Raw genomic sequence first — 230,686 nt, forward strand, 5'->3', positions numbered from 1 at the left:
GGCTCAATCTTTTTATAAGTTTGCTTAAATATTAACTGCTCCATGGAAATCACAATATAGCAAATAGCGCCAGCCGTAATAAAAGAGCCGACGATCAATGTGCTATCGTAATCAACATGACCCATATTGGACTTCCATGATTATTCAATACTTTTTTTTATTTTGTTCAACTCATTGCACAAAATACAATTAAACACGTTAAAGAAAAATTAGTAAATTCGACTTTTTTAGTCAGTTATAAACAATAACATTATCTAACATTTGGTCAAGTATTTTTTACTTTAGAAATCAATAAAGTAAACAAAAATTAAGCATCCAATTATATGAAAAATATAGGATTTCTTAAGTCTAGGTCAATTGACCTTAATGATGTTTTTTTAAACTTGTTTTAGGGACTAATAAAATAAAAAACCCTGCATTTAGCAGGGTCCTTTTAAAAACAATAGAAAAGAGAATTAGTTTTTCTCTTTGTCTACGATCTTGTTCGCTTGAATCCAAGGCATCATTGCACGTAATTTAGCACCAGTTTGTTCAATACCGTGTGCAGCATTTTGACGACGACGAGCTGTCATAGATGGGTAGTTCAACGCACCTTCTTGGATGAACATCTTCGCGTATTCACCAGATTGAATACGTTTTAATGCATTACGCATTGCTTCACGAGACTGTTCATTGATTACTTCAGGACCAGTTACGTATTCACCGTACTCAGCGTTGTTAGAAACTGAGTAGTTCATGTCAGCGATACCGCCTTCGAACATCAAGTCAACGATTAACTTAAGTTCGTGTAAGCATTCGAAGTAAGCCATTTCTGGTGCATAACCAGCTTCAACCAAAGTTTCGAAGCCCATTTTCACAAGTTCAACTGCACCACCACAAAGAACTGCTTGCTCACCGAATAAGTCAGTTTCAGTTTCTTCACGGAATGAAGTTTCGATAATACCTGTACGGCCACCACCTACGCCAGAAGCGTAAGAAAGCGCAACGTTACGTGCATTACCAGAAGCGTCTTGGTGAATTGCGATTAGGTCAGGAACACCTGAACCACGTTGGAATTCTGAACGTACAGTGTGACCAGGAGCTTTAGGCGCAACCATGATTACGTCTAAGTCTTTACGTGGAACAACTTGGTTATATAGAACAGAGAAACCATGAGCAAATGCTAAAGTCGCGCCTTCTTTGATGTTTGGCTCAATCACGTCACGGTAAAGTTGTGATTGGAATTCATCTGGAGTCAAAATCATTACGAGGTCAGCTTGCTTAACTGCTGCTGGGACTTCAGCAACTTTAAGACCAGCGTTTTCAGCTTTCTTCCAAGAAGCTGAACCAGCACGTAAACCTACAGTTACGTCTACACCTGAGTCTTTAAGGTTAAGTGCATGAGCATGACCTTGAGAACCGTAACCAATAATCGCAACTTTCTTGCTTTGGATGATTGATAAGTCACAGTCTTTATCGTAAAAAATTTGCATTTGTGTTCTCCGCTAAAATACTTTTTAAAAAATTAAATGGCTAAAACTTTTTCGCCACGGGCGATACCTGATACACCTGAACGAACGACTTCAAGAATGGTGTTTTCTGCAAGCGCATCGATAAAACCATCTAATTTTTCAGTTGTCCCTGCTATTTGAATGGTATAGGTCGTTGGTGTCACGTCTACAATTTGCGCACGGAAAATATCCGCAGTACGCTTAATTTCAGCACGTGAAGCACCCAATGCTTTTACTTTGATTAGCATGAGTTCACGCTCAATATGTGAACCTTCTGATAAATCAACTACTTTTACCACCTCAACAAGCTTGTTGAGCTGTTTCGTAATTTGTTCGATCTTATGGTCATCGCCATAAGTCGTTAACGTTAAACGCGATAATGTCGGATCTTCGGTTGGTGCAACATTAAGTGTTTCAATGTTGTAGTTACGTTGACTGAATAAGCCCACCAAACGAGAAAGCGCACCAGCTTCGTTTTCAACGAGTACAGAAATAATGTGTCTCATTAAATGCGCTCCCCTTTAGAAATCCACATATCACGCATAGATTGACCTGCAACCTGCATTGGATAAACGTGTTCGCTACGGTCAACCATAACGTTGATAAATACGCATTTATCATTGATTGCCATTGCTTCTGCAAGCTTCGATTCAAGTTCATCGGCATGATTAATTTGAATGCCTACATGACCATAAGCTTCCATTAACTTGGCAAAGTCAGGTAATGACTCAACATAAGAACTTGAATGACGACCTTCATAGTTCATATCTTGCCATTGTTTCACCATACCTAATGCACGGTTGTTCAAGCACAAAATTTTTACGTTCAAGCCATATTGTTTACAGGTTGAAAGTTCCTGAATACACATCTGAATTGAAGCTTCACCCGTAATACAAACAACTTGTTGGTCTGGGAAAGCAAGCTTCGCAGCCATTGCATAAGGTAAACCAACACCCATGGTGCCAAGGCCACCTGAGTTGATCCATTGGCGAGGACGTTTGTACTTATAATAAAGTGCACCAAACATCTGATGTTGACCTACATCAGAAGTAATAATGGCATCGCCATTGGTCACTTTATATAAAGTTTCAACAACCTGCTGTGGCTTCATAGTGCCATCAGATGGATTTTCATATTTCAAACCATGAACTTTGCGCCATTCATTGATTTGAGACCACCAAGCTGCAATTGCTTCAGGATTTGGTTTAGACACATTTAATTGTTTTAACTGTGCCAACATTTCTTGAAGAACTGGCTCTACTGCACCAACGATCGGAATATGCGCCATAATCGTTTTTGAAATGGTTGCAGGGTCGATATCGACATGAATCACTTTTGAGTTCGGGCAGAATTTGGCTGGGTTATTTGTTACGCGGTCATCAAAACGCGCACCAATCGCCAAAATTACGTCTGCATGGTGCATTGCCATATTGGCTTCATATGTACCGTGCATACCCAACATGCCAATAAACTGTGGGTCATCGCCCGGGAATCCGCCTAACCCCATAAGTGTGTTAGTTACCGGATAACCAAGTAAATGCGCAAGTTCGGTTAATAACGCAGAAGCATTCCCTTGTACGACACCACCGCCTGTATAAATAACAGGACGTTTTGCAGTTAGTAATTCATCAATTGCTTTACGAATTTGACCAGAGTGGCCGCGTGAAGGTGGTTGATATGAACGCATCTTCACTTTTTCAGGATATTCGTATGCAAACTTTTCTGCAGGGTTAGTCGCATCTTTAGGAATATCGACTACAACTGGACCAGGGCGCCCACTTGATGCGATATAGAATGCTTTTTTAATAATTGCAGGGATTTCACTTGCGTGGCGGACCTGAAAGCTGTGTTTCACGATAGGACGTGAAATACCAACCATGTCAGTTTCCTGGAAAGCGTCTTCACCAATCAGATGTGATGCAACCTGGCCAGACAAAACCACCATTGGGATTGAGTCCATATAAGCTGTTGCAATTGGAGTTACTGTATTGGTTGCGCCTGGACCAGAAGTGACCAGTACTACGCCAGTCTTACCTGTAGCACGCGAGTAGGCATCTGCCATATGACCAGCAGCTTGCTCATGGCGCACGAGGTAATGATTGATTTTGTCTTGTTGAAATAGCGCATCATAAATATGTAATACTGCGCCGCCTGGATAACCAAAAACATGTTCAACGCCTTCGTCCGCAAGAGCGCGAACGAGCATTTCACCACCAGATAAAAGTTCCAACGTGATTCACCCTAAAATCTTATATCACTATTTTATGGAAGGCATAAATAGTGTTTCATTCATTGAATTGTCTGCACTGTTATAGCACACATATTGTCTAGTTTTCGTTGCAATAGAAAAATTTCTGTTTTTCAGCCGTATAAGCTGTTTTAACATTAATAAAGCATGTCTGGATATACATACTTTAGTAAAATCAATCTCTCGGCTAGAGAGAATGTCTATTACAAAACATGACAGTTATTCGAAGGGTGATCGAGTAAATGCATATAAAACTAGAGAAAGCATTTTTGTTGTTTCTATATACAAAGTCAAGAATAAAGAAAAGGTTTTTCCATAAAAAAATTTAGCTGCTGCTTTTTTAATCTAATATTAGATCGTGAATTTACTCTTCTTAGCGTATTATTTATTAAAAATTCATTATTTTTATATAAAACGATCCATTCTAAATTGCTTATTTATAAAGTTTATTTAAATATAATCAGTTTACATTGGGGAAGAACTGATATGAATTTATCTTATTTAAAAACAAGCCTGTATATAGCCGTTACAACAGCAATTTTACTTTGCTCGAGTCAAAGTCAGGCACAGCAATATTATAAATGGATGGATCAAAGTGGCTCGACACATTACACCACGACACCACCTCCTAAAGGAGCAAAACATTTGAACAAAGTTTCGACTTACGGCAGTCAACCATTGTTGAAAAATCCATCATCAAACTCAGAACAACCATCTCAGGATAAAGATAAAGTCGTGCAAGAAGTAACTAACGTAGCAGTGGAAAAAGGTGCACCTGCTGTCCCGGTCCCACCTGCCCCGTCTGTATCGGCACCAAGATAATTAAAATGAGAGTGGTGAATATTTTTACCACTCTTCGATTATTTAAAATAAACAAGAATAGATTGGGAAATTTTATAGCGCAGATTAAAAGATAAAATCCTGCTCTAAAAACTGACATTTTCCTCTATTTTGCGCTATGCTGTGCAGCAATCTTTCATTTCAATTTTCGTTGTATAGCTTACGTCTATGACTATTTCTCACATTGACCCAGAATATCAAGCAAACACGATTGAACCATCAGTCCAACAAGATTGGGAAAATCGTAAAGTCTTTAAAGTTGCCGACACTGTCGAAGGTAAACATCGCTACATCCTGTCAATGTTCCCTTACCCAAGTGGCAAACTGCACATGGGTCATGTGCGTAACTATACCATTGGCGATGTAATTAGCCGTTTTTACCGTTTAAAAGGCGAAACCGTATTACAACCTATGGGTTGGGATGCATTTGGTTTACCAGCAGAAAACGCTGCAATTGCCCATAAAGTTGCTCCGGAAAAATGGACATTTGAAAACATCGCTTACATGCGTGACCAATTAAAAAAATTAGGTTTATCTGTAGATTGGGACCGTGAATTTGCAACGTGTACACCAGAGTACTATCACTGGGAACAATGGTTGTTCGTTCAGCTTTATAAAAAAGGTTTAATCTACCGTAAACTTTCAACAGTAAACTGGGACCCGGTTGACCAAACAGTTTTGGCAAACGAACAAGTTGAAAATGGTCGTGGCTGGCGTTCAGGTGCATTGGTTGAAAAACGCGATATTCCAATGTACTACTTCCGTATTACGGACTATGCACAAGAATTATTAGACGACCTAGACACTCTACAAGACGGCTGGCCTCAACAAGTGTTGACCATGCAGCGTAACTGGATTGGTCGTTCTACTGGTATGGAAATTACCTTCCCATCTGCCAATACTGAAATTTATGCTGACGGCTTAACTGTTTATACAACACGTGCCGACACACTTATGGGTGTGACGTACGTTGCCGTTGCGGCAGAACACCCTCTTGCGCTTAAAGCTGCTGAAAATAACCCTGAATTGGCTGCATTTATTGAAGAATGCCGCATGGGTTCAGTTGCAGAAGCTGACTTGGCTACAGCCGAGAAGAAAGGTATGGCAACAGGTTTGTTTGTAAAACACCCTGTAACTGGCGAAGAGCTTCCTGTCTGGATTGCGAACTACGTATTAATGTCTTACGGTTCTGGCGCAGTGATGGCTGTACCAGCACATGACGAACGTGACTTTGAATTTGCTAACAAGTTCAACTTGCCAATTAAGCAAGTCATTGATGCCAAAGGTGCTGACGATGCAGACTACTCTGCAACTGAATGGCAAGAATGGTACGGTTCTAAAGAAGGCAAACTTGTTAACTCTGGCGAATTTGATGGTCTAGAATTCCAAGCTGCCTTCGATGCATTCCTTGCAAAATTAGAACCACAAGGTTTAGCAAATTCTAAAGTTCAATTCCGTTTACGTGACTGGGGTGTTTCTCGTCAACGTTACTGGGGTTGTCCAATTCCAATGATTAACTGTGATACTTGTGGTCAAGTCACAGTTCCAGAAGACCAGCTTCCGGTTGTATTACCAACTGACGTTGTTCCAGATGGTTCAGGTAACCCATTAAATAAAATGCCTGAATTCTATGAAACGAAATGTCCTTGCTGTGGTGGCGATGCACGTCGTGAAACAGATACATTGGACACATTTGTAGAATCATCTTGGTACTACGCACGCTATGCATCTCCAGACTTTACTGGCGGTATGGTAAAACCTGAAGCAGCTAAAAACTGGCTTCCTGTAAACCAATATATTGGTGGTGTTGAACACGCGATTCTTCACTTACTTTATGCACGCTTCTTCCACAAATTAATGCGTGATGAAGGTGTTGTACAAGGTAATGAGCCATTTACCAACTTGTTAACTCAAGGCATGGTGCTTGCAGATACTTTCTATCGTGAAGCAGAAAATGGTAAGAAAACTTGGTTTAACCCTGCTGACATCGAATTAGAACGTGATGAGAAAGGCCGCATCATTTCTGCAAAATATTCAGGTGATGGTCAAGAAGTGATTATCGGCGGACAAGAAAAAATGTCTAAGTCGAAAAATAACGGTATTGACCCACAAGCCATTATTGATCAATACGGCGCAGATACAGCTCGTGTATTTATGATGTTTGCTGCACCACCAGATCAATCTTTAGAATGGTCTGATGCAGGTGTTGAAGGTGCAAACCGTTTCTTGAAACGTGTATGGCGTCTGGCAGCAAGCTTCCTTGAAAAAGGAAACTCTGCAACAGCAATCGATAAAGCAAGCTTGTCTAAAGATGCTCAAGATTTACGTCGTAAGACACACGAAACCATTCAAAAAGTAAGTGATGATATTGAGCGTCGTCATGCGTTCAATACTGCAATTGCTGCATTGATGGAATTGTTAAACGCAAGCAATAAGTTTGAAGCAAAAGATGACAATGACGTTGCTGTAGAACGTGAAGCAATCACCACATTGTTAACTTTACTTGCTCCATTTGCACCACATTTAAGCCAAACTTTATTGGCTCAGTTTGGTACGGACTTAACAGAAGCAACTTTCCCTGAAGTTGATGCTTCTGCATTAACCCGCAATACTCAAACGATTGTTGTACAAGTAAATGGTAAACTTCGCGGTAAACTTGAAGTTTCTGTTGATATTTCTAAAGATGAGTTATTAGCTCAAGCGAAAGCATTACCAGAAGTTCAGCAGTTCTTAACAGGACCAACCAAAAAAGAGATTGTGGTTCCAAACAAATTGGTTAACCTCGTGGTTTAATTACAGGTATTAATGAGAGGATCAAGCATGCACTTAGCCCAACGTTTAGCCGCTGTTGTTTTAACCTTAGGCCTTAGTGCAGGCTTAGTCGGGTGTGGTTTCCATTTAAAAGGAACTAACCCGACTGCGACTCCACTTGTTTATAAAAAATTAAGCCTTGAGTTACCGGCAAAAACCGATGACCTTGAAACACAATTAAAAGTGTATTTAACGGCAAATGGTGTTCAACTCAGCAATGACAACGACGCCTATGTTCTTCGTGTTTTAGAATACACGCCTCGTCGTCAGCTTCTAAATGGTAAACTTACAGAAGTGTTATTACGCTTGACTGTAACTTTCCAAATCGAAGACCGTCAAGGTAATAAAATTACAGAGCCGCGTACTTTAACCGCAGCTCGTAGTTATCAATATGATTTGGCAACGGTCAACACTGAGAACCAGCAAGAGAGTTACTTGCAACGTATTGTAATTGATGACCTTGCACAGCAAATTACTCGTCAAATTTCAGCCAATCGCTTACCAAAAGCTCAACCATAGACGTATCTTTTCTTAAGTAATGAAACTTGACTATTTACAAGCCCTCAAACGCATTCCGGAAGCTCGGGGTGCGTGGATCCTGCATGGACAGGAACCTTTATTAGAACAAAATTTACTCGATACTTTCCGCAAAAGCTGGCAGCAACAAGACATTGAAAGACAGCGCTACGATATTAGTAGTGTAAGTGACTGGAAAAATGTCTTTAATGCACTGAACAGCTTATCTTTATTTTCTCAGCAACTTGCGATTGAAGTTCACGGCAATATCAAGCCCGATGCCAATGGTTTAAAACAGCTAAAAAGTTATATCCAGCATAATGAAACTAACCTGCTGTTAATTGTTTTACCCAAACAAGACAGTAGCAGCTTAAAATCTGCTTTTTTCCAAGTTGTTGAAGCGAACGGTGTGGTGGTTGCCCTTACTGCTAACTATCCGCAAGATCGTCAACGAATATTAGCCGCTGAGGCTGAGAAGTTAGAAATTCAACTCGACAATGATGCTTGGCAGTGGCTCATGCAGCATCATGAGCATAACCTGCTCGCTGCTAAAAACAGCTTGATGCGGGTAAGAGATACTTTTCCAGACCAGAAACTGATTCAAATTGAACAGTTATATGCGTGTCTACAAGATCAGTCTCGTTACACCACTTACGATTTAAGCGATGCGTTATTAGAAGGTAATCTTGCTCAGTCCATTAAGATCTTTCAATATTTAATCGGTTCCGGTGAACCGGAAAGCTTAATCTTATGGACATTAAGTAAAGAAATGCGTTTATTAATGCAGTTGTTTGAACAACCACATAATGCATTACAACTGGGTATATGGAAAACAAAAGTTAGCTTATACCAACAAGCATTAAGAAGACTCAATCCACAGCAATTTTTGGGATGGTCTGCCCTGCTTTTACAAATTGATGCCGCAATCAAAGGCATGTCAAATGAGAATGCCCAACATTTAATGCAACAAGCCATTGCCGAGCTGTGTGGAAAAACATTATTTATACATTAGGGCAGCCAAATCATTTGCCTGCTTTATTGAAATATCATAAAAATTCACGTTTTATCCTCATTTGACTCTTATACTAAGTTAAATTTTAGACTTTTCGACCTCTCGCCATGCCAAAAATAAAGCCAATTAAACTCGTAATTATTGTCGTCTGTTTCGCCATTATTGCTGTCTTAGCTTGGAAATTCTTAAAGCCTAAACAACAGCAGCCTCAATATATTACAGCAGAGGTAACTCGCGGGGATATTGAGAATAATGTACTTGCAACCGGTACACTTGATGCAACCAAGCTCATTAGTGTGGGTGCTCAGGTATCTGGTCAGGTTAAAAAGATGTATGTACAGCTTGGTGATCAAGTAAAACAAGGTCAACTTATTGCACAAATTGACTCGACCACCCAAGAAAACAGTTTAAAAACATCTGATGCCAATATTAAAAATTTAGAGGCACAGCGTCTTCAGCAAATCGCTTCTTTAAACGAGAAACAACTCGAATATCGTCGTCAACAACAAATGTATGCTCAAGATGCAACACCTCGTGCAGATTTAGAGTCGGCTGAAGCTGCTTATAAAACAGCTCAGGCACAAGTTAAAGCATTAGATGCCCAAATTGAATCTGCAAAAATAACGCGTTCAACAGCACAAACTAATATTGGCTATACACGTATTGTTGCACCAACTGATGGTACGGTTGTTGCGATTGTGACTGAAGAAGGTCAAACGGTAAACGCAAACCAAAGTGCTCCTACTATCGTCAAAATTGCAAAACTTCAAAATATGACGATTAAAGCACAGGTGAGTGAAGCCGATATTATGAAAGTGGAAAAAGGTCAGCAGGTCTATTTCACGACCTTAGGTGATGAAACCAAGCGCTATGCAACCTTACGTCAAATCGAACCTGCTCCAGATTCGATCTCTAGTGAATCAAACAGCACCACAAGTTCAACAACCAGCTCAGCTGTTTACTACAACGCTTTATTTGATGTTCCAAATACGGACGGCAAATTGCGTATTGATATGACTGCACAAGTTTATATCGTATTAAATTCAGCAAAAAATGCCTTATTGGTTCCATCTTCTGCGTTAAGTAGCAAACAATTTTCTGGCCAAAGAAAACAGGGGCAATCGGCAGATAAAGCAAGTTCTACTCCAAGTGCAGAACGCAAACATCAAGGTAACGGTGCCCGTTTAGAACGCTTAAATTTGACTCCTGAACAAAAACAACTTATTGAACAAGGCAAAGCAACACTGAGTGTAGTTCGCGTTTTACAAGCAGATGGTACGACTAAACCAACACAAATTTTGGTAGGTATTAATAACCGTGTAAATGCACAAGTACTTGCCGGATTAAAACAAGGTGACCAAGTTGTGATTGCTGATAGTTCAGAAAACTCTGCAGCTTCTGCAAACAGTGGTAATAACCGTCGCCGTAGCGGTCCAATGGGAATGTAAGCATGACAAAACAAGCTTTGCTTGAAGTCAGCAATCTGGTCCGGGAATTCCCTGCTGGCGAAAGCACGATTCAAATTTTAAAAGGCATTGACCTGACCATTTATGAGGGTGAGCTGGTTGCTATTGTTGGCCAGTCCGGCTCTGGTAAATCAACGCTCATGAATATTTTGGGCTGTCTGGACCGCCCAACAAGTGGTAGTTATAAGGTTAATGGTCAAGAAACCGGTAAGCTAGAGCCCGACCAGTTAGCGCAGTTACGCCGTGAATATTTTGGTTTTATTTTCCAGCGCTATCATTTACTGGGTGACTTATCAGCTGAAGGTAACGTTGAGGTTCCGGCTGTTTATGCTGGTGTTACTCCAGCAGACCGTAAACAGCGAGCTACTGCCCTGCTCACGGAGTTAGGTTTAGGTACTAAAACGCAAAACCGACCAAGCCAGCTTTCAGGTGGTCAACAGCAACGTGTGTCGATTGCACGTGCCTTAATGAATGGCGGCGATGTGATCTTGGCCGACGAACCAACAGGGGCTCTCGATTCACATAGCGGCGTTGAAGTGATGCGAATTTTGCGTGAACTCAACGCGGCTGGCCATACGATTATTTTGGTAACGCACGATATGCAAGTTGCAAAGAATGCAACGCGCATTATCGAAATTAGTGATGGGGAAATTATTAGTGACCGTCCTAATGTTCCAGACCAGTCTTTAGAAGAAGTTAAATCTGATCCAGATGCAGCACCTGCTTTACAAAATAAGCAGAAAAAAGGCAAAAGTATTTCGGCTTGGCGTTCAACCCTAGATCGCTTATCCGAAGCCTTTCAAATGGCTTTACTGTCCATGAATGCCCACCGCATGCGTACTTTTTTAACCATGTTGGGGATCATTATTGGTATTGCTTCGGTCGTAACGGTAGTTGCGCTAGGTAATGGCTCTCAACAACAGATTTTGAGCAACATTAGCAGTTTAGGCACCAACACAATTACGGTATTCCAAGGTCGTGGTTTTGGTGATAACTCCAAGACAGCCAATTTTAAAACGCTGGTTCCTGCCGATGCCGATGCATTAATGACACAGCCTTATGTCAGTGCAGTCAGCCCGATGGTCAGTACATCCAAGACCATGCGTTATCAACAAAATGAAGCAAACGCGACTATTAACGGCGTAAGTAACGATTATTTTGATGTAAAAGGTCTAGTCTTTAAAGACGGCCAAACCTTTGATCAACGAAGTGTCCGCGACCGATCACAAGATGTAGTCATTGATACCAATACGCAAAAACAATTCTTTAGCGATGGTACTAACCCAATCGGGCAAGTCGTGTTACTGGGTAGCGTGCCAGCTCGTATTATCGGCATTGTAGAACCTCAGACCAGCGGAATGGGTTCGGATGACACGCTGAATGTATATATGCCTTATACCACGGTCATGAGCCGTATGTTAGGGCAAGCGCATGTCCGTAATATTGTCGTACGTATTAATGATAAATACTCGACCAGTGCTGCTGAAAACGCCATCGTTAACTTATTAACCCAACGCCACGGTGCCCAAGATATTTTCACCATGAACAGTGACAGTATCCGACAAACCATTGAGAAAACCACAAGTACTATGACTCTCTTAGTATCAGCAATTGCTGTAATTTCTCTGGTAGTTGGTGGTATCGGGGTAATGAATATTATGCTGGTTTCGGTGACTGAACGTACGCAAGAAATTGGTGTGCGTATGGCTGTGGGTGCTCGACAAAGTGATATTTTGCAGCAGTTCCTGATTGAAGCAATTTTAGTATGTTTGATTGGTGGTGTACTTGGCGTACTGCTATCACTTGGCTTAGGACAACTGATTAATAAGTTTGCCGGTGGCAACTTTGCTGTCGCCTATTCAACCACATCAATTGTTGCCGCGTTTGTATGTTCAACACTAATTGGTGTCGTATTCGGCTTCTTACCTGCCAAGAATGCAGCAAAACTTGACCCTGTTGCAGCACTATCACGAGAATAAGGAAAATTGCATGTCTTTTTCTATGACTAAACTTAGCGCAGCACTTCTCCTCACTAGTTCTCTTGTGGGATGTGCCGCTGTAGTAAAAACACCTTACCAAGCACCAGCTGTACAAGTTCCAGGCAGTTTTCAGTACGATAAGGCTAAAGCTAAAACAGCATCGGTTGAGCAATATTCTGACCATTGGTGGACATTGTTTGGAGATGCACAGCTCAACCAACTCGTAACTAATGTATTAGAGCGCAATAGTGATTTGGCTGTTGCGGGAATCACACTCAAGCAAGCACGCTTGCAAGCTGATTTAACCGCGAATAAACAAGGCTTACGGACCAGCTCTAGTGTTTCTACAGGACATTCTTTCGACTTAAATTCGGGAGATGACAGCGCGAAAGGTTTATCAATGAGTGCTGGGGTGAGCTATGAACTTGATTTGTTTGGCAAGCTTGCTCGTCAAACTGAAGCAAGTAAATGGGAAGCCTTAGCAACCGAACAAGATCTTCAAGCTACTGGTCAAAGTCTGATTGCCACTACTGCGAAACTCTACTGGCAACTCGGCTATTTAAATGAACGTTATGCAACTGCGCAGCAAAGCTTAGCCACTTCACAAAAGCTTTATCAATTGGTTCAAACTCAGTATAAAGCAGGTGCAGTTTCAGGATTAGACCTTACGCAAGCCGAGCAGTCTGTTCAAAGCCAAAAAGCAAGTTTAAGCCAGATTGAGCAACAGCTTGTTGAAACGCGTACAGCCATTGCTGTGTTATTGCATGAGCCAGTACAGCAACTCAATATTCAAGAGCCACAGCGTTTACCACGTACAGCGCTGCCTGCTATTGGTGCGGGTTTACCAGCGGATATTTTGTCACGTCGCCCAGACTTGCAAGCAGCTGAGCTTCGCTTGAGAAAAGCACTAGCAACTAAAGATGCAACTAAAGCAAGCTACTACCCGTCAATTAGCTTAACCAGTAGTTTAGGTTCAAGCAGTACATCTTTAACGGAGTTATTACGTAACCCTGCCCTTACGCTTGGAGCGAGTTTAAGCTTACCGTTTTTGCAATATAACGATATGAAAAAAGATATCGCGATTAGCAACCTAGATTATGAAAAAGCGATTATTCAATATCGCCAAACGCTTTATCAGGCTTTTGCTGATGTAGAAAACGCGTTGTCGAGTCGTACAGAACTCGACAAACAAGTAGCTTTACAAGAGCGTAATGTCGAACTTGCAGAAAAAACTGAACGTTTAACTGAAGTCCGCTACCGTTATGGCGCTGTTGCGTTAAAAACACTTCTTGATGCACAGCAAACTACACGTACTGCGCGCTTGAGTCTTGTTGAAACCAAACAAAGCCAATACAACGCTTATGTCACCCTTATGCAGGCATTAGGTGGTTCGCCTGTAAAAGAACTGCCGCAATAACTTGCGCCCAGTAAAAAAGCCGTAGTCCTTCAACTACGGCTTTTTTTATGTCTGAATAAATCTTAAGACTTATTCATCATCCATCATAGATTGGCTCATACCTACAGTATTGAAACCAGCATCTACATATAGAATTTCACCAGTAATACCTGAAGCCCAAGGTGAGCAAAGGAATAACGCTGCATTACCCACTTCTTCAATGGTTACGTTACGCTTTAACGGTGCAACTTTTTCGTTAGCATCTAGCATTTTACGGAAAGATTTAATACCAGAAGCAGCTAAAGTACGGATTGGACCCGCAGAAATTGCGTTTACACGGATACCGTCAACACCCAAACTTGATGCCAAGTAACGAACACCAGCTTCTAAAGAAGCTTTTGCCATACCCATTACGTTGTAGTTAGGCATAACGCGCTCAGAACCTTGATAAGTCAAAGTTAATAAACAACCTTGGCGAGCTTGTAATAAAGGTTTTGCAGCACGTGCCATTGCAACAAAGCTGTATGCACTAATGTCATGAGCAATTTTAAAACCGTCACGGTCAGTCACGTCAGTGAAGTCACCGTCAAGCGTGTGTGCAGGTGCAAAGCCGATTGAGTGCACAACACCGTCTACGCCGTCCCAATGTTTTGCAAGTTCCGCAAATGCATTATCAATTTCAGCATCAACGGCAACATCACATGGAAACACAAGCTTAGAACCGAATTGCTCAGCAAACTCATCTACACGTTTTTTTAATTTTTCGTTTGGATAAGTAAATGCAAGCTCAGCACCTTCACGGTGTAATGCTTGTGCAATACCATAAGCAATTGATAATTTACTAGCAACGCCTGCAATCAAAAAGCGTTTACCTGCTAAAAGTCCTTGTGTCATGCCGATCTCACTCAAAACAATTTTCAGCATAATGCCAATATTCAACGTTTTTCGAAATTGCATAATGCATCTTTTTTCAAAAATCGCACGAAAAAAAATCGCTCCGATTTAGGAGCGACTTTTTACCAACTCATTTTTAGTCGTCAGACAATAAGCCAAGCAAACGTAAGAACGAGATATACATCCATACTAAAGTTGCAAGTAAGGCAATACCACACAACCATTCCATGAACTTTGGTGCACGATATGCTGCATTGGTTTCGATCAAATCAAAATCTAAAATTAGGTTCAGTGAAGCAATCACTGCAACAAAAGCAGCGAAACCAATACCTAGCCAGTTGCTTTCAAAAATATAAGGGATGCTTGAGCCAAACGCTAAACGCATCACCATCTGCACGATAAATACAATAAAGATCGCCAAAGATGCAGAGATCACAACTGATTTGAACTTTTCAGTTGCGCGTATGATTTGAAACTTATATAGACCAAACATCACCAAAGTCGTGACGAAAGTTGCCAATAAAGCTTGAAGAGGAACGCCCGGATATTTCAGCTGGAAAGTAAAAGAAATACCACCTAAGAAAGCCCCTTCAAATAAAGCATAAGGAATTGCTAAAGTTGGTGCAGTCGTTGGTTTAAAAGTCGTAATTAAAGCTAAAACCAAGCCGCCAATTGCACCCACAATTGAGGCCGCATAAGCAATACCAACATTTGCAGTAAAGGCTGCATAGAAAAATAAAGCGACACCCACTGCAGCAGCAATGATGGTCAACATCACAGATTTTTGAATCGCACCTTGCACGGTCATCGGTTGACTATAGTCACTGACCGTTTCAACGCGTGTCAGTATCGGGTTATTACTTTGCATAAATGCTCTCTTTTTTATAATAAATAAACTTAAAACATCATTTTAAGCAAAATGAATATGAAAGCCAAATTCCCACTTGGCATTATTGTAACAATGTCCTTTAAACAATAAAAAAGGGAGCTTTCGCTCCCTTTCGTCTTACTTGAATAACTTAATCAATCTTTACCGTCAGTATTCATAATGAAGAAGTATTCACGGTAATACTTAAGCTCAGAAATGGAATCACGAATGTCATCCATCGCCAAATGTGATGCATTTTTTTTCAGACCACTCATAATTTCAGGACGCCAGCGTTTTGAGAGTTCTTTTACTGTAGATACGTCAAGATTACGGTAGTGGAAATACTGCTCTAGTTCAGGCATAAGACGATGTAAGAAACGGCGATCCTGACAAATCGAGTTACCACACATTGGTGAAACTTTTGGATTTACCCATTTTTTTAGAAATTCTAAAGTCTGTAACTCAGCATCACGAGCGGTCAATTTACTACGACGAACTCGTTCAATTAAACCTGACTGGCCGTGCTGACGCGTATTCCACTCATCCATTGCATTTAAAATACGATCAGGTTGATGAATAGCCAAAACCGGACCTTCGGCAAGTACATTTAAATGATCATCTGTAATAATTGTTGCAATTTCAATAATCTGGTCGTTGTCGGTATCTAAACCTGTCATTTCCAGATCAATCCAAATTAATCGTGTATTTAAAGTACTGCTCATGAATGTACGTTCTAAAGTGCCGTAAAAACATCAATAGTAGCAAATTTCTTGCTTCTGCGCTGTAATTCCATACCAGCTTCGTGCTATTTTTGCGGTCTTCAAACAATGGTTTTTTTGGGATATGAATGGCTCTAATTCGTAAGCGTCGTTTAACTGAGCAACAGCAACGTCGTATTGAAAAACAGCATAAAACTCGCCAAGAAGAAGTCGATACTTCACAAGATCTAGATGGGCTGGTTGTACAGCACTATGGACGTCAACTTGAAGTACAGGCACTTTCTGTACCTGATCATCACCCAGAAAAACCGCAAGTCGCCGAAGGCGAACCAGAACCGTTTTGGAAACCCATTGAATTAAATAGCGTTTGGCGCTGTCACACCCGTACAAACCTTGAATTACTGGTCACTGGTGACCGAGTGAAGTGGCAAGCTGACCCTAATACAGGTTTAGGGATTATTACCGCAATTCATCCACGTACATCTTTACTTACACGCCCGGATCGCTATCACAAAGTAAAACCTGTAGCTGCGAATATCAGCTTAATCGTTATTGTTTTTGCCCCACTGCCAGAACCGGCACCTACTTTGATTGACCGCTACTTAGTGGCATGTGCAGATGCGAATATTCCGGCTCTTTTAGTGCTTAATAAATCAGATTTACTCACTGAAAATGACCCGATTCTCGACATGCTCAAAGAGTATGAAAATTTAGGCTATGAAGTCATGATTTGTCATTCTAAAGGTGACATCTCAGCATTGTCCCAGCGTCTTGATGGCGAGACAGTAGCTTTTGTAGGTCAGTCAGGGGTTGGGAAAAGCTCACTTATTAATGTGCTCATTCCAGATGCTGAACAAAAAACCAATATCATTTCTGAAAACTCAGCACTTGGACAGCACACCACGACTTCTACTCGTTTAATCAACTTTGGTAAAAATGGCGCCTTGATTGATTCACCGGGAATTCGCGAGTTTGGGCTTTGGCATCTCGATTTAGATAAAATTCGTATGGGCTTCCCTGAAATCGAAGCACATTTAGGTTCGTGTCAATTCCGTAATTGCACTCATACTCATGAAAAGAACTGTGGCTTAAAACAGGCTGTTGAAGCAGGTGAAATTTTACCACGCCGCCTAGACAGCTTTTTACGTTTAATCGATGAGATTCAAGAAGCGCAGCAAAAAAACTAATTTTCTACCCCATTTGCCCTTGAAGTGGTGATTTTGATCACCATCTATATACGCTATACTCTAGGTCAATTTTGTTTTTAATTTTTTTAGGTGACTTGTGGAACGCTGGTTAGAGTTTATGGGGAATCACCCCATTTTGTTTGGTACACTCGGAGTCTTGATCGTATTGTTCTTCATTTTTGAAGGTCAACGTAACGGTCGTAAAATTTCTCCACAGTCGCTTGGTATTTTAGTGAAAGCGAAAAATGCCCTTTTGATTGACTTACGCGATAGCAAAGACTTCCGCGAAGGTCACATTAGTGGTAGCCGCAATATTCCTTATAGTCAAATTGCAAGTCATGCTGATGAATTAAAAGCAAGTGACCGTCCATTGGTATTTATTTGCAACCTAGGGCAAGTTGCTGGTAGCGCTTTACAGAAAGTCGCTCACCATGACAGCTATCGCCTTGATGGTGGTATCAGTAACTGGAAAGCTCAAGGCTTACCTCTCGTTAAAAGCAAACCAAAAGCTTAAGGAGAATTGTTATGGCAGCAAATGTCATTGTTTACTCAACTTCTGTATGCCCGTACTGCGTTCGCGCGAAACAATTACTTGAGCGTAAAGGTGTTGCTTACAAAGAAGTAAATCTTTCTGTTGAAGCGCCAGAAGTACGTGCTGAATTAATGCAACGTACAAATCATCGTACTGTTCCACAAATTTTTATTAATGATCAGTTTATCGGTGGTTTTGACCAACTTTATGCTTTAGAGCGTGAAGGTAAACTCGACGAATTATTGGCTTAACATCGCATCCATATTAAGGAAAAAACAATGAGCGAAGAACAACAAGTTCAACCACAATTAGCTTTAGAGCGTATTTATACAAAAGATATTTCTTTTGAGGTTCCAGGGGCACAAGTTTTCACTAAACAATGGCAACCTGAACTTAACATCAATCTTTCTTCAGCTGCTGAAAAGATTGACCCAACTCACTTTGAAGTATCTTTAAAAGTTGTGGTTCAAGCCAATAACGATAATGAAACAGCGTTCATCGTAGATGTAACTCAATCTGGTATTTTCTTAATCGATAATATCGAAGAAGATCGTTTACCTTACATTTTGGGTGCATACTGCCCGAACATTTTGTTCCCGTTCTTACGTGAAGCGGTAAACGACCTAGTAACAAAAGGTAGCTTCCCACAGTTACTTCTTACTCCAATCAACTTTGATGCAGAGTTCGAAGCAAACATGCAACGTGCTCAAGCTGCTGCTGTTGAAGGTCAAGCTTAATTTTATAGCTTACCCTAAACTCAAAAAACCGCGTAATCCGCGGTTTTTTTATGGGAGTAATTTAGATTTAACGCTCAAGTGAATGAATCTGAATAGAAGGAAACTGGAATCCACGGCATGATTGTTCTGAACGCCATGCGACTGTTAAGATCATATTACCTAACACAAAGTTTTGGTAGGCAAATGTCCCAATAAGCTCATGCGAACATAATCCGCCCTGATTTGTAGGATGTGCTTGGGTGTGTAAGGTATTTAAATCTAAACGTATACCAAGACCCGATGCTTTTAAAACAGCTTCTTTAGTCGTCCAGACTTTAAACCAATATTCTCTATCTTGTTCTAGACTTTGCCACGTTGCATATTCATCAGGATGAAAAGCGTGTTGTGCCAGACTATCCAGACGTACTTTACGATCAAGCTCTTCAACATCTATACCAATATCTTTAACTCGCTCACTCAGCGCTAAAGCATAATATTGTTGGCTATGTGAATGATTAAAATGCAGGGCATGGTCCAGTAAGTAAGGTTTGCCATACTCATGTTTTGCAAATACTAAATCTGTTGGTGCTATCTCTAGCTTTTGAGCAATCAGTTTATTTTTAATATGTTGTATTTGCTGTTTTTTATACTCATTAAATGTACGAAAGTCGGGAAAGTCGTGTTGTTTTCGATTTAAAAAATCATTGAGTTTTCCTATATAAATGTCCACATGTTTACTATTCATTTTATTAATCCGAACCATCCATAATTCACTGCTAGCATTAAAACCTTACTGATACCTGATTAGACAATACAATAAAAAGCCCAAAGAAGACTTTGGGCTTTTTCAATTAAAAACAGATTAACGTTTAAATTTCTTTTCTGCTTTTTTGAATTTCTGAATATAACGACGACGACGTGCAGCTGTACGCTCATCAACCTGACTCTTACGACCTTCAAACGGGTTTTCAGAAGTCTTAAATTCAATTTTAACTGGTGTACCTTCAAGCTTGTAAACCTTACGGAACACATTCTCTAAATAACGGCGATAATCAGCTGGAGTCTTATCCACCTTGTTACCGTGAATCACAATAGTTGGTGGATTTTGCCCACCCATGTGCGCATAACGCATTTTAATACGACGGCCTTGAACTGTCGGCGGCTGATGCTGATCAGTTGCATCATTCAAAATTTGCGTCAATTTCGCAGGAGATACCTTTAAGTTTGCAGACTCATAAGCACGGTGAATTGATGGATATAACTCACCCACCCCAGTACCATGTAGAGCAGAAATAAGGTGAATTCGAGCCCAAGGAATAAAGTCAAAACGGCGCTCAACATCAAGCTTACATTGCTTGCGGTCGTATTCACTCATGTTGTCCCATTTATTGATCGCAATGACCATGGCACGCCCAGCTTCCAGCGCATAGCCAATTAAATGTAAGTCTTGCTCAACAATACCTTCACGGGCATCAACTACAACCACCACCACATGTGCGTCTTTCATCGCTTGTAAAGTCTTCACAATTGAGAACTTCTCAATCATTTCATCAACTTTACCTTTACGGCGTACACCTGCTGTATCAATTAAAGTGTATTTACGGCCTTCACGCTCGAACGGAATATAAATAGAGTCACGAGTTGTACCCGGTTGGTCAAACGCTACCACACGGTCTTCACCAAGTAAGCGATTTACTAACGTTGATTTACCTACGTTCGGACGACCAATAATTGCTAGACGCAATCCGGTATCTTTGTCATGCTCTTCAGGATTTTCATCTTCCGGAATATCTTGAAGTACATCCTCAAGCATTTGTTGTACGCCACGGCCATGGCTCGCTGCAACTTGTAATGGTTCACCCATACCAAGCTTGTAGAACTCAACCAAAGCAGCTTCAGCATGAACACCATCAACCTTATTGGCAACAAGATAAATTTTCTTGCCTAAAGTACGTAATTCACGGGCAATTTGCTCATCGGAAGCTAACAATCCGGCACGCGCATCAACTACAAAAATAATAATATCTGCTTCATTGATGGCTGTTTTCGACTGCTCGGCCATGTAGTTATCGATACCGCCTTCACTTTCACCAATACCGCCAGTATCAACAACAATGAAAGACTTATTTTGATAAGTCGCATCACCATATTTACGGTCACGAGTCAAACCCGCGAAGTCGGCTACAAGTGCATCACGACTCTTGGTAATCTGGTTAAATAACGTTGATTTTCCGACATTCGGACGACCAATGAGCGCAATAACGGGTTTCATACAATAACCTTAATTCAAGACCAGCCATATCTCATGGCATGAGCATTAGAAACAGTACAGGAGATATATTTTAAGGTCAGATATGACCATAATAAAAGACGGGGCTTTGAACTGATTTAATTCAAACACCCCGATATTTTTAACAGCGTAATTTGTTAAGCGGCTATTTTAGCACAAGCGAACAAAATTAACGATTCTGCCAAATACTTAAATCGCCTTTTCGGGTCGAAACATAGAGCTGATTCTCAATCACACGTAATGTATTGACCTCACCACTTGTTTTAGAACGACCAATCAACTTACCTGTTGTCGGGTCGATTAGGTGTAAGACACCATCCAAATCACCAACAATAAGGTCCGATCCCAACACGACAGGATTACTTAAATGACGGTTTAAGAGACTATCATTTTGCCAAAGCTGTTCGCCTGTTGTTAAGTCATAAGCTGTAAGCTTGCCGTCAGTAGACGAAACAAACACTTTATTATCATAAACTTCTGGACGCTTGGTGCTACTTGAATCTTCACTCCAAACCACACGTTGAGAAGCGAGATCAGTAACAGTTACTTGGCCTTGGAAACTAGTTGTTACCATGAGTTGACCCGCAACAACCGGGTCACCATCAATGTCAATTAAACGCTGAATATCAGAACGCCCTTCACTTACTGCAACACGACGTTGGAAGCGCGGAATACCACTAATCGTATCAATTGCATAAACATATGCATTTGCAGAAGCAATTAAAACAGTACGAGGGTCAAGACTCACTGGCGATGGCTGACCACGTAAACTGAACTGAACATTTGGCAATTTATATGCCCAAACTTGTTGTCCTGATGATACATCATGTGCAAATACAGTACCGTCATTTGCAATTGTAATCACGCGACCAGACTGAACTAAAGAAGGACTTAATAAAGCACCAGATAATTGTGCAGTCCATTTTTGTTCACCGGTTGCCTGATCTAAAGCAAATAACTGACCTTTACTGTTACCAACAACAACAATACCTTCAGCTGCTTCAACACCAGAGCTTAAGCCCAATTTACTAACTTTTTTCTCCCAAAGACGTTGTTTACCACGGTATGCAGCAACTTCACCTTTAGGATCAAGAGTAAAAACAACACCTTCGCTAGCGTCAAGTTGTAAACGTAATGGATCTGCCTTATTCGTAGAAGAAACACTGCGTGAAAACACGGGCACCAAACTCTTATTTGACTCAGTCAATTTCGGTAGTGGATTTGGTTTTGCTTCTTTTACTTTGTTGCTAGAACATCCGACCAATACAGCCGATGCGATTGCAATTGCCAAAGGCAGTTTGAATTTCTGATTCATTAAGACTCTTCCACCTGTGTTTCCAAAATTGGGCGCTCAATCTGTGGATCTTCAACTAAAACGCCAACACTTTCGAGTTTAATTTGTAAAATTTGTCGCTCTTGTTTACGTTCCAGTAACGAATCCCATGCAGCTTGATATGCTTTTTTAGCAGAATCAATATCTTTCTTAGCAACAAAGATATCACCGCGTAACTCTTCTACTGTTGCTTTAAATGCCGGATCGACATCACCAGACAAGGTTTTTAGAGCTTCATCATATTTGTTTTGCGCCAATTGTGCATCTGCTAAACGCAATTTTACAACCTGAATCAGTCCTTCATCTTTTACTTTTGAATTCTCAACTTTTTTCAAAGCTTTTTCAGCAGCAGCATAATCTTGTTTTTCATATGCAAGTTTTGCCAATACAAATTGAGTTTGTATCGCCTGAACTGAATCAATATCGTCTTTTACAATCTTATCTGCCGAAGCTGTTATTGAAGCTAAAGCATTTGGATTATCGGCTGTTGCATTCGCTTCATCCATTAACTGCTGTACTTTTGCAGTTTCTGTCTGACTCGTTGCAAGGTTTCTTTTTTGCCAATATTCCCACCCGAAAAAGGCAATCAATGCAATGAGAATCCCGCTAATCATGGCAGAACCATATTTTTTGGCGAACGACTTTAAGCTGTCGAATTGTTCTTCATCACTTAAGCTCATGTGATTGTCCTTTTCCAGATGTTTCAGTTTATTTTGTAAATTTTTCAATTAAGAATGGTACGAGTTCAGCCAATGCAACTTGTGATTGCTCAGCCGTTGCCAACTCTTTTACAGCAAGCTGCTGTGCTTCCCACTCACGTTCACCCAAAATTATGGCGTAAACAGCCCCAGCCTGATCAGCTTTTTTCATCTGACTCTTCATGCTGCCTTGTGAACCAGTTTTAATGCGAATGTTACTATTCGCAGCTTCTAACTGGTCACGCAATTGTTCTGCTAGAACTAAAGCTTTAGATTGATAAGCAGGCTCCGCAACCAAGAACGCTTCACAGTCACGTACAATTTCAGCCTGTTCGACTTGCTCAAGTAGAAGCAATAAACGCTCCATCCCCATTGCAAAACCGACCGCTGGAACAGACTGATCAGCCTTACCTTTTAACTGGCCAACCAAACCATCATAGCGTCCACCTGCACATACTGTACCTTGCGAACCTAATGCTGTTGTTGTCCATTCAAAAACAGTTTTATTGTAATAATCTAGACCACGTACCAATTTTTGGTTAATTACAAATTTAATGCCTGCGGCTGTCAAATAATCTTGTAATTGTTGGAAGTGGCTTAAACTGTCTTCTTTTAAGAAGTCATGTAATTTCGGCGCATTTTCCAGAATTTTCTGAGTCGACTCAATTTTAGAATCTAAAATACGTAATGGGTTTGTTGTTAAACGGCGCTGTGAATCTTCATCCAAAGCATCTTTATGTTCATTTAAGAACGCAACCAAAGCATTACGATATTCCGTACGCTCATCTGTTTCACCCAAAGTATTCAACTCAAGTTGAACCATGTGATCAACACCCATACGTTTCCACAAACGGGCAGTCAACATAATCAACTCAGCGTCGATATCAGGAGTCGCTACACCAAAAGTTTCCACACCAAACTGGTGGAACTGGCGGTAACGGCCTTTTTGTGGTTTTTCATAACGGAACATAGGTCCCATATACCACACACGTGGCGTAGCACCACGCAACAAGTTATGTTCAACCAACGCACGAACACAACCCGCTGTTCCTTCCGGACGTAAAGTCAGTGACTCAGGTGGGTTTCCTTTATCGAAGAATGTGTACATTTCTTTTTCTACGATATCGGTCGCATCACCAATAGCACGTTTAAACAGTCCCGTTTGTTCAACGATCGGCAAACGAATTTGTTGGTAACCATATGCATCCATTAAAGATGCTAAATGCTGCTCGAGACGTCTCCACGCTGCTGTTTGCGTTGGTAAAACGTCATTAAAACCTTTGATTGCGACAATTGAACTCATGATGAACTACGAATAATTTCTTTAGATTTAGCTTCTTCAAGCTCTTGAACACGTTGACGAACCATAGTTTCGATTTCATCAACCAATTGATTGGTATCAATTAAATGGCTTTTCTCACCATTACGATAAACCAATGAACGAGGCGCAGCCCCAACGACCCCGATATCTGCTTCTTTTGCTTCACCTGGGCCATTTACCTTACAGCCAATAACCGAAACGTCCATTGGTGTACGGATATCTTCTAAACGCTCTTCTAAAGCCTGCATCACCTGAATCACGTTAAATTCTTGGCGAGAACAACTTGGACAAGCAATAAAGTTAATACCGTTAGAACGTAGGCCAAGCGATTTTAAGATATCAAAACCGATCTTGATTTCATCTTCAGGTTCAGCAGCAAGCGAAATACGCATCGTATCGCCAATGCCTTCCATTAATAACCCACCAAGAGCAATCGCTGATTTCACAGTACCTGTACGGTAAATACCAGCTTCAGTCACTCCAAGGTGTAATGGATTATCAATTTGTTGAGAGAGTAAACGATAAGCATCCATGGTTAAAAACACATTCGATGCTTTTACGCTGACTTTAAACTCATGGAAGTCAAGACGGTCTAAAATATCAATATGACGTAAAGCTGACTCAAGAAGTGCCTGCCCTGTAGGCTCGCCATATTTTTTCTGTAAATCTTTTTCTAGAGAACCCGCATTCACGCCAATACGCATAGAAATACCGTGATGACGTGCCGCAGCCACAACTTCACGAACTTTCTGGTCTGAACCGATATTGCCCGGGTTAATACGCAAGCAGTCCGCACCATAATCCGCAACTGCCAAAGCAATTCTATGGTCAAAATGGATATCAGCAACTAATGGAACTGAAACACGCTTACGGATTGCACCAAAGGCTTCAGCAGCTTCCATAGAAGGCACTGAAACACGCATAATATCTGCACCTGCATCAACACAACGCTCAATCTGAGCCACAGTTGCGTCAACATCGCAAGTTTCGGTATTTGTCATACTTTGCACACTAATAGGTGCATCGCCACCGACATAGACCGAACCAACACGGATTTTACGTGTTGGTCGACGTTTAATTGGGTTCTCTATCATTGTATCGCTCAACTCATGGTATTAGCGGGATAAACGGAATTCAGCTTTACCGTTTACCGTATATGGAGACAATGAAATCTGTTCTTGGTTTAGACTTAATGACACAGCCGTTGCATCATCAAGACGAATCTGGAATGGAGACTCACCATTTAAGGTTAAAGTCGATGCCTGACGACCCGTCGCTAAAACCTTCCCTGTTGCATCTACAATATGAACAGAAGTTGGACGGTTAAAGTTTAACACCAATTGGTCACCCACTGTTGCAGAGGTGTTCCCTTTCATAGGTAAAACTTCAACATTAGACTGATTTGCTTTTGGCAGCTCAGCATCTTCTTTGTTTGAGGTCCATTTTTGGACACCCATCACAATTAATGACACGACAGCAATAATCAAAATTGCAAGCAGTGCGCGCTTTAACCATTTTTTGTTACGATCACTATTAGAACCCGGTAATTTACCCATGATTTTAATTGGTGAGTTGTTTAAAGCATGATTTGGCAAAAGCCCAGTATCGTTTGCATAAATCTCATCAAAACGCTGGATAATTGCAGTTGCATCAGTATTTAAATACTTCGCATAAGAACGATAATAGCCTTTGATAAAAGTCGCTTCTGGCAAAGATTTATAGTCGTCTTGCTCTAACGCATTAAGCGTTTTCAGCGGCATATTTAAATCTGAAGATACTTGCTCTAATTCTTTTTTCTGAGAAACACGAATTTGACGTAAATACTCACCAGGACGTTGAATATTTCCTAAAGCAGAAGTCGGTAAGCTTGAGCCAGTTGGCTGCTGTGAATTAGGATTTATTTCCATACGGCCTCAGTACTATACTGTAATTGCAAATAACGTTGATATTCTGGACTTTCCGGGAATAAAGCACGTAACTGGTTTACTAAAACTTGCATTCCCATTTTATCCGCATTGGCTCGAGCCACTCTTAAACCAATCCAAAGTGCGCGTGCACCCTGATTTTTCTGCCCCACTGTACGAACATATTGTTCATACATTTGTGTAGCAGCCGGAATCTGCTGCTGCAAATAAAAAATTTCTGCTAACTCTAACATTGAAATGTAAGAGTCGCGGTTAGCAAGAAGTGCTTGTTTGAATGTTTTTTCAGCACTCGCAATATCGCCTAGTTTTAAATAAATTCGCCCCAGATTTTCTAAAGCCTGGTAACGTTGATCATAGCCTAATGTTGCACCAGCAATACGAAATTGCTCAATAGCATCATTATAACGCTCCATTTGGTACAAATACGTACCATAATTATTACGTGCCTGAGCATTGTCTGGTTCAGACGAAATTGCACGCTTAAAGTAATGTTCCGCTTTTTCTAAATTGGGTTTACTGCCTTCTTGTTGCAATAAAATACCCATCATCATATTTGCCGTTGCATCACGACTATCGACACTTAACGCTTGGTCAAGAGAACGCTTTGCAGAATCCAAGTCACCAGAACGAATGTATTCGGCAGCAAGCTGCGTACGCACTTTTACTGCTTTTTCCGGGTCCTTTTTAACCGTTTGCGAAGTCTGACAACCACTTGCCAAAAGTGCAACAGCAACCCCCATACATAACATGATCTTCAACTTCGGAGTACTCAAAGTCTGCCCTCAATATTATCCTTGTGTACGTAAAATCTCTTGTCGTTGAGCCACTTTCTTTTGCCACTGCTCAGCACGACGCGTACGGTCAGCAACTTGGCCGACCAATTGTCCACATGCGGCATCAATATCATCGCCACGTGTTTGACGAATCGTACACACAAATCCTGCATCAGACAAAGTTTTTTGGAAAGAGATGATACGATTTCGACTTGAGCGTCCATATGGCGCATGAGGGAACGGATTAAATGGAATCAAGTTAATTTTACTTGGTAAGTTTTTAAGTAATTTAAGCAACTGCTGTGCATGTTCAGGTTGGTCATTCACACCTTCTAACATGACATATTCAATGGTCACATGTTTACGTGCGCTTTCATTACCATCTTTGGCAATATAACGCTGACATGCCGCAATCAACTGAGCCAATGGATATTTTTTATTAATAGGCACAAGTTCATTACGCAATTCATCATTTGGCGCATGTAGGGAAATTGCTAAAGCAACATCAATATCTTTCGCAAGTTGGTCAATTTTTGGCACAACACCTGACGTTGACAAAGTCACACGACGTTTTGACATACCATAAGCAAAGTCATCGAGCATAATGTGCATTGAGCTTAATACAGCATCGTAGTTGAGCAATGGCTCACCCATACCCATCATCACAACATTAGTCACTGAACGCTCGCGCTCAGCAACAGGCACTTCTTCCATATAGGAATAGTTTGCCATCCAAAGTTGCCCAATAATTTCATCTGGGGTTAAATCACGCTGAAAACCTTGCTTACCTGTTGAACAAAATGAGCAGTCCAATGCACAACCTACTTGTGAAGAAATACACAAAGTTTTGCGTGAACCTGTTTTATCTTCGGCAGGAATTAATACAGTTTCTACTAAAGAGCCAGAACCTTCACCTACGCGAAACACCCATTTACGTGTTCCGTCTTTTGAATAATGACGGTGAACCACTTCAGGTGCTTTAATTTCACAAATTTGTTCAAGCTTTGCACGTAATTTACCTGAAATATTGGTCATTTCAGCAAAATCAGTAACAAAGTATTGATGAATCCATTTCATAACCTGACCGGCACGAAATTTTTTCTCACCAATATCTTCAAAGAATTTTTCTAATTCAGCACGTGACATGCCGAGTAAATTCACTTTTTCGGCAGCAGGCGATGCTGGCGTGGACGAAGATTGCTGCTGTCCATCAAGATTTTCAGATGAAACGACCACTGCAGAACTCATGTGTATTTACCTAAACCATGTCAAAAAAAGAATATATTGTTCAAGAATCAAACAATATGCTCTTGAGAGAATAAAAAAACCAGATAAGTAGTATACCACTTATCTGGTTTGAATGCTTTCGATTAACGAGTGCGTGGGCAGATCTCGTTGTCAGCAAAGAAGTAAGCAATTTCACGCTCTGCTGAAGCAACTGAGTCAGAACCGTGAGCAGCATTTTCATCGATGCTTACAGCGAAATCAGCACGGATAGTACCAGGAGCCGCTTCTTTAGGATTTGTAGCACCTAAGATTTCACGGTGAGCAAGAACTGCGTTTTCACCTTCAAGAACAGATACAACAACTGGACCAGAAGTCATGAATGCAACTAAGTCACCAAAGAAACCGCGTTCTTTGTGCTCTGCATAGAAACCTTCAGCATCAGCTTGAGAAAGGTGTTTCATTTTAGTCGCAACAATTTTTAAACCCGCTTTTTCGAAACGAGCAAAAATTTCACCGATGTGGTTTTTAGACACAGCATCTGGCTTTACGATAGACAAAGTACGTTCAATTGCCATGAGTGGCTCCTTTATTTTAAGATTTAAACTTTAAAAAATTTGCCGCATTATACCGATGTCATAGGCAATAATCAGCTTTGAATGTGTAAAAGTTGCGATTTTTTCTACTGTTTTTAGCGAACTTCATCCAACCAAGCCATCTGGATGGCTTCTAGCAATCCTTCGGTTGATTTATTTGGGTCATCACTGAAGTCTGGTAACGCACAAACCCATGCATGTAAATCGGTAAAACGAATCCATTGCGGATCAACTTCTGGATGTGCTTCTGACAATTCAATGGCAATATCAATCGTATCTGTCCAACGTAAGCCCATAGCGGCTCCTATCTGTTTAATCTGCTAAATCAAGAACTGTGTACTTTAGCAAATCCACAAACCTAATCGATAGCTTAAGCTGATAAAAATTACTGTTCGTTATAAAGCAATGCCCAATAATGGCGCGACAAAAATAATCAGACTTGCTACTGCTGCACCAATAAGTGCGCCTACAATCACATCACTCGGATAGTGAAGTCCAAGTACCATACGAGACAATGCCACAAGCACCATGAACGGCAACATCGCTGCAAGCAACACAGGTTGGATATACCCCAACACAATTGTCACCATGACAGCATGTAACGTATGACCTGATGGAAAACTAAAGTGATCGAGTGGTCTTTCACCGAGAACAATCACCTGATGTACTTGGTAAGGACGTGGACGCGTGGTTTTATGTTTTAAGAATTTATAAATTGCTGTTCCAACCGAACCACCAAGTAGCAAATAGATAATTTGCAAGCTATAGGTAATGCCCTGCATTCCCCATACAATCGCCAACATGAGGTACCAAAAAGGTCCGTCACCAGCACGGCTAATAATTTTGAAGAATAATGCCACACGCTGTGAATGAGAGAAATTATTGAGATATAAGCAGCCTCGTAAATCGAGATCGAGTATTTTTATTTTTGCATTCTTAAATTTCATGGTTGTTCTCCTATTTTAGGATACTTAGGTGAAGTCCGCCGAGGGTTCCTTCACTACCTGATAAAATGCCTGTTCTAATTGCTGTACCGGAAGTTGCCAACCGCTTTGCTGTACTTTATGACAGGCTTGTATGCCCATTTCTCTAAGTTGTTGTATTGAAGGAAGCTGATAAATTTGTTGTATAAAATGGTTCTTATGCCCAAGTGGGCTTAACCAACCGTTTACGCCATGTATTAAATACTGGTGTGCACATGCATAATCATACGCGATAACTGGCAAACCGCTCGCCATTGCTTCCAAAACTACGTTACCAAACGTTTCAACTTGGCTTGCAAATACAAAGACATCGGCACTTGCATATGCGACTGCCAAATCGTGCCCGCGCAAACTACCCGTAAAAATAACATTTTTCGCTTCAGGTAGTGCTTTTAATCGAGCAAGATCCGGGCCATCTCCCACCACAACCAGTTTAGTTTTCTGTTGCTGAATGTTTTGCATAACTGCATAACTCTCAACGATCAGCTGGACTTCTTTTTCCGGTGATAAACGACCTACATACAACATGACACGTGTATCGGAATCAACGCCCCATTGCTGGCGTAAGTTTTCTGAGCGATGTTTTGGTGAAAAACGAGTAGTATCCACTCCTCGCCCAACAACGACTAGAGGACATGTAATACCAAAACCGCGTAAAGCCTCTTCCGTGTCCTTGCTCGGAACACAGGTCACCTGAGTATTGTTATGGAACCAGCAAAGATATTTTTGAATCGGCTTCACCAAAAAGGCCAAATCGAAGAACCTGCTAAAATCTTGAAACGGCGAATGAAAACCACTAGAGACCGGAATATCTTTAGCTTTTGCAGCTTGCATCGCTGTTAAACCTAACGGCCCTTCAGTCACAATATGTACGACATCTGGTACAAATTTTTCAAAAGCTTTTGAAACTTTTAAATATTGGGGCCAGCCAAATTGCAAAGTTGGATATTTTGGAATCGCTTGTGACATGACCAGACATTCTTGTTCTGGCAAAAAATCATGACATTTGGCTTTTTGCTCAGGTCGAACAAGTAGAATTTTATGCCCTTGTTTCTGTAAACCTTGGCATAACTGCAACAAAGAGAGTGCTACACCATTAATTTCAGGCGGCCATGTTTCTGTCACAATCGCAATTTTTAAACGAGGACGAACCAACTCGTGAAGTTGGTGCAATTCCTGAGTATTAGACAAATGCTGTTTTTGTTTAAAATAGAATTGGAAGCTTTCAGGAAGTTGCTGTTGTTTTAATAGTGCTGTCGCGTATGAGCCTTGCATAGCGCCATCCATCAGTATATTTATTTTCATGCTTAAAGATTAAGCAGCTTTCTTGACACTTTGATGATAAATGCATGACAGTTTACTGACATAAAAATTAAAAAAGCACGCTGAGAACAGCGTGCTTTTTCATAAAGCAGACAAGAGAACTTAACGGTTCTGCAATTTCGCATAATCCATCAATACATTCGCAGCTTCATTTACGAACGTTTCTTCTTCTGGCAACGCAGGACGTTGATTAGCTTTCATTTTGGCACGAGATTCAGCTAGAGCATCTAGAGAAGCCTGATAGCTTTCCCAGTTAGGGAAAGGTTTTTGACCTGTTGCTATACGACGTTCATTTTCAGCATCTAAAGTTTGCTTTTCTAAACTCAAAAGCTCTACACGGCGCTTATCAATATCAAGCACAACTTGTTTCTGGTCACTCGTAACCTTCGCAATTGCTGTACGTTTATTTAAATACTTAAACTGTGGATCAACAGCAACACGTTGTTCCGAAAGTTGAGACAGCTTCGCTACATATGGCTGCACTGAACCTTCACGCTTAAATGGTGCAGTCGGAATCGTATCCCACTTCAACGCATTTTTCGATTTACGCTCACCAAACTCTTCGTTATAGATATCAACAAGCTTAATATCTGGCACTACACCTTTGTTTTGCGTACTACCACCAGTTACACGGTAGAATTTACGCTGAGTTAAGGTTGCTTGACCATATGCCAAAGTATCGAGTTGGACCTGAGCTGTACCTTTACCTGTGGTTGTACTACCAATGATAATGCCACGCTCATAATCTTGAATTGCAGCAGAGTAAATTTCACTTGCAGATGCTGAGGCTAAGTTCACCAATACAGCGAGTGGACCTGTATAGATTTGCTGACCACCATCGTTGTCTTCAAATACACTTACGTTGCCATTACCATCACGAATTTGCACAACTGGACCTGACTTAATCACTTGTCCAAGCATACGTGCAACTTCTTCTAATGAACCACCTGGGTCATTACGCAAGTCAATAATAATACCTTCAACTTTCTTGGCTTTTAATGCCTCAAAAGCATTTGCCGTATCTTCAGAAACTGAGCGATATTGTTGACCGGCACGACGTGAACGATAGTCAAAATAGAACGATGGAATTTCAATCACACCTAATAGATGCTTTTTACCATCACGTGTCACTTCAACTGTACGTGAACGAACACCGGCATCTTCTTCTTGAATAACATCACGTACCAAAGTCACATTGCGTGCTTGACTCATTGATGCACCAGCACCAAGAAGCTTCAACGTTACTTTTGTGCCGCGCTTACCACGAATCAACCCAACAATTTCCGAACTCGACCAGCCGACCACATCGATCATTTTGCCGCCCTCTTGAGCGACACCAACGATTCGGTCTCCTGATTTCACTTGACCAGACTTACTTGCAGGGCCACCTTCTACAATAGTTTCAATCTTGGTGTAATCTTCATTACCACGTTCTGGGCGAATCGATACCCCAATACCTTCAAGCTGTAAGGTTGTTTGGCGATTGAGTTCTATCGCATCAATTGGCGGATAATAGTTACTGTGTGGATCATAAGTTGCCAACATTGCATTTAATGTTTTATCCAACACATCGTCGCTTTTCACACGACTAATTCTTTCAAGCTGACGCGTATAACGCTTAGTCAAAGTCTGAGCTGGCGTTAAATCTTCTGGGCCTGTTAAATCTTGACCATCAGCAAGTGAAGGGTTTTCTTTTAACGCCTTTTGTTTCGCCTGCTCTTCTTCACGGCTAATTGTTAAATTGATTAACTGAGAAACCAGCATTTTACGCCAGTGATTTTGCTGCTCAGCTGACGTTTTAAAATACGGTGCTTTTTCGCGATCTACTTCAATAAAAGTATTTGGCTGTTTTAAGTTTTGTGGTTTCTTCAACTCAGCAAGCATGAACTCATAAAACTGTTTTAAGCGCTCACGATATTGCTGGTGAATAGCAAATGGCCCAGTTAAATTCCCCGCTTTTAATGAAGCACCAAAATTTGAACCATAGAGCTTTTTATAGTTTTGAACTTCAGCGTCTAAAAATAATGAGTGGTCCGGATCAAGACTGTCTAAGTACATATCAAGAATACGGTTAGATGTGTTCGCATCCAGACGCATATTTAAATAATGTTGGCGGTCTACTAAAGTTGCCAGTTGACGAGCCACCAAGGCTTGCTCTTGCGTTGGCTGGATCGATTGAGAAACAGCAGCAGTATTGGTTGCTGCTCTTGCTTCGTTCATCGTATGAGAGAAGAATAAACCGCCAGTCGCGATTGCTACTGCACAAGCTATAGTTTGAAGTTTCATAAATTCTTAATACTTCCTTGGGTGTTCGTATCTTACACGCTCTGTTTTCGATATGAACTAAGCAGATTCAACATCTTAACCAACTAAATTGTTTATACCGTGTAGTTTTATCATATTCTGTACTGACAAAATGTAGCAAATCATTGCAAAATTCGCTTATTGTTTTTCAATCAAAATTCAAATGGAACCAATATGATTGGCGCGTTGATGCTGGACATAGCCGGCACAGAACTTACTCAAGAAGATATTGAACTATTACAAGCTCCGCAAGTCGGTGGCATGATTTTATTTGCACGAAATATTGAATCACCACAACAAGTCCGTGCTTTAACCGACCATATGCGCCAAGTTCGCCCAGATATTTTGATTGCTGTCGACCAAGAAGGTGGTCGCGTTCAACGTCTAAAATCTGGCTTTACATTATTGCCAGCCATGGGCCGTTTTGGCGAGCTCTATATAACTCAACCTCAAAAAGCACTTGAATTAGCTGAACAGTGCGGCTGGTTAATGGCAACTGAAGTTTTGGCTGTGGGGATCGATTTTAGTTTTGCGCCAGTTTTAGATCTGAATGCAATTAGCGATGTAATTGGTGACCGTGGCTTCTCTAAAAATATCGAAGATATCGCTCCACTTGCTGGTGCATTTATGCGCGGTATGAAAAAAGCCGGCATGGCAAATACCGGTAAGCACTTCCCTGGTCACGGTTCGGTAAAAGCTGACTCACATGTCGCAGCTGCAATCGATAGCCGTAGCTATGACGAAATTTATAACCATGACATGCAAAGCTTTATCAAGCTTATGCCTGAGCTAGATGCGCTCATGCCGGCACATGTAATTTACGATCAGGTTGACCCAAATCCGGCAGGTTTCTCACCTTTCTGGATTCAAGAAGTCCTTCGTAATCGCTTGAAGTTTAATGGCGTACTTTTCTCCGATGACTTAAGCATGCAAGCTGCTTGTGTCGCTGGTGGTGCAGATGCGCGTATTCAAGCGGCTCTGGCAGCAGGCTGTGATATGGGGTTAGTGTGTAATGACCGTAGTGCAGCATGTACAGCACTCGATGGTATTACAAACTTAGAGCTACCAAATCAAGAGCGTTTAGAACGTATGCGTGGTCGAATTCCACAAATCCAAGTTGGTGAAACTTTATCGCTTGGAAATGACTGGCAAGCTGTCAAAACAGCCATTGAAGAGTTTAAGAATTCAATCTAAATTCTAGTGCAAGACCATATTTGACTGATAATTAAAAAATTGTCAGTCAAACCACACAAAAACAATAAATCGAGTTCAGGACGAATGACACAACACCTTTCAAAACACCGCCACATTTCTTTTACAGCCCACTATACAGGCTATATCTGGTATCAAATGGGGATCTCACATGAAGCACTTGCCACCAGCAAAGGAAAATCGTTGGCATATTTAGTTCACCCATTAGAGTCTTGGGCAGAGAAATATGTCGGTGGCAGTATGCGCACGACGCTTAAACAGCGCCATTCCATGCTTGATCATGATCTAGAGAAGTTAATTCAAGAAAATCCTGATTTACAAATTCTTGAAATCGCTTGTGGTTTATCACCTCGAGGCTGGTGGTTTAGGCAGCATTATCCTTCCATTAGCTATCGAGAGCTTGATTTGCCCGATATGGCTCAAACAAAACAAAATGCACTACAACAAATTGAAAAAAATGCACCTGAGGTTTTATCAGTCGATTTATTTACCGAAGCCTTTGCTCAAGCATTTGAAGTATTTGACTCTAACCGCCCACTGGTTGTAATTAGTGAAGGTTTAATTAACTATTTTGATAAAGACTTATTAAAGCAACTGATCCAATCCATTGCCCACTATGGTGCTTCCTTTAAAAAGCTTCATTATTTAACCGACCTATATCCTGAACCCGTTAAAAACAAACTTGCAAGTATTATCTGGAACAGTAGTAAATTACTTAAACTTATGTCTCGAAGCTCATTTAGTTTTCATTTTAAGACTCCCCTAGAAGTGAAAGACTTTTTTAAAGATGCAGGCTTTAGTCAAGTTAACGTTGAACAACCGCAAATATTCTTTGGACAAGTCTCTAAAGAGAACGATGAAGAGCATTTAGGTGACTTAGTCTGGACTATCCATGCTCAATTAAAATAAAAAATGGAAGCCTCGTGAGTTTTGAGGCTTCCAAATCATAAAAGAATAAAGGTTAAGCTGCTTGTTTCTGGCGAGCAATGAAGCGGCTTAAACGGTCAGCAAGCTCAAAGCTACCATGTTTAAATAAGGCACGGACTCCTTGTTCAGTAGCTTCAAAAATTAAACACTCAATCGAAAAAGCACCCTCTTCATCTTCTAAATGTAAACCCAAATCACGTGGGTGTTCATTTACAAACTCAAGCTGTGCTACATCATCTAACTTCAAATACATCCCAAAGAAAGTCACGTCAACAATCGTCACTGGCACCTCTGTTTCACATTCACGGTGGCTCAGTTTCGTTTTAGGCTGGAGAACTGGTATACGCTCTTCACCTCGGCGTTCCATGTTTTGTATTTGCTCACGCGTCATTGGAATAATGCCATCCAGATTTTGGATAGATTCACCCTTCAAAAATGAAGTGAACAAACTCATAGTTTCTTTACGGCGCTGGAGCTGCGGCACATGGTCAGCGTTAGCAATCAGAGCAAATTCCATATCCGGACATTGCAAAGCAAAATTGGCATTTTCATGAGGCAAAGTAAAACTATCGTACTGCCCTGCTGCGACCAGTGTCTTACATTCTGGAATAGGTACATCTGTTAAACGCAAAAGGCGATTACAGTTAATTTCATAACGTTCTCTTTCAGTACCCGTAAATTCTGCCATTTGCCTAAAAAATAATTTTTTAGCTGTAGGCGACATACGTGTTTTATCTAATTTGGCATGATTCACCAAATATAAAATTACCGCTTGCCCAAACTCTTCCATACGATTTTCTTGCATGAGTTTGAGCGACTCTTCCAGAATCATCCGCCAGCTTTTACGGGTCTTTTGCATAACACCCATTAAAATCATACGGTCCATCAAATCTGGACGATGATAAGCAAAACAAGAAGCAACAACTGAACCCAACGACATTCCCATTACAGAAACTTTTTGAATTCCGACGATATCTAGCCAACGTCCTAACATTTCCGACAAATCGGGAAGCTCTAATATTCCAGCAGAAATTCCGGTATCTCGATTGGTAATTTGTTGATTTGCGCCCATAGATGGCAAGTCAATTAGAATGACCGGGCCACTTTCAAATAGTTGTTCAACACAATATTTATACGAGTTAAAATTTTGAAAAGCACCGCCAACAATCACAATCGGTGTTTTGTGAATCGTTTGTGGGTCTGCAATCGCCATGTATTCAATTTTCCAACCGTCAATCCATGTGGTACGAGCTGGCTGTTTAAAACTATCTCTATGGTAGATATCGAAAAACCCAAAACCGGCATAAGCTTGGTTTATCTCCGAATCCATTTGAATAATGGAATTCATATCCTTGCTTCCTCCTTGCTGTAATTTTTTTATGCTGCAAGAGTTCCTTCTTGAACATGTAATCTTTTATGCACAAATCTTTAAAATTTGTATTAGTTTGTATTGCACAAGTCCATTCTAAACAATTGTCTGAAATATACGCAATCGCTGAATTGACCGCTCATCCTGTTTAAGCCGCGAATAGTTTGCAAAATATTTAAATGTTTTTTTATAGCGGTCACATTTTTCCAAAAAAGCCATTCATTGTTCCGCATTTGACTGCTACTATCGTAGTCATTGGTAAATGATTAAAAAATGCTATGCAAGATTCAATTGAACAATATATGCAAAAAGTTGGGCAACAAGCACGTGATGCTTCACGCGTCTTAACAAGTGCTTCTACCTCACTTAAAAATCATGCACTCTCTGCTATTTATACTGCTTTGGAAAACAACCAAGCAGCTATCTTGGCGGCGAATCAGATCGACATGGAAAAAGGCCGTAGCAATCAGCTCGACAGCGCCTTACTTGATCGTCTTGAGCTTACGCCCGCACGTTTTAAAGGGATGTTGCAAGGTTTAAAAGATGTGATCGCGCTTGTCGATCCAATTGGGGAAATTACGGATCTTGCATATCGCCCCACAGGCATTCAAATTGGGAAAATGCGTGTACCTCTAGGTGTCGTTGGTATGATTTACGAATCACGTCCAAATGTCACACTTGAAGCTGCATCCTTAGCAATTAAATCGGGCAATGCCATTATTTTACGTGGTGGCTCAGAAGCACTTGAGTCAAATAAAGCAATCGCAGAAGCAGTGAAGCATGGCTTAAAAGTTGCTGGTTTACCTGAGCACTCAGTACAAGTGATTGAAACTTCTGACCGCGCAGCGGTTGGTCATCTCATTACTATGGCTGAGTATGTAGATGTTATTGTTCCACGTGGTGGTAAAAGCTTAATTGAGCGTGTAACCAACGAAGCTCGCATTCCTGTGATTAAGCATCTTGATGGTAACTGTCATGTGTTTGTAGAAGCACAAGCTGACTTACAAAAAGCGTTACCAATTACCTTGAATGCTAAAACACATCGTTACGGCGTTTGTAATGCAATGGAAACTCTGCTCGTTGATGAAAAAATTGCAGAAGTTTTCTTACCACACATTGCTGAGCTTTATGCTGAAAAACAAGTTGAGTTACGTGGTTGCCCAGAAACACGTCGTATTTTGGGTACTACTGTAAAACCTGCGACAGAAGAAGATTGGTATACCGAATATTTAGGGCCAATTCTTGCAGTTAAAGTGGTTAGCGGTATTGATGAAGCAATTGACCATATCAACAAATATGGTTCGCATCATACCGATGCAATTGTGACAGAGAACTATACTTTGGCACGTCAGTTCTTGGCTCGTGTAGATTCAAGCTCTGTCGTAGTTAATGCATCAACTCGTTTTGCCGATGGCTTTGAATATGGTTTAGGTGCTGAAATTGGTATCTCAACAGATAAAATTCATGCACGCGGCCCTGTTGGCTTAGAAGGTTTAACTTCTCAAAAATGGATTGTGTTAGGTGACGGTCAAATTCGTCAATAAGCCTCCTACTTACTCCTACTTAAATAAAAACGCCTGATCCATATCAGGCGTTTTTATTTTGTTATTTCCCACAGAAAAACCAGCCCGAAGGCTGGTTTTTTTTAACCATAGATCAATTAGAAAATAAAGTCGGTATTCACAAATTTCGAATAGTGCTCAGACACCATAGAAGCCAGCATACCTTTACTATCATCCGTCTGTTTAGCCGCAATCATAGAGCGAATCGAGAATGCACGAAGCGCATCATGCACAGAAAGTGTACCTTCTGCAGAATCTTTACGACCACCAAATGGGAATACATCAGGACCACGTTGACACTGACAGTTGATGTTTACACGACAAACTTGATGTACAAGTGTATCGACCAAATGACCAATTTGCGCTGGGTCACTACCAAAAATACTCACCTGCTGACCATGATCAGAGGTAGTGACATAATCCAATACAGTTTCAATATCATCATAAACAGCAACTGGTACCACTGGTCCAAACTGTTCTTCGCGATACAGTCTCATCCCCTCAGTCACTGGATAAACTACGGCTGGATAGAACATGGTTTTGCAGAATTCACCACCTTCCGGATTAACCACTTTTGCTCCTTTTGCCACCGCATCTTCAATCACTTCAGTCATGTAGGCTGTACGGTGCATGCCTGGTAGCGGCGTAATAGAAACACCTTTTTCCCACGGCATACCTACTTTCAATTTAGCCAGCTCAGTCGTTAAACGGTTAACAAACTCATCGGCTATCGAACGGTGCACCATCAGCATTTTTAAAGCTGTACAACGCTGACCATTGAATGACAATGCACCCAACAGACACTCTTTCACTGTCAGGTCCAAATCAGCATCTGGCAAAATGATAGCTGCATTCTTTGCATCCAACCCCAGAATCGCACGCAGACGGTGAGATTTTGGATGTTGTTTTTTCAAGTGGTCAGCCACTTTACTAGAACCAATCAGTGCCAGTACATTAATTTGCCCAGATGCCAGCAAATGCGGCACCACTAGAGAACCTGGTGCATAAATGGTATTGATCACCCCTTTTGGAAATGAATCACGAAATGCCTCTAACAATGGTTCAAATAGTAAAGTTCCAAATTGAGGTGGTTTAAAAATAATAGTATTACCCATCAGCATAGCCGGTATCAGGGTTGCGAAGGTTTCATTCAGTGGGTAGTTGTATGGTCCCATACACAACACAACACCTAATGGAGTACGACGAATTTGACCAATGGTGCCTTCAGCAATTACAAAGCGGGAGTTGGCATTATCCAGATCTTTCAGGGCATCAATGGTTTGACGCATGTAAGTGATAGTACGATCAAACTCTTTCTCTGAATCAGCCAAGCTCTTGCCAATTTCCCACATGATCAGCTTAATAATCAGATCTCGTTGCTCTACCATGCGCTGAATGAAATTTTGCATACATGAAATACGCTCACTAACCTTCATCATTGGCCATTCGCCACGACCATTGTTGTAAGCTCGTACCGCTGCTTCTAATGCTTCATCGCTTTCTTTTTCGCCCATGACTGGATAACTACCAAGTTCAACTTGCTGTAAGCTACCGTCAGGCTGCTGAATCCAGATCGGAGATAATGTTTTCTTGGTTGCACCAGCCCATAACTTCAACTCACCATCCACGAGTGAGACACGCTGATGAATTTGAGATGGCAAACGTACACTTTCAGGAATACCGTCCACTACTGGAAATTTATGCTGTAAATTATTTAACTGATTCATTCTTCTTAATACCTTATTATTTGTATGTCTTTATATATATCCCCGAACCGTACACTGAAATCAGTTCTTCTTCGGATCAATACCACTATTATTATCAGTACTCACCTTGCTTGAACCGTAGACCACAAGGTGAATTCTTAAAGCATGGATAGTTTCGATATTTTCTAGATGAATTTACCCCCGACACACACTATCAGTTACCCCTAACTTTTGGATAACTTGTTCAATGATCTGTTCTGGTGTGAGAGCAATATCAATAGCAATTGCTTCATTCACATCAGGTTCCTCTAATGTATCTAGTTGGGTCTGTAACAATGCCGGATCAAAAAAATGACCTGATCTTTCTGCAAGTCTTTGCTGTAATAGTTCATAAGAACCTTTTAGATATACAAACTTAACATTCTGGTCCTGCCCTCTTAAAATATCGCGATACATCCGCTTTAAAGATGAGCATGTAAACACAGCCGTTTCACCATCTCTTTGTTTTGCTTCAATTGCCTGACGAATAGCTTGCAACCACGGCAAGCGGTCTTCATCGGTTAAAGGGATACCTTGGCTCATCTTACTTTTATTTGCAGCTGAATGAAGCGTATCGCCATCAAGAAACTCACAAGCCAAACGCTCTGATAACAACTCACCAATAAGGGTTTTCCCTGTGCCACAAACACCCATTGCTATCACTATCATGGATTACTTACCTCTAATTACAAAACAGCACTAAGCAACAATGTGAAAGACAAACCAAGTACCGAAATAATTGTTTCCAGTACAGACCAAGTCTTCAGTGTCTGCCCAACTGTCATTCCAAAATATTCTTTGATTAGCCAGAAACCAGCATCGTTTACATGCGAGAAAATTAATGATCCAGAACCTGTCGCTAATACTAAAAGTTCAGGTCTAACGACTACACCTGCTGCTGCCGCAATAGGTGCAACAATGCTACAAGCCGTGGCCATCGCAACAGTAGCCGAACCTGTTGCCAGACGTATGAGAGCAGCAACAAGCCATCCTAATAACAATGGTGAAAGGTTTGCTTTTAAAGCAGTAGAGACGATTTCATTAGAAATTCCACTGTCTCTTAAAATACCGCCGAAACCGCCACCAGCACCAACAATCAACAAAATACCCGCAATTGAAGCTAGACATCCACCACAGAATTTTTCAATTTGTTCACGGTTAAAACCCTGCATGGTGCCAAAAGTAATAAAGCTGACCAAAACAGCAATAAGCAATGCAATATCAGAAGTACCAATAAAGCGTAATAACTCATTTGGGAACGTTTTTGGTGCAAAGAAAACATCTGCCCAACTACCAACTAGCATCAATGCAACCGGTAGCATGATCGTAAATAAGGTAATCCCAAAGCTCGGCAATTCACGTGTGTTGTTAGCATCTGCTTCAACAAACTGCTTTGCTAAAGGATTATTTTCAGGCAATTTGACATATTTGTTGATCCATAATGCATACAATGGACCTGCAACAACCGCCGTCGGGACGCCAACCAATAAACTGTACATAATGGTTTTACCGATGTCGGCATGGTAAGCCTGTACCGCAAGCAAAGCGGCTGGATGCGGTGGAATCAACCCATGTACGACCGATAAACCCGCTACCATAGGTAAACCAACAATTAATAATGATTTACCTGTACGTTTGGCAATATTGAATGCAATTGGAATAAGAAGTACAAAACCAACTTCAAAAAATACCGGAAGCCCTACAATTAACGCAATGAACATCATAGCCCAGTGAATATGTTTTTCACCAAACCATTTAATTAAAGTAATTGCTATTCGTTCTGCACCGCCTGACTCGGCCATCATCTTGCCAAGCATGGTTCCTAAGGCAATCACAATCGCAAGGTGACCTAGTGTTTTACCGGTACCTGCTTCATATGATTTAACAATCCCGTCCATTGGCATGCCAACTGCAAGAGCTAAACCAAGAGAAACAATAATAAGAACTAAAAAGGGGTAAATTCTAAACTTCGCGATCATGACAATCAAAGCAACGATCGCAATTAAAGTATAGACAAGCAACATGCCACCCTGAACCGTCTCCATGTGACACTTTCTCCTTGGAATAATGTTATCTAGGCACTGCCTAAATAAAGGTCTTCAACCAGAGATATACTCATTGTTGAAGCACTCATTTTTTATATTTAGTATGACTGGCAACCGCCAGTCACAGCATCACAAAAAATCTAAAGCACCTAAAAGACACTTTAGATTTTTAAACCACAATTACTTTCGTAAAACTCACAACTGGCTTGCAATTTGGGCTAAACGGGTAATTTCAGCCCAATCTTGTGCAGCGACAACAGGTTTAGGCGTTAACCATGACCCACCTACACACACCACATTAGGTTGCTTTAAGAAATCTGGAGCTGTCTCTGCTGTAATTCCACCTGTTGGGCAGAAACGTAAGTTTGGAAATGGACCATAAAATGCTTTTAGCATCTCAACCCCACCTGCCTGTTGAGCAGGGAAAAACTTCACAATGTCGTAGCCCAACTCAATCGCTTGAATAAGATCACTCGGTGTCATTACGCCTGGTAAAAGAGGTAAACCTGCATCTTGTGCAGCCAAATGTAAGTCTTTGGTCAAACCAGGTGATACCCCAAATTTAGCACCAGCTTTTTTAGCTTGCGCACAATGCTCAGGCTTAGTAATTGTTCCTACACCTACCACAATGTCATCTGCTAACTGAGATGCACGTTCAATGGCAGCAAGCCCAGCTGCTGTACGTAAAGTAATTTCCAGTACCTTTACACCACCAGCATGCAACGCACGTGATACATGTTCACCTTGTTCGGCAGAGTCAAAAGCCAACACCGGAATTACTGGACCTAATTTGACAACATCTTCAATCTTGCTCATTACTTTGTAATTCCTTTGTCTTAAATCTGCCCTTGTGGCTCTTCGCCAACAAGTGCACCAAACACAGATGCGCCATGTTCAGCAGGCTCTGCTGCCGCACGGAACACACCAAATAATTCACGGCCAAAACCAACTTCGTTTTCTGCCTGATGTTCTGGTTGAGCAACAGGACGTGACTGCCAAGTCTGCTCATCTAACTCAATATCGAGTACACCAGCTTCAGCATCAATGATTAACATATCTCCGGTTTGAACTTTGCCAATCGGACCGTTCAATAACGCTTCTGGAGACAAATGAATGACTGCTGGCACTTTGCCTGAAGCACCAGACATACGGCCATCGGTTACTAATGCAACATGGAAGCCTTGATCCTGTAAAACACCCAACACAGGAGTCAAGCGGTGCAACTCAGGCATACCATTAGCACGCGCACCTTGGAAACGAACAACCGCAATAAAGTCTCGGTGTAATTCACCACGATCAAACGCTGCCTGTACCGCTTCTTGCGAGTCAAAAACAATTGCCGGTGCTTTCACTTTACGGTGCTCTGGCGCAACCGCAGAAATCTTGATAACACCACGGCCAAGGCGACCTTGCATTAAGCGCAAGCCGCCATCTGGCTGAAACGGCGCATCAATGCTACGGAGTACCTTGTCATCAAGGCTTTGAACTACCCCGTCAACCCAAGTAAGCTTACCGTCAATCAATTTCGGTTCTTTGGTGTAATGCTGTAAACCTTTACCAGCAACGGTCGTCACATCGTTATGTAACAAACCAGCCTCAAGTAAGTTACGAATAAGGAATGCTACCCCACCCGCAGCTTGGAAATGGTTTACATCGGCCTTACCATTTGGATAGATTTTTGCGAGCAATGGAACAACAGCAGACAACTCATCAAAGTCATCCCAGTCAATTAAGATGCCAGCCGCACGCGCAATCGCAATAAGATGCAACGTATGGTTGGTTGAACCGCCTGTAGCCAATAAAGCCACAATGCCATTGATAATGGCTTTTTCATCAATAACATGGCCAATCGGCGTGTAGTTGCCTCGCTCGGCAGTTAAGTCAAGTACACGTTTAGCAGCTTCGGCAGTGAGCGCATCACGTAATGGCGTATGAGGATGAACAAATGCCGCACTTGGCAAATGCAAGCCCATCACTTCCATCAACATTTGGTTACTGTTCGCAGTACCGTAGAATGTACACGTACCTTGACCATGATAAGCAGCTGATTCAGCCTCAAGTAAGGCATCGCGGCCCACTTGACCTGTCGCGAATTGCTGGCGGATTTTAGCTTTATCATCATTCGACAAACCGCTACTCATTGGCCCCGCAGGGACAAAAATGGTTGGTAGATAACCAAACTGCAAAGCACCAATCAGCAAGCCCGGAACAATCTTATCGCATACCCCGAGACACAATGCGGCATCGAACATGTTATGGGAAAGTGCAATCGCAGTCCCCATCGCAATGGTTTCACGTGAAAATAGTGATAATTCCATACCGGCATTACCTTGAGTAATACCATCACACATTGCCGGTACACCGCCCGCAAACTGTGCAACACCACCATTTTCACGTGCAGCTGTTTTTATAATATCAGGGAATGTTTTATATGGGGCATGTGCTGAAAGCATTTCATTATATGAAGACACAATGCCAATATTTGGTTCACGGCCAACTTTAATAATTAATTTTTCATTATCTTCCATGCCAGCAAAACCATGAGCCAGGTTGGCACATGAGAGTGCACCACGAGCTGGGAATTTGCCTTGGGCATGTTCAATACGTTGTAAATATGCAGAACGAGTTTTTTGGCTACGCGCAATTACACGTTCAGTAACTTTTGCCAATACTGGATTCGGCAAGTCCATGCTGGACGCTCCTGTACAACCGGATAAGCCGGAACATAAAAATAGACCAAATGATATATTTCATCATCATTTGATAAGGGGGAGGAACAATATTATTAAGGCAAAAAGCGACATGCAAGCCCTAGTCAACTTTACGGTAATACTCGAGCATCGGTATTAAATACAAATTATGTTTAAGTTTTAAACGAGAAGCTGGTTTTATTTTTGACTATATTTATTGGTATATCTGCCTCTATTAACTATGAGAAAATTCTCATAATATCAAAGCAATAAAATATTCTTATAAATGTATTAATACCGACTTTTTTATACTAAGTTTTATATTAAAAATGTTTATGATTTATTCATTTTAGCCTATATATAAACGATTAAAATTTAATTTCATTTACGTATATTATTTGTAATACCCCCCTCTAGTTTGATTAAAATAACAGCACTTCTTTTTTCTTAAAAAATTTATACCAAATATTTGAAAAATACATTAAATAGAAATCTACCTTTCATAAATATATACAAAAAACTGTTTAATTCTTCTACAAAAAAACAATAAATACAGTGGTTAAGCTTTATACTGAGCGAATATTAGTTATAAAAAATTTAATGGTCGATAGTGCTTAAGTCTAATGGGCTAAAGTCTATCTTGGACAGAAAAACAACACATGTTAAAACATCACAACCTGCTCTTAATGCATCACACAATTAATGCCTTTTGATCAGGAAGTTAGGAAAACTATTTTTATATCAGGACTTGGGTATTTCAACGTGGCTACATCAGTATTAGTTATTAATTGCGGTTCTTCATCTATTAAATACGCACTGGTTTCAGAGCGTCGTGAAGATCGTATTTACGGTTTAGCAGAAAACTTAGGGGCAGCTGATGCTCGTATTAAAGGGATTACCGTCGGTGGAGAACCGCTAGAGCTTTCAATTCCTTATGCTGACCACGCCAAAGCTTTAGAAACTTTACTTGCACGTCTTGCAAACTATAAACCTCAAGCAATCGGTCACCGTGTCGTACATGGTGGAAGCCTTACCAAAGCTGAATTACTCACCCCTGAAATTGTAGAACGTATTCGTGCAGCCACTCCGCTTGCACCGCTTCATAATCCTGCTCACTTAATCGGGATTGAAGCAACGATGCGCCTCTTCCCTGAATTACCTCAAGTTGCCGTATTTGACACCGCATTTCATCAAACTATGCCTGCACATGCATACCGTTATGCAATCCCTAAGTTTTTATATACAGAACATAATGTTCGTCGCTATGGTTTCCACGGTACAAGCCATGCTTATGTGTCTGACCGCGGCAGTGAACTGGCAGGAAAATTCCAAAAAGGCGGTTGGTTAACAGCACACTTGGGCAATGGTAGCTCGACTTGTGCAGTGTGGAATGGACAAAGTGTTGATACTTCTATGGGCCTTACTCCACTTGAAGGTGTTGTAATGGGAACACGTAGTGGTGATGTCGATCCAAGCTTACACAGCTTCCTTGCTAAAAATCTTGGCTGGGACTTAGCAAAAATCGATAAAGTTTTAAATAACGAAAGTGGATTACTTGGCTTATCACAACTCTCTAACGATATGCGTACAGTGATTGAAGCTGCTGAAAATGGCAATGAAGATGCTTGCCTTGCGATTGAAGTATTTAGCTATCGCCTTGCAAAATCACTTGCTGCCCTAAGTTGTGGTTTACCAAGTATTGATGGCTTGATCTTTACAGGCGGTATTGGTGAGAACTCAGCTTATATACGTGAAAAAACTCTAGCTTATTTACCTCATTTCGGTTTACAGCTCGATAAAGACCAGAACAACAATTTAAAACGTGGTACAGAAGGCCGTATTGATAGCGGCACAGGTCCACAAATCTGGGTGATTCCAACCGATGAAGAAGGCCGTATTGCCAAAGAAACTCGTCAGGTTGTAGAGGTTCCACAAAATATATCTCCTGAAGTTAGCCTTGCTTAATTACAGAAGTCAAAAAACGCTATTCATTTATTTATAGGTTTATATGAATACAATTTTATTAATTCCTACAGGTGAAGGGGTTGGTTTAACCTCTGCCTGCTTAGGTATGATTTATGCACTTGATTGTAATGGGATTAAAGCAGGCTTTTTAAAACCGTTCTCTCAGGTAGATCAAGAAAATTTAGACCGAACTACATCTTTATTTGGTCATTTATTTCAAAGCAAAACTGTTCAATCCATTTCTCATGAAAAACTAACCCAACGCATTGCGGCTGGTGAAGTCGATGAGTTACTTGAAGAAGCAGTAAGTCTTCATCGTAGTATCGCAGCAGACAATAATGTGATTATTGTTGAAGGCTTATTACCAAATGGGCAAGACCATTTTGCCAGTGAACTTAATGCAAGCCTTGCACAAGCACTTGATGCTGAAGTGGTTTTAGTCAGTACAGCAGATATTCAAAACCCACGTAAAACAGCAGAGAAAGTTGAAGCTCACTTACGGCAGTTTGGTGGTGCAACCTCTAACCGAACAGCGGGCGTACTCTTTATGCGTACACGCGGGTTGTCTGAAGAAACAGCTCAAATACCGGTTGCATTTGACCCGTCGTTACGTCCAACCGAAGACATCGCAAAATTTACGACAGAATTGCAAAAATATAACCGCTACTTTGGATCAAGCGATTTACCAATTATTGGTCTAGTTCCATTTAGTAATACCTTAAGTGTACCTAGAACATTAGACATCGCCAGCGTGATTGATGGCCAATGGGTAAATCAAGGCGAAGCAAAAACACGTCGTATTTTGCACTCAAGTTTAATTGCCTCAAGCATTGAATATGAACTGAATAAATTCATTGCTGGCGAACTGATTATTAGCGCCTCTGAACGTACCGATGTATTACTGGCAAGTAGCCTCGCTACCAGTAATGGTATTCCACTGGCAGGCTTGGTGTTGACTGAACGTGAAGCCCCTGCTCCCAAGCTTTTAGAGTTTTGCCAAAGTGCTATCAAACAAGGGTTGCCAATTTTACATACCCATTTAAATACACTAGAAACTGCGCAGCGCCTATCCGATTTTGGTAATGAAATTCCAACCGATGACACTGAACGTGCCGAACAAGTGACCCGATTTGTTTCCAGTCACATAGATGTCGAATGGCTTAAACAGCATAGTAATAACGGTGCTACACCACGCCTTTCCCCTTCTGCATTCCGTCATGAACTGGTGCAAAAATCAATTGCAGCTAAAAAACGGATTGTCCTTCCAGAAGGTGATGAGCCACGCACTATTGAAGCTGCTGCTATATGTCAGGCTCGTGGTATTGCGCATTGTATTTTGTTAGCAAAACCAGAAGCTGTACATGACGTAGCAAAAGCACGTGGTATCGAGTTACCGGCCGGGTTAGAAATTATTGATCCAGATCAGATCCGTGACCAATATATTGCACCAATGGTTGAACTCCGCAAAGGCAAACTCAACGACCTACAAGCTAAAGAGCAATTACAAGATACTGTAGTTCTCGGCACCATGATGCTAGCTCTAGATCATGTGGATGGATTAGTTTCAGGGGCAGTTCATACAACCGCCAATACAGTGCGTCCAGCTTTCCAACTGATTAAAACCGCTCCAGCATACTCACTGGTTTCATCCATTTTCTTTATGCTTTTACCGGATGAAGTCTATGTCTACGGTGACTGTGCAATTAACCCGGATCCTACAGCCGAACAGCTTGCCGAAATTGCGATTCAGTCTGCTGACTCTGCAAAAGCGTTTGGAATTGACCCACGTATTGCCATGATCAGCTACTCAACTGGTACATCTGGAACGGGTGCTGATGTTGAGAAAGTACAGCAAGCGACTCAAATTGCACAGCAACGTCGCCCTGATTTACTGATTGACGGTCCACTACAATACGATGCGGCTTCAGTTGAAAGTGTAGGACGCCAAAAGGCGCCAGACTCACGCGTTGCTGGCCGTGCCAATGTGTTTATTTTCCCTGACTTAAATACAGGCAACACAACCTATAAAGCAGTACAACGTGCAGCAAATGTAGTTAGCGTTGGCCCAATGCTGCAAGGCCTAAATAAGCCAGTCAATGACTTGTCTCGTGGTGCTTTAGTAGATGACATCGTCTTTACTATTGCATTAACAGCCATTCAGGCCGAGCAGCAAGCTGCTGCCAAATAATTAATATCATTTAATCTTTTCTACCTCTCGCCATTTGATATCCGCTCAAATGGCTTTTTTTATTTAAAAAAATAAGCCTGATTCTAGGTTGTTCTTAATTTTAAATAACTTAGCCTTTGTATTATTCGACTTTCGGTCAAAAGATCAACCAATCCCCCACAAGATTGTCTTTTTGTCATATAATTTAGCCCGCTAGCTAACAGCCCGCTCAAGAGATTTTTTGGTATGACAACGATTATCAAACAAGATGACTTGATTACATCAATCAAGGACGCCCTACAGTTTATTTCGTACTATCACCCGCAAGACTTTATCCAAGCGATGAGCCGTGCTTATGATCGCGAAGAAAACAAAGCTGCAAAGGATGCAATTGCACAGATTTTAATTAACTCTCGCATGTGTGCGGAAGGTCATCGTCCAATTTGCCAAGATACTGGTATTGTTAACGTTTTCCTTGAAGTGGGCTTAGATGTTAAATTTGATTTAACAATGAGCTTAGACGATGCAGTAAATGAAGGTGTTCGCCAAGGTTACCTTGAAAACAGCAACGTTCTTCGTGCATCTGTTCTTGCTGACCCTGCATTTGGTCGTAAAAATACAAAAGACAATACCCCTGCCGTTATTCACTACAAACTCGTACCAGGTAACAAAGTAGATATTACTGTTGCTGCTAAAGGTGGCGGTTCAGAAAACAAATCTAAACTTGCGATGCTTAACCCATCTGACTCAATTGTTGACTGGGTTCTTAAAACCGTCCCAACTATGGGTGCAGGCTGGTGTCCTCCTGGTATGCTCGGTATCGGTATTGGTGGTACTGCTGAAAAAGCCATGATGCTTGCGAAAGAAGCACTCATGGAAGAAATCAACATGGACGAATTACTTCGCCGTGGACCAGAGAACAAAATCGAAGAACTTCGTATCGAAATCTTTGAAAAAGTAAATGCTCTTGGTATTGGTGCACAAGGTCTTGGCGGTTTAACGACTGTTCTTGACATTAAAATCAAAGACTACCCATGTCACGCTGCTGGCAAACCAGTAGGTATGATTCCTAACTGTGCTGCGACTCGTCACGCTCACTTCCAGCTTGACGGTTCAGGTGTAGCTCATATTCAAGCACCAAAACTTGAAGACTACCCATCTGTAACTTGGGATGCTTCACAATCTAAACGTGTAAACCTTGATACCATTACTCAAGAAGAAATGGACTCTTGGAAACCGGGTGACACATTACTTCTTAGCGGAACAATGTACACAGGTCGTGATGCTGCACACAAACGTATGGTTGAAATGATCGACAATGGTGAAGAATTACCGGTTGATCTTAAAGGTAAGTTTATTTACTACGTTGGTCCTGTTGATCCGGTACGTGATGAAGTGGTTGGTCCTGCCGGTCCTACAACGGCTACACGTATGGACAAATTCACACGTAAAGTACTCGAGCATACTGGTCTATTCGGTATGATCGGTAAAGCTGATCGTGGTCCTACAGCAATTGAAGCAATCAAGGACAACAAAGCAACTTACCTTATGGCAGTGGGCGGTGCAGCTTACCTCGTATCTAAAGCTGTTCGCGAAGCTGAAGTGGTTGCATTTGCAGATTTGGGTATGGAAGCAATCTACAAATTTGTAGTGGAAGATATGCCTGTATCTGTTGCAGTTGATGTAAACGGTACATCAATTCACGCAGTAGCTCCAAAAATCTGGCAAGCGAAAATTGGTAAAATTCCAGTAGTCGATGCCGCAGCTGGCTAATCAAGAAAAGCACCGGATTCGGTGCTTTTTTTTATGTCTTTTAATATTTTTTTGAAATTGAAAAGAATTGTAACAATTGGTTCACCAATCTGTGCTATTAATGAATATACCCACCCGCCCTACACTGCATATAGGTCATTTCATGACTATTCGCCCTATTCTTAAAAATCTTTCAATCAGTCTCTGTCTAAGCTGTATTACCACAAGTTTATTTGCTTCTCCTGCCAAGTTAAGTTCAGTAAAAGAACTCATGCAAATGAGCCAAATTGATTATCTATTGAAAGAATCAATCAATGAGTTAACGCCTTACTATGATCAACAAGCTGAACAGATCATTAGCAATATTACGGGCATCAAAACTTTAGGTCCGAAAGAAAAAGAGGCAGCGAAAAAGTTAGGCTTACTTTTAAAAGATTCGAGTAACCAGCTGATTAGTAGCCCTAAAACGACTCAAGCCTTACAAGATATTTATTTAAAAACTTATACCGAAGAAGAAATCCAAGCAAATTTAAAGTTTTTGAAAACCCCAGAAGGCCAATCAATTACCCGTAAAAATGTACAGATTATGGGGCAAATTTCAGAATATATGATGGAATTGGGACAGCAAACTTTTAATGACCCTAAAGCACGAGATCATATGCAAGAAGAAATGCTAAAAATTATTGCACCATTAATGAAAGATAAAGAAAAGTCTTAACTTTTCTTTATCGACCTCAAATTGTTACCAAGTTAAAGGATTCCACAATTTAAATGGTTTTATCAGATGTACATCTGACTTTTCATTATATTTAGCAGGTTTTAATTCTTGGGGTTTATGACGTATTTTTCCTGAAGCATCTTCAGCAACAAAATTATAGCTAGAAGATTTAAGCTCGGTAAATGCAATTTCTCTACGACCAATATTATCTTGCATTAACATAAATGGACCCGTGTGCTCACTACGGTCCATTTTATTTTCTTCATCATACTTCAAATAATAAGATGCGCCTGCATCTACCGTAATATCGATATATTTGGGTTCTTGAAAATGAATCCCCAACAAAGGGCGGCTCGCTGAAATACGGTAAGTTCCTGCTGGCAGTTCAATCCAGTAATAATGGTTATGCAATAAACTTGGAATTCGTTTTCCATTTACAAATAAATTGATGGCTGCAATTTCTTGACGATTCCATTTTGTGTCTGGACGGTAAAGATAGACAACTGCTGCCTGCTCATTTTGGGGTTTAACTGGCGCAAATGTCTGACCTAACTTTTGATTTACCCATCCCCCTACAGTGAAGCCCCCTAAACGATATTGATCCAATAAACCGGGTTCTTTATCAACATCAACTTTAGGTAAAGTGGCAGTCAGTTCACCTGAATTCTTTTCTAAGTGTGATGAACTTTGGCAACCTGCAAGTAATGTGGCACAACTTAAAGCAATAATTAAATAACGCATGACATCCCTCAAAGCGTTTTCTTTTGATTTTTCTATATCGCAAAACTATGCGTATTTTGTTTTTTTAGATTACCACCACCTACATGAATTGAAAACAAAAAAGCATGAATCACCGAGGCAATTCATGCTTTTTAGATGAACGAAATCTAAGCAGACTTCGAATCAATTACTTTTAAATCTGCCTTAGCAACACTTTCATGTGTTACAGCTTCTTTAGGCTGACGTTCTGACTTGTAGACAGGTTCAGCTTCACCATTAATAACTGCTTCATTAATGAAAACTGTTCCTACATCTGTACGGCTTGGCAAGTCATACATCGTTTCAAGTAGAACATTTTCCAAAATCGAACGTAGGCCACGAGCTCCGGTATTACGCTCAAGCGCACGCTTAGCCACTGCACGTAAAGCTGAATCTTCAAATACGAGGTCAACATTTTCCATATTGAACAGGTATTGATACTGACGAGTTAATGCATTTTTCGGTTCAGTCAAAATTTGCATTAACGCTTCTTCATCAAGCTCTTCAAGCGTTGCAATCACTGGTAAACGGCCAATGAATTCTGGAATTAAACCAAATTTAACTAAATCAGTTGGCTCAACTTGACGGAATAATTCAGCAAGTTTTTTGGTTTCATCTTTGTTTTTAACATCAGCCGTAAAGCCAATTCCACCTTTCTCTTGACGCTGTTGTACAATTTTTTCCAGTCCAGCAAATGCACCACCACAAATAAATAGAATATTTGAGGTATCAATTTGAATGAACTCTTGCTGCGGATGCTTACGTCCACCTTGTGGTGGAATTGAAGCTACAGTACCTTCAATCATCTTAAGCAAAGCTTGTTGTACACCTTCACCAGACACGTCACGAGTAATCGACGGATTTTCAGATTTACGTGTAATCTTGTCGATTTCATCGATATAAATAATGCCCTTTTGAGCTTTTTCTACATCGTAATCTGCTTTTTGCAAAAGTTTTTGTACGATATTTTCAACGTCTTCGCCAACATAACCCGCTTCAGTCAAAGTAGTCGCATCTGCCATTGCAAACGGCACATCTAACAAACGAGCCAATGTTTGAGCAAGTAATGTTTTACCTGAACCGGTAGGCCCAATCAGTAGAATGTTACTTTTAGCAATTTCCACATCTTTAGACACATGACCAGATTGCCCGACTTTCAAACGCTTATAATGGTTATAAACGGCAACAGATAATGTCTTTTTGGCAAGATCCTGACCAATTACATATTGATCAAGCGCAGCACGTATTTCATGTGGTTTTGGCAATGCCTTGCTCGCCCAGTCACCTGCTTCAACCTGTTGGCTGGTTTGTACAAGGTCTAAGCAGACATCTACACACTCATTACAAATATATGCGTCCTCGCCCGCAATCAGTTTCCCGACTTCAGACTGCGTTTTACCGCAAAATGAACAATGTTTTTGTCCTTGAGGATGTTCGGACATATTCTCTCCACAAATAGAATCTTAAATATGAGGGCAAGCGATAGGGTTAAATGACTATATGGAGGCGTTTTCCAACAACTCAAGCCACTTAATATTTTCCCTTATGGACGCTTACTTAATACCTGATCGACCAAGCCATATTCTTTTGCTGCTTGTGCAGTCATAAAGTTATCACGATCGGTATCACGAGCAATCGTGTCATAGTCTTGACCACTGTGTTCTGCCATCAAACGGTTCAAGCGCTCTTTAATAAATAAAATTTCACGAGCATGAATTTCAATATCTGATGCTTGACCACGGAATCCACCTAATGGTTGGTGAATCATTACACGTGCATTTTCAAGGCAATAGCGTTTACCTTTAGCACCAGCATTTAATAAGAATGCGCCCATAGATGCAGCCTGCCCCATACAGTATGTCACTACATCAGGTTTAATAAATTGCATCGTGTCATAAATCGCCATACCAGCAGTGACCGAACCACCTGGCGAGTTAATATAAAGATGGATATCTTTATCTGGGTTTTCAGCTTCCAAGAACAACATTTGGGCAACAATCAAATTTGCCATGTTGTCTTCAACTTCACCAGTTAGAAAAATGACGCGCTCACGTAAAAGTCGTGAATAAATATCAAAAGAACGTTCGCCGCGAGAAGATTGTTCAACCACAACAGGAACTAAAGCATTTTCAATTGTTGGAACATACATACGTTATTTATTCCTAAATTTTTTGTGACTTAACCTATGGCAACAATATGCGGGATAATTTCTCAAATTGCAAAAGGTTCGCACTGAAATATTATATTATTTATACCTAAGTACTTAAGACGTACTCAAATTAACCATATACCTAAAAATGAAAAAGGCGCCTAAAGCGCCTTTTCCTGACTTCTCAAAAGATTAGCCCATACGGCGAGCTTGTTGTTCTTTCAATAAATCTTCGTAAGATACTGCTTTGTCAGTCACTTTAGCAGAAGCTAAGATGTGATCAACAACTTGATCTTCTAATACAACAGCTTCAATTTGAGCGCGTTGTTGAGCATCATTTTTGAAGTATTCAATCACTTCAGTTGGATCTTCATAAGAAGAAGCCATGTCGTCGATGTAAGCATCAACACGTGCTTGGTCAACTTCAAGTTTAGCATCAGCTAATACTTTGCTTACCAATACGCCAAGCTTAACAGAACGTTCTGCTTGTTCTTTGAACAATTCGTCAGGAAGCATGCTCTTGTCAAAAGATTGCGCGCCTGCACCACCAAATTGTTGAGTGAACTGTTGAACCATTTGTTGACGTTGACGGTCAATTTCTTGAGCAACCATTGCAGCTGGAACTTCAATTTCGTTAGCAGCAACAAGAGCATCAAATGCAGCTTGTTTAACTTGGTTACGTAAACCATTGCGAACTTCACGTTCCATGTTTTTACGAACGTCAGCTTTTAATTTTTCAATGCCTTCTTCTTCAGAAACACCGAAGATTTTTAAGAATTCAGCATCAATCTCTGGAAGTTTAGGCTTTTCAACTTGCTTCACAGTGATTTTGAACTGAGCTGCTTTACCCGCTAAGTTTTCAGCTTGGTAATCTTCAGGGAAAGTTACATCAATAACTTTCTCTTCACCAGCTTTCATACCAATGATGCCGTCTTCGAAGCCAGGAATCATACGGCCTGAACCTAACACAAGTTTAAAGTCTTCAGCAGAACCGCCTTCGAACTTCTCACCGTCGATAGAACCTTCGAAGTCAAAAGTCACTTGCATGTCTTTTTTCGCCATACCCTTGGTTACAGCCCAAGTTTGACGTTGCTTTTGCAAGTTTTCGATCATAGTGTCAACGTCAGCGTCTTTAATTTCAGCTGTTTTACGTTCAACTTCCAAACCGTCAAATGCTTTTACTTCAACTTCAGGATAAACTTCTACAGTTGCTTCAAAAACTAAAGCATCTTCTTTATGTTCAACTTTCTCAATGTTCGGCATACCTACCGCATTGATTTTTTCTTGTTGAATTGCTTCAAATACGCTGTCACGAATGATGTCATTCACAACTTCTTGATAAATACTTGCACCGTATTCGCGGCGAACAACGTTTGCAGGTACTTTGCCCGGACGGAAGCCGTTGATCTTCACAGTTTTGGCAGTGCGCTTCAAACGAGCTTCAAATTGCTCGTTAATACGGCTCGTCGGTACAGAAACATTTAAACGACGGGCAACGCCCGAAACCGCTTCAGTCGTTACTTGCATGGCTTCCTCGATAAAAATTAGTTAGTAGGAACAGTTTTTAAAAAAGTGCTGTATTATATGACAACTTTTAAGATATACAAAATTAACCGATCAGATCATAAAATTGAAGGACGTATTTTTAGGAAATTTCACAGTAATTTTATGATTTTTTAATTTTTTTTAATGCAACGTTAAGCAAAAGTAATTTTTTAACTATTCTTTACAAATCTAAAATTACAATTAATTTTAATAAAGTTATCGTTTTTGCAAACAGTTAAGTTTAATCAATCAATTAGAGCTATTTTGCAACTAAAAGTGATTAAAACTTTCACATTTCCTTCACAATTCTATCGGCAAATCCAATTAACACAAACTGTACATATAAATAAGAATTATTATTATTCGCATAACCTTTTAGTTTTAGAGTCCTGAAGTTATGTCTTTGATTAGAACACGTAAAAAAATTGTTTCTTCTGCAATAGCTTCATCGCTATCAATGATTGCAACAACAGCCATGGCGCAAGAAGCAGTTTCACAATTACCAACAATTCATACTAAAGCGACTCAAGAAGAATCTTTAAAAGTAGATCAGTCTGCAAACTCTAAATTCGTAGCTCCTCTCAAAGACACACCAAAATCAGTCTCTATTCTTTCTCAAAAATTAATTAAAGATACAAACTCTAATACCCTACTCGAAGCGTTACGCTATGAACCTGGTATTACATTAGGTGCTGGTGAAGGTGGTACCCCGTTTACAGATATGCCTTACATTCGTGGTTATAGCGGTCAATCTTCTATTTATGTAGATGGTGTTCGTAATACAACTTCTCAGAATCGAGATATGTTTGCTATTGAGCAAGTTGAAGTGATTAAAGGATCTTCTTCTGCTCTTGGTGGTGGTGGTAGCGTTGGGGGCAGTATTAACCTCATCCCTAAAGTTGCTCATGAAGGTGATGTATATCAAGGTAGTGTTCAAAGCGGTACCGACAACTATCGTCATATTCAGTTAGATGCGAACAAAGATTTTGGTAATGGTATTGCTGGCCGTGTAGTAATTATGGGCCACGAAAATGAGAAAGCCGGCCAAAGTAATGGTGCTGAATATAAACGTGTGGGTATTGCTCCAAGTATTACTTTTGGCTTAGATACAGCAACACGCGGAACACTAAGCTACTATTATTTACGTAGCAATGATGAACCTGATGCAGGCATTCCTTTTAACAATGCAAACCCAGCAAAGCCTCCTGTTGGGGTTACAGTAACACCTGGTGATGGTAAGCCTGTTGATGTAAAAGCTGGAACTTATTATGGTTGGAAAGCACGTGATTTTGACAAACGTGAAAACCATATCGGTACCTTTAAATTAGAACATGACTTTAATGAAAACCTGACGTTATCGAATATAGCGACTTACAACAAATCTAAATCAGATTATGTTTATACTAACGCAGATGACTCAAAAGGTAACATTTATAGAGGTACGGTTGCTCGTCGTGCTTTAAGTCGTATTCTCGATACCGATGCATATAGTGATCAACTTTCCCTAAGAGGCAAATTTAATACTGGTTCATTAAAGCATTCTTTTAATGTCGGTACTGAATGGAGCTTCCAAGAAACAGATCAAGGTGTACATACTTTTACTAATGCTGCTGGTGAAACCACCTCAACCATTTTAGACAGCAATATTCAAAACTGTACTTCAGCTGCTGCTGTGGCAAATGGCTGGTGTACGAGTTTAAATAATCCAGGCAATGGTGCCTTCACAGATAAGCGTGGATCTATCACAGCACAATCGACCACTCGTAGTCACAATGTAGGAATTTATGCTTTAGACAGTATTGAATTTAATCCACAATGGTTACTTAACTTAGGTGTGCGTTGGGATAAATTTGAAACTGAGAAAAAATATAATAAGGATGTTTATGCAACTAACAAAGGTGCTTATGACTATTCAAAAGTTGCTACTCCAGAAGGTACAAAGTATGAAAGTGATTCCGACTATTTTTCATATCAAGCTGGTCTAGTCTATAAACCAACGGAAAATGGCAGTATTTATGCAAGCTTTGCAACTTCTGCTAACCCTGTTGGTGTACTTGCTGAAGGTGATAATAGCGATAATGCTCTCGGTACTACTGATGTTATTAATGCACTTAAACCAGAAAAAGCTCGTACTTTTGAAGTAGGAACGAAATGGGACCTGTTTAATAACCGTGCGAACTTAACAGCAGCAGTTTTCCGTACTGAAAAGCAAAATACACGTATCCAAATTGACCCTACTACGACTGCCAATGCAGGTAAAAGTAAAGTTGATGGATTTGAAATTAGTCTGAACGGAAAAATTACCGATAAGTGGGATGTTTCTACAGGCTATAGCTATTTAGATAGTGAAATTACCGAAGCTGCCTATAATGCAGTTGCTCAAGAAGGTAAACCTCTCCCATTTGTAGCGAAAAACAGTGCTACCCTATGGTCTACTTACCGAGTAATGCCTCAATTGACTCTAGGTGCTGGTGTTGAATATCGCGATCAAGTTTTTGTGAACACAACTGCTCCGAAATATCTGCCAACCTATACCATTTACAATGCTATGGCTAAATATGATGTTAATAAGAATGTGAATTTGCAGCTTAATATCAACAATATCTCTGATAAGCGCTATTTCACTAGTGCGCATGCAGCTCACTACGCATTTGAAGGTAATGGCCGTAATGCTGTCTTAGCGATTAACTTTAAATACTAAGGATAAATTCCATAATTTATTTATGGAATTAATTAAAGTTCATATAAAATAGCCTCGTCATGAGGCTATTTTTACAAATGAAGTATCTATTAAAAAGGTGTTTGCCGTGATTCATCATATCCCCAATGTTTTAAGCAAAGAGCAAGTTGCCGAGTTTCGTAAGCTCATGGAAGAAGCCAATTGGGTAGGTGGAAAAGTGACTGCTGGCACCTTGTCTGCTTCGGTGAAAAGAAATCAGCAACTCTCAGAACAAGATCCCCTTACCCATCATTTAAGTGATATCGTCATCAAAGCAATTTGGCAAAATCCTTTGTTTCAGGCCTCGGCCCTACCTCACAAAATTATTCCACCGCTTTTTAATCGTTATGATGAACATGAAAGTTTTGGTTTTCATGTAGACAACTCAATTCGCCTTATTCGTGGTACAGCGGAACAAATTCGTACGGATCTATCATGTACATTATTTTTAAGTGAACCCGATGAATATGAAGGTGGTGATCTGGTTATTGAAGATACCTATGGTTATCACGAAGTTAAATTACCTGCTGGTGACGTAGTTCTCTACCCATCTACCAGTCTACATGAAGTGAGTAGTATTACAGCAGGTACTCGTTTTGCTTCCTTTTTCTGGGTTCAAAGTCTAGTACGTGACGATAGTAAACGGCATCTTTTATTTAGTTTAGATGAAAGTATTCGTGAACTCCGTAAATCACATGGTGATAGCTATTCTGAAGTCATGAAATTAACTAATATTTATCACAACCTAATCCGTATGTGGTCAGAGCTGTAACACTATTTATTTTTGCCTTATTTGAGCTAATTAATTATTTTTATCTCAATAAGGCAAAATAATGAAAATTATTTTCGATAAAATATAAAACAATGCAAAATTAGAAAATTATTTTCTAAACACTGAAATTAAAATCTTTATAAGACTTTTGCACAACGTGTAATCATCGTTTAGATGTGGTATATCTAAACAATAAGCATATTTGCAAACCACCAAACTTACTATTTCATGGTCTATAGATGAAAACGAATCACTTGTTTGCCCAGCCTACTCAAGCAAGACATCATCTTGAACTCCTGATGCTGCGCCTCGCGCGCGTATAAATTTTTGTCTGCACTTTAGAGCAGACCTTTTAAATTCCCTTTAATTTTTCTGTATTAGATACCATATATAACTGTAGAACGTTGCCTTTTACACGATACCTAGAGCAACCGTGCTACGAGATAAGGAGTTTTCTCATGATGTTGGCTGACCCTAGCAAAAAATACCGCCGTATGTACCAGCGAGTCGATTTACCAGATCGCCAATGGCCAAATAACGAAATTACAAAAGCGCCAATCTGGATGAGCACGGATTTACGTGATGGTAACCAAGCAATTTTTGAACCGATGAATATGGAACAAAAGTTCAAAATGTTCAAAATGCTTGTAAAAATCGGTTTTAAACATATTGAAATCGGCTTCCCTTCTGCGTCTCAAATTGACTTCGATTTTACTCGTATGTTGATCGAAGAAAATCATATTCCTGATGATGTATACATTGAAGTATTGGTTCAGGCACGTGACCATTTAATTGAGCGTACTTTCGAAGCTTTAGCAGGTGCTAAACGCGCAATTGTGCATATTTATAACTCTAATTCTCCAACTTTCCGTCAAAAAGTGTTGAATGTAGATGTCAATGGTGCAAAACAATTGGCGGTGAATGCAGCTCAAAAAGTGAAAGAATATGCTGCGCAATATCCTGAAACTGACTGGATTTTCCAGTATAGTCCAGAATGTTTCTCTGCAACTGAATTAGAAGTAGCAAAAGAAGTCTGTGATGCGGTTACAGAAATTTGGGATGCACGCCCAGATCATAAAGTTATTTTGAACTTACCTGCGACTGTCGAAGTTTCAACACCAAATGTTTATGCAGACCAAATCGAATGGATGCATCGTAATTTGGCACGTCGTGATGGCGTCATTATTTCCGTTCACTGTCACAATGACCGTGGCTGTGGTATTGCTGCATCAGAACTTGCCATTATGGCAGGTGCCGACCGTGTGGAAGGCTGCGTATTTGGTAACGGCGAACGTACCGGTAACGTTGACGTTGCAGCAATTGCATTGAACATGTACACCCAAGGTGTAGCGCCAGAATTAGATTTCTCTAATATTAATGAAGTCATTGCAACGGTTGAAGAATGTACTGGTTTACCTGTACATCCTCGTCATCCATATGCAGGTGACTTGGTATTTACTGCATTCTCTGGTTCGCATCAGGACGCAATCAAAAAAGGCTTTGAATACCAGAAAAACGAAGAAATCTGGGATATGCCTTACTTGCCAATCGATCCGAAAGATTTGGGCCGCGACTATGATGCTGTCATTCGTGTGAATAGTCAGTCTGGTAAAGGCGGTATCGCTTACTTATTAGAATCAAACTATAACGTTGTATTGCCTCGTCGTTTACAAATCGAATTTAGTCAGGTTGTTCAACAATATACTGATGAGAATGGTACAGAGATTAGTGCTAAACAAATCTGGACTTTATTTAAAGACACGTATGTTGAAGTGAAAAACCACCATTACACGGTCAAAAACTATAAGTTATCTGACATTAATGGTACCCAAATTATTGAACTTGAGATTGATGTTGAAGGTGAAACTCAACAATTACGTGGCGAAGGTAATGGTCCTATCTCTGCATTCTTAAATGCACTTCAATTACCAATTGATGTATTGAACTACGAAGAACGCAGTATTAGTTCAGGTGCAAATGCCAAAGCATTAACCTTAATTGAACTTCAAGTGAAAGGTACAGGCAGAGGCTCATTTGGTGCAGGTGTTCACGACAACACAGTCACTTCATCTATTGAAGCTATTATTGCATGTACCAACCGTTTGATTGATCAAGGTGTTTTAAGTACAGATCAGGTTGTTGCCGCCGCTGTTTAATTAAAAAAAAGACTTTGGAAAGGATACCTAGCTTGGTATCCTTTCTTTTTATTCCTGAAAGATTTAAAAGGCGAAATGTTCCCGTGTCTTTTCCAGCTGACTCAGTGGGGTTAGTCACTCCGCAAAAGTTCCAATTTGAAGAACCCTTACATCTTGAATGTGGCCGTGTTTTACCGCGCTTTGAGTTAATGGTTGAAACTTACGGCACTTTAAATGCAGATAAATCAAATGCGATTTTAATCTGCCATGCCCTTTCCGGACATCATCATGCAGCGGGTTATCACCATGAAGATGATAAAAAAGCTGGATGGTGGGATAGCTGTATTGGCCCGGGCAAGGCAATCGACACAAATAAATTTTTTGTAGTTGCGCTTAATAATATTGGCGGATGTAGTGGATCAACCGGTCCAACTTCACCAAATCCTGAAAATGACAATCGTCCCTATGGTCCAGATTTCCCGTTAGTAACGGTCCGTGACTGGGTCAAAACTCAAGCCATGCTTTCTGACCGCTTAGGAATAAGTGTCTGGTATGCGGTGGTCGGTGGTTCTTTGGGTGGCATGCAGGCATTACAATGGTCGGTAGACTACCCTGACCGTTTACAAAAATGTGTCGTTATTGCCAGTGCGCCAAAGCTTTCAGCACAAAATATTGCGTTTAACGAAGTGGCACGTCAATCAATCCTGTCCGACCCGGACTTCCATCATGGCCGTTATTTGGAAAATGATAGCTATCCGAAGCGTGGTCTAATTTTGGCTCGTATGGTCGGCCATATTACCTATCTTTCTGAAGAAGCCATGAAACAAAAATTTGGTCGTGATTTAAAATCCGGCAAGTTTATGTACGGTTTTGATGTCGAGTTTCAGGTCGAAAGTTATCTCCGTTATCAAGGTGAACAGTTCAGTCGTAACTTTGATGCCAATACTTATCTCATTATGACCAAAGCTTTGGATTATTTTGATCCATCGCGTGAGTATGGCCACTCGCTTACAGAAGCGATGAGTAAAACCAAATGCCAGTTCCTGATTGTCTCGTTCACCACTGACTGGCGTTTTGCACCAAGCCGCTCACAAGAAATTGTAGATGCACTCATTACCAATCATAAACCGGTAAGTTATCTTGATATTGATGCTGAACAAGGTCATGACTCGTTCTTATTCCCGATTCCACTGTATGTCAAAACACTGCGCGCTTTCTTAGGCGGTGAAGAACATTTAAAATCGACATCACTGGAGGCAAGCTAATGCGTATTGATCAACAACTGGCAGAAAAGTGGATTAAACCCGGCTCTAGCGTACTCGATTTAGGGTGTGGTGACGGTGAATTACTCGCTCATATGAGCCAAAAGCATCAAATTCGTGCTTATGGTTTAGAAATTGATCAAGAAAAGATTGCAATTGCCGTCAGTCGCGGGTTAAATATTATTCAACAAGATTTGAATCTCGGTTTAAGCCGTTTTGCCGACCAGTCTTTTGACTATGTGGTTATGGCACAGGCTTTGCAAGCCGTAGATGCACCCGATGTTTTATTAAGAGACATGGTGCGTGTGGGTAAACAGGCCATTATCACTTTTCCAAACTTTGCACACTGGAAGACTCGCTCTTTTCTAGCATTAAAAGGGATGATGCCTGTATCGGATGCTCTACCATATATGTGGTATAACACCCCCAACATTCATTTATGTACGTTTAAAGATTTCGAAGCACTATGTGCGGAAAATCAAATACAAATTATTAATCGACTCGCCGTCAATGGAAACCAGCAGGGAAGCCTGTTAAGCAAACATGTTCCGAATTTGTTTGGTGAAGTCGCTATTTATCGAGTGAGTGCACTATGAAAAAGACATTATTTAGCACACTAATTGCAGGACTGCTAAGTATGCAGGCTCATGCAGATTATATCGCCCAGCCACAATCGGTTGCGAGCCAAGCTGCGCGCTTCTCCACAATGGGGATTCATGACCTTCAAAAAGCGGCTCAAGCTGGTCAAGCTGGAGCACAATTTTATCTTGGAACACGTTATCAATACGGTAAAGATGTAGCAAAAGACGATAAACAAGCATTTGCATGGTTTAAAGCTGCTGCTGATCAAGGTCTTTCACCTGCGCAATTAAATGTTGGCCGTATGTATGCTGATGGTATTGGCGTTAAGAAAGACGAAGCTATGGCTCGTAAATATTTCGAAAAAGCGGCAAGTAACGGCGATAACCGTGCAAGCTATAACCTTGCGATGATGGAAGAGCAAAAGAAAAACTACGTAGGTGCTTACCAGTGGTATGAACTTTCAACTCGTGATGGCATGCTCGACAATAAAGTGATTAGCTTATCTGAAGGTAAAAAAACAGCTCTTGCTGCAAACTTAACTCAAGAGCAAATCCGTATGGCACGTGACCGCGCGGATAAATGGATTCAAGCACAATAATAATCCAGCTTATACTTACTCGACTAAAACCACCTTATATCACCTATAAGGTGGTTTTAGTTTTTTAAGCTTCTAATTTTATATTCCATTTGTTTTGCTCTATATCCCCTTTCAAAAAACACGTAACATAGCTCACGTTCAATATTGGTTATAAAGTTTGGTTATCTTATGTCTACCCCACATTGGTTTGATCAGGGCTCTTTAGTCCTTGCAAGTAACAACAAAGGTAAAGTCGCAGAGTTTGAAAAACTTTTTGAACAGCTCAAGTTGCCTGTAGAAATTATTCCTCAGGGTCACCTAAATATTCCCGACGCCATTGAAGACGGCTTAAGCTTTATTGAAAATGCCATTATTAAAGCGCGTCATGCCTCTAAAATTTCAGGTAAACCTGCTATGGCTGACGACTCTGGTATTTGTGTTCCGGTTTTAGGGGGCGCACCTGGTATTTATTCAGCACGTTATGCTGGAGAACACGGTGACGATGCAGCGAATAATGCCAAATTATTAAATGACCTTTTGCCATTTCGTAAAAATGGTGAAGCGATTGAAGGTATGTTTGTGTGCGTACTTGCTTTAGTGACTCATGCGGAAGATCCATTGCCACAAATTTTCCAAGGTATCTGGCATGGTGAAATTTTAGAAGCGCCACGTGGTGAAAATGGTTTTGGTTATGACCCACTGTTCTGGTTGCCTGAGCTACAAGTTTCTAGCGCTGAGTTGTCTAAAGAAGAAAAAAATAAGATTAGTCATCGTGGACAAGCGATGCAGTTATTTAGAGAAAGTTTAGTATAATTTTTTTCCATATAGCCTTTGAATACCACGTTAGAAAGTATTCGGCTTTGTATAGGCAATACTTTACTTTTGTTTTGGCAAAAGTAACAAAACCATTTATGTCACTGACGGTACATCCTTGCTACCGCAGTGACATGGCGGCATCCATGCCGTCTTCGCACAAGTAAATGTGGGGAAGAAAATTTAAAATTAATTATAATGCTACATGTAAAAACATCGCATAAATCGCAATACACACACAACTCACAATCGTCCCTGATGCGATATAAGCAGCAGATCTCCCTGTCCCTTGATAATGTGTCTCTAACGCAACAATATTGGCTGCTGGCGGCAAGCAAAACATTAAAAACATTACACCGATTTGCTGATTTATATTTGGAATCGGTAAAAATCTATAACTTAATCCACAAAGTACAAATCCACAGGCCACTTTAAATGCTTGAGCTTTTGTACTGTAAATTAAATCTTTTGTATAAACTCTGGTACGACGCAGCCACATTCCAAGCACACACATACCTGCAAAAGTCATTGCAAATTTAGCAACCTCATAAACCCAATGTATAGCAGGGCTTTCGATATGTTGGGCCCCTAAAAGTCTGAGCACAACAGCACAGAATATCGATATACAAGGCGGAGAAGTTAAAACCTTTTTTAATATATTGAGCTTACTTTGCGGTGCCGTAGTAACGGCAGTCACAGCCCAAGCATTGCCAAAAAGCGACATTCCAATATATAAAGCAACAATTGGAGCAGTTGCTTCAGGACCGAATAAAGCCATAGCGAAAGGAAAACCAAGCCATCCCATGTTGGTATAACTTACGCAAAGTGCCAATAAGCGGTCTTTAAATAAAGCCAAATAAGCAAAGAAAATAATGAACGCCGAACCAAAACTAAAGAGCATTAAGCTCAAGCTTCCCGATTGATAAAAGACCATGTTGTAAATAATCACAATCGGAATCAGGAGTCGTGCAAGCCAAGCTGAGAGAATAGGTTTTACGGTTTCTGAAATGGAGGTCTGAGCAAGTAGAAGTCCTGTGATAAATGCCAATACAGGCAGTAATAATGCCACGCTCTCTCCTCTCGCTCGTCAAAATCAGCCTGTTATGCTACACCTTTTGATTTTGAAATGTATGATCTATTTCAAGTAAATTCGTCTAAGAACGAAGCTCAATAAAATTTAAAAATCCTCCAAAAAAATATCTTTAAAAATCTAGTCGTAAGTGTCTACTTATAAATATTGTCTTAAAAATGAAATATAAGTGTCACATTCCTGTCATGGCAACCTGTTGATATAAAGCGAACTAAAAAGAGGTATAAAATCATGGCTGGTTTATCTATTTGGCATGTCGTTATTTTCGCAATTGTCGTTATTTTATTGTTCGGTACATCTAAGCTAAAAAATATCGGTAAAGATGTAGGCGGTGCAGTAAGAGATTTTAAAAAGTCAGTTCGTGAAGAAGACGAAGCTGCATCTTTAAATAGCCCTCGTACAATTGATGCACAAGTTAAAACATCTGAAAGCACATCAGTGAAAAGCTAAAGGTTTGACCCATGCTTGATGTAGGAATGACAGAGTTACTCTGTTTTGCAATTATTGCAATTTTAGTTTTAGGTCCAGAGAAGCTTCCGGAAGCTGCACGCTTTGCAGGTCGCTGGTATGTTCGACTAAAACGCTATATTACGAATCTGCAAAACGAGATTGATCAGGAGCTACGTCTGTCTGAGTTCCGCAAAGAAATGCAAGAGGAACTTAACCGCATTGAAGCATTGGAACGTAAAGTACAACAACAGCTTGAAGAAATACAAAAACAGCAGGTTTCAGAATCTTTAGAAGCAACTGAAACAGCTAAAACAACACAAAAGCCTATTTGGAAATGTACTCCTATATCGGGCCATTACAAAGTGCCGTATCTGACTAAAGTTAAGCCTTTGGCTCCTCAAACTGATATTTCAGAAACATCTCCTGTTGAATTGAAGATTGCCGTATGAACCAACTGCCTTCAACCGCTGTAAATAGTCAAGAAAACCTAGACCAAATGCCAATCATGAATCATTTGGTGGTTTTAAGACGTCATTTATTTAGGATTGTAGGGGTAACATTATTCTTATTTTTTTGTTTACTGCCCTTTCGAAATCATACTTATCAATTATTATCTGAGCCTCTAAGGTTACAACTTCCTGCCTCATCTTCCATGATTGCAACGGATGTTACAGCAACCTTTATGGCGCCATTTAAACTTAATTTATTTGTTGCTCTCATGCTGGCAATGCCATTTATTCTTTATGAAATATGGTCTTTTGTTCGCCCGGCGCTTTATCAAAAAGAGCGTCATTTAGCGCTGCCGTTACTGATTGGTAGTATTATTTTATTTTATGCAGGTGTCGCTTTTGCTTATTACATTACCCTGCCTGCCATATTACATTTCTTTATTAGCGTTTCACCTGAAACAGTAGCACCAATGACCGACATTAATAGTTATTTAAGCTTCTGCTTAAAGCTATTTTTAGTGTTTGGTGTCACTTTTGAAATTCCTATCGCGACCTTGCTACTCATTTTGATTGGTGTGGTAAATACGCAAAGCCTTGCTGAAAAAAGACGTTTTATTATTGTAGGATGCTTCTTTGTAGCGATGTTTATTACCCCACCCGATGCGATTTCGATGGTGATGCTAGCAATTCCAATGTGGCTACTTTTCGAAATAGGCTTACTCTTCGGCAAAATTCTTGAGAAAAGAAAAACTCATTCTGCTGAATAAAAATAATATATAAAAGCCTGAACTAAGAAGTTCAGGATTTTTTTATGTAGAACGCTTTTAATCTACAAAGCAATAAACTGTCTTCAAAGTGACTTAAAAATGTAAGAAAAGTGTCATTTTCAATCCATAGAATCGACTCAACAAATATACACACAAAAGTTACGGATTTATTATGACTACTGCTTCTAACCACCCAACACGTCGCGATATTTTAAAATGGTTTACGGGGATCCCTTTTCTTCCATTAGGTGCGATGGCTACGGCAGCAACGTTAGCAGGTTGTAACGATAGCGATAACGACTCATCTATTGTCACTCCGTCAAAGCCAATTAACTTTAAGAATGCAACGTTCACTTCAATGCCAGCTCCTTCAACGGTAGCCGATATTGCCACAACAGCATGTGCATCAAAACTTGCTATTTCATGGGAAGACGGCAGCAAAACAGAATATCAACTCGCTTACAAACCATTCTTCTTAACAGGTACAGAAGTGCCTGATGGTAAAGGAGGAAAAGTCATCGCGGGTGGTTATTACGATATTAATAATAAGCCAATTATTGATAAATCAGTTGCAGGTAAAGAACGTCAATTCTTCTCTGACTGCCCAGATGGTAGTTCTCTCATTAGTTTCAAACAAGCAACAGGCAAAGATTTCACAGATGCTGACAAAAAAGCATTAGGTGTAACCGGTAACCCAGTGTTCCATGTGGTCCAATTTGAATATCTATCAAAAGACCAAAATGGTGGTGATACTTACGGTAAATTATCATCTCCGATTGCTGTCTTGACTTTAGATCAAGATCCAAAGACAGGTCACTTAACTTTAATTAAATACCATAACGTTGATACTTCAAGTGCACATGGGCTATGGATTACTTGTGGTGCAAGTTTATCTCCATGGGGAACTCATCTTTCTAGTGAAGAATACGAACCAGATGCTTTTGACCAAAAATTAGGTCAATCACTTTCAACACTTAAAGCCTTCAGTAAAAATATATATGGCGATGAAAACATTGCCAATCCATATAACTATGGCCACTTGCCAGAAATTACCGTAAATGCAGATGGTACTGGTCGCGTTACAAAGCACTATTGTTTAGGCCGTATTTCACACGAACTTGTACAGGTTTTCCCGGATAACCGCACTGTGTTAATGGGTGATGACTATACCAACGGCGGACTATTTATGTTCGTTGCAGATAAGGAGAAAGATTTATCTGCAGGTACACTCTACGTTGCAAAATATACAACAGTACTTAGTGATACAACGACTGGTCAGATTTCTTGGATCAGACTTGGTCATGCAACAAGTGCCGAGATTGAAAACCTCATCAAGAGCGGCATTAAAGGAACTGATATTTTTGAGTCAGTTCTACAAATTGCTAAATATCCAAGCGATGCAACAACAGCAGAGAAAGAGGCTATTGATGCAGGCGACAAAGGTACTCCTGAACAACAAGCTTTAGCCAAAGCTGCAAAAGAGCGTTTAAAACTACAACAAGCTGCCCAAAAAGCAGAATTAGAAGCTCAAGGTTTTAAATTTACTTATTTAAGTAAAACTGGTGTATATCTCAAGCTTAAAGATAATAGCGACAGAACAAAACTTGCAGCGGCTTTCCTTGAAACACACCGTTATGCTGCTTACATGGGTGCTTCAATGGCATTGACCAAAAACGAAGGCACAACAGTAAATATTGCAGATAAAAAAGCTTATTCGGCTTTAGCTAATATTGTCGATTCAATGGTTGAAGGTGGTAGCGGTTATCTTGCTGAGCACAACGTTAAATTCCCGAAAATCACTGCTGGTGGTATTTTGGAGCACACATTAACTGGTGGCCAGAAAGACAGCTCAAATGTTGCAATCAATAGTGAGTGGGTACCTAGCCAATCTAACCTTCTCATTAAAGGTAAAGATATTAGCTTTGACAGCTTAGGGAACACCGCTGACCCAGAGCAAATTGCTAGCCCTGATAACTTGAAGTTCTCAGAAAAACTTCGCACTTTATTTATCGGCGAAGACTCTGGTAACCACTTAAATAACTTCTTATGGGCTTATAACGTTGATACCAAACAGCTCATCCGTATTTTATCTACACCGGCAGGTGCTGAATCGACGGGTCTACATGCAGTCGACGAGGTAAATGGTTGGACTTACATCATGAGTAACTTCCAGCATCCTGGAGACGAATGGAACCGTTTCTATAAAGAAAAAGATGGTGTTCGTACTGGTATTAGCGCAGATTTACTTGCTCAAATTGATACTGCAATTAATACAAATTACAGTAATAAATTTGCAGCAGCAGTTGGCTATATCACCGCCGACCCAATTGCACCATCTGTTGTGAAGAAATAATTTCTTTCACCACTATAAAAGAGGCCTGCTTTATGCAGGTTTCTTTTATTTTTTAACGTCTCATTAGAAAATAAAATTCCTTCAACCTTTCACTAAACGGTCAAATATTTCATTAACTTATCATCAAAACGTCAAAGCCTCGTCACATTCACAAACTAAGCTCATGAAGACTTTTAGAACAATCTCTTTATTTACTTAGGAATTTCCCATGACAGAGCTGACGCCATATCATGAAGACCAAGAATTGGATAATAATACTTCTGACAATATCCACTTTCGTGACATTTTAGAACAACACATCAGTCGTCGTAGTTTAATCACCAAAGCAGCAAGCGGTGCAGTAGCACTGACTTTAGCTTCTACTTTAACAGGCTGTAATGATAACGATGATGACTCTGGCTCTAATAATGGTGGAACCACACCTGTAAACCCAAATAAAAAACCGGAAAAACTCACATTTACGCCTGTAGCTAAAAATTTAAATGATATTGTGACTGTACCGGAAGGTTATGAAGCTAATGTCATCTACGCTTTAGGTGACTCAATCAATCCAAGAGTTGGAGATTGGGACGACAATAATATTCCATCTGGCCCAAGCTTCCAGTTTCGCTCTGGCGACTGCCATGACGGCATGCATTATTTTGGCTTAAACACATCAACAAACCGCTTTGACGAGACTGTGTCAGCACAAGGTTTGTTGGTGATGAATCACGAATATATTAATCAGACCTTCCTTCATCCCAAAGGTCCTACAAAAGTGGATGGACGCCGCCCTGAAGATGAAGTCATTCGTGAAACCAATGCACATGGGGTTTCTGTAATTCATATTAAAAAAGATCCAACCACTCAAAAAGTAGAAATTGTTAAAAACTCTATTTTTAACCGTCGTATTACAGCTTCTACAGTTATGGAGTTTGCAGGTGCTGCAGCGGGTTCAAGCCTGCTTGCAACTCGCTTCTCACCTGCTGGACGTCAAACACGTGGCACTCATAATAACTGCGGTAACGGTTATACACCTTGGGGCACTTATTTAACCACTGAAGAAAACTTTATTGGTTATTTCCAACGTTCGGGTAGCGATGAATATGCACGTACAGATGCAGAAAAAATTGCATTAAAACGTTATGGTTTAGGCGTTAAAAAAGATGAACCTTATCTGTATGAGAAAGATGAAAAAGGTGCACCTAAAAAAGATAAAGATGGCAAGATCATTTACTTAAAAGATAAAAATGGTGAGTTAATCCCTAACGTTGATGAACAAGGGCGACAAATTTATTTAGGCACAAGTTCGCGTTACGGCTGGGAAACAGCAATTGGTCAAGTAGAGTCACAAGACTTGTATGATCGCTGGAATGCCGATGTAAAAGCAGCTCAAGCTACCCAAGATTACCGAAATGGACCAAATACATTTGGCTGGATGGTTGAGATTGATCCATTTGATGGGCGCCAAAATCCGGTTAAACGTACTTCATTAGGCCGTTTCGCACATGAAGACAGTGCTTGCCGTGCCGTAGTAGGTCAACCATTAGCATTTTATATGGGTGATGACTCTCGTGGTGAATACATCTATAAATTCGTTTCAACCGCTGTGTGGGACACCAAAGATATAAACGGTGGTTATACAGCTGGCGACAAATACATGAATGCAGGCAAATTGTATGTTGCTAAGTTTAATAACGATGGTTCAGGTCAATGGATTGAACTTGCTTATGGCAAAAATGGCTTAAATGAAAGCAACACTACCTACCCGTTTAAGTCACAGGCAGATGTTGTTACATTTGCACGCTTAGCAGCGGATTCTGTAGGTGCAACAAAAATGGACCGCCCAGAATGGTGTACGGTCAACCCAGTAAACGGTGAAATCTATGTCACACTCACCAATAACTCAAATCGTGGTAAAGACTATGCAACTGATGCAGCCAATCCACGTAACTACACAGACCTATATGCAGGCACAAAAGAACAAAAAGGAAACGTAAACGGTCATATCATCCGTTTTAAAGAAACTGATGACAAAACAACTGCTGAAACCTTCAAATGGGATATCTACCTATTTGGCGCAGAAGCATCAATGGCTTCAAACATCAACTTATCCGGCTTAACAGATAACAATGATTTTTCATCTCCGGATGGTATGTGGTTTGACCCACGTGGCGTTCTCTGGATTGAAACCGATGACGGCGCTTACACTGATGTTACTAACTGTATGATGCTTGCAGCTCTGCCGGGTCAAATCGGTGATGGTGGTACAGCAACAACTTCAAATGGTCAGCAGACCATAACAGGTGCCAAAGTTACAGACGCAACATTACGTCGTTTCTTAGTCGGACCAAAGCAATGTGAAATTACTGGTATTGCCATGACTCCTGACTACAAAGCAATTTTCATTAATGTTCAGCACCCTGGTGAAGATTCACCAAGTTACGCGAAACCAGAAAGTAACTGGCCTGCCACACAAAAAGACCCAAGCAATAAAACTGCGCGCCCACGCTCAGCAACTGTTGTGATTACTCGTAAAGATGGCGGCGTTATTGCCGGTTAATTGATTTACCCAGAAAAATGCCGATCACTTGATCGGCATTTTTTATTTCTATCGATTTAAGAGAACCTGTTGCTGCACAATTTGACCACTATGTTCACCTTGCTGGGTCTTTTCCAACCATATCCATTCATTATTGGTCATTCTTAAAAAATTCGAACACCGTGTTCCATATACGGGGCTTTGAATAAAAGTCGATGACAATAATTCTTCCATTTCCGACTGAATGCCCGTGTTTGGCAACAATGCTGTGGTGACCTTACGCTCATCTTCTAAAATATCCCACGCTGCATGCTGCAAACTTAACTCTTCTGTTTTGTGCTGATGCATAGGCAAGAACTCTTGCGTAAAACGTGTACGTAAATGTCTGGTTTTTTCCCAGTGATCGGACATTAAACCATTCGAAACCACATATACGCCGTTGGCTAATACTTGAGGAGCCTCACCGCGGTTACTCATATAGACCGCCTGATCAGCAGTTCCCATAAACAGGTTAAAACCAGCAAAGTTCTGTTGCTGTTGTTCTAATTGCTGAGCAAAGCGAATCGGTAACAAATCAGACTCTAAAAAAGCCTGAACCAAATGACCACGAGAAGTCTCATATTGTTTTTTATCACGTCCATCACGGAAATTAGTTAACACAGCCCATCGGCCCTGCGGCGTAACACCCATCCAAGTACCACCCGACTGTAAGTCTTGCCCTGCAATGATTGGCGTATGTTCCCATTGATGCAACAATGCGGTTGGTCGATGATAAAATTCATCACGATTTGAAATCAGACACAAGGGCATATCATCCAGAACATGCCATGCTAAAGCCACAATACACATTGATTCTTGTTCCCTATGTTTACACATTGAATGTACAACATTTTTCACATCATTCCGCTACAATCTGTCAAAACGTAAGATCAAGGAGCAGCAATGCTGACCTATCCTAATATCGATCCGGTCGCAATACATCTAGGACCTCTTCAAGTCCATTGGTATGGACTCATGTATTTATTGGCATTTTTATGTGCTTGGGGGCTTGCTTCCTACCGTGCCAAACAGCGTGATGGCTGGACATCGGACATGGTTTCCGATCTGGTGTTTTACGGCGCCTTAGGTGTTGTACTCGGCGGACGTATCGGCTATGTGCTTTTCTATGAGTTTGATAAATTCCTTGAAAACCCAATCTGGTTATTCCAAGTCTGGACAGGTGGTATGAGCTTCCACGGCGGCTTCTTAGGCGTCATGATCGCAATGCTATTCTGGTGTAAAAAATATCAAAAAACATGGTTCCAGACACTCGACTTTGTTGCCCCATGTGTACCGACAGGCTTAATGTTCGGACGTATTGGTAACTTTATTGGCGGAGAGTTATATGGCCGTGCGGTCACAGATCCGAATTATCCATTCGGAATGATTTTCCCAACCGATCCATTACATCTGGTTCGTCACCCTTCTCAAATCTACCAAGCACTTTGCGAAGGGCTATTACTCTTTATTATTTTGTGGTGGTTTAGCTCAAAACCACGCCCACGTATGGCTGTATCTGCTCTATTTTTAATGGGTTATGGTGTTGCACGCTTTGTGATGGAGTTCTTCCGTCAGCCGGATGCCGACCAAGGTTTCATCTTGTTTGGCTGGATGACGAAAGGACAAATCCTCACCGTTCCAATGCTACTGATAGGCCTTTGGATGATGTGGTATGCCTACCAAAAGAAAATTTATGACTGGGGCCCTCAAAAGAACAGTTAACATCTAAATCAGAGGAGTTTCGGCTCCTCTTTTTTATGCTACAGTTTTTATCTCCCAAGAAAGAAGATTCGCCATGCTGGAATTCTGGTTTAATACGCAAGTCCCGACTTTTAAAAAATTAATCATTTTAATTATTACCCTCTTAATCTGTATTGGGTTATATCAATATCAACCATTGCCTTTAGATACCATTTTGATGTTTACAGGAACTGGGGTTATTTTTTTAATCTGCCGTTACTTTAAATTGCATTTTGCTCAAAGTAACCCGACTGGTTTACTTTACCGCCTATTTACGTGGGTTCCTATCGCTCTTTTATTTGCACTTATCTTTGTAAAAACCATGCCTAACTTGCTGATCTGGGGCGTTCAAGGAATCGCTTTTATGGCGCTTGCTGCTTTTATTTTTTCACCTCAATCGTTATTTAACAAATAGGCTCATTTTTATGTTGGCTTATTGGTATAACGCACCGCGTCACATCAAACTCATCTTCATTATTGTCGTTTGTGCTGCAATTTATGCAGCCAATCAAGTCCAGCCTTTATCGCCGACTTACACTGTTCTTAGTCTCGTGTTAGGGTTCGGGCTTCATTTCGGGCAATATTTACAAACAAAAATTCCAGAGCACAGTTCATATAAACTTAAGCTCCATTTTCTGCTTAGAATTTACCCTCTCATTATTGTTGCTATTATAATGTGGTTACTGCCCCCTCAACACAATTGGATCGCAACACTACAAGCTTTAGGCTTTGTACTGGTTGGATTTTTTCTTGTTTCGATTTATCAAAATCGGGCCAAACGTTTTTAAACAGTAAATGTAGCTCTCTTTCCTACCTATCGTTAAAGCATGCTATTATCTTCCACGGTTTATTAATCCATGAACCGTCTCCCCATTTTATTTTATGGAAATTAATCCGAACTCGAGAGTGTTATGCGTGCATATTTAGACCTTCTACAACATATCCTTGATAATGGCGGTGACAAAGGCGACCGTACAGGCACAGGAACCCGTTCTGTATTTGGTCATCAAATGCGTTTTGATCTCTCTAAGGGTTTTCCTTTACTCACCACAAAAAAAGTTCACTTTCGTTCTATCGTGATTGAGTTACTTTGGTTCTTAAAAGGCGATACTAACGTTAAGTACTTACAAGACAATAAAGTCACCATTTGGGATGAATGGGCAACAGCAGAACAAACTGCCCGTTTCGGCCGCCCAGAACATGAGCTTGGCCCAGTTTATGGCCATCAATGGCGTAATTTCGGCGCAACTAAAAATGCCGATGGTACTTATAACCAAGATGGTTTTGACCAAATTAAATGGTTAATTAATGAAATTAAAACCAACCCAAATTCACGCCGTTTAATTGTCTCTGGCTGGAACCCAAATGAGGCTGGACAAGTTGCTTTACCGCCTTGCCATACGCTCTTCCAATTCTTCGTACAAGACAACAAGTTGTCATGCCAGCTTTATCAACGTAGTGCTGACGTATTCTTAGGCGTGCCATTTAATATTGCCAGCTATGCCCTACTCACCCATATGATTGCTCAAGTGTGTGGCTTAGGTGTTGGTGATTTTGTTTGGACAGGTGGCGATACGCATCTTTATGCCAACCATTTTGAGCAGGCAAAACTACAATTGACGCGTGAGCCATTACCACTTTGCCAATTAAAACTTAATCCAGATGTTAAAGATATTTTCGACTTCAAATTTGAAGACATCGAGATTGTAGGTTACGAGTCACATCCGGCAATTAAAGCACCAGTTGCAGTATAACGACGGCTTAAATTTCATTAGATTACGGTTTAGAGAATAAGATTATGGCATGGCAAAATGTAGAAGTTGTCCACGTTGTCGCAATGGACAAAAATCACTGTATTGGTAAAGGCAATGCGTTGCCATGGCATATCTCTGCCGACTTAAAACACTTTAAAGAAATCACACAAGGTGGTGTGGTGATCATGGGCCGCAAAACGCTTGAGTCTATGGGCCGTGCTCTACCGAACCGTGTGAACTGGGTAATTACCCGTGACATTAACTGGCATTTTGACGGCGTAAAAATTGCGTATTCAATTGAAGATGCTTTAAATGCTGCTTTAGAAGATGCCAAAAACACCGAAAAGCAAGCTTTATTCATTATTGGTGGTGGTGAAATCTTTAAGCAAACCTTGTCAATTGCAGACCGTCTTGAGCTCACTCATGTTGACTTAGATGTACAAGGTGATGCACATTATCCAACAATACCGAGTGAATTTCACAAAACTGCAAGCGAACAGCAAGTAGATGAAAAATCAGGAACTTCATTCGAATTTGCCACTTATAAAAAATAATTTTCTGGTCGCCTATGCACAATATCGGAACACGTGAATTTATTATCGCCCTCCTCTTCGGCGCTTTACATAGTTTATTCACGTTGTTTATTGTGCTTTCCAGCATTTGGGTATGCTTAGCCCTATGGGTCCAACAACCTTTTGGCTGGTTAGGCAGCCGTATTATTATTGGCATATGGATTGCCTTTGCTTTAAGTATGGCGGGCTTATATTTTAATGGGCATATTATTAGCCGTCGTACAGACGTTTTAATCTACCTATTAGCTTTTGCCTGCTCTTTGGTTTGGTACTTTTCGATTACTGCACGTCAAGACCGTGACTGGAACCCTGAAGTTGCCAATATGCTAAGTTACGAAAAACACGGCGATGTTATTACTTTGCATAATGTCCGTAACTTCAACTGGCATCCTGATGGAACCTATGATGTCCGCTGGGAAACCCGTACTTTTGACCTGAACCAGTTAAATGGCATAAATATTATTACTTCTTACTGGATGGGGCCACAAATTGCCCATACGCTAGTAAGTTTCGAATTTAAAAATCAACAACCTTTAGTTTTTTCGATCGAAATTCGAAAAGAAAAGACTGAAGAGTTTTCAGCAATTGGCGGCTTCTTTAGAAAATATGAACTGAGCTTAATTGCATCTGATGAAAAAGATATTGTCTACACGCGTAGCAATATCCGTAAAGAGCAAGTTTATAATTTCCCGGTCAATATGCCTCGCTCTGAGCAAAAAGCGCTCTTTTTAGAATATCTTAAAAAAGCAGATGAACTACATGCAGAACCAAAGTGGTACAATACGCTCACAAGTAATTGTACAACGTTAATTTTTGATATGGTTCAAGCCATTAACCCATATCAGCTTCCTAAAGATTATCGGTTAATTGCCTCTGGTTACTTACCTAATTATTTATATGATCTTAAAGCACTCGATCAAAATATTAGCTTGAAACAGTGGTACCAAATTGCACACATTAACCCACGTACTGAACATTTCGAACAATTTGCAGACCAAAGCAGTGAGCATTTCTCTCAAATTGTTCGACAGGGTTTACCTAAAGTAAAATGAAATAAGTAATGCAATTTTCTTTACTTTTTTATACACGCTTTACTTTGTAATCTAACTAGATAAACCCTATTGTAATAGGCAGGAAATAGAGGAAAAAACAATGCAACAGGCATTATTTGGCGGCGGCTGTTTTTGGTGCGTCGAAGCCGTATTTTTACAAATACGTGGTGTAGAAAAAGTAACAAGTGGTTATGCTGGTGGGCATACAACTCACCCAACTTATGAGCAAGTATGTCAAGGTGACACTCAGCATGCTGAAGTGGTTCTTATCGACTTTGATGAACAACAAGTTACATATTCTCAGTTACTTGATGTGTTCTTTGCAACGCATGATCCAACGACTTTAAACCGCCAAGGTAATGATATTGGTACTCAATATCGCTCTGTTATTTACTATTTTAATGAAGAGCAAAAGCAGGCAGCAGAACACACCATTCAGACATTAAAAGATGACGATCTTGATATTGTGACTGAATTATCTCCTGCTCCTACGTTCTATCCAGCAGAAGACTATCATCAAAATTACTATGAAAAGAACCCTTCACAAGGTTACTGCAACTTTGCAATCCCACCTAAACTGTTAAAGTTACATAGTAAATTCCAACATCTCATGAAAAATTAATAAATGAGAAAATAAAAAAGCAACCGAATTGGTTGCTTTTTTATTACGTGAAACTAGATTTTAGTTTTCACTTACAAAGGCAATATCGCTCAGTCCGGCTTCACTGGCGCGAGACATTACCTGAGCAACAGTATCGTACTTCGACTCTTTATCAGCGCGAAGTTGAACTGTCGGTTTAACCGCACCTTGACCTGCTTCTTGGAAACGTTTTTGAAGCTCATCAAGGCTAATTACTTGAGTATCCCAAGCCACTTCACCATTTGCATTGATACTAATCGTAATTGCTTTTGGTGGTGGATCAATAATTTCAGCAGTTGTTTTAGGAAGCGTTAATGGAATCGATGGGTTGGCAACTGTTGCTGTGACCAAAAAGATGATCATTAACACCAACATAATGTCGATTAGCGGAATGAGATTCATCTCATTCATGCCACTATCGTGGTCTTCACCCAATTGAAAAGCCATTAAGCTTGACCTCCAACATAACTTTGCTGTGCAGTTTTAACATCAGACTTTACAGTTGAGTCTTGCTGCAACATGGTGTCGATTAACAAACTGTGTGCTTGATCTTGTAAATCATGAGCAAGGCCACGATTCGCACGTACACAAATGTTATAAGCCAATACCGCTGGAATCGCAACTGCAAGACCAAGACCAGTCATAATAAGTGCTTCACCTACTGGTGTAGCCACTTGAGCTAAACCTGCCTGTCCGCTCTTACCAACAGCAACTAACGCGTGGAAAATACCCCATACTGTACCAAACAAACCAACGAATGGTGCAATTGAAGCAATTGTTCCTAAAACTGAAATACCTTTATCAGCATTGGCTTTCTCAGCAGAAATCTGACGCAATAATGCTTGCTCTGCAACTGCTTTACGTTGTTCAAAACTCAAAGGTTGTAACTTTGCTTTGAGCGAAGTAATAGCCTGAGAGAGTTGAGCATAAGCTTGTTGTTTTAGTTGGCGAGTCCCCATCAAACGTAAGATGAAAACTGTCCAGGTAGCAATCGACATTGCCAATAAGATGAAATACAGGGTTTTACTCACTGCATCTGCATGTTGCCAATAGATTGAAAAGTTCATATTCGAACTCCTGATTAAGGTTAGCCGTTGGGACTCAAATTCGTTTAAGGGGTTAAGTCAAACGGTTGCTCTGCTTTAATTGGATAAGCAACACCGTTTTCCATATAAGGTTTAAATTTTGCACTACGTACAGCGCGGACTACCTTGTCATCTAGACTTGGAATACCGCTGCTACGGGTTACGCGCACGTTAGTAATCTTGCCTTTCTCATCGGCTTCAATAAGTACAACAACCGAGCGTGCTTCGCCCTGTAAATCTTTTGGTGAAACAGTCAAACGTGGTGAGCGGCTCCACTGTACACCCGAACCGCCAATTGAAACGCGTTTTGGCGATGGATCTGGAGCAGGTTGAGCTTTAGGTGCTTCTTGAACCACTGGCTTTGGCTTTTCAACGACTTTTTCAGTCACAGTAGTCGTTGGCGTTACTATTTTTGGTTCAACTTTAGGTTCTGTTTTTACTGTTTCTTTAGGTGTTTCAGCCTTTTTGACCTGCTGAATTTTTTCCACTTTTTTAGGTGGAGTTACAGGTTTCTCAACAACTTTAACCTCTTTCACTTCTTTTTTAGGTTCCGGCTTTTTAGGCGGTTCTTTTGGTTTTGGTGGTAAAGGTTTTGGTTGCTCTTGAATTTTTACAAAACGGACTTGTAAAGGTTTCTTTTCAATTGGCTTTAGTTCAGCAGGCTTAATGTGGCTGACTGCCCATAAGACCCCGATATGACCAATTGCAACCGCAATTAGTGCCGTGATGACTTTCTTTTTCATCGGATTGGGAGAGTTTAAGGCTGCGGAAGATTGACTCATAAGAATCTAATTACCTAATGGATGATGATTTCGGTTTTCAATTTATAGAAACGATTTCAAACATCGGATAGAACAATAAAGTGCCACAATAATAAATGAGAAGTGTTTTCATTTGCAACTACTTTTTTATGAAAACATTCCTCATTATCGCGAGGTCTAACTTGATAAAGTGATATCACCTTAGTTTTCTCATGCTTAGACAACGCACTAAAATTTGTAAGCTCCCTATTTTCACTTATCAGATCGCGCTCAGCTTAAAAAATAATTAAGTAGCTAGATATTAAAAGTAATCTATAGAGCAACAGACTCTAGTTATGTTATAACATTTTAAATTTATTTTAGCCATAAAAAAAGCACGCTCAAAAGCATGCTTTTAAAGGAATATAAGTTGTTAGAAAACAACAGTCTTATTGCCATCTACAATAATTCGGTCTTCTAAATGCCATTTAACAGCACGAGCTAATACATTACGTTCAACATCTTCGCCAAGCTCACGTAACTGCTCAACATTATAATCATGGCTCACACGTTCAACGTCTTGCTCAATAATTGGGCCTTGGTCTAGGTCAGCAGTCACATAGTGAGCTGTTGCACCAATCAACTTTACACCTTTTTCATATGCTTGCTTGTATGGGTTTGCGCCCACAAAAGCAGGTAAGAATGAGTGGTGAATATTGATAATTTTCATTTCCCATTTAGAAACAAAATCTTCGCTTAAAATCTGCATGTAACGTGCTAGAACTAACAAGTCATTGCCTTGCATCATTTCATGAATTTGAGCATAAGCTTCCGCTTTATTGTCTTTAGTTACTTTAATGACTGTAAATGGAATACCAAAGTTTTCAACCGCTTCACGTAAATCTTCGTGGTTAGAAATTACGTGGGTAATTTCACACGGTAAAGAACCACGTGCATGACGCCACAATAGCTCAAGCAAAGCATGGTCAACTTTAGAAACTAAAATACCAACCTTTTTAATATCATTAACAAAAGCAAGACGCCATTGCATGCCATAACGTTCCGCTACATTTGCTGCGAAAGTCTGAATTAAAGCATCTTTACGAGACTGTAAATGATCAAGTTCAAATTCAACACGCATGAAATAACGTCCGCCTTGAGCTTCCGTCGCATACTGATCAAGCGCGGTAATGTTTGCACCCTGATGGTACAAAAAGCTCGATACAGCCTGTACGATCCCAGGCTTGTCTTCACAAGTAATCAGTAAACGGGCTGTATTGGCAGTGGTCATATTCATTTGGTTAATATCACTTAATTGAGACAAAATTTTGATAAGCCGAGTATTCTAGCGCTCTAAATAAACAAGCACAACTATTCATCTTTTAGGGACGATAAGCTGGCAAAAAGATCCGAAGGTCCAAGCGACTCCAATAATTGCTCATAAGTCGCGCGGCTTTCCCCCATTAAATAAGGGCCTTCTAAAAAAACCATTTGCCGTAAAGCTTGCCAAACCCATTTTTCTTCAAGGTGGTTATTGTCACTAATGTGTCCGGACATATATAGAAAGTTGGTCCAGTTGGTTAAGACAATCCAGAGGTTAATAATGAGCGCTTCAATTTCCGATGGCGTCATTTTCATAAGCCCAGCATCAACAAAGGCCTGATAAATTCTTTGCCCTTGCTGCATGACCTGCCCTGCAAACCGAGGATAGATCTTTTTAAAGTCTTCGTTACTTTCAACTAAATGATAAACATCACGGTGAATAAAACGATAGTTCCATAGCTGACCACTGAGCACCTGAAAATAATTAATTTTATCATTGGTCGTTAATGGTCTGTCCTCAGGTAAAGAGAGCATTTCTAAAGTCTCGACCTGATATTGGTGCATTAATTCCTTAATGATTTCATGCTTGTTTCGAAAGTGATAATACAAGTTTCCAGGACTAATCCCCAACTCTGCAGCAATATGATTGGTAGTGACAGACCGTTCGCCACGCTCATTAAAAAGCTGCAAACTGATTTGTAAAATCCGGTCTTTTGTCTTCAGAGCTTTAGGTAGAGACATTTTAATAACCTTCGTTAATTCATATGGTTAAGACTTGCACACAGAAACCAACTTGACTCTTTAGAGTATTTACTCTAAAAAATAAGTATATCAGTATATTTGGTAAGTACCGATGAACAGTCAAACAAAAACAAATCCAGAGACTCAGGTTCCTTATGATGTTAAGCATTTACATGATTTGCTTGAGCAGCAAAAGATTGCCTACTTACGTCATCCGGTACCCACTGCTAAAGAGCGTATTGATCGTTTAGCCCGTCTTAAAAGAGTCTTGGTAAAATATCAAGATCAGATTGCCGAAGCAATTAACCTTGATTATGGCAATCGTGCCATTATGGAAACCAAAATTGGTGAGTTACTTACCTGTCTTGAACAAATCAAGTATTACAGTAAGAACCTGACCGGATGGATGAAACCATCAAAACGCCATATCAGTGTATTACATCAGCCAGCAAAAGGTTGGGTACAATATCAACCAATGGGTGTTATTGGCATTATTACACCTTGGAACTATCCATTACTACTTTCCGTTGGCCCACTCATCTGTGCTTTGGCGGCTGGTAACCATGCCATGATCAAAATTTCGAGTGCTTCTCCAAACTTTGGACAAGTTCTTGAAAATGCACTTTCTGAAGCTTTTCCACAAGAATTGGTTGCTGTGGTTAATGGCGGTGGTGTGATCTCTGATGCGTTTAGTCACCTGCCTTTTGACAAAATGATTTTCACAGGCTCGACTTCTGTCGGTAAAACAGTCATGGCGGCTGCAGCTCAAAACCTTGTGCCAGTCATTCTTGAGTTGGGTGGTAAATCTCCTGCGCTTGTACATGCTTCCGTAGACATGAAAGATGTCGCACAGCGTATTGCTGTGGGTAAATTATGGAATGCAGGCCAAACTTGCGTTGCGCCAGACCATATTTTCTTGCCGCGTGGTAAAACTGCCGAGTTCATTGAAAACTTTAAATTGATTGTGGCTGGAATGTATCCTCATTTCCGTAACAATCAAGACTACACATCTATTATTAATGATAAGCAGTACAACCGTATTCAAGGCTATCTAGAAAATGCCCGTGATCAGGGTGCTCGTATTATTGAAATTAATCCTCAAAATGAAATTTTAGATGATGTCCGCAAAATTGCACCGACTCTGGTTACTGGTGTAACAACTGCAATGGATATTATGCAAAATGAAATTTTTGGTCCTGTTCTACCAATTTTAGAATATGACCAAATAGAAGAAGTCATCGAATTTATTAATAGTCGACCACGTCCTTTAGCAATGTATTATTTTGATTATGATCAGGCACGCGCTGATTATATCTCTCAACATACTCATTCAGGGCATTTCGGAATTAACATGGTGATTACCCATGTAGCACAAGATGATTTACCTTTTGGCGGTATTGGTGCGTCAGGTATGGGTAAATATCACGGACCGGAGGGCTTTTTTGGGCTTTCGCATGAACGTTCGGTCATGTCAAATCCAAAACTTTATAGCTTGAAATATATTCTTCCACCGTTCAATAAACCGATTCATCGCTTCATTTCGAAAACCTTGTTGCGTTAACTGATCAAGGCATGATCTGTTATACTAGATCATGCCTCGTTTTTACCAATTTCGCTTGTCTTTTAATCGTATTTTTGGTATAAAACGCCCCTTGAATGAATTCATCCGTTTACATTTAGTATGACTGGCCACAGATTTGCTGTTGGCTAAATCAATGGAGTTACACCATGTCTAAGGTTTGCCAAGTTACCGGCAAGCGTCCAGTCGTTGGTAACAACGTCTCACACGCCAACAACAAAACCAAGCGCCGGTTCGAGCCGAACCTGCACCACCACCGTTTCTGGTTAGAAAGCGAAAAACGTTTTGTACGTCTTCGTTTAACCACTAAAGGTATGCGTATTATTGACAAATTGGGTATCGAAAAGGTTGTTGCAGACCTTCGTGCTCAAGGTCAAAAGATCTAAGGAGTCTGAGCAATGCGTGATAAGATTCGCCTCGTTTCTTCAGCTGGTACAGGTTACTTCTATACCACGACTAAAAACAAACGTACTATGCCGGAAAAAATGGAAATCAAAAAATTTGATCCAAAAATCCGTCAACACGTGATTTTCAAAGAAGCTAAAATCAAATAATTTTAGCCTCGAAAAAAAACGACTTCTTTATGAAGTCGTTTTTTTTTGCATTTTTTTTATACCTGCCTTTTTGTTAAACTTTCCACATATTCCGCCTTGGCATTTTTTATGCTTGTCTTTAGCCTAACTCACGTAAAAGGAGTTTTTAGTGCCGCATGACGTAGATTTAATTATTTTACTTGCTGTTGGTTTCGGCGTTGCCCTGTTTTTTGGCTATATTGCCGCCCGACTACGACTTCCCCCTCTTATTGGCTATCTCATTGCCGGAATTATTATTAGTCCTAATACTCCTGGTGTTGAAGCAGATATTCATCTTGCAAACCAACTTGCTGAACTCGGTGTAATGTTCCTCATGTTTGGCGTTGGTATGCATTTTTCCTTAAATGATCTTTTACTTGTTCGCCGCATTGCCTTACCAGGTGCAATCTTACAGATTGCTGTTGCAACTTTACTGGGTATTGGCGTTTCAATGTTATGGGGCTGGAGCTTTGGCTCCGCACTCGTTTTTGGCTTAAGCCTGTCATGTGCGAGTACAGTTGTATTATTAAAAGCTTTGGGAGACCGTGGTCTTCTAGATTCTGTAAACGGCAAAATTGCTGTGGGCTGGCTATTAGTTGAAGATTTAGTCATGGTACTTGTTTTGGTACTTCTTCCAGCTACAGCTGTTTTACTTGGCGGAAAAGCCCCAGCAGGCGTAGAAGGTAACATCTGGCTAACACTTGGAATCACCCTATTAAAGGTTATTGGCTTTATCGCCTTTATGCTGATTGTCGGTAAGCGCGTTGTGCCTATTATTATGCAGTTTGTTGCTCGCTTAGGTTCAAGAGAGCTATTTACGCTTACTGTAGTCGCTGCTGCTGTATCGATTGCCTATGGTTCTTATGCCATCTTTGGAGTTTCAATGGCATTAGGGGCATTCTTTGCCGGAATGGTCGTTAAAGAATCAGATTTTAGCCATCGCGCAGAAGAAGAAACGCTACCACTACGTGAAATTTTCTCGATTTTATTTTTCGTTTCAGTAGGGATGTTGTTTGATCCACATATTCTTATTGAACGTCCACTACATATCTTGGCTGTTATCGCAATTATTATGGTGGGTAAAACACTTGCTGCAATGGCCTTGGTTTTATTCTTCCGCTATCCAATCAATACTGCTTTAACAGTCGGGGCCAGCCTTGCTCAAATTGGTGAGTTTTCATTTATTTTGGCTACCCTTGGTGTCTCTTTAGGTCTATTAACTTTAGAAGCTCAAAACCTGATTTTAGCAGGCGCATTATTCTCAATTACACTGAACTCTTTCATCTTCTCGGCAATTGAGCCGGTACAACGTTGGATTCGTGAACGCTCTCATTTAGCACGACTTCTTGAACGTAGTGGCGACCCATTAGCCATGCTGCCCGATGAAGTCGATCAATCTTATCTACGCGATCAAGTGGTGATTATAGGGTATGGTGGCGTTGGACGACGTATTACTGAAAATTTAATTAATCAAAATATTAAAGTCGTAATTGCAGAAGAGAATCGTGAAATCGTAGAAAAACTACGTCAGGCAAATATTGCAGCTGTAAGTGGTGTAGCAACCGAACCTGGCGTTTTAATTCAAGCACATATCATGCACGCACGACTCTTGGTAATTTCACCTATGGATATTTTAGATATTCATCGGATTGTAGATATTGCGAAGCAATTGAACCCTCAAATTCAGGTTTTAATTTGTGCAGAAAGTAAAGAAGAAGCCGCAGTGATTAGAGACGAACACATTGGTGAAGTATTCTATGCGAAAGAAGAAATGGCTAAGAATATGAGCCATCATATTTTAAATCAAATCGAACTTGCGCATCAGTCCACACATCATTAATGCATACAAAAAAAGCGTACTCAAGAGTACGCTTTTTTTAACTTAAGAATTTAGGCTGCTCATCCACAACTTCAGCCTGCCATTCATTGACCTGCTTTTCTAACAGCCCAAACAAAGCAGCTTGAATCATATGTTGTGCAACTATAGGCGTCTGTTCACCTAATATTGCCTTTAGTTCATCACTAAACTGAATTTTAACCAAGGGCTCTTTTTCAGAACCAGCATTACGCAAGGCGAGCTCACCACCTTCTAGTTGGACTAATTCCAACACTGCTTCTTGATTTCCAAATAACTCTTTCAATTGCTGTATAGACATATACTTCCTCCATGTTTCAACATGGTGGCAAAGCACCCTTGCACTTTGCATCTCTCGTCTTATTTATATAGGCGCACTGGGATTAAATTTCAAGCGCTCAGATAGTTTAATTTTAGAACTCGACCATTTCGTTACGAAAACCATCAATTAAATGACTTAACTCTCTATGCCATTCACGCAAAATTTTCACATCAGGTAACCATGATTGTGGTCCCTGAGTCACTTTAATGATCAAATTAGAAGAAGTTTCTTCTTCCGGTGTCGGTTCAGTTGGTTCCGGTGCATATTGGCACATACGGTAAGCACGTTTTAATTCTGCAACGAAGCCATCTTTTGCCAATTGCTGCAAAACAGAAACTTCCGGAGAAACTTGTCCTTTTGCCGCCATATGCTCTTCAATAGATTTTAATGTCGGTTGCAAGTCATTTAAACGGTAATAACGTACCAATTCTTGCAAAAATGCCAACATCGCACCATGTAAATGAAATACAGCTGCTTCACGATACGCTTGTACCTGCTGTACATGATCAGTTTGCTCTGCTTGTTGACACGCTAAGCGTGCAAAATAGAGTTTTTGATTGGTACGATCGGCATGATAACGAGCAACACGTGACATAACTAAACTTTCCTGTTCTAAAATTGCCATCTATATGGCTATTCTTAGCTTAACGACTCCATTGATAAAATCAACGTTATTTATGGTAAATCCAGAGAGACTTGATAAATTTTACGTTTAGCCGGGACTTTCAACTGTCGCTTCATAGGACGCACATTACTTAGAACCCAAGCAAAATATCCTTCACTCCAACCAGAGGCACAGGCAGGTTCAATCTCATCGTTTCGCCAAACATGAATAGAATCAACATCAACCAAAGCGACGGCGACTCCCTCTTCTTCATCACCATCATTTATTAAAAAATTTTGGTTCTCAACAATGAATAGATCTTTAAGAGGCAGCTGTGCAGGGACCCATGAACGAACTTCAAGTGTTTTTATTCCCTGAGCTATACGTGTTCCATTTGGAGCAACCACAGAAAGAGCTAAAAATTGTTGCATAAAAGCCTTACTCTTCAGCTGCCTTAACCCGAATACCGTAACCTTTTACTTTAAGTGTATTTAGTCCTTTGATTGCTTTAATGGCTTCACGCGGATTTGGCATTTCGACAAAGCCAAAGCCCTTTGATTTACCCGTATCTTTATCGGTTACAACGACACAAGACTCAACTTTACCATAAGCTTTAAACAGCTCTAAAACTTCAGCTTCAGTCACTGAACGATCTAAATTACGAACTAATATTTTCATTTTCCAACCTTCATTGACCATCAAAAGAAAGGCCAATATACATTTGAGTATTCACAGTGTCTTATACAGTAATTTAGTCAAGATCGATACCAAAACCTAAGTTTACTGTTCGTGAAGTATTCCATTGTTTTTTGGCGAATGGCTGTGGCACCTGACGATGAATTTTTGCCTGAACCAAATGGGCAGGTAAATCATTTAGAAAATAGCTTTCGATTTTGCGGCCTTGTTCGTCATACGTGTCTTGTGACCATGTATTGAGATTTTGCTTCGTCAAAATCAATTCATTTTCCGCACGTGTTAATGCAACATACAATACTCTGCGCTCTTCTTCGACTTCATCAAAATCGCCCTGTGCACGCGCATAGGGATATTGGTTTGGTGAGACATGTGGCACATAACACACTTTCTGTTCTGCACCTTTAGCGGAGTGAATTGTAATTAAGGTCACTAAATCATCATCACCCGCTTTTTCAATTTCAGAAATTGAAATTGGTTCAAGCACATATTCTTCAAGAAACTCACCAAGAGATGCATGCTTACGCGCAAGTTGTTTAACTAGGTCGAAATCCCTAGCACGACGTGACCAGTCTTTAGTTTTATAGTTTTGCTCTAACTGTTCACTTAATGCATCTAGTGCTAGACCAATGCTTGCCTCAACATGCTGCTGTAGCACATCAAGCTGTTTCAAAATCAAAATGGCCTGTAAAGGAACTTTTCCATGACGCTCCAAACGCTGACAACGCTCTTCGACCTCACTAATGCTCATTAACTCTTGTGCTAACTTACTAGCACCCACATCTCCAATACCATCCCATAAGGTTAAAAAGCGCATCCAAGCCAAGTCATCCTGCGGGTTACTCACAATACGCAATAAACTGAGCACATCCTTTACATGTGCTGATTCAAGTAACTTTACGCCACCAATAAAACGATACGGAATTTCAGCGGCAATAAATGCTCCTTCCAAATAGCGTGCGCTATAGCCTGAGCGGACTAACACCATATGGTCGTACCAATTTGCGCCCTGTTGGTGTCGCTCTATTAAGTCTTGTGCAATCCAGTTGGCTTCTTCAAATTCATTACCAAACAAATGGAGTTGTGGCTTTTGTCCTTTGCCACGATGAGCCTGTAACTGTTTTTGATAATCGATTGGACTGTGGGAGAGTAACCAATTTGATAAATCTAATATTTCTTGAGTCGAGCGATAATTCAGATCCAAGGTATGAATCACTGCATCTGGAATACGTTCTTTAAAAGAATGAATGTTTTCAAAATCGGCCCCACGGAAACCGTAAATCGACTGGGCGTCATCTCCCACACAAAATAATTTCACCTTACCAATCAGTGGCTGCAAAAGTGCCCACTGTAAAGGGTTGGTATCTTGCATCTCATCAACTAACAAAGCTTGGCAGAAACCAGCAACCCAGTTCGTCAGTGCTTCCGAGTTTTGTAAATGAACAGCGACGATCGACAAAATGTCATCATAGTCTAAAAAATTACGCTCTCTTTTACGTTGTTCATAAGTTTTCATTAACTCAGCAATTTGTGATTTATATTCATATGCTTCAGGTAATTGCTTGAGTAACGCTTCAGAAAGCTTCGATTGCGTATTTCGGGCATAAGAATATAAATCACACAGCTCTGCCGCTTTAGGCAAAACATTATCTTTGTCTTTGCCTCTTAATAAGCGAAACATGAGTAACTGATCATCACGATCAATAATACTAAATTGGGTTAAACCAAACGCTTGCGGATTACGACGCAATAAATACATGCAAAAGGTATGGAAAGTGGATGCACGAAGACCTTTGGCTTGTGCTCCAACATGCTGTTCGACCCTTGCAACAATTTCACTCGCAGCTCGGCGGGTAAACGTTAAAATCTGAATTTGATTTGCAGGCAAACCTTGATCAATTAAATAAGCTGCGCGAGCAACAATAGTTTTCGTCTTGCCACAACCCGCTCCAGCCAAAACCAAACAGTTTTGAGCCATAGTCGTCGCTGCTTTTTTTTGCTGAGCATTTAATTCATTAATTAACTTTGCAAGACTCATAACACATATCGCTAAAACACCAAGGCTTAGTTTAACAGACCCATGCCATGAGATGGACCTTCGCTCACTAAAAACAAAAAAGAGCACCCTAAGTGCTCTTTTGTTCGTTATTTATTTTAAGAAACTGTTTTTGAGCTAGAAGGTAAATGCTTAATCGCAGAAGCGAGTCCTAAAAAGTTAATGCCCTGAAATAAAATATCTACTGCCAAAAACATTCCTAACACCCAAAACGGAGAATCTTTAGACACTAAAATTAAAATACCTGTAGCAAGGGTTAATAATCCTGAAAATAAGGTCCAGCCCCACCCTGCAATTGGTCTTAATAAAAATGCATTTATAGTGCGGATTACACCCGCAATAATCAGAGCAATTGATAATAAGCTTGTTAAAACCACAGCCGTAGTAACAGGCGTAGAAAATGCATAATAGCCTGCCATTAAATACAGCACTCCAAAAAGTGCCCACAGCCATCGGCTACCGCCTTTAAATACACTTAAGGCAGCAATTAAATGCAATACACCGCCCACCATCATTAAAATACCAAACAGAAACACAACCGAAAATGTAGCAAATGGCAGTGAGCTAAATAACACCAAACCGAAAATAATGAGCACAAAGCCTAATATTAGATACCATTTACGATCAGCATGTAGCTGATTACGAACCAAATCATTACCTACAGTTTTCATGACGGCGACTCTTATTATCAGGTATTAGGAAGTTTATATAATGTCATTATAGTGATGCACTTCACATTTATTGTCTGTATAAGATGTGCATCGTTTATTAACAATTGATGTGGATAAAATAGTATTTATCCACAATTTTATTTCAGCCACCCCACTTCTTGAGCTGTTGGTAAACCTATGACGGTTTCTTGTAAATCACTTGGCATTTTGCTGGTCTGCTCGGATAATGGCGTTCGACCACCCATGATTTCTGCTCGCTTTTGTGGATAAAGAGGTACTTTTTCAGGTTGTGCATATCCTAATGGATATATGGGCTGACCTGTTTTTAAATCATATTTATCTTTTGCCCCAAAGCCATGCAATAGCTCATGAACGATTACAACCTGATTTTGTAGTGCTTGTCCACGTGTAGCAAACAAATTAACACTACCAATACGGCCCTTTTCTAAAGCAGTCGAATGCACCAAAACTTTTTGATAATTGGGATCGTAATAATTTAAATAAAGTTTGAGCGATGCTCCATTATCTTCAGGCTGTTGTTGTCGCCATGCATAAAAACGAAACTTTAAACTCCACCAAACCACATGAAAAATACCGGCATTTTGTGGCACCTCAGGTGGACGCTGCTGTAACTGTTGCCCTAAGCGTATTTCAAAGTTTGCTGCTTGCCCCCGATAATGTTGCGACCATTCACTTAAATAGCTTTTAAGCGCCTGAAAATCAGTGTTTTGTAACTGATGAATATAAGCTTGTGTGGTTTGTAAGCCATCTGCATTTATTGGGTGTAAAACTACCGCAATAGGCTGATTCCAATCTTGATTCTGGTCACGCCATGCTTGAACTGCAACGATTAATAAAACAATTAATAGACATAAAATCCGAATGTTTTTCCACATTCTTTTTCCCCATAAAAATTAAAATTTTCTTTTATTGTTGTAGATGTAAAAAATGCTAGCTGAGCTAGCATTTTTTATCTGTCTTATTTAGCCTTCAATCCATTTACCGTCTTGATAAATTAGGCTCCATTTGGTTTGTTTACCTTCTGGTGTTTCAGAACCCACATATTGTGATTGGTTCTTACGACTAAACTTCACAATGGTTGGGTTACCTTCAGGGTCTACATCTGGAGCTTGTAAAATAAACTGGTATTTTGGATCAAGTTGATCAGCTACGCTACGAAGCTCAGCAACTTTTGGTGCACGTGTTTCACGAATTTTCGGGAACTTACTTGCAGCCAAGAACAGACCAGCCGCGCCATCACGTAACACAAAATAATCATCATGCTTGGTTGAACGCAAATGTTCCATCTTGATTGGTTCTACACGTGGTGGTGCAGGTTGACCATTTTTCAAGACTTTACGAGTATTGTCACAGCTTGTACAAGCGAAATACGGACCAAAACGGCCAGTTTTAAGCTGCATTTCACCATCACATTTATCACAAGGAATGGTTGGGCCATCATAACCTTTGATCTTGAACTCGCCTTCTTCAAGCTCATAGCCATCGCAATCCGGGTTGTTACCACAAACATGTAACTTACGACCACCATCAATGACGTAGCTGTCCATTGCTGTACCACATTTTGGACAACGATGTTTTGACATCAAGTCTGCTGTTTCAGCACTGTCATCATCAGATAATGCTGCTAGAGACTCAACTGGCGTTAAGTTCAAGGTTCCTTTACAACGTTCTTTAGGCGGCAAGTTATAACCAGAACACCCTAAGAATACACCTGTTGTTCCCGTACGAATCTGCATTGGACGTGAACATTCAGGGCAATGTACTGCTGGTACTTCAACTGGCTGGTTACGACGCATTCCCTGCTCACCTTGAGCATTGGTCAAACGCTTTTTAAAATCACCATAGAATGTGTCTAGCAATTCCTTCCAGTTACGCTCACCCGTTGCTACACGGTCCAACTGACCTTCTAAATCTGCAGTAAATGCATAATTCATTAGGTTATTAAAACTTTCATCAAGACGATCCGTTACGATCTCACCCATTTTCTCGGCAAAGAGACGGCGATTTTCTAACTTAACGTAACCACGTTCTTGAATCGTAGAAATAATGGCAGCATAAGTCGACGGACGACCAATACCACGTTTTTCAAGTTCTTTTACTAAAGATGCTTCAGTAAAACGAGCTGGTGGTTTGGTAAAATGCTGACTTGGATCTAGCTTTTCTAGCTTTAAAATTTCGCCCACTTTAATTGCAGGTAAAATGATATCGTCATCAGATTTGTTGGCACCACGAACTTTAGTAAAGCCATCAAATACAAGCGTACGGCCTTTTGCCTTTAACTCCACATTGCCAGCTTCAACTGTTAAAGTTGAAGATAAATATTCTGCCGGAGTCATTTGGCAAGCTACGAACTGACGCCAAATTAAATCATACAAACGCTGAGCATCGCGCTCTACACCAGCAAGTTGATCACCAGTCAGCGCAACATTTGATGGACGAATAGCTTCGTGGGCTTCTTGAGCACCTGCTTTATTACCATAGCGATTTGGCTTAGCTGGTAAATATTTTTCACCATATTGGCTTTCAATATGTGCACGTACCATACTTACAGCATCATCACTCAAAAACGTTGAGTCAGTACGCATATAAGTAATGAAACCAGCTTCATACAAGCGCTGCGCCAACATCATGGTTTTCTTTACAGAGAAACCTAAACGTGTACTTGCAGCTTGTTGCAAAGTCGACGTGATGTATGGGGCGCTTGGATTCACCTTAGTTGGTTTATCTTCACGCTGGGCAACTTTATATTCAGCACCTTTTAATACATCTAACAGGGCATCTGTTTCAGCTTTATTTTTTAATTTAAGCGTTTTACCCGCCTGTTTAACAGCCTCAAGACGAATGTCATCTTTTTTAGCTTTAGTGTCTGCAAAGACTTGCCAATATTCTTCTGGAATAAAAGCACGAATTTCACGTTCACGTTCAACAACAAGCTTTACCGCTACAGACTGTACACGACCTGCCGATAAACCACGGGCAATCTTTTCCCATAATAATGGCGAAACCATGAAGCCTACTACACGGTCCAAGAAACGACGTGCTTGTTGTGCATTAACACGGTTTAAGTCGAGACGTGTTGGCTGTTTAAATGCTTCTTGAATGGCATTTTTGGTAATTTCGTTAAATACCACACGATGATAACGGCTATCGTCACCACCAATCACTTCGCGTAAGTGCCAAGCGATTGCTTCCCCTTCTCTATCCAAGTCCGTTGCGAGATAGATTGCATCTGCATCTTTAGCAAGTTTCTTGAGTTCAGCAACAACATTTTCTTTGCCAGGCAGAACTTCGTAATGCGCTTGCCATCCATGTTCTGGATCGACGCCCATACGATTGATTAAAGCCTGATTCGCTTTTTGTTCTTTTTCAGCCTCAGTGAGTTTGGTCCGGGCAGCCGGCTTTTTCTCTGTTGCTTTACTGCCGCCTGTTGGCAAGTCACGTACGTGACCTACAGAAGACTTAACAATGTACTGCGAACCTAAATATTTGTTGATGGTTTTCGCTTTGGCAGGCGACTCCACAATCACTAAGGCACGTTTATGTGCAGCAGAGGCAGAAGATGCTGTGCTTTGAGATGCAGAGCGCGAGGTATTCGCCATATAAAATGTTATTCCTATACCAATAAATTTAAAAATCAGGCTTCAGCCAAGGCCAACAGATAAGCCTTCATCTCATCTAATTGCGTAGCTTTCAGGTCCGATTCCTCATCCCAATAAAGGCCTACACAGTTTGCCTGCATATCAATAGCATAAATCCCTTTTAATGCAATGGGAGAATCATTAAATTTCTCATCGCCTTGCACAACTTTTAATTTTCCGTCTATAACGCGAGCACGCATGAGCGGTAAACGAGCATCGGGGATCAATACACTATAGTAAGCAACCATGCTGGCACGCTTTTCAGTTGCCATCGGGACATGTGTCCATTCAGGTGCAGCAATTACACGTGGATGTAGCCCCATTTTGCGGGCTTTGTCTCGCATAATTCCCAGCGCCTTTTCACGTGGACTCACTCTTAAACCAAAAATGGAGCCTAGCACGAAAAGAACAATGATAACGGTAACCCAAATTCCGATATTGTCCATAGCAAAACCTATTAATCTCTTTTATTAGAGTTGCATAAGCTGACCAGAAAACGCAAGTTACATCATAAAAATAATGTCCAATTAACCGACAAGGCTAAAAACTACAACATTTCCTCATAGATATTTTTAACAATCTAGGCAGAATATTTAGGCGCTCTTTTCAGTTTCAAGAGTAGTTAACTTGCCAAACTGATCCAGATGCGCATCTCCCCAAGTTTTTAAAGCAAGAAGTATCTGCTCAAGCCCGCGCCCTAAATCAGTTAGACAATATTCCACTTTAGGAGGCACTTGAGGATAAACCTCACGATGAATAATGCCATCTTGTTCTAACTCCCGAAGCTGATTGGTCAGCATTCTTTGTGTAATGCTTGGAACTCGTTTACCAATTTCATTAAATCGTAAAGTTCCTTCATTTAATAAATGCCAAAGAATGACACATTTCCATTTGCCATCAATCAAACTGATTGCGGCCTCAACTGAACAACCTGGTGAGCAGTCAAAACTTGAATGTCGAGCTTTTGCCATTTTACAGTATCCTTTTTGACACTATGAGCGTTATTTGTCTGTAGTCACTATTTTTAAGCTTACGTTATGATCAAACTCTCAACAAGAGGAATGATGATTATGAAAGCTGTGGCATATCAAAAAGCGGAGCCTATTACATCGCCAGAGGCACTCGTAGATATTGAACTCGATACTCCAGTAGCTAAAGGACATGATTTACTTGTTCGTGTTCAAGCTGTATCAGTAAATCCAGTCGATACCAAAATACGTAAAAATGTAAGTGCTGAACAATCTGGTTGGAAAGTTCTTGGATGGGATGCTGTAAGCACGGTAGAAGCGATTGGCGATAAAGTTACTCAATTTAAAATTGGTGATGTGGTTTGGTATGCAGGTGCTTTAAATCGCCAAGGCAGTAATAGTGAATTGCAATTAGTTGATGAACGTATTGTCGGTCATAAACCAAAAACTTTAGAAGCGACTGAAGCTGCGGCCCTCCCTTTAACAGCAATCACAGCTTGGGAAATGTTATTTGATCGTCTACAAGTTCCAAAGACTGCGCCTGCTAATACGACTATTTTAGTGATTGGTGGAGCTGGTGGGGTAGGTTCAATTACCATTCAGCTTCTTAAACAATTAACTAACCTCACGATTATTGCTACAGCTTCACGCCCCGAAACAAAAGAATGGGTAGAACAACTAGGTGCTGATTATGTATTAGACCACCGTCAGCCTTTAGCTGCACAAATTAAACAATTAGGATTAAGTGCACCTTTATATGTATTCTCAACCACTGAAACAGATCAACATTTATCAGATATTGTAGAGTTAATTGCTCCACAAGGTCATTTTGGACTTATTGATGACCCTGATCAGTTAGATATTAAACCGTTTAAATCTAAGTCTGTCTCAGTTCACTGGGAATTTATGTTTACGCGCTCAATGTTCCAAACGGAAGATATGGAAAAACAAAGTGCGCTACTAAATGAAGTCAGTAAACTGGTGGATGAAGGTAAAATCAAAACAACTGTGACTCAGGTTTTAAGCCCAATTAATGCTGAAAACTTAACACGGGTTCATGAGCAAATTGAAAGTGGTTCAACCAAAGGGAAAATCGTTTTACACGGATTTTAAGTTGCACTTTTGAAAATAAATGGCAAGCGTAACGCTTGCCATTTTAATTAGTAATGCGGTGGTTTATTCGTTAATGGATCAAAAGGTGCAACACCTTCTGATAAATCTGCAGATTCCACACGTTGATAAAGTAATTGCATTTGTTTTTTTAAATCAGCTATTTCTAAAGTTTGAATCGCGAGTTGCTGATTTAATTCCTCAACTAAATCATCTAAAAATGCAATTCGCACTTGCAAATCTTCAATGGGTGCGGAAAATGACGCTTGATCATCATGATATGGTGGTTTAGTCATTTAAGTCCTCATTTGAGATTTTGGAAAACATTATGGCCTATATTACTTTAAGGGATGTCCAACTTGCTTTTGGCGGACCTGCCCTGCTCGATGGCGCGAACTTCAACCTAGAACGTGGCGAACGAGTCTGTTTAATTGGTCGTAATGGTGAGGGTAAGTCTACTTTACTTAAACTCATTGAGGGAAGCCTACTACCAGATTCTGGTGAAGTTTCTGTCCAAAATGGTTTAACTGTTTCTATGTTAGCCCAAGATGTTCCAATGTCATCGGGCAAAGTTGCCGATATTGTAGCAGAAGGTGCAGGAGAAGCTGCTGCCGTACTTAAAGCCTATCATGAAGCAAGTGATGCCTGTGTACTTGGTGACATGGAAGCTTGCGATCGTATGGGATCTTTACAGCATAAACTTGACCAACTTGATGGATGGGCATTAGAAAATAAGGTCAACACGATTTTAGGTAAAATGGAGTTAGATCCGAATGCAGATCTAGCCGACCTATCAGGTGGTCGTAAACGTCGTGTTTTACTTGCCCGCGCCCTACTTACCCAACCAGATGTGTTATTACTCGATGAGCCAACTAACCACTTAGATGTTGAAAGTATTGAGTGGCTTGAGAAATTCCTGCTTGATCAAAATAATTTAACCTTACTCTTTATTTCGCATGACCGTTCTTTTGTAGACCGCCTTGCAACTCGTATTGTGGAATTGGATCGCGGCATATTACGCAGCTATGAAGGAAACTATTCTCGTTACCTTGACCTAAAAGCTCAGCAACTTGAAGCTGAAGAAAAACAAAATGCCTTGTTTGAAAAGAAACTTGCCGAAGAAGAAGCATGGATTCGTCAAGGTATTAAAGCACGTCGTACACGTAATGAAGGTCGTGTCCGTGCCCTTAAAGCATTACGAGAAGAGTCAAAAGCTCGCCGTTTCCAACAAGGCAAAGTCAATATGGGCGTTCAAGAAGCACAGCGCTCAGGCAAACTTGTATTTGATATTGAACATTTAAGCGTAAGCTACGATGGACAAACCCTCATTAGAGATTTCTCTGCCATTGTTATGCGCGGTGACCGCATTGGTTTGGTCGGTGATAACGGCGTAGGAAAGACTACTTTAATTAAAGCGATCTTAGGCGAAGTTCAGCACGAAGGTGTTGTCAAAACAGGAACTCAGCTTGAAATTGCTTACTTCGACCAATTACGTAATCAGCTTGATCTTGAAAAGTCGGTTTCTGAAAATGTTTCTGAAGGTTCAGATTTCGTTGATGTAAATGGTCAACGTCGCCATATTCTCAGTTACTTACAAGACTTCCTATTCTCTCCGGAACGAGCTCGTACACCGGTGAAAGCACTTTCTGGTGGTGAGCGTAATCGTGTCCTGTTAGCAAAACTGTTGCTCAAGCCATCGAACCTGATTGTAATGGATGAGCCAACGAATGACTTAGATATGGTCACACTTGAGCTACTTGAGGAGATGTTGTCTGAATATAAAGGTACTTTGCTCCTAATTAGCCATGACCGTGCTTTTATGGACAACGTTGTGACATCAACTTGGGTATTTGATGGCAAAGGCGGTATTGCAGAATATATCGGTGGTTATCAGGACTATTTAATTCAGCGTCCAAATGAGAGAGTCGTTGACCAAAAAGGCGATGTAAAAAAAGCTCAGGCTAAAGCAGAAGCTGAAAAAAATGCAGCTCAAACGAACGTAAAAAAGGTCAAATTAAGCTACAAAGATCAACGTGAACTTGAGCAATTACCGGCAGAAATTGAAAAGTTAGAAAATGAGCAAGCTGCACTTTCTGACAAACTTGCTGACGGGTCATGGTTCGTAACGGATGCCGATGCGGCAACCAAAGCAAGCCAGCGTCTAGCAGAAATTGAAGAATTACTCCTTGAAAAGTTAGAGCGCTGGGATGAACTTGAGCAAATGAGTAAAGGGAACTAATTAAATAATTTTTTACCTGCTGATTAATTTAAAAAGCCTCCTAGATTAGGGGGCTTTTTAAATATAATTTAAGATATTTTTTCAAATAAGATTTATAAAAATAATTATGTTATACCTATCAGTATAATAATATTTAAGGATATTTCCATGCTAGATCTCTCTCAAATTTTGGCATTTGGATTCATTTGTCTGGCGATGGTACTCACCCCAGGCCCAAACATGATTTATCTTATCTCTCGTTCCATTAGTCAGGGCAAACTCGCAGGTTTTATTTCTCTCGGTGGCGTTGCCGTTGGTTTTGTATTTTATATGCTCTGCGCTTCTTTCGGGATTACGGCACTTGTGGTCGCAGTTCCATATGCCTATGACACTATTCGTATTGCCGGTGCGATGTACTTACTTTGGTTAGCATGGAAAGCTTTACGCCCCAATGCCGCACCTATTTTTAATGTTAAAGATTTAGCGGTTGACTCACCATTAAAGTTATTTTTAATGGGCTTTTTGACTAATTTACTTAATCCTAAAATTGCGATTATGTATTTATCTTTATTACCTCAGTTTATTCACCCACAACAAGGCAGTATTTTAGCGCAGTCTATCCAACTCGGGACTATACAAATTTTTGTAAGCGTTTCAGTAAATGCGCTGATTGTATTTTCTGCTGGTAACATTGCTCTTTTTCTACAAAAAAAACCACTTTGGGCAAGCATTCAACGCTGGGTCATGGGTACAGTATTAGCCGGCCTTGCGGTTCGTATTCTTCTAGAACACCGCCGATAACCCGCTTTATTTTTCTTTATCGCGTCTAAACCTTCAATTTACTCCTGTGTATTACGACGATAAATTCAGTTCGTGGTACACTTTTGGCAGTTTTAACTTTTTAAATTCTTTATATCGTTATGAGCCAAAAGCAGCCTTATACGCCCGGTGAGTTTCAATGGTCCTTTTTGTTGCCTAAATATTGGGGTGTGTGGATTGCGATTACTTTCCTGATGCTTTTGGCTATTTTACCGTGGGCAATTCAATGGCGCTTAGCTCATGGATTGGCAAACCTTGCTTGGAAATATTTAAAGTCTCGTCGTAAAACCACAATTCGTAATTTAGAAGTTTGCTTTCCAGAATGGTCACCTGAAAAAGTACAGCAACAAGCAAAACAAGTTTTTGTAGATATGATGCTTGGTATTTTTGAGACCTTAAACGCATGGTATAAACCTTACTGGTTTAAAAACCGCGTCACTATTGAAGGCTTAGAACACATTACCAATGCACAAGCTCAAGGCAAAGGTGTTTTATTGCTTGGTACACATAGTACTTTACTCGATGCAGGTGGTTATGTATGCGCCCAATATTTCGAGCCGGATGTTGTGTATCGCCCTCAAAACAACCCCCTCCTCGATATGCTAATTTATCGTTGCCGCGGCACAATTTATAAAGCACAAATTGATCATGATGACATGCGTGGTTTGATTCGTCATCTTAAAGAGGGTGATGCAATTTGGTATAGTCCCGATCAAGACTTTGGGCTTAAACAAGGTGTTATGGCACCATTTTTTGGAGTGCCAGCTGCCACTGTAACCGCTCACCGTCGTTTATTAAAAATCTCGAAAGCGGTTGCTGTTCCTTTATATTTTTATCGTCATGGCAATGTACAGAACCCTAAATATCATATCCTGATTGAGCCAGCGGTTGACAATATGCCAAGTGAAGATGAAGTCGATGATGCAACGCGTGTGAATAAGATTATTGAGAACCAGCTTCGTATCGCACCAACTCAATATATGTGGTTTCACCGTCGCTTTAAAACACGTCCAGAGGGATATGAAGAGATTTATTAAGATAAGGTTGTAATAATTTTAGATTAGTAATAGGCACAGCCTCGATTTAAAGTGATATTCAAATACTTTCGGATAGGCAGACCTTACTTTTTAGGGATAAAAAGTAAGCAAAAATCCTTTGTTCCGCTGATGTTACATCCTTGTAACACAACGCAACAGCGACATCCATGTCGCTATCACGATAGTAAACTCTGGATAATGATTTAGTTTGAGATGATGTATCTATGGATGACCCATCTTTTATGAACGTATAAGGCAAAAAACAATGAAAGTGATGCAACTTCTCCCAGAACTCAATAGCGGTGGCGTAGAACGCGGCACACTGGAAATTGCACGTGCACTGGTTGCACAAGGCCATCAATCTTTGGTTGTTTCAAATGGCGGGCGTTTGGTCTCACAACTTGAAGCTGAAGGTTCCACACACTTAACGTTACCTATCCATAAAAAGTCTTTATCAAGCCTATGGCAAATTCGACCATTACGTCAGCTTATTGAAGAGCACCAACCAGACATTGTACATGTGCGCTCTCGCGTACCTGCATGGCTAACCCACTTCGCTTTAAGAAAAATACCAGCGAATAAACGCCCTCACCTCATTAGCACGGTACATGGTTTCTATTCAGTTAATCGTTATAGTGCGATTATGACTCAAGCTGAAAAAGTCATTGCTGTTTCTGACAGTGTGGTTAAGTACATCACTGACCATTATAAAAACTGTCCACCACAAGATATTGTCCGTATTTATCGAGGCATTGACCCTGCTGCTTTTCCGCATAACTATCAACCTTCAGCACAGTGGTTTAACCAAGTCTTTAACGACTTTCCCGAACTCGAGAATAAATTTTTACTTTGCCTACCTGGCCGTATTACTCGTTTAAAAGGACATGAAAGTTTAATTGAACTAATGCAGCAACTTCATTCGCAATATCCTCAACTGCATGCTGTTGTTGTGGGTGGGGCTGATGTAAAAAAACAAGCCTATTTAAGTGAGTTGCAAAACATCATTCAAAGCAAAGGACTTGCAGATAAAATTACCTTTGTAGGACATCGCTCAGATATACGCGAATGGCTCGCTTTTAGCGATATAGTGCTCTCTCTATCCAATCAAGCAGAAACATTCGGTAGAACAGCATTAGAAGCCCTTTCGGTAGGCACGCCGGTCATTGGCTGGAACCGTGGCGGTGTTGCCGAGATTTTATCTCATGTATACCCACAAGGTCTTGTTGAAGCAGAAAATGAAAAAGCTTTAGTAGAAACAGTAAAGAATCATATTGAACAACCGCAAACAGTCGCTCCTGTGACAATGTTTAGTTTAAAAGATATGTGTGACCAAACCCTTGAGCTATATCAAAGTGTATTGAAATAACCCAATAAAAAAACCCGCGATGTTCGCGGGTTTTTTTCGACTAAAAAACTTCTCTATTACTTAAGAGATGCTTCATAAGCAGCAGCTTTTTCATAGTCGTATTGTTTTTCCCATTTACTGATTACAAGTACAGCAAGCGCGTTACCTACAACGTTCAACGCAGTACGAGCCATATCCATGATACGGTCAACACCAGCAATAAATGCTAAGCCTTCTACAGGAATACCAACACTGCCTAATGTCGCCAATAACACAACAAATGATACTCCAGGAACACCTGCAATACCTTTAGAAGTAATCATTAACGTTACAACTAAAATCACTTGTTGGCTGATTGACATTTCAATGCCGTAAAGCTGTGCAATAAAGATTGCTGCGATACTTTGGTAAAGCGTAGAACCGTCAAGGTTAAATGAATAACCAGTTGGAATTACAAAACTAGAAATCGCTTTTGGCGCACCATAAGCTTCCATTTTTTGCATAATACGCGGTAAAACTGTTTCCGAACTTGCAGTCGAATACGCCAAAATTAATTCATCTTTCAGTATCTTAAACAATGTAAAGATATTGATGCTGAACATTTTTGCAGTAATACCTAAAACCACTAAAGCAAAGAATAAGATTGCACCATAAACCAATACAACCAATTTACCCAATGGAATAAGCGAAGCAAAACCGAAGTTTGCAACAGTTACAGCGATTAAGCCAAATACACCCACTGGCGCATATTTCATGATGATGTGTGTTACACGGAACATTGTTTCCGATACAGCATGAAATACATTTAATAATGGGTCTTTTGTTGTTGCTGGTAATGAAGATAAACCAATACCAAATAGCACAGCAAAGAAAATCACTGGCAACATTTCGCCATGCGCCATTGAACTAATAATGTTCGTTGGGATAAGCGATAATATCGTCTGGATAATACCATGAGACTGTGACTGTACTTCTTCAGTTGTATGCTTATATTGAGAAATATCAGTTTGTACCAGTTGAGACATATCAATGCCTGAACCTGGATGGAAGATATTCGCTGCAAACAAGCCAACCAAAATAGCAATAGTAGTAATAATTTCGAAATAGAGAATGGTTTTAAAACCAAGACGCCCTAGACTTTTTGTACTGCCAACACCAGCAATACCTAAAATCAATGTAGAGAAAACGATTGGGATTACAATCATTTTAATCAGGCTAATAAAGATCTTACCTAATGGAGTAAGAACGTTATTTACAATACTATCTTTGATTTCAGGCTGGTTATGTAAAACAGCCCCGACAACTATCCCTAGGATTAAAGCAATTAAAATTTGCCATGCAAGGCTAAATTTAAAATTCTTCATAAGACAATCCTTATGCACCGCAAAGTATCAAATATGAGAGGGAGAAGACCACTACTTTAGAGTGAAACCTCAATATGTACACGAATTTCCAAACAGAAATTTAAATGCACAAGCAAATCACAACCCGCCGATCCGGCGAAGTAAACAACAATGCCTGTTGACGATCCAACATGTCAACGATCGGCACATTCTATTGAGATTTGCCAATTAAACAAGTCCAATTTATATCTAAATAGGTCAAAGCCTAGATTTATCCGTCAATAATCTATAAAAACAAAAACTTAACAAAAAAGTTTTTTGTATCCATTTTCATTAAAAATTGCTCAGATATATAAAAAAATTTATGGACGATGACTTATAATTAAGTAGATTTTAAAATTAAGAATACCTTAAAAATATTGGTTTTATTTACAACGAATTAAATGATATATCTATAAAATATCAACCCGAGTTCTGCGTCCTGCAAAACTCGGGTAAATGAGGTTGTGCTTTCAGGGTATATAATTCTTTTTATCGCTTCCGTTCTAACATCTTATCCGTGATGTCATTCCATATCAGCTTAGTGCATCCTTACTTGGGATTATCCATTCCCGCTTCCGTGTGCCGATGAATGTAGAATACGGGTTTTAACTCTGCCTGCCTATTGGACCTAGACTCAAATCTTTGTACGTTATTGCTTACAACTCACTTTATATATTTTTCTCTTTATAAGGCTGTGCAATTTCATCAGTCACGATTTTTTCTTCTTTTTCAGCTTTAGCAATACCTTCTTGTATCGCGGCTTGAGCTTCTTCTTCATCGGCTTGAGTTTGTTCTAGTTCCTCGTGAATTTCTTCAAATATTCGACCTGTTTGTAAAACGACATAGACAGGAAAATGGTCTGATCCAATATGAGATAAACGCTGCATTTTTACTAAACCGAAGTCTGTACTATGAAAGATATGGTCAAGTGACCAGCGCAATAAAGGATAGTCCGCATGAAAAGTATTAATAAAATGCCGCCCCACTCGTGGATCGAGTAGCCCACTAATACGTTGAAATAAACGGGTTGTTCGTGACCACGCTACATCGTTTAAATCCCCCATCACAATACAACTTTCATCAAGATCTTTAATTTGGTCTCCGACAATTAAAAGCTCAGCGTCACGCAGTGTTGAATCTTTTGCTTCAGTTGGGCTAGGTGGCTTAGGATGTAAACAGTAGAGCTGAACAGGCATACCAGATCGCAAAATTACCGTGGTATGAATAGAAGGTATTTCATTACTTAAAATGAATTTAACCTCAGTATTTTTAAGCGGTAACCGGCTATATAAATGCATCCCGTATAAATTATCTAAAGGTACGGGCACACGGTATGGATAATCTTTCTCGATCTCTTTTAAAGCATTTTCCCAAGTTGTATCGCTCTCTAAAGTAAGCAATAAATCAGGTTTCAACGTCCGTACATGCTCAAGTAATAAATGATATTTATCATTCGGGGTGAGCACATTAGAAACTATCAGTGAAATCTGTTTTGTAGGATCTAGCTGATGCTGTTTGACCTTTTTAACCTGTTTTTTCCAAAACAGCGTATACGGTAAAACCATTTTAAGTTGGTAGGCAATCGCTGCGATGAGTACCGCAAGCAAAAGCTCACGCCATACATCCCATTCGGTCGGCCAAAACAACATACCAATTAAAGCAATTAAGCCAATAAACAGAATTTGTAATCTTGGAAAATCTGCACCTCGAAACCACCACTCATCACGAGGAATAAGTGACCAGAAGCTTAACCAAATCACCACTACTGCCAGTACTTCGATATAAATCATTGAAATTACTCTTTTAAGATGATTTGTTTTTTAATGTTTTTGTCATCTTTATCAATTTTGTATGTAACATAAACAAGATATTCTACTCAATAAAATTGCTGTTTTGATTCTGTAACGCTTGCAGTTGTGAGCACTTTTGATACACTCAACTCCCCCTTTAACAATTTTAACGCACCGAGGCAAAATGACATGAAAGTAGGTCTGGTCGGTTGGCGCGGGATGGTCGGTTCCGTCCTTATGCAACGTATGGTTGAAGAGAATGATTTTGCTCATATTGAGCCATTCTACTTCTCTACCAGTAATGCAGGTGGTGAAGCTCCTTCATTTGGTGGTAAGACTGCCCCAGCACTTATGGAAGCTACAGACATTACTAGTCTGAAGCAAATGGATGTCATTATTACCTGTCAAGGTGGTGACTACACGTCTGAAGTTTTCCCAAAGTTAAAAGCAACTGGTTGGGATGGCTACTGGATTGATGCGGCATCTACTTTACGTATGACTGATGATGCAATCATCGTTCTTGATCCGGTTAACCTTAATGTAATTAAAGACGGCTTAGCGAAAGGTACTAAAACTTTCGTTGGTGGTAACTGTACAGTATCACTCATGTTGATGGGTGTTGGCGCACTTTTCCAAAATAATTTGGTTGAGTGGATGACTGCAATGACTTATCAAGCGGCATCAGGCGCTGGCGCACAAAACATGCGTGAGTTGTTAACAGGTATGGGTTATTTATATAACAATACCAAGACTTTGTTAGATGATCCTAAATCTGCAATTCTTGATATTGACCGTCAAGTTGCCGAGTTACAACGCGGTGAGGGTTTCCCTTCTGCGAACTTTGGTGTGCCACTTGCTGGTTCATTAATTCCTTACATTGATAAACAGCTTGAAAGCGGTCAATCAAAAGAAGAGTGGAAAGGACAAGTTGAGACCAACAAGATCTTAGGTAACTCTCAAATCGTTCCTATCGATGGTCACTGTGTTCGTATCGGTGCAATGCGTTGCCACTCTCAAGCATTAACCATCAAATTGAAAAAAGATGTTCCGCTTGATGAGATCGAAGATATGATTCGTAACTCAAACCAGTGGGCTAAAGTTGTACCCAATACACGTGAAGCATCAATGACTGATCTTACACCTGTTGCTGTAACTGGTACCCTAACTGTACCTGTAGGTCGTTTACGTAAACTCAATATGGGTAAAGAGTACCTCGGCGCATTCACAGTAGGCGATCAGTTACTTTGGGGTGCTGCTGAGCCTCTACGTCGTATGTTACGTATTTTAGTAGAATACAAAAGCTCATAATTTGATCTGAATTATTCAGTCAAAATAAAAAGCCGATCACATTTGATCGGCTTTTTCGTAACTGGTTTGTAAAAAATTAACAATTTATTTACATTCCATTATTGTATAATTTTGAACGACTTTACGACTGATCAGGTCATGGATTGAGATGACTGCATATAACAAATTAAAAATTGCCATTTTCACCATTATGTCTTCGCCTTCTCTTTATGCGATTACATTAGATCCTATTCAAATTCAATCTGCACCTGGGGAATTACTTTATGCAGAAATGAATTTTCAGCAAGCAGATCCTAATACCCCATTGCAAGTCAGTTTGGCCACTCAAGATGATCTCAATGGTTTGGGAGTAACTCATCAACCTCCGGGTAACCTAAACTTTTATACACGCCAAAATGGTCAGGGTTCTGGCGTTATTGTGATTACCTCATCGCGTCCTATTATCGATCCTGAACTGAATATTGTCGTAAAAGTCAGTGAAGGTAACGCAACCCGTCTTCAACATATTAAAACCGTTTTAAAGCCATCGCCTATAAAAAAAGCCGCCATGAACGAAAGTCTACTTTCACCGCAATTTATCGTAAATGAAAAAGATATCGCATTAAATTTGCCTGAAAGTACTCAGTACACACCTACTGAAAATACATCAACGGTGGCAGAAACCACAAGTAATGAACATAATCTAAATATTAGCACTGGAACTGCTCCAGCTTTGAATAGTTCTAGCCCTGCTCCTGTGGCTCCTTTTACCGAAAAACCTTCGACTCAAACACTTCAGCCAACTATAGCTACAATGAATACCGAATCATCGGCTGTAGAGAAACAGCCTTCGACTTCACTCAAATCAAGTGATGGCAATCAAACAACTACCGTCAAAAAAGCAGCGCAATCTAAAACTGCCCATCAAAAAAATGTATTAAGTAAAAATACACCGAAAAAGCAAAAAATTAGCGCTTATAAAGGCCCGGCACCTACTGGTAAATATGTCGTACAACGTAACGAGTCTTTATGGAGTATTGCCAATCGTATTGCAGCACAGACCAAACAACCTGTGGCTAAAGTCATGCGAGATATCCAAGCACAAAACCGACATGCTTTTATTCAAGGTGATGTAAACCGTTTACGTCAGGGAAGTTCGCTAAACTTAACAACAAATACAACTAAAGCTTCCCATTTAAAACCTAAATCGAGTGAAGCTCACTTGGCAAAACCCTCTTCTGGCAGAGCTAAATATCGTTTACAACAAGCTGAAATGAGCATTGTGGCAGAGAACAGCCCAAATTCTGCTCATGGAAGTGCAAAAAAGAGCACACAACAAAGTCAAAACAATACTGAGTTAGCAGTAAAAGTTATGACAACTCGCAAAAAAACCGTTACATTACAAAGGAATGTAACCAAACTAAATCAAACTTTAAGTTTAAAAGACCAACGTATTCAACTCTTGAATGCGCGTTTGGCAGAGTTACAACAGCAATTACAGGCACAGCAACAAACTCACAAGCAAAAACATTAAGTTAAAACCAGAGTTAGCACGCTTTATATTGCAAATATTTATTTTTTAAGGGGAAAGTAATGTTATATGTGATTCCGTTTATCATATTACTCGTGGTCGCCGTTATTTTAAAAAAACGCGAGAATAGTCAAAAACAAGAGGCCACTTCCCCAAAAAATATAAATAGAAAATCCGGCAAAAAAGCGAGTGCTAAATCAAGCAAAAGTTCGCGTGAAAAAACCAAAGCCAAGGTCATTGAGGAAAATACTCCTGCTATCCCTCAAAGTAATCCTGTACCGGAAGCTTTACGACACAATATTCAACAGCTCATTCAAGAAAAACAGTTTTCAGCAGCTGAAGCTCAAGTCAATCAGGCGCTAAAAAAAGATAATACTCAACATGAACTGTATTTATTACTTCTTGAAATTCATATTGCTCAGAAAGATGAATTTGCAATTCAACAGTTGATTAGCCATATTCGTAGCTTAGGTTTAAATGAAATAGCAGCTCAAGCAGAAACTCGACAAAAAGAATATGAATCATCCAGACAACCTGATGCTATTGATTTCCCTCAAGCTCAAACATATGAAGAACCGAAAAACACAGATACAACGGCTCAGTTCGATGAATTAACAACAAGTTCTTCCGAGGCTTCTTTTGATGACCTACAGAAAGACTATACGCCTGTAAAACAAGAACCTGCTGTTGAAATTGAACTTTTAGAGTTTAACTTTTCATTCGAACAGACTTCGACTACGGAAAATACCAACCAACCGGCACAACAACCTGAATTATCATCCACTCAAGAAACAAATGAGCTGGCCGATTTAGAGTTTTCTTTTGACTTGGCACCTCTGCATGAAACTGAGGAAAAATCTCAAGCAGTAGAGGTAAAAGCAGACCAAGAAAATAGCATCAATGCATTAGATTTTAACCTTGACTTAAATCCTTCAAGTTCAGAGACGAAATCTGTTGAACACGCTCCATCATTAGATGAAATTAAGCTCATAGAACAAACTCCATTAGAAGCGACTTCTATCGCACCTCTTGAGTTTTCGTTAGATGAGCCTGCCTTAGTTCCAGCACCAGAGCTTAAAACTCAAAACCATATAGATGTAGTAAATGAAGCAGCCACTCAAACCCAAATAGAGGATCCGCTTTTAGAAGCTTTTCCAGAATTAAAACAAATAAATGAAAATGAACTCGATTTAAAATTGGCTGAACAATACATTAAGTTTGGAGCGAACCAAGCAGCGCGTAATTTACTACAGGGTGATGAGCAAAAATTCAACACAGAACAACAACAACATGCGAAAAACCTACTTAATCGCATAGCTTCTTAGAACTGTTCGATTTACCATAAGCAGTCAGAGATGACTGCTTTTTTATGCCTGCAAAAAGATGAAAAAAATAGCTTTATTTTATATGGGTGGTACTTTTGGTTGCATTGGTGAACCTTTAGCTCCTATGCCTTATGACCAATTCCTACCTCAACTTGAGAAAGTGATTCCCCCACACTTAACAGTTGATTGCTTTGCTGCGCCCAATATTGTCGATAGCAGTGCATGTACAGCACCTGACTGGTTACGCCTAATTCAACGCATACAACAGCTACAACTAGAAGACTATCAGCATTTTGTTGTGATTCATGGTACAGATACGCTCAGTTATGCAGCTGCGACTTTAGCCCGCTTTTTAGGGCAAAGCTGTCATATTGTGATTACTGGTAGCCAATACCCGTTACTCAATATTCAAGGTGATAACACCCGTGAATTTACTGATGCAATCGAAAACTTATATCTTGCATTAGAGCAGGTTATCGCACTTCCGGTTGGTGCTTATCTCGCATTCCACCATCAAGTATTTCACGCACAAACTGCATTAAAAACGCATACCACTGAACTCGATGCATTTTCAGGGTTAAGTAGTAACGTTGAGTTTACGCCTCAGCAAAATGAATTGATCGTACAAGATGCTCAAATTGAAAAAGCTGCTTCCTTTCAGATTTTAAACTGGATGATGCAACCGATTGCAACACAGCATTTAGTACAACAATTACGTCACTTACTTCCTGCCCCACCACACTTTTTAGTGTTGCAAGGTTTCGGTACAGGTAATATCGCCGTAAACGATGAGTTTTTGGCAACATTAGATGAACTCTATACTCGTGGATGTGTACCAATTTTGGCGACACAAGTCACTTTTGGAAGTATTGACCAACGTTATGCAATTAGTGCTTGGGCCAAAACTGCAAAAATTGTCATTAATGATACCCATAGCCATGCAGATCTCTATGCAAAAGCACTTCAAATCTATTTAAAATACCCAACCCCAGAACAATGGTTGAACCATTGGAATGAAAATCTGCATTAAATAGAGGTGAAGCCATGCAACGTTATGCGGTCGGTATTGAATTTAGTGGTATTCAATATCGAGGTTGGCAAACACAACAGCCAGGCGTTGCCAGCGTTCAGGAAACCATAGAGCGTGTACTCAGCAAAATCGCGGATGAACCGATCACACTTCACGGTGCTGGTCGAACAGATGCAGGAGTACACGCAACAAATATGGTGGCTCATTTTGACACTAATGCGATTCGTCCAGAGCGTGGATGGATCATGGGAGCAAATAGCCAACTTCCTAAGGATATTTCAATTCAGTGGATTAAACAGATGGATGAAGAGTTCCATGCACGTTTTAAAGCCACTGCTCGTCGCTACCGCTATGTTGTATATAACGCTCCACATCGCCCTGCACTTTTACATAAACAAGTCACGCATATTTATCAAAAATTAGACGTGCAAAAAATGATTAAAGCTGCCAGCAAATTTGAAGGTACGCATAACTTTGAAACCTTCCGTGCAGCAGCCTGCCAGTCAAATCAACCTGTACGACATGTAAAGCATTGCCGTTTGTTTGAACATGGACGTTATTTGGTTTTAGATATTCAAGCTGATGGCTTTTTACATCATATGGTTCGAAACATTATGGGTTGCTTACTTGAAATTGGGCAAGGCATGTATGAAATCGACCATATTGATACAATGTTCGCAGCCGAAGATCGTAAGGCAGCAGGAATTACCGCCCCACCCGATGGTCTCTATTTTATTCAATGTTATTATCCCGAGCAGTTTGACTTACCACAACCACCGCTCGGGCCACATTGGTTAAACCTACCTGAGTAGGCTTAACCAATTTTTAGTTCTAACGGTGTTGCTTACGCTTACGGTACTCAACTGGTGTTTCATTGGTCCAGCGCTTAAACGCGCGGTAGAATGTACTCGGTTCAGAAAAACCAGTTAAATACACAATACGCTCAACACTCTCATTAGTGTTAGCTAAAAGTTTTTTAGCTAAACGACAACGGTAGTCAGAAAGTATTTGCTGGAAGCTGGTATTTGCTTCACTTAACTGCGTCCGTAAACGACGCGGCGTAATATTTAATTGTGCCGCTACGGTTTCTAGCGTCGTTTCTCCACTTTCAAGTGTCGAACCAATCGCACGACGGACCTCACCCACTAAATCATAACGGGCAAGTTCTTGTAACTTTTCAATTGCCAATTGTTCATGCAATTGAAGTAATTCAGGCTCTGCCTGCCAAAGCTGAAAATCTAAAATGGCAGGGTCAAAATATAGCCGTGTTTCTTTCTGCCCTAAGCTTACCGGACAGCCATAGACGCGGAAGTATTCATCTTCAGAAGCACCTTCACTGAAATTAAAATCAATGAAGATCGGATGAAACTGGCCTTCGGTAATAAATTTGAAGAATCTGAGCACACCTGAAATCGCACATTCTGAAAAATGACGATTAACAAGGTTGTCTGCCCCTACCTGCTCACCATTGGTCAAATAGCAGCGTCCATCTTCAACCACCAGTTTTGCATCAAATGCATCACTAATGAGACGCTGGTAAGCCAAAGCTCGCTTAAGCCCTTCACCAAAAGTTTCACTACTAATAAATAAATGTTCAATCACCTGACCACGGTACAAAGGTAAATGCTCACCTAAATGCAAACCGATGTCTGGATCTTTACTGACTTCTTGAGCAGCAGTCCAAAAGGCATACTGCGCACTTAACGGAGTACGTGCGTTTGTATCGACCTGATTTAAAGCGACTCCCGCTTTAGTTAATATTTCTTCTGTTGGCAATCCTGCACGACGAATTGCTTGATAGCCAAAACGTAATACAACTGATGCATCTGTTAGCTGACCCACGCAGTGCCCTTCCATGTAGATACTTCATTGATACTTAGGAGCTGTTGACTCTTTATGCATGAACAGTCCCTAATAACTATGATTTTAGATTAGCGTTGATTGACCAAACTGACAACAGAATTAGAGTTCTTTTGTGAAAAAAATTACATCTTTTTTTATTAGTCATACTTTAACCAGATGCTTTCACAAGAAGATGTCTATCTTGTTTTTTTTAAATAAATTGACTATAATTTGCGCCTTTCCAATTTGATCATCAGGTAGGCTATGGCCAATAAAGAGGAACTCATTGAGTTCGAAGGCGTTGTCACCGAAACGCTTCCTAATACGATGTTCCGTGTACGTCTTGAAAACGGTCACGAAGTTATTGCACACATTTCTGGTAAAATGCGTAAACACTATATTCGTATTCTTACTGGCGACAGTGTGAAAGTCGAAATGACTCCTTATGACTTAACCAAAGGTCGTATTACGTACCGTGCTCGCTAATTAGTGAATGCAAAAAAGCCACTTCATCATGTGGCTTTTTTATTGCGTTTTTTATTCACTTAATCGACTGGTTTTACATCCCACCGTTTGGCATTCACGCAATCTTTCTTGCAGCCAATGGTTTCTTTCTTGCGTTGTCTGTAAACGACACTGCACGTCTACGCTATTTCTATTAGAATCTGTACATTCAGCATCACGTTGGCGTATCCAAGCAAGCTGCGACTTCTTAAGCGTATTTCTTTGTGCTGTATTTAATTTCGCTCTTAATGCCTGATAATTCTTATTCAGGTCTGCATCAGCGCTCGCATAGATTTTATTGGTACAGTAAATATCATCGTAAGTATTACGAGCATTATCACAGTTATCAGCATAGGCCGTGGTTATTCCGAAACACAAAAAGGCAAAAACTATTTTTTTCATACTCTTCTTCCTTAAGTTTTGGGCAATTATTATTAGTCTGTAAATATAAGAATAAGTCTAAAGGCAAACTCACCTTCTATTTATCATAATCCTGCTTTTTTACTTTACAAGTTAGCAAATCCAACCTATTGTTCTTTAATGATAAATATAATTCTATATAGAGAAAAAAATGAATATATCTACCTTATGTCAAATGAGTTTGCTTTCATTCATGCTGTTAAATATTAATGGCTGTGCTAGTCATCCGCGCCAATCTGTAGATTTGCAAGAATATTTAAAAAATTTTATAGGCAAATCATCTACAACGATTCAGCAAGACCTCAACTTACGGAGTCTTGGCTTTCAAGTCGCCCGCACACCACAAAAAACTTCTGATCAACTTATTTATACAATTTTACGGCCCTTAAACATCCCAATTCCGATAGTGAGTAATGTTGATATGAGAGGTGGTTCTGTTCCCATACAATCAGGTAATTTGAGCGGCAACTCTTATGATATTAACTTTAATTGCAAGGTTATTTTTAAGCTCAAAAATGACATTGCCGAATCTATTCAATACGAAGGTAAAGCTTGCTAAACACAACCATAAAAAAACGCAGCTTTAAGCTGCGTTTTTTAGCAAAGTAGCGATTAAGCAAGAGCAGCAACAACTGCTTCACCCATCTCGGCTGTACCAACTTTAGTCATGCCTTCAGACATAATATCAGCTGTACGTAAACCTTGATCAAGTACTTGCCCTACTGCATCTTCAATTGCTTTAGCAGCAGCTTCTTCACGGAAGGTATAACGAAGCATCATCGCAACTGAAAGAATGGTTGCCAACGGGTTTGCAACGTTTTGCCCTGCAATATCAGGCGCTGAACCATGACAAGGTTCATACATGCCTTTGCCATTTTCATCTAAAGAAGCCGATGGCAACATACCAATTGAGCCGGTAAGCATTGCTGCTTCATCAGACAAAATATCGCCAAACAAGTTACCTGTCACGATTACATCAAACTGTTTAGGCGCACGTACAAGCTGCATGGCAGCATTGTCCACATACATATGTGAAAGCTGAATATTTGGATAATTGGCTTGCTGTAAATCTGTGACCGTTTGCTTCCAAAGCTCTGTTACTTCTAAAACATTGGCTTTATCTACAGAACACACTTTACCGCCACGTAATCCTGCAAGTTCAAAAGCAACTTTTGCAATACGCTTAATTTCGCTTTCAGAATAAACGTCAGTGTTATAGCCCTGTTTCTCACCATTTTCGAGTTCACGAATACCACGTGGTTGACCAAAATAGATACCACCTGTCAATTCACGAACGATCAAAATATCTAAACCAGCAACTATCTCAGGTTTTAAGCTAGAAGCATCGGCTAATTGTGGATATAAGATTGCTGGGCGCAAATTAGCAAATAAGTTAAGTTCACTACGAATTTTTAAAAGACCGCGTTCAGGACGGATAGAACGTTCAATAGTGTCCCACTTTGGTCCGCCAACAGCACCTAATAAAATGGCATCAGCCTTCTTTGCTTGCTCGCTAGTTACGGCTGGATACGGCTCTCCATGAGCATCAATCGCTGCACCACCTAACAAGCCATGTTCCCAAGTCAACGACAAATTAAATTTTTCATTTACTTTATTTAATACTTTTTCTGCTGCCCCAACAATTTCAGGACCAATCCCATCGCCAGCCAAAATTAAAATCTGTTTAGACATGAAGTTTTCCATTTTCAAAGACAAGACAGCGTTATGACTGCCGTGGTGTTAGTTTTTTCTGTTCGAGAAATTCACCTAGTCCTGTGGTGACATCAAATGGTCGACAAAAACGGCGAATTACCCGCCCATCCTGCTCTAAGTCAACACATAATGGATCTGGTACAGAAACATTCAGCAAACTACCCGAACGGTTAGATTTGTCTCGGTACATTTTAAACATATAGCGATGGTTAGCTTTGAATTGGTGAATAACATGAATCGTTTCAGCCCGATCTGGAGAAATCGGATAGTAACGAATCACCACTTCATATTGTTTGGCAGGCACAGATAGATACAAACTATTGCTTTGACTTAACACCGAACCATTTAATCTCACAATTCCTTGATGAATTGCCTGATTACTAATACGACGTGTCTGTGCATCAACAACAGTAATATCATTTAGCCGTTCAAATTCGCAACTTTTTGCGCCCGAACAATATATTGCTGCATTCTGCCCCAAATTTTCTTGTTCAGCCTGCTTAATACGAACAGTATCCACTACATTGTAAGTGCTCTGACAAGCACTTAGTGTTATCGCGCACAGGCTCAACAAAAAGCTATGAGTAACGTTCCTCTTCATTGTTCAAGCCCAATCCTCATCTAGTGCATAATTTTAAGCTGTTGTTATGCTTTAGCATGTTAGCAAGAGTTTGAACACGACGCCATGACTATGTTTAAAATGTACCAAAAGGTTAATTTATCTCTTGGAATACCCAAGGACGAACCTGTTTAGTTTTTTCTTCATAAGCGCGAATTGCGTCCGCATTTTGAAGTGTCAAGCCAATATCATCCAAACCATTTAACAAGCAATGCTTACGAAATGGATCCACTTCGAATTTAAATGCTTCGCCAGTTGGTGTACGAACTTCTTGCGCAGCCAAATCAATTGTTAATTGATATCCTTCTTGCGCAGCACATTCCTTAAATAACTGATCAACAGTGTCTTCAGGCAAAATGACTGGCAACATACCGTTTTTAAAACAGTTATTAAAGAAAATATCAGCAAAGCTTGGCGCAATAACAGTGCGGAAACCATATTCATTTAATGCCCAAGGCGCATGCTCACGGCTTGAACCACAACCAAAGTTAGTACGAGCAATTAAAACGGTTGCACCTTGATAGCGAGGCTGATTTAAAACGAAATCCGGATTTTTTGGACGTACTGAATTGTCTTGTCCTGGATAGCCTTCGTCTAAATAACGAAGTTCATCAAATAAGTTGTCGCCAAACCCAGTACGTTTAATCGATTTTAAAAACTGTTTTGGAATAATTAAATCTGTATCAACATTGGCACGATCTAATGGTGCAACGATACCTTGTTCAACTGTATAAGCTTTCATGGTTTGCTCCAGACCGAATTAAAATGAACGAACGTCAACAAAATGACCTGCAATCGCAGCCGCTGCGGCCATTGCCGGACTGACCAAGTGAGTACGACCACCATTACCCTGACGACCTTCAAAGTTACGGTTCGAGGTTGATGCACAATGCTCACCTGGTTGTAACTTGTCTGCGTTCATTGCTAAACACATTGAACAACCCGGCTCACGCCATTCAAAGCCAGCTTCCAAGAAAATTTTATCCAAGCCTTCTTTTTCAGCTTGTTGTTTGACTAAACCAGAACCCGGAACAATCATGGCTTGCTTAATGGTAGACGCCACTTTACGGCCTTTAACTACTTCAGCAGCAGCACGAATATCTTCAATACGTGAATTCGTACAAGAACCGATAAAGACACGATCAAGCTGAATATCAGCTAAAGCTTGTCCTGCATTTAAGCCCATATATTGATAAGCACGTGTCCAGTCATTGCGTTGTACGTCATCTTTCGCTTGTTCTAAAGTTGGTACAGCTTTTGAGACAGGAATTACCATCTCAGGTGAAGTGCCCCAAGACACTTGTGGTTCAATCTCTGCACCATTTAATTCAACGACTGCATCAAACACTGCATCTTCATCTGAATGCAAAGTGTCCCAGTAAGCAACGGCTTGTTCCCATTGTTCGCCTTTTGGTGCATAGCTACGGCCTTTTACGTATTCAATGGTTTTATCATCAACAGCAACCATACCCACACGAGCACCCGCTTCGATCGCCATGTTACATACCGTCATACGTCCTTCAATCGACATATCACGGAAAACCTGACCACCAAATTCGATTGCATAGCCTGTACCACCAGCGGTACCAATTTTACCAATAATGGCTAACACTACATCTTTTGGTGTTACACCTTTACCCAATACGCCATCGACGCGAACCAACATATTCTTAGACTTTTTCTGAACCAAACATTGTGTCGCTAACACATGTTCAACCTCAGATGTCCCAATACCATGTGCCAAGCAACCAAAAGCACCGTGAGTCGCTGTATGTGAGTCACCACACACCACCGTCATACCCGGCAAAGTTAAGCCCTGTTCAGGTCCAACAACATGCACAATTCCTTGGCGAATATCATTAATACCGAATTCAACGATATTAAATGCCTTACAGTTATCATCTAAGGTCTGAACCTGAATACGAGATGTATCATCTTCAATACCAGCGATGCCCTGATCGCGTTCTTTTTTAGAGGTTGGAACGTTGTGGTCTGGGGTAGCTACGTTTGCACTTAAACGCCATGGTTGACGACCAGCAAGTTGCAAACCTTCAAATGCTTGTGGACTTGTTACTTCATGCAATAAATGACGGTCGATATAAAGTAAGCACGAACCATCATCACGCTGAGTAACTACGTGGTCATCCCACAATTTGTCATATAAAGTTTTGCCTGCCATGTCGTCTTGCTCCATTGGACTGGGTAATTCTAATCTTTCTTCGATTATAGCCAGAGTTTTACATAAATCTAATTTATCATTTTTATAAATTAGAAAACTTTTAGGAATCATTCCTGAATGTTTTAATATCGGTCAAAATATATAAATCGGATTTGTTAATGATTATCATTTGCATAATCCATTTTTAATCTTATACTCTCATCTCTATACTAAAAATATTAAATACAGGTAGAGAGAATGGTTATGGCTAATATTCAAAAATTCGTTGTTAATAATCAACGTACATTAAAGAAAACCTTAAGTTACTACATAATGCATATTACGGTAGCCATGTTAGTTGCCTACTTTGTAACGGGTAATATTTGGATGGCTTTAACATTAAGTATGTTAGAACCAACAGTACAAGCTTTTGCATTTTTCTTTCATGAAAAAGTATGGGCAGCAAAAGACCGCCGTATATCAGCTTTAAGCGAAAACGAGACGACTGCTTAGATTAAGATTAATACGCTAAATCACAACTTTATAGAACGTTGAGCTGCAAGCATGATACGATTTTGGCTTGGCAACTTTAGCCTCTCTCGATTTTTCTATTCCAAGTAGAGTTGTATTATGAATCTTGCAGCCTTTGAAGCTTTTGTAAAAGTTATGGAAACAGGTTCGATCTCTGTGGCTGCGGATCAACTATTTATTACCCAACCTGCTGTCACTAAACGTATTCATAGCCTAGAAGAGTACTTTGGCGTAAAGCTATTTGAGTCGGCAGGCCGTGGGGTTCAAGCAACTCATGCTGCGCATTCATTATTACCAAAAGTTAAAAGCTGGTTAAATGAACTTCGAGATATTCACCACACGCTAAGTCATGAACAAACCCAAATACAAGGTCGTTTAAAAATCGGGACGAGTCATCACATCGGTTTGCATCACTTGCCTGCTCCGCTTAAACACTTTGTTCAGCAGTTTCCTCAAGTCACGCTAGACGTACATTTTGTTGATTCCGAACAAGCACACGAACAGGTACTTGCTGGCGATTTAGAGTTAGCTTTTTTAACACTCCCGCCCTCAGGTGATGAGCGTCTTAACTATATTACGATCTGGAATGATCCTTTAGTTTTTGTAGCTGCTCCATTTCATCCATTGGCTCAAAAAAAGAATTTAACCTTACAAGATTTAATTGAATATCCAAGTTTGCTGCCTGCCGCACAGACTTATACAGCTCAAATCACTTTAGCTGAGTTTGAAAAACAAGGCCTTAAACCGAAAATTACCATGAGCAATAACCCACTAGAGTCAATTCGTATGTTGGTTTCTATTGGTTTAGGTTGGTCAGTTTTACCAAAAACTCTGCTGAATCAAGATATGCAGCAGCTTGATTTAAATGTCGAGATGAACCGGCAGTTAGGCATGGTATGGCATCCTGCACGTACTCAATCTAGAGCCATGCAGGAACTAATTAAAATGATGCAGGAGTAGTCAATTAAATCGACCAGTCCTGAATTTCCCAGTTGTGCTCTTGAGCTAACTTTTCAAGGCGATCATCAGGGTTGACTGCAATCGCATGCGTTGCATATTCAAGTAAAAAACGGTCATTAATTGAATCTGAATAAGCCCATGACTCAGAAACGCTACGACCGTCCAGCCATGCTTCAAGACGTGCAAGTTTGCCCTTTTGATAACACGCTAAACCCGCCACTTTACCTGTATATTTACCATCAGCAACCTCGGCGTTAGTTGCTAAGATTTCAGTAATTCCAAATTCACGGAAAATCGGCGCAGTAATAAAATCACTTGTTGCTGTAATACCTACAATGGTATGGCCTAAATCTTGATGTTTTTTGATTGCATCAAAACCTTTTGGTCGCATTTGAGGACGGATCACTTTTTCCATAAATAACTGATGAAGCTCAGTTAAGTAGTTATTGTCATGCTTTGTTAGAAAGCCGAAAACAAACTCATTATAAGCATATGGATCTAGTTGCCCTGCTTTGTAGTCTTCATAAAATTTATCATTCATCTGACGATGATGAACCGGATCAACCAAACCTTCATTGACTAAAAATTCACCCCACGAGTGGTCTGAATCGGTATTTAACAAGGTATGGTCTAAATCAAACAACGCCAGTTTCATGAAAATTCTCGTTTAAACTGAAATTTAAGAAAAAAAATGTAAATCTATCTCCGCTAGTCGATAGAAATTCGTTAAGATCGTAACAATTTAAACATTTTACTTTGATCTTTTCGAGCTGGACATAAAAAAGTGTTTGTCCCCGTGATCGAAGTCAACGATATAGACAATATTTAGGTAGCCAAATGATCGACTCAGAAGGTTTCCGACCCAATGTCGGGATCATTTTGGCAAACGATGATGGACAGGTTTTATGGGCAAAGCGCATTGGTCACAATGCTTGGCAATTTCCACAAGGAGGCATCCAGTTTGGAGAAACCCCTGAACAGGCACTTTTTCGAGAACTGAGAGAAGAAATCGGCTTATTGCCCGAGCATGTCCAGATTATTGCGCAAACCAAAGGATGGCTGCGTTATCGTTTGCCACATCGGTATATTCGGTCAGACTCTGACCCCGTATGTATCGGACAGAAACAGAAATGGTTTTTACTGAAGTTAACTGCGCCTGCAAAAAACATTCAGTTAAACCTTGCCGACCCGCCTGAATTCGATGAATGGCAGTGGGTTAGCTATTGGTATCCTCTTGGTCAAGTGGTGAACTTCAAACGTGATGTTTACCGTAAAGCCATGGTGGAGTTGTGTACACAGTTGCCAGTGCAACAATTACCCTAAAAATCATTTATCTAGCAAATGATTTTTATTAAAAGTGCTGTTATAAATACATTCATAGTCTAAAAAATACTGGAGTATACATCCATGTCAAACATGCAACTCGACACTCTAAGACGCATTGTCCAAGAGATTAATGCGTCCGTGAGTTTGCATGAATCGTTAGACATTATGGTCAATCAGGTTGCTGAGGCCATGAAAGTGGATGTTTGCTCTATTTATTTACTCGATGAACGCAATCAACGTTATGTATTGATGGCCTCAAAAGGCTTAAATCCAGAATCTGTTGGGCATGTTTCATTGCAGTTAGGTGAAGGCTTGGTGGGTCTGGTTGGGCAACGTGAAGAAATTGTTAACCTTGACAATGCGCCAAAGCACGAACGCTTTTTGTATTTACCTGAAACGGGCGAAGAAATTTATAACTCATTCCTTGGCGTACCCGTCATGTATCGCCGTAAGGTTATGGGTGTTTTAGTTGTCCAAAATCGACTTCCTCAAGATTTTAGTGAAGCGGCCGAATCATTTTTAGTCACCTTATGTGCACAGCTCTCAGGTGTTATTGCACATGCGCATGCGGTTGGAAATATTGACGTATTTCGTAAGCCAAGCAATGGGCCTGCCTATAAGACCTTCCAAGGCGTTTCCGGTGCAGGTGGGGTGGCTTTAGGTCGCGCTATTATTTTATATCCGCCTGCCGACTTAGGTTCAGTACCTGACCGTGAAGCAGAAGATATCAGCGATGAACTCCGCATTTTAGATCAAGCTATTTCATCGGTACGTTCAGAGATTCGTTCTTTAGATGAAAAAATGCATGACTCGCTCATGGCAGAAGAACGGGCTTTGTTTAGCGTATTCTTAAGAATGCTAGATGAAAATGCCTTACCTGCAGAAATTAAAGAACTGATCCGTGATGGGCATTGGGCACAAGGTGCGGTGCGCCGTGTAATTGAAAAACACACTGCCCTATTTGCACAAATGGAGGACGATTATCTTCGTGAACGCGTTTCTGACCTTAAAGACTTAGGGCGACGTATTCTAGCGTACTTACAAGAAGAAGATTCGAGCCACCGTGAACTTAGCCCAGACAGTATTTTAATTGGTGAAGAAATTAGTACCGCTGCGCTAGTAGAATTACCAGTAGATAATATCGCAGCGATTGTGACGTCAGAAGGCGCAGCCAATTCGCATATGGTGATTGTTGCCCGTGCATTAGGGATTCCAACGGTGGTCGGCGTAACCGAACTGCCTGTAAATACGCTTGATGATGCAGAAATGATTGTGGATGCCTATCAGGGCCGTGTTTTTGTAAACCCTCCACGTCGTTTACGTCAACGTTATAAAGAAATTCAAAAAGAAGACGAGCAAATCGCAAAAGATCTCAAACAATATGAGACCAAAGAAGCGATTACACCAGACGGTGTCTCTGTTCAACTGTTTGTGAACACGGGCCTTATGATTGATGTAGTCCGCGGTGTACAACGTGGCGCTCAAGGTGTGGGTTTGTACCGTAGTGAAATTCCATTCATGTTACGGGAACGTTTCCCGGGTGAAGAAGAACAACGTGCCATCTATCGCCAACAATTGAGTCACTTTGCCAATAAGCCGGTAGTCATGCGTACCCTCGATATTGGTGCCGATAAAGACTTACCTTACTTCAGTATTGAAGAAGAGAACTCGGCATTAGGGTGGCGCGGTATTCGTTTCACGCTCGACCATCCGGAGATTTTCTCAGCACAAATCCGGGCAATGCTTAAAGCCAGTATTGGTTTAAATAATTTGCATATCCTATTGCCAATGGTAACGACAGTAAGTGAAGTCGAAGAAGTACTTTATTTACTTGAGCGTGACTGGATTGCAGTACAAGAAGAAGAACAAGTTAAAATTACCAAACCAAAAATCGGGATTATGGTTGAGGTACCGAGTGTACTGCTACAAATTGATGAGTTCGCCGAACTTGTCGATTTCTTCTCGGTTGGTTCAAATGACTTAACTCAATACTTACTTGCTGTGGACCGTAATAATCCGCATGTCGCAAACGTCTATTCACACTTCCATCCGTCTATTTTGCGGGCTTTAACTCGACTCGTGAAGGAATGTCATAAATACCAAAAACCAGTAAGTATTTGTGGTGAGATGGCGGGTGATCCGTTATCGGCAATCTTACTTATGGCCATGGGCTTTAACACCCTTTCGATGAGTTCAAGTAACATCTTGCGTGTCCGAAAAGCAATTTGCCATGTCCCAATGTCAGATGCCCAAAAGCTGCTTGATGATGTCATGAAAATGAATAATCCGCTTATTGTAAAAAGCTGGCTTGAGTACTACTTTAAAACTCATGGTCTAGCCGATATGGTTAAATCTAACCGCCTTGTAAGCGTATAAATACTTAAAAAGGAGAGTCAAAAGCTCTCCTTTTTCAATTCATCTATTTTTAAATTTTCTCTTTATTTTTAAGCTGCCACTTAGCGCACCCCTAATCTTTATTTTTCCAAAAATCGGTTTTACCAATTAATATGGACAATTTAATCCATTTGAAAAATAAACGATCAGATTCTAGTATATTTAAAGAACGAAATTGAAAGATATTGCGATGTTTCAATGATTAAGGAGCTCATGCCATGCGTCATTATTTGCAAAATTTGAACCATTTTCCCTCTTGTTTTTTAGCCTTCATGCAGTAAATTGAAGGAATAATAAACAAAGGAAACTCATGTATTGTTGAATAAAACTGATGAGCTGACATAACAGTGAAAAATTTTTAAAACGGTTTCTCTCACCATTTGTTCTCTCATTTCTTTATTCGATACGCATCATTTTTTTAACCCAGAAGTCCAGGAAAATGAGCCTTCAGTTTTATTAAGAGCTCAATAAATATTACCCAGAGAGAATATAATCATGTCAAACGAATCAAAATGTCCTTTTTCAGGTCATAACTCAAAACCGCAAGTAACAGTCGGTGGTGGCACGGCTAATTTACACTGGTGGCCAAATCAATTACGTGTTGACTTACTCAATCAACATTCAGAACGCTCTAATCCACTCGGTAAAGATTTTAATTACCGTCAAGAATTTAAAAAACTCGACTACTACGCACTTAAAGCCGATATCAAAAATGTATTAACCGATTCCCAAGACTGGTGGCCAGCCGACTGGGGAAATTATACGGGCTTATTTATCCGTTTAGCGTGGCATGCTGCCGGGACATATCGTATGGGCGATGGCCGTGGTGGTGCCGGTCGTGGTCAACAACGTTTTGCTCCATTAAATAGTTGGCCTGACAATGCAAGTTTAGATAAAGCACGCCGTTTACTATGGCCAGTTAAACAAAAATACGGTCAAAAAATATCTTGGGCCGATTTATTTATTCTTGCCGGGAACATCGCACTTGAGTCTTCTGGTTTCCGTACCTTTGGTTTTGGTGCCGGTCGTGAAGATGTTTGGGAACCAGACAACGATGTAAACTGGGGCGATGAAAAAGAATGGTTAGCTCATCGTAACTCTGAAGCATTGGCGGGCAGTAATCTTGCTGCAACCGAAATGGGCCTAATTTATGTGAACCCTGAAGGACCACAAGCGAGTGGTGACCCACGATCAGCAGCACCGTTTATTCGTGCCACTTTCGGCAACATGGCAATGGATGATGAAGAAATTGTTGCCTTGATTGCTGGCGGTCATACTTTAGGTAAAACTCACGGTGCTGCCTCTGCTGACCATGTACAAGCAGACCCGGAAGGTGCACCAATTGAACAAATGGGCTTTGGTTGGGCAAACAGCTATGGCACAGGTGTCGGTAAAGATGCGATCACTTCAGGTTTAGAAGTTATTTGGTCACAAACGCCAACACAATGGAGCAATTACTTCTTTGAAAACCTTTTCAAATACGAATGGGTACAAGAACGTTCACCTGCTGGCGCAATTCAATGGGTAGCAGCAGATGCTGAAGCCATTATTCCAGATCCTTTCGACCCATCAATTAAACGTAAGCCAACGATGCTTACTACAGATTTGACCCTACGTTTTGACCCTGAGTTCGAAAAGATCTCTCGTCGTTTCCTCAACGATCCACAAGCCTTTGCCAATGCTTTTGCTCGTGCTTGGTTTAAATTAACTCACCGTGATATGGGACCAAAAGCACGTTATTTAGGTCCAGAAGTTCCTGCTGAAGATTTAATTTGGCAAGATCCATTACCTGCTGCTAGCGCTACACCATCTTCTGCAAGCATTGCTGATGCAAAAGCAAAAATCGTTGCTCTAGGATTACCTGCTGGTGAGTTGGTTTCCCTTGCATGGGCATCTGCATCAACATTCCGTGGTGGAGATAAACGTGGTGGTGCAAACGGTGCACGTATTGCTTTATCACCACAACGTGAGTGGGAAGTAAACAAAAAAGCTGTTGAGACTTTAACTCAAATTGAAGAGCTCAAGGCATCAACCCAATTGTCATTGGCGGATTTAATCGTGTTAGCTGGTAACGTTGGTGTAGAGCAAGCTGCTCAAGCAGCAGGTTTCAATATTACCGTTCCGTTTGCCCCTGGTCGTGTTGACGCATTACAAAGTCAAACCGATGTTGAATCATTCCAATTACTGCTCGGTCTTGCTGACGGTTTCAGAAATTGGAAAAAACAGGGAGTCAACACACCAGCTGAAGTCTTATTAATTGATAAAGCACAACAACTGACTTTGACTACACCAGAGTTAACTGCATTGATTGGTGGTTTACGTGTACTAGGCACTAACTGGGATGGTTCTCAACATGGTGTCTTCACTCAGCAAGTTGGGGTACTCAGCACAGACTTCTTCACAAACTTACTCGACATGTCGAATGTATGGGCACCTGTTGATTCAACAAGTGAAGTATTTGAAGGAAAAGACCGTAAATCAGGCACAGTGAAATTTACCGCAACACGTAATGATTTAGTCTTTGGTTCGAATTCTATCTTACGTGCATTAGCCGAAGTTTATGCTCAGGCAGATGGTAAAGAAAAATTTGTTCAAGACTTTGTTGCTGCATGGACTAAAGTCATGAATCTTGACCGTTTTGACTTAGCTTAATTTAAGCCAAAATAATAAAAAGCCAGTTCAAATTGAACTGGCTTTTTTAATACGAAACAATGAATTTTAGACAGTCAATTTATGCCCTTCTCGAATGCAATAAAAAGGATTAGCAAGCTTTGATGAAGCTTTAATGGCTTGAGCTAACGCATGTTCAGGATCTTCACGCCCCTCATCCGTTAACTGAAAAGTTCGATAGTGAATTGCCACCGACCGATGTGCTTGTAAATCTAGATGTGCATGAACTGCATCTTGCGGATTCATATGAACATAGCTCATTAATTTACGAGGTTCATAAGCTCCGATTGGAAGTAAGGCCACACGCGGCGCGCCATAGCGCGTATGAATTTGTTTGAAGTGGCCCGCATAACCGGTATCACCCGCAAAAAAACAATGTCCTGTTTTCGCCAAAACCGAAAAACCGCCCCAAAGTGCCTTATTTTGGTCACGTAAACCCCGCCCCGAGCCATGCTGAGCAGGTGTATAAACAATTCTTAATTCGTGATAAGGAATTTCCTGCCACCAATCCATTTCAATTACATGGAATTCTTTAGGTAAGTAAAATCCGTTGCCAAGCCCTGTATAAATCGGCATAGCAAACTTCTTATGAAGCCACTCAAGCGTTGCTAAATCCATGTGGTCATAATGGTTATGGCTCAACAATACCCCGTGAATGGTAGGTAACTGCTCTAAAGCAAAACCCGCTGGGCATACACGACGTGGACCACGACCATGTAAAGGACTTGCGTAGTCACACCATACCGGATCGGTAATAAAGTTATAAGGTCCAATTTGAATGAGTACCGTAGCATGCCCTACAAACCAAACTTGCCAATCATCTAAATCCGCATGAGGACGGTTTTGTGGTAAAGCAATTGGTGTATTAACACGTACATCATATTCATTCTGAATATCAACATTCCAAGTATAAGACTCACGAGTGACTAACCAACGCAATAACTCTTTCGATCCTCGTGCAGGCGATCTAGGCTGCTGATTATAAAAACGGGTATCATTTTCATGGCCCAGTTCAGGATGACAAAAAGGAGGTTTTATCCATGTATGCGTCCAACAGGACTGAGTCGGCAATTGATAAGTTAATGTCGGCTTGTCTTTCATGGGCTTATTCTATGGTTGTAGCATCAGGAGGATGAATCATTCAATTTTCTATCTTAGCGATTTAAATAAATTAAGCTATGACACTTACACTTATTTATCATATAAATATCCCTTTTATTTTTGTCACAGCCGACATAGATCAATCTAAAGTGCCACAAAAAATGTTTAGATGTGTTGAGTTTGTGATTCGTTAATTACTATTCTTATTAAAAGCTACTGTATAACATAACAATAGAATATAATAAGCAAAGACTTACAACAGAGGTGAGCTAGTTTCTTTGTGGTTAATCTCTTATTTTTAAAACTGCTCAATTTTATCAATTTTGCTTCATATATAAACTATTAAACCAAGCAGCACATGCATTGAAAATACTAAAAAAATATAGCAAGATGAACCGAAACATTTATTAACAAAATACTCCTTACACATTTTTTGTTAGAAATTAAGATTCTCAATTCTTAAATTAACAATACTTTTTTTCATAATATGAGAAAACTTTAAGTGAATTTCTGAAAAGTAATTTAAATTTCTTTTCTAAATTTAAAATCACTTTGGTTATGAATATGAATTAATATATTTTACAAATTAATAATTAAATAAAATTTCATATTAATTTCATAATGATTTATAAATTTTCATTTATTTTATAAATACCTAAAGCACCTTCACGCTATATAGTTTTATGCTTTATACTTTGCTTAAATCATAGTAAGACATTTTTTGGATTAGTCTTATGGAATTACGCCATCTTCGATATTTCATTACAGTTGCTGAAGAATTAAATTTTAGTAAGGCCGCTCTCAAACTCTATACTGCTCAACCCTCCCTTAGCCAACAAATTAAAGATTTAGAAGAAGATGTCGGGGTACGACTTTTAAACCGAACAAAACGTAAAGTTGAGTTAACAGAAGAAGGTGAAGTATTTTTAGAGCATGCCCGTTTAACGCTTGCTCAAGCTGATAAAGCAGTAGCGATGGCCCGCCAAGTCTCAAAGGCTAAACAACAATTATTACGTATCGGTTTCGTCCCCATCGCAGAAATGAAAATTTTTCCATACGTACTTCCAAATCTGCGCTTACAACACCCTGACCTCACCATTGAATTATCAAGTTTAAATAACGCTGAGCAACTCAAAGCCTTAAAAAGAGGTGAACTCGACATTACGTTTACCCGTGATAATACTGAAAATGATGAAATCCAAAGCCAATTTGTCTTAACAGAACCTTTAATTTTTTTATTACCAAGAAACCATCCACTTGCGAAATATGACCGTATTCCGGTCAAAGCTTTGCATGGTATTGATTTTATTATTCCGGCAGCTGAACAATCTAATACACTACACAATACAATTTTAGAGTTTACTAAAACTCATGGTATTGACCTCAATATTGTACAAAAGGCCGATAGCATTTTACTTAATATAAACTCTATTGGTTCAGGCTTAGGTTGTACTATTTTACCTGCCTATGTCGCGCCTTTAGGGGTTTCTAACACTGTAGTTCGCCCTCTAGATGTCGAATTACCTTCTTTAGATTTATTTGTTAGTTATCGTAAAAATACAGAGTCAGTCGGTGTAAAAAGATTTATTGATCAACTCAACAAAGTATTTCATCTTGATAAAAATCTAGATTAAACACCTTAGGTATATTTACGCTTATTATTAAAGAATAAATGAGTTAGAAAATTTAAATGTATGTATAAATAAATGAAATTAAAATTTATTTAATATCTTTTATCGATTAATTAATTTGAGATAATTTTTATTATATTTTAGATTGTCACACTTAATAAAAACAAAAATGACGATCTAAAGTATAAAGGTTATATAAAACCTAATTTTAAATTAACCAAACAGTAAAAAATATATTTAAGATAACAGCAAGGAGAGTTAACAAGATGGTTGGACTATTTCAGCATTTAGGACGTAGTGTACAAAACCGCCCTCACTTCTTTATTGCTTTAATTTTTGGAGTGGTTGTTGCAAGTTTATTAGCATGGCTCACTTCATGGAAATGGTCTACCATTTTATTAGCAAGCTGGAATGGCTCAATCAGTTTATATTTACTCCATGTCTGGAAACTGATGAGAAGTGCCGACCATTCACAAATGCAACAGCAAGCCAAAAAACAGGACGAAAGTAAATGGGTCATTATGCTCATTGTTTTATTGGCCATCACAATGAGTCTAGTTGCGATTTTGGTACAACTTTCCCAGCTCCCTTCTGGGCATTATGAAAAGTTAGGACATGTAGCGTTAGCTTTACTCACCATTATTTCAGCATGGCTTTTCATGCATACTGTTTTCGCTTTGCATTATGCCCATGACTTTTATATGGCTCTATCCAGAAATGAAGAGAACGGTGGGTTAGACTTCCCGGGTACCGAACATCCGACCTATCCTGACTTCTTATATTTTAGCTATATTATTGGCACCTCAGCACAAACCGCCGATGTTTCAATTACCAACAAACATATGCGTCTTTTAAACTTATTTCATGCTGTATTATCTTTTGGCTTCAACACGACCATTTTAGCGATTTGTATTAACGTTGCTGCTGGCTTTCTTACCAACTAAGACCTTTATTTAAAAACAAAAAAGCCCCATTTAGGGGGCTTTTAAGAATAACTATACTTACAACAGTTGGCCCATACTGCTTTGTTTTAAGCCTTCGCGCTGTTTGATCGTTTCAACATAACGTGTAATGGCTGGGTGCGATTCAATCGTTTTCATTTTTAATTGCCATAATAGCATGGCTCCAACACTTACATCTGCGGCGGTAAATTGTTCACCACATACATACGGATTTGCTTCACTCAATCCTTGAACTAAAGCTTGATAAGCATCGTTATAATCACCATAACCTACAAACATTTTTTGCTCAGGTGCAATCTCTACTCCTAAAGCTTTATCGACACCAGCAGCTTCCCAAGGACCTGCCATCATAAAAAGCCAACGATAGTACAAACCACGTTTCGGATCATCTAAAGCAGGTGCCAAACCTTTGTCACTAAATTTGTCTGCCAGATATGCACAAATTGCACCTAATTCATAAATAACGACATCGCCATCTACCAATACAGGCACTTTCCCAAACGGATTAAGCTTTAAATATTCGGGTGATTTCATCTCGGTTCGGTATGCTACTTCAATACGTTCACATTCCACGCCAAGCTCAACCAAAAGCCAGTCTATAACGACACCACGCGATTCATTGTTAGTATAAAGTTTAAGACTCATTCTTATTGCTCCTTGTTTATCGTGATTCCTAGTCTACAAATACCTTTTGTCAGTTTTTGTCAGTAGTCCTTTGCATTTCTTGTTTCCACCATCTTTGAAACAGATGTTTTTTAAATTCAGGATATATTTCCTCACTCATTTGCAAGTCATGAATACGATCTATCCGAAAATGGCGAAATGCCTGCCGTAATTCACACCAAGCAGCAAGTACAACTTTGTCATGTAAATACCCTAAAGCAAAAGGCCAAAGAGAACGTTGACTTATACGCTTGTGTTCATCGCAATAATCGACTTTGATCTTTACTTGTTTACGGATCGCTAAACGTACTTGTTCTACTAAAGCTTCATCAACCGGATGCCAGTAATGTGTAACGCCTAGCGTCATGTCATCGATCAAATATTTCCGGTGCTCTGGTAAAACCGCATAAAGTTTAGAATAGATTGAAACAGCTGCCGATTTCATTGCCTGATCTGGAACGTCTTTCAACCACTCTAAAGCTAAAAATAGAGCCTCGGCTTCATTCTCATTAAAAGTAGCCGGTGGTAATAAAATGTCTTCTTTGAGCTGAAACCCCAAACCTGCCGATGCATCTATTCTCACACCTTGAGCACGTAAACTATCAATATCACGGTAAATGCTGCGAATACTAATTCCCAAGCGTTCAGCCAAGACTTGAGCAGTAACGGGATAACGAGATTCACGGAGTTGCTGTAAAAGATTTAATAGACGAATAGAGCGGCTCATTTTTTCTCTTCTTATTGTTCTTTAGTTTTAAAAATAAGGAGGAATAAATTCCTCCTTCTTACATCATTTTAAATTACGCTACGTCTACAGTAGATAACTTTGCATACTCTCTTAAAAAGTTGTGCAGCTCAGATACATCTTTAGCAATGGTTAAAGGCTGGAACTGTTGTAGAACTTCTACCGAGTGCACTCCATAGCCCACCCCAATACGAGGCATACCTAAACGCTGAGCCATTTCAAGGTCATAACTACTATCACCAATCATAACTGCCTGTTCGACACTTACTCCAGTTACAGTCAAGATTTCTTGTAACATGAGCGGGTCTGGTTTTGAACGGGTTTCATTAGCTGCTCGAGTAACATCAAACAGATGAGTACTCTGTGTTTTTGCAATCACACGGTCTAATCCACGACGGTTTTTACCCGTCGCAACTGCAAGTTTTAAACCTTGAGCTTTTAAGTCATGAAGTAGTTCAGAAATACCTTCAAACCATGCATCATTTGTCGAGTTGGCAATATAGTGATCGCCATATGCTTTTAAAATCGAATCATGCAAATCAGGTACTTCTGGAAATAAGGTCTGCATCACTTCCGGCAAACCTAAACCGATAATACTCTTTGCGGCTTCATCAGTCAGAGTTAACTTATGCTCTTCTGCCGCATGCTGTAAACTTGCAACAATCTGACCAACAGAATTATATAAAGTACCATCCCAGTCAAAAATCACTAATTCGGTTTTCAGACTCATTTTGCTACTCTCAAAGCCTCTAATAACTGGGTCATGTCTTCTGGCAACGGAGCTTCAATCGTTGGATAACCCGGAATATCCAAACGCATGGCATGTAAACACAAACGGCGTGCTTCAGGTCCCGTATATGCAGTGTTATGCCCATATTTATCATCGCCCACCAACGGATGTCCAATACTTAAACCATGTACACGAATTTGATGGGTACGGCCTGATAAAGGAGATGCATGAACTAAAGTGGCATTTTTAAAGCGCTCTGCAACCACCCATTCGGTTTTACTTGGCTTACCTTCTTTAGATACACGTACACGACGTTCGCCATTGGCTAACTCATAACGAAATAAAGGCGCATCAATGAGCTGTTTATCAAGACTCACCTGACCTTTTACAATCGCTGCATAGGTCTTACGAATTTTGTGTTCACGCAACATATCTTGTAGCAGTTTTAAAGTGCTACGCTTCTTACTAATCATAACTAGGCCAGAAGTATCGCGGTCAATACGGTGAATCAGTTCTAAATATTTTTTACCTGTTGCCGCACGTAGTGCCTCAATCAAACCATAAGCCACGCCACTACCGCCATGTACAGCAATACCTGATGGTTTATTTACAACTAATAGTCCTTCATCTTCATAGACCACACGGCTTAATAAACCTTGAGCCACACTGTCGCTTACAGGAACAGCAGTTTCATCTTTTTGTTCATAGCGAATAGGCGCAACACGAATCTGGTCCCCAATTGCAAGTTTGGTCTCGGCTTTAATACGTTTTTTATTCACGCGAACCTGACCTTCACGAATCAAACGATAAATTCGACTCTTTGGCACACCCTTTAAACGTGAAAACAGGAAATTATCGATTCGTTGTCCTGCTTGATGCTCATCCACCTCAAACCAAGTGACACTTTGCCATTGCTGTGTAGAATTCATACTAATATTTAAACCTGAAATTTTACGAAATTTGATTAATAAATGACCGATTAGCTTAGTTTTTTCACAAGAAATCTAAGCTTAGCCCATAGGCAGATGCTGCAAGGTTTGATATAGTCAGCGCACGGATACCACCGTAAGTGAACATCTAAAGGGAAATTTCCCTGATTGAAACCTCAATCAAAATGATGCTTTCATCACCAGCTCGGACAGGTCCTAAAGAATTATGCCGACGCCGAAGGCTTATTATATCGGCAAAATGACAAACTGTTGCGTTTAATTCAGTTTGTTCAAAAAAATATGTTACCAACTCTAGTTGGTTATGGAACGTAAACTGATACACATCAGACAAATCGCTCCTTAATGTTGCCTTCAGGCTAAAGCGTTGATGCATTGGAACTGCCGAAAGCACCGATACGATGAGCATTCCGTATCAAACTTCCAATAAAGAAGTCACTTCGCGCCCAATGACAGTGAAAGTCATTAACCAATGCACCGCTCACCCGCCAGTGAAGCAAAAAGGAATTCCGATTTAAAGGTTGAAGCAGTATTGCCTACATCACAGACGAGAATCGAAGCTAAGGCTAAATGTAGCCGGTAACAGATGACTCAGACCACAAGTATTTTGAGATCTGGGAAATGATCCGTCATGTTCGATGTTCGTTCAGAACCTTTAAGTTTGTTTGGTTTGTTTGTGTGAGTCACTATTAGGTGTCACACCCATGAAACGTATGTTGATTAATGCAACTCATGCCGAAGAAGTTCGCGTTGCACTTATCACTGGTAATCGTCTTTACGATTTTGATTTAGAGAATCGTACCCGAGAACAGAAAAAATCCAATATCTATAAAGGCCATGTCACCCGCGTAGAACCATCTTTAGAAGCTGTTTTTGTTGAATATGGCGCAGGTCGTCAAGGCTTCTTGTCTATGCGTGAAATTGCGAACAGCTATTTTCAGGCAGACCCACGTCAAACTTCAAACATTCGTGAACTTATTACTGAAGGCACAGAGCTTTTAGTTCAGGTTGAAAAAGAAGAACGTGGTAATAAAGGTGCAGCTCTTTCTACGTTTATTTCCCTTGCAGGCCGTTATTTAGTTCTTATGCCAAATAACCCGAAAGGTGGTGGCATTAGCCGTCAAATTTCAGGTTCAGTACGTGAAGAATTAAAAGAAATTTTAGCTTCTTTAAATGTACCTCGTGGTATGAGCGTTATTGTTCGTACTGCTGGTATTGGGCGTACTCAAGAAGAATTACAGCTCGATTTACAACACTTGCTTGACCTGTGGGCACAAATTCAAGGTACAGCGAGCTCAGGCCCTTCTCCGATGCTTGTTCATCAAGAAGCGGGGGTAGTAACACGTGCAATTCGTGATTACTTACGTGATGACGTTGCTGAAATCTTAATTGATAGCGAACAAGCTTATAACGAAGCATATAACTTTGTTAAAGCAGTGATGCCTCGTCAATTAGACAAATTAAAAACTTATACTTTAAACGAGCCATTGTTTGCTCATTTTGGTATTGAAAGCCAAATTCAAACTGCTTATGAACGTGAAGTAAAACTTCCTTCGGGCGGTTCAATTGTGATTGACCAGACCGAAGCTTTAGTTTCAATCGATATTAACTCTGCGAAATCAACTCGCGGTCATGATGTTGAAGAAACTGCACTGAACACCAACCTTGAAGCAGCAGAAGAAATTGCTCGCCAGCTTCGTTTACGTGACATTGGCGGTTTAGTAGTTATCGACTTTATCGATATGACTAAAGAACGCAATCAACGTATGGTTGAAGCAAAACTTCGTGAAGCAACACAAAGCGATCGTGCCCGTATCCAGTTCGGTCAATTGTCTCGTTTTGGCTTAATGGAAATGAGCCGTCAACGCTTACGCCCATCGCTTGAAGAAGCAACAGGTTATGTATGCCCTCGCTGTCATGGTACAGGCATGGTTCGTGACTTACGTTCGCTTTCTCTTTCAATTATGCGTAAAGTTGAAGAGATTGCACTTCGTGAACGTCATGGTGAAGTTCAGGTTGAAGTTCCAGTTGAAATCGCAGCCTTCTTGCTTAATGAAAAACGCCATAGTCTGGTGTATTTAGAGCAAACTTCTGGTGTACGTGTGACTGTATTGCCACACCCGCACTTAGAAACTCCACATTACGAAATTGCATATAACCCAGATGGCTTTGCTCCATCTAGCTATGAACGTACAGAAGCAACCCGTTCTAGCGAGAAAGAGTTAGGTTATGAGTCTTCTGAATGGCATTTAGAAGAAGCAGATCATGGCCATGCTCATGTAACTGCTACAGCTTCAACTCATGCTGCGGCTCAGAAAAAAGCAAATCATGCAACTCAACCTGTAGCACAACCTTCTGCTCAAAAAGCAGCAAGCCCTTGTGCATGGTTAGAAAACCTGTTTGTTCAAAAACAAGCGCAAACAGTTGACCAATCTCGTTCAGCACAAAATGCTGCTGCTGCGATTGAGCAAATGGTGAATACAGGCGCAGTAAGCCGCGGACAGTTCGGTCAATTAGCCGTACCTGCTGTTGCAGAAGTTGCGCCAGTTCAATCAAATAACGCTTATATTTCACAGTCACCTGTGAAACAAGACGTTCGCGAACATGTTGAAAAAGATGATAAATCTCAGCAACAACGTCAGAACAACAAAAAGCGTAAACATAAAGAACAACGTGAACAACATCACCAATCACATGAACAGCAACATCAAGTTCATGAAGAAGTGGTTCAATTGTCACGCCAAGAACAACGTGAGTTAAAACGTCAGCAAAAACGTCAACAGCAGCAAGATCAGCAACATCAAAATAATGATGTACAACACACTGAAAATGCTGTGCCACGTCGTGACCGTAATAATCAACAACGTCCAAACCGTCCAAATCGCCACCGCGATCCAAGTGTATTAAATGAAAATCAAAATACACCGGTTGTTGTTGATGAAAAACAAATTAAGGTTGATGTGATTGATGCACCTAAGCATGATGTCATGAACACTGCTTTAATCATCAATGTTGATCAAGGTCAAAGTGAGATTGTTGCACTTACACCTGAGCGTCGTCACGTTGAGCGAGTTGAAACGACTTCTACTGAAGTTGCTCAAGAGCCAACTCCAGCTCCTGTTGTAGCCGAGAAAGCTGCTGTAGTTGAAACCAAAGAAGAAGCTCAGCCAAGCCAAGAAGCTGCTCAGCCACAAATCAAACGTGCTAGCAATGACCCTCGTATGCGTCGTCGTCAGCAACGTGAGGCTAAACACGCTAAGGCAGCTGCGCCATCTATTGCGCCATCGCAAATTCCAACTTTGGCACAACACACAATCGGTAGTTTAATCCGTCATGTGTATGGTGAAGATTGCACCGTATTGATTGAACAATTTGGTCTAGTCCCAACGTTTAATCGTGCTTTGCAGAAATTTGCAGAACAGTACGCAAGTACGTTAGTGGTTGAAGTTTCTGCTGAAACAGAAGAGAAAAAGCCGGTAACTCGTGATGCAGAACTTCCAAGCCACAAACCGGCTGAAGAAGCAGAACCTGCACCAGTACTTCCGCTTACTCCGCCGCAAGCACCAGCTCCACGTGTTGCAAATGACCCGCGTGAGCGCCGTCGTTTAGCAAAACTTGCTGCGGAACAAGCATTTGAGCAAGTAAAACAACAACATTCTGCTCAAGAAGGAGTTGCTACTCCTGCTCCTATAGCAGAAGAAACCGTTGCTGCTCCAACTGCTGAAACACAAGCAACAGTTGAACCAGCACAGCAACCGCTTGAACTTAATCAGTCAACTGAAGTCGTACAACCTGAAGCTGCTCCTGCAGAGGAAAAAGCTACAGAAGAAACAGTAGCTGAAGCTCCTGCGGCAAAGGAACCTGCGCCATCAAAAGCAGCAAGCAAAGCGAAAGCAGCGGCTGAAGAAACAGTAGCTCCGACTGAAGCAACGACTGATGCCGAATCAGAAGACGTTAAGGCAGATAAGGACAAACCGAGTCGCCCTCGTCGCCCTCGTGGCCGTCCGCCAAAAAAAGCTAATCCTGTAGCTGAGTAAGCCATTTGCTCAATTGCAGCTAATTTAAACAAACCTAGTCATTTCGATGACTAGGTTTTTTTTGTTATTTTTAGCCAATTAGGTTGATTGCACTAGAAGAAAAGTTTTAAAAGCATGGTGAACCATGAAAACTATTGGACTTTTTGCCCACACAACCTTTTTTGGATTGATCGAAAAATAAATAGGATTGATATGAGCCAGACAACACAGACCGATATCATTACGCTTGGTGATGTTGCCACAAGACTTCCTAGCTTCATTCCCAAAGTACCCCATATCCTAAATGGTCTTAAACAGGCTTATTTAAGAACATCAAATACTCCAACAGGTTTGGGTATTGCTTTTGAAAAAGCTGTTAAAAGAAATCCGAAAGGCACGGCATTATTATTTGAAGATCAAAGTTATTCTTATGAAGCTTTAAATGAATGGGCAAACCAGATTTCCCATTACTATCTTTCTCTCGGAGCGCGTAAAGGGGACGTCATTGCTGTAATGATTGAAAATCGCTCTGAGCTGATTGCAACAATTGTTGGTTTAGCCAAAATTGGTGTGACAATTGCACTTGTAAATACATCTCAAGTCGGTAAGGTTCTCGCTCATAGCATCAATCTTGTAAAACCTATTGCCGTTATTGCTGGTGAAGAAGTCCGAGCTGCTATTGATGAAATTCGCCAAGACTTAAATGTACCTAAAGACCGCTTTCACTGGTTCGCAGATCAGGCAACACGTCAAAACTCGGGTACAGCGCCTGAAGGCTATGTCAATCTTGCGGACCAAATTGATCAATTTCCAAAATTCAATCCGTCTACTACCCGCTCTGTCACTGGTAACGATGGTCTGTTCTATATCTACACATCAGGTACAACAGGTTTACCAAAGGCGGTTATTTTCAAACACAGTCGCTGGACATTAGCGTATGGCACCTATGGACATATCTTAAACTTAGGACCAGATGACGTCATGTACGTGACCTTACCGCTTTACCATGCAACAGGCGTGGTGGTTTGCTGGTGTGGCGTTATCGCAGGCAGTGCAACACTTGCGATTCGACGTAAATATTCGACTAGCGCATTCTGGAAAGATGTTCAAAAATTTAATGCGTCTGCCATTGGTTATGTTGGTGAACTTTGCCGCTACTTGATGGATGCTCCTGTCACCGAGCTTGACCGCAACCATCGTGTAACCAAAATGATTGGTAATGGTATGCGCCCAAATATCTGGGACAAGTTCAAACAACGCTTTGGTGTTAAAGAAGTACTTGAGCTTTATGCATCGAGTGAAGGCAATGTTGGATTTAGTAATATTTTCAACTTTGACAATACGGTTGGCTTCTCTCCTACTCCATATGCCATTATCCAGTTCGATAAAGAGAAAAACGAGCCAATACGCGATAAAAATGGCTGGTGCCAGAAAGTAAAAGCAGGTGAAGTTGGCCTACTCATAGGGAAAATTACCAGCCGCTCGCCATTTGATGGTTACACCGACCCTGAAAAGAACAAGTCTGTGATCTGGAAAGATGTCTTCAAGAAAGGCGATTCTTATTTCAACACAGGTGATTTGGTCCGTGACATCGGCTTCCGTCATGCACAGTTTGTTGACCGTCTAGGCGATACTTTCCGATGGAAAGGTGAAAACGTATCAACGACTGAAGTTGAAAACATGGTATGCGAATACGACAAAATTGCCGAAGCTGTCGTTTATGGGGTAGAAATTCCAAATACCAATGGCCGTGCCGGTATGGCAGCGATCACTCTCGCAGATGGTGAAGAGCTAAATGATGCTGATTTAACCGAAATGGTGACCGTATTTAAGAAATGTTTACCCACCTATGCAGTACCTGTATTTTTACGTGTACAAAAAAAGGTCGAAACAACAGGTACATTTAAATATCAGAAGAATAAACTGAAGGAAGAAGCGTTTAATCCAAGCAAAACTTCTGAACGTTTACTCGCTTTATTACCTGGTGCAAGCAGTTATTGTGATATCACAACTGAAATTTTTGACAATATTCAGGCGTATAAATACCGTTTTTAGTTTATTTTTTAGCTAAACAAGAGGAAATCGTGCTTTTTATAAGCAATCATGCAAATGTTTTTAAATTTCCTCTTGTGTTAGTTGAATAACTTGCTAAAATACGCGACATCAAAACGATACAGTGTTTAGAAGTGTTACTTCTCTCTGAGTCAGTTCGAGTTTGAATGCTAAAGAAAATTATAGATTTTCTCCTGCATTCAAGTAAAACAAGGTTTTACTTAATTCTCGCTCAGGGTCGTTAGCTCAGTTGGTAGAGCAGCGGACTTTTAATCCGTTGGTCCCGCGTTCGAGTCGCGGACGACCCACCACTTATTAGTTTTGAACCTATTTGGGTCGTTAGCTCAGTTGGTAGAGCAGCGGACTTTTAATCCGTTGGTCCCGCGTTCGAGTCGCGGACGACCCACCAAATTCTAAAAAGCCTCTCAGTTCGAGAGGCTTTTTTTATTGTTATCCTATTTTCTTTTTATGACTAAAAGATGACGATACATTTGCGATTTAAAACTTCCCCCACCCAATTCATAAAAACTTCTAGTCGCTTTGGAATATAACTCCTGTTGGGATACAAAATATTAAGTGGAAGCGATGGTGCACTGTAAGCACTCAGCACCTCAACTAAAATCCCCTGTTCAATTTTATCCTGAACATCATAATAAGGAAGTTGAATAATTCCCAAACCTGCACAAGCAGCGGCGATATAGGCCTCGGTATTGTTCACGCTTAAAGCACTATCCATCATCACAGTTCCACCTTGATATATAAATTCTCCCTGCTTTTCTCCTACAGCTCCTGCGTAATTAATTAATTTATGCTGTTCAAGATCATTTAACTGCTCAGGAATACCATAATCTTGTAAATATTGCGGGCTGGCACAATTCACCATCACCAAATGACCAATAAATCTTGCAATTAAACTACTGTTATCTAGCTCTCCTACCCGAACAACACAGTCAATTCCCTTTTCAATTAAGTCAGTCAGATCATCAGAACTATTGAGCTGTAAATGAATATCCGGATAACGATGATAAAAATCAGGCAGCTCAGGAATAATCACTTGATGCACAATCCGGCTAGGCATCGAAATTTTTAATGTGCCCCGGTAATGCTGTTTTTGTGTCTGGATCAACTGTTCTAATTGTTCATAATCAAACAACAGGTTTTGGCATTCTGGCAATATTCGTTGGCCATCTTGAGTAAGACTGACTTTACGGGTAGTACGATGAAATAAGCGTACTCCATAGTGAGTTTCTAACTGTTGAATGGCACTCGTCACTGTCGAGCGAGGTAGATCAAGCTGATTTGCTACTTCACTAAAGCTTTGTCGTTTAGCGACTTCTGTAAAAATATAAAATTGCTGCAACCGATCCATTTTAATTGTTCGTATTTTCTGAATAGTTAAACCAAACTAGCATAATTGATCACAAATTACTGCCAATCTAGACTTAAAAACGCTAAAACAATTCATCATAGGAACAATCATCATGACAACTCATAGCCTCAAAGATAAAGTTGTATTGATTACTGGCGGTGCTAAAAACCTAGGCGGACTCATTAGTCGTAAATTTGCAGAACAGGGTGCAAAACTCGCAATTCATTATAATAGTTCGGAAACTCAGGCAGATGCCGAGCAAACACTCGCATACGTAAAAGCCTTGGGTGCAGATGCAATTCTAATTCAGGCAGATCTAACAGATATCGATAACATCGAGAAGCTATTCTTAGACACTAAGCAGCATTTTGGTGGTATCGATATTGCGATTAATACCGTCGGAAAAGTCCTTAAAAAACCGTTTTTAGAAACCACCGAACAAGAGTTTGATAGCATGAGTGATATCAACTCAAAAATTGCCTATTTCTTTATTCAATCGGCAGGTCGACATTTAAATAACGGCGGAAAAATCTGTTCAATCGTAACTTCTCTTCTTGCTGCTTACACAGGGTTCTATTCAACCTATGAAGGTTTAAAAGCACCTGTTGAGCATTACACCCGCGCTGCATCGAAAGAATTTGGAGATCGCCAAATTTCTGTGACTGCTGTTGCACCGGGACCAATGGACACACCATTCTTTTATGGTCAAGAGTCTGCCGAAGCAGTCGCTTACCATAAATCAGCTTCAGCTTTAGGTGGGCTTACTAAAATTGAAGATATTGAACCTCTAGTTCGCTTCTTAGTCACCGACGGCTGGTGGATTACAGGTCAGACGATTTTCGCAAATGGTGGTTATACCACCCGCTAAAATTACAAAAGCCGCATCTCATCGTGCGGCTTTTTCTTTATAATGCTTTGATTATAAGAACTCTTCGAGTACCGAGTTTAAGAAAATATGCCCCTGCTCTGTACAAGCCAAACGATCGCTATCCTCTACCAATAACTCTCTGGAACGCAATGAAGTAAGTACATCATTTAAATCATCTAAACTTAAGCCTGTACGCTGTTCATATAACTCAGCTTTTACCCCATCATTTAAACGTAAAGCATTCATCATAAACTCAAAAGGTAGTTCATCTGCTTCAATCTTTTTCATTTGCAAATGTTCGGCTGGAGCTTTCGCCAAATAGTCTTTCGGTAACCGAGTCTTTTGGAAACGATATACACCATCCGGTCGGGTTACTTTGCCGTGTGCTCCTGCACCAATCGCAAGGTAATCACCAAACTGCCAATAATTTAAATTATGAGCTGAAGGCTGCTCTTTACGCCAAGCTGACACTTCATAATTGATAAAGCCATTTGCTTTTAGATAGGCTTCACCTTGCTCTTGAATATCTTCTAACACCTCATCTTGAGGTAAAACAGGCTGTGTTCGGAAAAACACAGTATTTGGCTCAATGGTCAGTTGATACCAACTGATATGTGTCGCACCATGCTCTACAGCCGTCTTTAAATCATAAAGTGCTTGCTCTAGTGTTTGTTCTGGCAAGCCATGCATCAAATCGACATTAACTCGCTTAAAGCCTGCTCGTCTTGCTTGCTCAATTGCATCCATGGCATTGTTGGCTGAATGAATACGCCCAAGTTTTTGCAAGTGATCGGTATTAAAAGTCTGTACACCAATCGATAAACGGTTAATTCCTGCTTCTAAATAGCCTGCAAACGGGTCATGCTCTAGTGTTCCCGGATTAGCTTCTAAAGTAATTTCGCAGTCATCTTCAAAGTTAAACAGCGATTTAAGCTGTTCAAATAGCCATACATAGCCTTTGGCAGAAATAAGTGAAGGTGTTCCACCACCAATAAATACACTGTGAATTGAACGTCCTTGTGCCATCTCGACTTGAGTTTCAAAGTCGGCCACCAATGCTTTTAAATAAGTTTGCTCGAGTTCTGCCGAAAGCGCACCATCAGGCACCGCATGTGAGTTAAAGTCGCAATAGGGACATTTACGCACGCACCAAGGCATGTGGATATATAAAGATAAAGGAACAGAAGCAGGATTTAATACGGCCAAGGAACAGGGTCCAATTTACACAATATTTCTATTTTAACATGACTGCATCAATGGGCTTATGAAAACATACCTTAATTGCTTTAGACTGTTTTTAAACATACTTAAATATTGATAAAAATGATGAAATTCTCTAGTCAACTTTTCCTGATCTTACCCTTAGCTATGGGAATCGGTGTTGCCATGGCTTTTCAGACTGCAATTAATGCTCAGCTTCGTGAGCAATTACACTCACCATTGCAAGCAGCATTGTTATCATTTTTCATAGGTACTATCGTCTTAGCCATTATGGTGTTCTTCCAAAGTGCCGAGAAACCGAGTTTAAGTGAAATATCCAATATTCCATGGCTTCTCTGGACCGGAGGATTCCTTGGGGTTTATGCAATTAGCATGAGCATTTATACTGCACCTAAGCTTGGTTTTTTAACCTTTACAGGGTTAGTCGTTTTTGGGCAATTGGTCATTTCTATGTTACTTGACCATTTTGGCTGGTTAGGTACCGAAAAGACACCTGTTACATGGCAACGGTTTCTAGGTGGAGTGGTCATCTTTGTTGGTGTATTACTTACCTTGCAACGCTAGTTTCATTTTTATATTTATAAAGAGTACCTTTTGTGTCGAATGTCACGTCGTTTCGGTCTGAATTAAAACAACTCTTCCATTTAATGTTACCTATTTTAATTACGCAGTTTGCTCAAGCAGGGCTCGGGTTAATTGATACCATTATGGCTGGGCATTTATCTGCCGCAGACTTAGCCGCTATTGCGGTAGGTGTAGGCTTATGGATTCCAGTCATGCTCTTGTTCAGTGGCATCATGATTGCAACCACACCATTAGTGGCTGAAGCAAAAGGCGCTAGAAATACAGAACAAATTCCAGTGATTGTCCGCCAATCATTATGGGTTGCAGTAATTCTAGGGGTATTGGCAATGCTCATTTTGCAGCTTATGCCATTTTTCTTACATGTGTTTGGCGTACCAGAAAGTTTACAGCCTAAAGCCAGTTTATTCTTACATGCAATTGGTTTGGGTATGCCCGCTGTAACCATGTATGCAGCGCTCCGAGGCTATTCCGAAGCATTAGGCCATCCCCGCCCTGTCACGGTCATTAGCTTACTAGCCTTAGTGGTTTTAATCCCGCTTAACATGATTTTTATGTATGGCTTAGGACCAATACCTGCTTTGGGTAGCGCAGGCTGTGGTTTTGCAACATCCATTTTACAGTGGCTGATGCTCATTACGTTAGCAGGCTATATTTATAAGGCTTCAGCTTATCGAAACACATCTATTTTTAGCAGATTCGATAAAATTAACCTGACTTGGGTTAAAAGAATTTTACAGCTTGGTCTGCCAATTGGTTTAGCTGTGTTTTTTGAAGTGAGTATTTTTAGTACAGGGGCATTGGTCCTTAGCCCTCTAGGGGAAGTCTTTATTGCCGCACACCAAGTAGCAATTTCAGTCACTTCGGTACTGTTTATGATTCCACTTTCTCTTGCCATTGCTTTAACCATTCGCGTGGGAACATATTATGGTGAAAAGAACTGGGCTTCCATGTACCAAGTACAAAAAATTGGTCTAAGCACAGCAGTATTTTTTGCTCTATTGACCATGTCTTTTATTGCTCTAGGCCGTGAACAAATTGTCTCGGTTTATACTCAAGATATAAATGTTGTGCCGGTTGCCATGTATTTGCTCTGGTTTGCAATGGCATATCAATTAATGGATGCCCTACAAGTCAGCGCTGCCGGCTGTTTAAGAGGTATGCAAGATACTCAGGCACCGATGTGGATCACCTTAATGGCGTATTGGGTAATTGCTTTTCCAATCGGTCTTTATTTAGCGCGTTATACCGATTGGGGCGTAGCTGGTGTGTGGTTAGGTTTAATTATTGGTTTAAGTATTGCCTGTGTTTTATTGCTCTCACGACTCTATTTAAATACCAAACGTTTAAGTCAAACCTAATAAAAAAGCCGATGAAACATCGGCTTTTTTTATTTTATGCAGTCTTTGCCCGTGGGCTTGCTCCAATTTGCCAGACAAATGGTAAATCCGTACGGTTTACTTCCCAATCTCCAATTACTTTTTCTTTGTAAATAAGCGGATTATGTGAAGCCACAGTCCGAGCATTACGCCAGAAACGGTCAAGTTGTTTCACTTGGCTACTCGCCGATGCCCCTAAAGCATTAAATAGCTGGCTTGTTAAATCGAGTACTAGATTAGAAATCACCACCTGCCCTTGTGCCGACTCAAGCTCGGCATCTACATTAAACTGATGCTCTTTCACTTCGGATTCGGCAAAATGACTTTCATAGGCTTTTTGCAGTGCCTCAGCGGTTTTTAAGGTAATTGCTTCACTTGCATATGCTTGAGCTGAGGCTTTGCCGACCACTTGTAAAACTTGTGGGTCGTGACGAACCAAGTCACCATTACCATGACTAAAAATACGTTTACGTTCACGAATTTCCTGACTAAATGTCTCAACCGCGGCACGCGCAATACCCGTTAAAGTTGCAAGATGCACCACCTGATAAAAAGCGGTCTGATATTTAAAACGTTGGTCAAATGGAATAAGGTGTGAAGCTGGCAAATGAACCTGATGTACTTTTAAAGTACCACTGCCCGTTGTCTTTTGACCAAAACCATCCCAGTCATCAATCACGCTCACCCCTGTTTCATGGCGGTAAATAGCAGCAATCACATGACGGTCATTTACTTCATCGTAAGCAAATAAATCAATCCAGTCTGCAAAAATACTTCCTGTTGAATAGTACTTTTCACCATTTACTACTAAGTTACCCGAAGCGTCTTTGGTGACACGTGTAACAACATCGCCAATCTGTACGTTTCCAACTTCTGTCCACGCATTCCCGACTAAATCACCTTGTACAAAGCGCTGAAACCAGACTTCCTGAGAATGCTCTTTATGAGCAACCAAGCGGTCTTCAACAAATGCAAAATGACCTCGTAAAGCTTGCACAATATTGGAGTCAGCTTCTGCTAACTCTGCCAAAAGCTGGAACAGTTGAGGTAATGAAACCCCATCTCCACCATATTTACGGGGTATTCGTACAGCGCCCAACTTGGCTTCTTTTAACCACTGAATCGGCTCAAAAGGCAAGATTCGCTCTTTTTCCCGTTGAATTGCACCTTGTGCAATTTTTTCAAAAATGGGACGAAATCTGTTTGCAACCTTTTCGTAATCAGCACCGACCGACAGTTCTTCTAATTCAATTTGAGCTGTTGTCATCGTTATTCTCCTAATTTTGTTTTTTCTTTCAATTTAGCTCCATGCATGACGAGGTGGCTGAACTCCATTGAGATAATAGTTACCAACAATGTGATATTTCCAACGCACGGGGTCATGCAAAGTGTGGGTACGGGCATTGCGCCAATGACGGTCAAGGTTGAGTTCAGATAAAGTAGAACGCGTACCCGATAACTCAAAAAGTTTATTGGCTGCCAAAATAGCAATTTCTGTGGTGAGTACTTTTGCCTCGGCAACCAATAGAGTGGCTTGGTTTACATGTTCTTCGGTGGTGTTGGCAATGGCCTGATCAATTGCATCTCCAGCCAAATCCAATACCGCTTCTGCTGCACGCAGTTTGATTTTTAGGTCACCAATATTTGCAATGGTGTAAGGGTCATCACTGGCTTTTTCCAGACCTGAATCAATCCATGCACGGCTATGGTTTTTGACATATTGAATCGTTTCTTCAATTGCACCACGTGCAATACCGGCATCGACCGCAGCCTGAATAAACTGAGAAATAGCACCTGCTGGTGTAGGGCGCTCAAATGCTTGGTAAATCGGAACTAAATATTCTTCACGTACTGGCACCTGATTCAGCTCTACCGTGCCGCTAGCCGTGGTACGTTGTCCAAAACCAGACCAATCATTAATAATATTGACCCCAGATGTTTCACGTGGCACAAGTGCAGCATAAGGTTGCCCTAGTTCATTTACAGCAACAATTGGAATCCAATGTGCGAGCAAGGCACCCGTTGCAAAGAATTTCTTGCCGTTAATTTCATAACCGTGCTCGGTCTTTCTTAATGTGGTAGTGAGGTCTGCTACTGTCTTACTGTGTTTTTCGGAAAATGCATTCCCAAAACGAATTCCTCTTAACACCAAGTTAAAGAAGAACTGTTGCTGTTCAGGTTTCGCATCTAGTCTTAAATGTTCAATAAAAGCCAAGTGGTTTTGAGGCAACTGAGCAAGAGAAGGGTCAACACTCGCAATTGTTTTGATCACTTCCGCTAAAGTTCGGTACTTGACTTGCGCCCCACCAAATTGCTTAGGTACTGTAATGGCCCACAAGCCACTTTGTGAGAACTGTTGAATTTCATTTAAGGGTAAACGGCGCTCTCTATCTCGATCTGATGCTTCTTGGGCAAATTCTTGAGCAAGTTGCTTGGCAATCTCTATTGCCTCTTCATCAGAACGAATAATATGTGCGTCTTTCGACTGCTCGAATACAGATAAAGGAACCGCTTGAGAGCGCCCATAGGACGAATTTAGACTGGTCATAAGTTTTATTGTCTCTATTTCTTATTTAACATGCCCTTCACCTTAGCACTAAAAAAACAGCGACTTTATAGATATTAAAGCTTTGTTTATGAAATGAATTTTCAAAAGCTTTTCATATTTTTTACTATAAAAATAACATTTTGTTTTTCGAAAATTTTCTTACAGGAGATAAACAATTTCTTATAGGCTTTTTAAGTTTTGTCACCTATGATCAAACCTAGGCAATATTATGTTGTAGTCAATGAGGTATCGAAGATATGGCAAAGAATGCAAGTTCACCTGGCAAACGATTTATGAAACTTGCAGGAATGACCGCGAGCATTGCAACAAAAACCGTTTCTAACTCGATTCGAAACCTGACTGCGGATGAAGAACAGAAACTGGCTGCAAAAACCAAGTTATTTCAAGATATCGGACTTCAAATTGCAGATACCTTGGGAGAAATGAAAGGTGCGGTCATGAAGGTCGGACAAATTGCATCGCAATATAAAGATATCTTCCCACCCGAAGTCGCCAAAGCGATATCAAAACTACAACGCCAAGCTCCAGCTATGCCTTTTGCAGCGATTCAGCAACAAGTTGAACGTGAGCTTGGCAAACCACTGAATGTTGCCTTTAAATCTTTTGAACAAGAACCTTTTGCTGCTGCATCGATTGGGCAAGTTCATAAAGCTGTTCTGCCAAGTGGCGAACAAGTTGTGGTTAAAGTTCAATATCCCGGTGTTGATGAAGCCTGTGAAAGTGACTTAAAACAAGTACGTTTAGCCCTTCGCTTAATGGGTGTACTTAAAATTGATAAAAAGCTACAAGATCAGCTTTTTGCAGAGATTCAAGATAGTCTATCAGCAGAACTTAACTATGAAATCGAAGCTCAAAATCTTGAGGTCTTTAAAACTTTTCATAGTAAATTAGACGACAAAATTATTATCCCGACTGTTTATAAAGATTACTCTTCAAGACGTATTTTAACCTTAAGCCTTGAACAAGGTGACAGTATTGAAACTGCTAGTTCTTGGCCTATCGAAATTCGAAACACAATTGGCCGTCGTCTAATCCGCGCTTTAGGTCAAGAAATGTTCTTTTTAAAACGTTTCCACTGTGACCCTCATCCAGGTAACTTTGCCTTCCGCCAAGATGGCAGTGTGATTATTTATGACTATGGCAGTGTTAAAACACTTTCCAATGAAATTGTGTATAGTTTCAAACGACTGGTGAATGCAGCTCGCCATGAAGATATCGACTTAATTGAAACAGAATTACTCGAACTACATTCACTAGCAGAAAAAGGTAAATTCCCGAGTGACCTTTATAAGCTCTGGATTGAAGTGTTGTTGCGTCCACTTACCACAACCTATGATTTTGCAGAGAATTCATCCCATCATGATGGCATGTTACTCGTGAAAAAGTCTTTAAAATATTGGGATGTCTTTAAACCTTCACCAGATACATTAATGGTCAATAGAACCATTTCAGGACACTACTGGAACCTCATTCACTTAAAAGTGCATGACAATCTTAACGATCTATTTGAAGAGCTTGTACCACTTTCTAACTAACTTAATTTACTTATCAATGTAGCCTTTTTAGGGTTACATTGACTTATTGAGTGTTATGTTATAACATTTCTTTAATCAAAAATAATTTAGGACAATCTCTCATGCGTAAAGATATTCATCCTGCTTACCAACAAGTGTTATTTCATGACACCAATGCAGACGTATACTTCTTAATTGGTAGTACTATTCAGACTAAACAAACCAAAGAATATCAAGGACAAGTCTATCCTTATGTGACTCTTGATATTTCAAGTGCTTCACATCCTTTCTATACAGGTGAAGTACGTCAAGCAAGTAATGAAGGGCGTGTTGCAAGCTTTAACAAACGCTTCGCTCGCTTTAATCGTAAGAGTTAATCTTACGTTAAGTTTTAACCAATACACTTAAACCATTGGAAGCCTAAGACTCATCTCCTCCACTTAGGCTTCTTTTTTTATGTGCATTTTTCAATGATTTTCTAAGGTGTGTATAAAGTTAAACTTATCCACAATTTTCACAAGAACGCTTCTGATTTTTCTCAACAACTCATCATTTTTTATAGCTCTCAAGCTTTCAAAACATGTATTCAATGCTATGCTTAAGCCCCATTTGATAGGAAGTTTAAGATTATGGCACAAGAGTTACTTGCCCAATTACAAGCAGGCACAGCAAAATTTTCAGATGTTTTAGCTTATATTGAAGCACGCTACCAACATACTCCAACAGCTTTTCAAAATGGCGCACAGCATAACGCTGCAACTGAAAATCAAGGCAGTGCGAAAGTTTTCTCTTTTGCCAAGTTACAAGGTTTAGACCAAGCACAAACTTTAAGTTTATTTGCAGAGCACTACGCATCTGTATTAGCTACCCCAGAGGGAACTGACCACCAAAATATTCGTCAGTTTATGCAAAATGGTTGGGATGGTGTCAAGTTTGAAGGTCAGGCTTTAACTGAAAAGTAATTAAGAATTTGTGAATACACGAGGGAGTCTTACCGTTTATTCTCAAATGAAAGTAGCTAATTCTGTTACTTTGGTTTTGCCCAAAGTAACCAAAGGCATTTGTCATCAACAGAACCTGTTCCCTGTTTACACTTATCAACTATCTTGCAAAAACAAGATATAGCTGATTTCAGTCAGGCTGTTGATGACTTTAACGCGTATCAAATCCCAAAAATAAATCAGGAGTTTTTAATTCGTCATTTACTATCGTGACAAGCGGCATGGATGCCGCTGTTTTGCTGTGCTACATGGATGTAGCATCAGCGAAACAGAAGATTTTTGCTTACTTTTGATCTTTCAAAAGTAAGGTATGCCTATACAAATGCTCTTTGAGAATATCGTAAAACGGAGGCCGTGCCGTATATCTCGCTCCTTAAACATCCCAATAATCAGTTGCCCGCTACCCAATAATAAGTCGCCAACCCCAAACACGTAAAAATTAAAGACCCAATTAAATGAATAGAAATGGCCAACATTGCCATTCCCCACTTACCACTTTGCAATAAGGTGACGATCTCAATTGAGAAAGTTGAGAATGTAGTTAAAGCACCACAAAAACCAGTAATCACAAAAAGCTTATAGTTCGGACTCAAATCACTATGAGCAAAATAAGCCATCGCAAAACCAATAATAAAGCCACCGACTAAATTAACAGTAACAGTACCCAACGGAATTTGCGGATAAATCGGGTTAAGTTTTAAACCTAAAAACCAGCGCAACCACGCCCCAAGAACTGAACCTAAGGCAATTGAAAGTAAAGGATAATACATAGAACCACCCCTTTAGTGAGATGCTAAAAGAGCAAACAAAAATGATGGGAAACGAGACATGGCGCACTCCAAAAATAAGCAGAGTACGCAATAACCTACGTACCCAGCGCTATAAATACATGAGGGTAACGTAGGCATCATTAGCCAATACGGCGGTTTTTCAAGGGAGGAATGCCATCTCCCTGTTTTAAGTATATTAAATCATCTACAATTTGATTAAAACATACTTTTTAAATCATGGACGTTCATCATATTGCGGTAAATCGTCATGAATGCATTCCCACTCTGCCTTTGAAGCAGCAAAAATATGCATTGTCGGCTTTTGGTCTAATGGTGTATCTAGTGTCCCAATTCTTAAACGATACAGTTCAGGCTGAGCATCACGCGAGCTAATAAGCGGTGAACCACATTCGCTACAAAACCAACGGTACACACCATTCACAGCAAATTTTTTGATAAGGTCTTCACCTTGCGTAATTTTAAAATCTGCACTATTGATAGGAGCATTCGTTGCAAATGCTGTTCCATTGGATTTTCGGCAGCGTTGACAATGGCATTGGATAATATCTCCGATATCGCCTTTAATTTCATAGCGAATACCCTGACATAAACAACTTCCCTGATAGACTGGCGATGCTTGAGACATACGATTCCGGCTCCTATTATTATTGATCGCTCAAAAATAACACTTTTCACATATCAAACATAGCACCGAATTCGTTGTTATTTTTCTAAGAATGAATGCACACCTTCACCAGCTGCTCGTCCCGTAGCAAAGCATGCTGTCAGCAAATATCCTCCTGTAGGAGCATCCCAATCCAGCATTTCGCCACAGCAAAAAACACCTGAAGTTTGTTTCAGCTCTAAACTTTCAGTTAATGCATTTTGCTTAACACCACCAGCACAGCTAATCGCTTCTTCAATAGGCCTAAAGCCATCTAACTTAATTTGAAGTGTTTTCATTTTTTGCGCCATCGTCTCTGGTTGACTCCATAGTGCTTTATCAACCACTTCTCTAATTAAGTTAATTTTAGCTGTGTCTAAGCCTGCTTTACGCCAGATATTGGTGAGAGATTGTTTTTTGCTAGCCTGTAACTTTTTAACTAACTGTGTAAGCTCTACATCAGGCAATAAATCTAAAAATAGATTTAAGCTTTTTCCTTGTTTTTGTTGTTCTCGTAAGGCGCGTCCGAGTTTATAAATGACCCCACTTTCTAAACCGTAGTGAGTAATCACAATATCACCATGAGTAACTTGGCTGGGTTCAACCCACGCATTGATACGCTTTAAAGGCTCACCAAAACAGCTTTCCATAAAAGCTGACCAAGTATGCAATACCCCTGCATTACTTGCTTGAAAAGGTTCAATACTAGATTGATCCATCCATTGTTGCCAAGCACCATCACTGCCCAATTGAGACCAAGATACAGCCCCACAAGCCAACACGACTGCATCGTATTGTTGGGTAAAGGTTTCAGTATTCTGTTTATTTTGGTTTTCTAAAGTCAATGTTGTACCATGCAAATTAATACAACGATGACGATAAAAGAATTTAACCTGCTGTTCTGCTAAACGTTTTAACCAAGCGCGAAGTAAAGGAGCAGCTTTCATTTCGACAGGAAAAATACGACCGGAACTACCCACATACGAGTCTATTCCCAATCCTTTCATCCAGTTCTGAATCCAGACTGCATCCCATTTTTCAACCCACGGTTTGAGCCATTCTGCATGGTCATAACGTTCAATGAACTGGGGTAATGGTTCAGCATGCGAGATATTTAGCCCTGTTTTACCAGCCATCAGAAACTTACGCGCAGCCGAAGGTTTTTGCTCAAACACATCAATTTCATAAGCATACTGGCTCAGCACCTCCGCGGCCATTAAACCAGCCGGCCCCGCACCAATAATGGCAATCCGCTTATTCGACATGTATTTGCCCTTGTAACGGTGCAAACTCATCAAAACGAGTGTTATAACCTTCAGGCTTGGTCATAATGAGCTGCTGACAAAGCTCGCCACGCTCTAAATATTTAATTTCAAAATGAGTACGTGCAGAAGTTTGCGCAATTTTTTCTTTTTGGTAAGGCAGCTTCCACACATTTAATAACTGTTGTTCAGCTTCTTCAATATATTCAGGAATATTACTTGCCAAAGTAATCGTTCCACCTGTTTTCAGGCGTGATAACAGGAACTCAAAAAATGGCATGTTCAACCAGCGTTGTGCCGGATTATGCGGTTCAGGGTTCGGATAGAGAATAAAGAAATGTTCTACTTGAGCAGGATATAGAGCATGTACAACCCAAGGTAAAGCATCTGCATGTACAGGCACCAAGTTGTCTCGTGGTTCCAAACCATGCTGCTTTTGCATGGCCAAGAATTTTTCTCTAGTTCGTTCAATTGCATATAACGTGTGCTGAGGATTTTGCCTACTAAATAGCAAAGCATGTTTACCTTTGCCTGCTCCAATTTCTACACAAATCGGAGTATTTTCAATTGGGGTAAAATCGCGAGGCGCTTGCATACGTTGTGCTTGAAATTGACGAATCTGCATAATCACATCAAACTAAATAAAAATCGGCACAAGTCTAACAAGTCACCTGACTTTTGCCTAATCTATTTCTCTTCACTTTGAGGTTACTGCTTTATGCCACGTACATTTCCCTGCCCACGCTGTGGTGAACCAAGTGTTTGGGAAGGTAATGAATTTCGTCCGTTTTGTTCTGAACGTTGCAAACTTATTGATTTAGGCGCTTGGGCAAACGATGAATATAGACTGCCTACCCAAGATGCTCCTCAGCAAGACAAGGGTAGTCAGCATGAAGATGATTATGAGGATTAACCCGCTTTACCTGCGACAAACGGGTTAAATTGTTTTTCATAGCCAATGGTACTCATTGGCCCATGTCCAGAAATAAACTGGGTTTCATCTGGTAAGCTAAAACACTCACGCTGAATTGATTCAATCAGTTGCTCATGATTACCACATGGAAAATCTGTTCTTCCAATTGAGCCTTTAAACAGGACATCGCCAGTCCAGAGTAAACCATGATTCTTGTTATAGAACATGACGTGACCTGGTGTATGTCCTGGTGCAAAACGCACTTCAAACTCATCTTCACCCAGTTTTAGCACTTCACCGCCTTCAAGCCATTGATCGACTTTTACAGGCTGTGGGATTGGAAAACCATAACGTGCCGAAACTTCCTGAATCATATCTAGCCAGAACTGATCTTCTTTATGCGGACCAACAACAGGAACACTCCACTCTTTTGCGAGTTCACCTACAGCCCCTGCGTGATCTAAATGCCCATGAGTAAGCCATAACGCTTTTACTTTTAAACCTAAGGCTTCTACTTCTTTTTTCAAAACAGCAGCATCGCCGCCTGCATCAATCAAAACTGCTTCTTTTGTTTCACTGTCCCAAACTAAAGAACAATTTTGAGCAAAAGCAGTAACTGGAACAATTTTGACTTGCAGCATAAAAACCTCTGGCTAAAACGCAATTAACGGTGGGCTAAGGTATGGGTAAGGGCATCAAGATTAGCCTGAACTAAACCTGCAAGCAAATCAATATGCGCTTGATCACTGTTTAAAGCAGGGATGTAAGCATAGCTACCACCACCAGCTTGCTGAAATAACTCAGCATTTTGAATAGCGAGCTCTTCAAGCGTTTCCAAGCAGTCAGCAGAAAAAGCTGGGCTTAAGACCTGAACAGACTTAACGCCCTGCTTCGCCCAATCTTGTAAAAGTTGATCAGTATAAGGTTTCACCCATTCTTGTTTGCCAAAACGTGATTGGAAACTAATTGCCCATTCATCATCTTTTAAATGTAAAGCTTCAGCGACTAACTTTGCGGTAATACGACAACGGTCTGCATAAGGGTCGCCTTTATCTGCATAAGGCTGTGGAATACCATGAAATGACATCAACAGCTTTTCAGGTTTGCCATGTTGCTCTTGGTAAGCTAGAACACTTTCTGCCAACGCCTGAATAAACATTGGATGTTGATAATAATCTTTAATAATGGTCAGACCCGGCAAATTTCGCTGAGTAGGAATCCACTTAGCAAATGCGTCGTATAACGGTGCTGTAGAAGTGGCTGAATATTGGGGAAATAAAGGCAGTAAAATGACATGCTCTTGTGGATGAGCCGACAATTTTTCTAAAACTGCATCAATACCCGGATTACCATAAGTCATAGCGGGCAACACAGTTAAATCAAACTGTTTATTTTCACGCTCTAAATAAGCCTGCACACGTTGAGTTTGCTCAAATACAATTTCACGCATTGGTGAGTCGGTAGACCATACCGAAGCATAGGCATGTGCTACTCTTTTTGGGCGAAAAGGCAAAACAAACAGATTTAAAATAATCCACCAAATGAATTTTGGAATTTCAATTACACGTGGATCAGATAAAAACTGCTTTAAAAAACGGCGCACCGCTGGGACGGTTGCCTCATCCGGTGTGCCTAAATTCGCTAAAATGACAGTAACTTTCGGTTTTTGTTCAAACGACATGTGTAAATGCCTTTCAATTCATCTTATGACACTAATGTAACAGCTTTCATGGTCATATCTAAATTGAATCGCTCTAAGCTTTTAATCGAGTACTCCGATGATTCCATTTATAACTGAGCAAGAGCTTTTGGGCTTTGGTCGTTACTTTCCATAAACTATGTTGTTGATCAATCTTGGTTGGAACAATCCAGCCTTGTGATTGCATTTGCTTTTTAATACGAAACAGGGCTTTATGATTAATTTGTGCACCTGCCACTGCATGTGCTCTAGGCAACTCTTGGCGAGCGTCTTCTAACCCGTCCTGATTTAAATACTCATTGAGGCAAGTCCCAAAGTTCTCTTCTGGCATGGCTGTCTCAAAATGTTTAGCCAAAATACTTAACAGTTGAGACCAAGTCATTTGTCTCTGGCGCTTAAGCTCTTTAAAGTTGCCATCTTGAAAAGCCTGAATTTGATATTCAAAAGCAAAAACATCTTGCGGTGCCACTTCATTTGCTTGAATTGATGACTCTGATAACTGTTGTTCTAATTGTAAAATTTTACTTTTTAATCGATTAATTTCATCTTCCAAATGATGCGCTTGGCGTGCAGGCACCCAACCTTGTCCCATATATTGTTCAACCATTAAAGGCATATTTAAACGGACAGCAAGTTCTAAATCACGTGGGCTTTTAAAATAAAAAATATGATTCGCTTCATGTAATAACTTTTTTCGGAATGCCAGAAATTTCTCTTTAAGCTGCGGATGAGTCTCTTGTAAATGCATATCATGACTTTCAGGTTGTTCATGCATAAAGACGACAATGGGCTTCGCCCGACTTAACGCATATTCATACTCTAAAGAAAAATAACTCGCCCCTGAAATTGATTGCTCCCCATACTGACTACCCAGCAGCAAAACAACATAATCCGATTCATCAATTTGCCGACGGGCAAGCGTTGTTGTTAGAGGATTTCTATATTCTAACCCCCAAGCAAAAAACCCCATATTGACTAAAGTTTGGGAAAGAACCATACGCTCAGGTTGCATCTCGCGACCTGAGGTTGAAATAAAAATCTGATAGCGTGTATCGAGCATAGCAATACCCTTATCGCCCCATAATCTTGATATGGCCTGAATCAGCCAAGATTATGAACCGCCCCAAATAAGAAAAATAAATATAAAAAACGCTTTCTTCTGAATGCCTACAACAGAGCTCAACTCAGATTGTGCAGCGTCCATGTCAATTCTTGTGGAATCATATTTTGTAAAACAGGTTGTAATGCATCTGCATTATTACCACTTACATAACATTCAATACGTGCAACATTCTGACGTATTTGGTCACATAATAACTCATTTTTTATTAAAATACGGGCTGTTTGTCGGGCAACTGCCAATCCCGAATCAACCAGTGTGAATTGGTTATCAAAAAGATGATGAATAGCTTCATTTAAAAAAGGATAGTGCGTACAACCAAGTACCAAATAGTCCGCGCCTTGCTCAACTGCAGGTTGTAAAACTTCTCTTAATGCATTTAAACAAACAGGGCTCATTTGCTGCCCTGCTTCTACACAAGGTACAAGCTCTAAACTCGTTAGAGTCATCACTTTAACACCCGCTGGAACAGCAAACTTTTCGACAACATCTTTAATGAGTTGTCCACGAAAAGTAGCTGGTGTTGCCAATACTGCAACCACTTTAGAACGAGTTTGTAATACGGCAGGTTTTAATGCCGGTACTAAGCCAACAATCGGGAAGTGTTCGCCATAATGTTCTCGTAAATGATCAAGGCTAAATGCGGAAGCCGTATTACAAGCTACGACTGCAATTTTACAGCCCTGACGATATAACCAGTCGACGGCACGAGCAGTCAGTTCCCTGATTTCTTCATCAGAGCGAGGACCATACGGAACATAGGCTGTATCTGCATAATATACAATACGTTCGTTTGGCAAATATTTGGCAATTTCTGCTGCAACCGACATACCTCCAATACCTGAATCAAAAATACCAATTGGGGCATCTGCTAATGCTTTAGGCATAGGTTCTAATTCAGTAAATAAAGGCTGTATGGCTGTCATGGCAGTACTAGAGAGTTTCGGAAAATTTCACTCTATAAAGCTTAAACCTCAAGTGCCTAATTGCAAGTGCAAATTACCACTTTTTAACTGCAAAATGGTTTCGCCTTTATCATTTTCGACCAGTGTTCCATAGTTCACGAGATGATAGAAAGCCTGACGTTGAATAAGCGCATTAATACCAAATCGAACATGGACATAAGGACGCAACTCCCCTGCATATTCCCGCATAAAAATCGGGTGTTCTGCATCAACTAAAATCACATCCTGATTGGTCGTCGTCAGTTGTAGAAACTCATCACCTGAAATTTCAATCTGATCTACCTGATTGACTAATAAAGGTTCATCTTCAACTTCGATTTCAATTTGTTCTACAGGGGTTTTCAGGTAGAATTTACCCTCTTCTTTCCATAGGACTTTGGTAAACAAATCCAATAGGGCTTGGCGCTTGATTAATTGACCTTCGTGCCACCATTCTCCATTGGCTTTCACCGTTAAATCCATTTTACCGCAATGCTTTGGATGCCATTGCTCTAAAGGTGGGATTGACCTTTTGTGACTTTGCTGTACACCTTTTAAGTATTGTGCAATGTTCATTAAGTTTTTATCATCAGATAACGGTATTTTTCCCATATCCGATGGGGAATTATTTTGATTTACCATAGTTTATGCCTTGCTGACGAAAAAATATGACGACTCAGCCAATTGGCTAGATCATGGTTTAAAACTATACTAGCCCAAACGATAAAAGGCACAATAGCATATTTGCGCCTATGGATTAAAACACTCACGGCAGCACCGGATGATCTGACATTACGGTTGCCACCTTTAAGTATTGAGGAGTCCTACATGGAACACATCGAACGTGAATCGATGGAGTTTGACGTTGTCATCGTAGGTGCAGGACCTGCAGGTCTATCTGCTGCGATTAAGATCCGTCAATTAGCGATTGAAAATAACTTACCCGATCTTTCAGTTTGTGTAGTTGAAAAAGGCTCTGAAGTAGGTGCGCATATCTTATCTGGTGCTGTACTTGAACCGCGTGCTATTAATGAACTTTTCCCGAACTGGAAAGAAGAAGGCGCGCCTCTTAACGTACCTGTAACTGAAGACAAAACATTCTTTTTGCTTTCAGAAACTACCTCTAAAGAAGCACCTCACTGGATGGTTCCTAAAACCATGCACAATGACGGGAACTATGTTATCTCGCTAGGTAACGTTGTTCGCTGGTTAGGTCAAAAAGCTGAAGAATTAGAAGTTTCTATCTTCCCTGGCTTTGCTGCATCTGAAGTGCTTTACCATGAAGACGGTACTGTAAAAGGTATTCAAACTGGTGACATGGGTATTGGTAAAGATGGCGAGCCTACACATAACTTTACTCCGGGTTATGAACTTCACGCTAAATACACTCTCTTTGCTGAAGGCTGCCGTGGCCACTTAGGTAAACGCCTAATTGCAAAATATAATCTTGATAAAGATGCAGATCCACAACATTACGGGATCGGGATTAAAGAACTTTGGGAAATCGACCCAGCAAAACATAAACCGGGTCTAGTGATGCACGGTGCTGGTTGGCCATTGTCTGAAACTGGTTCTTCGGGTGGTTGGTGGTTATACCACGCTGAAAACAATCAAGTGACTTTGGGTATGATTGTGGACTTGTCTTATGAAAATCCACACATGTACCCATTCATGGAAATGCAGCGCTGGAAAACTCATCCACTCATCAAACAGTATTTAGAAGGTGGTAAACGTATTTCTTATGGCGCACGTGCTGTAGTGAAAGGCGGTTTCAACTCTTTACCTAAATTGACTTTCCCAGGTGGTTGCTTAATTGGTGATGATGCAGGTTTCTTAAACTTTGCGAAAATCAAAGGTTCACACACTGCCATGAAATCAGGCATGTTATGTGGTGAAGCTGTATTTGAAGCAATTGCTGCTGGAGTTGAAAAAGGTGGTGATCTTGCGGTTGCTCGTGTAACCGAAGGCGAAGATTTATTCGTTAAAGAATTAACTTCTTACACAGACAAATTTAACAACAGCTGGTTAAAAGAAGAGCTTTATAACGCTCGTAACTTTGGCCCTGCAATGCATAAGTTTGGGCAATGGATTGGTGGTGCATTTAACTTTATTGATCAAAACGTCTTTAAAGTACCATTCACTTTACATGACTTGAAACAAGACTTCGCTGTATTGAAAACTATTGATGCAACGAGCTTCAAGCCAACTTATCCAAAACCAGATGGCAAGCTTACATTTGACCGTTTATCTTCTGTGTTTATTTCAAACACTGTACACGAAGAAAACCAGCCAGCTCACTTGAAGCTTACTGATCCTTCAATTCCAGTGAATGTGAACTTACCGAAATGGGATGAGCCTGCTCAGCGCTATTGCCCTGCAGGTGTTTACGAAATCATGGAAAATGATGACGGCTCTAAACGCTTCCAGATTAACGCAGCAAACTGTGTTCACTGTAAGACCTGTGATATTAAAGACCCATCTCAAAATATTACTTGGGTAACACCTGAGGGCGGCGGTGGTCCGAATTACCCTAACATGTAATTCCTTGCGCCGCTTTAGCTGCGGCTCATATCCTAAGATATAACAAAAAGCCCCGATTATTCGGGGCTTTTTTTATTGGAATCCGCTTATTCAAAAGGAGGTATTTTTGCTACGTTTAAATTAAGATTCCTTTTGTAGAAAATAAATGTGCCTAATAAAAATAAGCCGAGAAAACCAAAGTTTCGCGCTAAATCGAAGTACCAAACTGATTTACCAAATAATAAATCGAGAATTAGTAAAAACCCCATAAACCTTGTGTGTAAGATCAAACTCATTTTAACTTTAGGTTCAGGAGCAAAATGTGTATTGCTATAACCTAATATAACTGAACCAAGAGTAATCAAAATAAATAGAATTAAGGTAGTAATATTCTCGGATAACCAAGAAACTTCAATACGTAACAAACCTGCAATACAGAAAAACCAAAGACATATAATTAAACTCTGTTTTACAAAATAATCATTCACTTTATAAAGGCATCTAAATATTTAGTTTTTAGAATTATATAACGATTCTTATTTGAAAAATATTATCATTTTAAATTAAAAATTAATTTCTAATAGAGCTTCTAATATGTAGGGTTAGAAGCTCTATTCTATTTTTTTGTTGTTCTATCCTTTTTGTACCAGATAACGGTATTCTTTATGGTTCTGCTCATCTAGAACTTCTTCTTTTAATAGGAGTTCATGTCCCAAATGCATACAAAACTTAGGGATATCCCAAGAAGTCGAAGGGTCAGTCGCCAACACTTCAACAACATCTCCTGATTTTGCTTTGCGAATCGCCTGATGCAGCATCATGACAGGTTCCGGACAACGTAAACCACGCGTATTAAGTTGTACAGTAGGTGAAATAGGTTGTTCTGACATAACAAACTCGAACAAATAGAATTTTCACATTTTAGCATAAACCCATCACTGTCTTATGAACTGTAACTGGCGTTTACATAACAATATGTGTTTTGTCTTTTACTTTGTTTTATAGATGCATAAGGGCTTTTTCTTCGGTATGATCAGTGTATTCATTTGATACATTGAGTCTTTAGGAAAGATCATGCAAGAGGAACCGAGTCCGTCGTGGGGTATGCGAGGCTTACGAAAGTGGTTAGGTACAGCGCCAGAAACCCGAGATGAATTATTAAAACTAGTCCAAAATTCACGTCGTTTTTTAGAACCTGATACTGTTGCCATGCTTGAAGGTGTTCTTGACCTTCCTGCTACAAAAATTCGTGAAGTCATGACGCCACGAACAGCAATGATCAGTATGCAAGAAGATGATCAGTTACTTGATATTCTTCACGTATTGGTTGAGTCTGCTCACTCACGTTTTCCAGTTTTCTCAGCTGACCAACCTGATAATGTTGTTGGTATTTTACTGGCAAAAGATTTACTACCATTTTTGACTGAACCAAATACTAAATTAGATATTGGCTCGCTTATGCGCCAGCCATTATTTGTGCCTGAAAGCGCACGTTCAGATCAAGTTCTTCGTATGCTCAAACATACCCAGACCCATATCGCGATTGTGATTGATGAATATGGATCAACAGCGGGACTGGTCACGCTTGAAGATATTCTTGAAGAGATCGTTGGTGAAATTGAAGACGAACATGATACTGCGGATGAAGATGCACAGTACATTGTTCCAGATAACGACCATACGATAGCGAATGCATGGATGGTGCAGGCACTTACACCAATTGAACATTTCAACACTGTTTTAGATGCTGATTTTTCTGACGATGAAGTAGAAACTGTCGGCGGTTTATTGCTTCAAGAAATTGGTCTAGTTAGTGATTTACAAGGTCAGACTGTTGAGCTTGGAAATTGGTTATTTACGATTGTTGAAGCAGATGCCCGCACTATTCATCTGATTCGAGCTGTACGTCAATGAGAGCATACTTTGAAAAGCTGTTAGATTCTTCGCAACAACAAAAACAGCTTCCTTTAATTTTCCCATTGCTCATTGCTTTATTTTCAGGTGCCGTGTTCAGTTTTGCACTGGCACCTTATTATTGGTGGTGGCTGGCAATTTTGTCTCCTGCCCTACTCTATGCGACATTGCATAATCGCTCAGCCAAACAAGCATTTGCAATTGGCTGGAGTTATGGTTTTGGTTTATGGTTTGTAGGGGCTTTCTGGCTCTATACGTCGATCCATGTATATGGCGATACCAATGCTTTTCTAAGCGTATGTATGATTGCGGTTATGGCCCTTGTAATGGGCTTATTTACAGCATTTCAGACATGGGTTTATCGACGCTTCTTCCCTGAAACACCGCTGACTTTCGCCCCTCTCTGGATTATTTTTGAGTGGGCTAAAACTTGGGTATTTACTGGTTTCCCTTGGCTGTTTGTAGGTTATGCTTTTACTGAACGTTTACTCGATGGTTATGCGCCGCTATTTGGTATTTATGCAATTTCCTTTGTAGTAATTGTATTGGCGTGTGCTTTAGTTGAAGTTCTACGTAAGCGTATTTTCTGGGTTATCCCTGCTGCCCTATTGGTTTTGGGTGCATGGGGAGCATCATATATTCAGTTTGTACAACCTAAAGCTACCAAACCGCTTAGCGTTTCGCTCATTCAAGGTAACATTCCACAAGATTTAAAATGGCTAACCGAATATCAAGTTAGAACATTAGAAATTTATGCTGGTTTGACTCAATCTGAATGGGGCCGTGACCTCATTGTATGGCCTGAGTCTTCAATTCCACTCTTCCAAACCGACATTGAACCATTTTTGGACGCAATGGATGCACAAGCTAAAAAGAACCATACCGCTTGGGTAACCGGCATTCCTTACTGGGATGTAGCGAAATCGCATCAAGTCGGAAGTCCACTGTATTACAACAGTATTATGGCTTCTGGTAGCGATTCAAGCGGTCTGTATAAAAAGCAGCGCCTTGTTCCTTTTGGTGAATATATTCCGCTGTCAGGTTTGCTTTCTTGGGTTTTACCAGCCATGCAAAATGATATTAGCATGAGCGGTTTTACACGTGGTGAGAGTGATCAGAAACCACTTTTAATTAAAGGGCACGCGCTTGCGGCTGCAATTTGTTATGAAGTGGCATATCCAAACCTGACACGTCGTAATGCAGAAGACAGCGACTTTTTGGTGACTGTATCTAACGATGCTTGGTTTACTGGAACAGCTGGCCCATGGCAACATTTACAAATGGTGCAGATGCGTGCGAAAGAAAATGGTCGCTGGTTTATTCGTGCAACTAACACAGGTGTAACAGCGTTTATTGATCAAAATGGTCATATCACTGAACAAGCACCGATTGATAAAGAGTTTGTCTTGAGAGGCGATTTACCAGCCATGCAAGGTCAAACTCTCTATAACCGTCTAGGTGATTATCCAATTTTAGGATTTGCAGTATTACTGCTGGTTTTAGGTTGGATCTATCGTCCACGTAAAGTAGACGTGTCTTACAAATCACGTCGCTAAATTATAATAACTTTGTACCCAGAGGTACTTCAAACTCTGGGATACAAAGTGCTACATCCCCATCTGCATTATGAAACCCTGTTACCAAACATTCCGATTGGATAGGACCAATTTGCTTCTTAGGGAAATTCACTACCGCAACAACTAATTTACCAATCAAATCCTGCGGTTGATAAAGTTTAGTAATCTGTGCACTCGATTTACGTACACCCAATTCTTCACCAAAATCTACGTGCAAAATATAGGCAGGTTTACGCGCCTTTTCAAAAACCTCAGCTTGAATAATTTTACCAACGCGCAGTTCTACTTTTAAAAAGTCATTCCACTCGATTTGTTCCATTTCATATTTCTCATCTTCTTAAATTGCTGATTTGAAGCATATAATATGTACAAATGAAGAAACACCCTGTCTTAAGTCCAGTTAAAAAATAAAACGTAGATGTTGAGTCTACGTTTTATTTAAAAATTCTGTTTTAAAATAAGATTAAAAAGCAATCGATAATTGCAAAGATAAATAAGCAACTAAACTGGATAAAAAAACCATCGGCACATAACGATAAGCTTTAAAAAGCAATTGTTCGTATTTAGAAGCCATCTGTTTAGTTTGCCATACACTCGTTTTTAATGCGGTAAAGAAGCTCACCATTAACCAAGCGCTTACAATACTTAAGGCAAAGAAACCAATCATGATTTGGCTACTTCCCTCAGTACTCAACCATAGCTTTAATGAAACTTCAGCAATAGGTAATAATGCTAAAATCAATAGGACAGATTTAAGCATCGCCCAATGAAACTGATTCAGCTCATCAAGTACGAGAAATGCTTTCATTTAATCTCTCCCATTCATTGAATCAAGTGCTTTTTATTTATTATGCAAAGCTTTTATTTAAATATATAGCTTATTTTCTCTTATATTTTAACTTTCTTGTAACTATTAAATATGGGAATAATTCTTATTTTAAATCTCAAATCTAGATATTAACTTTTTTACTTTATTTTCAATGCATTATTATATTTTTTATGATTAAGAAAGATTATCAATTCGGATTATTGTTTTATCTTATTAACCGAATCGATAATCTCTCTTACATTTTAATTAAGGCTGATAATAAATATCGGCATCGTTGCCTTCACCGCCTTCTTTACCATCTGCACCAAATGAATATAGGTCAAAAGGATGGCCGTCTTTTCCAGGTACGACATATTGGATATCATTTTTCCAGCTGTCTTTAGGATAACCACCTTTCACATAACCACCCGGCATCCAGTTTTTTGCTGTAGCAGGTTGATTAATAAGCGCATCTAAACCACCTTCTTGCATGGTGGGGAAATGCCCATTATCGAGCTTGTATTGATCTAAGGCACCCGCTACCCCTTTCAAGGTAATTTGAGTCGTATCAATTTTAGCTTTTTCACTACGGCCCATGACATTCGGTACGATTAAAGCAGCCAACACGCCTAAGATTACAATCACGACCATAACTTCAATAAGGGTAAAGCCTGAGGCACGTTTCATTCGAGCACGGCTCGAACGTGTCGCAAGTCCGAAAGCACTTGAAGAGCAAACATCTGATACAGAGCTATGCTCGGAATGGCACGTTGGTTCAAACTGATTTGAAACCACAGATTCACTATGTTGTTTCATCGCTGTTTCGCTTTGAATATTTTTTACTTTCATCATTATCTCTAATATCAAAGTTATTAAATCATATTGTTCATATTTACGATTGGCAGCATAACCGCAATTACAATAACCAGTACGATGCTTGCCATTAACACCAGCATAAGCGGTTCAAGTAATGCCAATAAGGTTGAGATAAATGTCGTCACCTCGCGGTCTTGCATGGTCGACGCACGTTCAAGCATACGGTCAAGCTCACCTGATGCCTCACCACTTCGAATCATTTGTACCATCATTGGGGGGAAATAACCACTGCGCTCCAGTTGCGTACCGAGGTTTCCGCCTTCGGTAACACGTTCAGCCGCTTGGGAAATTGAATCACGGATGACCCAGTTATTGGTCACAGCAGCACCAATTTTTAAGGCATCTACCAATGGCACGCCTGAACGAGTCAAAATAGATAAAGTACTGGCAAAGCGCGCAGCATTAATACCACGGGATAGTTTACCGAATAATGGCAATTTGAGTGTTAATCGATCAAAAGCATAATGTCCCGCAGTAGTTTTTAAAAAACGGACAAAAGCTACCACCCCTACAATTGCAAAAAGAATAATAAATACCCATGCATGACGGATAAAATCACTCGCTTTCATTAAAGCAACTGTAATCCATGGTAAGGCATCTTTGCTTTGATCGAAGGTTTTTACAATCTCTGGGACCACATAAGTCATTAATCCCATCACAATACCGAAAGACATCAGCATTAAAATGATTGGGTAAATCATGGCACCTTGAACTTTCTTTTGCATGGCAAAACGGTTCTCGGTGTAGTCTGATAGCTGATCTAAAATGAGATCTAAGTGTCCTGAACGCTCACCTGCGGCAACAGTAGCAATATAAAGGTCAGGAAAACGCCCGGACTGTTGCATCCCTTGTGCAAGTGAATGTCCTTCCAATACTTTTGAACGAACTGAGAGTAAAAGATTTTGCACATGTGCTTTTTCACTTTGTCTGCTCACGGCGCGGAGAGCTTCTTCTAAAGGAATTGCAGCAGCAACCAAAACCGAAAGCTGTCTGGTCATGAGCGCCAAATCGTAAGCACTAAACTTTTTTTGGAATAATCCGTGGCTTTGATGCTTATCTTTTTGTTCAACCGGGTCAACGCTAATCGGAGTCCATGCTTTATCGCGTAATTGTTGGCGAATCTGACGTGCCGAGTCTCCTTCAAGCACCCCCTTTTGCTGCTTCCCTGAAGCATCAATAGCAGTAAATTGATATGCAGGCATGGTAATGTTCTAATTTTCCAAAAATAATAGTCGCTGCTGTTGCATCTATGCTACGCAATCATTCATATTCATTCTATAGCCTGTGTAGAATACCCAAGTCCTCTTCACGACGCTATGCCGTTTTTTAAAATTGACGAAATGAGCCTCTATGACCATAACGCCAAAGCCTGATTCAGTTGTTTATCGTGTGCGTGTTGCCGTACCTGTGCATCTGTACGACACTTTTGACTATACACTCACCAAAGCACAATATGAACGGGCTCAAGTAGGTTCACGCGTCGCAATTTCATTTGGACGGCAAAACCTGATTGGTATCATTACTGAAAAAGTTGACCCACAAGAAACATTTACAGGTCACTTTCAGCTTAAGGCCATTTCTGAACTTTTAGATGATGAGCCTATTTTAGATGAACAAGTTTTAAATTTATTGACATGGTCAGCACAATATTACCAATTTCCGATTGGCGAGGTGATGCAGACTGCTTTACCTGCGTTATTGCGTCAGGGCAAACCCATGGATGTTTTATTTCATCTATGGAAAATCATTCCATGTGACAATGCCGAAGCTTTATTAAAACGCTCAATCAAACAGCAAGATGCTTATCAAATTTTAAAATTACATCCTGCCGGAACCACTGAAAATATTCTCAATTTAAGTGGTGTAGAAACTGCAACACTTAAAGCACTACAAAAGAAAGGTCTCGTAGACTGTACGCTTGAGCCTCATGACTTTAGTCCATCCCCTGTGCAATTGGCGCAAATGCCACTCACGCTCAATGAAGACCAAAAGAAGGCCACTCAGCACGTCCTTAATGCACAGCATCAATATCAAGCGTTTTTGTTGGATGGTTTAACCGGAAGTGGTAAAACTGAAGTTTATTTGCACATCATGCATGAAGTGCTAAAGCAAGGTAAGCAAGTACTGGTATTAGTTCCTGAAATTGGTTTAACCCCTCAAACTATTTCGCGCTTTAAGTCTCGTTTTAACTGCGACATTGCTTTATTACATTCGGGGTTAAATGACTCTAAACGCCTACAAGCCTGGCAACAAGCACAGACTGGAAAGGCCTCTATTATTTTAGGAACACGTTCAGCTATTTATACCCCGCTGCCACGTTTGGGTATGATCATTTTAGATGAAGAACACGACCTGTCTTATAAACAACAAGAAGGTTTCCGTTACCATGCGCGTGATGTCGCGCTTTATCGAGGACATTTACAAGGCTGTCCTGTTCTTTTAGGTTCGGCAACTCCAAGCATTGACAGTTATCACTTAGTCGAAACTGGCAAGTTAACTGCACTTCAGCTGAACCAGCGTGCAGGCCATGCGCTTTTACCAAAAATGCATTTGATTGATCTTAAAATTGTCAAAAAACAGCATGGTATTAGTCAGCCTTTAATCGAACAGATTAAAAATACCCTAGCAAGAAAAGAACAGGTTTTAATTTTCTTAAACCGACGTGGTTATGCACCTGTTCTGGTCTGTGAAAGTTGTGGTTGGCAAGCGAATTGTCCTCATTGTGATGCACATTTTACGTTGCACACTCAGCCCTACTCTTACTTACATTGTCACCACTGTGGCACCGTTCATCGTCTACCAGACCACTGCCCTGAGTGTCAGCAAAAGAGCCTCAAAACTTTAGGTGCTGGCACAGCCAAGGTTGAAGAGCATTTACAAGAATTATTCCCAGATCATGATGTGATTCGGGTCGATCGTGACAGTACCAGCCGAGTCGGTAGCTGGCAAAAAATTTATGATCGCATTCAGCAAAATAAACCTTCGATTTTGCTTGGTACGCAAATGTTGGCAAAAGGTCACCATTTTCCACATGTGACCTTGGTTGCTATTTTAGACATCGATGCAGGTTTATTGAGTGTCGATATTCGAGCGCCAGAGCGTACTGCTCAATTGATTGTACAAGTGGCTGGTCGTGCAGGCCGCGGAGAACATAAGGGTCATGTTTATTTACAGACTTTAAGGCCAGATCATTCTTTACTCACCACACTCATCGAAAAAGATTATCGGGCAGTCGCGAAACAAACATTGGCTGAGCGTAAAGTTGCATTACTGCCGCCTTATCGCTATGCCGTACTTATACGCGCTGAATCGAAAGATCGTGACTATACCTTGCATTTTTTAAATGAAGCTGCCGAGCAACTTCGCCAAATTGCAGGTGACATTGTTGATATCTGGGGGCCAATTCCAGCGCCAATGGAACGTAAAGCGGGACGTTACCGCGCACATATGGTGATTTTGTCTGCTGACCGCGCTCGTCTGCATTTTTACTTAAGACAATGGTGGGCTCAGTTGGTCCATGCGCCAAGACAGCATCAACTTAGACTCTCAATTGATGTTGACCCGCAAGAATTTAGTTAGATGATTTGAATATCATGGTGTGAAGAACACTTTTTCCCTTTACACTTAAAAAATATCAATACATTCGGGGCAATGAATGTCATTCCTACTGCAAGCAACTATTTTTCTTGGAGCATCTCTGATTTTAGTCCCTTTGGGCAAACGCCTAGGGATTGCAACAGTTTTAGGTTATTTATTTACGGGCATACTTCTTGGCCCGAGTGTGTTAAATATTGCCCATGACCCTGAGGCCATTATGGAGTTGGCTGAATTTGGGGTCATTTTACTTATGTTCCTGATTGGTCTAGAGCTCCGCCCACAACGTTTGTGGGAAATGCGTGACTCTATATTTGTGATGGGAAGTTTACAGGTCGTGATTACGGGCATAATTCTTATGCTCACCGTATTGCTGCTATTTCAACAACACCTTGCTGCCAGCTTTGTTATTGGTTTTGCGCTTGCGCTGTCTTCTACGGCCTTTGTATTACAGCTTCTGACTGAGAAACAACAGCTCAATACCACCTATGGTCAGCAATCTTTTTCAATCTTGCTTTTCCAAGACATTGCAGCAATTCCATTACTTGCGGTGATTCCTCTTCTGGCAGGAACCGAATCTACCCATCATGGTATTGCTTATTTTGCAGCCATCATCGCGACGTTTACTGGTTTGTTCCTATTTAGCCGTTATGTCATGCGCCCATTTTTCCGTTTTGTCGCCAAGAGTGGTGCGACTGAACTGATTACGGCTGTAGGGTTATTTATTATTCTTGCCGTTGTGTTACTGATGGACACTTTAGGCATTAGTACAACATTAGGTGCTTTCCTTACCGGGGTCCTTTTAGCCGACTCAGAATTCCGTCATGAGCTTGAAGCGAGTATTGCGCCGTTTAAAGGGCTATTACTTGGCTTATTCTTTATGACCGTAGGCATGACGACACAATTGTCGTTACTGATTGAAATGCCTTGGCTCATTATTGGTGGAGCAATCGGCCTACTCGTCATCAAAACCCTCGTTTTAACTGCCATTGCCCGCTATAAAAAGTACAGTTGGAACAATAGCTTGTTACTCGGAACTTGCTTGGCTCAAGGCGGTGAATTCGCTTTTGTAATTTTGAGCCTAGCAAAAAGTGAAAAGATTTTAACGGATGCCTTATTAGAGCCTGTCACGTTGATTGTGACCTTATCAATGGTCCTTACCCCAGTGATTTACTGGATCATGGCCTGTAAGATCATTCCCCTTTTTCATAAAGAATTGCCACCTGAATATGATGAGATTCCTCAGCAAGATAATCCAATTATCATTGCCGGTTTTGGGCGCTTTGGACAAATTATTGCGCGTATTGCCCGCTTACAGCATTTAGGCTTTACTGCCATCGATAACAATCTTCATCAAGTGGACTTTGTTCGACGTTACGGCGGTAAGCTCTATTATGGTGATGTCACTCAGCCTGACTTACTCCGCTCAGCAGGCATTGAAAAAGCGAAAGTATTTATTTTAGCAATTGATGATGTCGAAGATTCTATGAATGTCGCACGTCATCTTAGATTGAACTATCCGAACCTAAAATTACTGGCTCGTGCCCGTGACCGCCACCATGTGCACCTATTAAGGGACTTAGGTGTTGAACATATTTGGCGTGAAACCTATTTATCATCATTAGGTATGGCTTATCGTGCTTTACGCGAACTCGGCATTTCCGATGAACAAGCTTATAACAATATCGAAATCTTTCGGGATTATGATGAGAAATTACTCATACAGCAGCAAAGCATTTATACCGATGAACAAAAGGTTTTTGAAACCCATCGTAATGCTCTGGCAGAACTTGAACACCTATTTGAAAGCGATGCACAACAAGCCACATCGAAGCACGACGTTAACTTAAAGCGTCATTTACAACCAAATCGTATCGACATTACACGAGATCACGAAGAATAACTTGAGATTTCGCAAAATGGCTATATTAAGGACTTATTCACATTGCCTAAATGATTGCGACAATCGGTACAAGAGTTGCCGTTGTCCTGCTTGCAGCTTCGCTGCATTCCCTAAGCCTGATTAAACCGAAATTGTTATAATCTGCTTAGGGCCCTGGAGAATATTATGTCTGATTTACGCCAACGCTTTTATATAGAGGACTTTCCTGTTCGCGGTGAAGTGGTTCATCTAGAAGAAGCATTAAAAACTATTTTAGCTCAACGCGACTACATGCCTGCGGTTCAAATTCTATTAGGCGAGATGTTGAGCGCTACAGCATTACTTGCGAGTACTTTAAAAATCAAAGGTCGTATCAGCTTGCAAATCCAGGCTAACGGCTCTTTCAAATGGGCTATGGCAGAATGTAACCATTTAGGCGAAGTTCGTGCTTTAGCAGACTACGAAACAGATCCACGTTTTGGTGAAGCAACAGATAGCAGCACTGTTTTAGCTGCTTTGGTTAACCCTGTTTTATTTATTAACATTGAACCTGAGCATGGTGAGCGTTATCAAGGGATTGTACCTCTTGATCAAGCAAATTTAGCTGGCTGTTTAATGCAGTACTATGACTTGTCTGCACAAATTCCAACTCGAATTGTACTGGCAAGCACCGCACAGCGCTCAGGTGGTTTGCTCATTCAGTTATTACCTCGTCATGATGAGGAAGAGCAAAAACTGGTTGATGAAGATTTATGGCCACGTTTAACCATGCTAACTGAAACGCTTAAGTCAGAAGAACTAACAGAGCTTTCAGCAAATGAGATCTTGTATCGTCTTTATAACGAAGAAGAAGTACGTTTACCAGAAGTTGAACACTTAAAATTTGGTTGTACTTGTTCTAAAGAACGCTGTGCCAAAGCCCTCATTCAAATTGGTGTTGATGCTGTTCATGAAACATTGGAAGCACAAAACCCGATTCAAATGGATTGCCAGTTCTGTAACACCCGTTATGAGTTCACTGCTGAAGAGGCATTGGGTCTGTTTGGTGAACATTTGAGTTAATTACTTACTTTATAAAAAGGCGGGCAATCCGCCTTTTTATTTATCTATAATTTTTTGATGATAATTTTCAGCATGTTATTTTAAATCAGTTAATATGAGCTTACTTGATAACCCAATAAATAAGATGCTTATATCTCATGAATTATTTTGATTATTTTCTCTTTATTTTTAGTGTCATTATTATGATTGCGACCCCTGGCCCTGTCATGATTTTAGTGGCAAGTGCCGGACTTAAAGGTGGTTATAAAAAAGCACTGGAAACCATTTTTGGTACAAACCTTGCCTCTCTCGTTTTAATTTTTATTTCAGTACTCGTACTTAAAGGCGTATTGGGTATTAATGAAAACTATTTAAATATTATTCGTATTTTAGGCTGCCTATATATTGGTTATTTGGGTTTTAGTATTCTCAAAGAAGTCATTCAAGCCCCTCATCCTGAAGCAATTCAAACCGTTTCTGCTCAAAATGGCGGTTTTAAAAAAGGCTTTTTAGTGGGTATTTCAAACCCTAAAGATATTATTTTCTTTTCAGCTTTCTTTCCGCAATTTGTTTCTATTTCACCTCATCTAGATTTAAGTTTAACTATTCTTACGCTGACATGGATAGTTTTAGACTTTTTAACGCTATCTTTAGTCTATATATTTTTCCGCCGCCTCTCGAACAGCCATTTATACCCGAAGATCCTCGGTTTATGCGGTCTATTACTGTTAGTTATTGCCGTTTACGGCTTATATCAGACATTCATTTAAACAATGAGAGGCATAGCTCCCACAGTTCGATGTCTCTTTTATTTTGCTCGCCTTATTTCGCACGAGAACAACTCTTATACAATCTAGCTCATTGAAAGCTTTAAAAATCGTTTCATAATGAAATAAACAACACCATCGTGATAAAACATTATGGCTAAAAATTATTATGAAGAATTAGGGGTTAAACGAGAAGCCTCAGCTGATGAAATTAAAAAAGCGTATCGGAAATTAGCTCGTAAATATCATCCCGACATCAGCAAAGAAAAAGATGCAGAAGAAAAGATGCAGGCAATTAATGTTGCCTACGACACCCTAAGCAACCCTGAGAAAAAAGCTGAATACGACCAAATGTTAGACCACCCACAAGGTTTTAATGGTTTTGGTCAAGGGGCAGCTCAAGGTGGTTTCGATGGTGCCAGATTTTATCGTCAAGGTTTTACAGGCGGTGAGCAAGCAGACTTTAGTGGCTTTGAAGACTTATTTGGACGCTTTGGTGCAGGCTTTGGCGGTGGACAACAGCAATATCAAAGACAACAACGTAGTTATCGAGGTGAAGACCAGCATGCCAGCATAGAGGTCGATCTTGATATTGCTTACCATGGATCAACACAACACATCACCCTGCAAATTCCAACCATCAATGCCTATGGTGAGCCAGAGGTTCAACGAAAAACCTTACAGGTAAAAATACCTAAAGGCATGAAAGAAGGTCAGCAAATTCGCCTAAGTGGACAAGGACAAAGTGGTATTAATGGTGGTGCCAACGGCGATCTTTATATCGAGATTCAATATAAAGATACAGATCGTGTGCATGTCGAAGGCAGTGATGTATATTTGACTGTAGATGTAGCTCCATGGGAAGCCGCATTAGGGCAAGGCATTGAAGTAAAAACGCCTGCGGGACCTTTACACGTCAATTTACCTAAAAATGCAAAACAAGGACAACAGCTACGTTTAAAAGACAAAGGGATACCAAATAAAACGCCAGGCCATCTTTATTTAATTTTAAATATTGTATTCCCACCGGCGCATTCTGAAAAAGAAAAAGAAGCCTATCAGCAATTGGCAGAAGCCTTTGCTTCATTCGAACCTCGTTCATCTCATTAGGGAGCAAGATCATGACAACCATCCATTATCGAGAAATTGTATGTGACGGCCACACCTTTAGTGCTGAAGTCGTTGATGAACAATGTACATTTGACTTACAACAGTTTGCTCAAGCCTGTGGTCAAAGCCCAGACTGGATTCTAGAGCTCATCGAGTACGATATTTTAGCGATTGATACACCACCTGAAAAACATCAGTTCATGGGTGAAGATGTTATTCGCGCTCGTAAAGCATATCGTTTGCAACGTGACTTTGATGCAAGCCTTGCAGCTGTTGCGGTGATGTTAGATTTGATTGATGAAGTGCAACAACTTAGAAAACAGTTGAAGCATTTTCATTGAGGAATAGCATTAATACAGCATAAAACTCTAGTTGAAATCTGATAGTCGGGAAAGCCATCTGCAACCTGCGTGGTATCAATCAGATAATGGTTTTGTAATACTGTTATTTAAAAATAGGTATTGAACAGGTTTTGCAGATGGTAATGGTTTTGCCTACTTTTGCCGAAACAAAAGTAGGTCGAACCGAAGGTTCATGACTATATTAAATAACAAGTCAGCAAGACCCCGTCGTGCAGAAATAAAAATTTACTTCAACCGAGTAATCTTTTCCACTTCCTTCAAAGTCTGCTTAATCGGTTCATATTCCAAAAACCAAAACAAATTCATACGATCTTGGCGATGCTGCTGCGCCAGTAAATCAATCACACTTTTTTCACCACGCCCCACCAAATGCTGTCTATAAAAATAGTAGAGCAATAAAATGGTACTTAGCAGCATAACCCCAAGCATAATCCAAAAACCTACTGGTGATTTAAGCCCGGGAATAAATTCAAAGTTCATTCCATAAATACCCGTTAAAAGCGTAAGAGGCGCAAACACAGCAGTAATAATGGCAAGAATACGCATGTTCTCATTGGTCTGGTTAGCAATTGCCGAGAAATGCAAATCTATTGCCGATTGAATCGCACTACGTAAACGTAAAGTATGTTTTTGAATACGTTCGACATGACTCATTAAATCGTTTAAACGCACTAATAAAAGGTCTTGAGAACTATGCGTCTTCTCTCCAATAACATGATGATAGTTTTCTACAATTTCATCACGAAACTCTTGTAAGGTTTCGATTTGTTCTTCGCATAGATTTTCAACCTGTTGAAAGGCCATATTTTCATGAAACAGTTGATGCCACTGCTTAAAACGCCGATTCCCTTGTAATAGTTGTTGTTGCCAATGCTCGACCCTTCTGGTCAAAGGTGAACGAATATCAAGGTAACCATCCACCATACTATTGAGCAGACGTAAACACAGATCTACAGGTGAATTAGGCAGCTTACGGGTTTTATTTTGCTCTTCGAGAGTTTTACATAAAATATTTTCAAGGCGCTGAATATAATTTTCAATCGACTTGTTGCCCTGCTCACGTACGCTAATAAGTACTTTAGGCGTAAAAATAAAACTGATCGGTGTGGTGGCTAAACCAAATACACTCTCATGTGATTCGCCATTTTTAATTTCATCATCCGGCGTTACGAGCTTTCTAAAAATAAGCAGGTCGTATTCTTCAAGCGTATCAAATGCACAAGGATGTTCGATATTCGCAATATCTCGCATATGAAACTCATTAATGGATACATCTGCAAGTTGCTGAATTTTTTGTTGCCATTCTTCATTCTGGCTCACAACATCCGATCTCACACTATCAATCCAGAAAAACTCCAGAATATGTTCAGTGTGCTTTTCACGGCTTAAAAAAACATAGCCGTCATTTTGATGACGATAAAAATAATAAACCTGCATACCATGTCGATCTATTGGTGTATTACTTGCATCATGCCATAAAAAAAGCCCGCATCAAGCGGACTTTTTTAGTGTGTTAAGCAATTATGCTTGCTCAATATCTTTCATAGTCAATTTGATACGACCACGGTTATCAACGTCTTGAACCTGTACTTTTACTTCCTGGCCTTCTTTAAGAACATCAGTTACGTTCGCAATACGCTCATTAGAGATTTGCGAAATATGAAGAAGACCATCAGTACCCGGCATGATGTTTACAAACGCACCGAATTCTACAATACGAATTACTTTGCCGTCGTAGATCTTACCTGGTTCAACTTCAGCAGTAATCGCTTGAATTTTCGCAATTGCAGCTTTAGCAGCAGCTTTAGTTTCACCAAATACGCGAACTGTACCGTTATCTTCAATATCGATAGCAGCTTTAGTTTCTTCAGTGATTTGACGGATTGTTGCACCACCTTTACCAATAACATCACGGATTTTATCCGGATTAATTGTAATCACTTCGAATGTTGGAGCGTGCATTGAAATTTCAGGACGAGCACGTGAAATTACTTTGTTCATTTCATTAAGGATATGCATACGACCAGCAAATGCTTGGTTTAATGCAACTTCCATAATTTCTTCAGTAATACCTTCGATCTTGATGTCCATTTGAAGTGCAGTAATACCGTTTGCAGAACCTGCTACTTTAAAGTCCATGTCACCAAGGTGGTCTTCGTCACCTAAAATGTCAGAAAGTACTGCGAAACGCTCGCCTTCCTTCACTAAGCCCATTGCGATACCAGCAACTGGTGCTTTAAGTGGAACACCTGCATCCATAAGTGATAATGACGCACCACACACAGAAGCCATTGAAGATGAACCGTTAGATTCAGTAATGTCAGATACAATACGAATAACGTACGGGAAGCGGTCAGCTGCAGGAAGAACTGCTTGAACACCACGACGCGCTAAACGACCATGACCAATTTCACGACGCTTAGGACCAGATTCACGGCCTGTTTCACCTACTGAGTAAGCAGGGAAGTTGTAGTGCAACATGAAGTTGTCAGTTTTAGTACCAGCAAGAGTATCAACCATTAATGCATCACGAGTATTACCCAAAGTCGTTGTTACTAACGCCTGAGTTTCACCACGTGTAAATAATGCAGAACCGTGTGCACGCTCAAGTACGCCCACTTGTACATCTAACGCACGAACAGTTTTGGTGTCACGGCCATCAATACGTGGTTTACCAGATAAAATGTTGTCACGTACGGTACGGTATTTAAGATCTTCAAATAAGTAGTCTACTTCGTCAGCAATACCGTCTACATCTTCTTCAGGAACGAATTGAGCAACAGCTTCAGCATGAAGTGCATCTAATGCTGCATAACGATCTTGTTTTACTGCAATGGTATAAGCTTCTGAAATTTTTGCTTCAAATGCTTCTTTTAATTTTGCACGTAATTCTTCGTTGTGTGCTGGAGCAACCCAGTCAGATGGTTTCGCACCAGCTGCAGCTGCAAATTCATTGATCGCTTGAATTGCAATTTGCATTTCGTCATGACCAAAAAGAACCGCACCTAACATTTGGTCTTCTGAAAGTTCTTTCGCTTCAGATTCAACCATTAATACAGCAGACTCTGTACCAGCAACCACAAGGTCAAGGTCAGACTGAGCCATTTGCTCAAAATTCGGGTTTAAAACATATTCGCCGTTGATTAAACCAACACGTGCTGCACCGATTGGACCACGGAATGGAGTACCTGCAATTGCCAACGCAGCAGAAGTACCTAACATTGCTGCAATATCAGCTTCCATCGTTTTGTCAGAAGAAACCACAGTTGCAGTTACCTGAATTTCGTTGTAGTAACCTTCTGGGAACAATGGACGAATTGGACGGTCAATAAGACGTGAAATTAAAGTTTCAGCTTCAGAAGCACGACCTTCACGCTTACCATATCCACCAGGGATACGACCTGCTGCATATTGTTTTTCTTGATAGTTAACTGTTAAAGGGAAGAAATCCTGACCAGCTTTTGCTGTTGGAGCAGCAACTACTGCTACCAATACAGTTACACCACCCATTGTGATTAAAACTGTATTTGCTTGACGTGCAACGCGACCCGTTTCTAAAACGACTTGATGCTGACCGAATTGGAATTCTTTACGAACGATGTTAAACATTGACATGTATTGTATTTTCCTAATTTTATTCTAGTGAGACCCCTAAGGTTTGGCATTCAGGCTACAACTATCGGTAGGTAAATGACAAAGCTTAGAAGCCATCACACTAGACCAAAAATTTTAAATAATATTAAACGCAAAGAAGGAGCGCACAAGCGCCCCTTCTATAAATCGCCTAACAGTTTATTAGACGAAACTTTCTTTTCAGAAACAAAGCATAGCAACATGCGATAAACCGAAAACAAAGCAAAATCGAATTAACGACGTAGACCTAAAGCACCGATCAAAGCAGTGTAACGCTCGTGGTCTTTACCATTTAAGTAGTCAAGCAATTTACGACGTTGGTTAACCATACGGATCAAACCGCGACGGCTGTGGTGGTCGTGTTTGTGAGCTTTGAAGTGACCTTGTAAATCATTGATTTGAGCAGTCAATAAAGCTACTTGTACTTCTGGTGAACCAGTGTCGTTTTCAGCGCGAGCAAATTTAGCAATGATCTCTGCGCGGTCTGCATTAGTTAAAGCCATTCGATTTCTCCGAGATGCTTAAAAAATAAAATGATATGAATCAGTTGAGCGCAACTGACTGCCGTGCATCACTACAGCAAGTTGCCTATTTTAAGGTATCTATATATGGATTGCAAAATAGTTTTCTGTTACCTGTCATTTTAGACACTGACATCAGCCCCTTAACCCTGCACACTTGGCCTTGAATAAAAAGAAAGAAACGCGAGGGACGTGTGAAAATATTTTCGACCAATACCTGTCCGGTACCGAATGACCTTGAATCGGTCATTCATCACAAAGATGAAGTACCTGCCGAACTAGGTGGAATGAGTGAACAGCAAGTTCAAAAAATCTGGAAAAGTATTGAGTCACTCTATAAAACCGGAAACTATCCGCTCATTACTTTTTGCTTACGTCGACAGGGGAAAATTTTATTAAATCGAAGCATTGGCTATGCTCAAGGAAACTCGCCGGCTGGTCTGCAAGAGAATGCACTCGTCGCAACGCCAGATACTCCCGTTTGTCTATTTTCAGCATCCAAAATGATTACTGCCATGTTAATTCATCTTTTAGATGAAAAAGGCGAAATCAACTTACTTGACCCGGTGAGCTATTATATTCCCGAGTATGGGGTGAACGGAAAGCGCCGTGCGACAATCTTTCATTTATTATCTCATCGTGGAGGCATTCCTTATGTTGATGGAGATGTCACACCTGAACTGCTTTTTGATAAAGATGAAATTTTAAGGCGCTTATACGCAGCAAGACCTGTTTCTCCAGCGGGAAATCACCTTGCCTATCATGCAGTAACGGCAGGTTATATCTTAGGAGAAATTATTGAACGGGTTACAGGACAAGACCTTCGCCAATTTGTGCATGAGACTATCGAGAAACCGATGGATATGCCCTATTTTAACTATGGCTTAAAACCAGAATATCGTGCTGAAGTTGCTCTTAATTGTGCAACAGGTTTACATCCTCGCTTAGGAACGGATCATTATCTCAATCATGTATTAGGTGGCGGTTTACAACTTGCAGTTGATGTAACTAACGATAGTCGTTTTATGGATACCATTTGTCCAGCCGGCAACATCTATACCAGTGCAGAGCAAGCTGGACGCTTCTTTGAAATGCTTTTAAGTGGGGGAAGCTACCAAGGCAAACAAATTTTAAGCGAGAAAACAATTTTTAGAGCAACACTCCCTACCACAGGAGTTAACATTGACCGAACTTTATTAATACCGATGCGCTATGCCTTAGGACCAATGCTAGGCAGTAATCCGGTAGGCTTATTTGGTCCAATGACTGGACAAGCTTTTGGTCACCTCGGTTTTTCCAATATTTTGTGTTGGGCCGACCCAGAGCGTGATATCAGCGTTTCTTTGTTAACCACTGGCAAATCTGTGGTCGGTACCCACCTTCCTGCTCTAGCCAATCTGCTTTATCAAATTTCGACTCAATGTCCACGAATTCCTAGAGATCAACGCCGTTCACTATTTGGTAGTGATTCGCATGAAACCGATCTGGTATAGCTAAAATCAACCCAGCGACAAAATAAAAAACCCAAGCATTTCTGCTTGGGTTTTTGGCGCTGTAGTTGTTGTTTATCGTGTTTATCGCTGTTCTTATTGTTATGTGTGAGATGCTTTCCACATCCTTCTTCTCGTTTTACTCACTTCCGTTGTTTTAGTTCTATTTCCTTATGGGATGTATTTTGTCATATCCAATTATGAAGAAAAGTAGTATTTTTCTTATCATCATGTAAGCGAAAACGTACAGGTCTGTCTAATATTTATCGTTTATCTGTAAATGCTAAATAACATACGGTTCTGTATAACATTTAACTTAACAATTCACGCGAAAAATGCTTATTTAAGAATCATATTACAAATAAATATATTAAAAATTATTGAGTTAAATAATTGATAATATAAGCAAGAAATAGGGTGAGTCATCTAAAGATTTATTCAGATATTTTGGTGGGGTTAAGACTTAAATATAAAAAAGCCCTGTAGTCTCTCCCAAAACTACAAGGCTTAGCGGCTGTAAGTTTCCTCTTTATTCACCTACATCATTGTAAGTTCGCAGTCTCTCGACTTAAGTTATTATTATTGTGCGATTTTGCTCGACATTCCTTGCCAAGCTCGTTGTGCGTTTATAATCTCAAAAACAGGGTGGGTTCTCTAGCAGCAAATATCTCGAATCCATGTAAGCTTTTTCTTACAAGGGTAAAAATATTAAGTTTGGCTTAACGAACTAACCGATTAACTTTTTCAACTAAACCGCTTTTTCTTGTCGTGCGAACTGTAAAAGATTGAAGTAACGCCTCTGGATCGACCAATAAACTCACTACTTTTTTGGCTCGTGTAATCGCAGTGTAGATCAACTCTTGGCTTAACAAATTCTTGGCAGCCTGATCAAGAACAACAGCTGTATGGGTAAATTCAGAACCTTGTGATTTGTGAATTGTTAAGGCAAATGCACTTTGAATACTTTTAGGTAGCCGATTTGCAGCAACCCACTTATTTAAACTTGGGAAATACACTTCAAACTGTTGCGGCTGGGTTCTATGTTCAAAACATAAACCAATGTCACCATTTGAAATGCCGAGTTGGTAATCGTTATAAGTCATCATAACCGGACGGCCAACATACCATCCTCCTAAAGTCACAATACCTAGCTGTTGTTGTAACCAGCGTTCGGCATATTGATTAAGTTGCTGTAAACCAAATGGCCCATGACGTACGGCAGTTAAAATACGGTAGTCATCGAATGACTTAATGATATTTTCAATATGTTCAAGTGAACGATCATCTTGTAAATAAGCTTTTAAGCTTTGCACATAGCCTTGAAAACCCACCATCAATTTTTGGTAGTAAGTTTCTAGCGTTATAGGGGACTCTTCGGGTAAATATTCAAGCTGAACCACATCGGGCATATCAGCTTCTAAAGGTATTGAACGTAACTCTGAAACTTGAACAATATCAATTTCAAACTGTTGTAAAACTTGCTCATGGTCAATTTGACCAGTTTGCATTTGAATAAATCGGGCAACCTGACCAATCAAAGCACCCTCTGCAAAACGACGGCTGGTTTGAAGGTGAACACGGTTTTCAGACAAAGCCTCGATTTGCTGTAAATCTGCAAGTACCGCTCCGACATCTACGGAAGCAAGCTGGTTGGCATCGCCTAATAAAATAATTCGACAAGACTCAGGAACCGCTTCAAATAATAACGTTGCCAGATTTAAGTCCAGCATAGAGGCTTCATCCACCACAATAACGTCATAAGGCAAAGGCTGTTTTTGATTAAACCGTGGAGTTTGACTATGCCCCATACCTAATAATCGATGGATAGTTTGGGTACTTTGGTTTCTTAGCTCATCACTCATTAGCCCCGACTCAAGCAGTTTGGGATCATTAAACGAGTTTTGTAAGGCTTCTTGCATACGCTGTGCAGCTTTACCCGTCGGAGCAGCCATCGCCACACGGATATGCGGAATTGCCTGACTAAGCACAGCAATAATACGAGCAAGCGTATAGGTCTTACCTGTACCCGGCCCACCTGTAATAATACTTAAGCTCTGCCGAGTCACCATTTGCAAAGCAGCTCGCTGATGAGGATCAGTTAATAAGTCTAAATGCTCTTCACATGAAACAGGTTGAATTGGTTGTTGCTTTAATCGGCGAATTTGCTCAGCTAGACGTTGCTCTAGGTTCCAATATCGGTATAATGCCAACCCCTGCCCGTCGTGGACACAAGGGGCAACTTGAGACTTAGCTTGTTCAGCAGATATCACCAGTTGGCCAAGTGTTTCTATTTGCTCTGGGCTAATCTCAATACAACTGTCACCCTGCAAGCTCGCTTCAATTAGCTGCTGCAAAAAATAAGCTGCCTCTGGAGCTTGTGTCTGTGCAGTAAACGGGGCTTGATTTAGAAAGGTACTCCAAGTCGTTAACCAGCTTAAATCGCTTTGTTCAGGGCTATTTAGATTGTCCACACACTTATCCACCTAGTTTTCCACACGCTTGTCCACATGGTTATAGACAGGCTTATCCACACCCCAAGTATTTGTTAATTCTAAAATTAGATCATTTATCAGCATTTTTTATGCAATTTTATCCTCAGCAAAGTACCCTAAAATAGCATCGAGTCGTAGAACAAATTCTGTACTTGGCTGCCAATAATAATAACCTTGCTCAGCTTCGCCATTCATACCGCGTAAGTAAAGATAAGTTGCCCCACCTAAGTGTTGTTCAATATCATAATTCTGCATTTTGACTTTTAAATAACGATGTAACGCAACCAAATACAGGCCTGCTTGTAGCCAATAGCTGGCTAAAGACATACTTTGTGCAATACTTTCTACACTGTAATCAGCAAGGTTTTCACCCAAGTAGTTACTCTTATAGTCAGCAATGTGATAACGCTGTCCATCAAAATAAACCAAGTCTATCGAACCATTTAAATAGCGTGCAGAACGAGCCTCTAATAACTCTGGCATTTCCATACCATATTCAGCAAACAGCTGCTGAATACGTTTCATGGCTAGTACACGATCTGACAGGGCCAAATAAAAAGGACACTCTGATAAATAGTGTTCTGGTTGCAACTGATTTAAACGAAAACCTTGATATAACGGCGTGCTTAAAATCTCTTGCAACCATTCGGCTACAGCGTGATAAAGCGAATATTCCGCTTCTTGTTCTTCGGGAAAGCTTTCTTGGTATTTGATTAATAAATCTTGCCACAAACTACTGTAGTCATTTTTAAAACGACGGCGTATTTCACTTACCCACTCATCTGAACATTGAAAATCAATATGCTCAAAAATTTCATGTAAGAAATTACCTGCGAGCGTCCCTCTCGGAAAATTGCTTTTGATCCAGCTAATGGGCTGTGCTGCGGGCGCCTCAACAGAAATAACCTGATCGAGTTCATCTTCGGCTAAAACAGCTTCATGGCTCTGACTCGCGAGTAAATCTGTACCTACTTTATGTCTTAAATGCTGTGCCAGATAACTAAAACTGGTTTTGCCTCTTGAATAAAAGCGCTGATCAGGAAAATGCTGCGCCTGTATCTCAATAATATTGATGTGTTGATTTAAATGTCTTGCAGCAGGTGGTTGCTCCAAAATTATTTCATCGGTACAACAACGGTGCTGGAATGGTTCCGCTCTGTTTTTCCAAAATGCCAAACCTGAAACAGACTTGCCATCTGTATCTTGTAAGAGCGCATAAACACGATGACTTGCCCGGGTTAAAGCAACGTACCATAGACGGTTTTGTTCCGCCAAAGCCCGTTCTTCATGCTGCTTCAACTCATTTTCGTTTAAATATGTTTTATCGGCAATCGCAACAACACGTTGTGTTAGAGTTTGAGCCGACTCCGAAACCGTTATATCTTGGGTCGAGAAGTTAAGTGTTTTGTTATTTTCCCGAAATGGCTTGTCGGCCCCGAGCAAAAAGACAATTTTAAACTCAAGACCTTTTGACTGGTGAATGGTCATAAGCTGTACGCCAGCTTCACTCGACAATCTACGCTCTAACTCCCATTCACGATCAAGCGGTGATTGTAATTGCTTGAGATACCAGTGATAGAGATTTTGCGCGCCCTGATATTTCTCGCTATGTTGGCTCAAAATTTCGGTCAAATGACGCAAGTTTACCACAACCCGCTCATTATCTTTACTCTGGACAGCAACCAGATTTTTCCAAATGCCAAATTGGTTTAAACATTGCTGCCATGCTACTAAAAAGCCCTGAGCTGACCACAATTCCCGAATAGTATCAAAACCCGTCATAAACTGGCTTAAACCTGCGGCCGTTTGTTCGAGTTGCAACAGCTGTTTAAGGTCCATAGCAAATAAACGGCTAATCAAAGCTCGTTTCACTTTGGCCTCATCGTAAGGATGAAGAATCGCAGTGAGTAAGGCCCCAACATCCTGAGCAATTGTGCAATCAAAAACACTTCGTTTTGATGGCCGATTAACTCGTATTCCTAAACGTTCTAATTCAAATTGAACTTTATCAAGACCATCATGATTACGCGACAAGACCGCAATATCGTCTTCATTTAAGGTTTGAGTCTGAGCATCTTTTTGAAAATAAAGTTGTCCAGCATGTGACTGATTAAGTAAATCACGTATTTTCCACGCGACTTGCTGTGCTTCCGTCTCCTTGTCTTTTAGCATGAGCCAACGTAAAGGATGCGGATTAGGCTGGTTTTGATCGATTAAAACCGGATGAGGTCGAGTCCCTGCCCGAATCGGGTCATATTGAACCTGTTCACCAAAGTCGATTTGCCTTTGAAATAATGCATCAACCACTTCAACCAAGTCAGCGACTGAACGGTGGTTATGAATTAACTTATATTCACGACCATGCTTTGCCTGAATATCTTTGTAGGCATTCAAGAAGGTGAGCATATCCCCACCACGGAAACCGTAAATTGCCTGCTTACGGTCACCCACCATAATCATGCAACCTTTTTGGTAACGTTCTGGATGACGCCAAATGCTGGCAAGCATGTCATCTTGGTCTTGGTTGGTGTCTTGAAACTCATCAACCAAAATTAAGGGGTATCGAGCCTGCACAAATACGGCGAAACGTTGCCCCTGCTCGCCCTTTAAAGCTTCTGACAAAGTGCGAATTTGCTGAGAAAAAGTCGTCTCGCCCTTGTTTTGTAAAACCTGTGGTAAACGTTTTTTAACCTCTACACACAAATAGGCTTTTAAATAAATATGAAGCTGATCGAACTGTTCAGCATAGTTTTTCAGCACACCAAATAACTGCTGAATCTGCTGAATACAAGGATGCTGATAAAATCCATCCGAAATTTCGGCAGGACATTTCTTGAAAACTTTCTGATCGGCAAGTTGGCCTAAAAACTTAAAAACAAGTTCCCGTTGTACTGCCAAAGACCCATCAAAAACTAAAATACTGTCGCTTTGCTTTAAAACTTGTAATAACTGTGGCAAACATTCACTAAATAACTTATTAAATGCCCCATTACGGAATATTGTGCCGCTTACATGTTTATAGTGCTCGCCATCAAGCGAGTAATACGGTTCTAGAAGACTGATATCAATTTCTGCTGCCAGCTGTTTGAGCTGAGCAAGCTGTTCAAACTGAATGGTAGGCTTTTCGGGAAGTTTAAAGTGAGCCGAACTAAAATTCAGTGAGTCTTCGACCAGTTTGACAAAACTGTCGACACTTTTTAACTCACCTGCCAGATACAACGCATCAATCACCGTTTGAGGCTGAGACTGTATCCATTCACGTAAAACATCATGAATCAGTTGTCGGCTATAGGTTTTAGCGTCATCGGTAATTTGAGCACGTTCAATTTTGCCACTTTCAAAGGCAAACTCACGTAATAGCTTTTGGCTAAAGCTATCAAGTGTTCCGACAAACAGCTCATCCAACTGATCGATCACGAGCTTTAAACGCTCACAGGCATAGGCAATCCGTGTCGCAAAATGCTTGAGAATATGTTGCAGCAATAAGTCAGATTCTTGCTCGGCCTGTAAAAGAATCTCTTTTTCGGTCAGGCTCCGCTTGGCATCTAAGTAACGGTAGGTTTCGACCAAACGTGCACGAATTCGGCTTTTTAACTCAGCCGCAGCCGCACGGGTAAAGGTGGTCGCAATGACTTGGCCCGGTAAATATTTCTCAAGAAAAATACGGACCATTAAACTCGACAGTGTATAGGTTTTCCCGGTACCCGCCGAAGCTTCAATTAAATGCAGTCCACTAAATTCAATATCAATAATAGGTTGATAAGACACCTGTACTCTTGAGTTCATGTCTTACTCCGAATGTTGAAATTGAAAAACCGGATGATACAGGTCATAAGCAAACTCATCACAAGCATGTTGAAGTAATGCTTGTGCATCTTGTTCTTGCAAAATGAAACGCCAGTCTTGATGTAACTTGCACGCTTCATTTTGTGTCATATCGATAGAGGTAAATGTCCCCGTTTCATTCCAGTATTTTAACAGCTCTGCATAGCTCTTCTCATCCAGTTTTATTTTTTCTGTCGGATTTGTTGTTTCCCACTGATATGCCTTGGCTTTTTCAAGTGGCTTTAATAATAAAGCTGCTGGTAACACGAGTGGCTGCTGTTGAGCATAATGCCAGATTTTAAACCACGGTTGTAAATACTGCCGAGCTTGCTCCGAACTAATACCTTTACAGATGACAGTTTGGTCACTAAAAACCACAATACGGCGTCTTTCAGTTCCTGCACTTCCTTCATTTAAATAGGCCAACCAAAGCAGGTACTCTAACCAGACTTTTGCACGTCTTTTTGCCCGAGCACTTGATGCTTCCATGCTGACCCAATCCTGAGTTTCAGATTTTGGCACCGTAATATTCATATGAAGCTGTTTGGCAATTCGCCACACACGCTGAGTCGTTTGTGTCACGGCTGACGCATAATGATGAAGGCGCTCAAGCAAACATTCCTGTTCAAAAATGCCCTGTTGCCATGCGCTGTATTGAACTTTGCCTACAGGCAACTGATCAAGTAGAACTTCAGGCTGTGCCTGCTGTTCGTTTTGCTGTAAAAAATGCCGAATGGTATAACGGCCCAAACCATCTAAAAGCAAAGGTTCATTCTGATCTAATACGCCTACATTTCCTAAGTTTTCTACGCCCAAAGTTTTTAAATATAAACGTGCGGGGAAAGTCACATCCTGTATCCACTGATGGCTGTCTAAAACCAACATGTCAGGTATTTCTAAAGGATAAGATATATTTGCCCAAGGCTTGAGAACACCGGAAGCTTGCTGAATTTGCATCGCCACGTTAAACCAGTGATCTTGATAACGAATATAGCGGTTCTCGGCCATAAAACCTTTAGGGTCAAACGGCTGTAAATAATGTAAGTGATAGAGCTGTTTTAATTGAGAGGGAATTTCAATACCTTCAATCACTTCTCGATCGGGTGCATTTGGTTCTGGCTTTACAATAAGTGCAAGATGCTCACGGAACTCTTGAAGAATACTAGAAGGATCTCTCACCTCACCGTCATTGACATCAAAGCCGTTATAAAACAGCCATAAGTTTTCTTGAGCTAAAAGTAGGGCGTCTAAGAAAGCGCCTTGATCATCCTCAAGACGGGAACGATCACCTAATTGTTGACGTAAGGCATCCATCAAATCAAATGGCACATGGGTGTCTCGATTTGGAAACTGCCCTGCATCAAGGTTCAACATCACAATTAAACGATAAGGCAAAGGACGAATTTGTCCAATCTGGGCAAAGGTAATCTGTCCTGTCGGTTCAGCTTGAGCCGTCTGATTTTCTAAAGTTCGCTGAATCTCATCCAAAATATAAGGCAAAGGCAAGGTGATTTTACGTAAGGTGCCTGTTTCTGTCTCGGCATAGTAGCTTGCGAGCGTTAACATACGCTCTTGTTTTTTTACAATTTCCCGCGCAGTTTTTAAAGCAGCCACACCGGCCTGCTCAAACTCGATAATATCTTGCGAGAGTATTTGCAACCAGTATTCCACCGTATGACTTTTTTTCTGCTCATGCATAATGAGCCAGTCACGGCGTTCATTTAAATCTTGATAAATCTGAATGAGCGTACCAATAAGCTCAAAATCGCCCGGTTGAACCTTAGCGTAACTCAGCACCTGATTAAATGTAGCATGTTCAGGAATGGCTATGCCGAGCGCTAACCGCTCTAAAGCAAATTTAAAGCTATATCGGTAGTCATCATCGCCGTCACATAAACTACGTTTCAGATGCTCTGCATCAAGTCCACGTTTAAACCCTGCATCAGCAAGTAAAGTTAAAATTCGCTCTACTTGAGCATATTCAAGTGCATAACGCTGTTGAGTCGCGTGTAAACCAAGCCAGTCAGCAAACTCATCAAAGCTAAATCGCCCTTGCATAAGGTGAATACGCCCAATCACGGCACGCCATGCATTAAGTGCATCGAGTGAGGCAATTCCTGCTATTTTGACAGGCAAATGCACGCCTTGCTCAGTCGCTGTAGCAGGAAAAACACTTCGTATTAAAGGCTCTACTTCTGCCAAATTAGGAACTAAAACCAAAATATCATTTGGACGACGCGGCTGTTCGTGCGGTTTTGCCAACCAGCTAATCAATTGTTCTTTCAATACTTCAAGTTGCCGTAATGTCGAGTGGCAGACATGAATCTGAATTGAGTCATCGTTAGGGGCAAGCTCATACTGCTTTGCTTGGGGTTCCACCAAGTGCAAAATATCTGACTGAACTTTGCCAAGTAAACTTTCAGGAAAATCATCGACAAAAGCATCCACCCACTTACCCTCTTCACCTGTAGATAAGTTTGAGAGTAATGAGAAGTGGTCGCGGGCTTGTTTGCCTAATCTGGTTAAAAGTGGATGTCTTGACTCACGTGCCTCAGCATTAAAATTAAGCGTAAATTTATTAAAGAAATCGGCAATTTCCGCATCGGTCGCTTGGGGGTTCTTTGCTATAAAACGCTCTTTTACCCCTAAGTCATAGCGCTGTTTCCAGAGTGGGTCGACACTATCGGCCCAATATTCTTGCGAAGGGTTATAGTGCAAAATCAAAACATCAATGTATTGCCCTAAACGACGTAAAAACTGAAGCTGGCTGGGCGGTAAATCCAGTAAAGTAAAAATGACAATTTGCTGTGGCAAACGAGACAGTGCTTTCTTCTGGCGCTCAGGATGTTCTAATTCCTGCCAGAATAATTCGTCAATTTGCTGCATTTGCATAAAATCATCATGAAAATGCTGCTGCCATAACCAGCGCTGCCAACGTTCTAACTCTTGAGTTTGCTGCAAAGTAAATGCCGAAACTTCTTTATCTTTATGGGCAATATACTTTTCGATATCAAGTGATCGCCCTTGTCCCCATGCTGCTAACCAGTTATTTGGACAAGTACACATATTTTCACAACCACGCTGGCACTGTCCCCGATAGACCATGTAGTTACTAAATAAATCGGCAACCTGCTCAGCAACCCAATACAACATTTTTTGCTTTTTTAGCTGCTTCTCAATACCTTGTTCAAGCCGATCTGCGCTGTCATAAATACGTTGAACAATAGAATGCAGTGGATGAGAGCTATCTATGCTCATGACATCAGGCTGAATAAATTCCTGTAAGGCTTGATGTACACGCCATTTAAAAATCAAGCGTGGAATATTGGCTTTACGAACCTGCTCCTTATGCGCCGTGAGGACCTGTTGATAGGCATACCACTGAAACCCGCGCACACGTTGATGAAACTGATAATTGGCGCTCATTCCTTGCTGTTCTGCAAGTTTTTGTATCAGCCACTGCTCGATGGCAGGACTTGGCACAATGAAATGCTGGGCTTTCAAAACCTGTAATGGATGCGTTGACGGCTGGGACGTAGATGCCAGTACACCCTGCAACAACACATCAATACGTTGACTTTGAATAACATGGATACCCATTTATTTCATATCCTACTCGCATAATTTATGCACAAAATCATAAACATTCATTACTATACAACTGAATCTGACTATGTCACGTTGGTTTAAACACAGCATAATCTCATTTTAGGTGTCACTTACCTTGTGTTGGCAAGGCACCTTCAAGGAACACATTACAGGTAAAACATTATGAAAATTGATAACATTCCTGACTATATTGATCCTAGCCTAAATCTGGAACAAATTCGCGATGAGTGCCAAGAACTCATTCAGAAAAGAGCTTACGTCTCTGCTGGTGCAGCAATTGTACCCATTCCTTTTTTTGACGTGGTAGTAGATTTGGGAATTTTGTCACAGCTTATTCCCGATATTAATTCCCGCTTTGGTTTAGCGCCTGAACATGTCAGTGTCTATGATCCAAAAACAAAAACAATTCACTGGGATGAATTACGAAAACGCGGCTTTCAATTTTCAGGCTTTGTGGTCGCTCGTACTACCGTTAAAAAAACCTTTAACGGTTTCTTTGGAAAGATTGTTACCAAACAAGTGACAAAATTTGTACCACTAGGTGGGCAACTTGTCGCAGCAAGTTTAGGCTATTTTATGATGAAAAAAATAGCCCAAACTCATCTAAATGACAGCTACAACCTTGCTAAACGTATTCAACAAAAAAGTCGTGGCACGGTTGTAAACTAAAATCTAACTTACGGCTGAGAGTTTAATCTGCTCTCAGCTGTTTTAAAATAGCTCTTAACACTTCTAAGCGTGCAGTGTATTTATCGTCTGTTGCGACAATATACCAAGGCGCATATTCGGTACTGGTTCGCTCAAACATATCTGCGGCTGCCTTTAAATAATCATCCCACTTATCACGGTTACGCCAATCTTCGGCAGTAATTTTAAAGCGTTTGTGCGGTGTCTCTTCTCTGGCTTTAAAACGTTGCTCTTGCTCATCTTTACTAATTGCTAGCCAAATTTTTACCACAATTGTTTGGCTATCAAATAAGTCTTTTTCAAAGCGATTGATTTCATCATATGCCCTTTGCCATTCGATAGGTGAAGCAAATCCTTCAACACGCTCTACCAGCACACGACCATACCAGGTACGGTCAAAAATGGTAATTTTTTCAGCTTCATTAATACGATTCCAAAAACGCCACAAATACGGGTGTCTTGCTTCGAAACGTTCAGGCGCCCCAATACAGTGAATATCATATTCACGCGGGTCTAAGTTTTTAACAATTCGCTTAATGGCCCCACCTTTACCGGCAGCATCCATCCCTTCAAATGCAATCACCACATTGCGTTTATCAAAGCGCATGGTATCGGCAATTTTTTTACTGAGTTTATCGAGCTCTTTTTTATATTCGGCTTTATCCATTTTTTCCTGAGCAGGTTTTAATAAACTCTCGGGAATTTTTGCCTGCTGCCATTTACCTTTGACTTCAGTTTCATGTTCAGGCAATTGACGCATATGTTGTAAAAGATACTGAGCAAAAAATTGATCGCGCTGTTTTTCATCTTCCCCATCAATAATGTACCAATCGTCGGTAAAGCGACGGCGTAGCTTTTGCAAAGTGTCATATTGTTTTTTATTACGCCAGTCTAGGCCGTGAAGCTTATGCCAATGCTGTTCAGATGGATCTATTTTATCTAACCGTTTTTGGAGTGATTTCCACGAAAGATCAAACCAAACCTTAATGACATCGACATAGTTATTTTTTAGGTCCTGTTCAAACGCTCGCATATTTTCAACATAGGCATCAAAACGCGCATCATCCAAAGGTTCTGACACATGAGTTGCCGTAACCAACAAATCGCTATACCAGTTGCCAAACATCACCACAATTTGGCCTTCAGTCGGAATAAATGCTGAATAAGACTGCCAGAATGCTTCAGAGTCTGTCAGCACACGTGGTGCATCTGCTTTTACCCGTAGATATCTTGGATCTAACCACTCTCGAAGCTGTTTAACCGCTTCCCCTTTTCCAGCTAACTCAATACCACTCATTAAAATGAGTGTGCTTTTGGCATTGGGTTTCCCTCGGCTTTCTTTTAAAGCATATTGTGCTTCAATTAAATCAACTGAAAGCTGTTCTTCGTCTCGTATTTCAAATTTTGGTTGTTGTTCACTCATGGTCCACTGCTCTAATCTTTTTATTTAATTTCGCCATTATTTAACTTATGCGCTTGGGTGATGAATTGCTATACAAATTATGTCATTGCAACATGATTTAACCTGAAAATTGACGCATAAATCATTTTTTTTACATCTACTCGCCATAGTAGAAGGTTACAATGCCTCTTATGATTTTTTGTAAATAGCCCAATATTAGAGCCTTACATGTCTAAACTCGCTGCTTTTGATGAACTTTTACAACAATATAAAACATTTAATTATCACGACAATCCAGTGCTTGCCCAACGTTTGCAAGATGTACAAACATGGCTAAAAGAACGGATGAAAGAGACGCATCACGACTTTTTTAATTTGCCAGAACACAAACTGATGGCTCAGTACTTTTTAAACCGTTTATATGGTGGACCAGAGTTCGATGCACTTGCTGCACAAATTGAACGTTTATTGAAATATGCACATAAAGCAGAAAAGGTTTTACCTGAAAACGCAATTAAGACAGGTACAAAGTCGGTAAGTTTGGCTGTACTTGCCACTCAACTTGATGAACAAGTAGCAATGCAGCTTCTTGAAGACTATCCGGCAGATACCGTACTTACCGACGAGATCATGCGCTTAACCTTAATCAAGCTTGATCAGGCTGAAGCCCGTTACCAACAGCTTGCCCTTCTTGACGATTTAGGAGCAGCACTCGATAAATACATGCGTTCATTTATGATGTTTACTGCTTTTAAAATGTGTAAAGGTATTGCACAAAAATATCACTTCGAATTGATGTATGATTTTATTCAAGATGGTTTTAGTGCAATGAAACCTTTAAAATCGGCTGAGGCCTTTATTAAAACTTTTACGGAAAAAGAACGCCAGATTGTTGAAAAAGTACATTCAGGACATCCGAATCCGTTTAGAGTGTGATAAGGTCGGCACATAGAAAAAACTCAACCTCACGAAGTTGAGATTTTATTCATTATATTTGCATGATGATGCCTGTAAAAATAGACAAAATCTGTCATCATGCAGAACTTATTCCGTTTCACTTGAGTTTGAGTCTAGGAGAGACAATATGTCTAACGAAAACCAAAAGCCAACATCTCCAACTGAGCAGGCACAAAGTTCAGACAAAGTTAGCCCATTCCTAAGCTCACCTTTACCGCAAGGTACACCTCAAGGGCAACAACAATCTTTACAGCAAACCTTAACAGATACACCTGTTAGCGGTTCTGTGCCGAAATACAATTTACCACGTGGTGCAGGCAACACTGGCAACGTTGGTGAAACAACACACTTTGGTTATTCAACAGTTCGAACTGAAGACAAAGCACAAAAAGTTGCTGAAGTTTTCCACTCGGTTGCAAGCAAATATGACCTTATGAATGACTTGATGTCATTTGGTATTCACCGTTTATGGAAACGCTTTGCAATTAACATGTCTGGTGTTCGCCGTGGTCAACATGTGTTAGACATTGCTGGTGGTACAGGCGACTTAGCAAAAGTATTTAGCCGTGAAGTTGGCCCGCAGGGTCATGTGGTACTTTCAGACATTAACGAATCTATGCTCAATGTTGGCCGTGATCGTCTAATTGATGCAGGCTGTACCAATGTCGATTTTGTACTTGCCAATGCAGAAACTTTAGAACCTTTTGCAGACAACAGCTTTGACCTTGTCACCATTAGCTTTGGTTTACGTAACGTGACAGATAAAGACGCAGCGCTTGCTTCTATGTTCCGTGTGTTAAAACCAGGTGGCCGCTTACTTGTTCTTGAGTTTTCTAAACCAGTATTTGAGCCATTCTCAAAACTTTATGACCTCTACTCATTCACTGCTTTACCGATTATGGGTAAATTGGTTGCTAATGACTCAGAAAGTTATAAGTACTTGGCTGAATCAATTCGTATGCACCCAGACCAACGTACCTTAAAAGGTATGATGGAAAATGCTGGCTTCCAGAACTGTGACTATCACAACCTGACTGGCGGTATTGTTGCTGTTCACCGCGGTTTTAAACTGTAAGGGATAACGATATGTGGTCGATTCTGGCACTCGGTGCAGTCGAACGTATCATTCATCATCTGATCGATCTGGATGCATTAACCCGCATTCAGCTCAATCAGCTACAGGGCAAAATGTTGCGTGTTATCATCGATAGCCCGCAACTTTCTGTTGATGTATTCTTTGACCAAGAAAAAGTACGTCTTGAACCTACCGTTACAGGGCACAGTGAAAAGCCATCTATTTTTGAGCAGCGCCCTTTTGATCCACAATTTAAAATTTCTGAAGCCACTGCAACTTTGCATGTCAAAGATGTCGTTGAACTGATCAAATTATTATTAAGCGATTCAGACCAGATTGGTAATATCCCGCTTCAAGGTGATTATCACCTCTTGCAGGATATTCAAAAAATTATGCAGCAGGCTGAACCTGATTTAGCTGTGCATCTATCAAAATGGGTTGGTCCTCAACTCGCTCACGAAATCGGTAAGATTCAACTTGCACCAAAACATTTAAAACGCTCTCTTCAAAGTCATCTATTTTTTGCTGAAGATGCCTTAAAAGAAGACAGCGGTTTATTTGCCCCACGTTGGGAAATGGACGATTTAAATCAGGCTACGCGTAAGCTTAATCAAGACATTGATCGTCTAGAGGCTAAATTGCAGCAGCTCAATGCACAACTACAACCCACTCAAGACTAGGTAAGACTTTATATGATTCCGCACGTTTCACGTTTACTCGAACTTTGGCGTATTGCAGCGCACTATAGACTCGATACGTTGTTCCCTGCGGATGAATTACCTGTTAAAGCTAAGCATGCATTGAACATTATAAAAATGCATCCGGCAGCATGGTCTAGTCGTGAACGTAAAAATCCTTTAAAGCTTAAAGAAGCTTTAGAAGATATGGGGCCGCTTGCAATTAAGCTTGGACAACTCCTGTCAACCCGCCGTGATTTGATTCCACCTGAAATACTCGCCCAACTGGTTTTACTTCAAGATCAGGTCAAACCTTTTGATGGAGAAGTTGCCAAACAACGTATTCAAGATTCTTTAAAGGCAGACGTAAATACACTGTTTGCCCGCTTTGATGATCAACCACTTGCAGCAGCCTCAATTGCACAAGTCCATACAGCGGCGCTACATGATGGACGTGAAGTTGTTGTTAAAGTTACTCGTCCAGACATTCGTAGCCAAATTTTACAAGACTTTGAAATTCTGGCTTGGCTAGGTAACACCTTAGAAAGTCGTCTTGAAGCTGCCCGTGCATTACATTTATCTGAAATTATTCAAGACTACCGCCAAATCATTTTAAATGAGCTGGACTTAAGTATTGAAGCAGATAACACCCGTCGTATGCGCCATTACTTCACTGGTTCAACCATGATGTATGTGCCAGAAGTCTACATGGACACCAAAGATGTCATGGTGGCTGAGCGTATTACTGGTGTCCCTATTTCAGATACGGCAACCTTTGACCGTTTAGGTATGGACCGCGCACAACTTGCAGAAAAAGGGTTAACCATTTTCTTTACGCAAGTATTCCGCGATAACTTTTTCCATGCCGACATGCACCCCGGCAATGTCTTTGTAGAAACCATCAACCCAAGCAATCCACGCTTTATTGCACTGGACTGTGCAATTATGGGTGAGCTTTCTAAGCACGACCAAATGACAGTTGCCCGTATGTTGCTTGCTGTCATGAACAGTAACTTTATGCAGCTCATTCAAATTGTGCATCAAGCTGGCTGGATTCCACCGGGTACAGACCAAGACGCGTTAGCACGTGAAATGCGTCGCACTGTTGGGCCAATGGTGTCTAAACCAATGGATCAACTTGATTTTGCGGGTATCTTAATTCAAGTGATGGATATTGCTCGACGCTTCCATCTTGAAATTCCGCCCCAGCTCATGCTACTACTCAAAACTTTAGTACATGTAGAAGGCCTAGGTACTGACCTTTATCCGCAGCTCGACATCTGGAAATTGGCAAAACCAATTTTGACGGAATGGGTCAAATCCAACATGAACCCAGTCAAAAATGTAAAAGAGCTCGGCCAGCAATTACCTGACCTGCTTTTAGGCGCTCAAGATTTCCCAAGCTTAATTATTGATAGCTTAAATGGTTTAAAAAATCAGTCGGCTTGGCAAGACCGTCAGTTACGAGAAATTCAGCAACTTCGTTTGCAAATGGAACATCAGCAACGCCGCAGTTGGATGTTCGGTAGTAGCATGCTGATTTTACTGACTATTGCGATTATTAGTCCTTGGTTTGTCTCGATTATTCTGATTGTGCTGAGTAGTTTATTAGCGCTGTGGCGCATATTGAAATAAGTTCAAAATCCCTTGCCAGTGCAAGGGATTTTTTATGGAAAAACTTTAGTTTTAAAAAAATTTATAGCTCACCTATTCATTCATTGCTAAATTGAACCCATAAATGCTTCAAAAGAACAAACAATGAAAACACCTCATTTTGCCATTATCGGTGCTGGTACAGCAGGTTTAGCCACAGCGATTTTACTCGCCCGCCAAGGCAATAACGTTACTATTTTTGAACAAGTTGATGAGTTATCTCCGGTAGGTGCTGGTTTATTACTACAACCTGCGGGCTTAGCTGTATTTGAACATTTAGGTGTGCTCGATAAAGCGCTGCTATTAGGTGCAAAAGTCACAGGCTTAGAAGGCCAACTTCCAGACAAACGTCTTTTAGTTAACAGTCACTATCACGAAGCATCAGCAAATCTTTATGGCCTAGGTATACACCGAGCTACTTTATGTCATGTACTCACTCAAAAGCTTAGCGAGTATTCAAGCCAGATTACTTGGTGTATGAACCACTCTATTGAAAGTTTTGAAGAACTTAACAATGAAGTTCAGCTATTCGGAAGTCATCAAAATCAAAAGTTTGATGCTCGCTTTGATGGTTTACTTATTGCCAATGGTGCTCGTAGCCAATTACGTCCCAAAGCATGGGTAAAGGTTGACCAAGCCTACCCTTGGGGTGCGGCGTGGAGTATCGTGCCTGAATGCCAAGTTCTCGATTCTGAAATTTTGCATCAATTTTATGATTGCTCGAAAATTATGATGGGAATTCTCCCTACAGGAGCAGTTCCAACAGAACCTCAACAGCGCCTTTCAAGTGTTTTTTGGAGTTTACCTACTCCAAAATTACAAAGCTTTTTACAAGATGAGCAGGCTAAACAAGCTTGGTTAAAGCAAGTCTCAGAACGTTGGCCCAAAGTTGCAGAATGGCTGAAAGAAATTTTGTATAACAGCCAAACTCAGCCCAAATGGCTATCTGCAAACTACCGTGATGTCGTTATGACTCAATTTGGTCAAGGTCGAATTGGGGTGATTGGCGATGCCGCTCATGCAATGAGTCCACAGTTAGGTCAAGGTGCAAATATGGCATTATTGGATGCTTGGGCCTTCTCTCAATCATTACGACATGCTCAAAAAAACCAGAATATTGATTGGTCCCTGCTCTGGCAGCACTACCACCAGCTTCGCCGTTCATCCACCCAGTTTTATCAATTTCTTAGTCGCTTATTAACACCACTTTATCAATCTGATCATTGGTGGGCTGGAGGTTTAAGAGATTTAGTTTTTCCGTGGATGTATCAAATCCCTTATTTTCGAAAAGAAATGGCAATCACAATTTCAGGCTTAAAAACAGGGCCATTCAAGCAACTTGATTATGATCAGGTTGCTCAATTGCCTAAAGAAAACAGTGCGTTTCATTTAGAAAGCGAATCTCTGTCTGACTATTAACCCCACCAAATAATAGTGATTAACACATGAAAATCAGCCATCTTGATCATCTTGTTTTAACTGTCTCAAATATTGAATCTACCTGTCATTTCTATCAAACCGTATTGGGGTTTGAAGTCATCACGTTTAAAGGTGATAGAAAGGCTCTAAAGTTTGGAAATCAAAAGATAAATTTACACCAGCAAGGCAACGAGTTTGAACCGAAGGCATTACAGCCAACTCCCGGATCTGCCGACTTGTGTTTTATTTCAGACACTCCCATTTCAGAAGTGGTTGCGCATCTTAATCAGTTAAATATTCAAATTGAAGAAGGTCCGATTGAGCGTACTGGTGCAATGCATCCTATTCTTTCAGTTTATATTCGCGATCCAGATCAAAATTTGATTGAGATTTCAAATATCCTCACGCCTTAGTCATTCGAATAATATACAGATTGGTAAGTGTTACAAGCTATTCATTACGCTGACAAAGACAAAAAGGACAAAGAATTTTTCCGCAAAGCGACGTTGATGCCGTACACTATACAAGCTATTTTTTAGCATCAGATTGAAATCAATTTATAGTTCATATTTCTTTGGTGATTCCTCATGAATAACACGCAATGGCTCGATGAAGTAAAATTTAACGAACAAGGTCTTATCCCTGCCATTGCTCAACATCATCAAACCGGACGTATTTTGATGGTAGCGTGGATGAACCGTGAATCACTTGCGCTAACAGCAGAAAAAAATCAGGCTGTGTATTTCTCTCGCTCTCGCCAAAAACTTTGGCACAAGGGTGAAGAATCAGGCCATTTCCAAACAGTTTATGAAATTCGTTTAGACTGCGATGGCGATGTAATCATATTACAAGTTGAGCAACACGGCGGTATTGCATGCCATACAGGTCGTGAGTCTTGTTTCTACCGCAAACTCACTCCACAGGGCTGGGAAATTGTCGACGCACAATTAAAAGACCCTACTGCAATTTATGGCGATAAAGCCAAAACTGAAAGCCACGATCATGCTCACACCACTGAACAAGTGGATGTGCTTGCTCACTTAGGGCAATTAATGCAAGAGCGTAAGCAAGCTGAAGCGGACACTTCATATGTTGCAAGCCTCTACAAAAAAGGCATTAATAAAATCTTAGAAAAAGTCGGCGAAGAAGGCGTAGAAACTATTATTGCTGCGAAAGACTACGCTGCTCAAAATACAGAAAGCAATTTAAATGACTTGATTTATGAAACTGCCGATTTGTGGTTCCATAGCATTGTCATGTTGGGTTATTTCGATCTTAATCCACAACTTATTATTGACGAATTAGCTCGTCGTCAAGGTTTATCTGGTTTAGTTGAAAAAGCTAACCGCAACAAGGTTTAAAATCACTCAGTGTCGAATATCGAAAAACCTAAAGCCACCTATGAGCAAGCTATTGCCATAGATAACGCACGTCTTGGGCAATCATTTAAAGTGATTGCCTATGCGGGTACAGGTAAAACTACTACATTACAAATGATTAGTGATGCCATGCCTGAACGGCGCGGTATGTATTTGGCTTTTAACAAAGCCATTGCTGGTGAAGCTCAAAACAAATTTCATCGCAATGTAGACTGCCGTACTTTTCACTCACTCGCGTTTCGCAGTGTGCCACGTGGCGTAACTGATAAATTACGTTTACCTCGCTTAAGCCCAAGCTTTATTGCAAAAGAATATCGACTAGAACCGATTACCTTACGTCGAATGATGGGTGGACGTTATGAAAAATACGTCTTAATGCCAAGTCGCCTAGCGAGTCTTGTCGCCAATGCGGTGAGCTATTTCTGTTCGACCAGTTCTCAATATCCAGCTCCTCGACATATTCAGGCGCCAAACTGGTTACATCCAGACGATATTACTGCACTTCAAACTCACCTTTACCCGGCAGTAGAACGCCGCTGGTTAGAGTCCATTGACCCAAATCATCAAGCTGGAATTGGTCACGATATTTACCTCAAACTTTGGGCATTGTCTGAGCCTAATATTCCGGCCGATTATGTCTTATTTGATGAAGCACAAGATGCTGACCCTTTAATGCTGGGTATTTTGCTTCGTCAAAAAAGTACTCAGGTTATTTATGTAGGCGATGCACATCAGCAAATCTACGCGTGGCGCGGTGCAGTAAATGCCATGCAACAGCTGCCTTTGCCAGAGTCTCGCTTAACGACCTCTTTTCGTTTTGGGGAGGCAATTGCCGATGTCGCCAATGCGTTATTAGGTGGCTTAAATGAGACAGTTCCTTTGCTTGGTAATCCGAACCAGAAATCAAGTGTAGTCAATAAACCGCATACAAAAATGCGTGATGCGATTTTGTGTCGTACCAATGCTCGCGCAATGGAGCTGTTATTGGCAGGCTTAGTTCACGGCGATAAAGTGAGTTTGCAAGCTGACCATCAAAAACTAAACCGTTTTGTAGATGCTGCAAGCCTCTTAAAGCAAGGAAAACGAGTTACTGACGTTCCTGAGTTGGCATGGTTTAACTCATGGCATGATGTTCATGAGTACTGTGAAACCAATGAAGGAAGCGATATTAAACCATTGGTTAAGCTGGTAGATGATCACGGCACTGACCCATTAAAAAAAGCACTTGCAAAGATTACTCCCCTTGAGCAAGCTGACTATGTCATCTCGACTGCCCATAAAGCGAAAGGGCTGGAATGGAACCGTGTCCATATTGAAGACGACTATCAATTTAAAATTAATGGTTTAGAGCATAAGATTACAGATGAAGAGTTAAGATTACTGTACGTGGCCTGTACTCGTGCTAAAGTAAGTCTAAATATCCATCATCTTTATGATCTGATACAACAATTAAAACTAAGGGCGCCTTTAAGTCTTCGTCAGTCGGTTGGTTGAAGCGCTCATAATTAGGTGAGCCTATGAAACTTGAATCTATCCAATTTAAACATATTGCTCTGTTTCATGACCTAAAAATACAGTTCCAATATGACAAACAACCGATTACTTTAATTTTAGGCGAGCAGGCGACTGGCAAAAGTATGCTACTCAAGCATATTTATCATGCTTTAACATGGTTTCCTGCGCGCCTTAAAGATGCACGTACACCAGGCATTGTCATGCCAGATCAGGACATTAGCCATTCTCGTTTGCAATCTAAAATAGAAGTTAGCATCCAAATTCCACCGGAATTTGGACAGCTCCCTGAAACCACATCAACCCAGCAAACCGACACATCTCTTTGTAGCTGGAAACTGTTCAAGACCTTAAATTCAAGTGGTGTAGGGATTAGTCAAGTTGAAACTCAGCAGCTCGATCAAACCATTACCCTTTATCATCAAGTCACAAGAAAAGACCCACTTCAAGGTCTTCCCTTACTCGCTTATTATCCGTCAGAGCGATTTGTTAACGATATAAATTTACTGAATAAAAATTTACCGGGTATTACCCAGTCTATTTCTGCTTATGACATTAGCTTCATTCCGTTTACCACCTTCGCCCGCTTTTTTGAGTGGTTACGTGAAATTAGTGATATTGAAAATGCACACGCGGCTCATGTTGTGCAGCGAATTATTTCAAAACAATCCAATCCACAAGATCAGGAAGAAATTTTACGTCAACTACAACTTGAATTGGCAGGACATCCTAAACAGCTTCCTTCACCTAATTTGTACGCATTAAAATCGGCGTTAAAGATTATTTTTCCTGATCTTGAAGACTTTTATTTGCAATATCACCCAAAACTTCAACTTATGGCACATTACAAGGGTGAAGTCTTGGCCTTTCAACAACTTTCTAACACCACTAAAACATGGATTGCACTCGTAGGCGATGTGGTTCGCAGGCTTTGTTTGCTCAATCCGTTGAGCTTAGACCCTTGTCTTGAAGGTGAAGGCGTTTTGTTAATTGACCAGATCGATTCACAACTAGATGCAGCACATTGTTCAGAAATTTTAAATCGTCTTCATCGCGCATTTCCACGCTTACAAATTATTGTGACCGGAAGCCGTGAAGAATTGCTTGAACATGCAGCCGCATATCAATGTTTTAAATTAGAGCATGGAAAAATCAGTCCACTTGATTTAAATACCACTCAGCAGCAACTCGAACATCTTTATACGTTATTACAACGAGATGAAGCGTTAACGCCGCATATAGATCCCCTACCGCTTGATACCGAGCCGGCAACAACTCAAATTGATAGTTTGTACCAACAAATCCAAAATCTAAATGAACAGCAAAAAAATGAATTATTACGTATGATTCATGCAGGAGACACCTCGGAAGAAACCTCCTCTCTTTAAAATTTATTATCCATTTCGCTCAATTTTTATAATAAAACCGAATTCGCTAAATATATGATGAAATCTGGTTTTTTGAGCTGGAAAATCACTAGATGTTGTTACCACATGTAATAACATCAGATTTTTAATGATTTTTTAGTGTACAATAAATTTCATTTTGCGTTTTTATTATTCAAGTTGCGCAATACAACTTGTTTCTCGCTTTATTTTTCTAATTTGGTCGGGTTTTCAGAATATAAGCTTTGGAAATCTCTTTGAATTCCTATCTATTCTGAAATGAAAATTTCACCTTTAGGCTTCGGTCTAAATTATATATGGATACGAGTGTGCTACCGATAATTATCTTATTACCGTTAATATTAGGCACCACCCTTGTTTCATTGCTTCAACGGTTTTCACGTGGAGTAACGGCTTTAGGGGCGATCGGAGTCAGTTTAACCAGTTTTGGTTTATTACTGACTCAGGCTAAAACTGTGCTTGGTGGTGCAAGCATTCAACAAAGTTGGGATTGGTTACCACAATTAGGAATTAATCTGAGCTTTAGACTTGATGCCCTTGGTTTATTATTTTCTCTTCTTATTACCGGTATCGGTACACTCATTTATATTTATGCCTATTATTATCTAGGGCCTAAAAATTCATTAAGTAAATTATATTTATTACTCATGCTGTTTATGGCAGCAATGCTCGGTATTTCCCTCTCTAACAATTTAATTATTTTATTAGTCTTTTGGGAACTTACCAGTATTTCATCCTTCCTATTAGTCGGTTACTGGAGTCATTACGAAGCTGCTCAACGTGGCTCGCGTATGGCACTTACCATTACAGGTATGGGTGGACTCGCCATGCTAGGTGGATTTGTCTTATTAGGACAAATCACAGGAACCTACGAAATTAATGATATTGTCGGAATGAAAGACCTCATTCAAAGTCACTATCTGTTTGTTCCGACGCTTTTGCTTATTTTACTGGGTGCATTTACTAAAAGTGCTCAGTTCCCGTTCCATTTTTGGTTACCCAACGCAATGGCAGCGCCCACTCCCGTGTCGGCCTATTTGCACTCTGCCACCATGGTAAAAGCTGGGATTTTCTTATTAGCTCGTCTTGCACCTATTTTCATTGGCGCTGCGCTTTATCACAACATTGTCACGTTTGTCGGTCTATTTACACTTTGTATGGCCGCATGCTTCGCAATTTTTAAAGAAGATCTAAAAGGACTGCTAGCCTATTCTACAATTAGTCATTTAGGTCTTATCGTTTGCCTGCTTGGTATTGGTTCACCTTTAGCTGTTGCTGCGGCAATTTTCCATATTATTAACCACGCAACCTTTAAAGCTGCCCTGTTTATGATTGCCGGGATTATTGACCATGAAACAGGTACACGTGACCTTAGAAAGTTAAGTGGGATTTGGCAACTATTACCGTTTACCGCAACACTGACTATGATTACAGCGGCATCAATGGCAGGTGTTCCTCTCACTAATGGCTTTATTTCTAAGGAAATGTTCTTTACCGAGCTATTAGCGAGCCTTTCAGGATCAACTGTTATCTTTGCCAGTATTATTGCGACGCTTGCCGGTATTTTTGCAGTCAGTTATTCAATTCGCTTAGTACACGGCGTATTTTTTGATGGCCCCGTAGGTAAACAAGTTCCAAATAAAAATGCCCACGAACCACCTATCGGCATGCGAGCACCAGCTATATTGCTTGCGATACTATGTATTTTGGTCGGTATTTTCCCTGCCCTACTGGTCGAGCCTCTAGTTAACAGTGTGACACGTGCAAGTCTTATGCAACCTGATTTTGCAGGTACTCATCTTGCAATTTGGCATGGATTTAATGCGCCATTAATCATGAGTATTATTGCTCTGGTTGGCGGTACGCTTTTCTATTTTGCCCTAGCAAAAGATAGCATGATTCGTAAGATCGACCTTGACCCACGTTTAGGGCGCTTACAAGGCCGTATTTTATTTGACTTATTCTTAAAGCATTTATTATTAACAAGCCGAAAAATTAAACAAAAAACCGAAAATGGTTCTTTGCAAAGTTACCTGTTCTTAATCATTGCTTTTAGCATCGTCATGGTTACTCTGCCTTTGTTCAATCAGGGCCTTACCACAGGTACACGTGAGCTGACTCACGCACCATGGATTGCAGTAGTTCTTTGGCTGACCTTATTCTCAGGTTGCTGGATGATGCTTTGGTTCCACCACGAACGTATCAAGGCTGTACTCATTAGCGGTGCAATTGGTCTTGTGGTTACCATGGTATTTGTCACCATGTCGGCACCTGACTTAGCACTCACTCAAATTACGGTAGATGTAGTTACGACTGTTCTGTTGTTGATGAGCTTATCGTTGCTCCCTCAACTTACGCCATATGAATCTCGTCGCTCAAGACGTTGGAGAGATGCTGCGTTAGCAATTATTGGCGGTTTAGGAATTGGTTGGATTACATGGCTTATTTTAACGCGTGATCATAATTCGATTTCATGGTTCTTTGCTCAGCAATCCTTACCACTTGGCGGCGGTTCAAACATTGTAAATGTTATTTTAGTGGACTTCCGTGGCTTTGATACCTTTGGTGAAATTACAGTACTAGGCATTGCTGCGATTGGTGCGCTATGTCTCATGGATGGCATGCGCGTACATGGCACCACCATGACCCAAGGCCTCACCTACCGTTTTAACCCATCTCCACTCATGTTCCGTATTACGGCCTCTTGGGTGTTACCTTTAGCATTGGTCGTAAGTGTCTATATCTTTATGCGTGGACACAACTACCCGGGTGGTGGCTTTATTGCAGGTCTAATTACCTCAATGGCCCTGATTATTCAGTACATTGCTTTAGGTCAAGATCAAGCAGAACAAATGTTAAAAGCACAATCCGGTCGTCTTTACGAAATCTGGATTGGCTCCGGATTAACAATTGCAGGCCTTACTGGCATTGCCGCATGGTTCTGGGCACGTCCATTCTTAACCAGTGCGCACGTCTATGTTGAATTACCAGTTTTAGGTAAGTTGCATCTGGCTTCAGCAGCAAGCTTTGATCTGGGTGTGTATATCACCGTAGTAGGCGCTACCATGCTACTCATTTCTGTATTAGGGGACTCTCGCCACTCGAGTATGTCTGGTCCTGTACCTCATGGGGAGAAATCATCATGATCAGTTTAGAATTCTTACTGGCCTCTGCCATTGGGCTACTTGTTGCGACAGGCATTTATCTAATCTTACGTGCGCGTACCTTCCCTGTTGTGTTGGGCTTAGCAGTGCTGGGCTATGCGGTTAACTTATTTTTGTTTGCGATGGGCCGTTTGCAAGTCAGCTCACCAGCCATCCTAACCGAAACCACCAATATTACAGATCCACTTCCACAAGCACTTGTTTTAACAGCAATCGTGATCGGTTTTGCCACTACCGCTTTTATTGTGCAGCTTGCATTACGTAGCCGTTATGAATCCGGTAGTGACCATGTTGATGCTAAAGAAGATATTTCTCCAACATACGACCCACGTGAGGATGAGCCGTGATGTTTGATTTTTTATCTTTTTGGCAAGCTAATACACCAATTTTCAGTATCCTCATCCCAGCATTTACTGGTTTTCTCTTATTGCTTCTAGGTAATCCTGGCGCTGGTGCATTAAAAGAAGATTGGCGACAACCTTGGCGCCGTGGCATTAGTTTGATCTCAGCAATAGCTGGGTTAATCACTGCCGTTAGTTATCTGCTTGTTGCAAACACTGGCCAAATTACAGTTTATCAGTTGAGCGAGTGGTCAGCTCCCTTTGGTATTGTGCTGGTACTTGACCGCCTTTCAGCTTTTATGCTGGTTTTAACTTATGCCTTAGCAGTTCCGGTTTTATGGTATGCCAGTGAAAACTGGGATACGAGAGGTCGCTATTTCCACGCCATATTCCATTTTCTTTTAATGGGGCTATGTGGCGCATTTCTCACAGGCGACTTATTTAACCTGTTCGTTTTCTTTGAAATCTTGCTCATGGCGTCCTATGTCCTCTTATTACATGGACAAGGAAAACCGAGATTTCAGCTTGGTGTGCACTACGTCATTATCAACCTTTTAGCCTCTGCCCTGTTCTTAATTGGTCTTGGCATGATCTATGGCAGTGTAGGTAGCCTCAATATGGCTGACGTTTCACGTTTGCTACCGACTTTAGATGCAGATCAACATAAATTAGCAGTTGCAGGTGCCTTACTCTTATTTGTCGTGTTTGGTATTAAAGCGGCTATGCTACCAGTTGGTTTTTGGCTACCAAAAACTTATGCCGTTGCAAGTACACCTGTCGCAGCAATTTTTACCATCATGACCAAAGTGGGGATCTATGCCATTTTGCGTGTCAATGGAACTGTATTTAATGATGTACTCAGCCAAGAAATCTTTAAAAGCTGGTTACTTCCAATTGGTTTAGTGACTTCTTTATATGGCGTGATTGGCGCAATTGGTGCAGATCGCCTCAGACGTTTTGTTGGCTTTATGGTGCTGTCTTCAATTGGTACTTTATTGATTGCAATTGCCATGTCAAACACGCAAGCGTGGTCTGGAGCATTATTCTATTTAGTCCACAGTACATTAATTGGTGCAGCATTTTACCTGTTCTGTGGCTGGATGACTTCACAGCGCGGTGATTTTAAAGACCATTTAAAGATTGCACCAAGAATTAAACAAGAAAAAGCAGCCATGCTGACCTATTTCCTGATTGCCATGATGCTCGCAGGCTTACCACCTTTTAGTGGCTTCTTTGGGAAAGTATTTATTTTGCAGGCTACTGTTGAAACTGCATATCAAGGCTGGGTTATTGGTATTGTTCTTTTGGTGAGTCTATTAAGTATTATTGCATTAACACGTGTCGGCTTTATTTTATTCTGGCGTGCATCACCACCAGAAGAAGACCCGATCAATCCTGCTTATATTATTTATCGTGCTTTACCTGAAAAAGCACCCCCACGTAACGATACAGTCATCTATATCTTACTTGCCGGTTTAGTGGCTTATGTAGCATTTGCTTCACCTGTATTGCACTACACCACAAATACCGCTCAGCAAATTCAAGATCATGCCCTGTATCAGCAATCTATTCTTAAAACTGATCAAAATGGCGAAGTTATTAGCGTTCAGCCATATGACTCAACTTATTTACCAGAAACAAAATATGGTGGTGAAGTTGAAGATCATAATGCCTATCTTATTCCTGACATTATTTCGAAAGATACTTTCAACGGTGAGCATATTTCTGAATATAAACACCGCCAAATTCAGCAGCAAGAAAAATTGCAAACCCCAACCATTGCTGATGAAAGTCAACTGAAACCTATGGAGCCATAACAATGCAGCTATCTAAATTGCTTGACCGCTGGTTTCCGCATCCATTTGTTTCTTTTTTGATTATCATCTTCTGGTTAATGCTCGCGCATAGTCTTGATGCGAGCGACCTGCTTATGGCTGTAATTTTGGGGCTTGTTATTCCCCGTCTAGTTCGTCCTTTTATTACCAGAACTCCGCATATCCATTGGAAACCAGCCATAAAACTATGTTTTGTTGTCTTATGGGATATTATTATTTCCAATTTTCGGGTTGCTAAACTGGTATTAGGGTCACCGAAAAAATTACATCCTAAATGGTACCGTGTTCCATTAGAAACAGAACATGAGCAAGTAAACTCTTTACTAGCAATGATTATTACTACAACGCCTGGCACGGTCTCTGCCGGTATTGATCAAGAGCGTGGTGATATTTTGGTCCACTCTCTTAGCACAGAAAATACTGAAAGTGATGTGCAAGACATCAAACAACGCTATGAGGCTCCACTCATGGAAATTTTTGATGTGAAAAGCAAATCGGAGGACAACGCATGACCATCCTACCTTATGCTCTTGGCATTAGCTTGATTGCTATCACAATCTCTATGTTGCTTTGCCTTTTTCGAATGGTGATGGGACCATCCATTGTCGACCGCCTACTAGCGCTTGATACCCTATTTTTAAATGCGACCTGTCTCATTATTGTGTTAGGCATTTATTGGACAACTACCTCTTTATTTGAAGGGGCGTTGTTAGTCGCTATGCTAGGGTTTGTTTCAACGGCTGCTTTAGCTCGTTATTTTACAACCGGTCATGTAATCGATTAGGGGAAGGTCAAAATGCAAATTACAATGGAAATTATTGTTTCGATCTTTCTGGTTTTCGGTGCTTTTTTTATGTTAGTCGGATCTATCGGTATGGTACGTCTACCCGATTTATTCATGCGACTACATGCACCTACCAAGTCGAGTACATTAGGCTTAGGTAGCTTTTTAATTGCTTCAATGATCTTTTTTGCTTTTCAAGGCCGATTTGGCTTTGCCGAGTTACTTATTACACTGTTGGCTTTTATTACTGCACCTGTATCAGCCAACTTAATTGCTCAAGCCGCGCTACATTTACGTTTACGCTCATTGAGTGGTGAAGTTCCTGAAGCTATTGAACGTCCTCTACCGTGGGATCGTTATAAAATTGGGCAACGTTTTTCACAAAACAAACCACCCATGGAACCTCCTCAAGAATAAAAACTTGAACACATAAAAAAGCCACCCCAAGGTGGCTTTTTTATTTTGAGTTTTCATTACTCTTCGTCATCTGACTCACGTTTCGGTAAATCTTGTACCGCTTTTTCGATAAGGCCAAACATATAGTTACCATATGCATTGGTTTTATCGTAATGGAAACGCAAGCGAGGCGTGATGCGCGTTTTAATACGACGACTCAACTCCTGACGTAAAAAACCAGATGCTTTATTCAAAATATCTAGTGTTTCACGGTGAGCCACTTCGTTTTGGTCATCGCTTAATTCACGACCCATCACGGTCACATAGACATCGGCATAACCTAAGTCCGGACTGACTTTAACGCCTGAGATGGTCACAAGACCACCCAGACGCGGATCTTTCAACTCCTGACGGATAAGTTCAGAAAGCTCGCGCTGTACTGAATCCGCCATTCGCTTTAAGCGTTGTCCACCCGCCATTAAAGACTCCGTTTAACCATTTGAACATCATAAACCTCAATCTTATCAAGAGGTTTGATGTCGTTATAACCTTTCACGGCAAGACCACATTCCATACCGGCACGAACTTCATCAACGACATCTTTATAACGACGTAATGATTCAAGTTCACCTTGGAAAATCACAACATCATCACGTAAGACACGGATTGGTTTGTTACGGTGAATCACGCCTTCCATAACCATACAGCCCGCAGCAGCACCAAACTTACTAGAACGGAACACTTCACGTACTTGAGCAACACCCAAGATAGTTTCACGGTGTTCAGGAGCAAGTTTACCGCTCATGGCATCTTTTACATCATCAATCAATTCATAGATGATGCTGTAGTAACGAATATCGATACCGTCTTGGTCACTCTTCTGACGAGCAGCTGTATCAGCACGAACGTTGAAGCCTAACAATACAGCTTCTGAAGACTCGGCAAGAATTACGTCAGACTCAGTGATCGCACCAACACCAGAACTAATTACGCGAACTTTTACTTCATCAGTAGAGAGTTCATGTAATGCAGCATTCAATGCTTCTAAAGTACCACGAACATCTGTTCTTAAAACAACGTTCACTGTAGGAACGTCTTTTTTGCCCATAGATGCCATGATGTTTTCAAGACGCATTGCGCTTTGACGTTCGATACGTTTTTCACGTTCACGGTCTGCACGAGCATCAGCAACTTCACGTGCCTTCTTCTCGTCATTTACGACAAGAACTTCATCACCCGCCATTGGAGCTTCTGGTAGACCCAAAATTTCCACTGGAATAGATGGTCCTGCTGACTTAATCGGCTTACCGTTTTCATCAGACATCGCACGAACACGGCCATATGATGAACCAGCAAGAACAAGGTCACCAATATTTAATGTACCGTTTTGAACAAGAATCGAAGTTACTGCACCACGGCCTTTATCAACACGTGCTTCAATAACAACACCTTGTGCAGCACCTTCAGCAGATGCTTTTAATTCCATCAATTCAGATTGAATCAGAATTAAATCAAGGAGTTCATCAATACCTTGGCCAGTATGTGCTGAAACCTTAGCAACCGGAACATCACCGCCCCATTCTTCTGGAACGATTTCTTTGGTTGTTAATTCATTTAACACACGGTCTGGATCAGCAGATTCTTTATCCATTTTGTTGATAGCAACAATAATTGGAGTTCCTGCTGCACGTGCATGGTCAATCGCTTCTGCAGTTTGCGGCATTACACCGTCATCTGCAGCAACAACTAATACCACGATATCCGTGGCTTTAGCACCACGTGCACGCATTGAAGTAAATGCTGCGTGTCCCGGTGTATCAAGGAATGTAATAATCCCTTTGTCTGTTTCAACGTGATATGCACCAATATGCTGGGTAATACCACCTGCTTCACCTGCCGCCACTTTAGAACGACGGATACGGTCAAGCAATGATGTTTTACCATGGTCAACGTGACCCATGATTGTAACAACTGGAGGGCGAGTAGTTTGTTCACCACGTGCTTCTTCAGCTGCTTCAAGTAAGTTATCTTCTGCTTGTGTATCAGAAACTAGAACAGGGTTATGACCCATTTCTTCTACAACAAGTGCAGCTGTATCTTGGTCAATTGTCTGGTTCTGGTTAACCAATTCACCCATTTTCATAAGTGTCTTGATAACTTCACGTACTTTAATCGCCATCTTCTGAGCAAGATCGGCAACAACAATGCTTGAACCGATTTCTACATCATAGACTTGCTTTTTAACTGGCTTTTCAAAACCATGCTTGTTCGCTTGGCTTGATTTTAAACCACGTTTGTTATGGTTAACGAAGCTTTGCTCTTCTTGACCACGACGACCGCCTTTCTTACCAGCGCGAGGGTTAGTTGTAGCACCACCACGTTTAATTTCACGGTCTTCTTGATTAAATGAATCTTCATAAGCTTGGCCAACAAGACCTGAAGCAAGAGGAGAATCATCAATCACACGAATAGTTGCAGTAGCATCATCATTTGAATATTTAGATGCCATCTTACGCATTTGTTCAAGCGTACGCTGCTGAGCTTCCTCAGCCGCTTTACGACGTGCAGCTTCTTCAGTTGCTTTCAACTGAGCTGTTTGTGCTTCACGCGCTTTCTTTTGCTCTAATGTTTCTGCTGGTTTTGGTGCAGGTTTTACTGTACCACCACCACGTTTTTTCACTACAACAGCAGCTTTAGGAGCTGACTGTGCAGCGCTATCTTGTTGATGAGCAGCACGCATTGCATCTAAAGTTGCTTTTGCTTTTTGCTCTGTTTGAAGACGCGCTTTTTGCTCTGCAGCTTCACGCGCTTGTTGTTCTGCACGCGCTTTAGCTTCTGCTTCTGCACGCGCTTTAGCTTCTGCTGCAATTTGTTCTGGGTTTGGTTTAGCAAAAACCTGTTTTTTACGTACTTCTACGTTAATAGTTTTTGCTTTACCCGAAGTACTTGCAACTTTAGCGGTACTGGTTGTTTTACGTTTCAACGCAATTTTTCCTGTGTTACCACTTTCCTGACCATGCACCTTTTTCAAATAATTGACTAAGGTGTCCTGTTGTTCAGTGGTAATAATGTCGTCTGCTGTACGTTGAGGCAAACCTGCTTCACGAGCCTGTTCTAGGAGCTTCTCAACAGGACGTCCTACGCTGAGAGCTAACTCTTTAATCGACTTGTCCGTCATATTTCATCTCCTAGTTAAACCATGATTCGCGAGCTTTCATGATCAATTGACCTGCTTTTTCATGACCAAGACCTTCAATATCAGAAATATCGTCAGTTGCTTGATCTGCCAAATCATCAACAGTAATAATACCGCGAGCGGCTAGCGAGTAAGCGATCTCAGAGGTCATGCCTTCCATATTGAGAAGGTCTGCACTCGGTTCTTGAATATTTTCTTGCTGTTTCAATGCATCAGTTAATGCAGCTTCTTTTGCACGACTTTGCAATAACTCAACTAACTCAGCGTCAAGTTCAATTTCGTCAAAAGTTTCAGCTGGCACATAAGCAATCTCTTCTAAAGAAGTGAAGCCCATCTCTACTAACGCCATTGCCAAGTCTTCTTCAATATCTAAACGTGATACGAACATGTCGAGATATTGCTGAGCTTCATTCTGCTGACGAGCACGATACTCTTCTTCAAGCATCATGTCGAGTTTGTAGCCAGTTAAATCAGAAGCTAAACGAACATTTTGACCTTGCGAACCAATCGCACGTGCCAATTGATCGTTGGTAGCAAAAATGATGTCTGCACTTTTTGCATCTTCATCAAGCACAATGCCTGATACATCAGCTGGTTCTAATGCACTTGCGATGTATTGAGCTGGATCATCAGACCAAACTACAACATCAATACGCTCACCATTTAACTCTTGCTGTACAGCCTGGATACGTGTTCCACGCATACCAATACATGCACCAACAGGGTCAATACGGTGATCGTTCGTTTTTACTGCGATTTTTGCACGAACACCTGGTTGACGCGCCGCAGCTTTAATTTCAATAATTTCTTCAGAAATTTCAGGAATTTCTTTCTTCATCAAAGCAATAAGCATTTCAGGCTTAGCGCGTGATAATAGAAGCTGAGCACCACGGCCTTCACGGTTTACACTATATAAAATAGCATTTACACGTTGTTTTGGACGAAGAATCTCTTTAGGAATCATTTCTTCACGAGCTAAATAAGCTTCAGCATTGTCACCTAAGTCAATGATGAAACCATCTTTAGTTTGCTTTTTCACTTCACCGTAAATTAGCTCGCCAACTTTTGATTCATAAGCATCAGCAACTAATGCACGCTCTGCTTCACGAATTTTTTGTACGATAACCTGTTTCGCAATCTGCGCAGCGATACGACCGAACTCAATCGATTCTACTTCAAGCTCACGAACGTCGCCAATTGACCATTTTGCAGGATCAACATCAGAAATTGCGTCTTGGCATGCTGGCATTTCATGATCTTCATCTGCCACAACAGTCCATTGACGGAATGTACGGTAATCACCAGTTCTACGATCAATTTCTACACGAAGCTGAGCTTCTTCAGAATTGGTACCCTCGTAAAATTTTTTCTTCGTTGCAGCAACTAGAGCTTGTTCTAAAGCTTCGAAGATCGCTTCACGACTAACACCTTTTTCATTACTAACCGTTTCAACAACGGTAAGAATTTCGCGGCCCATAAGTCACCTACCGATTTCTTATATAATTTAAATAAATTTAATCTTGATAGATCAAGTTTGCTTTATCGATATTGTTGCTGTCGATATCAAGCACATGCTTTCCTTCAACTTCAACCTGAATCTCTTCATTTTCAAGGTCTACAGCAAGGAGTTTTGCTTGAAATTTACGACGATTTTCTACTGCAGCAATCAAACGCAAAGCAACCTGTTGTCCAATGTAGCCTTGCAACTGTTCGAGTTGAAAAAATGGGCGATCCCAACCTGGTGAAGAAACTTCTAATGCATATTCACCTGAAATCGGATCATGGACATCCAGCATTGCGCCGACCTGTTGTGTAACACGGACACAATCTTCTACACCAATACCGCGGCCTTGCTCTACTTCACCATCTTCATTAATCACTGGTTCAGCATTTTCATCAACCGGTCTATCGATATAAATACGCAATAATGAACGCTTACCTTGTGGAAGGAATTCAATTCCCCAAAGGTCGACACCACATGCCTCCACTGCTGGAGCAATCATGTCATACAATGCTTGGGATTTATTTGATAATTTCATTTACTCTCGTCATTCTCGTGCGATTCAATCGGTTGTTTTAACCGACACAGACTTACTATAGTGAAGCATGACTATTTGACCAATTGATGTCGACACTACACGATAGCGATACGATAACCAATAAAAAAGGGCGTTAATCGCCCCTATATAGCACAGAAAACAATAGTCCACTGTGCAAAAAGGCCCACCTTGTCTGTGAGCCTCTTTAAGAAACTTGGTAGCGGGAGCTGGATTTGAACCAACGACCTTCGGGTTATGAGCCCGACGAGCTACCAGACTGCTCCATCCCGCATCAACGTGCAAAAATTATATACAAATATCGAAAAAAGTCAATGTAAACTTATCCAATATTCGCTTGATTAAGTTGCACCTTAATCAAATTGGTAGCGGGAGCTGGATTTGAACCAACGACCTTCGGGTTATGAGCCCGACGAGCTACCAGACTGCTCCATCCCGCATCAAAAACAAAACTGCTTGCACTCAACTTTCTGGTTCAAAGTTGGTGCGGAAGGGGGGACTTGAACCCCCACGCCCGAAAGCACTACCACCTCAAGGTAGCGTGTCTACCAATTCCACCACCACCGCAGCTTGTGGGACGCATTCTAGTCCTTTCAATTCCAAAAGGAAAGTCTTATTTCCAATTATTGGCCAGTTTTTGGTGCATTTGGTGAAGTTTCAGGCGATGTAGTCTGCGCTGGCGCAGTCGTTTGTACAGTTTTCAAACTATATGCTTCAGTCGTTTGCTTCTTGGCAAAAACAGCCAGAGTCAAACTGGTCACAAAGAATAAAGCTGTCAAAATTGCAGTCACGCGAGTCAAGAAGTTACCTGAACCAGACGCACCAAATACTGTTGCTGCGCCACCTCCACCAAAAGAGGCACCTGCATCTGCGCCTTTACCATGTTGCACTAAAATTAATGCAATCATTAGTACTGCTAAAATAATATGTACAACAAGTACAAAAGAGTGCATACCCTATCCTCGTTATTTGCTTTGCGCGAAGGCTTGTACAATTTGATAAAAAGATGCTGCATTTAATGAAGCACCACCCACCAACGCACCATTGATATCTGGACATGCAGCTAACTCAACAGCATTTTCAGCTTTTACACTACCGCCATATAAAATAGCAATATTTGAGCCTGCCGGTGTAAGTTGGCATAAGCCTTCACGAATTTTAGCGTGCATCGCTTGCGCATCTTGCGGAGAAGCTGTTTTACCTGTACCAATTGCCCAAATAGGTTCATAGGCAATAACCATTTGGTTTTGCCATTGTTCAGCAGTCACTACAGGTGCAATATCGCAAATTTGCTGTAGAACAACTTGCTCGGCCTGACCTTGCTCACGTTGTTCAAGGCTTTCGCCCACACAATAAATGACAGTCATACCCGCATTTAATGCATTTTGGAGTTTTGCCTTCAAAATTTCAACGTTGTCACCAAAAATATCACGACGTTCAGAGTGTCCGACCAGTACGAAATTAATTTGGCTATCTTTTAATAGTTCTGCACTGACTTCGCCAGTATAAGCACCTGTACCAGCAACACGTGATACATCCTGTGCAACCGTATATACCGTTCTTGCAGCATCCTGTAATTGCGCTTGTACCGTTGTAAGGGCAATAGAAACAGGGGCAACGCCCACATGGCAGTTTTCATCTGCAATTTGGTTTTGTTGCAATAATTGTTTAAATTCTTCTATAAGTTGGTTGGCGTTGGCACGCATTGGATTCATTTTCCAGTTACCAACTACCCAAGGCGTAATCGTCGAACCCGACATACTGCTCACCTTTCATCAAAAATGCAGCACATTCTACACGCATTTATACAAATTTCAGATACTTTTCTTTAACGCGATTACTCATATCTTTTCTAGTGTTTGAAATTAAGAAAAAACTTTACTTTATTAAAAGTCCGACATTCTAAAAATTAATAAAGAAAAACTTCGACTGGTTCAAGCTTTAATAGGCTGAGTAGGACCCGAGCAACACTTTCTAAGGTAGTAATTTTACATAACAAAAGTATAATTTTTCATATACCAATTATAAACACATTAACATAGGCAGGCAGATGTCAGCATTACATACATCTCCAAAATTTACGGGGTTTTTTCGACGTTTAGTCGAAGAAAAGCATGTGTCGGCAGCGACCATGCAAACTGCATTAGATGCAGCGAAAAGAGCTAAGCAGGACACAGTCGCATATTTAATTGAAGAGGTTCATCTCTCCCCTTCGTTATTGGCTGAAACAATTTCTGCTGAGTTTGCTGAACCATATTTCGATCTGGATGTTTATGACACTTCTCAGATTCCTAAAGATCTGGTCGATCAGAAACTGATTTTAAAACATCGAATTTTGCCGCTCATTCAAAGAGGGCAAATTTTATATGTTGCGACCAGTAATCCAAGCAATATCGAAGCGATTGATGCAATTCGTTTTAATAGTAAATTGCTGGTTGAGCCTGTAATTGTGGAGCACCATAAACTCGAAAAAGTTTTAGGCCAGCATTTTGCAGAAGAAAGCAGCTTTGACTTCAATGATGAAGAGTTTGATCTCGATGTTAATCTTGATGGTCCTACCACTCAAGAAGATGAAGAAGAAGCTCCTCAAGGCGATGAAGCCCCGATTGTTAAATATATTAATAAGTTATTAATTGATGCCATTCGTATGGGTGCTTCAGACTTACATTTTGAACCGTACGAAAAATCCTATCGGGTGCGCTATCGTGTCGATGGCGTGTTACGTCAAATTGCCAATCCCCCTCTACAGCTTGCAAACCGCTTGGCATCACGCTTAAAAGTAATGTCTCAAATGGACATTTCTGAAAAACGCGTCCCACAAGATGGTCGTATCAAGCTCAAGCTGTCAAAAAGCAAAGCGATTGATTTTCGTGTGAACTCCCTCCCGACTTTGTTTGGTGAAAAGTTAGTTCTACGTATTCTTGACCCATCAAGCGCAATGCTAGGAATTGATGCACTAGGATATGAAGAAGATCAAAAAGCTTTGTTTATGGAGGCATTAGATAAACCTCAGGGCATGCTTTTAATTACCGGACCAACAGGTTCTGGTAAAACCGTATCGTTATATACAGGTTTAAATATTTTAAATACTGAAAGCTCCAATATTTCTACTGCCGAAGACCCGGTAGAAATTAACCTTGAAGGAATTAATCAGGTTAACGTAAACCCCAAGGTAGGGCTTACTTTTGCGGCCGCACTTAAATCATTTTTACGACAAGACCCTGACATTATTATGGTGGGTGAGATTCGTGACTTGGAAACAGCAGAAATTGCGATTAAGGCGGCTCAAACCGGCCACATGGTGATGTCAACACTACATACTAATAGTGCTCCGGAAACATTGACCCGTCTACGCAATATGGGGGTTCCTTCTTTTAATATTGCAACATCAGTAAACCTAGTTATTGCACAGCGTTTAGCACGTCGTCTTTGTTCTCAATGCAAAATACCTGCTGATATTCCTAAACAAAGCTTATTAGAAATGGGCTTTACCGAACAAGATTTAGCACACCCAGATTTTCGGGTTTTTCAGCCCGTAGGTTGCCCTGAATGTCGTGAAGGCTATAAAGGCCGTGTCGGTATTTATGAGGTAATGAAAGTTACACCTGAAATTTCCAAGATTATTATGGAAGATGGCAACGCTTTAGAAATCGCAGCTGCTTCTGAAAAATTGGGGTTTAATAATCTACGTCGTTCAGGTTTAAAAAAGGTGATGCAAGGGGTGACCTCTTTACAAGAAGTCAACCGTGTCACCAGTGAATAAGACACTATTTAAAAAATAAGGATAATCTAATGGCTGTCAAAAAGGCACAAATGATGCCGACTTTTGCTTATGAAGGGGTTGACCGTAAGGGCGTAAAAATCAAGGGAGAACTTCCGGCTAAAAACATGGCCTTAGCCAAAGTAACCTTACGCAAACAAGGGGTGACTGTTCGAAATATACGTGAAAAACGTAAAAATATTCTTGAAGGTTTATTCAAGAAAAAAGTCACCACACTCGATATTACGATTTTTACTCGACAATTGGCGACCATGATGAAAGCTGGTGTACCACTCGTACAAGGCTTTGAAATTGTAGCTGAAGGTTTAGAAAACCCGGCCATGCGTGAGGTTGTACTCGGTATTAAAGGTGAAGTCGAAGGTGGTAGTACTTTTGCCTCAGCTTTAAGAAAATATCCTCAACATTTTGATAACTTGTTTTGTTCACTTGTTGAGTCTGGTGAACAATCAGGCGCACTCGAAACGATGCTGGACCGCGTTGCAATTTACAAAGAAAAAAGTGAGTTGCTCAAGCAAAAAATCAAGAAAGCAATGAAATACCCAGCAACAGTTATTGTAGTAGCCATTGTGGTGACCATTATTTTGATGGTTAAAGTAGTTCCCGTTTTCCAAGATTTATTTGCGTCTTTTGGAGCAGATTTACCTGCATTTACGCAAATGGTTGTGAATATGTCGAAATGGATGCAGGAATACTGGTTCATTATGATTATTGCGATTGGCGCAGTCATTGCTGCCTTTCTGGAAGCAAAAAAACGCAGTAAAAAGTTTCGTGATGGCTTAGATAAACTGGCGCTTAAGTTACCTATTTTTGGGGACTTGGTTTATAAAGCAATTATTGCCCGCTATAGCCGCACGCTTGCTACAACATTTGCCGCAGGTGTTCCACTTATTGATGCATTAGAATCGACTGCTGGCGCAACCAATAACGTGATTTATGAAAAAGTTGTGATGAAAATTCGTGAAGATGTCGCAACGGGTCAACAGCTTCAGTTTGCTATGCGGGTCTCTAATCGTTTTCCATCTATGGCTATACAAATGGTTGCAATTGGTGAAGAATCGGGTGCACTAGACAGCATGCTCGATAAAGTTGCCACTTATTATGAAAATGAAGTGGATAATGCCGTTGATGGTTTAACCTCTATGATGGAACCTTTAATTATGGCAATTTTAGGGGTGCTCGTAGGCGGTCTGGTAATTGCTATGTATCTTCCAATTTTCCAAATGGGCTCAGTTGTATAATGCAAGACATCATTGCGTATTTTATTCAAAACTTAACTGCACTTTATATTGCTGTTGCACTCGTGAGCCTATGTATCGGTAGCTTTCTTAATGTAGTGATTTACCGCACGCCAAAAATGATGGAGCAAGATTGGCAGCAAGAATGCCAAATGTTACTCAATCCTGAGCAACCGATTATTGATCATGAGAAGTTAACTTTAAGTAAGCCTGCTTCATCGTGCCCTGCATGTCAGCAACCGATCCGTTGGTATCAAAATATTCCTGTTATAAGCTGGCTTATGTTAAGAGGAAAGTGTGGCCATTGCCAGCACCCGATTAGTATTCGCTATCCAGCCGTCGAACTACTCACCATGCTATGTTCATTAGTAGTCGTCATGGTGTTTGGTCCAACCATACAAATGTTTTTTGGACTCGTCCTCACATGGGTACTGATAGCCCTTACCTTTATTGATTTCGATACACAATTATTGCCTGATCGCTTTACCCTAACTTTAGCTGCGCTCGGCTTAGGTATTAATACCTTTAATATTTATACCTCACCCAACTCAGCCATTTGGGGTTATCTCATTGGTTTCCTATGTCTTTGGATTGTCTATTACTTATTTAAAGTGATCACTGGCAAAGAAGGTATGGGCTACGGCGACTTTAAATTGCTTGCAGCATTAGGAGCATGGATGGGGCCATTGATGCTGCCGTTAATTGTGTTATTGTCATCGTTACTTGGCGCAATCATTGGTATCATTTTATTAAAATTAAGAAATGACAATCAGCCTTTTGCTTTTGGGCCATATATTGCCATTGCTGGTTGGGTTGCCTTTTTATGGGGTGATCAGATTATGAAAATTTATTTGGGAGGTTAAGATGGCTTTTATTCTGGGAATCACAGGTGGTATAGGCAGTGGTAAATCAGCTGCAACACAATGGTTTGAATCCCAAGGAATCCAAGTCGTCGATGCCGATATTGTTGCTCGCGAAGTAGTTGAAAAAGGGCAACCTGCCCTTCAAAAAATTCAACAAACCTTTGGAGATTGGGTGCTTCAACCCGATGGCAGTTTGGACCGCCGTGCCTTACGTGAATATATTTTTCAAAATCCACAAGCGCGTCATACACTCGAGCAAATTACCCATCCCGCAATCCGTCAATCTATTATTCAACAGCTACAAAATCCTAAAAGTCCGTATGTGATTTTAGTTTCGCCATTATTGTTTGAAACAAATCAACATGAACTGGTCAATCACACGCTATTAATTGATGCGAGTGAACAAACTCAAATTCAGCGTGCAAGCCAGCGCGATGGACAAAATCAAGAACAAATCCAGAAAATTATTGCTGCACAAATGCCACGCGAACGAAAACGTGAGCTTGCAAATGACATTGTGTTTAATGACGGATTACTCGAACATTTATATCAGCAATTAGAGCCTTTACATCAAAGTTATTTGAAGCGTGCAAACTAATTTCGTGTATTTTGCTGCTTAATCTTTTGTGTCAGGCTATCTTGTCTAAACCAGCGCCAAGGCTGTAAAGCGCCTATTCCCATACCTACTAAGCCCACTACAATTGATGGGCTTAATGACTCACCAAGTAAAGGTACAGCTAAAATAGCAGCAATAAACGGTGCCAAAGTTACAATACTTCCCGTTTTAAATGCGCCAAGACGCTGAATAGCAGCAACATAGGTTAATGTCGCAATAATAACGACAAACACGCCATGGAAAATACTTTGTACAGCTAAGTGCAAAGGATCTACATCCATAAAGTGCTTAGGTAAGAACAACAAATAAATCGGCAAATAAATAATTGCAGACCAGATTGCGACGCTTGCCATAGAATGCCAAGCAGAGAGCTTCCACTGTTTAAGTAGTACAGTAAAAATCCCCCACCAAATCGCACTGATAAACAGAAGTAAATCTCCAATTCCAAAAGCAGAGGTACTACTTTGTAACATCAATGCGCTCATGAGGGCCAAGGCAGTAATCATAATTGCCAGACTCACCCATGTATGTTTATCAAATGGCTGTCTAAATAAAATATAAGCAGCTATAGCAGTACAGATAGGAATACAACCATTTAAAAATATTGCAGCATGGGCAGCTGGTGCATAAAGAAAAGCTGTATAAACCGTAAGGCAGTAAATGACTCCACCAATCAATGCCAAAATAACCGCATGCTTACTCCATAAAAAAGCAAGATCTTTTTTATAAATTAAGATAGGCATCAAAATTAGGAAGGCTATAGCAAAGCGTAGTGCGGCAATATCCCAAGCACTGATGTGCCATTGTGCATTTAAGCGGGCAAAAAGCGTAAACCCGCCCCAAATACACATGGTCACCAATACAAAAAAATAACCTTGCGTACGGGGAGACATATCAAGACTGCATAAAAACTAGGAAGGCAGCTAAATTATACCTCAGAACGCTGACGACAAGCTTCATAAAGTGCCATACCCGTTGCCACACTTACATTTAGGCTTTGTAAGTTACCTGACATTGGAATATAGGCTTTTTGGTCACACTGTGCTTGAGTAATTGGACGTAAACCTGTGTCTTCTGCACCCATTACAATCACAACAGCACCCGAGAAATCACACTTCTGAATAGGTAATGCATTTTCATCAAGCATCGTACCGATCACACGTACGTGAGTTGTCTCTTTAAGATGCGCTAAAGTACGAGCCAAATTAGTCACTTGAATAAATTTAACTTTTTCGGCCCCGCCCGCTGCGACTTTACGAGCAGTTGGAGTTAAGCTTGCTGAGCGATCGCGAGGCACAATCACTGCCTGAACACCCATTGCAGCGGCAGTACGGATACATGCTCCTAAGTTATGTGGATCTGTCACCTGATCCAATGCCAGCAATAAGGCATCTGGAGTTTCAGCCAAGAGCTGGTCTAGATCTTTTTCATTTAAAGTTGGGTGCGGACGTACTGCTGCAACTACGCCTTGGTGAAATGGTAAGCCCGCAAGCTTTTCGAGGCTATCACGGCTTGCTTTTTGTACACTAATCCCAAAAGGCTCGGCCAATTGCAGAATCTTCTGCAAACGCTGATCGTCGCGCCCTTTCAATGTAAACAAGGTCAGCACACGCTCCGGCTCAAGTTCTAACAATGACTCCACTGAGTGAACGCCATAATAATATTCCGGTTTTGCCATGCATGACCTCTAACAACGTTTGAGCAAAAAATAAAAATCCTGTAAAGCCAACTTCACAGGATTTCTTTGGGCATAGTGTACCCGATTTAAACAATAATTTCTTAGCCTTCTAAGTGGCAAACATAATCAAGCACTTCATCAGTCTCGATTTTGAAAACGCTATTGCCTGGTACATAAAAAGATTGACCAGCGCGGAACAATTCACTTTCATTGCTGTCTGCAATTTTAACGCGACATTCACCTGAAATAATTTCCATACGCTCAGGAACATGGGTTTCAAATGTTAAAGGCTGTTCAGTCGGCAAAATAACACCTAATGTTTTTTTCGTTCCATCTTCAAATTGCACGGTATGGCTGATACATGCTCCACCAAAATAAACATTTGATTTTTTGATGACCGTTACATGATCAAATTGGGTTGAACTCATGCACACTCTCCAGATAATGCCGCATTTATATAAATTATGATGAATGTAGTTTAATTGTGCCTAAATAACTAATCAATCAGTTTTCATACGGATAGACTTGTAATTTCCACTGCTGTAACTGAATTTTTTTAGCAAAAGCGTGGGGTAAATTCACTTCAATATTTCGACTCTTCGACACAATTGCATCATATCTGCAAACTTCATCGTGATTTTCATCGAATAAAATCCAGTAAACTTTTTCTGCCGTTGGATGATTAACCGCAGTTGTAACTACTGGTGAACCATTATCCATCCCTACATGAAAATTGTCTTGGTCATTTTGCATTGAAGTTAGATCATAAACCGGAAAATCGGCACTATTTTCATCAAATTGCTGGCTATCATGTACAAGCACACTTTGTTTTAAAGTCGGCCAAATACAATAACGCAAGTAATGTTGATCTATGACTCGATTGTCCGGATACCTTCCAGTGGCAATATAATCCCTGATATGTGCTTCAATATTATGAAAAATACCTGTGCAACCGCCCCACATACCCGCCAAAATTAATTCAGTATGAGAATAGCTATCTCTCATTAAATGGAACCATTGATCACTCTTAAGCCAAGCATCAACAGCGGCTTTTTCACGATAAGACACAATAGAGTCGGCATCACGTACTAAAAACCGTTTAACTACCGGATCGTCCATAACTAAAAAGCGCCAAAATAAACCTGATAACTGTTTTTGAGTGGGGCTGACATGTACGACTTGTGCACCATTTGCTTGTAACCGCTGTTGTACAAGTTCGGGAACGCTCTCATCCACATAGAATCGACACGTCCACTCAGGATAGATTTCTTGAGCTAACTTAGTATTTAGAATGGAAGTTTCACAGTACCGCGGATTTGCTCCAAATAGAGAAAAAGCAATAATATTTTCTTGTGGATTTGGGCTAAAGGGCGCGGGTTTATGAGTAGGTATATTTAAAGCAGGCTCATTCTTTGTGAGTTCTTTTTTGGTTGAAATGGCTAAACGCCCAAATTTAATCTTCTCTTCTTTTTTATTTAAATGATGACAAACTTCGGTCAATCCATCGTATAAATTTGTATTAACGTTAGAACCACTTGCTTTAATGGCTTGCATATAATGTTGATATGCATCGTCATAACGGCGTAACCGTAGCTCAGTATAAGCTAAATCAGACAATGCTCCGGGATGCCCGGGAACCAGACTTACTGCTTTTTTTACATGTTGATATGCTTTGACGTAATCACCTTGTGCAGCAGCCTGTTTAAATGCATTAAAATGCTGATTTAAAATTTTATTCATTTCAGCAGGATTAATTTTTTTATGGCGGTTGATCATCCCTATTGGTGCTTTCGGTAAGCTTAATGTTTTTTTCATTGTAAAGATCCGCAATCTTGCTGTTCTATAATTTCAGTTAGAATAATAGATCACTTGTAGCAAATTCAAAACTTCTCTATCTTTAACCCATAATTTGGCGCGTTGGATGCGTTTATGCTCACACATTTAACTTTAATCAATTTTGCATTAGCTGATCATTTAGCTATTGATATAGAACAAGGATTTAATGTTCTAACAGGTGAGACAGGTGCAGGAAAATCATTATTACTGGATGCACTATCTGCCTGCTTAGGGGAACGTACAGATACAAATTATGTCCGCTATGGTTCGGACAAAGCGGATGTAACCGCAGTTTTTACTTATCAGGACAATAGCCCTGAAGCAAAATGGTTAAAAGAACATGAACTAGATGATGATTCAGGGGAAATTCATTTACGTCGGGTTATTTTTGCAACTGGCCGTAGCAAAGCATGGGTAAATGGTCGTCCAAGTAGTCTCTCTGAGCTTAAAGAATTAGGCCGCTTATTGGTTCAATTGTATAGCCAGCACAGCCAACAACAACTACTTGAACCGCCTTATCCAAAGCATTGGCTAGACCGTTATAGTAATTTTTACGCCGAAGCAAATGATGTTCGTGAAGCATATAGTACATGGCAGCGTAATATCCGCCAGCATCAGGCTGCGCTCGATGCTCAAGCGACCCGTCTTCAACGTATTGCGACCTTAGAGTTACAAATTGAAGAGCTTGAGGAAGTCATTCAAACCGATTACAAAGAAATCGAGCAAGAGTTCGATCGCCTCAGTCATCATGAACATATCATGCAAGACTGTAGCTATAGTCTAAATGCACTTGATGAAGCTGAACAAAACATTACTCAAGAAATGTCGTCGATCATTCGCCGTCTAGAGTCTCATGCGGGGCGTAGTGAGCAGCTTTCCGAAATTTATAATTCGTTATTAAATGCGCAAAGTGAAATTGATGATGCCACATCAAATTTACGTCAATTTATTGACCGTCAGAGTTTCGATCCTGAACGGATGGAAGAACTGAACTCCAAGCTAGAGGTTTTCCATCGACTTGCTCGTAAATACCGTACTCAACCAGAAACACTTAAAGAAGAGTACGAAACTTGGCAAAGTGAGCTTGAGCAATTACATCAGTTAGAAGACCCTGAAACTCTGGCTGAACAAGTAGAAAAGTCACATCAAGAATTTTTAGAAAAAGCCCAGCATTTGGATAATATTCGTCGTGAAGCTGCTGCCCCACTTGCAAAACAATTAACTGAACAGGTTAAACCTTTAGCGCTGCCTGAGGCACATTTTGAGTTTAAGTTTGAACCATTAGAACAACCAAATGCAGAAGGTTTAAGTTTTATTCAACTTTTATTTACTGCCAATAAAGGCATACCTCCTCAACCATTGGCACGTGTAGCATCTGGTGGTGAGCTTTCTCGTATTGCACTCGTTATGCAAGTCATGAATGCTGAAAAGACCGAAGCAGAAGTTTTGGTATTTGACGAGATTGATGTCGGAATTAGTGGTGGTACAGCTGAAGTGGTTGGTCGTTTATTGGCCGACTTGGCTCAGCATGTCCAACTTCTATGTATTACCCACCAAGCACAGGTGGCTGCACAATCCGATCAACATTTGTTAGTCAAAAAACAACAAACTGATCCGGCAAGTAGTACTATTGTACAACTTGATGAAAATCAAATTATTTCCGAGCTAGCACGCATGTCAGGAGGTGTTGAAATTAATGAAACAACCTTGCAGCATGCTAAACAATTACGTCAACTTAAATTTCAGGCTTCTTCAACTTAATAAAGAAAATGAGAGAAAAAGATTGGCGAAATCCGATTAACTCTTGTATGTTGATAAAAAGAACCTATATAGATAAAAAGGGTCGAGAGACCCTATAGCGACATTTTTTGAGGGAGAACCGCTTAGGTGACCAAACAATATATGACTCACCGTTGTCTGATTGCCCCGCCAGAAATGGCAGATGACTTTTTTGCAAATACAGTAATTTATCTTGCCCGTCATGACGAAGAAGGTGCCCAAGGTATTATTATCAATCGCCCTGCCGGTATCCAAATTAAAGAGCTACTCAATGATTTAGACATTGATGCAGACAATGTAAATCCGCATGAGGTTTTACAAGGTGGTCCTTTACGTCCTGAGGCAGGCTTTGTTCTTCATACAGGCCAACCAACATGGCACTCTTCTATTGCTGTGGGTGAGAATGTCTGTATTACCACCAGTAAAGATATTCTCGATGCGATTGCGCATAACGAAGGTGTTGGCCGCTACCAAATCGCCCTTGGTTATGCGAGTTGGGGTAAAAACCAGCTGGAAGATGAAATCGCTCGTGGTGACTGGCTTATCTGTGATGCCGACATGGATCTGATTTTTAACTTGCCGTACGATGATCGTTGGGATGCAGCCTATAAAAAAATTGGTGTAGATCGTACATGGCTGGCTTCTGAAATCGGGCACGCCTAATGACCGCAACGCAATCAAAATCAATTATGGCTTTTGACTTTGGCACTCAAAAGATGGGAATGGCGATTGGTCAGTCTACAATTGAAAGTGCTAACCCATTACCACTTTTTGTAATGAAAGATGGTATTCCCAACTGGGACCAACTTTTAAAAATTGTGAAAGAGTGGCAGCCTGATTTGTTTATTGTTGGTCTTCCATTGAATATGGATGATAGCGAGTCAGAACTTTCAACACGGGCACGTAAGTTTGCACGTCGCTTACGCCATCAAACCAATATTGAAACGTGGATGGTCGATGAACGGCTCACCACTCGTGAGGCAAGAGAAGAACTTGGTTTTTATCAAGAACAAGGTCGTGCCAAGAAGTTATCAGCCGATAGTTTTGCCGCGGCTTTGCTAATTCAGAGCTGGTATCGCAATCCTGTTGGTTTAACGCCATAAAATAAAAAAGCATGTTTCAAACATGCTTTTTTATTGAGTTTAAAAATTTAAACTTTTTATTTTTCAATAATATGTACTGTAGCAGTACGGCCAGACACAAAAGCCAACTCATTTTTTGGTGGTTCGTCTAATACAATTTTTACAGGTACACGCTGCGCTAAACGAACCCAGCTAAATGTCGGGTTTACATTTGCAAGCAGTTTCGAACTACTTGAACGCTCACGGTCTTCAATACCCGATGCAATACCCTGCACATGGCCTTTAATTTTCTGTCTATCACCCATTAATTGCACAGTTGCTTCATCGCCAATATGAATACGGTCTAATTTTGTTTCTTCAAAATATCCCACAACATAAAGCTGCTTACGATCTAGCAATGCTGCAACCGCTTGTCCAACTTGAACATAATTACCCGGACGCAAATCAAAGTTAGATAATGTTCCATCTGCCGGTGCAACAACAGCCGCACGGTGCATATTGAGTTCTGCTAAATGTAAATTACTTGTTGCTGCTTCAACCAGTGCCTGTTGCTGTTTAATAGTCGCTTCAGCTTGTTGAATAGCAGCTTGGAGTTGCTCATGTTCCGCGTGTGATTGATCGCGAGTTGCAAAGACCTGATCTTGTTCCTGCTTAGAAATCGCACCATCCATTAAGTTTGAATAACGGTTTGCGTTTTTCTCGGCTAACTTAATGTTAGTACTCGACTTAATCAAGTTTGCTTTAGCTTGGGCTAGACCTGCTTGTGCTTGAGCATAGGCCGCTTTTGCTTTTGCCAAATCAGATTTTGCTTGCTCTACATCTAAAGCTCGGCGAGAGACATCAATTTTAAAAAGCACCTGACCTTTTTTTACAGTCTGGTTATCTTGAACCAATACTTCCGTTACAAGTCCTGCTACATCTGAAGAGACCTGAATAACGTCACCACGAACTCGACCATCACGTGTCCACGGCGCTGCATTATAGTAGTTCCATAAATGCACAATGGTATAGACAGCAATCATTAATGCGACAACCAAAATCACTGGACGGATGACTTTTTTCAACTCCAATTGATTCATTTTACTCACCTAACTCAATCTTTAATCTGGCAATCATCTTTAAGCACCTAACCCAACAAAAATTTGGTGTATCACCAAAAGTAGTAAAAGGTAAAAACACAAATTGAAAATACTGGGTAATGCAATCCAGCCTTGTGCAATCCATTTGTTGGTTAAGGGACTTAACCAGCGAAAACATATATATGCAAAAATGGCTTGGACGAGCAAAGCAGGCACGTAAATACCGTAGACATTAAACTCACCCATGCGCTGTGGCTCCTGTAAGCGTACGATCTGCATTCATTTGGTTTGATGAAACATGACACATGCTATAAGCAATATTATTTAGTGAAATAAATAATCTTTGACGCAGAGTCATATCTTCAATATTTGAAGCAAGTTGTTTAAGTTCAAATAAGGTTTGGTGAATGTGCTGTACCAATACATCACTTTCACCTTTTTCATTTTCTTTAGCTCTAAATAGCTCATCTAAATCTTGTTGCAAACGGCCAATGTGATGGGCTAATTCCGAAGATATCGGAACTTGATTTGCTAACTCTTGTAGTCGGCTTAAATCAATGATCGCACTGGATTCAACCAAAGCCTGTTGAATAGATTTTTTAATCTCTTCTGACTGAACCATTTTAGTATTTAAGACACCAACACGGTCTAACATCCCCCGTAAGTGAACTTTAAATTCAATACCATAAGGAATGTATATGGCTTGGCGCATCGCACGGTAATGTAAAGCCAAAATACGGTTTGCACTGGTATCGGGTGACATGGCACGCACAACATCAATAACGACTAATGACACCAATACGCCCATGACCATACCAAATGAGCTATCTAAATAAGACACTGCGTCCATGCTATAAGCATTGTGCAAGTTCAGCCCCATCATGGTATTAATACCTAGCACCATCCCGACTGGCATGAGTGCCTGATTCGCCATCATGGAAACCGCAAACAAGAACATTGGTAATAAAACGAGTCCAAGTTCCCAAAACGTTGTGACATGAGGAAAAATACCAAACGCGTAAATAAAAACTAAAACCGCCGATGCCACACTGCCCCATATAAAAATACGCAAGACAGGAACAGGGTTATCTAGGGCTGTTAAGATACAGGCAGTGACTGCACCGATCTGTGCCATCATGAACCCAGCTTTCCAGCCAGAAAGAATCCACACACCAGTCACAATAAATGTAATCAGCACTGCACTAATACCACCTCTGACTGCCACACCATGATCTCGGTGTAAACTTGGATAGGTCGTAGTCATTGGGGTAATGTTATCTGGAATCTCTTTATTACCTTGCTTGATGCGTTGCCATAAAACTTTTACAGCTAAAACATTACTAATGAAATGACGCACATCCATTTTCATGGCAGCCAATAACACTTGCTGATGTTCAGAAGCCGAATCATTTAAGTTCAAGAAATCATTTTCAAACTCGTCAGGTAACTGCAGAATATTTTCATCAGTCATCTGATCTTTTTGTTCCAGAAAATGAATCACATGCCCTGAAAGCTGCTTTAATTTATCTGAATGACTTTCAATAAAATTGAGTTCTTGCAGTTGTTTAATTCGTTCAGATAAGGCAACCAAGTTTGCGACCACCATCGACATTTGATGGAGCATTTCTTGCAAAGGTTTAGTCATGCCATGCAACTCACCTTTTTCATAGCTCAAGTGAACTGCCAGAGCATGAATATCGGTCGTATCACGAGTAATAGCAGCTAAAAGCTGTGTATTGTTTTGCTGTTGATCTGCATTTAACAAATTAGCAAACAGGTTTTCTGTATCTTTGAGGGTTTTCGTTACACGCTGTTTGATTGCCGAACCAATATGCATGGGCAAAATAGTCGCAGACACAACCGCACTAGAAATCACACCAATTGAAATCTCAAGTACACGTGCCAAAGCAATATCAAAAATATTGTACTGATCAATATAAGTAATCGCGTTATACACAATCATTGCGGTTGAATAACCTGCCAACATAAATGCATAACTGCGAGGAGTCCGATCTAATAAAGACACATAAAGCGCAAAGCCCACCCATAGTGATAACACAACCGTAAAAATCCACGGCGTATTAATCAGATGCGGAGTAATGGTTAAGGCAATAATGGCCCCGCCTACCGTTCCCAATAAACGATAAACACACTTAGACGACACCATACCCGAATAAGGATTGGCGATAATCAGGACGGTACCGATAGACCACATTGGATTAATCAGGTCTAATTCGAACGAAACAAATAATGCCAACATACCGGCAATAAATGTCTTTATTGCAAAAATTAGATCAAGCTTACTCGGGCGAAAAGCCAGTATTTGCTTTAATAACATGAACTCATCTCAAATATAGATTTGAACTGATGAGCATGCTCATCAGTGTCCATTTGCTTTTAAAAAAAGACAATACGACTTTGTCATTTGCCTATAAGACAAATGAGTTAATGAGAGCATCCTTCAATACAATGATTTTTCCTACATCTCTGCATGATGTACCGAGATGATTTCAGTTTGACCGCTATTTATACGACCAAGCTTAGGAAAGAAGAGACATCGAGAAAGCCGGCAGAATAAACCACTTTCTCGATTAGATATTTTGTTGCACAATTTTTTCAAATTAAAGTGATTTAGTCAACTAAAATATCTTTATTTGATAATTTGATATGTTTTTAGTTAATCATATATGATGTGTGAATCAAGAGAACTTTTCTGATTCTGAGCGTAAAATATTTAAATCAGGCAGTTATCTTGGAATTGAGACAAAGCTTCAATTTTTCTGTTATAAGAACTCAAGTGTGACCCGTTTATTAAGGATACGAATAAGACATCATGGCAATTTCAAGTTTTGGCAAAATTTTAACCGTACTGGATTTATTTTCCGTTTCACGACCAGTGATTAATGTCGATATTATTTGCGAAGAACTTGGCTTGTCTAAACCGACCAGCTACCGTTATCTGAAAGAACTCGTATCAGCCGACTTATTAAAACGTATTAATGGTACTTCTGGCGATTACACTTTAGGCTCAAAAATAGCAGTTCTTGACTATGTATCTAGAACAACCGATCCATTGGTCCAAATCAGCACGCCATTTATGCGAAATATTGTAGAGCGTACTGAACTTTGCTGTTTACTCACCTATTTAAATGATGACTACTGCATTGATATTCATCATGAGATTTTTAAAGATACTGAATTACTTTCATATGGTCGAGGCTGCCCACGCCCAATTTATGTTGGGGCCTCACCAAAAACGATGGTTTCACATTTAAGCAAACAACGCATGCATGACTACTATGAACGTTTTCAACATGAGCTGTCTGAATCAGGTTTTGCTGTAGACGAACCTAGCTTTATTCAACGTATGCGTAAAATAAAAAAACAAGGCTTCTATTTCTCGCAAGGCGAGATTGACCCCAATGTTTCAGGGCTTGCTGTACCCGTTCGTTTTTCGAGTAAAGAAGTTCCTTTGGCTTTAACGTTAGTCGCATCAAAGAACCGCTTTGATTTTTTAAATATTGAAAAGTTGATTGAAATTTTGCAAGAAAACGCGGCATTGATTGAGCAGCGCTTTATGGAACTTTCAGAGAAGGGCGAGATCTAAAATAATATTTTTGATAATTTAAAGTTTTCTTACACTTTGAAGCATTGAAAATATCCAAATATTCTCATATTATGATTTTAGCACCTATTGATGATTCTTTTCATCAGCAGCTCATCAATAGTAGGCTCTCCCTCAGAGGAATAAGCTCATGTTGCCATCATGGGCTTTTTTCTTGCCCAATTTTTAGAAAAAACTTATGAAAATTTGAACTGACGAAAAGTCAGATTAATGCGTGGTTGTAAAATCTTGGTTGAACGATTTAAACGGTGTTGCCAATATTGTTGAGTCTCACCACGCATCACAATAAGTTGACCCGGTTGTAACCACATCTCAACTTTTTCTTTAGTTTGAATATGCCTAAAAGAGAACTTTCGCGTTGCTCCAAAACTTAAAGAGGCAATTGTAGTGGTTCTGGCTAAAGACACATCCGAATCACTATGCCAAGCCATTCCTTGAGTTCCGTCTTCATAAAGATTTGCCAAGCAAGAATTAAATTTTTCTGAAAGGATCTTCTCTACTTGCTGTTTTAGCTGAGCAAGTGCTTTGTCCCACGGTAAAGAATCACGAAAGACACCAGAATATTTATATCGATAATGCTCATCTCCATACCAAGCAACTTTACGAGGTGTTATAAAGTGCTTGCCATATAGCTTCGCTTCATCATGTCGCCACGCCAAATGGTGGTACAAATAATGAAAATATTGTTCAGCTTCTTCGGCAGTTAAAATACATCCATAATCCTGAACCTCACCATCATAAGGCAATAAGTTTGAACAAGGTTCCGGAGAAAATAAATCTAATGTCATGCAATCTCCCCTTGCTGCTTAGCCATCTCCCAAGCTAACAATGCCAGTTTACGCCCTTTTTGCCAATGGTACTCACCGACCATTCCTGTTGCGCGAATGACCCGATGACATGGAATTAAATACGCAATCGGATTTTGGCCAATTGCTGTAGCCACTGCTCTGACTGCTTTAGGTTTTCCAATTTGCTCAGCAATATCTTGATAGGTTCGTAACTGCCCTTCGGGAATAGTAAGCAGTGCCTCCCATACTTGTAGCTGAAATGGTGTTCCTGCAAGATTAAGCGGTAATTTCTGCTGTAAATGTTCTGAGAAGTCTTGTCTAAACCACTGTGCAATCTGTTGATGCCAAATCGGAGAGTGATTTTTTAACTGAGCTTTCGGAAAATACTGTTTAACGATTTCTTGTATGTTCTTACTGTGATCA

General features: G+C 40.5%; 207 protein-coding genes, 5 tRNA genes, 1 pseudogene and 1 riboswitch (2 of these 214 only partly in view). Of the genes and pseudogenes, 105 read left to right on the plus strand and 108 right to left on the minus strand.

Annotated features, from left to right (window positions below):
- The 4 genes from G9371_RS05245 to G9371_RS05260 all read right to left on the minus strand — a co-directional run.
- Positions 1-125, minus strand: the 5' end (the start) of a protein-coding gene (locus G9371_RS05245; protein WP_000510221.1) for a GGDEF domain-containing phosphodiesterase. 1,930 nt of this gene lie to the left of the window's left edge; only the first 125 of its 2,055 coding nucleotides appear in the window; the start codon lies at positions 123-125; its stop codon lies off the left edge, out of view.
- 330 nt (positions 126-455) lie between these two features.
- Positions 456-1,472 (minus strand): ketol-acid reductoisomerase, encoded by a 1,017-nt coding sequence (gene ilvC, locus G9371_RS05250; RefSeq protein ID WP_001165443.1) that lies wholly within the window; start codon positions 1,470-1,472, stop codon positions 456-458.
- 32 nt (positions 1,473-1,504) lie between these two features.
- Positions 1,505-1,996, minus strand: coding sequence for an acetolactate synthase small subunit (gene ilvN / locus G9371_RS05255; RefSeq protein ID WP_001215920.1), 492 nt, complete (start codon positions 1,994-1,996; stop codon positions 1,505-1,507).
- Positions 1,996-3,720, minus strand: a complete 1,725-nt coding sequence (locus tag G9371_RS05260) for an acetolactate synthase 3 large subunit (protein ID WP_000422094.1) — start codon at positions 3,718-3,720, stop codon at positions 1,996-1,998. The genes ilvN and G9371_RS05260 overlap by 1 nt, the downstream gene beginning before the upstream one ends.
- 504 nt (positions 3,721-4,224) lie before the next feature.
- On the opposite strand from G9371_RS05260, the gene G9371_RS05265 reads away from it, so the two are divergent.
- The 7 genes from G9371_RS05265 (at position 4,225) to adeC (ending at position 13,779) form a co-directional block, all read left to right on the plus strand.
- Positions 4,225-4,560, plus strand: a complete 336-nt coding sequence (locus G9371_RS05265) for a DUF4124 domain-containing protein (protein ID WP_029423668.1) — start codon at positions 4,225-4,227, stop codon at positions 4,558-4,560.
- A gap of 186 nt (positions 4,561-4,746) precedes the next feature.
- Positions 4,747-7,371: a leucine--tRNA ligase gene (leuS, locus tag G9371_RS05270; protein WP_165471260.1), complete on the plus strand. Its 2,625-nt coding sequence runs from the start codon at positions 4,747-4,749 to the stop codon at positions 7,369-7,371.
- 27 nt (positions 7,372-7,398) lie between these two features.
- Positions 7,399-7,908: an LPS assembly lipoprotein LptE gene (gene lptE / locus G9371_RS05275; RefSeq protein ID WP_000549819.1), complete on the plus strand. Its 510-nt coding sequence runs from the start codon at positions 7,399-7,401 to the stop codon at positions 7,906-7,908.
- Between the two features lie 19 nt (positions 7,909-7,927).
- Positions 7,928-8,917, plus strand: coding sequence for a DNA polymerase III subunit delta (holA, locus tag G9371_RS05280; protein WP_000762831.1), 990 nt, complete (start codon positions 7,928-7,930; stop codon positions 8,915-8,917).
- Positions 8,918-9,024: 107 nt separating this feature from the next.
- On the plus strand, positions 9,025-10,365 hold the full coding sequence (locus tag G9371_RS05285) for a MacA family efflux pump subunit (RefSeq protein ID WP_029423669.1): 1,341 nt from the start codon (positions 9,025-9,027) through the stop codon (positions 10,363-10,365).
- A 2-nt stretch (positions 10,366-10,367) separates the two neighbouring features.
- Positions 10,368-12,362, plus strand: a complete 1,995-nt coding sequence (locus G9371_RS05290) for a MacB family efflux pump subunit (RefSeq protein WP_000165905.1) — start codon at positions 10,368-10,370, stop codon at positions 12,360-12,362.
- A gap of 22 nt (positions 12,363-12,384) precedes the next feature.
- The gene (gene adeC / locus G9371_RS05295; protein WP_161795023.1) at positions 12,385-13,779 is read left to right on the plus strand and encodes an AdeC/AdeK/OprM family multidrug efflux complex outer membrane factor; all 1,395 of its coding nucleotides are present in this window, start codon (positions 12,385-12,387) and stop codon (positions 13,777-13,779) included.
- 69 nt (positions 13,780-13,848) lie between these two features.
- Here the strand turns inward: adeC and G9371_RS05300 are convergent, their stop codons facing one another.
- The 3 genes from G9371_RS05300 to orn form a co-directional block, all read right to left on the minus strand.
- On the minus strand, positions 13,849-14,652 hold the full coding sequence (locus G9371_RS05300; protein WP_002027450.1) for an enoyl-ACP reductase: 804 nt from the start codon (positions 14,650-14,652) through the stop codon (positions 13,849-13,851).
- A gap of 136 nt (positions 14,653-14,788) precedes the next feature.
- The gene (locus G9371_RS05305; protein ID WP_001191562.1) at positions 14,789-15,520 is read right to left on the minus strand and encodes a Bax inhibitor-1/YccA family membrane protein; all 732 of its coding nucleotides are present in this window, start codon (positions 15,518-15,520) and stop codon (positions 14,789-14,791) included.
- Positions 15,521-15,675: 155 nt separating this feature from the next.
- Positions 15,676-16,242 carry an oligoribonuclease gene (orn, locus tag G9371_RS05310; protein ID WP_000099436.1) on the minus strand — a complete coding sequence of 189 codons (567 nt, stop codon included), beginning with the start codon at positions 16,240-16,242 and terminating at the stop codon, positions 15,676-15,678.
- 125 nt (positions 16,243-16,367) lie between these two features.
- Here orn and rsgA point away from each other — a divergent pair, with 125 nt between their 5' ends.
- The 4 genes from rsgA to secB all read left to right on the plus strand — a co-directional run bounded on the left by rsgA (position 16,368) and on the right by secB (position 18,695).
- Entirely contained in the window at positions 16,368-17,426 is a 1,059-nt protein-coding gene (gene rsgA, locus G9371_RS05315; protein ID WP_001173998.1) for a ribosome small subunit-dependent GTPase A, read from the plus strand.
- 97 nt (positions 17,427-17,523) lie between these two features.
- The gene (locus tag G9371_RS05320) at positions 17,524-17,940 is read left to right on the plus strand and encodes a rhodanese-like domain-containing protein (protein WP_000443006.1); all 417 of its coding nucleotides are present in this window, start codon (positions 17,524-17,526) and stop codon (positions 17,938-17,940) included.
- Positions 17,941-17,951: 11 nt separating this feature from the next.
- Positions 17,952-18,209, plus strand: a complete 258-nt coding sequence (gene grxC / locus G9371_RS05325; RefSeq protein ID WP_000729828.1) for a glutaredoxin 3 — start codon at positions 17,952-17,954, stop codon at positions 18,207-18,209.
- Positions 18,210-18,236: 27 nt separating this feature from the next.
- Positions 18,237-18,695: a protein-export chaperone SecB gene (gene secB, locus G9371_RS05330; protein WP_001288260.1), complete on the plus strand. Its 459-nt coding sequence runs from the start codon at positions 18,237-18,239 to the stop codon at positions 18,693-18,695.
- Between the two features lie 67 nt (positions 18,696-18,762).
- On the opposite strand, the gene G9371_RS05335 is transcribed toward secB, so the two are convergent.
- From G9371_RS05335 to G9371_RS05400, 14 genes are all read right to left on the minus strand, one after another.
- The gene (locus G9371_RS05335) at positions 18,763-19,419 is read right to left on the minus strand and encodes a 4'-phosphopantetheinyl transferase family protein (RefSeq protein WP_001085078.1); all 657 of its coding nucleotides are present in this window, start codon (positions 19,417-19,419) and stop codon (positions 18,763-18,765) included.
- A 117-nt stretch (positions 19,420-19,536) separates the two neighbouring features.
- Positions 19,537-20,946, minus strand: coding sequence for a ribosome biogenesis GTPase Der (der, locus tag G9371_RS05340; protein ID WP_000805592.1), 1,410 nt, complete (start codon positions 20,944-20,946; stop codon positions 19,537-19,539).
- 187 nt (positions 20,947-21,133) lie between these two features.
- Positions 21,134-22,279, minus strand: coding sequence for an outer membrane protein assembly factor BamB (gene bamB / locus G9371_RS05345; RefSeq protein WP_001072119.1), 1,146 nt, complete (start codon positions 22,277-22,279; stop codon positions 21,134-21,136).
- Positions 22,279-22,977 carry a YfgM family protein gene (locus tag G9371_RS05350; RefSeq protein ID WP_000058788.1) on the minus strand — a complete coding sequence of 233 codons (699 nt, stop codon included), beginning with the start codon at positions 22,975-22,977 and terminating at the stop codon, positions 22,279-22,281. Before G9371_RS05350 ends, bamB begins: the two co-directional genes overlap by 1 nt.
- A gap of 28 nt (positions 22,978-23,005) precedes the next feature.
- Positions 23,006-24,298: a histidine--tRNA ligase gene (gene hisS / locus G9371_RS05355; protein ID WP_000095254.1), complete on the minus strand. Its 1,293-nt coding sequence runs from the start codon at positions 24,296-24,298 to the stop codon at positions 23,006-23,008.
- On the minus strand, positions 24,295-25,410 hold the full coding sequence (ispG, locus tag G9371_RS05360) for a flavodoxin-dependent (E)-4-hydroxy-3-methylbut-2-enyl-diphosphate synthase (RefSeq protein ID WP_000572095.1): 1,116 nt from the start codon (positions 25,408-25,410) through the stop codon (positions 24,295-24,297). Before ispG ends, hisS begins: the two co-directional genes overlap by 4 nt.
- 21 nt (positions 25,411-25,431) lie before the next feature.
- The gene (locus G9371_RS05365) at positions 25,432-26,223 is read right to left on the minus strand and encodes a helix-turn-helix domain-containing protein (RefSeq protein WP_000405163.1); all 792 of its coding nucleotides are present in this window, start codon (positions 26,221-26,223) and stop codon (positions 25,432-25,434) included.
- On the minus strand, positions 26,214-27,014 hold the full coding sequence (pilW, locus tag G9371_RS05370) for a type IV pilus biogenesis/stability protein PilW (protein ID WP_004738086.1): 801 nt from the start codon (positions 27,012-27,014) through the stop codon (positions 26,214-26,216). The genes G9371_RS05365 and pilW overlap by 10 nt, the downstream gene beginning before the upstream one ends.
- A gap of 15 nt (positions 27,015-27,029) precedes the next feature.
- Positions 27,030-28,262, minus strand: coding sequence for a 23S rRNA (adenine(2503)-C(2))-methyltransferase RlmN (gene rlmN / locus G9371_RS05375; RefSeq protein WP_000093084.1), 1,233 nt, complete (start codon positions 28,260-28,262; stop codon positions 27,030-27,032).
- 122 nt (positions 28,263-28,384) lie between these two features.
- Positions 28,385-28,816 carry a nucleoside-diphosphate kinase gene (gene ndk, locus G9371_RS05380; RefSeq protein ID WP_000963851.1) on the minus strand — a complete coding sequence of 144 codons (432 nt, stop codon included), beginning with the start codon at positions 28,814-28,816 and terminating at the stop codon, positions 28,385-28,387.
- A gap of 113 nt (positions 28,817-28,929) precedes the next feature.
- Positions 28,930-29,130 (minus strand): Fe-S cluster assembly protein IscX, encoded by a 201-nt coding sequence (gene iscX / locus G9371_RS05385; RefSeq protein WP_000524329.1) that lies wholly within the window; start codon positions 29,128-29,130, stop codon positions 28,930-28,932.
- A 99-nt stretch (positions 29,131-29,229) separates the two neighbouring features.
- A complete protein-coding gene (locus G9371_RS05390; RefSeq protein ID WP_000669565.1) occupies positions 29,230-29,781 on the minus strand; it encodes a phosphatase PAP2 family protein in 552 nt (183 codons plus the stop codon).
- A gap of 24 nt (positions 29,782-29,805) precedes the next feature.
- Positions 29,806-31,104: a glycosyltransferase family 4 protein gene (locus G9371_RS05395; RefSeq protein WP_086221435.1), complete on the minus strand. Its 1,299-nt coding sequence runs from the start codon at positions 31,102-31,104 to the stop codon at positions 29,806-29,808.
- A gap of 138 nt (positions 31,105-31,242) precedes the next feature.
- A complete protein-coding gene (locus tag G9371_RS05400; protein ID WP_000776303.1) occupies positions 31,243-33,426 on the minus strand; it encodes a carboxy terminal-processing peptidase in 2,184 nt (727 codons plus the stop codon).
- Positions 33,427-33,618: 192 nt separating this feature from the next.
- On the opposite strand from G9371_RS05400, the gene nagZ reads away from it, so the two are divergent.
- Positions 33,619-34,638 carry a beta-N-acetylhexosaminidase gene (gene nagZ / locus G9371_RS05405; protein WP_000578587.1) on the plus strand — a complete coding sequence of 340 codons (1,020 nt, stop codon included), beginning with the start codon at positions 33,619-33,621 and terminating at the stop codon, positions 34,636-34,638.
- A gap of 84 nt (positions 34,639-34,722) precedes the next feature.
- The gene (locus G9371_RS05410; RefSeq protein ID WP_005124776.1) at positions 34,723-35,565 is read left to right on the plus strand and encodes a class I SAM-dependent methyltransferase; all 843 of its coding nucleotides are present in this window, start codon (positions 34,723-34,725) and stop codon (positions 35,563-35,565) included.
- 52 nt (positions 35,566-35,617) lie between these two features.
- Here the strand turns inward: G9371_RS05410 and G9371_RS05415 are convergent, their stop codons facing one another.
- Positions 35,618-36,931 (minus strand): alpha/beta fold hydrolase, encoded by a 1,314-nt coding sequence (locus G9371_RS05415; protein WP_029423671.1) that lies wholly within the window; start codon positions 36,929-36,931, stop codon positions 35,618-35,620.
- Between the two features lie 299 nt (positions 36,932-37,230).
- Between G9371_RS05415 and G9371_RS05420 the strand changes: the two genes are divergently transcribed.
- Positions 37,231-38,496 carry a glutamate-5-semialdehyde dehydrogenase gene (locus tag G9371_RS05420; RefSeq protein WP_001154159.1) on the plus strand — a complete coding sequence of 422 codons (1,266 nt, stop codon included), beginning with the start codon at positions 37,231-37,233 and terminating at the stop codon, positions 38,494-38,496.
- 116 nt (positions 38,497-38,612) lie between these two features.
- On the opposite strand, the gene G9371_RS05425 is transcribed toward G9371_RS05420, so the two are convergent.
- The 5 genes from G9371_RS05425 to edd form a co-directional block, all read right to left on the minus strand.
- Positions 38,613-40,241 (minus strand): NADP-dependent glyceraldehyde-3-phosphate dehydrogenase, encoded by a 1,629-nt coding sequence (locus G9371_RS05425; protein ID WP_165471261.1) that lies wholly within the window; start codon positions 40,239-40,241, stop codon positions 38,613-38,615.
- A 174-nt stretch (positions 40,242-40,415) separates the two neighbouring features.
- Positions 40,416-40,928 (minus strand): gluconokinase, encoded by a 513-nt coding sequence (locus tag G9371_RS05430; RefSeq protein WP_001978744.1) that lies wholly within the window; start codon positions 40,926-40,928, stop codon positions 40,416-40,418.
- A gap of 17 nt (positions 40,929-40,945) precedes the next feature.
- Positions 40,946-42,304: a gluconate:H+ symporter gene (locus G9371_RS05435; RefSeq protein ID WP_000450961.1), complete on the minus strand. Its 1,359-nt coding sequence runs from the start codon at positions 42,302-42,304 to the stop codon at positions 40,946-40,948.
- 195 nt (positions 42,305-42,499) lie between these two features.
- Positions 42,500-43,120: a bifunctional 4-hydroxy-2-oxoglutarate aldolase/2-dehydro-3-deoxy-phosphogluconate aldolase gene (gene eda / locus G9371_RS05440; RefSeq protein ID WP_000034283.1), complete on the minus strand. Its 621-nt coding sequence runs from the start codon at positions 43,118-43,120 to the stop codon at positions 42,500-42,502.
- A gap of 20 nt (positions 43,121-43,140) precedes the next feature.
- The gene (gene edd / locus G9371_RS05445) at positions 43,141-44,994 is read right to left on the minus strand and encodes a phosphogluconate dehydratase (protein ID WP_029423672.1); all 1,854 of its coding nucleotides are present in this window, start codon (positions 44,992-44,994) and stop codon (positions 43,141-43,143) included.
- Between the two features lie 762 nt (positions 44,995-45,756).
- Between edd and G9371_RS05450 the strand changes: the two genes are divergently transcribed.
- From G9371_RS05450 to G9371_RS05465, 4 genes are all read left to right on the plus strand, one after another.
- Positions 45,757-46,959 carry an acetate/propionate family kinase gene (locus G9371_RS05450; RefSeq protein ID WP_029423673.1) on the plus strand — a complete coding sequence of 401 codons (1,203 nt, stop codon included), beginning with the start codon at positions 45,757-45,759 and terminating at the stop codon, positions 46,957-46,959.
- Between the two features lie 43 nt (positions 46,960-47,002).
- Positions 47,003-49,147, plus strand: a complete 2,145-nt coding sequence (gene pta / locus G9371_RS05455; protein ID WP_001092296.1) for a phosphate acetyltransferase — start codon at positions 47,003-47,005, stop codon at positions 49,145-49,147.
- Between the two features lie 225 nt (positions 49,148-49,372).
- A complete protein-coding gene (locus G9371_RS05460) occupies positions 49,373-50,899 on the plus strand; it encodes a fumarate hydratase (RefSeq protein ID WP_000207468.1) in 1,527 nt (508 codons plus the stop codon).
- A 142-nt stretch (positions 50,900-51,041) separates the two neighbouring features.
- A complete protein-coding gene (locus G9371_RS05465; RefSeq protein ID WP_000155519.1) occupies positions 51,042-51,596 on the plus strand; it encodes a DUF2059 domain-containing protein in 555 nt (184 codons plus the stop codon).
- 24 nt (positions 51,597-51,620) lie between these two features.
- Here the strand turns inward: G9371_RS05465 and G9371_RS05470 are convergent, their stop codons facing one another.
- The 4 genes from G9371_RS05470 to tig all read right to left on the minus strand — a co-directional run bounded on the left by G9371_RS05470 (position 51,621) and on the right by tig (position 56,031).
- Entirely contained in the window at positions 51,621-52,337 is a 717-nt protein-coding gene (locus tag G9371_RS05470; protein WP_001269745.1) for a DUF2846 domain-containing protein, read from the minus strand.
- 146 nt (positions 52,338-52,483) lie between these two features.
- Positions 52,484-53,797 carry an ATP-dependent Clp protease ATP-binding subunit ClpX gene (clpX, locus tag G9371_RS05475; protein ID WP_001289250.1) on the minus strand — a complete coding sequence of 438 codons (1,314 nt, stop codon included), beginning with the start codon at positions 53,795-53,797 and terminating at the stop codon, positions 52,484-52,486.
- A gap of 101 nt (positions 53,798-53,898) precedes the next feature.
- Entirely contained in the window at positions 53,899-54,504 is a 606-nt protein-coding gene (gene clpP, locus G9371_RS05480; protein ID WP_000289452.1) for an ATP-dependent Clp endopeptidase proteolytic subunit ClpP, read from the minus strand.
- 192 nt (positions 54,505-54,696) lie between these two features.
- Positions 54,697-56,031 (minus strand): trigger factor, encoded by a 1,335-nt coding sequence (gene tig, locus G9371_RS05485; protein ID WP_001198432.1) that lies wholly within the window; start codon positions 56,029-56,031, stop codon positions 54,697-54,699.
- 415 nt (positions 56,032-56,446) lie between these two features.
- Here tig and G9371_RS05490 point away from each other — a divergent pair, with 415 nt between their 5' ends.
- From G9371_RS05490 to rdgB, 7 genes are all read left to right on the plus strand, one after another.
- Positions 56,447-58,750: a TonB-dependent receptor gene (locus G9371_RS05490; RefSeq protein WP_029423675.1), complete on the plus strand. Its 2,304-nt coding sequence runs from the start codon at positions 56,447-56,449 to the stop codon at positions 58,748-58,750.
- A gap of 106 nt (positions 58,751-58,856) precedes the next feature.
- Entirely contained in the window at positions 58,857-59,540 is a 684-nt protein-coding gene (locus G9371_RS05495; protein ID WP_029423676.1) for a Fe2+-dependent dioxygenase, read from the plus strand.
- A 458-nt stretch (positions 59,541-59,998) separates the two neighbouring features.
- A complete protein-coding gene (gene leuA / locus G9371_RS05500) occupies positions 59,999-61,696 on the plus strand; it encodes a 2-isopropylmalate synthase (protein WP_000978841.1) in 1,698 nt (565 codons plus the stop codon).
- Between the two features lie 83 nt (positions 61,697-61,779).
- Positions 61,780-62,940 (plus strand): homoserine O-succinyltransferase MetX, encoded by a 1,161-nt coding sequence (metX, locus tag G9371_RS05505; RefSeq protein WP_000009640.1) that lies wholly within the window; start codon positions 61,780-61,782, stop codon positions 62,938-62,940.
- Complete coding sequence (gene metW, locus G9371_RS05510; protein ID WP_001217230.1) at positions 62,940-63,533, plus strand: methionine biosynthesis protein MetW; 594 nt, start codon at positions 62,940-62,942, stop codon at positions 63,531-63,533. Before metX ends, metW begins: the two co-directional genes overlap by 1 nt.
- A complete protein-coding gene (locus G9371_RS05515) occupies positions 63,530-64,117 on the plus strand; it encodes a tetratricopeptide repeat protein (RefSeq protein ID WP_000751692.1) in 588 nt (195 codons plus the stop codon). The genes metW and G9371_RS05515 overlap by 4 nt, the downstream gene beginning before the upstream one ends.
- 168 nt (positions 64,118-64,285) lie before the next feature.
- Entirely contained in the window at positions 64,286-64,909 is a 624-nt protein-coding gene (gene rdgB, locus G9371_RS05520) for an RdgB/HAM1 family non-canonical purine NTP pyrophosphatase (RefSeq protein WP_000106709.1), read from the plus strand.
- Positions 64,910-65,102: 193 nt separating this feature from the next.
- On the opposite strand, the gene G9371_RS05525 is transcribed toward rdgB, so the two are convergent.
- Positions 65,103-65,978, minus strand: a complete 876-nt coding sequence (locus G9371_RS05525) for an AEC family transporter (RefSeq protein WP_001196404.1) — start codon at positions 65,976-65,978, stop codon at positions 65,103-65,105.
- Positions 65,979-66,230: 252 nt separating this feature from the next.
- Between G9371_RS05525 and G9371_RS05530 the strand changes: the two genes are divergently transcribed.
- The 5 genes from G9371_RS05530 (at position 66,231) to G9371_RS05550 (ending at position 72,560) form a co-directional block, all read left to right on the plus strand.
- Complete coding sequence (locus G9371_RS05530; protein WP_000908081.1) at positions 66,231-66,449, plus strand: Sec-independent protein translocase subunit TatA; 219 nt, start codon at positions 66,231-66,233, stop codon at positions 66,447-66,449.
- An 11-nt stretch (positions 66,450-66,460) separates the two neighbouring features.
- Positions 66,461-66,898, plus strand: a complete 438-nt coding sequence (gene tatB / locus G9371_RS05535) for a Sec-independent protein translocase protein TatB (protein ID WP_000887763.1) — start codon at positions 66,461-66,463, stop codon at positions 66,896-66,898.
- Positions 66,895-67,665, plus strand: coding sequence for a twin-arginine translocase subunit TatC (tatC, locus tag G9371_RS05540; RefSeq protein WP_001072722.1), 771 nt, complete (start codon positions 66,895-66,897; stop codon positions 67,663-67,665). The genes tatB and tatC overlap by 4 nt, the downstream gene beginning before the upstream one ends.
- Before the next feature lie 172 nt (positions 67,666-67,837).
- Positions 67,838-70,018 (plus strand): PhoX family protein, encoded by a 2,181-nt coding sequence (locus G9371_RS05545; protein ID WP_000205461.1) that lies wholly within the window; start codon positions 67,838-67,840, stop codon positions 70,016-70,018.
- 208 nt (positions 70,019-70,226) lie between these two features.
- A complete protein-coding gene (locus G9371_RS05550; RefSeq protein WP_029423677.1) occupies positions 70,227-72,560 on the plus strand; it encodes a PhoX family protein in 2,334 nt (777 codons plus the stop codon).
- Between the two features lie 48 nt (positions 72,561-72,608).
- Here G9371_RS05550 and G9371_RS05555 read toward each other — a convergent pair whose 3' ends face one another.
- Complete coding sequence (locus G9371_RS05555; protein ID WP_029423678.1) at positions 72,609-73,388, minus strand: NRDE family protein; 780 nt, start codon at positions 73,386-73,388, stop codon at positions 72,609-72,611.
- A 93-nt stretch (positions 73,389-73,481) separates the two neighbouring features.
- Between G9371_RS05555 and lgt the strand changes: the two genes are divergently transcribed.
- The 7 genes from lgt to msrA all read left to right on the plus strand — a co-directional run bounded on the left by lgt (position 73,482) and on the right by msrA (position 78,318).
- Positions 73,482-74,300, plus strand: a complete 819-nt coding sequence (gene lgt / locus G9371_RS05560) for a prolipoprotein diacylglyceryl transferase (RefSeq protein ID WP_000959085.1) — start codon at positions 73,482-73,484, stop codon at positions 74,298-74,300.
- A gap of 73 nt (positions 74,301-74,373) precedes the next feature.
- Positions 74,374-74,733, plus strand: a complete 360-nt coding sequence (locus G9371_RS05565) for a hypothetical protein (protein WP_000889270.1) — start codon at positions 74,374-74,376, stop codon at positions 74,731-74,733.
- A 10-nt stretch (positions 74,734-74,743) separates the two neighbouring features.
- The gene (locus tag G9371_RS05570; protein ID WP_029423679.1) at positions 74,744-75,106 is read left to right on the plus strand and encodes a hypothetical protein; all 363 of its coding nucleotides are present in this window, start codon (positions 74,744-74,746) and stop codon (positions 75,104-75,106) included.
- Positions 75,107-75,229: 123 nt separating this feature from the next.
- Positions 75,230-76,072, plus strand: a complete 843-nt coding sequence (thyA, locus tag G9371_RS05575; protein WP_001203168.1) for a thymidylate synthase — start codon at positions 75,230-75,232, stop codon at positions 76,070-76,072.
- 44 nt (positions 76,073-76,116) lie between these two features.
- A complete protein-coding gene (locus G9371_RS05580) occupies positions 76,117-76,626 on the plus strand; it encodes a dihydrofolate reductase (protein WP_000312548.1) in 510 nt (169 codons plus the stop codon).
- Positions 76,627-76,640: 14 nt separating this feature from the next.
- Positions 76,641-77,696 (plus strand): DUF4105 domain-containing protein, encoded by a 1,056-nt coding sequence (locus G9371_RS05585; protein WP_029423680.1) that lies wholly within the window; start codon positions 76,641-76,643, stop codon positions 77,694-77,696.
- 100 nt (positions 77,697-77,796) lie between these two features.
- Positions 77,797-78,318 carry a peptide-methionine (S)-S-oxide reductase MsrA gene (gene msrA, locus G9371_RS05590; RefSeq protein WP_001183413.1) on the plus strand — a complete coding sequence of 174 codons (522 nt, stop codon included), beginning with the start codon at positions 77,797-77,799 and terminating at the stop codon, positions 78,316-78,318.
- A gap of 60 nt (positions 78,319-78,378) precedes the next feature.
- On the opposite strand, the gene G9371_RS05595 is transcribed toward msrA, so the two are convergent.
- The 5 genes from G9371_RS05595 to G9371_RS05615 form a co-directional block, all read right to left on the minus strand.
- Positions 78,379-78,783, minus strand: a complete 405-nt coding sequence (locus tag G9371_RS05595; RefSeq protein ID WP_000885431.1) for an ExbD/TolR family protein — start codon at positions 78,781-78,783, stop codon at positions 78,379-78,381.
- Positions 78,783-79,403 carry a MotA/TolQ/ExbB proton channel family protein gene (locus G9371_RS05600; RefSeq protein ID WP_001011664.1) on the minus strand — a complete coding sequence of 207 codons (621 nt, stop codon included), beginning with the start codon at positions 79,401-79,403 and terminating at the stop codon, positions 78,783-78,785. The genes G9371_RS05595 and G9371_RS05600 overlap by 1 nt, the downstream gene beginning before the upstream one ends.
- A 44-nt stretch (positions 79,404-79,447) precedes the next feature.
- A complete protein-coding gene (locus G9371_RS05605) occupies positions 79,448-80,203 on the minus strand; it encodes an energy transducer TonB (RefSeq protein ID WP_000083586.1) in 756 nt (251 codons plus the stop codon).
- A 391-nt stretch (positions 80,204-80,594) separates the two neighbouring features.
- Entirely contained in the window at positions 80,595-81,458 is an 864-nt protein-coding gene (gene purU, locus G9371_RS05610) for a formyltetrahydrofolate deformylase (protein ID WP_001057506.1), read from the minus strand.
- 74 nt (positions 81,459-81,532) lie between these two features.
- Positions 81,533-82,225, minus strand: coding sequence for a TetR/AcrR family transcriptional regulator (locus G9371_RS05615; protein WP_000056618.1), 693 nt, complete (start codon positions 82,223-82,225; stop codon positions 81,533-81,535).
- Positions 82,226-82,337: 112 nt separating this feature from the next.
- Between G9371_RS05615 and G9371_RS05620 the strand changes: the two genes are divergently transcribed.
- From G9371_RS05620 to G9371_RS05635, 4 genes are all read left to right on the plus strand, one after another.
- A complete protein-coding gene (locus tag G9371_RS05620) occupies positions 82,338-83,786 on the plus strand; it encodes a coniferyl aldehyde dehydrogenase (protein ID WP_001088254.1) in 1,449 nt (482 codons plus the stop codon).
- Positions 83,787-83,953: 167 nt separating this feature from the next.
- Positions 83,954-84,190, plus strand: a complete 237-nt coding sequence (rpmB, locus tag G9371_RS05625; protein WP_000048256.1) for a 50S ribosomal protein L28 — start codon at positions 83,954-83,956, stop codon at positions 84,188-84,190.
- A gap of 12 nt (positions 84,191-84,202) precedes the next feature.
- Positions 84,203-84,358 carry a 50S ribosomal protein L33 gene (gene rpmG / locus G9371_RS05630; RefSeq protein ID WP_001205031.1) on the plus strand — a complete coding sequence of 52 codons (156 nt, stop codon included), beginning with the start codon at positions 84,203-84,205 and terminating at the stop codon, positions 84,356-84,358.
- A gap of 148 nt (positions 84,359-84,506) precedes the next feature.
- Entirely contained in the window at positions 84,507-86,216 is a 1,710-nt protein-coding gene (locus G9371_RS05635; protein ID WP_004748368.1) for a cation:proton antiporter, read from the plus strand.
- A gap of 37 nt (positions 86,217-86,253) precedes the next feature.
- Here G9371_RS05635 and G9371_RS05640 read toward each other — a convergent pair whose 3' ends face one another.
- The 10 genes from G9371_RS05640 to G9371_RS05685 all read right to left on the minus strand — a co-directional run bounded on the left by G9371_RS05640 (position 86,254) and on the right by G9371_RS05685 (position 95,207).
- Complete coding sequence (locus G9371_RS05640; RefSeq protein ID WP_000027403.1) at positions 86,254-86,532, minus strand: hypothetical protein; 279 nt, start codon at positions 86,530-86,532, stop codon at positions 86,254-86,256.
- A 112-nt stretch (positions 86,533-86,644) separates the two neighbouring features.
- Positions 86,645-87,148 (minus strand): DUF6586 family protein, encoded by a 504-nt coding sequence (locus tag G9371_RS05645; RefSeq protein WP_002027464.1) that lies wholly within the window; start codon positions 87,146-87,148, stop codon positions 86,645-86,647.
- A gap of 80 nt (positions 87,149-87,228) precedes the next feature.
- Positions 87,229-87,588, minus strand: coding sequence for an ASCH domain-containing protein (locus G9371_RS05650; RefSeq protein ID WP_001183876.1), 360 nt, complete (start codon positions 87,586-87,588; stop codon positions 87,229-87,231).
- A gap of 7 nt (positions 87,589-87,595) precedes the next feature.
- Entirely contained in the window at positions 87,596-87,835 is a 240-nt protein-coding gene (locus G9371_RS05655; protein ID WP_000699342.1) for an RNA recognition motif domain-containing protein, read from the minus strand.
- 73 nt (positions 87,836-87,908) lie between these two features.
- Positions 87,909-89,888 (minus strand): ATP-dependent helicase, encoded by a 1,980-nt coding sequence (locus G9371_RS05660; protein WP_000050356.1) that lies wholly within the window; start codon positions 89,886-89,888, stop codon positions 87,909-87,911.
- 116 nt (positions 89,889-90,004) lie between these two features.
- A complete protein-coding gene (locus G9371_RS05665) occupies positions 90,005-90,577 on the minus strand; it encodes an HdeD family acid-resistance protein (RefSeq protein WP_000859452.1) in 573 nt (190 codons plus the stop codon).
- A gap of 137 nt (positions 90,578-90,714) precedes the next feature.
- Entirely contained in the window at positions 90,715-91,473 is a 759-nt protein-coding gene (locus tag G9371_RS05670) for a hypothetical protein (protein ID WP_029423681.1), read from the minus strand.
- A gap of 87 nt (positions 91,474-91,560) precedes the next feature.
- Entirely contained in the window at positions 91,561-94,197 is a 2,637-nt protein-coding gene (gene topA / locus G9371_RS05675) for a type I DNA topoisomerase (RefSeq protein ID WP_000024261.1), read from the minus strand.
- Between the two features lie 35 nt (positions 94,198-94,232).
- Positions 94,233-94,682, minus strand: a complete 450-nt coding sequence (locus G9371_RS05680; RefSeq protein ID WP_000368721.1) for a hypothetical protein — start codon at positions 94,680-94,682, stop codon at positions 94,233-94,235.
- A gap of 147 nt (positions 94,683-94,829) precedes the next feature.
- Positions 94,830-95,207 carry a winged helix-turn-helix transcriptional regulator gene (locus G9371_RS05685; RefSeq protein WP_029423682.1) on the minus strand — a complete coding sequence of 126 codons (378 nt, stop codon included), beginning with the start codon at positions 95,205-95,207 and terminating at the stop codon, positions 94,830-94,832.
- A 99-nt stretch (positions 95,208-95,306) separates the two neighbouring features.
- On the opposite strand from G9371_RS05685, the gene G9371_RS05690 reads away from it, so the two are divergent.
- Positions 95,307-96,317 (plus strand): zinc-binding alcohol dehydrogenase family protein, encoded by a 1,011-nt coding sequence (locus G9371_RS05690; RefSeq protein ID WP_029423683.1) that lies wholly within the window; start codon positions 95,307-95,309, stop codon positions 96,315-96,317.
- Between the two features lie 47 nt (positions 96,318-96,364).
- Here the strand turns inward: G9371_RS05690 and G9371_RS05695 are convergent, their stop codons facing one another.
- A complete protein-coding gene (locus G9371_RS05695; RefSeq protein WP_000165735.1) occupies positions 96,365-96,610 on the minus strand; it encodes a SlyX family protein in 246 nt (81 codons plus the stop codon).
- A 32-nt stretch (positions 96,611-96,642) separates the two neighbouring features.
- Here G9371_RS05695 and G9371_RS05700 point away from each other — a divergent pair, with 32 nt between their 5' ends.
- From G9371_RS05700 to G9371_RS05715, 4 genes are all read left to right on the plus strand, one after another.
- On the plus strand, positions 96,643-98,553 hold the full coding sequence (locus G9371_RS05700; protein ID WP_004748380.1) for an ATP-binding cassette domain-containing protein: 1,911 nt from the start codon (positions 96,643-96,645) through the stop codon (positions 98,551-98,553).
- 147 nt (positions 98,554-98,700) lie between these two features.
- Complete coding sequence (locus G9371_RS05705; protein WP_000886288.1) at positions 98,701-99,333, plus strand: LysE family translocator; 633 nt, start codon at positions 98,701-98,703, stop codon at positions 99,331-99,333.
- Between the two features lie 119 nt (positions 99,334-99,452).
- A complete protein-coding gene (gene lpxL, locus G9371_RS05710) occupies positions 99,453-100,388 on the plus strand; it encodes an LpxL/LpxP family Kdo(2)-lipid IV(A) lauroyl/palmitoleoyl acyltransferase (RefSeq protein ID WP_002067317.1) in 936 nt (311 codons plus the stop codon).
- Between the two features lie 265 nt (positions 100,389-100,653).
- On the plus strand, positions 100,654-101,754 hold the full coding sequence (locus G9371_RS05715; protein ID WP_000867094.1) for a glycosyltransferase family 4 protein: 1,101 nt from the start codon (positions 100,654-100,656) through the stop codon (positions 101,752-101,754).
- Positions 101,755-101,810: 56 nt separating this feature from the next.
- Here G9371_RS05715 and gltP read toward each other — a convergent pair whose 3' ends face one another.
- Together gltP and G9371_RS05725 are read right to left on the minus strand one after the other, a co-directional pair.
- Positions 101,811-103,097 carry a glutamate/aspartate:proton symporter GltP gene (gltP, locus tag G9371_RS05720; RefSeq protein ID WP_000787677.1) on the minus strand — a complete coding sequence of 429 codons (1,287 nt, stop codon included), beginning with the start codon at positions 103,095-103,097 and terminating at the stop codon, positions 101,811-101,813.
- 689 nt (positions 103,098-103,786) lie between these two features.
- On the minus strand, positions 103,787-104,908 hold the full coding sequence (locus tag G9371_RS05725; protein ID WP_000639217.1) for an endonuclease/exonuclease/phosphatase family protein: 1,122 nt from the start codon (positions 104,906-104,908) through the stop codon (positions 103,787-103,789).
- Between the two features lie 189 nt (positions 104,909-105,097).
- Between G9371_RS05725 and asd the strand changes: the two genes are divergently transcribed.
- The 5 genes from asd (at position 105,098) to truA (ending at position 110,893) form a co-directional block, all read left to right on the plus strand.
- On the plus strand, positions 105,098-106,216 hold the full coding sequence (gene asd, locus G9371_RS05730) for an aspartate-semialdehyde dehydrogenase (protein WP_000862762.1): 1,119 nt from the start codon (positions 105,098-105,100) through the stop codon (positions 106,214-106,216).
- 148 nt (positions 106,217-106,364) lie between these two features.
- The gene (locus G9371_RS05735; RefSeq protein WP_029423684.1) at positions 106,365-107,729 is read left to right on the plus strand and encodes a FimV family protein; all 1,365 of its coding nucleotides are present in this window, start codon (positions 106,365-106,367) and stop codon (positions 107,727-107,729) included.
- Between the two features lie 59 nt (positions 107,730-107,788).
- The gene (locus G9371_RS05740; protein ID WP_029423685.1) at positions 107,789-109,051 is read left to right on the plus strand and encodes a hypothetical protein; all 1,263 of its coding nucleotides are present in this window, start codon (positions 107,789-107,791) and stop codon (positions 109,049-109,051) included.
- Between the two features lie 58 nt (positions 109,052-109,109).
- The gene (locus tag G9371_RS05745) at positions 109,110-110,081 is read left to right on the plus strand and encodes an asparaginase (RefSeq protein ID WP_029423686.1); all 972 of its coding nucleotides are present in this window, start codon (positions 109,110-109,112) and stop codon (positions 110,079-110,081) included.
- 14 nt (positions 110,082-110,095) lie between these two features.
- Complete coding sequence (gene truA, locus G9371_RS05750; RefSeq protein WP_001190102.1) at positions 110,096-110,893, plus strand: tRNA pseudouridine(38-40) synthase TruA; 798 nt, start codon at positions 110,096-110,098, stop codon at positions 110,891-110,893.
- Between the two features lie 19 nt (positions 110,894-110,912).
- On the opposite strand, the gene G9371_RS05755 is transcribed toward truA, so the two are convergent.
- Positions 110,913-111,923: an AraC family transcriptional regulator gene (locus G9371_RS05755; RefSeq protein WP_002009591.1), complete on the minus strand. Its 1,011-nt coding sequence runs from the start codon at positions 111,921-111,923 to the stop codon at positions 110,913-110,915.
- 264 nt (positions 111,924-112,187) lie between these two features.
- Here G9371_RS05755 and infA point away from each other — a divergent pair, with 264 nt between their 5' ends.
- Entirely contained in the window at positions 112,188-112,409 is a 222-nt protein-coding gene (gene infA / locus G9371_RS05760) for a translation initiation factor IF-1 (RefSeq protein WP_001284370.1), read from the plus strand.
- A 51-nt stretch (positions 112,410-112,460) separates the two neighbouring features.
- On the opposite strand, the gene G9371_RS05765 is transcribed toward infA, so the two are convergent.
- A complete protein-coding gene (locus G9371_RS05765; RefSeq protein ID WP_029423687.1) occupies positions 112,461-112,829 on the minus strand; it encodes a lysozyme inhibitor LprI family protein in 369 nt (122 codons plus the stop codon).
- Between the two features lie 169 nt (positions 112,830-112,998).
- Between G9371_RS05765 and G9371_RS05770 the strand changes: the two genes are divergently transcribed.
- Positions 112,999-113,406: a hypothetical protein gene (locus G9371_RS05770; RefSeq protein WP_032009057.1), complete on the plus strand. Its 408-nt coding sequence runs from the start codon at positions 112,999-113,001 to the stop codon at positions 113,404-113,406.
- A gap of 53 nt (positions 113,407-113,459) precedes the next feature.
- Here the strand turns inward: G9371_RS05770 and leuB are convergent, their stop codons facing one another.
- The 4 genes from leuB to leuC all read right to left on the minus strand — a co-directional run bounded on the left by leuB (position 113,460) and on the right by leuC (position 117,358).
- The gene (leuB, locus tag G9371_RS05775; protein WP_000043186.1) at positions 113,460-114,539 is read right to left on the minus strand and encodes a 3-isopropylmalate dehydrogenase; all 1,080 of its coding nucleotides are present in this window, start codon (positions 114,537-114,539) and stop codon (positions 113,460-113,462) included.
- A 31-nt stretch (positions 114,540-114,570) separates the two neighbouring features.
- Entirely contained in the window at positions 114,571-115,161 is a 591-nt protein-coding gene (locus G9371_RS05780) for a hypothetical protein (protein WP_001984507.1), read from the minus strand.
- Between the two features lie 112 nt (positions 115,162-115,273).
- Positions 115,274-115,921: a 3-isopropylmalate dehydratase small subunit gene (leuD, locus tag G9371_RS05785; protein ID WP_000649453.1), complete on the minus strand. Its 648-nt coding sequence runs from the start codon at positions 115,919-115,921 to the stop codon at positions 115,274-115,276.
- An 18-nt stretch (positions 115,922-115,939) separates the two neighbouring features.
- On the minus strand, positions 115,940-117,358 hold the full coding sequence (leuC, locus tag G9371_RS05790; protein WP_029423689.1) for a 3-isopropylmalate dehydratase large subunit: 1,419 nt from the start codon (positions 117,356-117,358) through the stop codon (positions 115,940-115,942).
- Positions 117,359-117,595: 237 nt separating this feature from the next.
- On the opposite strand from leuC, the gene G9371_RS05795 reads away from it, so the two are divergent.
- The gene (locus G9371_RS05795; RefSeq protein WP_000244900.1) at positions 117,596-117,850 is read left to right on the plus strand and encodes a DUF2061 domain-containing protein; all 255 of its coding nucleotides are present in this window, start codon (positions 117,596-117,598) and stop codon (positions 117,848-117,850) included.
- A gap of 117 nt (positions 117,851-117,967) precedes the next feature.
- Positions 117,968-118,828 (plus strand): LysR family transcriptional regulator, encoded by an 861-nt coding sequence (locus G9371_RS05800; RefSeq protein ID WP_001046500.1) that lies wholly within the window; start codon positions 117,968-117,970, stop codon positions 118,826-118,828.
- Positions 118,829-118,832: 4 nt separating this feature from the next.
- On the opposite strand, the gene G9371_RS05805 is transcribed toward G9371_RS05800, so the two are convergent.
- The gene (locus tag G9371_RS05805) at positions 118,833-119,483 is read right to left on the minus strand and encodes an HAD family hydrolase (RefSeq protein WP_000761586.1); all 651 of its coding nucleotides are present in this window, start codon (positions 119,481-119,483) and stop codon (positions 118,833-118,835) included.
- 182 nt (positions 119,484-119,665) lie between these two features.
- On the opposite strand from G9371_RS05805, the gene G9371_RS05810 reads away from it, so the two are divergent.
- From G9371_RS05810 to katG, 3 genes are all read left to right on the plus strand, one after another.
- On the plus strand, positions 119,666-120,151 hold the full coding sequence (locus tag G9371_RS05810) for an RNA pyrophosphohydrolase (RefSeq protein WP_000567254.1): 486 nt from the start codon (positions 119,666-119,668) through the stop codon (positions 120,149-120,151).
- 84 nt (positions 120,152-120,235) lie between these two features.
- Positions 120,236-122,530: a phosphoenolpyruvate--protein phosphotransferase gene (gene ptsP, locus G9371_RS05815; RefSeq protein ID WP_000069129.1), complete on the plus strand. Its 2,295-nt coding sequence runs from the start codon at positions 120,236-120,238 to the stop codon at positions 122,528-122,530.
- A gap of 513 nt (positions 122,531-123,043) precedes the next feature.
- A complete protein-coding gene (gene katG / locus G9371_RS05820) occupies positions 123,044-125,200 on the plus strand; it encodes a catalase/peroxidase HPI (protein WP_029423690.1) in 2,157 nt (718 codons plus the stop codon).
- A gap of 66 nt (positions 125,201-125,266) precedes the next feature.
- Here katG and G9371_RS05825 read toward each other — a convergent pair whose 3' ends face one another.
- A complete protein-coding gene (locus G9371_RS05825; RefSeq protein WP_000653392.1) occupies positions 125,267-126,319 on the minus strand; it encodes an MBL fold metallo-hydrolase in 1,053 nt (350 codons plus the stop codon).
- A gap of 734 nt (positions 126,320-127,053) precedes the next feature.
- On the opposite strand from G9371_RS05825, the gene hcaR reads away from it, so the two are divergent.
- Complete coding sequence (gene hcaR / locus G9371_RS05830) at positions 127,054-127,953, plus strand: DNA-binding transcriptional regulator HcaR (RefSeq protein ID WP_000423241.1); 900 nt, start codon at positions 127,054-127,056, stop codon at positions 127,951-127,953.
- A gap of 263 nt (positions 127,954-128,216) precedes the next feature.
- Positions 128,217-128,894 carry a DUF1345 domain-containing protein gene (locus tag G9371_RS05835; protein ID WP_000232918.1) on the plus strand — a complete coding sequence of 226 codons (678 nt, stop codon included), beginning with the start codon at positions 128,217-128,219 and terminating at the stop codon, positions 128,892-128,894.
- Positions 128,895-128,951: 57 nt separating this feature from the next.
- Here the strand turns inward: G9371_RS05835 and G9371_RS05840 are convergent, their stop codons facing one another.
- From G9371_RS05840 to G9371_RS05855, 4 genes are all read right to left on the minus strand, one after another.
- Positions 128,952-129,557: a glutathione S-transferase family protein gene (locus G9371_RS05840; protein ID WP_029423691.1), complete on the minus strand. Its 606-nt coding sequence runs from the start codon at positions 129,555-129,557 to the stop codon at positions 128,952-128,954.
- 49 nt (positions 129,558-129,606) lie between these two features.
- Positions 129,607-130,302, minus strand: coding sequence for a helix-turn-helix transcriptional regulator (locus G9371_RS05845; RefSeq protein ID WP_029423692.1), 696 nt, complete (start codon positions 130,300-130,302; stop codon positions 129,607-129,609).
- Between the two features lie 73 nt (positions 130,303-130,375).
- Positions 130,376-131,050, minus strand: coding sequence for an HAD-IA family hydrolase (locus G9371_RS05850; RefSeq protein WP_000054127.1), 675 nt, complete (start codon positions 131,048-131,050; stop codon positions 130,376-130,378).
- The gene (locus G9371_RS05855; protein ID WP_001089412.1) at positions 131,047-131,979 is read right to left on the minus strand and encodes an RluA family pseudouridine synthase; all 933 of its coding nucleotides are present in this window, start codon (positions 131,977-131,979) and stop codon (positions 131,047-131,049) included. Before G9371_RS05855 ends, G9371_RS05850 begins: the two co-directional genes overlap by 4 nt.
- A 722-nt stretch (positions 131,980-132,701) precedes the next feature.
- On the opposite strand from G9371_RS05855, the gene G9371_RS05865 reads away from it, so the two are divergent.
- The 4 genes from G9371_RS05865 to G9371_RS05880 all read left to right on the plus strand — a co-directional run bounded on the left by G9371_RS05865 (position 132,702) and on the right by G9371_RS05880 (position 138,474).
- Positions 132,702-136,034 (plus strand): Rne/Rng family ribonuclease, encoded by a 3,333-nt coding sequence (locus tag G9371_RS05865; RefSeq protein WP_029423693.1) that lies wholly within the window; start codon positions 132,702-132,704, stop codon positions 136,032-136,034.
- Positions 136,035-136,226: 192 nt separating this feature from the next.
- A complete protein-coding gene (locus tag G9371_RS05870; protein ID WP_000084316.1) occupies positions 136,227-138,068 on the plus strand; it encodes a long-chain-acyl-CoA synthetase in 1,842 nt (613 codons plus the stop codon).
- A gap of 232 nt (positions 138,069-138,300) precedes the next feature.
- Positions 138,301-138,376 (plus strand) — tRNA-Lys (locus G9371_RS05875).
- Positions 138,377-138,398: 22 nt separating this feature from the next.
- Positions 138,399-138,474 (plus strand) — tRNA-Lys (locus G9371_RS05880).
- Positions 138,475-138,537: 63 nt separating this feature from the next.
- On the opposite strand, the gene G9371_RS05885 is transcribed toward G9371_RS05880, so the two are convergent.
- Positions 138,538-139,434: a LysR family transcriptional regulator gene (locus G9371_RS05885; protein ID WP_000375490.1), complete on the minus strand. Its 897-nt coding sequence runs from the start codon at positions 139,432-139,434 to the stop codon at positions 138,538-138,540.
- A gap of 112 nt (positions 139,435-139,546) precedes the next feature.
- Between G9371_RS05885 and G9371_RS05890 the strand changes: the two genes are divergently transcribed.
- Positions 139,547-140,302, plus strand: a complete 756-nt coding sequence (locus G9371_RS05890; RefSeq protein WP_029423694.1) for an SDR family oxidoreductase — start codon at positions 139,547-139,549, stop codon at positions 140,300-140,302.
- A gap of 51 nt (positions 140,303-140,353) precedes the next feature.
- Here the strand turns inward: G9371_RS05890 and hemW are convergent, their stop codons facing one another.
- The gene (gene hemW, locus G9371_RS05895; RefSeq protein ID WP_029423695.1) at positions 140,354-141,508 is read right to left on the minus strand and encodes a radical SAM family heme chaperone HemW; all 1,155 of its coding nucleotides are present in this window, start codon (positions 141,506-141,508) and stop codon (positions 140,354-140,356) included.
- A 117-nt stretch (positions 141,509-141,625) separates the two neighbouring features.
- Here hemW and G9371_RS05900 point away from each other — a divergent pair, with 117 nt between their 5' ends.
- Positions 141,626-142,087 (plus strand): DMT family transporter, encoded by a 462-nt coding sequence (locus G9371_RS05900; RefSeq protein WP_001984522.1) that lies wholly within the window; start codon positions 141,626-141,628, stop codon positions 142,085-142,087.
- A 32-nt stretch (positions 142,088-142,119) separates the two neighbouring features.
- Positions 142,120-143,466 (plus strand): multidrug efflux MATE transporter AbeM, encoded by a 1,347-nt coding sequence (abeM, locus tag G9371_RS05905; RefSeq protein ID WP_032009059.1) that lies wholly within the window; start codon positions 142,120-142,122, stop codon positions 143,464-143,466.
- Positions 143,467-143,500: 34 nt separating this feature from the next.
- On the opposite strand, the gene G9371_RS05910 is transcribed toward abeM, so the two are convergent.
- Together G9371_RS05910 and G9371_RS05915 are read right to left on the minus strand one after the other, a co-directional pair.
- A complete protein-coding gene (locus G9371_RS05910) occupies positions 143,501-144,751 on the minus strand; it encodes an acyl-CoA dehydrogenase family protein (RefSeq protein ID WP_029423697.1) in 1,251 nt (416 codons plus the stop codon).
- Positions 144,752-144,784: 33 nt separating this feature from the next.
- Positions 144,785-146,032: an SfnB family sulfur acquisition oxidoreductase gene (locus tag G9371_RS05915; RefSeq protein WP_029423698.1), complete on the minus strand. Its 1,248-nt coding sequence runs from the start codon at positions 146,030-146,032 to the stop codon at positions 144,785-144,787.
- 257 nt (positions 146,033-146,289) lie between these two features.
- On the opposite strand from G9371_RS05915, the gene G9371_RS05920 reads away from it, so the two are divergent.
- From G9371_RS05920 to G9371_RS05930, 3 genes are all read left to right on the plus strand, one after another.
- Positions 146,290-147,588 carry an ABC1 kinase family protein gene (locus tag G9371_RS05920; RefSeq protein ID WP_001096917.1) on the plus strand — a complete coding sequence of 433 codons (1,299 nt, stop codon included), beginning with the start codon at positions 146,290-146,292 and terminating at the stop codon, positions 147,586-147,588.
- A 101-nt stretch (positions 147,589-147,689) separates the two neighbouring features.
- A complete protein-coding gene (locus tag G9371_RS05925; protein ID WP_001224256.1) occupies positions 147,690-147,944 on the plus strand; it encodes a type B 50S ribosomal protein L31 in 255 nt (84 codons plus the stop codon).
- A gap of 252 nt (positions 147,945-148,196) precedes the next feature.
- Positions 148,197-148,529, plus strand: coding sequence for a HopJ type III effector protein (locus tag G9371_RS05930; protein WP_000046495.1), 333 nt, complete (start codon positions 148,197-148,199; stop codon positions 148,527-148,529).
- 135 nt (positions 148,530-148,664) lie between these two features.
- On the opposite strand, the pseudogene G9371_RS05935 reads toward G9371_RS05930, so the two are convergent.
- The 5 genes and pseudogenes from G9371_RS05935 to G9371_RS05955 form a co-directional block, all read right to left on the minus strand.
- Positions 148,665-148,791 (minus strand): annotated as a pseudogene (locus G9371_RS05935) (hypothetical protein).
- 166 nt (positions 148,792-148,957) lie between these two features.
- Entirely contained in the window at positions 148,958-149,338 is a 381-nt protein-coding gene (gene crcB / locus G9371_RS05940; protein WP_000291735.1) for a fluoride efflux transporter CrcB, read from the minus strand.
- A gap of 124 nt (positions 149,339-149,462) precedes the next feature.
- Positions 149,463-149,529, minus strand: a riboswitch (Fluoride riboswitch).
- Between the two features lie 44 nt (positions 149,530-149,573).
- A complete protein-coding gene (locus G9371_RS05945; RefSeq protein ID WP_000075982.1) occupies positions 149,574-149,984 on the minus strand; it encodes a GFA family protein in 411 nt (136 codons plus the stop codon).
- Positions 149,985-150,061: 77 nt separating this feature from the next.
- Positions 150,062-151,267 carry a TIGR03862 family flavoprotein gene (locus G9371_RS05950; protein WP_029423699.1) on the minus strand — a complete coding sequence of 402 codons (1,206 nt, stop codon included), beginning with the start codon at positions 151,265-151,267 and terminating at the stop codon, positions 150,062-150,064.
- Entirely contained in the window at positions 151,257-151,895 is a 639-nt protein-coding gene (locus G9371_RS05955) for an SAM-dependent methyltransferase (protein WP_164979082.1), read from the minus strand. Before G9371_RS05955 ends, G9371_RS05950 begins: the two co-directional genes overlap by 11 nt.
- A gap of 87 nt (positions 151,896-151,982) precedes the next feature.
- On the opposite strand from G9371_RS05955, the gene G9371_RS05960 reads away from it, so the two are divergent.
- A complete protein-coding gene (locus tag G9371_RS05960) occupies positions 151,983-152,177 on the plus strand; it encodes a DNA gyrase inhibitor YacG (RefSeq protein ID WP_001138289.1) in 195 nt (64 codons plus the stop codon).
- Here the strand turns inward: G9371_RS05960 and G9371_RS05965 are convergent.
- From G9371_RS05965 to G9371_RS05985, 5 genes are all read right to left on the minus strand, one after another.
- Entirely contained in the window at positions 152,174-152,818 is a 645-nt protein-coding gene (locus G9371_RS05965) for an MBL fold metallo-hydrolase (RefSeq protein ID WP_029423701.1), read from the minus strand. The two genes, G9371_RS05960 and G9371_RS05965, sit on opposite strands and share 4 nt — an antisense overlap.
- Before the next feature lie 23 nt (positions 152,819-152,841).
- Positions 152,842-153,858, minus strand: a complete 1,017-nt coding sequence (hemH, locus tag G9371_RS05970; RefSeq protein WP_000007335.1) for a ferrochelatase — start codon at positions 153,856-153,858, stop codon at positions 152,842-152,844.
- 73 nt (positions 153,859-153,931) lie between these two features.
- Entirely contained in the window at positions 153,932-154,936 is a 1,005-nt protein-coding gene (locus tag G9371_RS05975; protein WP_029423702.1) for a DUF4062 domain-containing protein, read from the minus strand.
- A 119-nt stretch (positions 154,937-155,055) separates the two neighbouring features.
- Entirely contained in the window at positions 155,056-155,922 is an 867-nt protein-coding gene (gene murI, locus G9371_RS05980; RefSeq protein WP_000125345.1) for a glutamate racemase, read from the minus strand.
- A gap of 48 nt (positions 155,923-155,970) precedes the next feature.
- On the minus strand, positions 155,971-156,582 hold the full coding sequence (locus G9371_RS05985; protein WP_000248028.1) for a DUF1285 domain-containing protein: 612 nt from the start codon (positions 156,580-156,582) through the stop codon (positions 155,971-155,973).
- Between the two features lie 186 nt (positions 156,583-156,768).
- On the opposite strand from G9371_RS05985, the gene G9371_RS05990 reads away from it, so the two are divergent.
- Positions 156,769-158,481 carry an electron transfer flavoprotein-ubiquinone oxidoreductase gene (locus G9371_RS05990; protein WP_017816643.1) on the plus strand — a complete coding sequence of 571 codons (1,713 nt, stop codon included), beginning with the start codon at positions 156,769-156,771 and terminating at the stop codon, positions 158,479-158,481.
- An 86-nt stretch (positions 158,482-158,567) separates the two neighbouring features.
- Here the strand turns inward: G9371_RS05990 and G9371_RS19095 are convergent, their stop codons facing one another.
- Entirely contained in the window at positions 158,568-158,948 is a 381-nt protein-coding gene (locus tag G9371_RS19095; RefSeq protein WP_001000886.1) for a hypothetical protein, read from the minus strand.
- A 144-nt stretch (positions 158,949-159,092) separates the two neighbouring features.
- Positions 159,093-159,350, minus strand: a complete 258-nt coding sequence (gene tusA, locus G9371_RS06000) for a sulfurtransferase TusA (RefSeq protein ID WP_000003406.1) — start codon at positions 159,348-159,350, stop codon at positions 159,093-159,095.
- A 184-nt stretch (positions 159,351-159,534) separates the two neighbouring features.
- Between tusA and G9371_RS06005 the strand changes: the two genes are divergently transcribed.
- Positions 159,535-160,374 carry an HlyC/CorC family transporter gene (locus G9371_RS06005; RefSeq protein ID WP_001154809.1) on the plus strand — a complete coding sequence of 280 codons (840 nt, stop codon included), beginning with the start codon at positions 159,535-159,537 and terminating at the stop codon, positions 160,372-160,374.
- On the plus strand, positions 160,371-161,930 hold the full coding sequence (lnt, locus tag G9371_RS06010) for an apolipoprotein N-acyltransferase (protein WP_029423703.1): 1,560 nt from the start codon (positions 160,371-160,373) through the stop codon (positions 161,928-161,930). Before G9371_RS06005 ends, lnt begins: the two co-directional genes overlap by 4 nt.
- Position 161,931: 1 nt before the next feature.
- On the opposite strand, the gene G9371_RS06015 is transcribed toward lnt, so the two are convergent.
- The 4 genes from G9371_RS06015 to gspF all read right to left on the minus strand — a co-directional run bounded on the left by G9371_RS06015 (position 161,932) and on the right by gspF (position 164,837).
- Positions 161,932-162,270 (minus strand): tRNA-binding protein, encoded by a 339-nt coding sequence (locus tag G9371_RS06015; RefSeq protein WP_000434938.1) that lies wholly within the window; start codon positions 162,268-162,270, stop codon positions 161,932-161,934.
- 144 nt (positions 162,271-162,414) lie between these two features.
- Positions 162,415-162,759: a hypothetical protein gene (locus G9371_RS06020; RefSeq protein WP_000643174.1), complete on the minus strand. Its 345-nt coding sequence runs from the start codon at positions 162,757-162,759 to the stop codon at positions 162,415-162,417.
- A 267-nt stretch (positions 162,760-163,026) separates the two neighbouring features.
- Entirely contained in the window at positions 163,027-163,608 is a 582-nt protein-coding gene (gspG, locus tag G9371_RS06025; RefSeq protein ID WP_000865310.1) for a type II secretion system major pseudopilin GspG, read from the minus strand.
- Positions 163,609-163,631: 23 nt separating this feature from the next.
- Complete coding sequence (gene gspF, locus G9371_RS06030; protein ID WP_001112089.1) at positions 163,632-164,837, minus strand: type II secretion system inner membrane protein GspF; 1,206 nt, start codon at positions 164,835-164,837, stop codon at positions 163,632-163,634.
- A gap of 148 nt (positions 164,838-164,985) precedes the next feature.
- Between gspF and G9371_RS06035 the strand changes: the two genes are divergently transcribed.
- From G9371_RS06035 to G9371_RS06060, 6 genes are all read left to right on the plus strand, one after another.
- A complete protein-coding gene (locus G9371_RS06035; RefSeq protein WP_029423704.1) occupies positions 164,986-167,214 on the plus strand; it encodes a primosomal protein N' in 2,229 nt (742 codons plus the stop codon).
- 76 nt (positions 167,215-167,290) lie between these two features.
- Positions 167,291-169,132: a monovalent cation:proton antiporter-2 (CPA2) family protein gene (locus G9371_RS06040; RefSeq protein ID WP_000008979.1), complete on the plus strand. Its 1,842-nt coding sequence runs from the start codon at positions 167,291-167,293 to the stop codon at positions 169,130-169,132.
- A gap of 165 nt (positions 169,133-169,297) precedes the next feature.
- Complete coding sequence (locus G9371_RS06045) at positions 169,298-170,173, plus strand: Hsp33 family molecular chaperone HslO (protein WP_001281765.1); 876 nt, start codon at positions 169,298-169,300, stop codon at positions 170,171-170,173.
- Between the two features lie 137 nt (positions 170,174-170,310).
- Complete coding sequence (locus G9371_RS06050) at positions 170,311-170,922, plus strand: LysE family translocator (RefSeq protein WP_001105722.1); 612 nt, start codon at positions 170,311-170,313, stop codon at positions 170,920-170,922.
- Between the two features lie 150 nt (positions 170,923-171,072).
- Positions 171,073-172,029, plus strand: coding sequence for a DnaJ C-terminal domain-containing protein (locus G9371_RS06055; RefSeq protein ID WP_001107916.1), 957 nt, complete (start codon positions 171,073-171,075; stop codon positions 172,027-172,029).
- An 11-nt stretch (positions 172,030-172,040) separates the two neighbouring features.
- The gene (locus G9371_RS06060) at positions 172,041-172,370 is read left to right on the plus strand and encodes a chaperone modulator CbpM (RefSeq protein WP_000207458.1); all 330 of its coding nucleotides are present in this window, start codon (positions 172,041-172,043) and stop codon (positions 172,368-172,370) included.
- Positions 172,371-172,616: 246 nt separating this feature from the next.
- Here G9371_RS06060 and G9371_RS06065 read toward each other — a convergent pair whose 3' ends face one another.
- The 3 genes from G9371_RS06065 to rpsO all read right to left on the minus strand — a co-directional run bounded on the left by G9371_RS06065 (position 172,617) and on the right by rpsO (position 176,527).
- The gene (locus tag G9371_RS06065) at positions 172,617-173,828 is read right to left on the minus strand and encodes a magnesium transporter CorA family protein (protein WP_001198549.1); all 1,212 of its coding nucleotides are present in this window, start codon (positions 173,826-173,828) and stop codon (positions 172,617-172,619) included.
- 84 nt (positions 173,829-173,912) lie between these two features.
- Positions 173,913-176,000 (minus strand): polyribonucleotide nucleotidyltransferase, encoded by a 2,088-nt coding sequence (pnp, locus tag G9371_RS06070; protein ID WP_001985790.1) that lies wholly within the window; start codon positions 175,998-176,000, stop codon positions 173,913-173,915.
- A 257-nt stretch (positions 176,001-176,257) separates the two neighbouring features.
- A complete protein-coding gene (gene rpsO / locus G9371_RS06075; protein WP_001229357.1) occupies positions 176,258-176,527 on the minus strand; it encodes a 30S ribosomal protein S15 in 270 nt (89 codons plus the stop codon).
- Between the two features lie 212 nt (positions 176,528-176,739).
- Here rpsO and G9371_RS06080 point away from each other — a divergent pair, with 212 nt between their 5' ends.
- Positions 176,740-178,038: an EstA family serine hydrolase gene (locus tag G9371_RS06080; RefSeq protein ID WP_029423705.1), complete on the plus strand. Its 1,299-nt coding sequence runs from the start codon at positions 176,740-176,742 to the stop codon at positions 178,036-178,038.
- 716 nt (positions 178,039-178,754) lie between these two features.
- On the opposite strand, the gene recD is transcribed toward G9371_RS06080, so the two are convergent.
- From recD to G9371_RS06095, 3 genes are all read right to left on the minus strand, one after another.
- Entirely contained in the window at positions 178,755-180,506 is a 1,752-nt protein-coding gene (gene recD / locus G9371_RS06085) for an exodeoxyribonuclease V subunit alpha (RefSeq protein WP_029423706.1), read from the minus strand.
- A gap of 108 nt (positions 180,507-180,614) precedes the next feature.
- Positions 180,615-184,313, minus strand: a complete 3,699-nt coding sequence (locus tag G9371_RS06090) for a UvrD-helicase domain-containing protein (protein ID WP_029423707.1) — start codon at positions 184,311-184,313, stop codon at positions 180,615-180,617.
- A gap of 3 nt (positions 184,314-184,316) precedes the next feature.
- Complete coding sequence (locus tag G9371_RS06095) at positions 184,317-187,952, minus strand: exodeoxyribonuclease V subunit gamma (RefSeq protein ID WP_029423708.1); 3,636 nt, start codon at positions 187,950-187,952, stop codon at positions 184,317-184,319.
- Between the two features lie 171 nt (positions 187,953-188,123).
- On the opposite strand from G9371_RS06095, the gene G9371_RS06100 reads away from it, so the two are divergent.
- The gene (locus tag G9371_RS06100) at positions 188,124-188,630 is read left to right on the plus strand and encodes a hypothetical protein (protein WP_000687236.1); all 507 of its coding nucleotides are present in this window, start codon (positions 188,124-188,126) and stop codon (positions 188,628-188,630) included.
- A gap of 22 nt (positions 188,631-188,652) precedes the next feature.
- Here G9371_RS06100 and G9371_RS06105 read toward each other — a convergent pair whose 3' ends face one another.
- Positions 188,653-190,071, minus strand: coding sequence for a polyphosphate--AMP phosphotransferase (locus tag G9371_RS06105; protein ID WP_000003544.1), 1,419 nt, complete (start codon positions 190,069-190,071; stop codon positions 188,653-188,655).
- 207 nt (positions 190,072-190,278) lie between these two features.
- Here G9371_RS06105 and G9371_RS06110 point away from each other — a divergent pair, with 207 nt between their 5' ends.
- From G9371_RS06110 to G9371_RS06180, 15 genes are all read left to right on the plus strand, one after another.
- Complete coding sequence (locus G9371_RS06110; protein ID WP_000039800.1) at positions 190,279-190,986, plus strand: FFLEELY motif protein; 708 nt, start codon at positions 190,279-190,281, stop codon at positions 190,984-190,986.
- A gap of 148 nt (positions 190,987-191,134) precedes the next feature.
- Positions 191,135-192,082, plus strand: a complete 948-nt coding sequence (ubiE, locus tag G9371_RS06115) for a bifunctional demethylmenaquinone methyltransferase/2-methoxy-6-polyprenyl-1,4-benzoquinol methylase UbiE (protein WP_000064213.1) — start codon at positions 191,135-191,137, stop codon at positions 192,080-192,082.
- Positions 192,083-192,093: 11 nt separating this feature from the next.
- Positions 192,094-192,762, plus strand: a complete 669-nt coding sequence (locus G9371_RS06120) for an SCP2 domain-containing protein (RefSeq protein ID WP_000269709.1) — start codon at positions 192,094-192,096, stop codon at positions 192,760-192,762.
- 12 nt (positions 192,763-192,774) lie between these two features.
- Entirely contained in the window at positions 192,775-194,394 is a 1,620-nt protein-coding gene (locus tag G9371_RS06125; protein WP_029423709.1) for an ABC1 kinase family protein, read from the plus strand.
- Between the two features lie 123 nt (positions 194,395-194,517).
- Complete coding sequence (locus tag G9371_RS06130) at positions 194,518-195,831, plus strand: FAD-dependent oxidoreductase (RefSeq protein ID WP_029423710.1); 1,314 nt, start codon at positions 194,518-194,520, stop codon at positions 195,829-195,831.
- 26 nt (positions 195,832-195,857) lie between these two features.
- Positions 195,858-196,244 carry a VOC family protein gene (locus G9371_RS06135; protein ID WP_029423711.1) on the plus strand — a complete coding sequence of 129 codons (387 nt, stop codon included), beginning with the start codon at positions 195,858-195,860 and terminating at the stop codon, positions 196,242-196,244.
- Between the two features lie 174 nt (positions 196,245-196,418).
- Positions 196,419-197,192, plus strand: a complete 774-nt coding sequence (gene hisIE / locus G9371_RS06140; protein ID WP_029423712.1) for a bifunctional phosphoribosyl-AMP cyclohydrolase/phosphoribosyl-ATP diphosphatase HisIE — start codon at positions 196,419-196,421, stop codon at positions 197,190-197,192.
- Between the two features lie 9 nt (positions 197,193-197,201).
- Positions 197,202-198,704, plus strand: a complete 1,503-nt coding sequence (locus G9371_RS06145; RefSeq protein ID WP_000065138.1) for a UvrD-helicase domain-containing protein — start codon at positions 197,202-197,204, stop codon at positions 198,702-198,704.
- A 23-nt stretch (positions 198,705-198,727) separates the two neighbouring features.
- A complete protein-coding gene (locus tag G9371_RS06150; protein ID WP_029423713.1) occupies positions 198,728-200,110 on the plus strand; it encodes an AAA family ATPase in 1,383 nt (460 codons plus the stop codon).
- Between the two features lie 314 nt (positions 200,111-200,424).
- Complete coding sequence (locus G9371_RS06155; protein WP_032009061.1) at positions 200,425-203,274, plus strand: monovalent cation/H+ antiporter subunit A; 2,850 nt, start codon at positions 200,425-200,427, stop codon at positions 203,272-203,274.
- The gene (locus G9371_RS06160; RefSeq protein ID WP_000624229.1) at positions 203,271-203,639 is read left to right on the plus strand and encodes a Na+/H+ antiporter subunit C; all 369 of its coding nucleotides are present in this window, start codon (positions 203,271-203,273) and stop codon (positions 203,637-203,639) included. The genes G9371_RS06155 and G9371_RS06160 overlap by 4 nt, the downstream gene beginning before the upstream one ends.
- Positions 203,639-205,450 carry a monovalent cation/H+ antiporter subunit D gene (locus G9371_RS06165; RefSeq protein WP_029423715.1) on the plus strand — a complete coding sequence of 604 codons (1,812 nt, stop codon included), beginning with the start codon at positions 203,639-203,641 and terminating at the stop codon, positions 205,448-205,450. The genes G9371_RS06160 and G9371_RS06165 overlap by 1 nt, the downstream gene beginning before the upstream one ends.
- Before the next feature lie 2 nt (positions 205,451-205,452).
- Positions 205,453-205,980, plus strand: coding sequence for a Na+/H+ antiporter subunit E (locus G9371_RS06170; protein ID WP_001177203.1), 528 nt, complete (start codon positions 205,453-205,455; stop codon positions 205,978-205,980).
- A complete protein-coding gene (locus G9371_RS06175; RefSeq protein ID WP_000154076.1) occupies positions 205,977-206,252 on the plus strand; it encodes a monovalent cation/H+ antiporter subunit F in 276 nt (91 codons plus the stop codon). The genes G9371_RS06170 and G9371_RS06175 overlap by 4 nt, the downstream gene beginning before the upstream one ends.
- Before the next feature lie 12 nt (positions 206,253-206,264).
- Positions 206,265-206,669: a Na+/H+ antiporter subunit G gene (locus G9371_RS06180; protein WP_001167533.1), complete on the plus strand. Its 405-nt coding sequence runs from the start codon at positions 206,265-206,267 to the stop codon at positions 206,667-206,669.
- Positions 206,670-206,725: 56 nt separating this feature from the next.
- On the opposite strand, the gene G9371_RS06185 is transcribed toward G9371_RS06180, so the two are convergent.
- The 9 genes from G9371_RS06185 to tpiA form a co-directional block, all read right to left on the minus strand.
- Complete coding sequence (locus tag G9371_RS06185; protein WP_000897046.1) at positions 206,726-207,127, minus strand: ribosome-binding factor A; 402 nt, start codon at positions 207,125-207,127, stop codon at positions 206,726-206,728.
- Positions 207,127-209,826, minus strand: a complete 2,700-nt coding sequence (infB, locus tag G9371_RS06190) for a translation initiation factor IF-2 (RefSeq protein WP_000130326.1) — start codon at positions 209,824-209,826, stop codon at positions 207,127-207,129. The genes G9371_RS06185 and infB overlap by 1 nt, the downstream gene beginning before the upstream one ends.
- 10 nt (positions 209,827-209,836) lie before the next feature.
- Positions 209,837-211,321 carry a transcription termination factor NusA gene (gene nusA / locus G9371_RS06195; RefSeq protein ID WP_000532248.1) on the minus strand — a complete coding sequence of 495 codons (1,485 nt, stop codon included), beginning with the start codon at positions 211,319-211,321 and terminating at the stop codon, positions 209,837-209,839.
- A gap of 37 nt (positions 211,322-211,358) precedes the next feature.
- The gene (gene rimP, locus G9371_RS06200) at positions 211,359-211,883 is read right to left on the minus strand and encodes a ribosome maturation factor RimP (RefSeq protein WP_000777730.1); all 525 of its coding nucleotides are present in this window, start codon (positions 211,881-211,883) and stop codon (positions 211,359-211,361) included.
- A gap of 215 nt (positions 211,884-212,098) precedes the next feature.
- Positions 212,099-212,175, minus strand: a tRNA-Met gene (locus G9371_RS06205).
- An 89-nt stretch (positions 212,176-212,264) separates the two neighbouring features.
- Positions 212,265-212,341 (minus strand) — tRNA-Met (locus tag G9371_RS06210).
- A gap of 42 nt (positions 212,342-212,383) precedes the next feature.
- A tRNA-Leu gene (locus G9371_RS06215) sits at positions 212,384-212,468 on the minus strand.
- 56 nt (positions 212,469-212,524) lie between these two features.
- On the minus strand, positions 212,525-212,854 hold the full coding sequence (secG, locus tag G9371_RS06220; RefSeq protein WP_000555570.1) for a preprotein translocase subunit SecG: 330 nt from the start codon (positions 212,852-212,854) through the stop codon (positions 212,525-212,527).
- Between the two features lie 12 nt (positions 212,855-212,866).
- Complete coding sequence (gene tpiA, locus G9371_RS06225; protein WP_029423716.1) at positions 212,867-213,661, minus strand: triose-phosphate isomerase; 795 nt, start codon at positions 213,659-213,661, stop codon at positions 212,867-212,869.
- A gap of 290 nt (positions 213,662-213,951) precedes the next feature.
- On the opposite strand from tpiA, the gene pilB reads away from it, so the two are divergent.
- From pilB to coaE, 4 genes are read left to right on the plus strand one after another with little or no spacing between them, the layout of a single operon-like run.
- Positions 213,952-215,664, plus strand: coding sequence for a type IV-A pilus assembly ATPase PilB (pilB, locus tag G9371_RS06230; protein ID WP_001274991.1), 1,713 nt, complete (start codon positions 213,952-213,954; stop codon positions 215,662-215,664).
- Positions 215,665-215,693: 29 nt separating this feature from the next.
- A complete protein-coding gene (locus G9371_RS06235; protein WP_029423717.1) occupies positions 215,694-216,920 on the plus strand; it encodes a type II secretion system F family protein in 1,227 nt (408 codons plus the stop codon).
- Entirely contained in the window at positions 216,920-217,780 is an 861-nt protein-coding gene (locus G9371_RS19340) for a prepilin peptidase (protein WP_029423718.1), read from the plus strand. The genes G9371_RS06235 and G9371_RS19340 overlap by 1 nt, the downstream gene beginning before the upstream one ends.
- 1 nt (position 217,781) lies before the next feature.
- A complete protein-coding gene (gene coaE / locus G9371_RS06245; RefSeq protein WP_000874125.1) occupies positions 217,782-218,378 on the plus strand; it encodes a dephospho-CoA kinase in 597 nt (198 codons plus the stop codon).
- On the opposite strand, the gene G9371_RS06250 is transcribed toward coaE, so the two are convergent.
- The 4 genes from G9371_RS06250 to G9371_RS06265 all read right to left on the minus strand — a co-directional run bounded on the left by G9371_RS06250 (position 218,375) and on the right by G9371_RS06265 (position 221,889).
- A complete protein-coding gene (locus G9371_RS06250; RefSeq protein WP_000075015.1) occupies positions 218,375-219,289 on the minus strand; it encodes a DMT family transporter in 915 nt (304 codons plus the stop codon). The genes coaE and G9371_RS06250 overlap by 4 nt on opposite strands.
- 35 nt (positions 219,290-219,324) lie before the next feature.
- Entirely contained in the window at positions 219,325-220,074 is a 750-nt protein-coding gene (rlmB, locus tag G9371_RS06255) for a 23S rRNA (guanosine(2251)-2'-O)-methyltransferase RlmB (RefSeq protein ID WP_001118149.1), read from the minus strand.
- 101 nt (positions 220,075-220,175) lie between these two features.
- Positions 220,176-220,502, minus strand: a complete 327-nt coding sequence (locus G9371_RS06260; protein WP_000099685.1) for a pyrimidine/purine nucleoside phosphorylase — start codon at positions 220,500-220,502, stop codon at positions 220,176-220,178.
- A 76-nt stretch (positions 220,503-220,578) separates the two neighbouring features.
- On the minus strand, positions 220,579-221,889 hold the full coding sequence (locus G9371_RS06265; RefSeq protein WP_002055139.1) for a tetratricopeptide repeat protein: 1,311 nt from the start codon (positions 221,887-221,889) through the stop codon (positions 220,579-220,581).
- 114 nt (positions 221,890-222,003) lie between these two features.
- Here G9371_RS06265 and recN point away from each other — a divergent pair, with 114 nt between their 5' ends.
- From recN to ruvX, 3 genes are all read left to right on the plus strand, one after another.
- Entirely contained in the window at positions 222,004-223,671 is a 1,668-nt protein-coding gene (recN, locus tag G9371_RS06270; RefSeq protein WP_000955429.1) for a DNA repair protein RecN, read from the plus strand.
- A 126-nt stretch (positions 223,672-223,797) separates the two neighbouring features.
- The gene (locus tag G9371_RS06275) at positions 223,798-224,352 is read left to right on the plus strand and encodes a YqgE/AlgH family protein (RefSeq protein ID WP_001979301.1); all 555 of its coding nucleotides are present in this window, start codon (positions 223,798-223,800) and stop codon (positions 224,350-224,352) included.
- Positions 224,352-224,792, plus strand: coding sequence for a Holliday junction resolvase RuvX (ruvX, locus tag G9371_RS06280; protein ID WP_000127530.1), 441 nt, complete (start codon positions 224,352-224,354; stop codon positions 224,790-224,792). Before G9371_RS06275 ends, ruvX begins: the two co-directional genes overlap by 1 nt.
- Positions 224,793-224,848: 56 nt before the next feature.
- Here ruvX and G9371_RS06285 read toward each other — a convergent pair whose 3' ends face one another.
- Genes G9371_RS06285 through G9371_RS06295 form a run of 3 tightly spaced genes read right to left on the minus strand, consistent with a single transcriptional unit; the run spans position 224,849 to position 228,188 of the window.
- Complete coding sequence (locus tag G9371_RS06285; protein ID WP_001072478.1) at positions 224,849-225,850, minus strand: HlyD family secretion protein; 1,002 nt, start codon at positions 225,848-225,850, stop codon at positions 224,849-224,851.
- 39 nt (positions 225,851-225,889) lie between these two features.
- On the minus strand, positions 225,890-226,096 hold the full coding sequence (locus G9371_RS06290) for a DUF1656 domain-containing protein (protein ID WP_000503613.1): 207 nt from the start codon (positions 226,094-226,096) through the stop codon (positions 225,890-225,892).
- A complete protein-coding gene (locus G9371_RS06295) occupies positions 226,089-228,188 on the minus strand; it encodes an FUSC family protein (RefSeq protein ID WP_000925020.1) in 2,100 nt (699 codons plus the stop codon). Before G9371_RS06295 ends, G9371_RS06290 begins: the two co-directional genes overlap by 8 nt.
- Before the next feature lie 495 nt (positions 228,189-228,683).
- On the opposite strand from G9371_RS06295, the gene G9371_RS06300 reads away from it, so the two are divergent.
- Entirely contained in the window at positions 228,684-229,457 is a 774-nt protein-coding gene (locus G9371_RS06300; RefSeq protein ID WP_001018361.1) for an IclR family transcriptional regulator, read from the plus strand.
- 194 nt (positions 229,458-229,651) lie between these two features.
- Here the strand turns inward: G9371_RS06300 and G9371_RS06305 are convergent, their stop codons facing one another.
- Together G9371_RS06305 and G9371_RS06310 are read right to left on the minus strand one after the other, a co-directional pair.
- Entirely contained in the window at positions 229,652-230,263 is a 612-nt protein-coding gene (locus G9371_RS06305; RefSeq protein ID WP_000171254.1) for an alpha-ketoglutarate-dependent dioxygenase AlkB family protein, read from the minus strand.
- Positions 230,260-230,686 carry the final stretch of a methylated-DNA--[protein]-cysteine S-methyltransferase gene (locus G9371_RS06310; RefSeq protein WP_005133294.1) on the minus strand. Its footprint extends 428 nt past the window's final position, so 427 of the gene's 855 nt are visible here — the last part of the coding sequence; the start codon falls outside the window, past its right edge — the gene reads right to left on this strand; it ends in the stop codon at positions 230,260-230,262. The genes G9371_RS06305 and G9371_RS06310 overlap by 4 nt, the downstream gene beginning before the upstream one ends.

This window comes from Acinetobacter sp. EKM10A, assembly GCF_011075215.1.
GTDB classification, from domain to species: domain Bacteria; phylum Pseudomonadota; class Gammaproteobacteria; order Pseudomonadales; family Moraxellaceae; genus Acinetobacter; species Acinetobacter baumannii.

What these genes read in the sequence shown, in the direction of transcription:
- G9371_RS05845 (WP_029423692.1), bottom strand. Translation starts at nt 130,302, where the DNA reads ATGAGCCGCTCTATTCGTCTATTAAATCTTTTACAGCAACTCCGTGAA.
- der (WP_000805592.1), bottom strand. Translation starts at nt 20,946, where the DNA reads ATGAAACCCGTTATTGCGCTCATTGGTCGTCCGAATGTCGGAAAATCA.
- clpX (WP_001289250.1), bottom strand. Translation starts at nt 53,797, where the DNA reads ATGTCCGAACATCCTCAAGGACAAAAACATTGTTCATTTTGCGGTAAA.
- tatC (WP_001072722.1), top strand. Translation starts at nt 66,895, where the DNA reads ATGAACCAACTGCCTTCAACCGCTGTAAATAGTCAAGAAAACCTAGAC.
- nusA (WP_000532248.1), bottom strand. Translation starts at nt 211,321, where the DNA reads ATGGGCCGCGAAATTCTTACCGTTGTTGAAACGGTTAGTAATGAAAAA.
- G9371_RS05770 (WP_032009057.1), top strand. Translation starts at nt 112,999, where the DNA reads ATGAATATATCTACCTTATGTCAAATGAGTTTGCTTTCATTCATGCTG.
- G9371_RS05640 (WP_000027403.1), bottom strand. Translation starts at nt 86,532, where the DNA reads ATGTCTATACAGCAATTGAAAGAGTTATTTGGAAATCAAGAAGCAGTG.
- G9371_RS05660 (WP_000050356.1), bottom strand. Translation starts at nt 89,888, where the DNA reads ATGAGTCTTGCAAAGTTAATTAATGAATTAAATGCTCAGCAAAAAAAA.
- lptE (WP_000549819.1), top strand. Translation starts at nt 7,399, where the DNA reads ATGCACTTAGCCCAACGTTTAGCCGCTGTTGTTTTAACCTTAGGCCTT.
- rpsO (WP_001229357.1), bottom strand. Translation starts at nt 176,527, where the DNA reads ATGGCTTTAACTAATGCAGACCGCGCAGAGATCATTGCTAAATTTGCT.
- gspF (WP_001112089.1), bottom strand. Translation starts at nt 164,837, where the DNA reads ATGCCTGCATATCAATTTACTGCTATTGATGCTTCAGGGAAGCAGCAA.
- G9371_RS05810 (WP_000567254.1), top strand. Translation starts at nt 119,666, where the DNA reads ATGATCGACTCAGAAGGTTTCCGACCCAATGTCGGGATCATTTTGGCA.
- G9371_RS05545 (WP_000205461.1), top strand. Translation starts at nt 67,838, where the DNA reads ATGACTACTGCTTCTAACCACCCAACACGTCGCGATATTTTAAAATGG.
- G9371_RS06090 (WP_029423707.1), bottom strand. Translation starts at nt 184,313, where the DNA reads ATGAACTCAAGAGTACAGGTGTCTTATCAACCTATTATTGATATTGAA.
- G9371_RS05335 (WP_001085078.1), bottom strand. Translation starts at nt 19,419, where the DNA reads ATGAATAGTAAACATGTGGACATTTATATAGGAAAACTCAATGATTTT.
- G9371_RS05960 (WP_001138289.1), top strand. Translation starts at nt 151,983, where the DNA reads ATGCCACGTACATTTCCCTGCCCACGCTGTGGTGAACCAAGTGTTTGG.
- G9371_RS05595 (WP_000885431.1), bottom strand. Translation starts at nt 78,783, where the DNA reads ATGGCTTTTCAATTGGGTGAAGACCACGATAGTGGCATGAATGAGATG.
- G9371_RS05430 (WP_001978744.1), bottom strand. Translation starts at nt 40,928, where the DNA reads ATGATAGTGATAGCAATGGGTGTTTGTGGCACAGGGAAAACCCTTATT.
- G9371_RS06300 (WP_001018361.1), top strand. Translation starts at nt 228,684, where the DNA reads ATGGCAATTTCAAGTTTTGGCAAAATTTTAACCGTACTGGATTTATTT.
- ispG (WP_000572095.1), bottom strand. Translation starts at nt 25,410, where the DNA reads ATGATAGAGAACCCAATTAAACGTCGACCAACACGTAAAATCCGTGTT.
- G9371_RS05425 (WP_165471261.1), bottom strand. Translation starts at nt 40,241, where the DNA reads ATGAATCAGTTAAATAATTTACAGCATAAATTTCCAGTAGTGGACGGT.
- murI (WP_000125345.1), bottom strand. Translation starts at nt 155,922, where the DNA reads ATGACAGCCATACAGCCTTTATTTACTGAATTAGAACCTATGCCTAAA.
- G9371_RS05490 (WP_029423675.1), top strand. Translation starts at nt 56,447, where the DNA reads ATGTCTTTGATTAGAACACGTAAAAAAATTGTTTCTTCTGCAATAGCT.
- infB (WP_000130326.1), bottom strand. Translation starts at nt 209,826, where the DNA reads ATGACGGACAAGTCGATTAAAGAGTTAGCTCTCAGCGTAGGACGTCCT.
- G9371_RS05690 (WP_029423683.1), top strand. Translation starts at nt 95,307, where the DNA reads ATGAAAGCTGTGGCATATCAAAAAGCGGAGCCTATTACATCGCCAGAG.
- G9371_RS05670 (WP_029423681.1), bottom strand. Translation starts at nt 91,473, where the DNA reads ATGTGGAAAAACATTCGGATTTTATGTCTATTAATTGTTTTATTAATC.
- G9371_RS06165 (WP_029423715.1), top strand. Translation starts at nt 203,639, where the DNA reads ATGTTTGATTTTTTATCTTTTTGGCAAGCTAATACACCAATTTTCAGT.
- G9371_RS06020 (WP_000643174.1), bottom strand. Translation starts at nt 162,759, where the DNA reads ATGAAAGCATTTCTCGTACTTGATGAGCTGAATCAGTTTCATTGGGCG.
- G9371_RS05410 (WP_005124776.1), top strand. Translation starts at nt 34,723, where the DNA reads ATGACACAACACCTTTCAAAACACCGCCACATTTCTTTTACAGCCCAC.
- G9371_RS06295 (WP_000925020.1), bottom strand. Translation starts at nt 228,188, where the DNA reads ATGTTATTAAAGCAAATACTGGCTTTTCGCCCGAGTAAGCTTGATCTA.
- G9371_RS06040 (WP_000008979.1), top strand. Translation starts at nt 167,291, where the DNA reads ATGTCATTCCTACTGCAAGCAACTATTTTTCTTGGAGCATCTCTGATT.
- G9371_RS05780 (WP_001984507.1), bottom strand. Translation starts at nt 115,161, where the DNA reads ATGAAGAGGAACGTTACTCATAGCTTTTTGTTGAGCCTGTGCGCGATA.
- G9371_RS05400 (WP_000776303.1), bottom strand. Translation starts at nt 33,426, where the DNA reads ATGAAACTTCAAACTATAGCTTGTGCAGTAGCAATCGCGACTGGCGGT.
- G9371_RS05585 (WP_029423680.1), top strand. Translation starts at nt 76,641, where the DNA reads ATGCACAATATCGGAACACGTGAATTTATTATCGCCCTCCTCTTCGGC.
- G9371_RS06095 (WP_029423708.1), bottom strand. Translation starts at nt 187,952, where the DNA reads ATGGGTATCCATGTTATTCAAAGTCAACGTATTGATGTGTTGTTGCAG.
- crcB (WP_000291735.1), bottom strand. Translation starts at nt 149,338, where the DNA reads ATGTATTATCCTTTACTTTCAATTGCCTTAGGTTCAGTTCTTGGGGCG.
- asd (WP_000862762.1), top strand. Translation starts at nt 105,098, where the DNA reads ATGAAAGTAGGTCTGGTCGGTTGGCGCGGGATGGTCGGTTCCGTCCTT.
- G9371_RS05985 (WP_000248028.1), bottom strand. Translation starts at nt 156,582, where the DNA reads ATGGTAAATCAAAATAATTCCCCATCGGATATGGGAAAAATACCGTTA.
- G9371_RS05870 (WP_000084316.1), top strand. Translation starts at nt 136,227, where the DNA reads ATGAGCCAGACAACACAGACCGATATCATTACGCTTGGTGATGTTGCC.
- G9371_RS05605 (WP_000083586.1), bottom strand. Translation starts at nt 80,203, where the DNA reads ATGAGTCAATCTTCCGCAGCCTTAAACTCTCCCAATCCGATGAAAAAG.
- G9371_RS05800 (WP_001046500.1), top strand. Translation starts at nt 117,968, where the DNA reads ATGAATCTTGCAGCCTTTGAAGCTTTTGTAAAAGTTATGGAAACAGGT.
- G9371_RS05600 (WP_001011664.1), bottom strand. Translation starts at nt 79,403, where the DNA reads ATGAACTTTTCAATCTATTGGCAACATGCAGATGCAGTGAGTAAAACC.
- G9371_RS06100 (WP_000687236.1), top strand. Translation starts at nt 188,124, where the DNA reads ATGAAAATTGATAACATTCCTGACTATATTGATCCTAGCCTAAATCTG.
- G9371_RS05685 (WP_029423682.1), bottom strand. Translation starts at nt 95,207, where the DNA reads ATGGCAAAAGCTCGACATTCAAGTTTTGACTGCTCACCAGGTTGTTCA.
- G9371_RS05855 (WP_001089412.1), bottom strand. Translation starts at nt 131,979, where the DNA reads ATGAATTCTACACAGCAATGGCAAAGTGTCACTTGGTTTGAGGTGGAT.
- G9371_RS06045 (WP_001281765.1), top strand. Translation starts at nt 169,298, where the DNA reads ATGTCTGATTTACGCCAACGCTTTTATATAGAGGACTTTCCTGTTCGC.
- G9371_RS06290 (WP_000503613.1), bottom strand. Translation starts at nt 226,096, where the DNA reads ATGGGTGAGTTTAATGTCTACGGTATTTACGTGCCTGCTTTGCTCGTC.
- G9371_RS05435 (WP_000450961.1), bottom strand. Translation starts at nt 42,304, where the DNA reads ATGGAGACGGTTCAGGGTGGCATGTTGCTTGTCTATACTTTAATTGCG.
- G9371_RS05715 (WP_000867094.1), top strand. Translation starts at nt 100,654, where the DNA reads ATGAAAGTGATGCAACTTCTCCCAGAACTCAATAGCGGTGGCGTAGAA.
- G9371_RS05265 (WP_029423668.1), top strand. Translation starts at nt 4,225, where the DNA reads ATGAATTTATCTTATTTAAAAACAAGCCTGTATATAGCCGTTACAACA.
- tusA (WP_000003406.1), bottom strand. Translation starts at nt 159,350, where the DNA reads ATGTCAGAACAACCTATTTCACCTACTGTACAACTTAATACGCGTGGT.
- G9371_RS05615 (WP_000056618.1), bottom strand. Translation starts at nt 82,225, where the DNA reads ATGTCTCTACCTAAAGCTCTGAAGACAAAAGACCGGATTTTACAAATC.
- adeC (WP_161795023.1), top strand. Translation starts at nt 12,385, where the DNA reads ATGACTAAACTTAGCGCAGCACTTCTCCTCACTAGTTCTCTTGTGGGA.
- lgt (WP_000959085.1), top strand. Translation starts at nt 73,482, where the DNA reads ATGCTGACCTATCCTAATATCGATCCGGTCGCAATACATCTAGGACCT.
- nagZ (WP_000578587.1), top strand. Translation starts at nt 33,619, where the DNA reads ATGATTGGCGCGTTGATGCTGGACATAGCCGGCACAGAACTTACTCAA.
- clpP (WP_000289452.1), bottom strand. Translation starts at nt 54,504, where the DNA reads ATGTATGTTCCAACAATTGAAAATGCTTTAGTTCCTGTTGTGGTTGAA.
- G9371_RS06050 (WP_001105722.1), top strand. Translation starts at nt 170,311, where the DNA reads ATGAATTATTTTGATTATTTTCTCTTTATTTTTAGTGTCATTATTATG.
- G9371_RS06180 (WP_001167533.1), top strand. Translation starts at nt 206,265, where the DNA reads ATGCAAATTACAATGGAAATTATTGTTTCGATCTTTCTGGTTTTCGGT.
- G9371_RS05645 (WP_002027464.1), bottom strand. Translation starts at nt 87,148, where the DNA reads ATGTCACGTGTTGCTCGTTATCATGCCGATCGTACCAATCAAAAACTC.
- G9371_RS05285 (WP_029423669.1), top strand. Translation starts at nt 9,025, where the DNA reads ATGCCAAAAATAAAGCCAATTAAACTCGTAATTATTGTCGTCTGTTTC.
- G9371_RS06265 (WP_002055139.1), bottom strand. Translation starts at nt 221,889, where the DNA reads ATGAAAAAAACATTAAGCTTACCGAAAGCACCAATAGGGATGATCAAC.
- hemH (WP_000007335.1), bottom strand. Translation starts at nt 153,858, where the DNA reads ATGTCGTTTGAACAAAAACCGAAAGTTACTGTCATTTTAGCGAATTTA.
- rpmB (WP_000048256.1), top strand. Translation starts at nt 83,954, where the DNA reads ATGTCTAAGGTTTGCCAAGTTACCGGCAAGCGTCCAGTCGTTGGTAAC.
- G9371_RS05740 (WP_029423685.1), top strand. Translation starts at nt 107,789, where the DNA reads ATGTTATATGTGATTCCGTTTATCATATTACTCGTGGTCGCCGTTATT.
- G9371_RS05745 (WP_029423686.1), top strand. Translation starts at nt 109,110, where the DNA reads ATGAAAAAAATAGCTTTATTTTATATGGGTGGTACTTTTGGTTGCATT.
- G9371_RS05885 (WP_000375490.1), bottom strand. Translation starts at nt 139,434, where the DNA reads ATGGATCGGTTGCAGCAATTTTATATTTTTACAGAAGTCGCTAAACGA.
- G9371_RS05840 (WP_029423691.1), bottom strand. Translation starts at nt 129,557, where the DNA reads ATGAGTCTTAAACTTTATACTAACAATGAATCGCGTGGTGTCGTTATA.
- leuS (WP_165471260.1), top strand. Translation starts at nt 4,747, where the DNA reads ATGACTATTTCTCACATTGACCCAGAATATCAAGCAAACACGATTGAA.
- G9371_RS06235 (WP_029423717.1), top strand. Translation starts at nt 215,694, where the DNA reads ATGGCTGTCAAAAAGGCACAAATGATGCCGACTTTTGCTTATGAAGGG.
- G9371_RS05930 (WP_000046495.1), top strand. Translation starts at nt 148,197, where the DNA reads ATGGCACAAGAGTTACTTGCCCAATTACAAGCAGGCACAGCAAAATTT.
- G9371_RS05950 (WP_029423699.1), bottom strand. Translation starts at nt 151,267, where the DNA reads ATGTCGAATAAGCGGATTGCCATTATTGGTGCGGGGCCGGCTGGTTTA.
- G9371_RS05910 (WP_029423697.1), bottom strand. Translation starts at nt 144,751, where the DNA reads ATGACAACAGCTCAAATTGAATTAGAAGAACTGTCGGTCGGTGCTGAT.
- G9371_RS05795 (WP_000244900.1), top strand. Translation starts at nt 117,596, where the DNA reads ATGGTTATGGCTAATATTCAAAAATTCGTTGTTAATAATCAACGTACA.
- rsgA (WP_001173998.1), top strand. Translation starts at nt 16,368, where the DNA reads ATGGCTCTAATTCGTAAGCGTCGTTTAACTGAGCAACAGCAACGTCGT.
- G9371_RS05570 (WP_029423679.1), top strand. Translation starts at nt 74,744, where the DNA reads ATGTTGGCTTATTGGTATAACGCACCGCGTCACATCAAACTCATCTTC.
- truA (WP_001190102.1), top strand. Translation starts at nt 110,096, where the DNA reads ATGCAACGTTATGCGGTCGGTATTGAATTTAGTGGTATTCAATATCGA.
- G9371_RS06065 (WP_001198549.1), bottom strand. Translation starts at nt 173,828, where the DNA reads ATGCAGGTTTATTATTTTTATCGTCATCAAAATGACGGCTATGTTTTT.
- hisIE (WP_029423712.1), top strand. Translation starts at nt 196,419, where the DNA reads ATGAATAACACGCAATGGCTCGATGAAGTAAAATTTAACGAACAAGGT.
- recN (WP_000955429.1), top strand. Translation starts at nt 222,004, where the DNA reads ATGCTCACACATTTAACTTTAATCAATTTTGCATTAGCTGATCATTTA.
- tatB (WP_000887763.1), top strand. Translation starts at nt 66,461, where the DNA reads ATGCTTGATGTAGGAATGACAGAGTTACTCTGTTTTGCAATTATTGCA.
- G9371_RS05965 (WP_029423701.1), bottom strand. Translation starts at nt 152,818, where the DNA reads ATGCTGCAAGTCAAAATTGTTCCAGTTACTGCTTTTGCTCAAAATTGT.
- iscX (WP_000524329.1), bottom strand. Translation starts at nt 29,130, where the DNA reads ATGGGCTTACGTTGGACAGATACGATTGATATTGCCATTGAATTGTCA.
- leuC (WP_029423689.1), bottom strand. Translation starts at nt 117,358, where the DNA reads ATGGCAGGCAAAACTTTATATGACAAATTGTGGGATGACCACGTAGTT.
- hcaR (WP_000423241.1), top strand. Translation starts at nt 127,054, where the DNA reads ATGGAATTACGCCATCTTCGATATTTCATTACAGTTGCTGAAGAATTA.
- eda (WP_000034283.1), bottom strand. Translation starts at nt 43,120, where the DNA reads ATGAGCAAGATTGAAGATGTTGTCAAATTAGGTCCAGTAATTCCGGTG.
- G9371_RS06060 (WP_000207458.1), top strand. Translation starts at nt 172,041, where the DNA reads ATGACAACCATCCATTATCGAGAAATTGTATGTGACGGCCACACCTTT.
- hisS (WP_000095254.1), bottom strand. Translation starts at nt 24,298, where the DNA reads ATGAGTTCAATTGTCGCAATCAAAGGTTTTAATGACGTTTTACCAACG.
- G9371_RS06170 (WP_001177203.1), top strand. Translation starts at nt 205,453, where the DNA reads ATGCAGCTATCTAAATTGCTTGACCGCTGGTTTCCGCATCCATTTGTT.
- G9371_RS05865 (WP_029423693.1), top strand. Translation starts at nt 132,702, where the DNA reads ATGAAACGTATGTTGATTAATGCAACTCATGCCGAAGAAGTTCGCGTT.
- G9371_RS05565 (WP_000889270.1), top strand. Translation starts at nt 74,374, where the DNA reads ATGCTGGAATTCTGGTTTAATACGCAAGTCCCGACTTTTAAAAAATTA.
- holA (WP_000762831.1), top strand. Translation starts at nt 7,928, where the DNA reads ATGAAACTTGACTATTTACAAGCCCTCAAACGCATTCCGGAAGCTCGG.
- metW (WP_001217230.1), top strand. Translation starts at nt 62,940, where the DNA reads ATGCGTATTGATCAACAACTGGCAGAAAAGTGGATTAAACCCGGCTCT.
- G9371_RS06055 (WP_001107916.1), top strand. Translation starts at nt 171,073, where the DNA reads ATGGCTAAAAATTATTATGAAGAATTAGGGGTTAAACGAGAAGCCTCA.
- G9371_RS05680 (WP_000368721.1), bottom strand. Translation starts at nt 94,682, where the DNA reads ATGGACAATATCGGAATTTGGGTTACCGTTATCATTGTTCTTTTCGTG.
- G9371_RS05365 (WP_000405163.1), bottom strand. Translation starts at nt 26,223, where the DNA reads ATGGAAATAAATCCTAATTCACAGCAGCCAACTGGCTCAAGCTTACCG.
- G9371_RS05890 (WP_029423694.1), top strand. Translation starts at nt 139,547, where the DNA reads ATGACAACTCATAGCCTCAAAGATAAAGTTGTATTGATTACTGGCGGT.
- G9371_RS06155 (WP_032009061.1), top strand. Translation starts at nt 200,425, where the DNA reads ATGGATACGAGTGTGCTACCGATAATTATCTTATTACCGTTAATATTA.
- G9371_RS06035 (WP_029423704.1), top strand. Translation starts at nt 164,986, where the DNA reads ATGACCATAACGCCAAAGCCTGATTCAGTTGTTTATCGTGTGCGTGTT.
- rimP (WP_000777730.1), bottom strand. Translation starts at nt 211,883, where the DNA reads ATGAAATTATCAAATAAATCCCAAGCATTGTATGACATGATTGCTCCA.
- leuD (WP_000649453.1), bottom strand. Translation starts at nt 115,921, where the DNA reads ATGAAAGCTTATACAGTTGAACAAGGTATCGTTGCACCATTAGATCGT.
- ndk (WP_000963851.1), bottom strand. Translation starts at nt 28,816, where the DNA reads ATGGCAATTGAACGTACTTTGTCTATCGTAAAGCCAGATGCTGTGTCT.
- coaE (WP_000874125.1), top strand. Translation starts at nt 217,782, where the DNA reads ATGGCTTTTATTCTGGGAATCACAGGTGGTATAGGCAGTGGTAAATCA.
- G9371_RS06185 (WP_000897046.1), bottom strand. Translation starts at nt 207,127, where the DNA reads ATGGCGGGTGGACAACGCTTAAAGCGAATGGCGGATTCAGTACAGCGC.
- G9371_RS05805 (WP_000761586.1), bottom strand. Translation starts at nt 119,483, where the DNA reads ATGAAACTGGCGTTGTTTGATTTAGACCATACCTTGTTAAATACCGAT.
- msrA (WP_001183413.1), top strand. Translation starts at nt 77,797, where the DNA reads ATGCAACAGGCATTATTTGGCGGCGGCTGTTTTTGGTGCGTCGAAGCC.
- G9371_RS05765 (WP_029423687.1), bottom strand. Translation starts at nt 112,829, where the DNA reads ATGAAAAAAATAGTTTTTGCCTTTTTGTGTTTCGGAATAACCACGGCC.
- bamB (WP_001072119.1), bottom strand. Translation starts at nt 22,279, where the DNA reads ATGAATCAGAAATTCAAACTGCCTTTGGCAATTGCAATCGCATCGGCT.
- G9371_RS05530 (WP_000908081.1), top strand. Translation starts at nt 66,231, where the DNA reads ATGGCTGGTTTATCTATTTGGCATGTCGTTATTTTCGCAATTGTCGTT.
- G9371_RS05945 (WP_000075982.1), bottom strand. Translation starts at nt 149,984, where the DNA reads ATGTCTCAAGCATCGCCAGTCTATCAGGGAAGTTGTTTATGTCAGGGT.
- G9371_RS05350 (WP_000058788.1), bottom strand. Translation starts at nt 22,977, where the DNA reads ATGAGCTTAAGTGATGAAGAACAATTCGACAGCTTAAAGTCGTTCGCC.
- secB (WP_001288260.1), top strand. Translation starts at nt 18,237, where the DNA reads ATGAGCGAAGAACAACAAGTTCAACCACAATTAGCTTTAGAGCGTATT.
- G9371_RS06015 (WP_000434938.1), bottom strand. Translation starts at nt 162,270, where the DNA reads ATGGAACAAATCGAGTGGAATGACTTTTTAAAAGTAGAACTGCGCGTT.
- G9371_RS05700 (WP_004748380.1), top strand. Translation starts at nt 96,643, where the DNA reads ATGGCCTATATTACTTTAAGGGATGTCCAACTTGCTTTTGGCGGACCT.
- orn (WP_000099436.1), bottom strand. Translation starts at nt 16,242, where the DNA reads ATGAGCAGTACTTTAAATACACGATTAATTTGGATTGATCTGGAAATG.
- rlmN (WP_000093084.1), bottom strand. Translation starts at nt 28,262, where the DNA reads ATGAGTTCTGCAGTGGTCGTTTCATCTGAAAATCTTGATGGACAGCAG.
- leuB (WP_000043186.1), bottom strand. Translation starts at nt 114,539, where the DNA reads ATGTCTAAACAGATTTTAATTTTGGCTGGCGATGGGATTGGTCCTGAA.
- G9371_RS05850 (WP_000054127.1), bottom strand. Translation starts at nt 131,050, where the DNA reads ATGAGTCTGAAAACCGAATTAGTGATTTTTGACTGGGATGGTACTTTA.
- thyA (WP_001203168.1), top strand. Translation starts at nt 75,230, where the DNA reads ATGCGTGCATATTTAGACCTTCTACAACATATCCTTGATAATGGCGGT.
- G9371_RS05920 (WP_001096917.1), top strand. Translation starts at nt 146,290, where the DNA reads ATGGCAAAGAATGCAAGTTCACCTGGCAAACGATTTATGAAACTTGCA.
- katG (WP_029423690.1), top strand. Translation starts at nt 123,044, where the DNA reads ATGTCAAACGAATCAAAATGTCCTTTTTCAGGTCATAACTCAAAACCG.
- infA (WP_001284370.1), top strand. Translation starts at nt 112,188, where the DNA reads ATGGCCAATAAAGAGGAACTCATTGAGTTCGAAGGCGTTGTCACCGAA.
- ilvC (WP_001165443.1), bottom strand. Translation starts at nt 1,472, where the DNA reads ATGCAAATTTTTTACGATAAAGACTGTGACTTATCAATCATCCAAAGC.
- lnt (WP_029423703.1), top strand. Translation starts at nt 160,371, where the DNA reads ATGAGAGCATACTTTGAAAAGCTGTTAGATTCTTCGCAACAACAAAAA.
- G9371_RS06125 (WP_029423709.1), top strand. Translation starts at nt 192,775, where the DNA reads ATGATTCCGCACGTTTCACGTTTACTCGAACTTTGGCGTATTGCAGCG.
- rlmB (WP_001118149.1), bottom strand. Translation starts at nt 220,074, where the DNA reads ATGGCAAAACCGGAATATTATTATGGCGTTCACTCAGTGGAGTCATTG.
- G9371_RS05695 (WP_000165735.1), bottom strand. Translation starts at nt 96,610, where the DNA reads ATGACTAAACCACCATATCATGATGATCAAGCGTCATTTTCCGCACCC.
- G9371_RS05550 (WP_029423677.1), top strand. Translation starts at nt 70,227, where the DNA reads ATGACAGAGCTGACGCCATATCATGAAGACCAAGAATTGGATAATAAT.
- G9371_RS05460 (WP_000207468.1), top strand. Translation starts at nt 49,373, where the DNA reads ATGACAACGATTATCAAACAAGATGACTTGATTACATCAATCAAGGAC.
- G9371_RS05725 (WP_000639217.1), bottom strand. Translation starts at nt 104,908, where the DNA reads ATGATTTATATCGAAGTACTGGCAGTAGTGGTGATTTGGTTAAGCTTC.
- G9371_RS05580 (WP_000312548.1), top strand. Translation starts at nt 76,117, where the DNA reads ATGGCATGGCAAAATGTAGAAGTTGTCCACGTTGTCGCAATGGACAAA.
- G9371_RS06110 (WP_000039800.1), top strand. Translation starts at nt 190,279, where the DNA reads ATGTCTAAACTCGCTGCTTTTGATGAACTTTTACAACAATATAAAACA.
- gltP (WP_000787677.1), bottom strand. Translation starts at nt 103,097, where the DNA reads ATGAAGAATTTTAAATTTAGCCTTGCATGGCAAATTTTAATTGCTTTA.
- G9371_RS05515 (WP_000751692.1), top strand. Translation starts at nt 63,530, where the DNA reads ATGAAAAAGACATTATTTAGCACACTAATTGCAGGACTGCTAAGTATG.
- ubiE (WP_000064213.1), top strand. Translation starts at nt 191,135, where the DNA reads ATGTCTAACGAAAACCAAAAGCCAACATCTCCAACTGAGCAGGCACAA.
- G9371_RS06135 (WP_029423711.1), top strand. Translation starts at nt 195,858, where the DNA reads ATGAAAATCAGCCATCTTGATCATCTTGTTTTAACTGTCTCAAATATT.
- G9371_RS05900 (WP_001984522.1), top strand. Translation starts at nt 141,626, where the DNA reads ATGATGAAATTCTCTAGTCAACTTTTCCTGATCTTACCCTTAGCTATG.
- ptsP (WP_000069129.1), top strand. Translation starts at nt 120,236, where the DNA reads ATGTCAAACATGCAACTCGACACTCTAAGACGCATTGTCCAAGAGATT.
- G9371_RS06160 (WP_000624229.1), top strand. Translation starts at nt 203,271, where the DNA reads ATGATCAGTTTAGAATTCTTACTGGCCTCTGCCATTGGGCTACTTGTT.
- G9371_RS05825 (WP_000653392.1), bottom strand. Translation starts at nt 126,319, where the DNA reads ATGAAAGACAAGCCGACATTAACTTATCAATTGCCGACTCAGTCCTGT.
- G9371_RS19340 (WP_029423718.1), top strand. Translation starts at nt 216,920, where the DNA reads ATGCAAGACATCATTGCGTATTTTATTCAAAACTTAACTGCACTTTAT.
- G9371_RS06260 (WP_000099685.1), bottom strand. Translation starts at nt 220,502, where the DNA reads ATGAGTTCAACCCAATTTGATCATGTAACGGTCATCAAAAAATCAAAT.
- G9371_RS05415 (WP_029423671.1), bottom strand. Translation starts at nt 36,931, where the DNA reads ATGAATTCCATTATTCAAATGGATTCGGAGATAAACCAAGCTTATGCC.
- G9371_RS06105 (WP_000003544.1), bottom strand. Translation starts at nt 190,071, where the DNA reads ATGAGTGAACAACAACCAAAATTTGAAATACGAGACGAAGAACAGCTT.
- G9371_RS05655 (WP_000699342.1), bottom strand. Translation starts at nt 87,835, where the DNA reads ATGAAAATATTAGTTCGTAATTTAGATCGTTCAGTGACTGAAGCTGAA.
- G9371_RS05990 (WP_017816643.1), top strand. Translation starts at nt 156,769, where the DNA reads ATGGAACACATCGAACGTGAATCGATGGAGTTTGACGTTGTCATCGTA.
- G9371_RS05915 (WP_029423698.1), bottom strand. Translation starts at nt 146,032, where the DNA reads ATGACCAGTCTAAATTCGTCCTATGGGCGCTCTCAAGCGGTTCCTTTA.
- grxC (WP_000729828.1), top strand. Translation starts at nt 17,952, where the DNA reads ATGGCAGCAAATGTCATTGTTTACTCAACTTCTGTATGCCCGTACTGC.
- topA (WP_000024261.1), bottom strand. Translation starts at nt 94,197, where the DNA reads ATGGCGAATACCTCGCGCTCTGCATCTCAAAGCACAGCATCTTCTGCC.
- G9371_RS06120 (WP_000269709.1), top strand. Translation starts at nt 192,094, where the DNA reads ATGTGGTCGATTCTGGCACTCGGTGCAGTCGAACGTATCATTCATCAT.
- ilvN (WP_001215920.1), bottom strand. Translation starts at nt 1,996, where the DNA reads ATGAGACACATTATTTCTGTACTCGTTGAAAACGAAGCTGGTGCGCTT.
- G9371_RS05975 (WP_029423702.1), bottom strand. Translation starts at nt 154,936, where the DNA reads ATGCTCGATACACGCTATCAGATTTTTATTTCAACCTCAGGTCGCGAG.
- G9371_RS05395 (WP_086221435.1), bottom strand. Translation starts at nt 31,104, where the DNA reads ATGGATGGCGCTATGCAAGGCTCATACGCGACAGCACTATTAAAACAA.
- G9371_RS05305 (WP_001191562.1), bottom strand. Translation starts at nt 15,520, where the DNA reads ATGCAAAGTAATAACCCGATACTGACACGCGTTGAAACGGTCAGTGAC.
- G9371_RS06285 (WP_001072478.1), bottom strand. Translation starts at nt 225,850, where the DNA reads ATGAATCAATTGGAGTTGAAAAAAGTCATCCGTCCAGTGATTTTGGTT.
- G9371_RS06130 (WP_029423710.1), top strand. Translation starts at nt 194,518, where the DNA reads ATGAAAACACCTCATTTTGCCATTATCGGTGCTGGTACAGCAGGTTTA.
- G9371_RS06150 (WP_029423713.1), top strand. Translation starts at nt 198,728, where the DNA reads ATGAAACTTGAATCTATCCAATTTAAACATATTGCTCTGTTTCATGAC.
- G9371_RS06005 (WP_001154809.1), top strand. Translation starts at nt 159,535, where the DNA reads ATGCAAGAGGAACCGAGTCCGTCGTGGGGTATGCGAGGCTTACGAAAG.
- G9371_RS05390 (WP_000669565.1), bottom strand. Translation starts at nt 29,781, where the DNA reads ATGAAATTTAAGAATGCAAAAATAAAAATACTCGATCTCGATTTACGA.
- pnp (WP_001985790.1), bottom strand. Translation starts at nt 176,000, where the DNA reads ATGTTTAACATCGTTCGTAAAGAATTCCAATTCGGTCAGCATCAAGTC.
- ruvX (WP_000127530.1), top strand. Translation starts at nt 224,352, where the DNA reads ATGACCGCAACGCAATCAAAATCAATTATGGCTTTTGACTTTGGCACT.
- G9371_RS05665 (WP_000859452.1), bottom strand. Translation starts at nt 90,577, where the DNA reads ATGAAAACTGTAGGTAATGATTTGGTTCGTAATCAGCTACATGCTGAT.
- G9371_RS05835 (WP_000232918.1), top strand. Translation starts at nt 128,217, where the DNA reads ATGGTTGGACTATTTCAGCATTTAGGACGTAGTGTACAAAACCGCCCT.
- tig (WP_001198432.1), bottom strand. Translation starts at nt 56,031, where the DNA reads ATGCAAGTAACGACTGAAGCGGTTTCGGGCGTTGCCCGTCGTTTAAAT.
- G9371_RS05465 (WP_000155519.1), top strand. Translation starts at nt 51,042, where the DNA reads ATGACTATTCGCCCTATTCTTAAAAATCTTTCAATCAGTCTCTGTCTA.
- pilB (WP_001274991.1), top strand. Translation starts at nt 213,952, where the DNA reads ATGTCAGCATTACATACATCTCCAAAATTTACGGGGTTTTTTCGACGT.
- G9371_RS05705 (WP_000886288.1), top strand. Translation starts at nt 98,701, where the DNA reads ATGCTAGATCTCTCTCAAATTTTGGCATTTGGATTCATTTGTCTGGCG.
- G9371_RS06250 (WP_000075015.1), bottom strand. Translation starts at nt 219,289, where the DNA reads ATGTCTCCCCGTACGCAAGGTTATTTTTTTGTATTGGTGACCATGTGT.
- G9371_RS05620 (WP_001088254.1), top strand. Translation starts at nt 82,338, where the DNA reads ATGAACAGTCAAACAAAAACAAATCCAGAGACTCAGGTTCCTTATGAT.
- gspG (WP_000865310.1), bottom strand. Translation starts at nt 163,608, where the DNA reads ATGAAAGTAAAAAATATTCAAAGCGAAACAGCGATGAAACAACATAGT.
- G9371_RS05555 (WP_029423678.1), bottom strand. Translation starts at nt 73,388, where the DNA reads ATGTGTATTGTGGCTTTAGCATGGCATGTTCTGGATGATATGCCCTTG.
- G9371_RS06305 (WP_000171254.1), bottom strand. Translation starts at nt 230,263, where the DNA reads ATGACATTAGATTTATTTTCTCCGGAACCTTGTTCAAACTTATTGCCT.
- G9371_RS06175 (WP_000154076.1), top strand. Translation starts at nt 205,977, where the DNA reads ATGACCATCCTACCTTATGCTCTTGGCATTAGCTTGATTGCTATCACA.
- lpxL (WP_002067317.1), top strand. Translation starts at nt 99,453, where the DNA reads ATGAGCCAAAAGCAGCCTTATACGCCCGGTGAGTTTCAATGGTCCTTT.
- G9371_RS05290 (WP_000165905.1), top strand. Translation starts at nt 10,368, where the DNA reads ATGACAAAACAAGCTTTGCTTGAAGTCAGCAATCTGGTCCGGGAATTC.
- pta (WP_001092296.1), top strand. Translation starts at nt 47,003, where the DNA reads ATGAATACAATTTTATTAATTCCTACAGGTGAAGGGGTTGGTTTAACC.
- rpmG (WP_001205031.1), top strand. Translation starts at nt 84,203, where the DNA reads ATGCGTGATAAGATTCGCCTCGTTTCTTCAGCTGGTACAGGTTACTTC.
- purU (WP_001057506.1), bottom strand. Translation starts at nt 81,458, where the DNA reads ATGAATATGACCACTGCCAATACAGCCCGTTTACTGATTACTTGTGAA.
- G9371_RS05650 (WP_001183876.1), bottom strand. Translation starts at nt 87,588, where the DNA reads ATGCAACAATTTTTAGCTCTTTCTGTGGTTGCTCCAAATGGAACACGT.
- secG (WP_000555570.1), bottom strand. Translation starts at nt 212,854, where the DNA reads ATGCACTCTTTTGTACTTGTTGTACATATTATTTTAGCAGTACTAATG.
- G9371_RS05300 (WP_002027450.1), bottom strand. Translation starts at nt 14,652, where the DNA reads ATGACACAAGGACTTTTAGCAGGTAAACGCTTTTTGATTGCAGGCGTT.
- rdgB (WP_000106709.1), top strand. Translation starts at nt 64,286, where the DNA reads ATGTCTACCCCACATTGGTTTGATCAGGGCTCTTTAGTCCTTGCAAGT.
- leuA (WP_000978841.1), top strand. Translation starts at nt 59,999, where the DNA reads ATGATGTTGGCTGACCCTAGCAAAAAATACCGCCGTATGTACCAGCGA.
- edd (WP_029423672.1), bottom strand. Translation starts at nt 44,994, where the DNA reads ATGGACTTGCCGAATCCAGTATTGGCAAAAGTTACTGAACGTGTAATT.
- G9371_RS05420 (WP_001154159.1), top strand. Translation starts at nt 37,231, where the DNA reads ATGCAAGATTCAATTGAACAATATATGCAAAAAGTTGGGCAACAAGCA.
- G9371_RS05470 (WP_001269745.1), bottom strand. Translation starts at nt 52,337, where the DNA reads ATGCGTTATTTAATTATTGCTTTAAGTTGTGCCACATTACTTGCAGGT.
- tpiA (WP_029423716.1), bottom strand. Translation starts at nt 213,661, where the DNA reads ATGTCGGGTTCGACGATTACGCCTTGGGTAGTTGGTAACTGGAAAATG.
- G9371_RS05925 (WP_001224256.1), top strand. Translation starts at nt 147,690, where the DNA reads ATGCGTAAAGATATTCATCCTGCTTACCAACAAGTGTTATTTCATGAC.
- G9371_RS05735 (WP_029423684.1), top strand. Translation starts at nt 106,365, where the DNA reads ATGACTGCATATAACAAATTAAAAATTGCCATTTTCACCATTATGTCT.